Here is a 203,063-nt window from a genome sequence, read left to right as displayed (position 1 = left end):
CGCGGAAATGGTGGACGGGTGAAGCGTCGTCCACCCTACGGGCGGAGGCGGAACGAAAGCCGGCATGGCGCCCGCGGCGCTGACGTAGGGTGGACAACGCCGTTCTTGTCCACCGGCACGCGGAAATGGTGGACGGGTGAAGCGTCGTCCACCCCACGCAGCGCTGGCTCACTAGGAGAAGTGAAACATGCCCTTGGCCAGCACGATGATCAGCAGCATCTGCAGCAGCACTGCCAGGTGCAGCAGGCGGTTGCGCCGCACCGTCAGTCGGCCGCGGCGCAGCAGCACGGCGATCGCCAGGTAATGGCCGACGATGCTCAACGCCAGCAGGATCTTCAGCGTCAACAGCGTGGCGAAGGGACTGCCGAACGGATCGGCGAGTACCCCGCGATAGTGCCAGGCCAGACCGATGCCGGCGCCGTAGAGCACCAGCACCACCCAGTGCAGGACCTTGCGCGTCACCGCACTGAGGCGCGCACTGACCTCCTGCAGTGACGACTCCGCTAGCTCGCTGGTCGCCGCCCGCCAGATCACCACCTGATAGAACAGGGTGCCGATGAAGGCGACCGCCGCCGCCAGGTGCAGGATCAACAGGATCGCGTAGCTCATGCGGGCTCCTCAGCCGGGATGCCCGTCCGCACGAGTGCGGCAGAGCATCGGCGCGTAGAAGATGACGAACAGGCCGAAGGCGATAGCCCAGCAGGTGGCCGCCAGGTGCAGGCTGCCGACAGGCCAGAACTCCACCAGCAGCACCCGCGCCAGCGTCCCCAGCTGCAGCAGGATGAAGGCCGCGATCATCGCCCTCGGCGGCTGCAGCGGCCGGCCGGTGTGGCCCAGGCTGACCCGCGCGATCATCGCCAGGATCAGCCCGCCCATGGCACCGACATTCAGCGCGTGGGTAGCGGGGCTTGGGCTGGCGACCCAGCCGAAATTCCACGCCGCCATGCCCAGGCAGGCGACTGCCAGCCAGGCATAGGCCAGGTGCAACGACCAGAGCAGCGGTACCCGCCACAGGCGCTTGTCCTGCCAGCGCGCCAGCCGCACAAGGTGGCCAATACCGAGCAGGGCGAAGAGCACGCCGACCGGCAGCGACGCTGTCAGCCCCAGGCCAGCCGCGTAGAGGATGGCCACCAGCGGCGCGCCGATCAGCAGCGCCCGGTCGAGCCAGACGATGGGCGCGAAGGCCTCGACCCGACCGACGCCGCGCTGGGTAAAAAAGGGAATGACCCGGCCGCCGATCAGCCCGAGCATCGCCGCGATCAGCCAGACGCCAGCCAGTACACCCTGACGCTGCAGGCCATCGTCGCCGCGCAGCAGGCCCAGCATGCTCAGGCCGTCCGCCAGCGCCAGCAGAATCAGCACCGCCACCACCGGGTAGTTCTTCTTCTGCCGCACCGCGAACAGCATGCGCGCCATGACCAGCGCCACCACCACTGGAAAGATCAGCTCCAGCACCAGTAGCGGCAATGCCGGCGTGCCGGCCAGCCAGCCCGCCCGGGCGCCCAGCCAGAGCAGCGCCAGCGCCGCCAGCGGCTTGCCGGAGAGCCCCGGCAGGCCGGTCCAGGTCTGCACGGCGGTGAGGAGGAAGCCGGCAATGATCGCCAGGCCGAAGCCGAACACCAGCTCGTGGCGATGCCAGGCCAGCCAGCCGCCGCTGGGCTGCCAGCCGGTCACCCCCTGCAACGCGAGTATCCACAGCGGTACGGCGATCGCGGCGAAAAGCGCACCGGCGAGAAAGAACGGACGAAAACCCAGCCGCAACAGCGGCGGGATGCTCATGGCTTTGCGGCGATCAATGACTTGCACGGCAGGCTCCCTGGTCTGGAGTTCTTGAAGTTGCTGGATTGATCATGGCCGTGGCGGGGCGGTTTTCCCTTGCGCCTGATCAAATTGCTCGGAATTGTCCGACTCCGTTTCAGGGGAATCACCCAGCTCTTCCTGGCGACCTGTGCCGGAAAAGCGCAGCGCGCGCCGGGCAGCTTGACCACAGGCAGGACTCCAGCGCGGCACCTGATCTGCTGCCGCCAGCATCGCACGGGAAACGGCAGATCGTCGCGATCGCCACCAGATCCGCCTGGTCTGGCGAATTTTCCCAGGGCTTCGCCGAAAAACCCGACACATGCTGTGCGGCCCTTCGCTGTAGACCGGCGCGTGAGCTGTTAAGGTGCGTTCTTTTCCCGACGGAGGACAGCCATGCATTCGCGCCGTATCTTTTTCAGCGCCATTCTCGGCACCGCCCTGCTCGCCGGCTGCGCCAGCAGCCCCGCGCCGAGCGAGCAACCGGCGCACGCCAGCGCCGCCATCCCCGAGCGCTGCAGTACCGAGCCGCTGGCCGACCTGATCGGCAAGCCGGGCTCCCAGGAATTGCTCGATCAGGCGCGCCAGCGCAGCGGCGCACAGCGTGCCCGAATGCTCAAACCGGACGACATGATGACGATGGATTACGACTCTCAGCGCCTGAACGTCGATCTCGATGAACAGGGTCGCGTCTACCGTCTGTCCTGTGGCTGATAGCCAGCAGCGACGCCCACCGAGCCCTCTAGTTCCGTTGCATCTGGAAAAAACCGACTGACGGTGCCGCCGTTCATCCCGTCCCGCCTGCAGGGACGTTCTCTTGTGCCGAAAGGACTGTTAGCGTCCTGATCGCCAACACAGGACGGCGACGGAAGTGGGGCGCCCGCGCCTTGCCTTCCGTGAAAGCAGTCCCACCCTCCGGGGTGGATTTTTCACCGTTCGCACCCGGTAGCCAGATGTCCAAGCCAGCCTCCTCCAAAGCACGCCTCGTCGCCGTGCTGTTCAGCCTCGCCATGCTCCTGTGCCTGACCGCCGCCGTACTCTGGTGGCAGCATCGCAGCAGCATGCCTGCCGTTCCCGCCAGCGAGCCGGCGCAGACCATGCTCATGGCCCTGAAAGACTCGCGCCAGCCCTGGCTGGACAACCGCCAGGACCTCTCGACCCTGCTCGCCGATCTGCGCAACGACGCCATTGCCAGCGCCGCGCTGAGCGACGAGGCCGTCTTCGTCAGCAGCCACGACGGTCGTCACTACTGGCTCGCCGACCAGTCGGGGCGAATCGGCGACATGCTGATGCAGCAGTACGCCGGCCGCGAGGGCACGCTCTTTCCCCTGCTGCTGGTGGATACCGACGGCGAGGCGCCCTGGTACGAGGCGGCATTCAAGCTCTGGCCCTTCCTGCTGGTCGGCCTGCTGGCGCTGGGCTACCTCGGCCTGCAGCTGCGGCCCTACCGCGCCCAGCAGAAGGGCACCGGCATCGGTTTTGCCGACGTGGTCGGCGCCCATGAAGCCAAGCAGGCATTGATGGACATCAGTGCCTGCCTGCGTGACCCGCAGCGTTACTCGCGCCTCGGCGCCCGGCCGCCCAAGGGCGTACTGCTGACCGGCGCGCCCGGCACCGGCAAGACCCAGCTGGCCAAGGCCCTGGCCACCGAGTGCGGCGCCAGCTTCATCCAGGTCACCGGCAGCGATTTCTCCTCGATGTATTTCGGCGTCGGCATCCAGAAGGTCAAGGCACTGTTCCGCAGCGCCCGGCGCAAGGCACCGTGCATCATCTTCATCGACGAGATCGACGGCATCGGCAAGCGCAGCGAGCAGACCCGCTCCAGCGACGCCGAGAGCAACCGCATCATCAATCAGTTCCTCACCGAGCTGGACGGCTTCGCCGGGGGCCAGGGCGTGCTGCTGCTCGGCGCGACCAACTTCCCCGACTCCCTCGACCCGGCGCTGCTGCGCGAAGGTCGCTTCGACCGCCGCATCGACGTCGGCCTGCCCGGCCTGGCCGATCGCGAGGCGCTGTTCCAGCTGTACTCGGCCAAGCTGCACTGTGCCAGCGAGCTGGACATTCCCTCGCTGGCGCGCAACAGCGTCGGTCTCAGCCCGGCAGCCATCGCCTCGATCGCCAACCAGGCCGCGCTGCTCGCCGCCCGCGCCGGTGCCACTGAAGTCGCGATGGCGCATTTCGTCGATGCACTGGAAACCAACCGCATCGGCGAGCAGCCCGAAGGCGCAGCGCCGGCGTCGGCCAGCGACCGCACCCGGGTCGCGGTGCACGAGGCTGGTCACGCGCTGGTCGCTGCCGCACTCAAGGTCGGCCGGGTCGAGAAGGTCACCATCCTGCCGCGCGGCCAGGCCCTCGGCGTGACCCTGGTGACCCCGGTGGAAGACAAGCGCCTGCATCTGGAATCCGAGCTGCGCGCGCGCATCCGCATGCTCCTCGCCGGACGCTGCGCCGAGCTGCTGCACTTCCACGAAACCTCGTCCGGCGCCGCCCAGGATCTGCAGGAAGCCAGCCGCCTGGCACTGTCGATGGTCGGTGCATTGGGCATGGGCCCGGGCGGCTCGCTGCTGAGCCTGCAGGCGATCCGTGACGCCGGCATCGAGTGCGACCCGCGTGACAGCCTGAACGCCGCCGACGCCCTGCTGCGCGAGCTGGATCGCGAATGCATGAACCTGCTGCAACGCCTGCGTCCGGCGCTGGACGACATCACCGCGCAACTGCTGGAGCAGGAAACCGTCTCCGGCGAGGCCGTGCGCGAAGCCGTGGCCGCGCTGCTCGGGCCGGACGGCTTGTCCGAGGCCAGCCTGCGCGAAGGTCGGACGCATCTGGAGCGGGTCGCCGCCTCCAGCTTCGAAGTCGACGCGGCGGTAGCCGTGCAGACCGAGCCGCGCGAGCGCGACGAAGGCCCGGGCTTCGCCTGATCAGTCCTGTGCGAGGCGCGCGTGATAATGCGGCAGCTGTGCCAGCGCGTGCAGCGCCGCGGCCTGCCGCACCTCGCTGCGCCCACCGGGGAAATGCTCGGTGGCGCTGAACAGCCGCGGCTCTCCCCGCCTCTCGTAGGCCCAGGCAAAGCACACGGTGCCCGGCGCAATGCCGTCCATCGGTTCCGGTCCGGCGACGCCGGTGGTCGCCACGGCGACTGAAGAGCGGCTGCGCTGCAACGCGCCGAGTGCCATGCAGCGAGCCACTTCCTCGCTGGTCAGGTTGTAGCGCTGCAGGCACTCGTCGGTCACCCCCAGCACCTGCTGCTTGGCCTGCGGCGAGTAGACCACGTAGCCGGCTTCCAGGCAGGCGCCACTGCCTTCCACATCCGACAGCAGCGCGATGATGGTTCCCGCCGTGCAGGACTCCGCCGTGCTCAGGCGCAGCCGGTGCTGTTTCAGGTATTCGACGACTCTGCCCACCACTTCCATCGCATCTCCCCCATGACTGCAGGGGGAACCTGTGAAAAAGCTAGCGAGCAAAGGTCTGGCTCATTGCAACGACGCCAGGCCGAGCGCAGTACTTTTCCCGAGGTTCCCTGGTGCGTTTGGAGCACCGGCGTCGGCGCAGCGTTCCCTACCGCTGGCGGACAGCGCTGAACCCCTGCCGAGGGGCCCGGTCACAAACTCCGAGGTCGCGCAGCCGTTGCGGCACGTTCACTACCCCCATTTCTGCCTATTGAGGTGCCCCTATGAACAACCTGATGCCTTCCATCCGAACCGGCCTGGTCGCTTTCTGCTTCGCCGCCGCCAGCAGCTTTGCCATGGCCGACGGCATGGATGCCGAGGACTTCGTCAACGACGCGTCCGCCATGGGCATTGCCGAGGTGCACAACGCCACACTGGCCCTGACCAAAGCGACATCCCAGGACGTCAAGAACTTTGCTCAGCGCATGCTCGATGACCACAGCGCCGCCAACCAGCAATTGGCTCAAACCGCTTCCGGAAAGGAAGATATCGAGCTAGCCGATGAGGCGACCCTGATGGCCAAGGCCAAAGCGCTGATCCTGCAACTGCGCAGCGGCGAGTCTTTTGACGAGGCCTATGCGAACAACCAGGTGGTTGCACATGAGAAGTCGGTCGAATTGTATGAGAGCGCGTCCAAGGAACTCGCCGACGCCGACCTCAAGGCCTACGCGGCCGAACAGCTGCCGACCTTGCGCGAACACCTGGAAATGGCCCGCCAGCTGGCGGCCAAGCACGGCGGTGATGCTGCCGAGAAGAACTGATAGCGCCTGGCGTTACCCGGCGTGATCGCCTAGATCACGCCGTCGCGGCGCAGCACCTGTAGCGCCGCATCGTCCAGCCCGAGCAGGCGCCGCAGCACGGCTTCGCTGTCGGCGCCGAGCAGTGGCGCGGCATTCCGGTAGTCCACCGGCGAAGCGCTGAGACGCAGCGGACTCGCCACCTGCGCCAGCGACCCACCCAGCCCGTGTGGCAGTTCGACGCGCAACCCCCGAGCCTGCACCTGCGGATCGGCGAATACCTGCGCCAGGTCGTTGACTGGCCCGCACGGCACCCCGGCCGCCTCCAGCTCAGCCATCCAGTCCGCGGTCGTGCGGAACACCGTCCGCTGACGAATCAACGCCACCAGTTCGACCCGATGCGCCACCCGCGCGGCATTGCTGGCAAAGCGCGGATCCTCGGCCCATTCCGGGCGCCCGACCACCGCGCAGAAGCGGCGGAACTGCAGGTCATTGCCCACCGTCAGCAACAGCTCGCCGTCCGCGGTGGGAAAGTCCTGATAGGGCACGATGCTCGGATGGGCGTTGCCGCGACGCACAGGCAGCTGACCGGAGACCAGATAGGCCGAGGCCTGGTTGGCCAGGGCCGCCACCTGTACATCGAGCAGCGCCAGATCGATGTACTGGCCCGCGCCGCTGCGTTCGCGCTGCTGCAGCGCGGCGAGGATGGCAACGCTGGCGTAGAGCCCGGTGAGAATGTCGGTAAGCGCCACGCCGACCTTCATCGGCCCGGCGCCGGGCTCGTCGTCGGCACGCCCGGTCAGGCTCATCAGGCCGCCCAGACCCTGGATCATGAAGTCGTAGCCAGGTTTGTGGGCATAGGGCCCGGTCTGGCCGAAGCCGGTGATCGAGCAGTAGATCAGCCGCGGGTTGAGGACGCTCAGGCTCGGATAGTCGAGCCCGTAGGCGGCCATGCCACCGACCTTGAAGTTCTCGATCAGCACGTCGGACTGCAGCGCCAGCTCGCTCAGGATGCGCTGGCCTTCGGGATGCGCAAGGTCCAGGGTCAACGACTGCTTGTTGCGATTGGCGCATTGGAAGTAGGCCGACTCGGCGCTCGGCTGGCCCTGCTCGTCGGCGACGAAGGGCGGTCCCCAGCCACGGGTGTCGTCACCCACGCCGGGGCGCTCGATCTTGATCACCTCGGCGCCGAGGTCGGCCAGCGTCTGACCGGCCCAGGGCCCGGCCAGCACCCGCGACAGATCCAGAACCCGCACTCCGCAAAGCGCTGCCATAAAACCTCCTGTAGATGAGCAGCCGGGTCTGGCGGCCCAGTCTACGCAGCAATCCGGCGTAGGTTGGGCAGAGCAAAGCGAAGCCCAACAGGCGATGTCCCGTCCAGCCACCACCCCGCCGAAACCCGGCGCTCTAGGTCGCCAGGTACCTACTCACGTTGGGCCTTGCGGCCCAACCTACGTCGAGCGAGCCGCCGCCGGCGGGCATCCCGATCCCGTCAGAAGAACGCCTGGATGCCGGTCTGGGCGCGGCCGAGGATCAGCGCATGCACGTCGTGGGTACCCTCGTAGGTGTTGACCACCTCGAGGTTGACCAGGTGGCGGGCCACGCCGTACTCGTCGCTGATGCCGTTGCCGCCGAGCATGTCGCGGGCCATGCGCGCGATGTCCAGCGCCTTGCCGCAGCTGTTGCGCTTCATGATCGAGGTGATCTCCACCGCCGCGCTGCCTTCGTCCTTCATCCGCCCCAGGCGCAGGCAGCCCTGCAGGGCCAGGGTGATCTCGGTCTGCATGTCGGCGAGCTTCTTCTGGATCAGCTGGTTGGCGGCCAGCGGGCGGCCGAACTGCTTGCGGTCCAAGGTGTACTGGCGCGCGGTGTGCCAGCAGAACTCGGCGGCGCCCAGCGCGCCCCAGCTGATGCCGTAGCGGGCAGAGTTGAGGCAGGTGAACGGACCCTTGAGGCCGCGCACGTCGGGGAAGGCGTTTTCCTCGGGGCAGAACACGTTGTCCATGACGATCTCGCCGGTGATCGAGGCGCGCAGGCCAACCTTGCCGTGGATCGCCGGGGCGGACAGGCCTTCCCAGCCCTTTTCCAGCACGAAGCCGCGAATCGAGCCTTCGTCGTCCTTGGCCCAGACCACGAAGACATCGGCGATCGGGCTGTTGGTGATCCACATCTTGGCGCCGGTCAGGCGGTAGCCGCCGTCGACCTTCTTCGCCCGGGTGATCATCGAGCCGGGGTCGGAGCCGTGGTCCGGCTCGGTCAGGCCGAAGCAGCCGATGTATTCGCCGCTGGCCAGCTTGGGCAGGTACTTGCGCTTGGTCTGCTCGTTGCCGAACTCGTTGATCGGCACCATCACCAGCGACGACTGCACGCTCATCATCGAGCGGTAGCCGGAGTCGATGCGCTCGACCTCGCGGGCGATCAGGCCGTAGCAGACATAGTTCAGGCCGCTACCGCCGTACTCGACCGGGATGGTCGCGCCAAGCAGGCCGGTGGCGCCCATTTCGCGGAAGATCGCCGGGTCGGTCTGCTCGTTGCGAAAGGCCATCTGCACCCGCGGCGCCAGCTTGTCGGCGGCGAACTGTGCGGCGCTGTCACGCACCATGCGCTCTTCCTCGGTGAGCTGGGCGTCCAGCAGAAGCGGGTCGATCCAGTTGAACTGAGCCTTGTCGGCCATGCGGTGAATCCTCTGCGCGGGTACTGAAGTGGGATTGATCCTAGGAAGGATAGGCGGCGGGCGCAAACGAGGATTTCGCACCTCATTGTGCAAAACACTCACTCCGAGATAGCCTGCAGCGCACAAATTCCCAATCTCAAATGAGCGATCCGCATAGATGCGCCGCAAGATCCCCAGCACCGCCGCGCTGGTGGCTTTCGAGGCCGCCGCCCGCCATCAGAGCTTCACCCGCGCCGCCGAAGAGCTGGCGCTGACCCAGGGCGCGGTCTGCCGGCAGATTGCCGCACTGGAAAGCTTCCTCGGCGTGGCGCTGTTTCGCCGAACACGCCGCGGCGTGACCCTGACCGACTCGGGCCTCTCCTACGCCCGGCGCATGGCCGCCCAGCTCGATGCGGTGGAGCGCGACACCCTGGCGGTGATGGGCCAGCAGGGCGCCAGCAGCATCGAGCTGGCGGTGGTGCCGACCTTCGCCACCCAGTGGCTGCTGCCGCGCCTGAAGGACTTCCAGACCCTGCACCCACAGATCACCGTCAACCTGACCAACCGCACCCGGCCGTTCTTGTTCGCCGACACCGAGTTCGACGCCGCCATCTACTTCGGCGACGGCGACTGGTCGGGTACCCAGGCGCATTTTCTCATGCACGAGCAGGCGGTGCCGGTGTGTAGCCCGGCGTTGCTGGCGGGGCGCAGGCAGCTGCAGCCCGCGGAGCTTGCCGAGCTGCCGCTGCTACAGCAGAGCACCCGGCCTTATGCCTGGCGGCACTGGTTCGACTCGCTCGGCATGGACGTCGCCCGCGATCTGGGCGGGCCGCGCTACGAGCTGTTCTCGATGCTGGCCCAGGCGGCCATGCACGAAATGGGTGTGGCGCTGATCCCGCCGTTCCTGATCGAGCGTGAGCTGGCGGAGGGGCGCCTGTGTATCGCCAACCCCCACAGCTGCCGCAGCGATCGTGCCTACCACCTGATCATTCCCGAACGCCGCACCGAGTCGGCCACCCTCAACAACCTGCGCGACTGGTTGCTGCAGCAGGCACGACGCTACCGCGAGCAGGGAACTTCGCCCCTGTAGTGAGGGTCGTTAGCCGGCTACATAAGTCGCCCGTACGCCCGGCCGCTGCAAAGCGTTAGCCGATCCCCGCATTTTTCTGATGAGCGGACATTCAGCTCGAAGATCAGGCGAGGACCGCTGCGGCCCTGGATTTGCGTGCGCAACCACGCTGGCCGCGGCGCCTCGGGCGGGTCTGGCAGGTTTGCAGCGGCTCGCAGGTTTTGTAGTGAAAGTGTGTGCGCACTCCATCACGACTTGAAGCGCCGCCGCTTCGTCTGCAAAATGCCGCGCCCGCTGACCCCGACCCCCTACTTTGGTCGAAGGCGGGCATGTGCTGATCAGCCACCCCAGGGCGCCATCCGCAGTGCGCTGGTTGATTAAAACGATCACGCAGGAGATTTGCAGTGCACATTGGTGTTCCTCTCGAGACCCATGCAGGCGAAACGCGGGTAGCCGCGACGCCCGAGACAATCAAGAAGCTGATCGCCCACGGCCATCAGGTAACCGTTCAGAGCGGGGCCGGCGTCACTGCCAGCCTGCCGGATCATGTCTACGAAGTGGTCGGAGCCGCCATTGGCGACGCCGCCACCGCGTTTGCTGCCGATCTGGTGCTCAAGGTGGTCGCACCCAGCGATGCCGAGCTGGCGCTGATGAAGCCCGGTGCGGTCCTGGTCGGCATGCTCAACCCGTTCTGCAACGAGACCATTGCGCGCGTGGCGGCACGCGGCATCACCGCCTTCGCCCTGGAAGCCGCGCCGCGTACCTCGCGCGCGCAGAGCCTCGACGTGCTCAGCTCGCAGGCCAACATCGCCGGCTACAAGGCCGTGATGCTCGCAGCCAACCACTACCCGCGCTTCATGCCGATGCTGATGACCGCCGCCGGTACCGTTAAGGCCGCCCGCGTGCTGATCCTCGGCGCCGGTGTCGCGGGTCTGCAGGCCATTGCCACGGCCAAGCGCCTGGGTGCGGTGATCGAGGCCTCGGACGTGCGTCCGGCGGTGAAGGAGCAGATCGAATCGCTCGGCGCCAAGTTCGTCGACGTGCCCTTCGAGACCGACGAGGAGCGCGAATGCGCCGAAGGCGTCGGCGGCTACGCCCGCCCCATGCCTGCCTCCTGGATGCAGCGCCAGGCCGGTGCCGTACACGAGCGCGCCAAGCAGGCCGACATCGTCATCACCACCGCGCTGATCCCCGGCCGCAAGGCGCCGACCCTGCTGCACGCGGCCACCGTGGAAGAGATGAAGCCGGGCTCGGTGATCATCGACCTGGCGGCTGCCCAGGGTGGCAACTGCCCGCTGACCGAGGCCGATCAGGTCGTGGTCAAGCACGGCGTGACCATCGTCGGCCACAGCAACCTGGCGGCCATGGTGCCGGCTGACGCCTCGGCGCTCTACGCGCGCAACCTGCTCGACTTCCTCAAGCTGGTCATCGACAGCGAAGGCAAGTTCCACCTCAACCTCGAAGACGACATCGTCGCCGCGTGCCTGATGTGCCGCGACGGCCAGGTCGTCCGCAGCAACGGCTAAGGGGAGACGCGAAAATGGACCTGATTTCCGACGGTATCTACAACCTGATCATCTTCGTGCTGGCCATCTACATCGGCTACCACGTGGTCTGGAACGTCACCCCGGCTCTGCACACCCCGCTGATGGCGGTGACCAACGCGATTTCCGCGATCGTCATCGTCGGCGCCATGCTGGCCGCGGCTCTGACCGTGACCCCGCTGGGCAAGGCCATGGGCACCCTGGCCGTGGCCCTGGCCGCGGTCAACGTGTTCGGTGGCTTCCTGGTCACCCGGCGCATGCTGGAAATGTTCAAGAAGAAAGCGCCCAAGGCGCAGGCGGAGAAGCACTGATCATGAGCATGAACCTCATCACCGTTCTCTATCTGATCGCTTCGGTCTGCTTCATCCAGGCGCTCAAGGGCCTGTCGCATCCGACCACCTCGCGTCGCGGCAACGCCTTCGGCATGATCGGCATGGCCATCGCCGTGCTGACCACCATCGCGCTGATCTACAAGCTCGGCAGCGAGCTGGCCCTAGACGGCCTGGTCTACGTGCTGGTCGGCCTGCTGGTCGGCGGCACCGCCGGCTCGATCATGGCCAAGCGCGTCGAGATGACCAAGATGCCGGAGCTGGTTGCCTTCATGCACAGCATGATCGGCCTGGCTGCTGTGTTCATCGCCATCGCCGCGGTCGTCGAGCCGCAGTCGCTGGGCATCGTCGCTGCGCTGGGTGATGCCATCCCGACCGCCAACCGCATCGAACTGTTCCTCGGTTCGGCCATCGGCGCCATCACCTTCTCCGGTTCGGTGATCGCCTTCGGCAAGCTCTCGGGCAAGTACAAGTTCCGTCTGTTCCAGGGCGCCCCGGTGGTGTTCAAGGGCCAGCACATGGTCAACCTGGTGCTCGGCCTGGCCATCGTCGGCCTGGGCGTGTACTACTCGATGACCGGTGACGTGCGCGCCTTCGCCGCCCTGACCGTGCTGGCCTTCATCATCGGCGTGCTGATCATCATCCCGATCGGCGGCGCGGACATGCCGGTCGTGGTCTCGATGCTCAACAGCTACTCGGGCTGGGCGGCGGCCGGTATCGGCTTCTCGCTCAACAACTCGATGCTGATCATCGCAGGCTCGCTGGTCGGCTCCTCGGGCGCGATCCTCTCCTACATCATGTGCAAGGCGATGAACCGCTCGTTCTTCAACGTCATCCTCGGCGGCTTCGGTGCCGACGCCGATGCCGGTGCAGCGAGCGGCAGCCAGGAGCAGCGCAGCGTGAAGTCGGGTTCCTCCGACGACGCCGCCTTCCTGCTGACCAACGCCGACACCGTGGTCATCGTTCCCGGCTACGGCCTGGCGGTGGCCCGTGCCCAGCACGCGCTGATGGAGCTGGCGGAGAAACTGACCCACCGTGGCGTGACCGTGAAGTACGCGATCCACCCGGTTGCCGGCCGCATGCCTGGCCACATGAATGTCCTGCTGGCCGAGGCCGAAGTGCCCTACGAGCAGGTGTTCGAGATGGAGGACATCAACTCCGAGTTCGGCCAGACCGACGTGGTGCTGGTGCTTGGCGCCAACGACGTGGTCAACCCGGCGGCGAAGAACGATCCGAAGTCGCCGATCGCCGGCATGCCGATCCTCGAGGCCTACAAGGCCAAGACCATCATCGTCAACAAGCGCTCGATGGCTTCCGGCTATGCCGGCCTGGACAACGAACTGTTCTACATGGACAAGACCATGATGGTCTTCGGCGACGCCAAGAAGGTCATCGAAGACATGGTCAAGGCCGTCGACTGACGACCGCTGCGTGACCATGAAAAACCCCGGCCTGGTGCCGGGGTTTTTCGTTTCTGAGGCCGGCCTTCAGCGCAGGCTGGCCAGCACCTCGAAGCTGCGCAGGCGGTCCTCGAACGCGTACAGGTCGCTGGTGAAGATCAGCTCGTCGGCCTGGGTCTGCTCCAGCAGCACCTCGAGCCGCGCGCGGATCTTCTGCGGCCCGCCGATCAGTGCCAGTCCGAGGAACTCGCCCACCGCCTGCTGTTCATGCGGTTGCCATAGACCCTGCATGCTCGCCAGCGGCGGGCGCTGTACCAGGCTCTGGCCACGGATCAGCGCGAGGATGCGCTGGTAGGCGGACGTCGCCAGGTATTCGGCGCGCTCGTCGCTGTCGGCGGCGATCAGCGGCACGCCAAGCATCACGTAGGGCTTCTGCAGCACCTCGGAAGGCTGGAAGTTGTCGCGGTAGAGGCGGATCGCCTCGTGCATGTAGCGCGGTGCGAAGTGTGAGGCAAAGGCGTAGGGCAGGCCCTTGGCCGCGGCCAGCTGGGCGCTGAACAGGCTGGAGCCGAGCAGCCAGATCGGCACCTGGCTGCCGACACCGGGCATGGCGATCACCCGCTGGCCGGGCTGGCTCGGACCGAGCAGGAACTGCAGCTCCTCGACCTCGGCCGGGAAGTCGTCGGCACTGCCGAGGCGGTCACGGCGCAGGGCGTGGGCGGTGTACTGGTCGGCCCCCGGCGCACGCCCCAGGCCCAGGTCGATGCGACCGGGATAGAGCGCCTCGAGGGTGCCGAACTGCTCGGCGATCACCAGCGGCGAGTGGTTCGGCAGCATGACGCCGCCAGCGCCGACGCGAATGCGCGAGGTGCCGCCGGCCAGATAGCCGATCAGCACTGCGGTAGCGGAGCTGGCAATGCCGTCCATGTTGTGGTGTTCGGCAACCCAGAAGCGCTCGAAGCCGAGGCGCTCGACATGCTGGGCCAGCGCCAGCGAGTTGCGCAGCGCCTGGGCCGGCGTGCCGTCGTCGCGGATCGGCGCGAGATCGAGGGTGGAAAAACGGATCTGATCGATGAGGGACATGGCGGACCTTGGGAACGGGGTTCGACTAGTCGACCGCGTGAGCGGGCTGCTCGCTCGCTACGGCCGACGCGCGGAGTGGCCAAGCCTACCAGCATCGTTGCTCGCATGGCCGCTGCGAAGGTACGCCAGGCGAGAAGCCCTCCGCGCCATTTCCGCGGACAGCTAGCCGCGCAGGCAACCGCGCTCATCGGCCTGGGCCAGCAGCCTGCCGTCGCTTCCGTAAAGCCGCGCCCAGGGTCTGAAGCCGGTGGCGCCCGCGGCAAGGCGATAACGCTCGCCCGCCTCGAACCCGGCGTACTCTAGCGCCAGGCGGCAATCACGCTGCAGCGCCGGCGCGTCGCGGCCGATGTTGTGGGCGCCAACCTCGAACAGGTAGCGCACACCGAGGCGATGGCTGCCTGGCGCCACCTGAAAGAAACGCGGATCGTCCAGCTGTTGCTCGTCGACCTCGGTCGCCTGCACCTGGCTCGCTTGCGCGGCATCCAGATCGACCCAGGCCTGCGCCGGATCATGGCGTGGCAGCCAGGCAGCGCAACCGGACAGGATCAGAGTGAGTAGGGTCAGCGAGAGAGTACGCATCGGCGAGTCCTTGTTTGGGGGGAGGGCGGCAAGGCTGGACGTTGATTGCGGATATCGCCATCCTCGGCGCGGACGCGCCGCAGCCAACCGGGGACTGCGAACGTCCGGATCTGCGCCCGCTGACGGCAACCCTTGCGACCGATTCGAACAACGCCGCGGAGCGCCATGATCGACCTACGCCATCTGCCTCTGGTTCCCCTGCTGCTTGTCCTGCTGCTGAACGGCTGCAGCAGCTATTACGGCCAGTTGGCCGAGGGCCAGTGGCAGTTGCTCAGCCAGCGCCGACCGATCGCCAGACTGGTCGCCGATCCTGCGACGCCGCCGGAGCTGCGTCGGCGCCTGCAGCTGTCCAGCGCTGCGCGCGACTTCGCCAGCGCGCAGTTGGCCTTGCCGCAGAACGACAGCTACCGCAGCTTCGTCGATCTGCAGCGGCCCTACGTGGTCTGGAACGTCTTCGCCACCGACGAGTTCTCCGTCGCGGCGCGCGAGCACTGCTTCCCCATCGCCGGCTGCGTTGCCTACCGCGGCTACTTCGACCAGGGCCGCGCGCGGGGTGCGGCGGCGCTGCTGGCAGAGCAGGGGCTGGATACCTGGGTCGCCGGCGTCGAGGCCTACTCGACCCTCGGCTGGTTCGACGACCCGCTGCTGTCGAGCATGCTGCGCCGTGACGATGCCCGGCTGGTCGCGGTGATCATCCACGAGCTGGCGCACCAGCGCTTCTATCTGCCTGGCGACACGGCGTTCAACGAGTCCTACGCCAGCTTCGTCGAGCAGGAAGGCCTGCGGCAGTGGTACACCATGCGCAACGAAACACCACCGACCAGCGACGACGCGCACCGCAGGGCCTTTATCGAACAGGTGCTGGCCAGCCGCACGCGCCTGGAACAGCTCTACGCCGGCGATCTCTCGCCAGAGCAGATGCGCAAGGAAAAGACCGCCGAATTCGAACGCCTGCGCCGCGACTACCGCAGCCTGCGTGATAGTCACTGGCCCGGCGATACCCGCTATGACGCTTGGTTTTCTGCACCGCTGAACAACGCCCGGCTACTGCCGTTCGGCCTTTACGATCAGTGGGTGCCGGCCTTCGCTCGCCTGTTCGAGGCGCATGACCGCGACTGGGAAGCCTTCCACCATGCTGTCGAGAATCTCGGCGAACTGCCCGCCGCGCGACGCCTGGAGGCGCTCGAAAGACTGGGCACGGCAAAACGCGGGTAGATCCCGGAAGCGGGTAGCGACAGCGAAGCAGCGAACAGCGAGTCGCCTGAAACATCCCTCACCCGCCTTCGGCACCCTCTCCCGGCGGAGAGGGAAAAGCGGCGCACGCTCGAGGCTCTGCATCCACCACCCCGCGCCGTCGCCCCACAGCCTCCCTTCTCCCTCCGGGAGAAGGTGGCGCGCAGCGACGGATGAGGGAGGGCTGGGGCTGCCGGGTGCCCGACAGCCTGGTTCGAAAGCTGCTCCGAGGCGCGGGCGTGGCGTCGGCCAGCGCTCCGTCAGCGCTCGAAGGCGCCCAGGTCGCAGCGCGCCATCCCGTCCTCGTCACCATCGCGGGGACGCGCCACGCGGCGTTGGTCATGGCCGCTGCAGGAGCCGACGCCGGCATCCAGCGCCAGGCTGCCGGGGCGCAATGCGTAGGTGCGGCTACGGCCGCCGTTGTCGGCGAGGGGATACAGCAGGTGGGTAAAGACTCGCTCGCTGTCCTCGTACAGATCAGCCTGGCAGCTGCCGCCGGGCGTGCTGGTCAATAGGCCGCGGGCGGTAAAGCTGGAGCCCGCGCCGCCGGTGCTGCAGTCGGTCGGCACGTCGATGTCATAGGGGTCGACACTGCCAACGAACAAGCTGTTGCGCACCGTCATTGCGCCGCGATTGGCCACGCTGCCGGTGGCGGTGACGTGGATCAGCGTGGCGGTTGCGGGCTCTGCGTCCGTGATCTCCAACGGGCCGTTGTAGAGCGAGTTGCTCAGGCTGCTGTTGCTCAGCTTGAGCGAGCCGCCACTATTGAGCAGCGCTGCGCCTGAGCCCATTTCGTTGACGTTGTTACGGTCGAACAGGCTGCGCGCGACATCCGCCGTGCCCTGGTTGTAGAGGGCGCCACCGTAGCCGCGGTCGCCCTGGTCATTGGCGGAGTTGCGGGTGAACTCCGAGTCGCGCACCACCAGGTCGCCGCGGTTGAAGATCGCGCCGCCGCGGGCAATGTTGTCGTTCCAGTACAGTGCATCGGCAATGTTGCGGTTGAACAGCGAGCTGTGGACCTGCAGCGTGCCGTAGTTGGCGATTGCGCCGCCCTGGCCCCAGGCGAACGCTTCGGCCACCGGCGGCGGACTGCTGATCGAATGCGGTGTGATCGCCTGGTTGTCGCTGAACAGCACCTCGCGGACCAGCGCCTCGCCGTGGTTCTCCAGGGCGCCGCCGGTGCCAGCGGTGCGCCCGCCCTCCAGCGTCATGCGCACGGCCACCAGGCGCGCGCCGGGGTGAACCTCGAGCAGCCGGCTGCCGGCCTCGGCGATGATCCGGGTGTTCTGTTCGCCCTGGCCCTGCAGAACCAGCTCGCCATGCACGTCGAGGTCGCCATCGAGGTTGTCGTCCTCGTCACCGGGAAAACCGTTGGCATCGGGCAGGCTGGGACGGGTGAGGCGATAAACGCCACCAGGCAGGAACACATGGGTGATGCCCGACGCCTGGTTGGCAGCGGCCACCGCGTCGCGTAGCGAGCAGTGGCTGTCGCAAGTACCGTCGTACTCATCGGCGGTAGTGGTGACCTGCAAAGGTGCGGCGGCCAGGCTGCCGCACAGGGTGGCGCTGGCCAGCAGTGCGGTGAGGCGGGCAACGGTCGATCTGTTCATGACGTGACTCCTGAGCGATTGTCGGAGAAGGGGATTCAGGGTTGGACAGCCTCCATGGCGCTTCTCTCGATGGCGCCCAGATCGCAGATGGGTACCTCGTCGGCATCACCATCCTGGGGCCGCGGGGCAGCAAGCTGATCGTGCCCGGCGCAGCTACCCACAGCGGCATCGACCGCCAGACCGACAGCACGCGGCTGCAGGTAACTACCGTGCTCGCCCAGTGCCAGTGCCCAGGCCAGCGAACCGCGCGGATGGCTCGCGGCGTCGCCTTCGTTGCGCGGATACAGCAACCGGTTGAAGACCTCGGCGAACTCCTCGTAGGCTCCTGCGGGACAGCCCTCAGGACTGCTGGTAAGCAGGCCAATGGCCTGGAAGCTCGCCTCAGGTCCGCCGGTTACGCAGTCGTCCGGATACTCCTGGTCGAAGTAGTAGGGGTTGCCGGCGAACAGGCTGTTGCGCACCCGCATGCGTCCACGATTGATCACACCGCCCACGCTGGTGACATGGATCAGGGTTGCGTCGGGAATCGCTCCCTGGTTGCTCGCACGCCGGTTCATCAGGCCTTCGAGGTCGAACAGCGTGCTGTTGCTCAGCTTCAGGCTGCCGCCATTGAACAGGCTGACCTGCCCGTCTTCACCGGAGCTGTTGTGGCTGAACCAGCTGCGCGCGATGTCGGCCGTGCCGACGTTGACCAGCGCCGCACCACCGAAATCCTGGAACTCGCGCGCCGACGCATTGCCGGCGAAGGCGCTATCGCGCACCACCAGCTGGCCCGCGTTGAACAGGGCGGAACCATCGGTCCTGGAGTGATCCGCGGCGTCGAGCAGGTTACCCACCAGAAGCGCGTCGTAGAGGTGCAGGGTGGCGAAGTTGGCAATCGCACCACCGACCCCGGCGATACGCGCGCCGCTTTCGTCAAGCCCGTAGCCGGCCGGCACCAGCACCTGGTTGCCCACCAGGTAAACGCTCTTGAGCACGGCATCGCCGTCGTTGCGCAGCGCACCACCATCGGCGATCGAGTCACCACCTTCGAGATGCACGCCGTACAGGCCGAAGCGTGCCTGCGGATGCACCTGGATCAGCCGGCTGTTGAGTGTGCCGATGATGCGTGTGCTGTCACGCCCGGCGCCGCGAATCACCAGTTGGCCGAGGATGTCGAGGTCGCCGGCGTGGCCGAGGTCTTCATCCACCGGGTAGCCGTTGTCGTCACTCCCACTGGCCCGGGTCAGTGGGTAATCGCCAGCCGGCAGGGTGATCTGTCGCAGGCTGCCGGCGCCGTTGCCCACGACTATCGCGTCGCGCAACGAGCAGTGGCTGTCGCAGATGCCATCGAAGTCGTCGGCAGTGGTGGTCACCAGAAGCGGTTGCGCGGCCAGCGCACCGCTGAATAGCAGCGCAGAAAGAAAGGCGGACAGATAGCGAGTCGGACGCATGCGTCACTCCAGATTCCAGGTTGGTATGGAGCGAATACGACTCTGCTTCCGCTGCAGGAAGGCGAGTATAGGTAGGCAGATCGACCGTCCGGCGGCAATCGCCGCGAGTTACTGATGAACGGTCGACGAAGGCTCTAGTGCGGTACTTGCGTGCCGTTTATGGGGTGCTCGGACCCGCACCTAGTAGCGCGTCCGTGCCAGTCAGCAGTCGGCGCCACAATGCTGCCAGTTCGGTGTCGCGCAGCAGCGGCGCGCTCTGTCCACTCCACAGCGCCAACAGATCGCCGCATCCCTGCGCCAGCGCCGGCGGCTTGAGCAGACTGGCGAATTCGCCCTGGGCCGGGTAGCCGGCGAGCAGATGCTGACTGGCTGCCAGATCTTCCAGCAGCCGGTTGCGGATGCCACGTGCCAGGCGGCCGCTGAAGGCTCGCGTCAACGCCGTGCCCGGACTGTTCGGATCGAGCAGCGCCTGACGATGCAGATCGCTGGTTCCGGACTCGCGGCAGGCCAGGAAAGCGGTGCCGATCTGTACCGCCTGGGCACCCAGGCACAGGGCCGCCGCGACACCCCGGCCATCAGCGATTCCGCCTGCCGCGACCACCGGAATGTGCAGCGCATCGACTACCTGCGGCACCAGCGCCAGGGTGCCGATCAGGCCCTCCTCCGGGTCGGCAAGAAAGGCCGCCCGATGGCCGCCGGCTTCGAAGCCGCTGGCGACCACCGCCTCCACGCCGGCCGCCTCCAGCGCTCGCGCCTCTGCCACGCTGGTGGCGGTGCCCAGGGTCAGGATGCCGGCGCTGCGACAGCGCTCCACGGCCTGCTCCGAGGGCACGCCATAGACGAAGCTGAACACCGCCGGACGCGCCTGGAGCACGGCTTCGAGCTGCTCATCGAAACACGGCCAGGTCGCCGTCGGTTGCTGCGGAAGCGGCAGTTCCAGGCTGTCGAAATGACCGCGGAACAGTTCGGCGACGCGGGCGAAATGCTCATCCGACCAGCTTCTCTGATCGCTGCGATGCGGCAGCCAGAGGTTCAGCGCGAAGGGCCTGTCCGTGTGCTGACGCAGGGCGGCGGCGGTCGCGGCTATCGCTGCGCCGTCCAGATGATGCACGCCGAAGGAACCCAGCCCACCGGCGTTGCTGACCCCGGCAGCCAGCGCCAACGACGACAGCCCGCCGCCGAAGGGCCCCTGGATGATCGGCGCCGCCAGCCCGAGTCGACGGGCGAAGGCGCTGTCGCGCCAGTTCTTCCGCGCCTGGCTCATGCGTCGAGGCCTTCGGCCGCCAACGCCGCCTGCACTGCCGGGCGTTCGGCGATGGCGACGAGATAGCGCTGCAGCGGCGCGAGTGACTGCAGATCCGGGCCGACCAGGCGACTCCAGCGGCTCACCGTGAACAGGTAGGCGTCGGCCAGGGTGAAACGCCCGATGCAGAGAAAGTCGCGCTGCTGCAGCTGCTCGCTGACCCAGGCGAACTTGCCGGCCAGCGTGCTGCGCAGCAACGCCTTGGCATCCTCCGCCAGCGCCGGGTTGAACAACGGCGAGAAGCCCTTGTGCAGCTCGCTGCTGATGTACGCCTGCCACTCCAGCACCCGATAACGCGCCGGATCACCGCTCTGCGGCAGCAGATCGCCGCGCCCGGCGCGCTCGCACAGGTACTGGGCGATCACCGGGCCCTCGCTGAGCAACTGGCCGTCATCCAGCTCCAGCAGCGGCACGTAGCCTTTCGGATTCAGGCTGCGGAAGTCGACCCCGGCTTCCGTGCGCTTGCTGGCCAGGTCGACGCGAACCCGCTCGCAGGGCAGGCCGGTCTCGGCGAGCAGGATATGCAGCGCAAGGGAGCAGGTGCCGGGGCTGTAGTAGAGCTTCATGACGGTTACCTCGAAAGTCGGATGGGACAGCGAAGCCAGGCTATTTGTGATACCAAAGACAATAAATACCCACTCACGAAGATCACTTGATACAGGATGTAATCAATCATGCAGCGTCAGTTTGGCGGTGTGCTGCTCGGCAGTATCGAGCTGTTCTGCCTTGCCGCGGAGCTGGGCAGCTTCACCGCCGCCGCCCAGGCTGCCGGAGTCACGCCGGCGGCGGTGAGTCGCTCGCTGGCGCGCCTGGAAGCAAGACTGGGCGTACGCCTGTTTGTGCGCAGCACCCGTCGGGTGCGCCTGAGCGAGGCCGGCAGCAGCTACTACGAGCAATGCCGTCAGGCGCTGAGTCAACTCGGTGAAGCCGAGCGGGTGCTCGGCGGCCAGCAGCAGGAGCCGTCCGGACTGCTGCGCATGAGCCTGCCGACGACCTACGGACATTTCCGTGTACTGCCGCTGCTGCCGACCTTCCGCCAGCGCTACCCGCAGGTGCAGGTGCAGGTCGAACTGAGCAATCGCAACGTCGACCTGGTCGGCGAAGGATTCGATCTCGCGGTACGCGCACGTGCCCCGGCAGACTCCAGCCTGATCGCCCGACCCCTGGAGGACGCGCCGCTGGTGGTGGTCGCCGCACCCGACTACCTGCGGCGCCACGGCAGGCCGCAGAGCCCGAGCGAGCTGGTCGAGCACGAGTGCATCCAGTTCCTCCTGCCCAGCAGTGGCCGGCCCGTGCCCTGGCTGTTTCGCCAGCAGGGCCGGCAGATCGAGCTGGCTACCCACGGCGGCTACTGCTGCAGCGCCGATATCCTCGGCGGCGCCACCCTGGCCCGCCATGGCGCGGGCCTGGTGCAGCTGATGCGCTTCATCGTTGAGGATGATCTGCGCAGCGGATGTCTGGAAGAGGTACTGACGGAGCATGGCGGCTGCAGCCGGCCGTTCTCGCTGATCTACCCCAGCGCCCGCTTCCTGCCCCAGCGGGTACGCGTGTTCGTCGACTTCCTGCTGGAGCACTGCGCCGCACAGGACACTCAGTAGCGCGCGTCGCGCTTGTTCGGGTTGCGCGGGATGTAGCTGTCTTCCTCTTGATACGCATCCTCGTCGTTGGCGTCCTCGAGGAAGGTCGGGCGGTCATCGAGGAATTTGACCAGCACCGGCAAGCCTGCCAGTGGCGGACCGAGCATCAGCACGCTGGCCAGCACATAGCTGATCCAGACCTGGACCTGACCATAGCTCGGCGCCTGCTCGCGGGCGTGGCCCTCGATGATGAAGGCGATCAGGAACATCAGCGCCATCGCCACCACCATGTAGAACGGCACGCTGATGAAGATCACGATATTCGCCAGCTCCAGCGCACCCAACATGATGAAGCTGATGTGCAGGGCGCGTTGCAGGCCGAACAGCGAATCCGGGTACTTGCCCAGGCGGATACCCAGCACCAGCTCGACCACACCGGCTCCCACGCCGACACCGAGCATCGGCAGCGCACCGATCAGCAATGCCCAGAACGCCCACATACCCTGATCGGCCAGGTAGAGGCCGGCCGCCAGTGCCAGCAGCAGCGCGCCGCTCAGGTGCAGTACCCAGTACCAGGTCAGCAGCGCCGACGCCCCTTCGAACACCGCGCGCTCGCGCATCACGCGGCGCAGGCCGAAGATCTGTATCACCATCAGCGGCACCGACAGGCCGAACAGGGTGCCCCAGAGCACCGTCAGCCCCGGCCAGTCGACGCACATGTCCAGCACCAGCACGGGCAGCGCCAGGCTGCCGATGAGCACATAAATCCACGAAGCGACCCGATAGAACTGCATATTCCTTTTCTCCCCAATCCCTGATTGTCGGGCGTGCCAGCGGAACGCCCGAAACAGTCGGCGATCATACCTGCGCAGTGAAGCTGCGTGAGAGATCAGTCGGCAGTCCGAGGAGACGCGGTTCCACGTGCACCGGCGAGGCGTCTCACGCCTGCCGCTTCCTATGTTCCTATGCCCGTCAACCCAATGCGAAAGCGGTGCAGTGTTCGCGCTTATCCCCCGAGGAGTTCACATGCGCCCCATCTCATCCACCGCCCTGGCGCTTGCCGGCGCTCTTCTGCATGGCGCCGCGCTTGCCGCACAGCCGCTGCAGGTCACCACCACCGCCGACGAATTCGACGGCATCTGCGACAGCCACTGCTCGCTGCGCGATGCCATCGAGCAGGCCAACGTCACTCCGGGTCTGACGCATATTCGTCTGCCGGCCGGGGACTACCGGATCAGCCGACCCAGCCCGTTCGGCGCCTATGGCCTGGCGACCGAAGAGGATCAGAACCAGACCGACGACTACGACATACGCGGCGAGATGATCATCCAGGGCGCCGGCTCCGAGAGCACGCGAATCATCGGCTTCCAGTTCGATGACCTGCCCTCTTTCGCCACTACCGCGGACCTCGTCGGGCAGCCGCTTGCACGTCTGTTCGAGGTGCATCCAGACGCGCACCTGGGACTGGTCGATCTGCAGCTGATGGACGGCTTTTCCCTGCTTGAGGGCGGAGCACTGGCGAACCACGGCGAGACGCTGCTGAAGAACGTCGACATCTACCGCAACAGGGTCCGCACCCCGGAGCCGCTGGGCTCGCAGACCGGGAAGCCGCTCTGGGGAGTGGGCGGCGGGGTGGTCAATTACGGCTCGCTGAAGGCCTACAACACCCGCTTCGTCAGCAATTCGGTGGAAGTGCAGGGGCTCTCCCGACTGTCCGGTTCGGCGCTGTTCAACTACGGCGAGCTGGTGCTGCGGGATGCGCTTTTCTACTCCAACGCATCGCCCCTGGAGATCTGGAAAGACGTCGGCGGGCCGGTGTTGGAGAACCACGGCTCAGCCGACATTGCGCGCATGCGGATGGCGCGCAACAGCCTGGGAGTGGATGGCAACATCGCACTGCGCAACCACGGCATCCTGAAGCTGAGCAACTCGGAGTTCGCCGCCTTGCAGGGCCTGCAGAACGGCTCGCCGGAGGATCACGACGCTGAAGCCAACCTGATCCACGTCACCCTGTATGCCGGGGTCCGCAACGACGCCGGCATGGAGGTGCGCAACAGCGTCTTCAGCCAGGGCTGCGGTAACGGCGCGCAGGCGCGCTTCACCGCATCCGGCCTGCTCGCTCCGGCCGGATCGGAGTGCCCAGGCGACGTATTTCCGATCCAGGCGAGGTCGACCGACGCCGGGAAGGTCGCCCCGGCGGCGCCCTCCATCAGCGTGGCACCGGCGCAACGCACCATTCAGATCGAGCTCGCCTCGCTTCTGCCACCGGGCTACCCCAACGCCGCGGCCATCGACGCAGCCGTGGGCGACTGCTCCGAACACGACATGACAGGCGCTTTCCGCCCGCAGGACGGCAACGGCGATGGCGTAGCACTCTGCGATCTGGGCGCCATGGAAAAGCCCAGCCCCTGAAGAGTCGTTGGCCGGATACGCCTGAAGGCGCATCCGGCCACGGCTGGGCGGTTGCTCACTGATCGACGGCGGGCGCCGGCGCGTGATGCCCTCTGCCTGGTCGGCTAGATGCGGAAGCTGTCGACCAGGTGCTTGAGACGCCCCGCCTGCTGCTCCAGATCGCGGCAGGCTTGCAGTGTCGCTCCCAGGTTCTCCACGCCCTGCTGGTTGAGCGTGTTGATTTCGGTGACGTCCATGTTCAGGGCCTCGATCACCGAGGTCTGCTCCTCGGTCGCGGTCGCCACCGACTGGTTCATGCCATCGATCTCGCCGATCCGCCCGGTCACGCTACCCAGACTCTCGCCGGCGAGGTTGGCAATCTCCACGCTCTGCTCGCTGTAGCGCTGGCTCTCGCCCATGATCCCCACCGCCTCACGCGCGCCCACCTGCAGCTGCTCGATCATGCCCTGGATTTCCTGCGCCGATTCCTGGGTGCGGTGGGCCAGGTTGCGCACCTCGTCGGCGACCACGGCAAAGCCGCGACCGGCCTCACCGGCACGCGCCGCCTCGATCGCCGCGTTCAGCGCGAGCAGGTTGGTCTGTTCGGAAATGCTCTTGATCACCTCGAGGATCTGGCCGATGTTCACCGTCCGGCTGTTCAGCGCCTCGATGTTGCCGGTGGCGCCGCGGATCTTCTCCGAGAGCTGGTTCATCGCCTCGATGGTGCGTTCCACCACCGAGCGGCCCTCGTCGGCCTGATGGCGTGCCGAGGAAGCATGCTGCGAGGCATCGGCGGCATTGCGGGCGATCTCCTGGGCGGCCGCGCCCAGCTGGTTGATCGCCGCCGCCACGCTGTTGGTGCGTTGCGCCTGCTCGTCCGAATTGCTCATCGAGGCGTTCGAGGCGCCGACCACCCGCCGGGCGACCTCGTTGACCTGGGTGGTGGCCGAGGACACTTCGCGAATCGATTGGTGGATGCGCTCGACGAAGCGGTTGAACGCCTGCGCCAGCTCGCCGAACTCGTCCGCCGCGCGAATATCGATGCGCTGGGTCAGGTCACCCTCGCCCTGGGCGATGTCGCGCATGGCGGCGCCGAGCTGCTGCAGCGGCCCCATCAGCACCTTGATCAGCAGGCTCAGCAGCAGAACGATCAGCACCACCGCGACCAGGGTGGCGATCAGCGCGGAGGTGCGGAACTCGTTCAGCGCCGCGTAGGCCTTGTCGCGCTCGATCGACAGACCGACATACCACTGCACCGAGGGCAGTCCCTCGATCGGAGTGAAGGCCACCAGCCGCGCCGTGCCGTCGAGGTTCACCGCAGAGAGCGCCGGGGTCAGCGACGGGGTGTTCTGCGGATAGACCTCGCGCAGGTTCTTCATCACCAGGTTCTTGTCCGGGTGCACCAGGATGCGTCCGTCGCTGCTGACCAGGAAGGCGTAGCCCATGCCGGCGAAGTCCAGCGCGTTGAGCGTCTTCACCAGGGTGTCCAGGGCCAGGTCGCCGCCGACCACGCCGAGGGTCTCGCCGCCGTCGCGCACCGGCGCGGCCACGGTCAGCACCAGCTGGCCGGTCGCCGCATCCACGTAGGGTTCGGTCAGCATGGTGCCGCCACTGGAGATCGCCCCCTGGTACCAGGGCCGGGTCCGCGGATCGTAGTCGGCGGGCATCTCGTCGTCCGGGCGCATGTCGAAGCCGCCGTCACGGGTGCCCAGGTAGCTGAACAGGAAGGTCTTGCCGTGTGCGGGCTGCTCCAGCAGGCCGATCACCTGTTCCGGCTCGGACTCGCGGGCGACGTTCTGCGCCATCGCCTCGACCAGCAGGATGCGGCCGGACAGCCAGCTCTGGATATTACCCGCGGTCACCGAACCCATCTCGTCGACATAGCTGGCAAGGTTGCGCTCGATACTCTGGCGCTGCAGCAGATCGTTGTAGAGACCGAACAGCCCGAAGGCGGTGATCACCACCAGGGAGGCGGCGAGGAGGATCTTGTGGCGGAATTTCAGGGTTGGCTTCATGGCGAGCGCATCCGCGGAGGGAACGACAAGACTATCGTTCCGCTTCAGTAAAGCTTGAGCCCGCCGAACTACAACCCCTGCCGCTGCGCTTGGAGCTCGCTACTGCGCAGCCGCGCCCTCGGTGACCGTCAGCTGCTCGCCCAGCCAGGTCGCCACCTGCGCGGCAAGGCTGTCCGCCGCCACGGCAAAGGCGCTCACCGCCGCGGACGCCTGTTCGCCGGCCAGCGGCTGGCTGATGCTGAAGCGCCGGCTGGCGCGGATGCGCTGGCTGTCGGCGTCGGCCAGATGCAGGTCGATGAGGATCTGTGCCTGAGGCCCATCCGTGCCGTACTCGACCTGAAACGAACGCAGGTCGCCATCCAGCAGCAGATCCGCCTGCAGATGGCTGTCGTCGCTGACCAGCGCACGGAAGCGTCCGTCGCGCTGCAGCGCATCCAGCAGATGGTCGCGCAGCAGTGCCGGCGCCGGGCTGCTCCAGCGCGCGCCCTGGTAGCTGCTGAGCAGGTCGCCCTGTGGCACCACGGCGATGCGGTTGCTGTCCAGCGCCTGGCTCGACTGCGGCCGGGCGATCCGCAGCGAAGCGGCCAGGGCCGGCTGCGGCGAGGCCGCCAGGCCGCTCGCCGGCAGGCGAAACACATCCACCGGCTGCGTCTCGGGCAACAGCGTGCAGCCGGCGAGCAGAAGCGCAAGCACGCTTGCAGGCAAACCGATCAGACACCTCATGGCTGAAACTCCTTGGGTTTGTCACGGCCGAGCAGATAGTCGGCCGGGTTTTCTTCGAGCTGGCGGGAAACACCCTGCAGGCTGCGCAGCGTGTTGCGCAGGTCCTGCAGGGCAGGGCCGAGCTGATTGAGCCCGCGCAGGCCGCCATCGACGGCGCCCTGATTGCTTTCGATCAGCAGATCCAGCCGCTGACTGCTGCGCTCCAGCGAGGCCATGGTCTTCTGCGCGTCGACCAGAATGCTGCGGCCCTGGTCATCGAGGAGACCGTTACCACGGTCCATCAGCTGGGCCAGCTGGTGCATCGCCTGGCGGCCCTCGCGGCTGGCGAGCGCCAGTTGCTCAAGGGCCTCGGCGAAGTTGTCGCTCTGCCCGGCGATGGCGCCGGTGGTCTGCTCCAGATGCTCGAGGGTGCGATCGATGCGCTCGGCGTTCTCCAGCGAGAGGATGCGGTTGGCGCTGATCAGCAGGTTGTTGACGTTGCTCATCAGGTCCTCGCCGTCCGCCAGCAGCCGGGCGAAGGGCGAGGGGCTCGCGACTATCCGCGGGACCTTGCCCGGTGGCGCCGTCAGCGCAGGACTGCTGGGGGTTCCGCCGCTCAGCTGGATCAGCGAGGTGCCGGTGATGCCGGCCAGGGTCAGCTTGGCGCGGGTGTCCTGGCGCACCGGTGTGCCGCCATTGAGGCGCACGCGGGCGATCACCCGGCGTGGGTCCTTGGGATCGAGCTTGAGCTCGACCACCTCGCCGACCTTGATCCCGCTGTACTGCACCACACCACCGCGCGACAGGCCGCTGACCGCCTCGGTAAAGATCACGTCGTAGTAGTCGAATTCGCGGTCGGCACTGGATTTGGCCAGCCAGAGGGCGAAGAGCAGGGCGGCGCCAACCGTGAGCACGGTGAACAGCCCGATCAGCACGTGGTGGGCTCGGGTTTCCATTGCATCACTCCTTGCTGGCCGCGACCCGGGCAGCACGCCCGCGCGGTCCGTGGAAGTAGTCCTGGATCCAGGCATCGTCGTAAGCCGCGACTGCCTCCAGGGTATCGGCGACCAGCACGCGTTTCTGCGCCAGCACCGCGATGCGGTCGCACAGGCAGTAGAGGCTGTCGAGGTCGTGGGTGACCAGGAACACGGTCAGGCCGAGGGCATCGCGCAGGGTCAGGATCAATTGATCGAAGGCCGCCGCACCGATCGGATCGAGTCCGGCGGTGGGCTCGTCGAGGAACAGAATCTCCGGGTCCAGGGCCAGCGCCCGAGCCAGGGCAGCACGCTTGACCATGCCCCCGGAGAGTTGCGCCGGATACTTGCAGGCGGCACCGGCGGGCAGACCGGACAGCGCCAGCTTGGTCTGCGCCAGGTGCTCGGCATCGGCTCGTGACAGCCCGGCATGCTCGATCAGCGGCAGGGCAACGTTCTCGCTCAGGGTCAGCGAAGAGAACAGCGCACCGCGCTGGAACAGCACGCCGAAGCGCCGCTCGACCTGCGAGCGGCGTTGCGGGTCAAGCTCCAGCAGATTCTCGCCGAACACCTTCACCCGGCCGGCGCTCGGCTCACGCAGACCGACGATGCTGCGCAGCAGTACCGACTTGCCACTGCCCGAGCCGCCAACCACACCGAGGATCTCACCGCGATGCACGTCGAGATCGAGATGCTCGTGCACCTGCTGGCTGCCGAAGCGATTGCCCAGGCCGCGGATTTCGATCAACGCCTCGCTCACCAGCCCATCTCCATGAAGAACAGTGCGGCCACCGCGTCGAGCAGGATCACCACGAAGATCGACTGCACCACGGCGCTGGTGGTGTGCGCGCCCACCGACTGCGCGCTGCCGGCAACCTTGAAGCCCTCCAGGCAGCCGATCACCGCGATCAGGAAGGCGAACACCGGCGCCTTGGCCATGCCGACCAGGAAATGCTTCAGGGCGATGTCGTCGTGCAGCATGCTGAAGTACATCAGCAGCGATATATCCAGGCTGATGAAACACACCACGGCGCCGCCGACGATACCGCAGAGCATGGCGATGAAGGTCAGCAGCGGCAGCGTGACGAGCATCGCCAGCATCCGCGGCAGCACCAGCAGCTCGACCGGATCGAGGCCGAGCGTGCGGATCGCGTCGATCTCCTCGTTGGCCTTCATCGAGCCGATCTGCGCGGTGAAGGCGCTGGCCGTGCGTCCGGCGAGCAGGATCGCCGCCAGCAGCACGCCGAATTCGCGCAGAAAGGCGAAGGCGACCAGGTCCACCGTGTAGATGCTGGCGCCGAAACTGGCCAGCACGGTGGCGCCGAGAAAGGCCACCACCGCGCCGACCAGGAAGGTCAGCAGGGCGACGATGGGCACCGCATCCAGGCCGGTCTGCTCGATCTGCACCACCAGCGAGGTGACGCGCCAGCGCCGCGGACGCGGCGCGGTGCGAGCGAGGCTGGCCAGGGTCAGGCCGATGAAGCCCAGCAGTGCGATCAACTGATGGCAGATGCCGTCGACGGCTGCGCCTATGTGCGCGAGCACCTCGCGGATTGCCGACTCGGAAGGTGCCGCGGGTTCCTCCACGTAGCCCTGGTGGGCGTGGGCGGTGGCCAGCAACAGGTTGCGGCGTTCGCTACCCAGGCTCGCGTCAGCCTCGACAGCAGCTATCAGCCGCGCCGCGCCGAGCAGATCGACCAGCAGGGCGGCGCCGGCAGTGTCCAGCGCGTCTATGCCATCCAGTTCGGCGGCAAGCGCCTGCCCGTCGAGCCGCTGACGCCATTCATTCACCTGTCCGCGCAGCGCCGCATAGCGTGCCAGCGTCCAGTCACCGGACAGGCGCAATGCCGGCGGCCGGCTGCTGCTGTCGAGTTGGAGCTGGGGCGATGGGGTCTGCATCAAGCGCGACGGCCTTGTCGTTGCGGTAAGGAAATTGACTGCGCCGAACAACGCGGCAAGAGCCATCTTAAAGACAGCGAACCCTGCTTGCACCCGCAGCGATAGCTGAATGTTGCGATGGGTGGCGACGCCTGTCCGAATTGCCCTTGAAAGTGCTGCGACGCTCTAGCGCCGCGGGTGTAGCGTTTCGCTCAAGCGCAACGGTTTATTCCCTCAGGATGAAAATTCCCGCCACCTCATAACCAGGCGAGGCACTTCGCCGGTGAATTCTTCTTGCGCCGCATTGATCAACGGTGCCGAGTACCAGAGCCACGACGACTACATGACCGTCGGCCCGCTGTTCGCCGATCCTCTGGCACGTCAGCTGTACGCCGAGATCGCCTCGGTCGAGGAGCAGCACGTGACCCAGTACGGCTCGCTGTCCGATCCGAGCGAAAGCCACATCGAGAAGTGGCTGGTGCACCAGGCGATGGAGGTCTACGCCTACGCCAACTGCGCCGAGCAGAAAGCCAATCCACGCATCAAGGAGATCTGGGAGCGCTTCCTCGACTACGAACCGGGTCACCTGAACCTGGCCTGCGAGTGGCTCAAGAAGGGCGAGGGCCATGGCGCTTCGGCCGCGCGCGCATTCAGGAGGCGGACCATCTGGTGCGCATTCGCAGCCTGATGCACGAAGACCTGCTGACGCAGATCGGCTGACACTTGCTGCCAGGGATGGCTCAGCCCGGCCGCGGGCGATAGATCAGCCGCAGGCAGAAGCGGCTGAGCAGGATCAGCAGCACCAGCGAGAGAATCCCCAGCAGCATCGAAGCCGGCACGAACAGGCCGTCATCGTATAGCGTCACCACCACCAGCAGCGCACCCAGCAGCGCACTCGCCAGCAGCCAGAGCACTACGCAGACCAGGCTGGTTCCGAGCAGCCGCAACGGCCGCAGGCGTCTCCCCCGCAGCGGCAGCAGACGCCAGGTTGCAGCGACTGCCACCAGCCCGCACAGCAGGGCACAGCCCCACAGCGACAGCGCTGCCTCCGGCTCGTCCAGCTTGCGCACCGCCAGGCCCAGCAGGGCGAACACCAGCGCAACCAGCAGCGCCACGCTCAGCCCCAGACCCAGTGCCATTTCCCAGCGCGGCACCGCGCGCGCCAGCGGGTCCCGCAGCAGCACCGCGCGGCTCATGCGCAACAGCAGAATGATCAGCAGCGGCCCGCAGATCAGCCAGGTCAGCAAGTCGATCAGCGCGCTGACAAACCGAAAGTGCGTCGAGTAGTCATGACTCTGGGTCAGCAATTCGAGCGGCCCTGCCTCGAGCAGGAACCACAGGCCATACAGCAGCGAAGCGACCAGCATCGGCAGTATCGCGCCACCGATGAACACGCCCGCCAGCAACCAGAGCGGCCGTCGATGGCCACCGATTGCCTCGCGCTCGCAGCAGAAGCGGGTTGTCAGCAGTCCCGTCAGCCCGGCCAAGGCGATCTCCTGCGCCAGCCCGGTCAGACCCAGAGGTCCGACCAGCCAGCCGGAGCGGGCGAATTCCAGCTCCGGCTGGCTGACCATCGCGTAGAGCCAACCGACCGCCCAGGCGATGCAGGCGGCCAGCGCCGCGGCCAGGGCAACGCCATGGGCAATGCGCGGAGCCGGGCTCAGCAGCGCGGGCGCCGGGCGTGGCACGAGGGGCTCGAAGGGATTGCTGGTCATGCGTAAAACAAATCCTTTTGCGCTGGACTGGCTGCGATGGCGGCGTGCTCAGTAGTCCTCGATCAGGTGTAGATCCTTCAGGCGTGAATAGTTCTCGGCGCTGTAGCGAAAGAAGCTGCGCTCCTTGTCCGTCAGCGGCCGCGCCTGGCGCGCCGGACTGCCGAGGTACAGATAGCCGCTCTCCAGCCGCCGGCCGGCCGGGACCAGGCTGCCGGCACCGAGCACCACCTCGTCCTCGATGACCGCACCGTCCATGACGATGCTGCCCATGCCGATCAGCACCCGGCTGCCGATCTCGCAGCCATGCAGGAGCACCTTGTGGCCAATGGTCACGTCATCGCCGATCAGCAGCGGGAAGCCGCCAGGATTGAACGGACCGGCGTGGGTGATGTGCAGCACGCTGCCGTCCTGGATGCTGGTCCGGGCGCCGATGCGGATGCTGTGCATGTCAGCGCGGATCACCGTCAGCGGCCAGACCGAGCTGTCGTCGCCAATCTCCACATCCCCCAGCACCACTGCCGAGGCGTCGACGAAGACCCGCTCGCCGAGTAGAGGGGTTATGCCGTTGTAGGAGCGGATGTTCATCGGTTCTGCTCTCCGGTCCGCTGGGAACCTCAGGTCGAAGGATAGGAGCGTGCCGGGTGTCGCCCGCTCGTCCAGGATCTGGCCAAACCGTTGGCCAACGCGGCGCTGGAAACACCGCCTGAGAATCATACCCGCAGCCCGGTGGATGTCGGTGACACGCTCGGCTTCAACGATGGCGTAGCACCGGAGAGCCCGCATCCCACCCTTGCGCTGACATGGCGACCGCGGAACCAATAATCCTCATGATTGTGAGGATCTCAAGCCTGGATAGAGAATTTGAAAAGAAATCCTCACATTCACGAGGATTTTGTTGCTTCATTTGAATCGCCATGCAAAATTCCGCACGTACATGAGGATTTTCCATGCAGATCACACTCAAGAATGCGAACGAGCTAGGCGCTCTCGTCCGCCTGGCACGCAAGGCGCAGAACATTCGCCAGGACGACGCGGCCGGCAGCATCGGCGTCAGCGAGAACTTCCTCGGCAAGGTCGAACGCGGCAGCGAGAGCGTGCAGTGGGGCAAGCTGTTCCAGGTACTCGACGGCCTCGGCCTGCGCCTGATCGTCGACCTGCCGGATGAGGTCGAATCGCTGCCCGGCGCGCACGACGCATGAAGCGCGAACTGCTGGCCTGGATCGGCGATCGTCTGGTCGGGCATCTGTGCGACGACAACGGTGTCTGGCGCTTCGACTATGCAGACGACTGGGACGATTTCGATCTCTGCCCGACGCTGCCACGCAAGCATCGCAGCATCGTCGACGGCAGCAGCCAGCGGCCGGTGCAGTGGTATTTCGACAATCTGCTGCCCGAGGAAGGCCAGCGCCAGCTGCTGGCCAGCGATGCGCGCCTGGATGCCAGCGACGCCTTCGCTCTGCTCGGCCACTACGGTGCAGAGTCAGCCGGCTCGCTCACTCTCCTGGCGCCGCAGCAGCACCAGCCGGCAGGCGGCCTGAGCCCCCTGACCGATCGCGACCTGGCACGCCGCATCGAGGCCATGCCGCGCCTGCCGCTGACCCACGAAGCGCACAAGCGCATGTCGCTGGCCGGCGCGCAACACAAGCTGGCGGTGGTACTCGACCAGGGCGCGCTGTACGAACCTGCCGGCGCCTGGCCCTCCACCCATATCCTCAAGCCGGACCATCCTGAACAGGCCTTCGCCCATTCGGTAATCAACGAATGGTTCAGCATGCGCCTGGCGGCTCGTGTCGGCCTTGCGGTACCGGCAGTCAGCCGGCGCTATGTGCCGATGCCGGTGTATCTGATCGAACGCTTCGACCGAGAAAGAAAAGGCACGAACTGGCAGCGCCTGCACAGCATCGACGCCTGCCAGATGCTCGGTCTGGACCGTCACTTCAAGTATCAGGCGGGCAGCATCGAGCGCCTGGCAGAACTGCTGAAACTGACCACATCACCAGCCGTAGCCCGTACTCGACTGTTCGGCTGGCTGGTGTTCAACGTGCTGGTTGGCAACACCGATGCCCACCTGAAGAACCTCAGCTTCCTGGTCACGCCACGCGGTCGGCAGCTGGCACCCTTCTACGATCTGCTCTGCACGGCAGTCTACGAAACCGGCGCCTTCGACCAGCAGCGCTGGCCACAGGCAACCACCCTGGCCTGGCCGATCCTCGGTGAAGCGCGCCTGGCCCATATCGACCGCCGACACCTGCTCGATGCCGCCGAAGCGCTGGGCATCAAGCGCTCACCCGCGAATGCCCAGCTGGAGCGCATACGAGGGCGCATCGTCGCCGACGCAGATGCGTTGCTGGCGCAAACCGAGCAGGAGAACGTGCAGCTGTCCGCGCAGCGACCGGAGTTGCGCGCGACCTTCGCCGGCGAGATGCGCTGTCTGCGGGCGATCCGGGCGCTGCTGGCGGAGCAGGCTGACCGGCTACGTTGAGAAACCTGCAAAGGAAGGTCTGTTGTTCGCCTCTGCCGCTCATCTACCTGCATCGGTCCGTCCGGGCATCGCTTGAAAAGCCCGCCCACCAGCCGCATCTGAAGGAGACGCCCCCGTGCCTGTTACCATGCGCGGGTGATTCACTCGCCAAAGGTCCGTGCCCGTGTCCATCGAGAACCCGCTGCTTCAGGATTTCGACCTCCCGCCCTATTCGCAGATCAAACCGGAACATGTCGAGCCCGCCATCGACCGCATCCTGGCGGACAGCCGCAGCGCCATCGCCGAGCTGAAGACGCGCGACCCGGCCAGCCTGGACTGGAACGCGCTGGTGCTGGCGCTGGATGAGCTGAGTGCCCGTCTCGGTCGGGCCTGGAGCCCGGTCAGCCATCTCAATTCGGTGTGCAACAACGCCGAGCTGCGTGCCGCCTACGAGGCCTGCCTGCCGAAGCTGTCGGCCTACTCCACCGAACTGGGCCAGGATCGTGCGCTGTTCGATGCCTTCAAGGCGCTGGCCGACAGCCCGGCGGCGCAGGCCTTCGACGTGGCGCAGAAGACCATCCTGGAGCATGCGCTGCGTGACTTCCGCCTCTCCGGCATCGATCTGCCGGCCGAGCAGCAGCAGCGCTACGGCGAGATCCAGATGAAGCTCTCCGAGCTGGCCAGCCGCTTTTCCAACCAGTTGCTCGACGCCACCCAGGCCTGGACCAAGCACATCACCGACGAAGCACAACTGGCCGGGCTGACCGACTCCGCCCGCGCGCAGATGAAGCAGGCCGCCGAAGCCAAGAATCTGGATGGCTGGCTGATCACCCTGGAGTTCCCCAGCTACTACGCGGTGATGACCTACGCCGACGACCGCGCGCTGCGCGAGGAGGTCTACACCGCCTACTGCACCCGCGCCTCCGACCAGGGCCCGAATGCCGGGCAGAACGACAACGGCCCGGTGATGGAGCAGATCCTCGATCTGCGTCAGGAGCTGGCGCACCTGCTCGGCTTCGCCCACTACGCCGAGCTGTCGCTGGCGAGCAAGATGGCCGAGTCCGCCGACCAGGTACTGGGCTTCCTGCGCAACCTGGCGCAGCGCAGCAAACCCTTCGCCGAACAGGATCTTTCCGAGCTCGCCGCCTTCGCCGCCGAGCAGGGCCTGGCCGATCTGCAGAGCTGGGATGTCGGCTACTACAGCGAGAAACTGCGCCAGCAGCGCTACAGCATTTCCCAGGAGCAGGTGCGCGCCTGGTTCCCGATCGACAAGGTGCTCTCCGGGCTGTTCGCCATCGTGCAGAAGCTCTACGGCATCGAGATCCGCGAGCTGTCCGGCTTCGACAGCTGGCACCCGGACGTGCGCCTGTTCGAGATCCGCGAGAATGGCGCGCACGTCGGGCGCTTCTTCTTCGACCTCTATGCCCGTGCCAACAAGCGCGGCGGCGCCTGGATGGACGGCGCCCGCGACAAGCGCCGCAACTCCGCTGGCGAGCTGATCAGCCCGGTGGCCAACCTGGTGTGCAATTTCACGCCGGCGGTAGATGGCAAGCCGGCGCTGCTGACCCATGACGAAGTCACCACCCTGTTCCACGAGTTCGGCCACGGCCTGCACCATCTGCTGACCCGCGTCGAGCATGCCGGCGCCTCGGGCATCAACGGCGTGGCCTGGGACGCGGTCGAGCTGCCCAGCCAGTTCATGGAGAACTGGTGCTGGGAGCCGGAAGGTCTGGCGCTGATCTCCGGCCACTACGAAACCGGCGAGCCGCTGCCGCAGGAGCTTCTGGACAAGATGCTGGCGGCGAAGAACTTCCAGTCCGGGCTGATGATGGTGCGGCAGCTGGAGTTCTCGCTGTTCGACTTCGAATTGCACGCCACCCACGGCGACGGGCGCAGCGTGCTGCAGGTGCTCGAAGGCATCCGCGAGGAAGTCGCGGTACTGCGGCCGCCGGCGTTCAATCGCTTCGCCAACGGCTTTGCGCACATCTTCGCTGGTGGCTACGCGGCCGGTTACTACAGCTACAAGTGGGCCGAGGTGCTGTCCGCCGATGCCTTCTCGAAGTTCGAAGAGGAAGGGGTGCTCAATCCGGCGACCGGTCGCGCTTTCCGTGAGGCGATCCTGGCGCGCGGCGGCTCCCAGGAGCCGATGGTGCTGTTCGTCGATTTCCGCGGCCGCGAGCCCTCGATCGACGCGCTGCTGCGTCATCTGGGCCTGAGTGCGGAGGCGGCATGAGCACCACACCGACCAAACGCTTTATCGCCGGCGCCGTGTGCCCGGCGTGCAGCGCGATGGACACCATCAAGATGTGGGACGAGGAAGGCGTGCCGCACCGCGAATGCGTGGCCTGCGGCTATGCCGATACCCTCAACGCCCAGGGCCAGTCGGTACCGCGTGAACTGGGCACGCGGGTCAACCAGGCGGCGCCCAAGGCCGCCGACCCGAAGGTCCAGCCGGTGCAGTTCTTCCCCAATCCGAAATTGAAGAAGTAACCGCTCAGCGCGCCTCGACCAGCTGCGGGCGCGGCTGCAGGCGCCGGTCACTGGCGATCAGCCCTTCGATCTCGGCATACAGGGCATCGGCCTGTTCGGCGCTGCAGTCTTCACCGTAGCGCTTGCGCACACCGTGGCGGCTCAAGGTGATGTGTACGTCGGCCTGGATGCCGTGCTGGGCCAGGCAGCCGCGCACGCAGTTCAGCGGGCAGCCGTCGATGGCCAGGATGCGCCGCCCGGAGTTGGCCTTGCTGACCAGCGAATGCACGCGCCCGCCGACCCCGGCGATACAGGACATCTCCGCCAGGCCGGCGCGATCCAGGCGAATCGCCAGGGTGTTGGCCAGTTGCGCGACGTTCGAGCAACCGGAGCAGGAGTAGACCAGGGGTCGGCGTTTGTCGCTCATCGGTGGCTCCCGCCCGCAGGCTTCAGCAGGCCGCCCGATCCAGGCAGGCGGCGAGGTTGGGATGGTCGAGTATCTCGATGCGGCGCTTCTCCACGGCGATCAACCCGGCGTCGATCAGCCGGTGCAGGATGCGCGAAAAGGTTTCCGGCTGGATGCCGAGCTTGGACGCGATCAGCCGCTTGGGCACATCGAGATTGACTACCCCGCCGCCGGCCTCCTGCTCCTGGAACAGGAAGCGTACGACGCGGTGGTGGGCGTTGGAGGAGGTCAGGTTGTCGATGTCGTTCATGCGCTGGTGCAGGCGCACGCTCAGGCTTGCCAGCAAAGCCATGCACAGCTTCGGCTGCTCTTCCAGCAGGCGCAGGTAGGGCGCGTTCTGCACGCTGAGCAGCAGGCTGTCCTTGAGTGCGCTGGCGGCCACGGGATAGAAGGGAATGCCGTTGAACAGCAGCGCCTCGGCGAAGGCTTCGCCGGGGCGGATGATTTCCATGAGCTTTTCCTGACCGTCGCTGGTCAGTCGGTGCAGCTTCATCTGCCCGCTGACCAGGATGTAGAAGCGCTGCACCGGATCGCCCTGATGGAACAGGCTGGCGCCCTGGACCAGACGCTTGACGCTGGTGTGTGCGGCGACGTCGGCGAGACCCTGTTCCGGCAGGCCGTCGAACAGGTAGTGGCGACGCAGGGTAGCCATGAGTAGCGGATCGGTCAGCATGGGACACCTCCTATGGCGTCCCATGCTAGTCCTGCCGCCGCAGCGCCCCCATTCCTCCCAGGGCATACCTCCAAAGAGGCACAGACTGGCGGACACGCCTCGTCGCTACGGCTGCGTCTCCAGCAGGCGCTGATACTCGCCGGTCAGCGCATCCATCTTCCACAGCAGGCTTTCGCTGGTGGTCACCACCACGGTCGGGACATAACGGGCATCCTCGGCGAGGCGAAATCCCGCCCGCGCGAAGCGCCACTGGGCCTCGGCCTGATCCAGCGCCTGGCTGATCTGCGCGCTGTTCTGCGGTGCCTGGCGCAGCGCCTGCAGACCCTCCTCGAACGCCGCAACGGTGCGCTCGAACTCTTCTGCGCGCTGTACCTCGGACGGTACCCAGCTTAGCGCCAGGTAGAGCGCGGCGATGCGCTGACTGAGCATGCGCTGTCGACCGCAGCGGCTGACCAGCTGCGCGGTCGACTGCCCGCTGTGCTGTTCGATCGCTCGCACCAGCGCTTCGCTGTCGGCAAGGAAGGCGTCAGCGGCGTCGAGCAGGGGCGCTACCCGTTCCTGCCGGGGCGGTTCCCCGAGCAGGGCATCGAGAACCTGCCAGCTCTGCTGGCTTTTGTGCAACGCGGCTTCGATGTCCTGCGCGGGCACGTAGTCGCGCAGCGCCTGCAGATTCACCTCGACCTGGGCACGCCCCTGCGCCAGTTGCTCGGCGGCCCGCTCGCTGCGCACCTCGGCACCAAGCATCAGATAGGCGCTGGCCGTGCGCTGGCTGAGCATGCGCTGCAGCCCGGCGGTGTTGAGTGCCTCGGCGTCGCTCAGCCGCGCCTGCGCCGGCAGGCCGAGCGCCAGCAACAGCAGCAGCCAGGCGCCGCGCCTGAAGATGGAATGCATGGCTTCTCCCAAGTAAACGCCGGGGCGGGCTGCGCCCCGGCGCCTGTTCAACCCGTGGCGGATTAAGCCTGTGGCCAATCCGCCCTGCGAGAGGAGGCGGCCAACCCGACGCCAGACGCCGGTTGGCACCTTCTCAATAGCTGTACTGCAGCTGCGCCCAGAGCTTGTCGGTATCCACGGCGAAATCGTCGGCGTCGTAACCGGCGTACTTGATGGTGGCAACCAGTCCTTTCACGCCCGGCACTGGCCGGCTGTAAGCGATGTCGATCTCCTCGCCGTACTGGCTGCTGCCACGCTCCGCGCGAAAATCGTGGTACCAGGCCTGCAGAGTCCCGCCCAGGAGTGGCGTCGAGGCGCCCAGGTAGCTGTCGCGGATACCCTCGGTCGGGGTCAGCAGGAAGATGTCGGCCCAGCCCTGGAAGGCATGCTTGGTCGCCAGCGGGGTCTGGAAGGCACGGTTGCCGGGGCCCTCGTCGCCACCGAGGACTTCGTGACCGGCCTTGAGCGCGACGCCAGCCAGGGTGTAGCCGAGCTCGGCCAGGTAGTAGTCGCTGCTCAACTCGAGCGGGTTGTCGGCGTGGTCTCGCTGGCGGGCGTACTCGAGCACATAGCTGACGCCTTGCAGCGCGCCGTTAAGGCGCAGGCCGGTGATCTGGCTGGACTGGGTACCCAGCGGATCGGCCGCCGCGCGCGAGAACGCCAGATTGTCCAGCTCCAGGCGGTAGTGGTAGGCGGTGGCCGTCAGGCGCGGGTCGAGCACGTACTGCAGGTTAAACAGGTGGCTGTGGCCGTCGATGTTGGCCGGATTGTTCTTCACCCCGTGCTGGCCGTCCGGGCCGAACACCGTGTTGATGGTGTCCAGGTAGGCGTAGGTCAGCGTCAGCCCGTCGAGGGGTTTGAGCTGGCCGAGCAGACCGTCGTAAGTCTGCTCGTTCTGCCGCCAGGCGACACCGCCGACGAAGCGCTGGTTGTCCAGGTTGATGCGCTGGCGCCCGGCGACCAGGCTGCCCAATGCGTGGTCGTAGCGCAGCAGCGCCTGGTTGACCTCGCTGCCATCCGGGTCGGCGACCACGGCGTACTGGTTCTGGCCGTTGCGCGTGTCGTTGTAGGCCTCTTTGCCCAGGCGGCTGACGTTGTCGACTTCGAGCAGAGCAGATAGTCCGTACCACTTGCCGCTCTGGAAGCCGACGCGGGTACGCAGGGTCTGGGCATTGGCGTGATCCAGTGCGTTGTCCTGGTCAACGTGTTCGAAGCGGTAGCGCAGATCCAGGATCGGCTTGCCCTCGCGCCAGAGCGTGGCGATGTCTTCAGCAGCAGTGACGCTGCCGCTGGTGGCCAGGGTGGCGCCCAGCAGGGCGATGCTCAGTGTGGATGGATGCAGGCGAAGCATGGCGTTCTCCTTCGACAAAAGTTGCCGCCGACGATAGGCCGCTGCCCGGAATTGCCCTTGATAGCGATCAAGGGCGAAAAAATGCTTTGCCGTGCCAGCCTGCGAGCGCTGCCGGCCGGCTTGATTGCGGACAAGCTCGCGCCATGATTGCCTGCCTATGCTCGGGCCACAGCAACCACTGCGGAGTCGCCATGGACATCGATGAGCTGATGCTCAACAACCGTTTCTGGGCCGAATCGCTGAGCGCCCGCGACCCGGATTTCTTCGCCCGCCTGGCGGCCCAGCAGAAGCCCGAGTTCCTCTGGATCGGCTGCTCGGACAGCCGCGTACCGGCCAATGAGGTGGTCGGCCTGATGCCTGGCGAGCTGTTCGTGCATCGCAACGTGGCCAACATGGTGGTGGCCACCGACATGAACTTCCTCACGGTGCTGCAGTACGCGGTCGATGTGCTGAAGATTCGCCAGATCATCGTCTGCGGACACTACGGCTGCGGTGGCGTACGCGCGGCGTTGAGCCACGAGGCGTTCGGCCTGATCGACAACTGGCTGCGCGCGCTCAAGGCGCTCTATCACCAGAACCTCGCGCAGTTCGACAGGCTCGACGAGTCGGCACGGGTCGACCTGCTCTGCGAGCTGAACGTGCGCCGCCAGGTGCGCAATGTGTGTCACACCACCATCGTCCAGAATGCCTGGAAGCGCGGTCAGCCCCTGGTCATCCACGGCCTGATCTACGGTCTGGGCGACGGCCTGCTGAAGAATCTCGACACCAGCATCGATCACCCCGAGCAGCTCGACGAGACCTTTCTCTACGACGGATGAACGCGGCCGGGCACGAGGCCGGCCGCGCAGATCGCCACTCCCGGCAGGCGGCTTGTCGAAACGACGCGAGGTTTATCGAAGCCCCCAGAGCAAAGCGAATGTAAAGCCGGGCAGCGCGAAAGACCCGCCGAAAAAGGCCCGAGCGCTCTGCCGCGCATGTTGCAGGCGGATCACTCGGACAGCCGAAGGGCTCTTCCGGGTAAAGCCGATCCTTACAGAGGAATTACAGCTTTGCCGGCCTTTCCAAGGTCCTGCAAGCCGCCGCCCGGCGGTATCTGGAGGAAGTCCCCATGAAACTCGTCAGCTATTGCAGCGCGGCGATGCTCGCCCTGATCCTCAGCGGTACGGCGCTGGCCGGCCAAGACCACCGACGCGAGGGCTACCGCAATGGCGGCCACCACAATGGCGGCCACCACGACAACGGCTACCGCGGCGAGCATGGTCAGGCCCGCCAGTACCACCAACAACCTCACCAACCGCGTCATCAGCAGCAGTATCGGCATGCGCCGAACCACCACCGCGCGCCTCAGGTGGTGGTGCACAAGCACTATCACGCGGCACCGCCGCCCAGGCAGAGGTTCTATTACGGCCAGCGCCTGCCCAGAGGCTATGGCGTACCGGTGGCGGCGCATCACATGCATCGCCTGCCGCGCAGACATGGCCATGAATGGCGCCGGGCCGGGTCGGACCTGATCCTGATTTCAATCAGTACCGGCGTCGTCCGCGAGATCCTCTACGGTTATCGCTACTGAGCCGTCGCCTGCGGCTGAACCGCGCCTGCCGCGCGCAACCGCTCGGCCTGCTTGTGCTGCTTGTAGGCCAGGGCGGCAGGTGCCACGGGAGTGACCTTGCCGGTTTCGATCCAGCGCTTGAGGCGGTTGGCATCCGCGGTGTGGGTGTACTTGCCGAAGGCGTCCAGCACCACGAAGGCCACCGGCCGGTCTGCCATCTGCGTACGCATCACCAGACAGTGACCGGCGGCATTGGTGAAGCCGGTCTTGGTCACCTGGATATCCCAGTCCGGCTTGCGCACCAGGTTGTTGGTGTTGCGAAAGCCCAGACTGTAGCTGGGCCGGCTGAAGCTCACGGTCTGCTCCGAGGTGGTACTGAACTCGCCGATCAGCGGGTATTGCTGGCTGGCCTTGAGCAGCAGGACTAGGTCCTTGGCGTTGGAGACGTTGCGCTCGGAGAGACCGGTCGGCTCGACGAATTCGCTGCTGTGCATGCCCAGCGCGCTGGCCTTGGCATTCATCGCGCCGATGAATGCCGCATGGCCGCCGGGGTAGTGGTGGGCCAGGCTCGCGGCCGCACGGTTCTCCGATGACATCAGCGTCAGCAGCAGCATGTCGCGGCGGCTGATCTCGCTGCCGACTCGCACCCGCGAATACACGCCGGTCATCTCGGCGGTGTCGCGAATCACGATCGGCAACACCTCATCCAGCGGCAGACCGGCGTCGAGCACCACCATCGCGGTCATCAGCTTGGTCACCGACGCGATGGGTACCACCAGCTCGGGATTGCTCGAGTAGAGCACTTCATTGGTTTGCAGATCGATCAGCAGCGCGCTGCCGGAGGCTAGCTCCTGGGTGTTGGCGGGCTTGCCAGGAGCACCGAGAGCGGCGCTGGCAAGCGCCAGACCACAGCAGAATGTCAGGGACAGCAGGGAAGAGCGGAATTTCACGTCTGGAAGGCTCGCATGACGGATGGAAAGACTGCGCCGCAGGCGCCGCCGCGCAGTATAGAGCGGCCCGCACCGAAGACCAGTGGGGTATCGACGGGCTGCCTGGATGAACGAATCGCACATCCGACGCAAGCCGGGGTCATAGCTGCTGCAGCCATCAATTGAGGCAATCCCATGTTCAGATCAAATCAGGTCAGGTCCGCCGAGGACCGCATCCAGGCCGAAATCCGCGAGATCAACCAGGCGCTCGACGAACTGCGGCGCACCGCCACGCGTGACACCCGCGAGCGCTACGACGTATTGAAGAATCGTGCCGAACAGCTCTGGGAGGGTTCTCGCGAGCAGCTGGCAGACGGCTACGAGGAACTGCGCCGCCATGGCCTGGCGGTCGGCCGCCAGGCCCGCGAGTGCGCTCGCGCGCACCCGGTTGCCAGCATCGCGCTGGGCGTGGGTGCCTGCGCGCTGATCGGCTGGCTGCTGACGCGTCGCTGAGTTGCTTCAGCCGCCAGCCAGTAGCCTACGCATTTCTGCCAGAACCGGCACGGTCTGCGGCCGCACGCCGCGCCAGAGGAGGAAGGCTTCGGCAGCCTGCTCGACCAGCATGCCCAGGCCATCCCGCGCCTGGGCGGCGCCCTGATCCAGCGCCCACTGGCAGAAGGCGGTGGGTTGGCTGGCATACATCATGTCGTAGCAGAGGGTGTGGCCTGGCCGCACCAGACTCGGTGCAATGGGCGGCAGTTCGCCGGCCAGGCTCGCCGAGGTACCGTTGATGATCAGATCGACCGGCTCTTCCAGCCAGTCGAAGCCACTCGGATAGATCTCGCCCAGATCACTGAATTCGCGTGCCAGCAGTTCGGCCTTTTCCACCGTGCGATTGGCCAGCACCAGCATCGCCGGCTGCTCCGCCAGCAGCGGCTCGAGCACACCGCGTACGGCGCCTCCGGCACCCAGCAGCAGGATCCGCCGATCACGCAGAGCAACCCCGGCATTGACCGTCAGATCTCGCACCAGACCGGCGCCGTCGGTGTTGTCACCGAGCAGGCGGCCGTCGGCAAGCTTCTGCAGGGTATTCACCGCGCCGGCGCGACGCGCGCGCTCCGTCAGGCTGTCAGCCATGGCGAAGGCCTGCTCCTTGAACGGTACCGTGACATTGCCGCCCTTGCCTTGGGCAAAGAACGCCCGGGCAAACGTGGCGAAGTCATCCAGCGGCGCGAGCAGCGCCTCATAGCTCAGGCGCTGCCCGGTCTGCTCGGCAAACAGCCGGTGAATCAGCGGCGACTTGCTGTGCCCGATGGGGTTGCCGAAGACGCAGTAGCGATCCATGAACGAGTTCTCCTGGTGCCGGCGAGACAGTGCCGGCTGCGATGGCTCAGGGCTGCTGCGCCAGCCAGTCGCGGTCGGTGAGGAAGTAGTCGGTGAGCTGCGCCTCGGGCGTACCGGGCTCGGGCTTCCAGTCGTAACCCCAGCGCACCCGCGGCGGAAGCGACATCAGGATCGACTCGGTACGCCCACCGGACTGCAGGCCGAACAGCGTGCCGCGGTCGAAGACCAGGTTGAACTCCACGTAGCGCCCGCGCCTGAAGGCCTGGAACTCGCGCTCGCGCTCGCCGAAAGCCATGCTCTTGCGGCGCTGGACGATAGGCAGATAGGCCGCGAGGTAAGCGTCGCCAATGGCGCGGATGAAAGCGAAGCTGGTGTCGAAGTCCCACTGGTTGAGATCGTCGAAGAACAGCCCGCCGATACCGCGCGGCTCGCCGCGGTGTTTCAAATGGAAATAGCTGTCGCACCAGGCCTTGAACTTGGCATAGACCTCGGCGCCGAAAGGCGCGCAGGCGTCGCGGGCGACCTGATGCCAGTGCACGCAGTCTTCCTCGAAGGCGTAGTAGGGCGTCAGGTCGAAACCGCCGCCGAACCACCAGACCGGTTCCTCGCCTTCCTTCTCCGCGCTGAAGAAACGCACGTTGGCATGCGAGGTCGGCACATAGGGGTTTTCCGGATGGATCACCAACGACACGCCGAGCGCCTCGAAGCCACGGCCGGCCAGCTCGGGCCGATGGGCGCTGGCCGAGGGCGGCAGGCTGGCACCGAAGACGTGGGAAAAGTTGACGCCGCCCTTCTCGATCAGCGCGCCATTCTCGATCACCCGGGTCCGGCCGCCACCGCCGCCAGGGCGGCTCCAGGCGTCCTCGGCGAAGGTCGCTCCGGCATCCTCGGCCTCCAGGGCCGCGCAGATGCGCTCTTGCAGGTCGAGCAGGTAGGCCTTCACGGCCTCGGTGCGGTCACTCACTGGACGGTTCCCGGATGCGAAAAAGGGTCGCTAGCATAGCAAACGGGCCTGTCCTCAGGCCGGCCGGACAACCTGGCCTGTGCGCAGATCGCGGATCAGGCTGGGGTTGCGCCGTCCCCCCAGCGCACCACCGAGAACTGCGTCGAGTTCGCCACGGAAGTACTGCTCGACACGCAGACGCGACCGCGCCGCCGGTCGACCCGCAGGATTGGCCGACGTCGACACCAGCGGGCCGGTCAATGCGCAGAGCGCGGCGACTCCAGGATGATCGCTGACGCGCAGAGCCACGCTGTCATGCCGACCGCAGATCCATTCCGGCAGCAGGTCCTGATGCGGCACCAGCCAGGTATTCGGACCCGGCCAGGACTCGGCAAGCTGCCGGAGCCAGGCATCCGGCAAACCCTGCAGCAGGAAGTCGAACTGCTCGATGCTTGCCGCCACCAGGATCAGCCCCTTCTCCACCGGCCGCTCCTTGAGCGCCAGCAGACGGTATACAGCGTCCTCGTTCCACGGGTCGCAACCGACGCCCCAGACCGCCTCGGTCGGATAGGCGACTACCCCGCCTGAGCGAACGATCTGGGCGACACGCTGCTGCTGCCAGTTGCTGGACATGGAATACCTCCTGACTCGGACGTCGCGCAGTGTACCCAAGCGCAGCGCGAATTCGAGCCCGGCGGACTCAGGCGGTAGGCCGTGCCATCCACAGACCGGCCTCGCAGGCAGCCTTGCCGTCGAGTTCGAGCTCGGTCAGGTTCGCCAGCACCTGCGCCAGCGGCCAGCCCAGGCCGATCGCCAGTGCCTCACTGCTTGCCGGCGCCGCGTGCAGCAGGGCGAGCAGCGGATCAGTCACCGGCTGGCGCTCTGCGACGCCGGCTGGAGCGACATGCTGCCAGCCGCGCAGAGCGCCAAGAATGTCCTCGACGCTTTCCACCAGCGTGGCGCCCTCGCGCAGGAGTTGATGACAGCCGCGCGCGCCCGGGTGGTGGATCGATCCGGGTATCGCATAGACCTCGCGACCCTGCTCGGCTGCCAGGCGCGCGGTGATCAGCGATCCGCTCTGCGGGCTGGCCTCGACCACCAGCACGCCCAGGGCAAGGCCGCTGATGATGCGGTTGCGCCGAGGGAAGTTGGCGGCCTGGGGCAGGCTCTCCGGTGTCAGCTCCGAAACCAGCGCGCCGCCCGCCTCGACGATGCTCCGCGCCAGTCCAAGGTGACGTCGCGGGTAGACACACTCGAGCCCCGTACCCAGGACCGCCACGGTGCTACCACCGGCATCCAGCGCACCCTGATGGGCAGCGCCGTCGATGCCCAGCGCAAGGCCACTGCCAATCACGAAGCCACCTGCCGCAAGACTGCGGGCAAAGCTGCGCGCGGTGTCCAGCCCGGCGCGCGAGGCACGCCGACTGCCGACGACGGCCAGCTGCGGGCGCTCGAGGATGCTCGCATCGCCCTCGACGAACAGCAGCGGTGGCGCATCCACCAGCTCGCCGAGCAGGGCCGGGTAACCGGCGCCATCGAACAGCAGCACCTGACGACCTGGAGTCTCCAGCCAGGTCAGTGCTGCCGCGGCGCGTTCACGGATCGCTACCTCCCGGCGCGCTTCACCGGCCAGCGGTGGCAGGCCGAGGGCGGTCCAGGCAGACGCTGGCGCACTCAGCGCCGAACTGGCGCAGCCGAAGGCAGCGAGCAGTCGTCGATGACGGCGCGGCCCGAGTTGAGGAATACAGAGAAGGCGCAGACGCGCCTCGAGTTCGGCAGGAGAGTGCGACATGGGCGATCATCCTTGATCGTCGCGCCGCCCCAAGGCGGCCGGGGAGTCGAGCGGATACAAAAAGCCCCCGCAGGGCGGGGGCTTTCGGTATTACGGGTTGCGGACCTTGTCCATCACCGCCAGCTGCCGCTGGGCGGCAAGCACCAGGCCGTAGCTGAGCTTGTCGTAGGTGCGGAACACCATCAGCAGACCGGCACGCTCGTCCGGAATCTTGACCTGCTCGCCAGTGATACGGTCACGAACGCTCTCGCCGGTCTTGTAGACCGCCAGCACGTTGCCTTCGACCAGGCCATCACGCTTGCCCTTGTTGATGGTGACCACATCGAACTGACCAATCTGGGTCACGCCACGCGGAACGTCCAGAATCACACCGCTGATCTCGCTGGACGGCTCACTGGGCATGAAGGTCGAGTTCACCGCACGCTCTTCGGTGGGGAACAGACGATCGCCAAGACGAACTTCCTGGGTAGTACGGCTCAGCACCATGGTGGCGATGTCGCCTTCCTCGGCGACGATCTCGCCACTACCGATGTCATCGGCATTGATGCCGAGGAATTCCTCAGTCTCGGGGTCGGTATAGGTCTTGCCCTGCCGGAAGATGCCGTAGATCGCATGACCGTCGGAGAAATCGCCGCGGGCATACATGCGGTCGCCGCTGCCGCTGATGACGCGCTCGGCGGAACCCGCGACCACATAGGGAGCGGCTTCGAATACTGCGGGAGTGTCGACGATGCGGTTGCTCAGCAGGAAGCTGTTGATCGCCTCCAGCGGAATGGTCGGAATTGCTTCGGCCATCGGCGTGCTGCGAATCTGCGGAGAAAGCTTGATGGTGCCGCGCGACGCGCCGCGGTTGAGCATCAGGCGCGGCTGGCCATCTATATAAACGAGATTGAGCTGATCGCCTGGGTAGATCAGGTGCGGGTTGGCCACCTGGGGGTTGGCATGCCAGATCTCCGGCCACTTCCACGGCTTGGCGAGAAACTTGCCGGAGATATCCCAGAGGGTATCGCCCTTGACCACCGTATAGGTTTCCGGATGGCCATCCTTGAGTTGCACTTCCGCCTGCGACAAGCCGCTTGCCGCAAGCAGCAGCAGGGCGAGTAGTGATTTCCTCATACGGTGAATCCCTTTATTATGTGCCTTCACGTGGAGCGCCCTAGCGCCGCGGCCTCAAAGCCCTGTCTGCTGCGGCGTGAAGCCGTTTTTCATGCTGCTCATCATCTTAGCAGCGCTTTTTTACTTTATTCCACAAGTGCATCACAAACGCATATGGCGATTCTGAACATCCTCGAATTTCCTGATCCACGCTTGCGCACCATTGCCAAGCCGGTCGACGTGGTCGATGACGACCTGCGGACCCTGATCGACGACATGTTCGAAACCATGTACGCCGCCCCGGGGATCGGCCTGGCCGCTACCCAGGTCAATGTGCACAAGCGCCTGGTGGTGATCGACCTCTCCGAAGACAAGAGCGAGCCGCTGGTCTTCATCAACCCCGAGTTCGAATACCTCACCGACCAGGTCGAGCAGTATCAGGAAGGTTGTTTGTCGGTGCCCGGTTTCTACGAGAACGTCGATCGACCGCAGAAAGTGCGCATCAAGGCGTTGGGACGCGACGGCCAACCGTTCGAGATGATTGCCGAGGGCCTGCTGGCGGTATGCATTCAGCACGAGTGCGATCACCTCAACGGCAAGCTGTTCGTCGACTATCTGTCCAACCTCAAGCGCGACCGCATCCGCAAGAAGCTGGAAAAACAGCAGCGCCACCAGGCATGAATTCTTCAAAGGCTTGCTCCGGCAAGCCTTTTTTCATCAGCGAGAGAGCATGACCCAGCCCCTGCGCATCGTCTTCGCCGGCACCCCCGAGTTCGCCGCCGAACATCTGAAAGCGCTGCTCGCCACGCAGCATTCCGTGATCGCCGTGTACACCCAGCCGGACCGCCCAGCCGGACGCGGGCAGAAGCTTGCACCCAGCCCGGTGAAGCAGCTGGCGCAGGCCCATGACCTTCCGGTGTACCAGCCGCAAAGCCTGCGCGATCCGGCAGCACAGGCCGAGCTGGCGACGCTCAAGCCCGATCTGATGCTGGTCGTGGCTTACGGCCTGATCCTGCCCCAGGTGGTGCTCGACATCCCGCGCCTGGGTTGCATCAACAGTCATGCTTCGCTGCTGCCGCGCTGGCGCGGCGCGGCACCGATCCAGCGCGCAGTACAGGCCGGCGACGCCGAGAGCGGCGTGACCGTGATGCAGATGGAAGCCGGACTCGATACCGGGCCGATGCTGCTCAAGGTGACCACCGCCATCGAGCCGAGCGACACCGGCGGCAGTCTGCACGACCGTCTGGCACGGCTCGGTCCTCCGGCCGTGCTGCAGGCCATCGAAGGTCTTGCCGCCGGTACCCTCTGCGGCGAAGTACAGGACGATAGCCTGGCTACCTACGCACACAAGCTGAACAAGGACGAGGCGCGCATCGACTGGCGTCGCCCGGCCGCCGAGCTGGAACGCCTGGTGCGCGCCTTCCATCCCTGGCCGATCTGCCACAGCAGCCTGGCCGGCGAGACGCTGAAGATCCACGCCGCGGAGCTGGGCGAAGGTGCCGGCGCTCCAGGCCAGATTCTCTCCGCGGACAGGCAAGGCCTGAACGTGGCCTGCGGCGATGGCGTGCTGCGCCTGACCCGTCTGCAGCTGCCCGGCGGCAAGCCGCTGGCCTTCGCCGATCTGCTCAACAGCCGTCGCGAGCAGTTCGCGTCTGGCCAGGTGCTCGGCGCGTGAATCCGCGCCTGGCCGCAGCCCGCGCACTCGCCGCGGTACTCGCCGGCAAAGCCTCGCTCGGCGGCAGCCTGCCGCCGCTGCTGGACAAGGTAGAGCCGCGTGATCGCGGTCTGACCCAGGATCTGGCCTTCGGTGCTGCCCGCTGGCAACCGCGCCTGGCACTACTGATGGAAAAGCTGCTGCAGAAGCCGTTCAAGACCGCCGACCGCGATGTCGAGGCGCTGCTGCTGATCGGCCTCTATCAACTGTTCTATACGCGGATTCCGGCGCACGCCGCCATCGGCGAAACCGTCGCCTGTGTCGACAAGCTGAAGAAACCTTCGCTCAAGGGCCTGCTCAACGCCGTGCTGCGCAACGCCCAGCGTGATGGCGAGCAGCTGATCCAGAGTCTCGACCGGGATCCGGTGCTGCACACGGCGCATCCGCGCTGGCTGCAGAAGCAGCTGAAGGCCTTCTGGCCGGAGCAATGGGAAGCCATCTGCGCGGCAAACAATGCGCATCCGCCGCTGACCCTGCGGGTCAACCGCAGGCTCGGTAGCCGCGATGACTATCTGCAGACGCTGCTGGAACAGGGCGTCGGTGCCCGTGCCACTGCGTTCAGTCGCGACGGCATCAGTCTCGACGAAGCGCGCGACGTAACCGGCCTGCCGGGCTTTGCCGAAGGCCGCGTCAGCGTGCAGGACGAAGCGGCGCAGCTGGCTGCCGACCTGCTCGAACTGGCCCCTGGTCAGCGCGTGCTGGACGCCTGCTGCGCGCCCGGTGGCAAGACCTGCCACCTGCTCGAAGCAGAGCCTGCGCTGGCAGAAGTGGTGGCGCTGGACCTGGAAGAGAAGCGCATGGCGCGAGTACGCGAGAACCTCGACCGCCTCGGCCTGAACGCTCGCCTGATCGCCGCCGACGCCCGCGCCACCGCGCAGTGGTGGGATGGCCAGCCGTTCCAGCGCATCCTGCTGGATGCGCCCTGCTCGGCAACCGGAGTCATCCGTCGTCACCCCGACATCAAGCTGACCCGCCAGGCCGAGGACATTCCGGCGTTGGCGCAACTGCAGGGCGAACTGCTCGACGCCCTCTGGCCGACCCTGGCGGTCGGCGGCGTGCTGCTCTACGCCACCTGCTCGACCCTGCCCACAGAGAACACCGCGGTAATCGACGCCTTCCTCGCCCGCACCCCTGGCGCGCGCGAGCTGAGCATTGCCGGCGACTTCGGCATCACCCAGCCGCACGGCCGCCAGTTGCTCGCGCAGGAAGGCGGTCATGACGGCTTCTACTATGCCAAGCTGATCAAGATCGCCGCCGCACCCACCCATTTGCAGGCCCGGCAAGACGCCGGCACACAGGAGTGACCTGGTGAAAATCATCATTCTCGGCGCCGGCCAGGTCGGCGGAACCCTTGCCGAACACCTCTCCGGCGAGGCCAATGACATCACCGTGGTGGACACCGACGCCGACCGCCTGCGCGACCTGGGCGACCGCCTGGACATCCGCACCGTGGTCGGTCGCGGCTCGTTTCCGACCGTGCTGCGCCAGGCCGGCGCCGACGACGCCGACATGCTGGTGGCGGTGACCAACAGCGACGAGACCAACATGGTCGCCTGCCAGGTCGCCTACACCCTGTTCCATACCCCGACCAAGATCGCCCGGGTGCGCGAGTCGGCCTACCTGACCCGCTCCGGCCTGTTCGACAACGAGGCGATTCCGGTCGACGTACTGATCAGCCCCGAACAGGTGGTGACCAACTACATCAAGCGCCTGATCGAACACCCCGGCGCGCTGCAGGTGATCGACTTCGCCGAGGGCAAGGCACAGCTGGTTGCGGTGCGTGCCTATTATGGTGGCCCGCTGGTCGGCCAGCAGCTCAAGCAGCTGCGCCAGCACATGCCCAACGTCGACACCCGGGTAGCGGCGATCTTCCGCCGCAATCGGCCGATCATGCCGCAGGGCGATACGGTGATCGAAGCCGACGACGAAGTCTTCTTCATTGCCGCCAAGGCGCATATCCGCGCGGTGATGAGCGAGCTGCGCCGGCTCGAGGACAGCTACAAGCGGGTGGTCATCGCCGGTGGCGGGCACATCGGCGAGCGCCTGGCCGAAGCCATCGAAAGCCGCTATCAGGTGAAGATCATCGAACGCAATCCGTCCCGCTGCCGCTACCTGTCCGAGGCGCTGGACAGCACCGTGGTGCTGCAGGGCAGCGCCTCGGACAAAGATCTGCTGGTCGAGGAGAACATCAGCGAGGCGGACATCTTCCTTGCCCTGACCAACGACGACGAAGCCAACATCATGTCGTCGCTGCTGGCCAAGCGTCTGGGCGCACGCAAGGTGATGACGCTGATCAACAACCCGGCCTATGTCGACCTGGTCCAGGGCGGCGAGATCGACATCGCCATCAGCCCGCAGCTGGCGACCATCGGCACCCTGCTGACCCACGTGCGCCGCGGCGACATCGTCAGCGTGCACTCCCTGCGCCGGGGTGCGGCCGAGGCGATCGAGGCCATTGCCCATGGCGATGCCAAGTCGAGCAAGGTGGTCGGGCGGATGATCGAGGACATCGCCCTGCCGCCGGGCACCACCATTGGCGCAGTGATTCGCGACGAGGAGGTGCTGATCGCGCATGACGACACCATCATCGAATCCGGCGACCACGTGATCCTGTTCCTGGTCGACAAGAAGTACATCCGCGATGTCGAGCGGCTGTTCCAGGTCGGCCTGACCTTCTTCTAGAGGACTTCGCAATGACACCCGCCGCGCTGGAAGCCATGCTCGCCAAGGGCATCGACAACAGCCTGTTGCGCTTCGGTCTGGGCAAGGCCTATCTGGATGCTGCCGATGCGGCGCAAGCCGTGCAGCATCTGCAGCGCTGCGTGGCGCTGGATCCTGGCTATTCCGCCGCCTGGAAACTGCTTGGCAAGGCCCTGCTGGATAGCGGCGACACGGCCGGCGCAGCCCAGGCCTGGGAGCAGGGCATGCGTTCGGCGCAGCACAAGGGTGACAAACAGGCGGAAAAGGAAATGTCCGTCTTTCTGCGGCGGCTGCAGCGTCAAAGCTGACGCAGCCGGCAACAAAATGCGCGCGCCCGGTCAGCGGCGCGGTAGGCGCGCCGACCCCGACTGGTTCATCATGATCGATGAAATCGCTGTCTGAACAATGGATTGTGCATGTTGATCAACGCTTCTCTCCAACGCCGCCTGGCCCTGCTCGGCAGCGGTCACGCATTACCGCAACAGCGCCTGTCCAGTGCTGAACTCGACCTTCGGCTGGGTCTTGCGACAGGTACCGTCGAGCGCATCGGCGGTGTACGCAGTCGCGCCTTCGCCAACGCGGACGAAACCGCCGCCAGCCTGGCCGCGCGCGCTGCGCAAGCGGCCCTCGAGGCCGCAGGTTTGAACGCCGCCCAGCTCGACTGCGTGGTTGCCGCCAGCGGCACCATGGATCAGGGCATGCCCTGCAACGCCGCGCTGATTCATCGCGAACTCGGCCTGGGTGCCAGTGGCATTCCCGCCTTCGACATCAACGCCAGCTGCCTGGGCTTCATCGCCGCCCTCGACCAGCTGTCCTGGCCGCTCGCCGCCGGACGCTACCAGCGGGTGCTGCTGGTCTGCGCCGACATCGCCTCCTGCGGGCTGGACTGGCAGCAGCTGGAAAGCGCGGCGATCTTCGGCGACGGCGCCGCTGCCGTAGTGCTCGGCGCCGACGGCAGCGGCCAGGGTGTACGCATCCTCGCCTCAAAGCTGCGCACCTATTCCGAAGGCGCCAGGTTCTGCCAGATTCCTGCCGGAGGATCGCGTCACCATCCCTCGCGGGTCGCGGAGGGTTTTCTGCCGCTGACCCACTTCGCCATGCAGGGCAAGGCGGTGTATCGCCTGGCGTCGACGCACCTGCCGGGCTTTCTCGAGGAGTTGTTGAGCGACGCACAACTGCACCGCGAGCAGATCGACTGGGTGGTGCCGCACCAGGCCAGCCGCCTGGCCATGGATCACCTGAGCCGGCGCCTCGGTTTTGCCGCGGACAGGGTGATCGACATCTTCGCCGAGCATGGTAACCAGGTCGCGGCCTCGCTGCCCACGGCGCTGGACATCGCCCGGCGCGACGGACGCATCCAGCCGGGCCAGCGGCTGCTGCTGCTCGGTACCGGTGCCGGTCTTTCTCTCGGCGGCATGCTGCTGGAGCTGCAGGGATGAAGGTGCTGGTCACTGGCGGCACCGGTTTCGTCGGCCGCCATGTCGCCTGGCGCCTGGCGGCGGAGGGCTGCGAAGTGATCTTCTGCGGCCGCAACCAGGCCGCGGCGAACGAGGTGCTGCGCCTGGCGGCGGCGCCCATGCGCTTCGTGCCGCTCGAACATGGCGTCGATGACGCCGCTGCGCGCCTGCTGCAGGCCGCCGAGGGTGCCGATGCTCTGGTTCACTGCGCGGCGCTGTCCGCGCCCTGGGGCCGCGCCGAAGCCTTTCGCCAGGCGAACCTCGACTCGACCCGCGAGGTGATCGAGGCCTGCCGCGCGCAAGGCGTGACCCGTCTGGTTCACCTGTCGACCCCGAGTCTGTACTTCGATTTCCGCGATCGGCTGGGCATTCGCGAGGAAGAGCCCTTGCCGGCACCGGTCAACCTCTACGCGCAGACCAAGGGCGAGGCGGAAGTGCTGCTGCAACAGGCGGACCTTGGCCAGACTCTGGTGCTGCGTCCGCGGGCGATCTTCGGCCCCTGGGACGCTACCCTGATGCCACGCATGCTGCGCGTTATGCGCCGTGGCGCGATTCCGCTGATGCGCGGCGGCAAAGCCGAGCTCGACCTGACCTATATCGACAACCTGGTCGATGCCATCTGGCTTGGCCTGACACGCCCACTGCCGCGCCGCCACAACCTCTACAACCTGAGCAACGGCGAGCCGATCCGCCTCGATCACCTGCTCGCACGGGTTGCCGAGGCCTTCGTGCTGCCGTTGCGCACACGGCGTCTGCCCTGGCCGCTGGTGTCTGCCGTCGCCCGCGTGCTCGAGGCCCGGGCGCGCCTGAGCTCTGGCGCCGAACCGCTACTGACGCGTTATAGCGCAGGCGTGCTTGCCTTCAGCCAGACGCTGGATACCCGCGCGATTCGCGACGAGCTTGGCTGGCAGCCAGGGGTCAGCCTGGACGAGGGTATCCAGCGCCACGCGCGCTGGTGGCTGGAGCAGAACCCGTGAGCGCGGTGCGCTTCGAGTGGCTGCGGGTGGGCTGGTGCCGCCATCTGGAATGCATGGCGGCGCGCGGCGCGCGCCTGGCAAGGGTGGATTTCCCATCCTACTGCGGCCTGCTGCAACACCCGCAACATGGCTGGATGCTCTACGACACGGGCTACTCCGAGCAGTTCTTCGGCGCCACCGAGCGCCTTCCCGAGCGACTCTACCGCAGCATGCTGCCGGTCCAGCTACCGGCCGAGGACTGCCTGCTGACGCAGCTCGCCGCGCGCGGACTGAGCGCCGACGACATCGGCCACATCATCGTTTCCCACTATCACGGTGACCATGTCGCCGGCCTGCGCGACTTTCCGCGGGCACGCTATATCGCCCTGCGCGCCGACAGCGAGGCGCTGCTGGGACTGCGCGGCAAGCGCTGGCGGGCGACCCTCGGCGGCCAGTTGCCGGGCCTGCTGCCGGAGGATTTTCTCACTCGTCTGCAACACGCAGACGACTGCCCGACGCGACCGTTGCCAGCCTGGATGGCACCCTTTGAAAGCGGCCTGGACCTGTTCGCCGACGGCAGCCTGCTCGGCGTGCCGCTACCGGGGCACAGCACCGGCCAGCTCGGCCTGTACATCGCCGATGCCGATGGTCGCCCGGTGCTACTGGCGGCAGATGCCTGCTACTCCCTGCCGGCCTGTCGCGAGGGCCGTCTGCCGCCAGCGCCGACGCTCTGGTTCAGCAGTGCCGATCACCAGGCCTACCGCAGAACCTTCGCCGCGCTCGGCGCCCTGAGCCTGCGCGAGCCGGCGCTGGCGATATTGCCGTCGCACTGCAGTGCGGCGCGGGAGGACTTCCAGCATGGCACTTGAACGGTTGCGCAGCCTGGCCCGAATGGCGGCCAGCTTCGTCCACAGTCGCTGGTGCCTGCGCTTTCGCAGCCGTGCGCAGCTGGAAGCCTGGCAGCGGCGCCAGCTGCAGCGCTTCCTGCGCGAGGTGCTGCCGCGCGCGCCGCGTTTTCACGACCTGGCCGGAACGCCCCTGGAGCAGCTGCCGCACATGGACAAGCCGTTGCTGATGGCGCAGTTCGCCGCCTGCAACACCCGGGGCATCGAGCTGCAGCCTGCGCTCGATGTCGCACTGCGCGCCGAACAGTCGCGCGATTTCGCACCGCTGCTGGGGGAGTTCACCGTCGGCCTGTCCAGCGGCACCTCCGGCCATCGCGGGGTCTTTCTGGTCAGCGCCGAGGAGCGCGAACGCTGGGCCGGAACCCTGCTCGCCCACACCTTGCCACGCACATTGCTCAGGCATCTGCTGCCCTGGCAGGCGCCGCTGCGCATCGCGTTCTTCCTGCGCGCCAACAGCCGTCTCTACACCACGCTGGCCAGCCGCCGGATCGATTTTGCCTTCCACGATCTGTTGCTCGGCGTCGACGCTGCGCTGCCGACGCTCGAGCGCCAGCAACCGGACGTGCTGGTGGCACCGGCCACCGTGCTGCGCGGCCTGGCCGAGGCGAAGCTGGCCGGACGCCTGCGCATTGCCCCCAGGCACCTGGTATCGGTCGCCGAAGTGCTCGAACCAGCCGACGCCGACCTTATCGAACAGGCCTTCGGCCGTCGCCCGGCGCAGATCTACCAGGCCAGCGAGGGCTTCCTCGGCTACAGCTGCGAGCAGGGCAATCTGCACCTGAACGAAAGCCATCTGCATATCGAAGCCGAGTGGCTCGACGCCGAGCAGCGGCGCTTCCAGCCGGTGATCACCGACTTCTCCCGGACCACCCAGACCATCGTCCGCTATCGCCTCAACGATGTGCTGCGCCTGGCGCCGCAGCCGTGCCCATGCGGCCGGGTGGAAAGAACCATCGAGGCGATCGAGGGCCGCGCCGACGAAGTGCTCTGGCTGCCGGCGCTGGACGGCGGCGAACTGCGTCCGCTGTATCCGGATCTGGTGCGCCGCGCGCTGACCACCGCTGCCGCGGAGATCCGCGAGTGGAGCATCCGTCAACAGGGCATGACCTGGCAGCTGGGCCTGCTGGCAGACGACCCGGAGCGACAACGGCCGGCCATCGAACAGGCGCTGGGCAGCCTGTTCGAACAGCAGCGCGTACGCCCGGCACAGCTGCAGTTCGGCCCGTGGCAGGCACCTGAAACCGGCGCCAAACGCCGCAGGCTGTTGCTCGAGCAGCGTCCGCAGGAGCCTGCATGCACGTCCTGATCCTCGGCGCCCGCGCCCCGGCCTGCCTGGAGTGGGCACGCGCCTGCGCCGCCAGCGGCCATCAGGTGACGGTCGCCGACTCGCTGGCCTGGCCGCTGGCCCGCGCCAGTCGCGCGGTACAGGCGTTCGTCCGCCTGCCCGAACCGCGCAGCAATCCACAGGTCTGGATCGAGGCGCTGGCCAACCTGATCCGCGAACGGCAGATCGATCTGCTGCTGCCGACCTGCGAGGAGGTCTTCTACCTGGCCCATGGCCTGGAGCAGCTGACGCCACTGTGCCGGATCCTGACCAGTGATTTCGCGCTGCTGCACCAGCTGCATCACAAGGGGCGCTTTGCCGAACTGACCCAGGGTTGGCCGGTCGAGGCGCCGCAGACACTACTGCTGAAGGATCAGCCGCAGGCCGAGGCGCTGGCCGCGGACAGCCGGGCCTGGGTGTTCAAGCCGGCCTACTCGCGCTTTGCCTCGCGCACCCTGATTCGCCCGTCCGCGGCGCAGGTCCGTGCGCTGCGACCGACAGCGCTGCAACCCTGGATCGCCCAGCGCTTCGTCGCCGGCCAGGAACACTGCAGCTTCAGCGTGCTGGTGGATGGCGAGCTGCGCGCCCACGCCTGCTACCAGCCACGCTACCGCGTCGGACGCGGCTCGGGCATCTACTTCAGTCCGACCCGCCCCGCCGCCGTATTGGCTTTCCTCGAAGCCTTCGGCCGCGCCACCGGCTACACCGGGCAGGTCGGCTTCGACTTCATCGAGCAGCCCGATGGCCGCTTCCAGGTGCTCGAGTGCAACCCGCGCGCCACCAGCGGCATCCACTTGTTCGACGACCAGCCGCAGCAGCTGCTTGCAGCACTCGTCGAAGGATCGGGTGAACCGCTGCAGGCCAGTCCGGCGCCACGCATGGTCGCGCTGGCAATGCTGCTGGTGGCCGCGCCGCGCCAGCTGTTCTCGTCAGACTTCTGGCGAGACTATCGCCTCGGCCGTGACGTCATCCTGCGTGACGGCGACCTGGGTCCGCTGTGGGCGCAACTGCTCGGCATCGGCGAGATCGCCGGCCGCGCCCTGACGCGCCGACGCGGACTGCTCGCCGCCTCGACCGCGGATATCGAGTGGGACGGCCAGGCGCTGGACGGGCCGCACGCATGAGATTGCTGGCGGCCGACGATCCGCGCCTGGCGGCGTTCGACAGTCCCGCCGCGCGCTATGTGCGCGGCCATGCCGAGCGTGGCATCGGCAATCTGCAGACGCAGTTGCTGCTGCTCGATCTCGGCCGCTGGCAGATGCCGGTCTCGCTCAACCAGGGTGGCGAACGACAGGACAACTGCTACGTGGTTTCACCACTGACCGCCTACAGCGGCTACGCCCGCGACGAACTGCAGCGTCTGCAGCGCCCCTGGCTGGCAGCCCTGCTGCGGCCCCTGGTGGGTGCAGTGGAGCGGCTGCTGGCCGGGGCCCGGATCGAGCGCATCGTGCAGGTCAACAACTGGCTGCTGTCGACCAATCTCTACCCCGGCGACTGGCGCGGCGAGCAACTCGGCGAGCTGACCGAGCTGCTGCGCAGCCGCTTTCCCGAGCACGCGTTCGGCTTCCGCTCGCTGAACCCGCAGAGCAATGGCGAGCTGCTGACCAGGCTGAGTGAGCTGGGCTATCTGGCCGTACCAAGCCGTCAGGTCTACCTGTTCGATGGCCGTAACGGCGCAGAGAGCGCCTATCTGCAGCATCAGAACTGCCGGCATGACGCCCGTCTGCTGCGCCGCAGCGGCTATCAGGTCGAGAACGGCGACGCGCTCAAGGCGGATGAATTCGAGCGTCTGGAACAGCTCTACAACCTGCTCTATCTGGACAAGTACTCGCCGCTCAATCCGCACTACAGCGCCGCCTGGTTGCGCCAGGGCGTCGCCGATGGCTGGCTTGAGCTGCGCGTGCTGCGTAGCGCCTGCGGACGGATCGACGGAGTGGCCGGCTGGTTCGCCAGTGACAGCGTGCTGAGTGCACCCATCGTCGGCTACGACACGGCGCTGCCACAACGCGCCGGCCTGTATCGCCAACTGACCCGACTGTGCCTGGAGGAGGCGGCCGACCGGCGCATGCTGCTCAACTTCAGTTCCGGCGCCGCGCACTTCAAGCGCCTGCGCGGCGGCGAACCGCAGATCGAGTACAGCATGGTGCAGATCACCCATCTGCCGCTGCGCCAGCGCCTGGTCTGGCGCCTGCTCGCAGGGCTGCTGCAGGGCATAGGCGTGCCGCTGATGAGGCTGCTCAAGCTATGAGTCCGATTGACGAACCGTTGGCCAACTGGTGGCCGCTGGCAACCAGCCTCCAGCTCGGCACGCGCAAGCCGCTGGCGCGAGTGCTGCACGGCCGACCCCTGGTGCTGTTCCGCGCCGCCGATGGCAACCCGGCTGCGCTGCCGGACCGTTGCCCACATCGCCTTGCACCGCTGAGCCAGGGTTGCGTACGTGATGGCAATATCGAGTGCCCTTACCACGGCTGGCGCTTCGATGCCGCCGGGCACTGCACGCGGGCACCAGGCAGTCTCGACTGCCGCAGTGGGACACCGCTGCTGCAAGCCCTGCAGAGCTGCGAGGCACATGGACTGGTGTGGGTTCGCAGTGCCGGCGACGCCGGCTCAGCGCCCTGCGGGCCGACGCGGACGGCAGGCACGCTGGACCTGTTCTGGGTTCACGATCAGGTGCGCTGCAGCCTGCAGGAGGCGGCGGAAAACTTCCTCGATGCCTTCCACACCCACTTCGTGCATGCCGGCTGGATTCGTCGGGACGCGCAAAGGCAGCGGGTGATCGCCGAGGTTCGCGCGCTCGAGGACGGCGTCGAGGCGCGCTACAGCGAGGAGGGCAAGCAGGCCGGGCTGGTGTCGCGCCTGCTGGAGGGTAGCCGCGGCGAGAGCTTCGGGCGCTTTCGCCTGCCCGGGCTGGCGGAAATCGAATACCGCGACCGTGCCGGACGGCTGAACCTGCAGATCAGCGCCTGGCTGGTACCCGCGCAGCATGGCCAGCTGCAGGTCATCGCCCGCGTCGCCACACGCCGCGGCCTGTTGCCGGGATGGTTCAAGCGTCTGGCGCTGCGACCGCTGTTCGGCGTGGTGCTGGGGCAGGACAAGCAGATTCTCGAAGCGCTGAGCAGCAATCACGCCCGCTTCGCCGACAGCCCCGCCGACTGGGGCCCGACCCGCCCGCTGGACGGCCGCCAGGACCTGCTCGGTCCGTCGATTCGTCAGTTGCTGGAGCAGGGCAGGCTGGGGGAATTCGTCGCCAGCCGTCAGGAGCTGGAGCTTTGAGCTCCCAGTCCGGTAGACGGATTTCGTCGCCTCCCTGGATTCCCGCAATATGCGGCATACCGATCACCCTGCCATCCGCTGCATCCCTCATCCGGCGCTGCGCGCCACCTTCTCGCGCAGGGAGAAGGGCTGTCGAGGTCCGCCATCGGCACAACGTTCGATTCGCAAACAGGGGCGGGTTTTTACTTCTCCCGGAAGGGGAAGGAAAGCTGTACGAACGGTTGTAGTGCCACATGCAGCCGCAAGGAGCTTCGAGGGTGCCAAGGCACTTGCCTCTTCCGCCGGGAGACGGCTGAGGGATGTTTCAGGCCACTCGGACCGGATCAATGCCTGCAGTCAGTCGCGCTGAAAGCGCAGTCCCATGCCCTTGGCTTCGAAGCGCACCACTTCCATCTGCACCACGGGCGCCTCTATTGGCAGATCCTGGACCTGGCCACTGACCACCTCGCCGATCTGCAGCAGATTCTGCGCGTCGTCGAGAATCACGAACACACCGGTGTCGGAGATGTCCCGCGTGTGAACCAGCATCTTGCCGTGCTGCGGATGGTCGATGCGGATGCGCACCTTGAACGGCGTGCGAGGACTTTCGCGCTTGTTTTCCATGATCGACCTTGTTGTTGTTCTCTGCCGGGTAGATGGCGCCAAGCTACAGACATGGCGAAGCGCCATCAATACCATTTGGCTTCGCCGGGCGGGCGCCTCTTGAAGCGCTTCATGTTCCACATGTATTGCTCGGGATTGGCGCGCACTTGTCGCTCCAGCACCTGAACCATCGCCGCGACCGCCTGCTCGTCATCTTCGGCGTACATCGCTTCCGGTGCCGGCTCGACGATCACCCGATAGCCGCTGCCGTCAGGCAGACGCACCGCATGCAGAAATACGCCCACGGCCTTGTGCCCCTTGAGCAGCGAAGTAGCGAACTTGCTGGTCAGCGCAGGCACGCCGCAGAAGGGCACGAACACGCCATTGGCCAGCGCCGGCTCGGGGTCGACCGCGATGCCGGCGACGCCGCCACGGCGGACCTTCTTGATCAGCGAAAGGATGCCGGCAGGCGTGGAAGGCACCACCTCGTTGCCCATCTGCACCCGCTGCTTCTGCAGCAGCTCGTCGACGGCCTTCATCTTGATCGGGCGATAGAGAATCGCTGCCTTGCAGTGCAGGCCCAGGTAATGCAACAGCACTTCCCAGTTGCCCAGGTGGCTGCTCAGCGTCACCAGGCCCTTGCCGCTTTCCAGAGCCCGCTGCAGATGCTCCAGACCCTCGACTTCGCGCACCAGGCTGAGCGTCTTCTGCGCCGGCCAGATCCAGGCGCAGGCGCTTTCGGTGAGGGTCATGCCGATGCTGATCAGACTGCGACGCAGCAGCTGCTCCAACTGCTGTTCATCCAGTTCGGGAAAGCAGCGGCTCAGGTTGATCCGGGTGACCTCGCGAGAGCGGTTCGGCAGCTTGTAGCTCAGCCAGCCGATGGCCGCACCGAGCCCCTGCACCATTCGCCAGGGCAACAGGGCGAAGAGCCGCAGAAAACCGATGATCAGAGCGCCTTTGAGCCTTTCCACGCGCGACTCCCCAGTCAAACAAGGCGCGCATTGTAGCGGCACAGCGCAGGCTTGGGGCACTCGGGTATCCGCTCACCAGGATATGGGCACGTCCGTCACAGCTTCCCGGCAAGCTCGGTGTAGCGATCGCAATCGGTGCTGTGGTCCATGACCATCCCCGACGCCTGCATGAACGCATAGCAGATGGTCGGGCCGACGAAGGTGAAGCCGCGCTTCTTCAGCGCCTTGCTCATCGCCTCGGCTTCTGCGGTGACCGTCGGCATCTGGCTGCGCTCGCTGAAATGGTTGATCTTCGGCTGCCCACCGACGAACGACCACAGCAGCGCGGCAGGATCGTCGATCGCCAGCCAGGCGCGAGCGTTCTGTCGACTGGCACGCAGCTTGAGACGGTTGCGGATGATGCCGGCGTCCTGCATCAGGTTTTCGATCTCCTCGTCGCTGAGTTCGGCCAGGCGCCGGGGGTCGAAGCCGAACAGCACCTGGCGATAGCGCTCGCGCTTCTTCAGCACTGTGAACCAGGACAGTCCGGCCTGAAAACCTTCGAGCAGCAGCAGCTCGAACAGCGCCTGCGGGTCGCGCAACGGCACCCCCCATTCCTGATCGTGGTAGGCCTGATAGAGAGGGTCATCGGTACACCAGAAGCAGCGGGGCATGGCGAAGTCCTTTGCGCGGTTTGGGGCCGTTCACTATACCCAGTTAGGCTGTATGCATATACAGACAAAAGGGATATTGGCAACCTCCTTAGAACCGACCGGACCTGGCGCCTCCCCAACCTGCGATGCAAGGCCAGAGCCGGGCGGGTGCCTCGCCCGGCGATACGTTCGGGTATACTGCCCGGCTTTATGCCAAGCCTCGATATCGGTGAAATTCTTGAGCCAGACCAAGCCCGACGTGAGCACCTTCCAAGGCCTTATCCTCGTCCTGCAGAGCTACTGGGCAGAGCAGGGCTGCGTGATCCTGCAGCCCTACGACATGGAGATGGGTGCCGGCACCTTCCACACCGCAACCTTCCTCCGCGCCGTCGGCCCCGAAACCTGGAACGCCGCCTACGTGCAGCCCTCGCGCCGCCCGGCCGATGGCCGCTACGGCGAGAACCCCAATCGCCTGCAGCACTACTACCAGTTCCAGGTGGTGCTCAAACCCAATCCGGAAAACATCCAGGATCTGTACCTTGAATCGCTACGGCGCATAGGCGTCGACACCCTGGTGCACGACATCCGCTTCGTCGAGGACAACTGGGAATCGCCGACCCTGGGCGCCTGGGGCCTGGGCTGGGAAGTCTGGCTCAACGGCATGGAAGTCACCCAGTTCACCTACTTCCAGCAGGTCGGTGGCGTCGAGTGCTACCCGGTCACCGGCGAGATCACCTACGGTCTGGAGCGCCTGGCGATGTACCTGCAGGGCGTCGATTCGGTCTACGACCTGGTCTACTCCGACGGCCCCTTCGGCAAGGTCACCTACGGCGACGTGTTCCATCAGAACGAGGTGGAGCAGTCCACCTTCAACTTCGAGCACGCCAACGTCGACAAGCTCTTCGATCTGTTCGACTTCTACGAGTCCGAGGCCAATCGCCTGATGGAGCTGCAGCTGCCGCTGCCGGCCTATGAAATGGTCATCAAGGCCTCGCACAGTTTCAACCTGCTCGATGCCCGTCGCGCCATCTCGGTGACCGCGCGTCAGCAGTACATCCTGCGCGTGCGCACCCTGGCGCGGAACATCGCCCAGAGCTATCTGCTGGCACGTGCTCGCCTCGGCTTCCCGATGGCCACCGCCGAACTGCGTGACGAAGTCCTGGCCAAGCTGGCCGAGTCCGGCCTCCTGGCCGACGAAGTCCCGGGCAGCAACAAGGAGGCTGCAGAATGAGTGCACAAGATTTCCTGGTCGAGCTGGGCACCGAAGAGCTGCCGCCGAAGGCCCTGAAAAGCCTTGGCGAAGCCTTCCTCGCCGGCGTCGAAAAAGGCCTCAAGGCCGCCGGACTGAATTATGTAGCCGCGCGCTACTACGCGGCGCCGCGGCGTCTGGCCGTGCTGATCAGCCAACTCGACAGCCAGCAGCCGGATCGCACTGTCAACCTGGACGGTCCGCCGGTGCAGGCCGCGTTCGACAAGGATGGCAAGCCGACCCAGGCTGCGCTCGGCTTCGCCCGCAAGTGCGGCGTGGAACTGGCGCAGATCGATCAGAGCGGTCCCAAGCTCAAGTTCAGCCAGAGCATCGCCGGGCAGGCGACCGTCAGCCTGCTGCCGGGCATCGTGGAGAGTTCGCTGAACGAGCTGCCGATTCCCAAGCGCATGCGCTGGGCGGCGCGCAAGGATGAATTCGTCCGTCCGACCCAGTGGCTGGTGATGCTCTTCGGTGACGCTGTGGTCGACTGCGAGATCCTCGCGCAAACGGCCGGGCGGATCTCCCGCGGTCATCGCTTCCATGCCAACCATGAAGTGCACATCAGCAGTCCTGCAGCCTACGCCGAGGACCTGCGCTGCGCCTACGTGATCGCCGATTTTGCCGAGCGTCGCGAGCTGATCGACGCCCGCGTGGCCGAGCTCGCGGCAGCGGAGCAGGGCAGCGCCATCGTCCCGCCGGCCCTGCTGGATGAGGTCAGCGCGCTGGTCGAGTGGCCGGTGCCGCTGGTCTGCTCGTTCGAGGAGCGCTTCCTCGAGGTGCCGCAGGAAGCCCTGATCACCACCATGCAGGACAACCAGAAGTACTTCTGCCTGCTCGACGGCAACGGCAGGCTGCTGCCACGCTTCATCACCGTGGCCAACATCGAATCGAAGGATCCGGCGCAGATCGTCGCCGGCAACGAGAAGGTGGTGCGCCCGCGCCTCACCGATGCCGAGTTCTTCTTCAAGCAGGACAAGCGCCAACCCCTGGAGAAGCGCAACGAGCGCCTGGCCAACGTGGTCTTCCAGGCCCAGCTTGGCAGCGTGTTCAACAAGGCCGAGCGGGTTTCCGAGCTGGCCGGCTTCATCGCCCAGCGCATCGGTGGCGACGCCGCTCGCGCGACGCGTGCCGGTCTGCTCTCCAAGTGTGACCTGGCTAGCGAGATGGTCGGCGAGTTCCCGGAGATGCAGGGCATCGCCGGTTACTACTACGCGTTGCACGACGGCGAGCCGGAAGATGTCGCCCAGGCGCTGAACGAGCAGTACATGCCGCGCGGTGCCGGTGCGGAGCTGCCTGCGACCCTCACCGGCGCTGCAGTCGCGGTGGCCGACAAGCTCGACACTCTGGTCGGCATCTTCGGCATCGGCATGCTGCCGACCGGCTCCAAGGACCCCTACGCCCTGCGCCGCGCCGCGCTCGGCGTGCTGCGCATACTGATCGAGAAGCAGCTCGACCTGGATTTGGTCGCAGCGGTCGGCTTCGCCATCAAGCAGTACGGTGACAAGGTCAAGGCCGAAGGGCTGGCCCAGCAGGTGCTGGATTTCATCTTCGACCGCCTGCGTGCGCGCTACGAGGATGAAGGCGTCGACGTTGCCGTCTACCAGGCCGTACGTGCGGTCAACCCGGCTTCGCCGCTGGACTTCGATCAGCGCGTGCAGGCCGTGCAGGCGTTCCGCCAGTTGCCCGAAGCCGCCGCATTGGCCGCTGCCAACAAGCGCGTGTCGAACATCCTCGACAAGGCTGCCGGTGGCGTCGCCGCGCAGGTGGAACCGCACTACTTCGACAGCCCGTGCGAGTTCAGCCTCTACTCGGCGATCCAGCAGGCCGACCAGAAGGTCACCCCACTGGCGGCCGAGCGCCGTTACCGGGTCACGCTGGAGTGCCTGGCTTCGCTGCGTGAGCCAGTCGACGCCTTCTTCGAGGCGGTGCTGGTGAATGCCGAGGACGCCTCGGTGCGGGCCAATCGCTACGCATTGCTGGCGCGTCTGCGTGGGTTGTTCCTCGGTGTGGCCGATATCTCCCTGTTGGGCTAACCGCAGAACCGGCGTCCGGCGAACATCGCTGGCCGCCGGTTCGCTCTGCAACCCGCGAGGCATGCGCTGATGAAACTGATCGTTCTCGACCGCGACGGTGTGATCAACGAAGACTCCGACGCCTTCGTCAAATCCACCGACGAATGGATCCCGATTCCTGGGTCCATCGAGGCCATCGCGCGCCTGTGCAAGGCCGGTTGGACGGTGGCGGTCGCCACCAACCAGTCCGGTCTGGCGCGAGGGCTATTCGACATCCAAACCCTCACCGACATGCACTTCAAGCTGCAGCAGCTGGCGATGGAGCAGGGCGGACGTGTCGATCTGATCGTGCACTGCCCGCATGCCGCGGCGGACGGTTGTGATTGCCGCAAGCCGAAACCGGGCATGTTCCGCACCATCGCCGAGCACTTCGACCTGCGCGATCTGCGCGACGTGCCCGTCGTCGGCGATAGCCACCGCGACCTGCACGCCGGAATGATGCTTGGTTGCACGCCCTACCTGGTGCGCACCGGCAAGGGCATGCGGACGCTCGAGGGTGTGCTGCCCCCAGGCACCCAGGTATTCAGAGACCTCGCTGCCGTCACCGATCATCTTCTCAAGGCGAGTTCATGAGTCTGCTGCAACGCCTGCGTACGGTTCTCTTCTACCTGTTGCTGTCCTCCAGCTCACTCATCTGGTGCATCTTCGCCGTCGGACTGGTGCCGTTCATATCCTTCGAGCGCCGTTATCACTTGGCGATACGCAGTTGGTGCCGCCTGGCGATCTGGCTCGCGAAGGTCGTGGTTGGCATCGATTACCGAATCCATGGCCTGGAGAACATTCCTTCCCAGCGCTGCGTGATTCTGGCCAAGCACCAGAGCACCTGGGAAACCTTCTTTCTTTCCGGCCTGTTCGAGCCGCTGAGCCAGGTGGTCAAGCGTGAGTTGTTGTTCGTCCCCTGCTTCGGCTGGGCGCTCGCAACCCTCAAGCCGATCGCCATCGACCGCGACAATCCCAAGACCGCACTGCGCCAGCTCGCGCGGCTGGGCCAGCAGCGTCTGGACAAGGGCTGCTGGGTACTGATCTTTCCCGAAGGCACGCGGATCCCGGTAGGCCAGACCGGCAAGTTCTCCCGCGGTGGCGCGGCGCTCGCAGTCAATGCCGGTCTACCGGTACTGCCTGTCGCGCACAACGCCGGACGCTTCTGGCCGAAGCAGGGCTGGGCAAAGTACCCGGGCAGGATCGACGTGATCATCGGTGAGCCCATGTATGCCGACGGCGAAGGACCCAGAGCCATTGCCGACCTCAACCAGCGTGCCGAAGCCTGGATCAACGCCCGCGTGGCCGAGCTGGAAACCGCTGCAACGCCGATCTGATGGCCGAAGCCAGCCCCGTTACGCCTGGACGCCATCGCTAAGCCAATGGCCTGAAAAGAAAAAGCCCGACACTGGTCGGGCTTTTCTGTCTCTCTCGCATTCGCGCGGGGACCCGCTGCTGTTGTTCAGAAGTCCAGGTTGGACACTGCCAGCGCGTTGCTCTCGATGAACTCGCGTCGCGGTTCCACGGCGTCGCCCATCAGGGTATTGAAGATCTGGTCGGCACCGATGGCGTCCTCGATCGTCACCTTGAGCATGCGGCGAACTGCCGGGTCCATGGTGGTTTCCCAGAGCTGATCCGGGTTCATTTCACCGAGTCCCTTGTAGCGCTGGATGCTGTGGCGTTTGGTGCTTTCCGCCAATAGCCACTCAAGCGCTTCGCGGAAGGTACTGACGTTCTTGCGACGCTCGCCGCGCTTAACGTAAGCGCCAACCTCGAGCAGGCTGTTGATCTGATTGCCCAGGTCGGTGACGGTGCGGTAATCGTTGCTGGCAAAGAAGTCACGGTTGAAGGTGACATAGCTCGACACGCCATGGGAGATCGACTCGACCTCCGGCAGCCACAGATGGCGTTCGCGGTCTTCGCGCAGGCTGACCTTGTAGGCCAGACCGGATTTCTCGCCCGTCTTCAGGCGCTCCGAGAAGCCGCTCAACCACTGCTGCATTGCAGCTTCGTCTGCCAGTTGCTCGACGGTCACCCGCGGCAGGTAGACCATGTGATCGGTCAGCTCCTGCGGGTACAGACGCGAGAGACGGGCGAGGGTCTTCATCACGGTGCGGTATTGGTTGACCAGGGTTTCCAGCGCCGTGCCGGACAGGCCCGGAGCGCTTTCGTTGACGTGCAGGCTGGCATCTTCGAGCGCCGACTGGGTCATGTACTCGTCCATGGCCTCGTCGTCCTTGATGTATTGCTCCTGCTTGCCTTTCTTGACCTTGTACAGCGGTGGCTGGGCGATATAGATGTAGCCGCGCTCGACCAGCTCCGGCAGCTGACGGAAGAAGAAGGTCAGCAGCAGGGTGCGGATGTGCGAACCGTCGACGTCGGCGTCGGTCATGATGATGATGTTGTGGTAGCGCAGCTTGTCGATGTTGTACTCGTCGCGACCGATACCACAGCCCAGCGCGGTGATCAGCGTACCGACTTCCTGGGAGGAGATCATCCGGTCGAAACGCGCACGCTCGACGTTGAGAATCTTGCCCTTGAGCGGCAGGATCGCCTGGGTCTTGCGGTTACGACCCTGCTTCGCCGAGCCACCCGCGGAGTCACCCTCCACTATGTAGAGTTCGGAAAGGGCGGGGTCCTTTTCCTGGCAGTCGGCGAGCTTGCCGGGCAACCCGGCAATATCCAGCGCGCCCTTGCGGCGGGTCATCTCGCGCGCCTTGCGCGCTGCTTCGCGAGCACGAGCGGCGTCGATCATCTTGCCAACCACGGCGCGAGCTTCGCTGGGGTTCTCCAGCAGGAAATCGGCGAAGTGGCGACCCATCTCCTGCTCGACCGCCGTCTTGACCTCGGAGGAGACCAGCTTGTCCTTGGTCTGCGAACTGAACTTGGGATCAGGCACCTTCACCGAGATAATCGCGGTCAGACCTTCACGGGCGTCGTCGCCAGTGGTCGCGATCTTGAACTTCTTCGCCAGACCTTCGGCTTCGATGTAGTTGTTCAGGTTGCGCGTAAGGGCCGAGCGGAAGCCCGCCAGATGGGTGCCACCGTCGCGCTGGGGGATGTTGTTGGTGAAGCAGAGCAGGTTCTCGTTGAAGCTGTCGTTCCACTGCAGTGCCACCTCCACACCAACGCCATCTTCCTCACGCTGTACGTTGAAGTGGAAAACCTCGTTCACCGGGGTCTTGTTGGTGTTCAGATATTCGACGAAAGCCTTCAGACCGCCCTCGTACTTGAACAGCTCTTCCTTCCCGCTGCGTTCGTCCTTGAGCACGATACCCACCCCGGAGTTCAGGAAGGACAGTTCGCGCAAGCGCTTCGCCAGGATGTCCCAGCTGAAATGGATGTTGTGGAAGGTGTTTTCCGACGGTTTGAAATGAATCTGGGTGCCGGTGCCGTCGGTGTCGCCTACGGGCGCCAGGGGTGCTTGAGGAACGCCATGCACATAGGTCTGCTCCCAGACCTTGCCGCTGCGGCGAATAGTCAGAATCAGCTCCTTGGAAAGGGCGTTGACCACCGAGACACCTACGCCGTGCAGGCCACCCGATACCTTGTAGCTGTTGTCATCGAACTTTCCACCGGCGTGCAGCACGGTCATGATGACCTCGGCTGCAGAGACGCCTTCTTCCTTGTGCATGTCGACCGGAATACCACGGCCGTTGTCGCGCACGGTTATCGACTCGTCGGTATGGATGGTAATGCTGATCTCGCTGCAGTGCCCCGCCAGAGCCTCGTCAATGGAGTTGTCGACGACTTCGAAGACCATGTGATGCAGGCCCGTGCCGTCATCGGTATCGCCGATGTACATGCCCGGACGCTTGCGTACCGCATCCAGTCCCTTGAGGACCTTGATGCTGTTCGAGTCATAGATGTTTTCGTCGCTCATGCCTTACTCCCGGTGGTCCTGGCTCTGGCTTATCTGTCCATGTTCCACGTGGAACATCGACACTGGCGTATCTTCTTGCCAACCGTCCTTCAATAGATCTCTGTCTACGCAGGTGATGAATACCTGGCAGCGCAATTCTTCCAGCAATCGGCACAATGCCTGGCGATGCTGCTCATCCAGCTCGGACGGCAGGTCGTCGACCAGATAGATGCATTGTCCCTGACGGGCATCGTTCAACAGATGGCCCTGGGCTATTCTCAACGCACAGACCACCAGCTTCTGCTGCCCCCTGGACAGTATCTCCGCAGCATTGTGGCCATCGAGACGCAACCGCAGATCCGCACGCTGGGGGCCGGCCTGGGTATGACCCAGGGCCTGATCCCGCGACAGGGAAGACTGCAGTACTTCGGCGAGGCCGCGGTCCTTGTCCCAACCACGGTAATAGCTGAGAGTCAGATCCGGCAGCTCAAGCAGCTCCGCCAGCGTTCGTTCGAAAACCGGCTTGAGCAGCTGAATATATGCTCTGCGATAACCGTCAATTTCCTCGCTGGCGAGGCTCAGTTCCCTGTCCCAGGCCGCCTGCGAAGCGGCGTCCAGTGTACCACGGCGCAACCATGAGTTTCGCTGCCGCAGGGCTGTCTGCAGCCTCTGCCAGGCCGGCAGGAAGCGTTGTTCCACGTGGAACACTCCCCAGTCGAGGAACTGCCGGCGGATCTTCGGCGAGCCTTCCAGCAAGCGAAAGCTGTCGGGATTGATCAGCTGCAATGGCAGTGTCTCGGCAAGCTCCGCGGCACTGCGCACATTCTGTCCGTCGATACGGATCTGCAGCTCCCCCTGCCGATCGCGGGACACCCCCAGCTGCCTTGTTCCGCCGTCGAGAGACTGGACCTGGCCGAATACCGTGCAGGCGAGTTCCTGATGCTGAATGACCGGCATCAGGCGCGTGCTGCGAAAGGAACGGGCCAGGCCCAGGAGATGGATGGCTTCTAGCAGGCTGGTCTTGCCGCTGCCGTTGTCGCCGTAAAGAAGATTGATGCGAGGGGAGGGGTATAGCGTCACCGGGTGCAGATTGCGGACCGCGGTGACGCTGATTCGCGTCAGCGACATCGGCTACTACAAGCGCATCGGCATGACGACGTACGCCGAGTCGTCATTGTCCGCTTCCTGTACCAGCGCACTGCTGTTGGAATCGGAAAGGGTCAGACGCACCTGCTCAGCGCCCATCACCCCGAGCACATCGAGGAGATAGCTGACATTGAAGCCAATTTCCAGGTTGCCGCCGTTGTAGTCGACTGCGATCTCTTCCTCGGCCTCTTCCTGCTCGGGATTGTTGGCCTGGATCTTCAGCAGACCTGCACTGAGCTGGAGACGAATACCGCGGTACTTTTCATTGGAAAGGATCGCGGTGCGGCTGAAGGCTTCACGCAGCGCCTGGCGATCACCCACTACCAGCTTGTCGCCGCCACGCGGCAGTACACGCTCATAGTCGGGAAACTTGCCATCGACCAACTTCGAGGTGAAGGTGAAATCACCAGTGGTGGCGCGGACATGATGCTGGCCAAGGACAATGCGCACTTCCGCGTCCTGATCGGTCAGCAGACGAGCCAGCTCAAGGATGCCCTTGCGCGGCACGATCACCTGGTGCCGTTCGGCCTGCTGGATATCGCCGGTCAGCGAACACATCGCCAGGCGATGGCCATCGGTAGCCACGGCGCGCAACATCCCGCTACTGACCTCGAGCAGCATGCCATTGAGGTAGTAACGAACGTCCTGCTGCGCCATGGCGAAGCTGGTGCGTTCGATCAGGCGACGCAACTTGCCCTGCGGTACCGCAAAATTCAGCGAACCAGGACCTTCCTCGACAGTCGGGAAATCATTCGCCGGCAAGGTCGAAAGGGTAAAGCGGCTACGACCTGCCTTGACCACCAGCTTCTGCTCATCAGTACGAATGTCGATCAACGCATCGCTGGGCAGGCTCTTGCAGATGTCCATCAGCTTGCGTGCCGGAACCGTGATTTCTCCCGGCTCGGCGGCATCTTCCAGGGTCACCCGGCCGACCAGCTCGACTTCCAGGTCAGTACCGGTCAGCGACAGCTGCTGGCCGTCAACCACCAGTAGCACGTTGGAAAGAACCGGCAGGGTCTGGCGGCGCTCCACGACACCGGCAACCAGTTGCAGCGGTTTCAACAAGGCTTCGCGTTGAATGGTGAAATGCATGGTCCAGTCCCTTTGCTGAGTGCGATATCAGGTAGTCAGAGTACGCAGCAGATTCTTGTAATCCTCGCGAATGTCCGCGTCGGACTCGCGAAGTTCAGCAATCTTTCTGCATGCATGCAATACGGTTGTATGGTCGCGACCGCCAAAGGCATCGCCGATTTCCGGCAGGCTGTGGTTGGTCAGTTCCTTGGAAAGAGCCATCGCCACCTGACGTGGGCGAGCCACGGAACGGGAGCGACGCTTGGACAGCATGTCGGAGATCTTGATCTTGTAGTACTCGGCAGTCGTGCGCTGGATATTGTCCACGCTGACCAGCTTGTCCTGCAGCGCAAGCAGATCCTTCAACGACTCGCGAATCAGCTCGATGGTGATTGACCGGCCCATAAAATGCGAGTGTGCGATAACGCGCTTCAATGCACCTTCCAGCTCGCGCACATTGGAGCGAATTCGCTGCGCGATGAAGAAGGCTGCGTCATGCGGCAGATCCACCTTGGCCTGGTCGGCCTTCTTCATCAGGATCGCCACCCGGGTCTCCAGCTCGGGCGGCTCCACCGCCACGGTGAGACCCCAGCCGAAGCGTGACTTGAGGCGCTCTTCGAGTCCTTCGATTTCCTTGGGGTAGCGGTCACTGGTCAGGATGACCTGCTGCCCACCCTCAAGCAGCGCATTGAAGGTGTGAAAGAATTCTTCCTGCGAGCGTTCCTTCTTGGCGAAGAACTGGATGTCATCGATCAACAACGCGTCCACCGAGCGGTAGAAACGCTTGAACTCGTTGATCGCATTCAGTTGCAACGCCTTGACCATGTCGGCAACGAAACGCTCGGAGTGCAGGTAGACCACCTTGGCATTCGGGTTCTTCTTCAGCAGATGATTGCCGACGGCGTGCATGAGGTGGGTCTTGCCCAGGCCAACCCCGCCATAAAGGAACAGGGGGTTGTAACCGTGCTTGGGATTGTCCGCCACCTGCCAGGCCGCCGCGCGTGCCAGCTGGTTGGACTTGCCCTCGACGAAATTCTCGAATGTAAAGCTGCGATTCAGGTAGCTCGTATGCTTGAGCCCCCCCTCGACCTGTACCGAACGCTCACTGCGAGCGGGCACGGACTCGACGGCGGGACTGCTGGCCACTGCGACCTCCGCCAGCACCGGGGCAGGCGCGGAGACGGCAACCGACGGCGAAGCGCTAGGAGCGACCACAGGCCGCGCGGCCCGTTTGCTGCCAATCAGAAGAGTCAGCGCCGGTGCGTGGCCGTCCGCGCGTTCGCCCAGCAGCTCCAGAAGACGCCCTAGGTACTTGTCGTTGACCCAGTCGAGCACGAAGCGGTTCGGCGCATAAATGCGCAGCTCTTCATCAAGTGCCTCGACCTGCAAAGGTCTGATCCAGGTGTTGAACTGCTGGGCAGGCAACTCGTCGCGCAAGAGCTCGACGCACTGTTGCCAAAGATCGACCGACACACGCATCCCCTGAGGCCGAAGCCAGGCAAAAAACTGTCGGCCATTGTATCGGTGGCAGGCTGAGTTATCCACATCTTTGGCCGAGCCGTCAGCCTTGTAAAATCAACGTCTTGATAGCAAAGGCAGGGGGGTGTTCCCGGAATCTGCAAGGTCCATACGGCATACACCTGCCGATCCCATGGATCCTGTGTACAACCTGCCTTGGAACCGCCCCTGAACGCTGTGGACAACCTGCGCTGAACCTCAGCTGTTGATAAAAGGCCCTCCTGCACACAGCCAATCCACAGCAGATCCAGCGGAACTACTCAGGAAACCCACCGGCTTTAAAATACAGAAAATCCTTTAATTACATGACTTAAGAGTACTTACCCACAGATAACCGTTGCCTTAATTGCATCTGCTTCTACAAGCTTCTCTTCAAGAAATTTCTCTTTAATTATTTTTCTATCCCGATCGCTTGCACGGAAATTGACCTACCGTGCGGCTTTCTCTAGAATCGCCGGTCTCTTAAAAAGCGGGTCATTCCGGCCCGATGTCGACCATCCAGGTAACGCACCATGAAACGCACTTTCCAACCCAGCACTCTCAAGCGCGCTCGCACCCACGGTTTCCGTGCCCGCATGGCTACCAAGAACGGTCGCGCCGTCCTGTCGCGTCGTCGCGCCAAAGGCCGCAAGCGTCTGGCCGTTTGATCCGGCTCAGGTAGTGAATCGAGGATTCGGCCGGGATAAGCGTCTGCTCACCCCACGGCAATTCAAGACGGTCTTCGATTCACCTACCGCACGGGCTCCAGGCAGGAACGTTCTCCTGCTGGCGCACGAAAACCAGCTGGAACATCCCCGTCTCGGTCTGGTGATCGGCAAGAAGAGCGTAAAGCTCGCTGTCGAGCGGAATCGCCTCAAGCGCGTCATCCGCGAAAGCTTTCGTCACAGTCAGGACGCACTGGCAGGTTGGGATATCGTGGTGGTCGCTCGCAAGGGCCTGGCCGACCTGGATAACCCCGAGCTGTTCCAGCAATTCGGCAAGCTCTTCAAGCGCATCGCGCGGAGCAAACCGACCCAAGCCCAAACCGAACCTGGGGTGGCCGATGGTCCCCGTACGTAGACTTGTGCTTGCTCCCATCCGGCTCTACCAGTACGCCATCAGTCCCATGATGGCCAGCCATTGCCGCTTCTATCCGAGCTGCTCCTGCTACGCCCATGAAGCCATCGAGCAACATGGCGTGATCCGCGGTGGCTGGCTCGCGATACGCAGGCTCGGCCGCTGTCACCCCTGGCATCCGGGGGGCTACGACCCAGTCCCTGGCGCGACCCCTTCTAAAACCTCTTCGATGGCCGAGTAATCATGGATATCAAACGCCCGATCCTGATCGTTGCCCTGGCAGTCGTGTCCTATCTGATGGTTCTGCAGTGGAACCAGGACTACGGCCAGGTTCAATTGCCGCCAGAACAAACGCGGTCCACTGCACCTGCAGCCAAATCCACTCAGGCAGCACCCGGCGCCGACGATGACGTGCCGCTGCTGGAGCCCGAAATCGGCGCAGTGACAGAAGAAGCACCTGGCAGTACCGAACTGATCCGCGTGCGTACCGACGTACTGGAGCTGGCAATCGACCCCCGTGGGGGTGACATCGTCGAGCTGATGCTGCCCAAGTATCCTCGCCGCCAAGACCGGCCTGACGTCCCGTTCCAGCTTTTTGAAAACAGCAATGAACGTTTCTACATAGCGTCTAGCGGTTTGACCGGAGTGAAAGCCGCAAACTCCCCGGACTCCAGTCAGGGTCGCGAACTGTGGATCAGTAAAGAATCCTCCTACGAAATGGCAGCCAGCCAGGACGAGCTGGTGGTCGACCTAACGCTGACTAAGGGTGGGGTCGAATTCGTCAAGCGCTTCCGATTCAAGCGGGGCGACTACGACATCGGTGTGAACTACCTGATCGACAACCGTAGCGATAGCGCCTGGCGTGGCAGCATGTACGGTCAACTAAAGCGCGATGCCAGCGGCGATCCCTCTTCCACCACTGCTACAGGCACAGCGACCTATCTGGGCGCAGCGCTCTGGACTCCTGACAAGCCCTACACCAAGGTGAAAATGGGCGAGTTCGACGACATGCAGGAAGAGAACGCCAAGAATGTTCCTAATTCGTGGCTTGAGTTAAAGGTAGAAGGTGGCTGGATCGCCTGGCTGCAGCACTATTTCGTGACCGCCTGGATTCCCAAAGACCCAGGCACTAACAACATCAAAGCATTCAAAGACAGCCGCAACAATTACGTGATCCGCTTCACCGGACCGACTCTCGAGGTTCCTGCCGGTAGTCAGGGTGAAACCCGGGCCGTTCTCTACGCAGGCCCGAAGATCCAAGAAAAACTGGAGGCACTTTCCCCTGGGCTGCGTCTGACCGTCGACTACAGCTTCCTGTGGTTCATCGCCCAACCGATTTTCTGGTTGCTGGAGAACATTCACGACTTCCTCGGCAACTGGGGCTGGTCGATCATTGCGCTGACCGTCGTCATCAAGTTGATCTTCTTCCCGCTGTCCGCCGCCAGCTACCGTTCCATGGCCCGTATGCGCGCCGTGTCGCCCAAGCTGCAGGCGCTCAAGGAGCAGTACGGCGACGATCGTCAGAAGATGTCCCAGGCGATGATGGAGCTGTACAAGAAGGAGAAGATCAATCCCCTGGGCGGCTGTCTGCCGATCCTGGTACAGATGCCGGTATTCCTCGCGCTCTACTGGGTCCTGCTGGAAAGCGTCGAGATGCGCCAGGCGCCCTGGATGTTCTGGATCACCGATCTGTCGATCAAGGATCCGTTCTTCATCCTGCCGATCATCATGGGCGTAACCATGTTCATCCAGCAGCAGCTGAACCCGACGCCGCCGGATCCCATGCAGGCCAAGGTGATGAAGATGCTGCCGATCATCTTCACCTTCTTCTTCCTCTGGTTCCCTGCGGGTCTGGTGCTGTACTGGGTGGTCAACAACATCCTGTCGATCGCACAGCAGTGGTACATTACCCGCCAGATCGAGGCGGCCAGCAAGAAGGCTGGCTGACCCGAAAAGGCTTGAACGAACGCCCCCTCGTGGGGCGTTCTGCTATCCGGAGTTCGCATGAATCCTGCCGCCGACACCATCGTCGCCATCGCCACCGCGCAGGGCCGCGGCGGCGTCGGCATCGTCCGCCTCTCCGGCCCCAAGGCGGCGCCCATCGGCCGACAGATCGCCAATCGCGAACTCAAGCCCAGGCATGCCCACTACGGTGCGTTTCGCGACGCCAACTGCAGTGCCATAGACGAAGGCCTGACGCTCTACTTTCCCGGTCCGCATTCCTTTACCGGCGAAGACGTAGTCGAGCTTCAAGGACATGGCGGGCCGGTGGTGCTGGACATGCTGCTGCGTCGCTGCCTGGAGCTGGGCGCACGCCTGGCTCGCCCCGGTGAGTTCAGCGAACGGGCCTTCCTCAACGACAAGCTGGACCTGGCCCAGGCCGAAGCCATTGCCGACCTGATCGAAGCCAGTTCCGAGCAGGCGGCGCGCAATGCCTTGCGCTCCCTGCAGGGTGCCTTCTCGCAGCGGGTGGAGAGCCTTACCGAAAAACTGATCCAGCTGCGCATCCAGGTCGAAGCGGCGATCGATTTCCCCGAGGAGGAAATTGACTTTCTCGCTGATGGCCACATCCTGACCCTGCTAGAAGGCGTCCGTGCAGAACTCGCTGCAGTGCTGCGTGAAGCCGGTCAGGGGGCATTGCTGCGCGACGGCATGAGCGTGGTGATCGCTGGGCGACCTAACGCCGGAAAATCGAGCCTGCTCAATGCGCTGGCCGGACGCGAGGCCGCCATCGTCACCGATATCGCCGGGACCACCCGCGACGTGTTGCGCGAACATATCCACATCGACGGCATGCCGCTGCATGTGATCGACACCGCCGGTCTTCGCGCCACCAGCGACCAGGTCGAGCAGATCGGCGTCGAACGCGCGCTCAGGGCGATCGGCGAAGCAGATCGGGTTCTGCTGGTAGTGGACTCGAGCGCAGCAGAGGCTGAAGACCCCTTCGCTCTATGGCCGGAGTTCACCGACAGCCAGCCGGATCCGCACAAGGTCACCCTGGTGCGCAATAAGGCCGATCTCTCCGGCGAGCCGATCAGCCTTCACGAAAGCGCCGACGGCCACGTGACGATAAGCCTCTGCGCCAGCTCGGGTGTGGGGCTCGATCTGCTGCGTGAGCACCTGAAGGCCTGCATGGGCTTTACCCAGACAGCGGAAAGCAGCTTCAGCGCGCGGCGCAGGCATCTGCAGGCGCTGCAGCAGGCGTCAACCAGCCTCGACCACGGGCTGCGTCAGCTCACCGAAGCGGGCGCGGGCGAGCTGCTCGCCGAAGATCTGCGTGCGGCGCAACAGGCGCTCGGTGAAATCACCGGCAGCTTCAGCTCCGACGACCTGCTCGGGCGGATCTTTTCCAGCTTCTGCATCGGCAAATAGTTTCCAACTGCCCGCTTCAAGCGCCATTCCAATTCCGCTTGCTCACATCGGACGATCCCACGCACCCAAAATTGGGTTCAGCAGCCCTGTGGATAACAGGCCCTGAGCCCAGTCCATAACCGGTGGCAAAAGCTGAGCATAAAACAGCCTGTTGATAACCAGTGTTTCCATCCACAGGCGCAGCCCAGCTTGCCCCCCGGATACGGTCAGGTTCAGCACAGCTTTGCGGAACTCTGCAGGCCTTGTATTCAGAGGGCTGTGGAATGTTATCCACAGAAAGTCGATGCACCATACATAAACATAAGAGAAAGCTTTAAAGAAATTTCTCTTCTTCTTTATTCTGTAAGCCGGCGAGCAAAGCCTCGAAGCCAGAAGGGCACACTGGCTATTTTTTGTGCAAAAGACTTCTTTCGGTCAGGGCAAATCCCTATACTTGCCGGCTCTTTTCCCCTTCCCCAGCAACAGGCACGAGGTGCGTGGTGGATTTTCCTTCCCGTTTTGACGTGATCGTCATCGGCGGCGGCCATGCCGGCACCGAGGCCGCGCTGGCTTCTGCGCGGATGGGGGTGAAAACCCTGCTGCTGACGCACAACGTGGAAACCCTCGGCCAGATGAGCTGCAACCCGGCCATTGGCGGGATAGGCAAGAGCCATCTGGTGAAGGAAATCGATGCTCTTGGCGGGGCCATGGCTATCGCCACCGACAAGGGCGGCATCCAGTTCCGTGTGCTCAACAGCCGCAAAGGACCGGCAGTGCGTGCCACCCGAGCCCAGGCTGATCGAGTTCTGTACAAGGCGGCGGTACGCGAGATTCTCGAGAACCAGCCCAACCTGTGGATATTTCAGCAGGCTGCTGACGATCTGATCGTCGAGCAGGAGCAGGTCCGTGGCGTGGTTACCCAGATGGGCCTGCGGTTTCACGCCGACAGCGTGGTGCTGACCACCGGGACCTTCCTGGGGGGACTTATCCACATCGGCCTGCAGAACTATTCCGGCGGTCGCGCCGGCGATCCGCCCTCGATTGCCCTGGCCCGTCGTCTGCGTGAACTGCCACTGCGCGTCGGGCGCCTGAAGACCGGTACACCGCCGCGGATCGACGGCCGTTCGGTGGATTTCTCCGCGATGACCGAGCAGCCCGGTGATACGCCGATCCCGGTGATGTCCTTCCTCGGTTCCAAGGAACAGCACCCGGCCCAGGTCAGTTGCTGGATCACCCATACCAACACCCGTACCCACGAGATCATCGCCAGCAATCTGGATCGCTCGCCGATGTATTCCGGAGTCATCGAAGGCATCGGCCCACGCTATTGCCCCTCGATCGAAGACAAGATCCATCGCTTCGCCGACAAGGACAGCCACCAGGTCTTTCTGGAACCCGAAGGCCTGACCACCAACGAGCTCTATCCGAACGGCATTTCCACCTCGCTGCCGTTCGATGTGCAGCTGGAGATCGTGCGCTCGATCCGCGGCATGGAGAACGCCCATATCGTGCGGCCGGGCTACGCCATCGAGTACGACTATTTCGATCCGCGCGACCTCAAGTACTCGCTGGAAACCAAGAGCATCGCCGGGCTGTTCTTCGCTGGACAGATCAATGGCACCACCGGTTACGAGGAAGCCGGCGCCCAGGGCCTGCTGGCCGGGACCAACGCGGCCTTGCGTGCGCAGGGCCGGGACAGCTGGTGTCCGCGCCGCGACGAGGCCTACCTCGGCGTGCTGGTCGACGACCTGATCACCCTGGGCACCCAGGAGCCCTACCGCATGTTCACCTCGCGTGCCGAGTACCGGCTGATTCTCCGCGAGGACAACGCCGATCTGCGCCTGACCGAAAAAGGTCGTGAACTGGGTCTGGTCGACGATGCCCGCTGGGCGGCCTTCTGCACCAAGCGCGAAGCCATCGAGCTGGAAGAGCAGCGCCTGAAGAGCACCTGGATTCAGCCGGGCAGCGAGCAAAGCGCCGCCATTGCCGAGCGCTTCGGCACGCCGCTGACCCGTGAGTACAACCTGCTCAACCTGTTGACCCGTCCGGAAATCGATTACGCCGGCCTGGCCGAGGTCACCGGCGTTTCTGCGGAAGACCCCCAGGTCGCCGAGCAGGTCGAGATCCGCACCAAGTACGCCGGTTACATCGAGCGTCAGCAGGACGAGATCGCCCGCCTGCGCGCCAGCGAGGACACCCGTCTGCCGATGGACATCGATTACACCGGCATCTCCGGACTGTCCCGCGAGATCCAGGCCAAGCTTGGCAGTGCCCGCCCGGAAACCCTCGGCCAGGCCTCGCGGATTCCAGGCGTCACGCCCGCCGCCATCTCGCTGTTGCTGATCCACCTGAAGAAGCGTGGCGCCGGACGTTCGCTGGAACAGAGCGCCTGATGTCCCTAGCCGACTCCCGTCATCGCAGAGAACTTGTCGAAGGCGCCGCAAGCCTCGGCCTTTCCCTCAGCGATGCGCAGCAGGACCAGTTGCTGGCTTATCTGGCGCTGCTGGTGAAATGGAACAAGGCCTACAACCTGACCGCGGTGCGGGATCCGGACGAGATGGTCTCGCGCCATCTGCTCGACAGCCTCAGCGTGCTGCCCTTCGTTGCCGAAGGCGGCAACAGCTGGCTCGACGTCGGCAGCGGTGGCGGCATGCCGGGGATACCGCTGGCGATCATGTTCCCCGAGCGACGGTTCACTCTGCTCGACTCCAACGGCAAGAAGACCCGCTTCCTCACCCAGGTGAAGCTCGAACTGGGGCTGGCCAACCTCGAGGTTATCCACAGCCGGGTCGAAGCCTACCGACCCGAGCAGCCTTTCCAGGGCGTCTGCTCGCGGGCGTTCAGCTCGCTGCAGGATTTCGCCGACTGGACTCGCCACCTGGGCAACGGCGAAACCCGCTGGCTGGCGATGAAGGGCGTGCAGCCGGATGACGAGCTGCAGGCGCTACCGGCGGACTTTCGGCTGGTCGCCTGCGAAGTGCTCAAGGTTCCCGGTTGCCAAGGCCAGCGCCATCTGCTGATACTGCGTCGCTCGATCCAGGGGGGAGACGCTGCGCATGGCTAAGGTATTCGCGATTGCCAACCAGAAAGGCGGTGTCGGCAAGACCACCACCTGCATCAATCTGGCCGCGTCCCTAGTGGCCACCAAGCGCCGCGTGCTGCTGATCGATCTCGATCCCCAGGGCAACGCGACCATGGGCAGCGGCATCGACAAGCATGGCCTCACGCACTCGATCTACGACGTGCTGATTGGCGAGTGCAACCTGGTCGACGCCATGCAGTATTCCGAGCACGGCGGCTATCAACTGCTGCCGGCCAACCGCGACCTGACTGCCGCGGAAGTCGCGCTGCTCGAGATGAAGATGAAGGAAAGCCGCCTGCGCTATGCACTGGCGCCGATCCGCGAGAACTACGACTACATCCTGATCGACTGCCCGCCGGCGCTGTCGATGCTGACCGTCAACGCGCTGGTCGCCGCCGATGGCGTGATCATCCCCATGCAGTGCGAGTACTACGCGCTGGAAGGCTTGTCCGACCTGGTCAACAGCATCCAGCGCATTGCCCAGATGCTCAATCCGCAGCTGAAGATCGAAGGCCTGCTGCGCACCATGTACGATCCGCGCATCAGCCTGACCAACGACGTCACCGAACAGCTCAAGACGCATTTCGGTGACAAGCTTTACGACGCGGTCATCCCGCGCAACGTCCGGCTTGCCGAAGCGCCCAGCCACGGCATGCCGGCGCTAGTCTACGACCGCCAGTCCCGTGGCGCGATCGCCTACCTGGCTCTGGCCGGCGAGGTCGTCCGTCGCCAGCGCAACGCCGCTAAAACCGCAATCGCATAAGGAATTTCCATGGCCGCGAAGAAACGAGGTCTGGGCCGAGGCCTGGATGCCCTTCTCGGAGGTACCAGTGTTGGTGCCCTGGAACAGGAAGCCGTGCAGGCCGACAGCCGCGAATTGCAATATCTGCCGTTGGATCTGATCCAGCGTGGCAAGTACCAGCCGCGCCGTGACATGGATCCCACCGCCCTCGAGGAACTGGCCCAGTCCATCAGGTCCCAGGGTGTGATGCAGCCGATCGTGGTGCGGCCCATCGGCGGTGGTCGCTACGAAATCGTCGCCGGTGAGCGACGCTGGCGGGCCAGCCAGCAGGCTGGCGTGGATACGATTCCGGCGATGGTTCGGGATCTTCCCGACGAAGCCGCCATCGCCATGGCGCTGATCGAGAATATCCAGCGCGAGGATCTCAACCCGATCGAGGAAGCCACTGCACTGCAGCGCCTGCAGCAGGAATTCCAGCTGACCCAGCAGCAGGTCGCCGAGGCGGTCGGCAAATCACGGGTCACCATCACCAACCTGCTGCGCCTGATCGCGCTGCCCGAGGAAGTGAAGACACTGCTCTCGCATGGTGATCTGGAGATGGGTCATGCACGTGCGTTGCTCGGTCTCCCGGCCGAACAGCAGATTGAAGGGGCGCGACACGTTGTCGCACGCGGTCTGACCGTGCGTCAGACCGAGGCCCTGGTGCGGCAGTGGCTGGCCGGCAAGGAAAAGCCCGCCGCCGCGGTAAAGGCCGATCCGGACATCTCGCGCCTGGAGCAGAAGCTCGCAGAGCGTCTGGGCTCGCCAGTACAGATTCGCCATGGCCAGAAGGGCAAGGGTCAGCTGGTAATCCGCTACAACTCGCTGGACGAATTGCAGGGCGTGCTCGCGCACATCCGTTGAAACACATTCGTTACGGTCGAGGCCGCAGGAAATGCGGGCCTGGCTGTTGAACAGGGGGGGAAGCCCACCTATACTCGCCGCGCCTTTTTAATCGGCGGCATAGCCTGCGACTATCGATGCGCGGCTGACAGGATTCTCGGTGAATATTCGCAACAGGACACCGCTGCATCGCTTGCCGATTTTTCATGTGATACGTGTTCAGGCGTTGATGGTGGTTGTCGTCACGCTGGTTTGCGGCGTGCTGTTCGGGCGCGTCGCCGGATATTCGGGGCTGCTCGGCAGCCTGATCGCCCTGCTGGCGAACGTGTTCTTTGCGTCCAAGGCCTTTCGTTATTTTGGCGCACGTTCCAGCAAGGCCATCGTCCAGTCGCTCTGGTCCGGTGCCATGGGCAAACAGATTCTGACAGCAGCGCTATTTGCGCTGGTGTTCGTGGGAGTCAAACCGCTGCAGCCGGTTGCGTTGTTCGCCGGTTACCTGCTGGTCCTGGGGACTGGCGCGAGCGGCCTTCTGCTGATGAAAAAAAATCCGAAGCATTGAGCATTTGAGGCGTTTATGGCGAACACTCCAGCTGAATATATCCAGCACCACCTGCAGAACCTGACCTTCGGTAATCACCCGGAGAAAGGCTGGGTCATCGCGCAGACGCCGCAGGAAGCCAGCGAGATGGGCTTCATGGCGCTGCACATCGATACGCTTGGCTGGTCGGTGTTCATGGGTCTGATCTTTCTCATGGTGTTCCGCATGGCGGCCAAGGGCGCCACCACCGGCGTACCGGGCAAGCTGCAGAACGTAGTCGAGATGTGCGTCGAGTTCGTCGAGGGAGTGGTCAAGGACACCTTCCACGGCCGCAATCCGGTGATCGCCCCGCTGGCCCTGACGATCTTCGTCTGGATCTTCCTGATGAACAGCTTGAAGTGGATCCCGGTCGACTACATCCCGGGCATCGCCACCCTGCTGGGCGCGCCGGCGTTCAAGATCGTCCCGACCGCCGACCCGAACGGTACCTTCGGTCTGTCGCTCGGCGTGTTCATCCTGATCCTGTTCTACAGCGTCAAGGTCAAGGGCCTGGGCGGCTTCAGCAAGGAGCTGGCCTTCACCCCCTTCAACCACTGGTCGCTGGTTCCGTTCAACCTGTTCCTCGAGATCCTCGGCCTGCTGACCAAGCCGCTGTCTCTGGCACTGCGACTGTTCGGCAACATGTATGCCGGTGAAGTGGTGTTCATCCTGATTGCGCTGCTGCCGTTCTACGTGCAGTGGACCCTGAATGTGCCCTGGGCGATCTTCCACATCCTGGTGATCCCGCTGCAGGCCTTCATCTTCATGGTACTGACGGTGGTGTATCTCAGTTCCGCACATGAAGACCATCACTAACCAGTGCAAAAACCCTTTAACCGAAAAACCTTAACCTTTAGCTTCAGGAGCTTTACATGGAACTCGTCATCATCGCCGCCTCCATCATGATCGGTCTGGGTGCTCTGGGCACCGGCATCGGCTTCGCCCTGCTGGGCGGCAAGCTGCTGGAGTCCACCGCTCGTCAACCGGAGCTGGCTCCCCAGCTGCAGACCAAGACCTTCCTGATGGCCGGTCTGCTCGACGCCGTACCGATGATCGGTGTTGGTATCGCCATGTACCTCATCTTCGTTGTCGCCCCCAGCGTCGCTTAATCCGCTGGTTTCTCCGGGCGGCGCCGCGTCTGCGGCTGCCGCCCGTTGCAATCACTGTGAGACAACGAAATAGCATGAGGTAGATCAGTGAACATTAATCTGACGCTGTTCGGTCAAACGTTCGCCTTCGCTATTTTCGTCTGGTTCTGCATGAAGTTCGTATGGCCGCCCATTACCAAGGCCATGCAGGAGCGCCAGAAGAAAATTGCCGAGGGGCTGGACGCCGCTGGCCGTGCGCAACAAGACCTGAAACTGGCTCAGGAGAAGGTGTCCAACACCCTCCGCGAGACCAAGGACCAGGCTGCCCAGATTCTCGAGCAGGCGAACAAGCACGCCAACTCGATCGTCGAGGAAGCCAAGCTGCAAGCGCGCGCCGAAGGCGAGCGACTGATTGCCAGCGCCCGTTCCGAAATCGAACAGGAAGTGAACCGTGCCAAGGATCAGCTTCGTGCTCAGGTAGCGGCTCTGGCCGTGCTGGGCGCCGAGAAGATTCTGGAGTCCCAGGTGGACGCCAAGGTACATAGCGATCTGGTCGAAAAACTGGCCTCCCAACTCTAAGCGAGGCGAGCGATGATCAATACCCAGACGCTTGCTCGGCCTTACGCGAAAGCCGCTTTCGAGTTCGCCAGTGCGGCGGGAACGACCGCTTCCTGGTCTTCCATGCTCAACCTGGCGGCCGTTGCCGTCGAGGTGCCGGAAGTCGACGCGCTGTTGAAAGATCCGCGCCTGACCAGCGAAAGCAAGGTCCAGGCCGTGGTTCGTCTGTTCGGCAGCGACATCGATGAAGCTTTCCGCAACTTCGTCCTGACCCTTGGCGAGAATGATCGCCTGGATGTCCTGCCGACGGTGCGCGTGCTTTTCGAAGAGCTCAAGGCCGAGGCTGAAAAGACCGTCGATGCACAGGTCGAAACGGCTTTCGAGCTTGGCTCCGAGCAATTGAATACCTTGGCTGCCGCCCTTTCCAAGCGGCTAGATCGCACCGTCAAAGTACAGCAGGTGGTCAACCCTGCGCTGATCGGTGGTGTGGTCATTCGCGCCGGCGATGTGGTTGTCGACGGTTCGGTCCGCGGCAAACTGAGCCAGTTGGCCGAATCGTTGAAATCCTGATTTGAGGGTCATGGCATGCAGCAACTGAATCCTTCCGAAATAAGTGAAATCATCAAGCAGCGCATCGAGAAATCCGATGTGACTGCCCAAGCCCGCAATGAGGGCACCGTCGTTTCCGTTTCCGACGGCATCGTGCGTATCTATGGTCTGGCCGACGTGATGTACGGCGAAATGATCGAGTTCCCCGGTGGCGTCTACGGCATGGCGCTGAACCTGGAGCAGGACTCCGTCGGCGCCGTGGTGCTGGGCAACTACCTGACCTTGAAAGAGGGCATGAGCGCCAAGTGCACCGGCCGAATCCTGGAAGTACCGGTTGGTCCGGAACTGCTGGGTCGTGTGGTCGATGCCCTGGGCAACCCGATCGATGGCAAGGGCCCGGTTAACGCGACCGCTACCGACGCCGTTGAGAAAGTCGCACCCGGCGTGATCTGGCGTAAGTCGGTCGACCAGCCGGTGCAGACCGGCTACAAGTCGGTCGACGCCATGATCCCGGTAGGCCGTGGCCAGCGCGAGCTGATCATCGGTGACCGCCAGATCGGCAAGACCGCGATGGCCATCGACGCCATCATCAACCAGAAAGACAGCGGCATTAAGTGCGTCTACGTGGCCATCGGTCAGAAGCAGTCGACCATCGCCAACGTGGTGCGCAAGCTCGAAGAGCACGGCGCCCTGTCCAACACCATCGTGGTTGCCGCTTCGGCGTCCGAGTCGGCTGCGCTGCAGTTCCTCGCGCCCTACTCCGGCTGCACCATGGGCGAGTACTTCCGTGACCGCGGCGAAGACGCACTGATCGTCTATGACGATCTTTCCAAGCAGGCCGTTGCCTACCGCCAGATCTCCCTGCTGCTGCGCCGTCCGCCGGGCCGCGAAGCCTACCCGGGCGACGTGTTCTATCTCCACAGCCGTCTGCTGGAGCGTGCATCGCGCGTTTCCGAAGAGTACGTCGAGAAGTTCACCAATGGCGCGGTGACCGGCAAGACTGGTTCGCTGACTGCTCTGCCGATCATCGAAACCCAGGCGGGTGACGTTTCCGCGTTCGTTCCGACCAACGTGATCTCGATCACCGACGGTCAGATCTTCCTGGAATCCTCGATGTTCAACTCGGGCCTGCGTCCGGCGGTCAACGCCGGTATCTCGGTATCCCGCGTCGGTGGTGCCGCTCAGACCAAGATCATCAAGAAGCTTTCCGGTGGCATCCGTACCGCTCTGGCTCAGTACCGTGAACTGGCGGCTTTCGCCCAGTTCGCTTCCGACCTGGACGAAGCCACCCGCAAGCAGCTCGAGCATGGTCAGCGCGTTACTGAGCTGATGAAGCAGAAGCAGTACGCGCCGATGTCCATCGCCGAGATGGCCGTCTCTCTGTACGCTGCCGAGCGTGGCTTCCTGACCGACGTTGAAGTGTCCAAGGTGGGCGCTTTCGAGGCCGCTCTGATCGCTTACTTCAAACGCGAACAAGCTGATCTGCTGGCCAAGATCAACGTCAAGGGCGACTTTAACGACGACATCGACGCGGCTCTCAAGGCCGGTATCGAAGCGTTCAAAGCCACCCAGTCCTGGTAAGCCGCAGCGGGGGCCCTTGGGTCCCCGCCTGCTAACCCCGATAGGTGTCAAATGGCAGGCGCAAAAGAGATTCGCAGCAAGATTGCGAGCATCAAGAGCACGCAGAAGATCACCAGCGCCATGGAAAAGGTGGCGGTCAGCAAGATGCGCAGGGCTCAACAGCGCATGACAGCCAGCCGTCCCTACGCGGAGCGGATCCGTCAGGTAATTGGGCATCTGTCCAATGCCAATCCTGAGTACCGCCACGCGTTCATGGTCGAGCGCCCGGTCAAGCGCGTCGGATACATCGTCGTATCCTCCGATCGCGGACTGTGCGGTGGCTTGAACACCAACCTGTTCAAGACCCTGATCAAGGACATGAAGCAGTTCCACGACCAGAAGGTCGAGGCGGAGCTTTGCGTGATCGGCAGCAAGGGTGCGAGCTTTTTCCGCAGCACCGGCGGCAACGTGGTTGCAGCCATCAGCGGTCTTGGCGAGAGCCCGTCGATCAATGATCTGATCGGCAGCGTCAAGGTCATGCTCGATGCTTTCAACAGCGGCCGTATCGACCGTCTGTACGTGGTGTCGAACAAGTTCATCAACACCATGACCCAGAAGCCGACCCTGGACCAGTTGCTGCCGCTCACTTCGGCAGTCGGTCAGGAAGCGGGCGTGAAGAAGGGTCTGTGGGACTACATCTACGAGCCGGACGCCCAGCAGCTGCTGGATGATCTGCTGGTTCGCTTCATCGAGTCCCAGGTCTACCAGGCCGTGGTCGAGAACAGTGCAGCTGAACAGGCCGCGCGGATGATCGCCATGAAGAGCGCGACCGACAACGCCGGCGAGCTCATCAAGGAGCTGCAGCTGGTGTACAACAAGGCTCGCCAGGCTGCGATCACGCAGGAAATTTCGGAAATCGTCGGCGGCGCTGCCGCGGTTTAAGAACGGTTCAAATATTCAGAGGAACCAAAGATGAGTAGCGGACGCATCGTTCAAATCATCGGCGCCGTCATCGACGTGGAATTTCCGCGCGATCAGGTCCCGAACGTCTATGACGCGCTGAAAGTTCAAGGCGCGGAAACCACCCTGGAAGTCCAGCAGCAGCTGGGCGACGGCATCGTTCGCGCGATCGCCATGGGTTCCACCGAAGGCCTCAAGCGTGGCCTCGACGTCGCCAACACGGGCGCGGCGATTGCCGTACCGGTTGGCGCCGGCACCCTGGGCCGGATCATGAACGTCCTCGGCGAGCCGATCGACGAAGCCGGTCCGGTTGCCTGCGAAGAGAAGTGGGGCATCCACCGCGCGGCGCCGACCTATGCCGAACAGGCTGGCGGCACCGATCTGCTGGAAACCGGCATCAAGGTCATCGACCTGGTCTGCCCCTTCGCCAAAGGCGGCAAGGTTGGCCTGTTCGGCGGCGCCGGCGTGGGCAAGACCGTCAACATGATGGAACTGATCAACAACATCGCCAAGGCGCACAGCGGTCTGTCCGTGTTCGCCGGTGTCGGTGAGCGTACTCGTGAAGGTAACGACTTCTATCACGAGATGAAGGACTCCAACGTTCTCGACAAGGTAGCGATGGTCTACGGTCAGATGAACGAGCCGCCAGGCAACCGTCTGCGCGTGGCACTGACCGGCCTGACCATGGCCGAGAAGTTCCGCGAAGAAGGCAAGGACGTTCTGCTGTTCATCGACAACATCTACCGCTACACCCTCGCCGGTACCGAAGTGTCCGCGCTGCTGGGTCGTATGCCGTCCGCGGTGGGCTACCAGCCGACCCTGGCCGAAGAGATGGGTGTTCTGCAGGAACGCATCACCTCCACCAAGACCGGCTCGATCACCTCGATCCAGGCCGTCTACGTTCCCGCGGATGACCTCACCGACCCGAGCCCGGCGACCACCTTCGCCCACCTCGATGCGACCGTGGTTCTGTCCCGTGACATCGCTTCCCTGGGTATCTACCCGGCCGTCGACCCGCTGGATTCCACCAGCCGTTCGCTGGACCCGCTGGTAGTTGGCCAGGAGCACTACGACACCACCCGTGGCGTCCAGTACGTGCTGCAGCGCTACAAGGAACTGAAGGACATCATCGCGATCCTGGGTATGGACGAGCTGTCCGAGCAGGACAAGCAACTGGTGGCTCGCGCGCGTAAGATCCAGCGCTTCCTGTCCCAGCCGTTCCACGTGGCCGAAGTCTTCACTGGCGCCCCGGGCAAGTACGTTTCGCTGAAGGAAACCATCCGTGGCTTCCAGGGCATCCTCAATGGCGACTACGATCACCTGCCGGAGCAGGCGTTCTACATGGTCGGCTCCATTGACGAAGCCGTCGAGAAAGCGAGCAAGCTGTAATTGGCTGCGCCTGGTGACAGGCGTTCCCTGATGGTGGGAGCTTGCTCCCACCGGATTACGACCGAGGCATGAGAATGGCTATGTCAGTCCATTGCGACATCGTCAGCGCGGAGGAGGAACTCTTCTCCGGCCTGGTGGAAATGGTCATCGCCCACGGTCACCAAGGTGACCTGGGTATCCTGCCCAATCACGCGCCCCTGCTCAGCAGTCTCAAGCCGGGCCCGGTACGCGTGATCAAGCAGGGTGGTAGCGAGGAAATCTTCTACATTTCCGGCGGCTTCATCGAAGTGCAGCCGAACACTGTGAAGGTTCTGGCCGATACGGCCACCCGCGCCAAGGATCTGGACGAAGCCGCAGCTCAGGAGGCCGTCAAGGCCGCCGAGAAGGCCCTGAGCGAACAGGGTGCGGAATTCGACTACGGTTCCACCGCTGCCCGCCTGGCTGAGGCAGTCGCCCAGCTGCGGACCATCGGCGAAATGCGCAAGAAGTTCGGTCGCGGCTGATCCCATCGGATCGCCGTGGGCGACTTCATCGCACGCGAGTAAAAGGGTAGCCTTGGCTACCCTTTTTCTTTTTCCGGATTTAATCAGGATCCCGTCCGCAGCCGTGGGCGGTGTTCTGCGTTGCAACAGGGAAGAGGCAGCGTACGCGCTGCCGGCGGGCACGCCGATGCCGGCCGGACGCGTGGCTGCCGTCAACGGTTCGTCAGTTCGTAAAGGAATCCTCATGTCACTCGATATCGTCATTCTTGCCGCGGGCCAGGGCACCCGCATGCGCTCGGCCCTGCCGAAGGTGCTGCATCCGGTCGCCGGCCGTTCGATGCTCGCGCATGTCATCGACACGGCGCGCAGTCTGTCCCCGCAGAGCATCCAGGTGGTGATCGGTCATGGCGCGGACAAGGTTCGCGAGCGTCTGGCGGCGGACGATCTCAACTTCGTGATCCAGGCCGAACAGCTGGGTACCGGCCATGCCGTCGCCCAGGCCCTGCCGCAGCTGACGGCAGAAAAGGTGCTGATCCTTTACGGCGACGTGCCGCTGATCCAGAGCGCGACCCTGCAGGGCCTGCTGGGCAAGGTCAGCGATCGCCAGCTCGGCCTGCTTACCGTCGAACTCGCCGACCCCACCGGCTACGGACGCATCCTGCGTGATGCCGGCGGCCAGGTGCAGGCGATCATCGAACACAAGGATGCCAGCGAGGCGCAGCGCGCCATCCGTGAAGGCAACACCGGCATCCTCGCCGTTCCAGGCGCGCGTCTGGCCGACTGGCTCGGCCGGTTGTCGAACAGCAACGCCCAGGGCGAGTACTACCTGACCGACGTGATCGCCATGGCGGTGGCCGACGGTCTGGTGGTGGACACCGCCCAGGCCGGCGACGAGATGGAGGTGCTCGGCGCCAACGACCGTATCCAGCTGGCCCAGCTCGAGCGGCACTACCAGCAGCGTGCGGCGCGCAGCCTGATGGCCCAGGGCGTCACCCTGCTGGACCCGGCGCGCTTCGATCAGCGCGGTGAAGTGCTGGTTGGTCGCGACGTGCTGATCGACGTCAACGTGATCCTCGAAGGCCGAGTGGTGATCGAGGATGGCGTGTCCATCGGGCCGAACTGCGTGATCAAGGACAGCACCCTGCGCGCCGGTGCGGTGGTCAAGGCCAACAGTCACCTGGATGGCGCCGAGCTGGGCGCCGGAGCCGATTGCGGTCCCTTCGCCCGCTTGCGTCCGGGCAGCGTGCTGGGCGCCCAGGCGCATGTCGGCAACTTCGTCGAGCTGAAGAATGCCGTGCTGGGCGAGGGCGCTAAGGCCGGTCATCTGAGCTATCTGGGCGATGCCGAGATTGGCGCGCGCAGCAACATTGGCGCCGGCACCATCACCTGCAACTACGACGGCGCCAACAAGTCGCGCACGGTCATGGGTGAGGACGTGTTTATCGGCTCCAACAGCTCGCTGGTCGCGCCGCTGACCTTGGGCGATGGCGCCACCACCGGCGCAGGCTCTACCGTCACCGCCGATGTGCCCGCCAGCACGCTGGCGGTTGGCCGAGCCAAGCAGCGCAATATCGAAGGCTGGAAAAGGCCGGTGAAGAAAAAGCCCTGAGCCGGTGGTAGGCGCTTGGAAAGCACAACGCCGCAGGCTGCGCCGGAAACCTTGTCGGGTGGAGGGCGTCGGCCATCCTCCTCCGACGATGATCGTCGCCAGCGGCAGAGTTTCCCGTGGAATGGCGTCCAGCTTGCAGCTTCCAGTGGCTTTATGTTTTGATTCGCGACCTTAAATTTCGAATCGAAACTTAATAGATGTCGAAGCGCAACACACCGCAACGTCGCCACGCCATCCTCGCGCTGCTCTCCGAGCAGGGCGAGGTCAGCGTGGATGCGCTTGCAAAGCGCTTTGCCACCTCGGAAGTGACCATTCGCAAGGATCTTGCAGCGCTGGAAAAGAACGGCCTGCTGCTGCGTCGCTACGGCGGTGCGGTGCCGCTGCCGCAAGAGCTGATCGCCGACGAAGCGCCGCAATCACTCTCGCCCTGGAAACAGGCCATCGCCAGCGCCGCGGTGGGCTGTATCCGCGAACACGCGCGGATCATCATCGACAGCGGTACCACCACCGCGGCGATGATCCCGCGCCTTGGGCCGACCCCCGGCCTGCTGGTGATGACCAATTCGCTCAACGTCGCCAACGCATTGCGTGAGCTGGAGCACGAGCCGGTGCTGCTGATGACCGGCGGCACCTGGGACCCGCACTCTGAATCCTTCCAGGGCCAGGTCGCCGAACAGGTGCTGCGCTCCTACGATTTCGACCAGCTGTTCATCGGTGCCGACGGCATCGACCTGGAACGCGGTACCACCACCTTCAACGAACTGCTCGGTCTGTCGCGTGTGATGGCCGAGGTCGCCCGTGAAGTGATAGTGCTGGCCGAGGCCGACAAGATCGGCCGGCGCATTCCGAACCTGGAGCTGCCCTGGAGTAGCATCCATACCCTGATTACCGACGAGCGCCTCGACGAAGCGGCGCGTGATCTGATTCTTGCGCGGGGCGTTCGCCTGATCTGCGCGCGGATCCAACCCTCCAAGGAGTAGTGAACATGTGTGGCATCGTAGGTGCAGTCGCCGAGCGCAATATCACGCCGATTCTGGTCGAGGGGCTCAAGCGCCTCGAATACCGTGGCTATGACAGTGCCGGGGTGGCGTTGGTCGAGGCCGATGGCCGCCTGCAGCGTTGCCGCCGCAATGGCAAGGTCGCCGAGCTTGAGCAGGCGCTGGGCCAGGCGCCGCTGAACGGCCGCCTGGGCATCGCCCATACCCGCTGGGCCACCCACGGCGCGCCCTGCGAGCGCAATGCCCACCCGCATTTTTCCGGCGGCGAGCTGGCGGTGGTGCACAACGGCATCATCGAAAACCATGAAGCCCTGCGCACCCGCCTCCAGGCCCTGGGCTACGTGTTCACCTCGGATACCGACACCGAAGTCATCGTCCATCTGCTGCACCACAAGCTGGACAGCCTGGGTGACCTCACCGCCGCGCTCAAGGCGACCATCCCCGAACTGCATGGTGCCTATGGCCTGGCGGTGATCAGTGCGCGCCAGCCGGATCGCATCCTCGCTGCGCGCAGCGGCAGCCCACTGGTGATCGGCCTGGGCATGGGCGAGAACTTCCTCGCCTCCGACCAGTTGGCGCTGCGCCAGGTCACCGACCGCTTTGTCTACCTGGAAGAGGGCGACATTGCGGAAATACGCCGCGATGCTCTGCAGATCTGGGACGTCAACGGCGCCGAAGTCCAGCGTGAGGCAGTGCAGTACCACGAAGGTGCCGAAGCCGCCGACAAGGGTGAGTACCGGCACTTCATGCTCAAGGAGATCCACGAGCAGCCGGCAGTGGTGCAGCGTGCCCTGGAAGGCCGGCTGCGCGATGACCAGGTGCTGGTCGAGGCTTTCGGCCCCCAGGCGGCTGCGCTGTTCGCCAAGGTGCGCAATGTACAGATCGTCGCCTGCGGCACCAGCTATCACGCCGGCATGGTCGCGCGTTACTGGCTCGAGGAGCTGGCCGGCATTCCCTGCCAGGTCGAGGTCGCCAGCGAATTCCGTTACCGCAAGGTGGTGGTGCAACCGGACACTCTGTTCGTCAGCATCTCCCAGTCCGGTGAGACGGCGGACACCCTGGCGGCGCTGCGCAACGCCAAGCTGATGCAGCGTGGCTACCTGGGCAGCCTGGCGATCTGCAACGTCGCCACCAGCTCGCTGGTGCGCGAGTCCGACCTGACCCTGCTGACCCAGGCCGGTCCGGAAATCGGCGTGGCCTCGACCAAGGCCTTCACTACCCAGCTGGTTGGCCTGATGCTGCTGACCCTGTCGATCGGCCAGGTGCAGGGCAACCTGGGTCGCGCCAGCGAAGCCGAGCTGGTTGCCGAACTGCGCCGGTTGCCGATGCGTCTGGCCGAGTCGCTGGCGATGGACCGGGAAATCGAGAAACTCTCCGAGCGCTTCACCGAGAAACACCACACCCTGTTCCTCGGCCGTGGCGCGCAGTATCCGGTGGCCATGGAAGGGGCGCTCAAGCTCAAGGAAATCTCCTACATCCATGCCGAGGCCTATCCGGCCGGCGAGCTCAAGCATGGCCCGCTGGCGCTGGTGGATGGCGACATGCCGGTAGTTACGGTGGCGCCGAACAACGAGCTGCTGGAGAAGCTCAAGTCGAATCTGCAGGAAGTGCGCGCACGCGGTGGCGAGCTGATCGTCTTCGCGGACCGTGAAGCCGGGTTCGAGAATGGCGAGGGCACGCAGGTGGTGAACATGCCGCATATTCACGATGCACTGGCGCCGATCCTCTACACCATTCCGCTGCAGCTGCTCTCCTATCACGTAGCGGTGCTGCGCGGCACCGATGTCGACCAGCCGCGCAACCTGGCGAAGTCGGTCACCGTGGAATAAACGCGGCAAGGTCAGGGTTCTTTTTACCGCTTATGGTTAAAAGAACCCTGTCCGCAGTGGTCAATATGACCTTTACAGTTACAAAAATGCTTTAAGTTCAATGAGTTAGATGTGGCATCCGGATTGCTCAGGGAAAGAAAGCCTTTCACTGGATGATCTGCGATGACCGATTCCCTCCTCGATGCTTCCCTCGGCCAACTGGCCTGCGACATTCCTGGCGCGACCATGGTGTTGCGTCGTCATCAGCTGGATTTCTGCTGTGGCGGCCAGCAGCGCCTGGGCGACGCACTGCGCCAGCGTGGCCAGGACCCGCAAGCCCTGCTCGGCGAGCTGCAGGCGCTCAAGGCCGATCCGTCGAATGCGACTGACTGGCGCGTACAGCCTTTGGGCGAGCTGATCGAACACATCCTGGTGCGCTTCCATGACCGCCACCGCCGCCAGCTTCCCGAACTGATTCGCCTGGCCCGGCGTGTCGAGCAGGTGCATGGCGCCAGGTCCGAGTGCCCGGAAGGTCTCGCCGATCATCTGGCCAACATGCACCAGGAACTGGAGAGCCACATGCTCAAGGAGGAGCAGATCCTGTTCCCGCTACTCCAGCAGGGGCTGGGTGCCCAGGCCGGCGGCCCCATCGCGGTGATGCGCTTCGAGCACGAGCAGCACGCCGAGGCGCTGGCCCGGCTGGCGGCCCTGACGCGCGACATCACCCCGCCGGACAACGCCTGCAATACCTGGCGGGCGCTCTATACCGGATTGCAGGAGCTGCGCGACGACCTCATGCAGCACATCCACCTGGAGAACAACGTGCTCTTCCAGCGGGCCCAGGCTCATTGAATCCGCCGTCAACCGTTCGGTGGCGAACGGGCGCAGGAGGTACTCGAATGAAATTCATCCAACCGCTGCTCTGGGGCCTGACAGTCGCCGGGATGCTCACGGCTGCCAGCAGCCTATCGCTGTTCATGGTGGTCGCAGACAGCCACGCGGCAGGTGCTTCCGCCGATCACGCGGAGCATCTGCATACCGCCCCGGCCGGTGCAGGTCCCTGGCTGGCGGACCGCAGCCTGATCAATGGCATGCAGCGGATCGAAACGGCCGTTGGTGAAGCGCACGCACGCGGTGCGGCGTTCGACGCCTCTGCCCTGGGCTCTCTGGTGCAGGGCGAGGTTGCCCTGCTGATCGAGAACTGCCGACTCGAACCCGCCGCCGATGCTGCGCTGCATGCCCTGTTGCTGCCGCTGCTGGCGAATGCGGCGAAGCTTGGGGAAGGCCGTGAGACGCAGGCCGCTCTGGCGGGGCTGGATGATGTCCTGCAGGAATACCGGCGCAGCTTCGTCGCGTCTGCGCAGTAGCCCGGTCATGCTCATTGAACTGCGCCAGCTGTCGTCCGAGCCGAACGCCCACCCGAGCAGCAGGTCCGGGTTAGACTCGAGTCCCCCTGCGGCAGGCAAGTCCTCCGCGTACCCCAGCTCAAGGACACCAGGCATGGGCCCGCATCGCGTACACCAGCAGATCCTCCGCAGCCATCATCTGTTCGAACCCCTCAACGAGGAGCAGCTTGACGAGCTGCTCGCGGCCAGCCAGCTGGTCAATCTCGACAAGGGCGAGCAGCTGTTCCAGCAGGGTGAACCGGCGCACGCTTTCTACTTCGTGATCTCCGGTTGCATGAAGATTTTCCGCCTGACGCCCGATGGCCAGGAAAAGATCTTCGAGATCATCGGCGACCGGCAGACCTTTGCCGAAGCCATGATTCTTATGGATACGCCGAATTACGTGGCCTCGGCCACCGCAGTGGCACCCACCCAGCTCTACCGGTTCTCCAAGACCGCCTACATGCGCCTGCTGCAGGCCAATCAGGGACTGACCTTCGCCCTGCTCGGCAAACTGTGTATCCGCCTGCACCAGCGCCTCAACGAGATCGAGACGCTGTCGCTGAAGAACGCCACCCATCGGGTGGTGCGCTACCTGCTGACCGAGCTGATGAAGATGCCGGCGGGCAGCCGTTGTCTGGAGCTGCCGGTGGCCAAGCAACTGGTTGCCGGGCAACTGTCGATCCAGCCGGAAACCTTCTCGCGGATCATTCATCGTCTGGAGGCCGAGGGCATCATCGGCATCGATGGGCGCCAGATCGACGTGCTCGACCGGCTGCGGCTGGAACAGTTCGAGTGAGATTGCGGGGGTAGCGCGATGATTCGGTGTCTCTATTGCCAGCGCGACAACCTGGTTTCCGCCAGTGATTGCGAAGGTTGTGGAATGCCGCTGCCGGCGCGCTCGGTGCAGGCTGGCGAGCGTCGCCAGCGGCGCTTCCTGTGGTTCTGTATCGGTCTTGCGCTGTTCTGCGCGCTGATGATCCTTTGGCTGCCGCGCAGCATCGCCTGATGCTGATCGGCCGCTGCGGCTGTGTCAGTGCAGCAGCGGCGGCATCGGGCAGTCCAGCGAATCGGCCACTGCGCGCATCAGCTCGGCCTCGGCCGGCTCGATGCGCCCGTCGTGGGCCACGCAGACCAGCATCGCCTTGAGCAGTTGCGGCTTCTGCAGCGGCCAGAGGCGGTTGAGCCGCTTGATCGCCTCGTCCATGGCCTTCAGATCGGCCACCTCCGTACCCAACAGCTGCAGCTCGGCGAATGGCAGCGTCGCGCAGGCGGCAGCGAAGGCCGCGGCTGCTTCGCTCGGATCGGCATGGCCGGCATGCGCCAGGGCCGACAGCAGCACCTGGCTTTCGTGGGCCAGCTCGACCAGGTGGTGGCGGCCGTCGATGGGTCTCGGCCCGGACAGGTTGCGCTCGATGATCCGCAGCAGGCTCCACTCCATCAGGCTGACGTGACGGTCCGCCAGAATCAGCGCTGCCAGGTTGCGCCGCAGCGCCAGCTGCTCGGCATTCTCCAGCTGCTTGAGTGCGGGGATCGACAGCTCCAGCAGCGGCAGACGCAGATCGGCCGGCAGTTCGAGCAGGGCGCTGATGTGCTGATCGAGAGCGGTGTTCAGCGCCAGGTCGAGCTGCGGACGCAGCAACGACAGCTGATGCTGACGAGCCTGCTCGTCCGCGTCGAGCAACAGGCCGAACATCAGCGCCTGGGCTTCGACGCAGCTGTGCGCGGCGTCGCGCAGGGTTTGCGGCAGACGCTGCAGCGCGCCGCGCGCGTGCTGCAGATGAGCCTGCCCCGGCGTACCGATGGCGGCGATCGCCTGCTCCGCGGCGCCGCTACCGAATGATCCGGCGGCCATGCCCAGCACCCCCGCCTGCTCGGCCCAGGCTGCGGCAGCATCCGGCAGAGGCTGCTGTGCGCGGAGGGCTCCTTCGCTGTCCTCGATCATCACGGCGGGGAAGCTGCCGTCCCAGCGCGGTTCGATGCGACGGATGCGATCGCCCAGCGGTGGATGGGTCGCCATCAGGCCATCCATTGCCACGGACACACCCTCGCCGAAGTACATGTGGCTGAATTCCGCGGCGTTGGCGGCCTGCAGTTTCGAGCCGGCGACGTGACCGCCGATCTTCTTCAGCGCACCGGCGATGCCGCCCGGGTTGCGGGTGAACTGCACTGCCGAGGCGTCGGCGAGGAACTCACGCTGACGGCTGACCGCGGCCTTGATCAGGTTGCCGAAGAAGGTGCCGGCGTAACCCACCACGAACAGTGTGAGCCCGATGCCCATTACCGCAGCAATGGCGCCACCACCGTTGCGGTTGTTGCTGCTGCGCACCCGGGTGCGACTCATGCTGCGCAGCAGGAAGCCGCCAATCAGTCCAAGCAGCAGGATGCCGTGCAGCACCGATACCAGTCGGGTGTTGAGACGCATGTCACCATGGAAGATATGGCTGAACTCGTGGGCGATCACGCCCTGCAGTTCTTCCCGCGAGAGGGTAGCCAGAGCTCCCCGGGTAATGCCGATGACCGCATCCTGCGGTGTCAGTCCGGCAGCGAAGGCGTTGATCGCATCATCTTCCAGCACATACACCGGCGGTACTGCGGTGCCGGAAGCCAGCGCCATTTCCTCGACCACATTGAGCAGCCGGCGCTCGGCGAGGCCCTGAGGCTCCAGGTTGATCAGCCTGCCGCCGAGACGCTGGGCGACTACCTTGCCGCCGCGGCTGAGCTGGACCTGCTTGTAGAAGCTGCCGATCAACACCACGCTGATCACCAGCACCGAGACCATGCCGATCAGCTCCCAGCGGTTGATCGGGGCGGCGCCAGTCGACGTGCCACCGAAGAACTGCCACACCAGTACCAGGGCAATACTGGTCAAGGCGATCAGACCGATCACCGCCAGGATCATCAGAATGACCAGGCGGCCACTGTTGCGCCGGGCGCGGTCCTGCTGCTCGAAGAAGTTCATCGACTACCCGCGCGCTGGATCAGAAGGAAACCTTGGGTGCTTCCTGGAACGCCGCGCTGTCGGCGAACTCGAGCAGGCTGGCGTCCTGGCCATGGCCGAAGGTGGCGGCCAGCATCACCGGCGGGAAGCTCTGCTTGTAGGTGTTGTAGGTCATCACCGCGTCGTTGAAGGCCTGACGGGCGAAGGCAATCTTGTTCTCGGTGCTGGTCAGTTCCTCGCTGACCTGCTGCATGTTCTGCGAGGCCTTGAGATCCGGATAGGCTTCCATCACCACGTTGAGACGGCCCAAAGCATTGTTGAGGATGCCCTCGGCGCCGGCCAGCTGCGCCATGCTGCGAGCATCTCCCGGCTTCTCGGCGGCAGCCTGCAGGCCTGCGGCGGCACCGTTTCGCGCGGCGATCACCGCTTCCAGGGTCTCGCGCTCGTGACTCAGGTAGGCCTTGGCGGTCTCGACCAGGTTGGGGATCAGGTCGTAGCGACGCTTGAGCTGCACCTCGATCTGCGCGAAGGCGTTCTGGAAGCGGTTGCGCAGGGTGACCAGGCGGTTGTAGATGCCGATGATGAAGAAGACCAGCGCGGCCAGTGCGGCCAGAAAGATGAGCGTGGAGATGGCCATGGAGAGATCCTTTTCGAGGCGTTGAGGGAGCTCGATGGTAGCCCAATTCGCTGCAGGGCGGACTTCGGCCTCGGCGGCTTTGCCAACCCCACCGCGAAGCCGGCTGCTAGCCAAGCATTTGGACGGGTTGAAAGAGGTGTGTTCTGTGACCTGTGCGCAATCCGTCCTCCGCCTGCGGGCCCCGGAAGATCCACCGTCGCGAACGCCTGCCCGCACCCGACGCGTGGCCACCCACGCTAGAGTGTCGCTCTGATTCGAAGGAGGTCCGCCGCATGTCCGAGCTAAACGATCCACGGGTGTTCTTTGCCGCCGAGCGCACGCTGCTGGCCTGGAACCGCACCAGCCTGGCGCTGATCGCCTTCGGCTTTCTGGTCGAACGTTCCGCGTTGCTGCTGCGTCTGCTGCGTCCGGATGCGGTGTCTGCGTTCGAGCATCAGGCCCAGCTGTGGGCTGGTGTGGCCTTCCTGTTGCTCGGCGCCTGGACCGCGCTCTGGTCGTCCCTGCAGTACCGGCGGGTGGTGAAGACCCTCAAGCCGATAGAGATCCCGGAGGGTTACAGCGTCTCTTCCGGACCCTTCGCCAATTTCGTCGTGGCGCTGCTGGGGTTGCTGCTGGCGGGTTATCTGTTCCTGCTTTGAATGGGCGGCGGTCGGTGGCGATGGAACGCCGCTCGGGGGGGTGGGTCGCAATCCCGAGTTCCCGCTTTCGGAGTCTGCCGTGGCCGCCCGTCCCCTGCTGTTTGCGCTTGTTCTGTTTGCCCCGTTCTGTGATGCCGTCGAGTCGCTGCGCATCACCCAGCTGCAGCGCTGCGGCGACCTGCTCGAAGAGCAGCGCCTGAGCTATTGCCTGAGCGTTCGCGGAATCGAGGAGGGGCCGCTGGAGGTGCTGCTGGGCGAGCAGCGTCTGGCCAGCGACACGGTGCAGCGCGAGGGTGCCAGCCTGCGCCTGACGCTGCCGGTGAATACACCAAGCGCCGCGTTGCATCTCGAGCAGGGCAAGCGCCGCAGCAACCCGGTCTGGCTCTCCAGCGGCCGCAGCCAGGTACTGGCCGCCGGCCCGGACGAGGTGGAAAAGAACAGCGATGGCCTGACCAGCTACCGCGACCTGGTCGGCCTGCTGATCGAGGAGAAGCACGAAGGCCTGGCCGAGGCACGGCGGCTTGCCGAGAAGTACCAGGCGCAGGTGGTCGGCGCGATACCGCCGCTGAATTTCTACCAGTTGCGCATACCGGCGAAGAACCTTCTCGAACGTGATGCGCTGATCCTGCGCATCGGCAGCGAAACCAGCGTCGATGCCGTGGTGGTCGAGGAATCGGCGCCGGAGAAGGGCGAGGAAGCTGAGCGCAACGCCTCCGTCAGACAATCCGGCCAGGACGAATGGATCGCCAACCGCGCCGCTGACGCCGTGCATTTCTATCGTCATGCAGAGGGTCTGCTGCCGGCCGGGAAAGCACCTACGCCGCTGCGCATCGGCGTGATCGAGCGCGACCTGGATTTCGATGCGCCAGACTTCAGCGCCTATCTCGGCGCCTGCCACCCGCAGGGGCGCACCTGTGTCTACGGTCGTGACGCCAGCCGCGCGGACGGCCACGGCAGCACGGTCGCGGGAATACTTGCGGCGAACTGGGGCGAAGGCGGCAACAGCGGCTTTCTGCAGGCACTGGACGATGTCGGACCGGGCTTCGAGGTCATCGTCGAGCGCAACTCGGACGCCGGCATCAGTGCCAACATTGCCGCCTCGGTGAATCTGGTCGAGGACGGCGCGCGAATCCTCAACTGGAGCTGGGGCATCCACCGTATCGGCACCCGTGACGTGGAAGGTGATGAGGTCGACTCGCTGGTGCGTTCCGGCATCGCCATGAGCGGCTACGAGGAACTGCTCGAAGAGTTCTTCCTCTGGTTGCGTCGCGAACATCCCGAGGTGGTGGTGATCAATTCCGCCGGCAATGGTGCGGCGCACTCCGGTGCTGACGAATACCGATTGCCGTCCTCCTTCGTCACCGACCAGTTGCTGGTGGTCGGTGGCCATCAACGCAATCCGCGCAGCAAGGGCTCGGTGGAGGATCCGGACTACGTCAGCCGGCGAGACTCCTCCAATCTCGACATGCGCGTCGATGTCATGGCCGCAGCCTGCGTGCGGGCTTCCACGGCCGAGGCCGGCAAGCGCGGCGAGGTGCATTGCGGCACGTCCTATGCCACGCCGCTGGTCAGCGCGGTGGTCGCGGCCATGCTGTCGATCAACCCGCAGCTGCGACCCGAGGAACTGCGCATGCTGCTGCGCCGCAGTGCCATGACCATCGGCGGCGACTTCGAAGCCGTCGACGCCGAAGACCTGACCGCGCCGATATTGCCCTCGGAGCGTGCCTATCAGCTGGATCATCCGGACGTCGGCCGCTCGGCCCGGCTGGACATGCGCAAGGCGCTTGAGCTGGCGCGGCAAAGTCGCGACCGGGTGCGCTGAGTTGGGGCGTCAGCGTCTTTTGGAAAAAGACCTGATGCCGTATTCAAGCTAGTACCCGCACGGTCGATAGGTTTATGTCTTCCTGATCAACGCGAATAGGGTGCTCATGACTTTCATTCAGAACCTCACCCTGAGAACACGCCTGGTCGTGCTGGTCTCATTGCTTGTCCTGCTGATGCTGGTGATCGGTGCGCTCGGGCTGTTGGGTATGCGCGACGTGAAGGACGCGCTCAATACGGTCTACCAGGATCGCCTGATTCCCACCGGCCAGGTCAGCCAGATCACCGCACTGATGCATGACAGTCGCGCGCAGCTGCTGTTGGCCCTGCAGCACGATCCTGATAGTCCATTAAGCGCTTTGCACGACCATTCACAGGACAGCCATCTCCAGCAGGTCCGTAGCAATATCGACAAGGCCAGTGCTCTCTGGCAGGCCTACATGGCGACCTACCTGACCGATCAGGAGAAACGCTTTGCTGCGGATTTTGCCAGTGCCCGAGCGAGCTTCCTGAACGACGGTGTAGAGCCCGTCATGGGTGCCCTTGAGGCAGGTCGTTACAACGACGCCAATCAGTTGCTGCTGCAGAAGCTGAATCCGGCTTTCACCAAGGCCAGCGGCTCGGCTGATGCCTTGTTGCAGCTGCAGCTGGAGGTGGCCGATGCCGAGTTCGCCGGCTCCGAAGCACGTTACGCAAGCACCCTGCGCGTTACGCTGGTAGTCATTCTGTTGGCGATCAGTTTCAGCAGCCTGCTGGCCTGGCTAACGATCACGGGTATCGGTCGCGCTGTCCGTGCGTTGGAGCGTGCTTCCAGCGAGATGGCGGCCGGTAACCTCACTGTGACGGCGGATTATCAGGCCGGCGATGAACTGGGGCACATCGCCGCGGCCTTCAACCGCATGCGCGAGCGCTTCCATGGAATGGTCAGCGAGCTGGGCGGTGCCACTGCCCAGCTCGCTGCCGCCGCTGAGCAAACGTCGGCGGTGACGCAGCAGACCAATGCCGGCATCCAGCGTCAGCGCGCGGAAACCGACCAGGTGGCGACCGCCATGCACGAGATGACGGCCACCGTGCAGGAGGTGGCGCGCAGCGCCGCCGGCGCCGCCGAGGAAGCCCGACATGCCGATCACGAAGCGGCGTCGGGTCGCCAGGAGGTGCAGCGTGCCGTCGAAGTGATGGATGCCCTGGCGGCGGAGGTCAACCGCGCGGCCGAGGTGATCCGTCAACTCGAAGCGGACAGCGAGCGCATCGGCAGCATCCTCGATGTGATTCGTGGTATCGCCGAGCAGACCAACCTGCTGGCGCTCAACGCCGCCATCGAGGCCGCGCGTGCGGGCGAGCAGGGCCGAGGCTTTGCCGTGGTCGCGGATGAGGTGCGCAGCCTGGCATCGCGTACCCAGCAATCCACCACCGAAATCCAGGGCATGATCGAGAAATTGCAGGAGGGCGCCCGCAGTGCCGTGAAGGTCATGCACAGTGGCGGCGAGCAGGCACGGCAGGGGGTCGAGCAGGTGGCCCGTACGGGCGACGTGCTGGCCGTCATCACCCAGGCGGTGGGCAGCATCACCGACCTCAACGCGCAGATCGCTTCCGCCGCCGAGGAACAGAGTTCGGTTGCGGAGGAGATCAATCGCAACATCATCACGGTCAGCGAGATCGCCGAGCAGAACAGCGCCGGCGCGGTACAGACCGCCGCCACCAGCGAAGAGCTGGCCCGCCTGGCGGGTCAGCTGCAGGCACTGGTGGGCCAGTTCCGCACCTGATGTCCGGCACCCGGACCGCGCCGTGCGGCCCGGGTACGCTTGTCAGGGCCGCAGGCGACCCAGGCGCAGGAAGCGGGTTTCGCCGCTGGCGTCCTCGACGCCGTCGTTGTCGGTGACCACGAACAGCTCGCCACGAGTATCCAGCGCCACACCCTCGACCTTGTCCGGCACCCAGCCATTGCTGGCGGCAAGGTCCGGCAGCAGGTCGCGCACCAGGCGTTTGCGCAGCAGCGGCAGGGTGGTGCCGTCAGCCTGGGGTTCGACCCCGGCGATGGAGATGCCGTACAGACGCTTGACCTCGGCATCCGGGCCGCTGCGGTTGTCGCGCTCCAGCACCAGGAAGCGCTCGTCGTCGACCGCGGTGATCTCCGACAGACCGACCCAGGCACCGTCCGGCGCCTGGTCCAGCGGGTAGTGGAAGAAGCGCCACTGCTCGTTGTTCGGGTTGAACACGCCGATCTTCACCTGACCGGCAGGGTCGTTGCGCCATTCACGCTGGAAGGCGACGTAGACGCGCTCCAGCGCACCCTCGCCGGTCACCGCGACCCCTTCGAAACCGTTGCTGGTGGCCTGCGCCGCTACCGCCTCCGGCAGCGCGTACTCGCGCAGCACCTCGCCGCTGGCGTTGGTGCGTAGCAGCAGGTTCGGGCGCTTCTTGCCGTCACCTTCACTGGCCAGCCAGAAGTCGCCGTTGCCGGCCTGGGCGATGCCTTCCAGGTCGTAGTCGACGCTGCTGCCGCCCTTGTGCAGCTCGATCTCGCCGTCGATCAGTGCGGGGGTCCGACCGGCGTCGATGCGAAAGATCCGCGAGGCCTTGTAGTAGCTGTCCGGCACCGCGTACAGGCGTTTGCGTGCGTCGCGATCGGCGACCATGCCGCTGAGGGCGCCCCACGGCAGCAACTGTTTCGGGTCAGACTGGATCTGCGGATACTCGGCGCGCTTGGCGCCCAGGCGATAGATCGAAAGGGTCGAGCGATAGCCGTCATCGGCGGCGTCGGTTTCGCTGCTGACCACCAGCAGGTTGCGCGACGGAATCGGCAACAGACCTTCCGGACCGACGCCGGTGGGCAGCAGTTGCTCAAGGCGTGGCGACCAGGGCTTGCTGGCGTCGTACACCGCCACCAGGTTGCCCCGCTCGCTGCCGACGAAGAGCAGCTGGCGTTTGCCGAAGCGCGCGCTGGCGATGCCCTCGGGCTCGATGCCCTTGTTCTCCGAGCGGCTTTCCGGGTAGTGCCCGGCGCGGATCAGCGCCTGCTCGAGGCTGGCGCCTGACTCGTGCCAGATCTTGCCGCGCGGGTCGAACAGGGTGAAGCCACGGCTGCCGCCCTCGACCTTGTCCGCATCCTTGTAGTCGCCCTCGTTGGCAGTGGCCAGCAGCGGGCCGACCCAGGTAATCGCATCCGGCTCGCGGCGCTTGCCGAGCAGGCTGGCGGTCGGCTGGATGCGGTCGTTCTCCTCGATGTCGACGCCGTGCAGATCGACGCTGCCGGCGCTGAAGTGATGCAGCACCCGCGCCCGGCGCAGATCGACCAGCACCACGTGGTTGTTCTCCTGCAGGGTCACCGCGGCGATGTCCAAGGCGTTGATGCTGACGTACTCGGGTTCCGGGTCCTCGCCGGCGATCTTCGCCAGGCCGCTCAGCGCGACCTTGCGGATGCGCCAATCAGCCGGTTGCCCGGCGAGGTCGACGACATTCAGGTGGCCGGCGGGAAACTGTGGCAACAGGCCCTTGTTGAGGTCCTCGTTGCGCTCGTTCTCGATCGCCACCGCGGCGAAGCGGCCGGTCGGCGAAACTGCCACCGAATCGGGCTGGCCGCCCGTGGCCAGGCTGGCCACGCGCTTGGGCGCGCGCGGATCGCGGATATCGAATACCGCCAGCACACCGTCGGGACGGGCGTAGTCGAGCGAGGTGTTGACCGCGACCAGGATGAAGTGACGGTGAGTGGCGACCGAGGTCGGTTCGCCCTCCAGCTGCAGGAACCCGGCCGGCCGGGGCGCTTCGGGGTTGCGGATATCGACCAGGCCCAGGCGCTGACGCGGGCTGTCGGTGTAGTAGAGGGTGCTGCCGTCGCTACTGGCGGTGGTGATCTCGGCGACGGTCTCGGTCGCGCGCGCCTCGCCTTCGGCGAGGTTGTGATAGACCGGGAAGGTGGCGATACGCTCGAAGTAGTCACCCTGGGCTGGTTTGTTCGCCGCCGCGACGGCGAGACTCAATGGCAGGGTCAGGGCGAGGCTGGCGGCGCGCAGGCGCCATTGCTTGAGCGGGGTGGGACGACGAGTCATGGGTGTCTCCGGAAGTTGGACGCTGGGGACTGCTCAGGTCCGGCCAACCTGGGGCATGTGCTTTACCGCCCGGTGACGGGATTGCGACAGCTTCGTCGTATGTGATGAGGATCACGCGCAACGGTCAGGGAAAGCTTTTGTCGCAATTGCAGCCGATGCCTTGAACAGGGCACCGATATCATTTGCGGCCCCTTTCATTGAGGTTCGATCCGCCCCGCCATGACACTCCTGATAGCGTTCGCTGTCCTGTCCATCCTGGTCTCGTTCGTCTGTTCCATCCTCGAGGCCGCACTGCTGTCCCTGACGCCCAGTTACATCGCCCAGCAGAAGCTGGAGCGGCCCAAGCTCTACGAGCGCCTCAAGCGGCTCAAGGACAAGGTCGACCAGCCGCTCGCCGCCATTCTTACCCTCAACACCGTTGCCCATACCGTGGGCGCGACCGGTGTCGGCGCGCAGGTCACGCTGGTGTTCGGCAATGGCTACCTCGGCATCGCCTCGGCGGTGATGACCCTCCTGATCCTGGTGCTGTCGGAGATCCTGCCCAAGACCATAGGCGCGCGTTACTGGCCGCAGATCGCGCCCTTCCTGCCGCCGTTGCTGGGCGCGATGATCCTGATCCTCAAGCCGTTCATCGTGCTGTCCGACCTGGTCATGCGGCTGTTTGGCGGCAAGGAGCCGGACTACGACGTTCGCCAGGAAATCAAGGCGCTCGCGCTACTGGGTCGCGAAATGAACACGCTGGACGAGGACGAGCAGCGTGTCATCAGCAACATTCTTGATCTGCACGAGATGCGCGTGCGCGACATCATGACGCCGCGCACCGTGGCCACCTCGGTGCTGCCGCAGCTGGATATCGCCAGCTTTCGCGAGCAGATCCGCGAGAGCCAGTTCTCGCGCTACCCGGTGGTCGACGAGGACGAAGCACCGCTGGGCGTGATCTTCCGCTATGACGCGCTCAGCGCCGAAGACCCGGAGGCGCCAGTGTCCTCGATCATGAAGCCGATCAAGGTGGTTCCGGAAAGCACCAGCGTGGAAAGCCTGATGACCCAGCTGATGCAGGATCGCCAGCACCTGTGCCTGATCTACGACGAGTTCGGCGGCTGGCGTGGCCTGGTGACGCTGGAAGACATCATGGAAACCATCATCGGCAAGCCGATCCTGGACGAAACCGACGACATCCCGAACATGCGCCGCTTTGCCAAGCGGCGCTGGGAACACCGCCTGAAACAGGGCCGCTGAGGTCGTTGCCGCTCAGGCGCCGATGACCCCGCCGTCCTCGCGGGTGATCAGCACCGTGGTCGAGCGTGGCCGGGTCTTGCCGTCGCTGGCGGGGTAGCTCAGGCCAGGGTGCTGGATGTTGGCCCACATCGCCTTGCCGTCCGGGCTCCAGGCCAGCCCGGTGATCTCGCAGCCGCGCGGGCCGACCAGGAAGCGGCGCACCTCGCGGGTACGCGGGTCGGCGCAGAGCAGCTGGTTGCAGCCCATGCTGGCCATGGCCGGGTCCTCGTCGTCGTAGTCGGTCTGGATCCACAGCCGCCCCGCCTCGTCGAAGGCCAGGCCGTCCGGCGAGGAGAACAGATCACCGCTGATGGTGCCCTTGAGATGCGCCGGCACCGCGCTGCCTTCGGCTTCGCCGGCGAGCAGGAACAGTTCCCAGTCGAAGGCGGTGGCCGCCGGGTCGCCGCCATCCTCGCTGAAGCGCAGGATCTGCCCGTGCAGGTTGTTCGGCCGCGGGTTGGCGGCATCGGTCTCGCGGCGCGCGTCGTTGTTGGTCAGGGCGACATAGACCTCGCCGCTGTGCGGATGCACCGCTGCCCACTCGGGGCGGTCCATCGGCGTTGCGCCGGCGATGTCGGCGGCGGCGCGGGCGTTGAGCAGCACCTCGACCTGGCTGGGAAAGCCGTTCGCCGCGTTCAGGCCGTTCTGCCCGTGGACCAGGGCCAGCCACTGGCCGCGGCCGCCCTTGTCGAAACGGGCCACGTAGAGGGTGCCTTCGTCGAGCAGGTCGCGGTTGGCCGCCGGGTTGGCCGGGTCGAAGCGGCCGGCCGGGACGAACTTGTAGACGTACTCGTTGCGCGCGTCGTCGCCGGAGTAGAAGGCCATGCGGCCATCGTCCGCCAGGCGCAGCGCGGCGCACTCGCGGCTGAAGCGGCCGAAGGCGGTGCGCTTGATCGGCTGGCCAAGCGGGTCGAAGGGGTCGATCTCGACCACCCAGCCGAAACGGTGCGGTTCGTTGACCTGGCCGCCGTGCGGCTGTTGAGGATCGGGCGTGGCGTCGAAGCGCGGGTCGGCGGTTTCCCAGGCGTAGTTCTTGCTCGTGCCGCTGGCCGCCAGGCCGTAGCGGCGGTGTGAGACGCGCGCGGCGTAGTCGTCGGGGTCACGGTTGATGAAGTAGTTGTGCCAGTTCTCCTCACAGGTGAGGAAGGTGCCCCAGGGGGTGATGCCGGTGGCGCAGTTGTTCAGCGTACCGAGCACCTCCAGGCCACGCGGATCGCTGGCGGTACGCATGCAGTCGGCACCGGCCAGAGGGCCGGCAATACGCATCGGGGTGAGCATGCTGATGCGTCTGTTGTAGGCCGAATCGAGCACCCGGCGCCACTGGCCATCGGCGTCGCGGCGCACCTCGATCACCGACACGCCGTGCGCCGCCTGTTCCTTGCGTACCTCGGCCAGCGGCCGCGGTGCGCTGGTGTCGATCACCGAGGCAGGATGCAGCGGCGGATTGACGTATTCGTGGTTCATCACCAGCAGGCCGCGCTCCGGCTCGCCGGGGAAGGCGAAGAAGTTCATGCCGTCGTGGTTGTCGCCAGCCTGTTTGAGCTGTGCCTGCCAGTCGTCGCTGGCGTCGGGGTTCCAGGCCGGTGCGCCGGGCTCGACCGGATCGCCCCAGGAGAAGAACGGCACGGCACGGTAGCCCTCGGCGACCAGCACCCGGTCGAACGCCGGGTCGAGCTGCACCGGCACGCTGCGAAAGCTCAGCAACGGACTGGCATTGGCGCGGCTGCAGGCGGCGATGCCGCCGGCGAAGAAGCCCAGTGCGGCCAGGCCCAGGCCGCCCTTGAGCAGGTTGCGTCGGGTGGGGTCGAGCAGGCTGGACAGCGGTGGGTTGCCGCTGGGGTTGATCGAGGCGTCGTCATGCGCCTCCAGGCGCTGGTGGAACTGCTGGTGATCCTGGCTCATGGCTACTTCCGAGAAATTCGCGGGCCGCAGGGCGGCTATTCGATGCGGTAATGAAAGGTGTTGCGCACGTCCTCGACCGGCACGGCGCGGCCGTCGATCAGGCGCGGCTGATAGCGGAAAGTGCGCGCGGCACTGAGCGAGGGGCGGACGAACAGCGGATGGCAATCGCCGACCACCTGCGGCTCCTCGACCCGGCCACTGGCGTTGACCCGGTAGCGCACCGTGCAGTCGCCCTCGATGCCACGCTCCAGCGCGCGATCGGGGTAGTCCGGTGCCTCCTTGCTGATGGGCAGGTACTGACGGCTGGCGAGGGCCTGCGCCTGGCGTTCGCGTTCGGCGGCGGCAGCGGCAGCGGCCTGCTGCTCGCGTTGCAGTGCCTGCTGCTGCTCCAGGCGCGCCTGTTCTGCGGCCTGTGCCTGCTGCTGGAGCAGGCGTTCCTGCTCGAGGCGCTTCTGTTCGAGATGCTGTTGCTGCTCGCGGCGTTGCTGCGCCTGCTGGCGCTCCTGCTCGACCCGCTGACGCGCCAGTGCGGCGCGGTCGACCACTGGTGGCGGTACTTCGCTGGTCTGCGGAATCTCCGGCGCCGGTGGCTCGAATGCCGGCACTGGGGCCGGTGGCGGCGCCACGGTCGGCGGCGGCAGTTGCACCAGTTGCATCGCCAGTGTGCGCGGTTGCTGCGCGACGGGCGCCTGCTCGGCCTGCCAGCCGGCCAGCAGCAGGGCGAAGGCTGCCGCATGCAGGCCGACGGCCAGCCCGGCCGCGCTGCCGCGGCGCAGCCACTCGTGCAGGACCGGCGGCAAAGGTGCCAGCTGCCGGGGTTGTGAGAGGAGCATGCTGGTCATTGCGGCGGCTCGGTGATCAGACCGACATTGCTGACCCCACCCTGCTGCAGCGCGGCCATGCCGGCGATCACGTCGGCGTAGCGGCTGTCCTGGTCGGCGCGCACGTAGATCTGGGTGTCGGGGTCGGCGCTGACGATGGCACCGACCTTGGCGGTCATCTCGGCAAGGTCATCGGCGCTGTCGCTGCGTCCCTCGACGTCCAGTTCGTTGCCCAGGGCCCAGTGGTAGCCGCCGTCGGCGCGCACCGAGAGAGTGAGGATCTGCTGGCGACTGTCGCTGGGCAGCGCTTGCGCCGCGACCTTGGGCAGCTCGATCGGGATGCCCTGGGTGAGCATGGGCGCGGTGACCATGAAGATCACCAGCAGCACCAGCATCACATCGATATAGGGCACCACGTTCATTTCGGCCTTGGGGCCGTGGGCGTTCTGTGGTCTGCGCATGGCTGTGCTCCTCAGGCCGCCTGGGCCAGGCTCGGCGAGGTCTGCAGGCTGCGGTGCAGGCGGCCCTGCAGCTCGTTGCCGAAGGCGTAGAAGCGCGCGCCGAGCACGCCGCTGCGCGCGGAGAAGCGGTTGTAGGCAATCACCGCGGGAATCGCCGCGAACAGGCCGATGGCGGTGGCGATCAGCGCCTCGGCGATGCCTGGCGCGACCGTGGACAGCGTCGCCTGCTGCACCTGGGACAGGCCGATGAAGGAATTCATGATTCCCCAGACCGTGCCGAACAGGCCGATGTAGGGGCTCACCGAGCCGACCGTGGCGAGCAGCGGCAGGCCGCGGGCGAGGCGTTCCTCCTCCTCGCTGATGGCCACCAGCAGCTGGCGTTCGACGCCGTCGATCACCGCGTCCGCGGCGATGCCCGGCTCGCGGCGCAATTGCGCGTACTCGGCGTAGCCGGCGCGGAAGATCCGCTCGAGCGCCGCATCGCGGTCGTTCTCCGCCTGGCCCTGGCGATACAACTGAGCCAGCTCCTGGGTCTGGCGCGTGCGACGCAGGAAGACCTTGCCCAAACGGTCGCAACGGCCGAGGGCGAGGCTGCGGGTGATGATCAGGTACCAGCTGGCGAGCGAAGCCAGCACCAGGGTCAGCATGACCAGCTGGACCAGCAGGCTGGCCTCGCTGATCAGTCCCCAGACGGTCATCTGTTCGAGGGTGGCGTGCATCGTGAAGTCCTCCGTTAGGCCCCTCGCCTGGCGGGGGCCTTCTGTTCTATGGCGTTGCGGTTACCGACTGATGACCGAGCCGGGTCAGTCCGGTTGCAGGGTCCGGGCGATTCCGCTCCAGGGCACGAACTTGAAGTTCTGGGTCTGCTCGGGCATGCGCTTGCGGCCGTCCTGCACCACCAGCATCCCGGCGCTCCAGGGCCCGCCGAGATTGGCCGCGGTGACTTCCAGGCCGTCGGTCTCGGAGGCGCCGTCGATACCCAGGGCGCCATTCATGCCGACGCGAAACGCACCGCGCAGGGCGAAGGGAGGCTGGGCGTCGAGCACCAGGTAGCTGTCGTTGCCCTGGCTGGAGACGATCAGGTAGTCATGCCCCGCGGACTGGTACAGCGCAAGGCCCTCGACGTCGGCCTTGAGCACCTCGCCGACCTGCATCACCGAGGTGAGCTGCGCCTCGGCGTCTGCGCGGGCATCCACTGCCCAGATGCCGACATCTTCTTCGCCGATGAACAGGCGCTGGCGCTCGTCGTCGGCGACGCAGCCCTCGGGCTGGCTGTCGACCTTGAAGCGGCGCACCTGCTCGCCGCGCACCTGGCTGCCGGCGGCCTGCAGGCGGTACTGCAGGAAGCTGCCGTCCTTGCCGTTGGCGAAGGCGTAAAGCTGGCCGGGCGCCGGCTGGAACAGACAGATGCCGTAGATTTCCTTGAGTGGCGTGCGGATCTCGCCGGCCTCGCGCAGCTCGCCGCTGGCGCGGTCGATGGCGAACACGCTGATGCTGTTGTGGTCCCGGTTGCTGGCCACCGCCAGGTCTACCGTCTCGCCGGCGAGACTGAAGCCGGCACGCAGATCGACGTTGTTCAGCCGCCCGACCGGCAGGTCCTGGACCAGCCTGCCGTCGAGGTCATAGGCGAGCAGGCCCTGTTTCTTGTTGGTGCCGAGCACCCGCGAGCGGGACGGGTCCTGCGGATGCACCCAGATCGCCGGGTCATCGGCGGCATCGCCGTGGCGGCCGACCGGCTCGCTCTGACGCAGCGGCGCGACAGCCGGCAGCGTCGGCGGCAACGCCAGCGGTTGCGCCGCCCAGGCCAGCCGGCCCTGGTAGAAGCGCCCGTTGTCGTCGTCCTGCAGCAGCAGCTCCAGCCCCTCTGCGCTGCTGCGCACGGACAGCCGCTCCGGTTCGGCGAGGCCGTCCAGCGGCAGCCGGGCCACACGCTGCCAGCGGTCGTCCTGCTGTTGATAGAGGTGCAGCGCGGCGTCCTCGGCGTCGAGCGCGAGCAGCCCGCCGGGCACGGCGGCCATGCCGGCGACACTCTTGCTCAGCCCGCCGAACGGTCCCAGCAGGTCGACCGGACGGCGCGCATTCTCGGCTTCCGGATGCGCCGGATAGGCCCACAGGCCGACCCCTTCCTCGTTGACGAACAACTGCTGGCTGGCGTCGTCGACCTGGCAGTACTCGGCCTGCGGCGGCAGCGGCAGGCCGCGCACCCGGCGGGCTTCACCGAGCAGGCCGCGGCTGTCGCCGACCAGCCATTGCTCGCCCTGGCCATCCTCGCCGAGCAGGAACAGGTGCAGGTTGCGCGCGTCATCGCGGAACAGGCACAGGCCGCTCAGGGCGTAGTCGCGCGCCGGCAGCAGTAGCGGCGCCTGCCACTCGCCGCTGCTCGGGTCGAGGGCCACCAGCAGCGGACGCTGGCTGGCGCTGTCGATGCTGGCGATCTGCAGCTGGGCGCCCTGGGCGCGCACGTCGAGGGTGCTGAAGCTGCCGGGCAGGCGCGCGCGTTCGTTGCCGTCGGCGTCGAGCAGCAGCAGGCCGCGCTTCTCGCTGGCGGCCAGGCGCAGGTTGCGGCCTTCGGCCACTTCATCGGGAGCAAAGCGCAGGTCTTCGGCGCGCACCTGGGCGGAGGCGCCCCAGGGTGACAGGCTCAGCGCCGGCGTCGCGGCGCCTGGCGTGGGGAAGCGCTCGCAGCCAGCCAGAACGAGGGCGGCGAGCAGCAGGGAACGGCTGAACAGGGGGTTCATCAGGGGTAGATCCTTGTCATCGAGCGGGACAGGCCCGTGCCTGTCAGCGGCACGGGCGCGGGCGTCAGAAATGCGAGAGGGTCAGGCCGAGCTTGTAGCTCGGGCCATATTCCTCGTACTGGGCGTTGTAGCGACGGCTGCCGGTGTAGGTGTAGTAGTGCTCGTCGGTGAGGTTCTGCGCCTCGAACGACAGTTGCAGTTCGGGCGTCAGGTTGTAGCGGGCGCTGAAATCGACGAACAGCTGGTCGTCGACCCGGGTGTCGCGGAACGGCTCGCTGATGGAGGCGACCTCGTAGAGCGCGTCGGACTTGTAGTTGGCCGACAGGCGCAGGCTGAGCTGGTCGTTCTCCCAGCCGAGCATCAGGTTGCCGACGCTGTCGGACTGGAACGGCAGGTCGATGTCGCGCTTGCGTTGCAGGCCGCTGGCGGCGTCGAAGCCGCTGATGCTCGCATCCGAGCGGCTGAAGGTGGCGTTGGCGCCAACCAGCACGCCGTTCCACGGCGCCGGCAGCCAGTCGAACTTCTGCGACCAGGCCAGTTCCAGACCGTAGAGTTTTGCCGAGTCGCCATTGGCGAAGGTCGCTGCCTCGTCGAACGCCACCCAGGCACCGGTGCCGGCCAGGTCGGTGTTGTAGACGAAGTTGTCGATGTCCTTGTAGAAGACGAACGCCGACACCACGCCGGCGCGCCCCAGGTAGTGTTCGATACCCAGGTCGATGTTGCTCGATTCCAGCGGCTTCAGGTCCGGGTTGCCGAACGCGGCTTCGTCGCCATCGATCAGGAAGCCCGGGGCGATCTGCTCGAAGGTCGGGCGCACCACGCTGTTGGTCCAGGCCGCGCGCAGCTGGGTGTTCTTGTCCAGCTGGTATCGGGCATGCAGCCCGGGCAGCCAGTGGTGGTAGTCGTTCTGGTTGTCGGTGCTCTCGAATACGCCGTCGCGCAGCCCGGTGCCCTTGGAGCGCTGGCGGGTGCCCTCGTAGCGCACCCCGGCGATCAGGCGCAGATCATCGATGTCGACGCTGTTCATCAGGTAGGCGGCGTTGATGTCTTCGCTGATGCTGAAGTCGCCGATGCGCGACTCTTCCTCGTTGTAGAAATTGCCGGCGTCGAGCCTGTCGAGCAGCGCCTCGACCGCCTTGCCGCTGATGCCGGGGCCGAACGCGCCGAGGCCGTAGTCGACACGCCCCTTGAGGTAGTTGGAGAGCAGCAGCTCGTCATCCGTGATGCCGAAGGTGTCGAAGTCCTCGTAGGTCCAGACCTCGGTGTCGTTGTCCTTGTCGCGGCGGCTGAGCTTGCCGCCGAACTTGACTTGGGCGGCCTGGCCGCTGAGCTCGTAGTCGCGGGCCAGATCGAGCTTGATGTTCTTCTCGGTGTCGGTGGTGTCCTGCTCGGCCCACTCGACCTCGTCGAGCACGAACGCGGCCGGGTCATAGAAGGCGCTGCCTGCGGTCAGTACCGGCTTGCGGCTGCTGAAGAAGCCCGCATCGGTGAAGTCGTCGTCACCCTCGAAGGTGGCGCCGGCGATATGCCCCGGCGTGCGTTCGCCGGAACGGCTGTAGCCGGCCTGGCCGGCCAGGGTCCAGGCGCCCAGCAGGCGCTCGCCGCCGAACACGTAGGACTGGATGGTCTGGGTTTCCTCGCGCTCCTTCAGTTCGCGCCAGCCCTCGGCGTCGCCCAGGGTACCGGCGGCCTGTGCATCGGCGAACTCCAGGCCCGCGGCATTGCGCGTCTCGCTGTCCTTGAAGCGGCTGTAGAGCGTGCGCAGGTAGTAGCTGGAGTAGTCGTCCGGGCGGTAATCGACGTTGATGCCCAGGCCACTGCGCTCGCGGGTGATGCGGTAGTCGCGCTGTTCCGCTTCCTCCAGCCGGGCGCCATCGGTGAAGTCCCAGGCGCCACCGGTCTCGACGTTGTCCGAGCCGAAGTCACGCTCACCCCAGGTGCCCGCCAGGGCCACACCGAAGTTGTCCTGGCCGCCGCCGAGGCTGAAACGCTGGCTGAACGCGCCGGAGAGCTTGGGGCTGTGCTCGTCGGTGTTGTCATCGTGGCTGCCTTCGCCGCTGAGCGTGTAGAACAGGCCGTCGTGATCGAAGGCCGAGAGGCTTTCCACCTCGACGGTGCCGCCGAGGGAGTTGGCGTCCATGTCCGGGGTCAGGGTCTTGACCACCGACAGCGACTGCACCAGCTCGGCGGGCAGCACGTCGAGCGCGACGGCACGGCTGTCGGCGTTGGGTGAGGGAATGACGGTGCCATTGATGCTCACGCTGTTGAGGTCCGGGCCGAGGCCGCGCACGCTGACGAAGCGCCCTTCGCCCTGGTCGCGCTCGACGCTCACCCCGGGCAGGCGCTGCACCGCCTCGGCGACGTTCTCGTCCGGCAACTGCGCGACACCGTCGGCGCTGACCACGCTCTTGACGCTGTCCGAGCGGCGCTGCTCCTTGAGCGACTTGTCGATGCTGGCGGCCTGGCCGACCACGTTGACGTGCTCGGCGGCCGGCTGCGCGCTGGCTACCAGCGGCAAACCCAGCAGGGCCAGCGCCAGGGCGCTGAAATGAAAGCCCGCGCGGCGGGCGGTGAGGCGGTATCTGTCCATGTCGTGCTCCCCATCGAGAAAGGTCGGTGCCGGGGCAAGGGCCGGCGAACGGAGCGGATGCTGGGAAGCGCGGATGACGGTTGCGTGACAGGCCTGCGCTGGAGCGCCTGTTTTGGCCGGGTTTGATGGGGTTCGGCGAGGGAAATGCGCTCGAATGACCCCTGTAGGAAGTGTATTGGTGGATGGCTCCGGCCATTTCGCGTCGTTGTTGAGCGTCCCCGGATGGACGCCCACGCAGGAGCGTGGATACCAGCTGAAGTAACTCGTCCCGGCAACGCGCTGCCGCCTCGGAACGATCAGCGCAGAGCGATCAGGCCGTATGCCGTCAGCCGGGCTCGGCGAAAAAAATCCGTCAATGCCCTGAGCCCATTTGACCCCCACCCCTGCAACCAAACCGTCATCTGCCTCTGTTTCGCTGGGCGCCTTCGAACCTCGCGGAGCCCGACCATGCCGACCCTGCTGCGGCTGCATCGCCTGAAATTCCTCGCCCTGCTGCTGGCGGCCAACCTCGGCCTGCTGCTGCACCTGGCCGTCGGCGACCTCAAGGGCATTACCGAGTGGGTCTGGCTGGACATCCTCGGCGAGGGCGGCTCGGCCTTTCTTGCCCTGGCCTGGCTGGGCCTGATCCTCAAGAGCCGGCCGGCCGGGCGGGTCACCAACCTGTTGGCGCTGGGACTGGGCTGCGTGTTCTTTTCCTGGTGGATCGACCTGCTGGATGAGTTCGTGCGCATGCCCGAGAGCATCGTCTGGGACCACTGGCTGGAGTCGCTGCCGATGCCGGTCGGGCTGGTCCTGCTGACCTGGGGCATCTACCACTGGCACCACGAGCAGCTGGCAATCAGCGTCCAGCTGGAAAAGCGCGAGCGGCTGTTCCGCGAACACCGTCAGTTCGACAAGCTGATCCCGCTGGGCACCGCCGACTACCTGCGCCGGCAGATCGAGCTGGAGCTGGTCGAAAGTCGCCGCCAGCAGCGACCACTGTCGCTGGTCGCCATCGATCTGGACGACTTCGACAGCCTCAACCAGCGCTTCGGCCACGCCGAGGGTGATGCGGTGCTGCAGGCGCTGACGCAATTGCTGCTGCTCAACCTGCGCCGGCAGGATCTGCTCTGCCGTCTGGCCGGGGATCGCTTCGTCGCGCTGTTGCCGGATACCGGTGAGAGCCAGGCGCGGCAGATCGCCGAGGAACTGCGCCTGGCAGTGGCGAGCCTGGCACACCGCAGTCGCCAGCATGGCGAGCGACTGCAACTGCGCGCCAGCGTGGCCTGCGCAATGGCGCTGGAGGAGGACGCCGAGACGCTGCTGGCGCGTCTCAACCAGGCGCTGGAGCGGGCCAAGCGGCCGCTGGCGCTGAGCGCCTGAGGCCATGACCATCGCGCGGCGCTGGTACGAGCGCGACAGCCGGCTGATCGCCGCGCATCAGCAGCCGGCGGTACTGATCGACCTGTGTCTGGGGCGGGGTATCAACAGCCACAAGCTGCTGCGTGGGGTCGGCGTGTTTCATGAGGACATCCTCGCCGGCCAGCTGCGCATCAGCCCCGAGCAGTACCTACGGCTCATCGGCAACGCCCGCCAGTTGCTGGATGCCGACGATTCGGCGTTCCTCTTTGGTCAGCGCCTGCTGCCCGGCCACCAGGGCGCGGCCAGCCAGGCGCTGGCGCTGGCCGCCAATCTGGGCGAAGCGCTGGCGCTGCTGGTGGAGTTGCGCGCGCTACTCACTCCGCTACTTGCCCCGCGCCTGGTAATGGATGCCGACTACGCCTACCTGAGCTGGCATGACGCCTGTGGCGCCGGCGAGCAGCTCGACTTCCTGCTCGAAGCCAGCATGGCGGCGGTGGTGGCGATGAGCCGACGCCTGGGCGGTGAGCACCTGCCCTGGCGCTTCCACCTGCGTCGGGCGCGGCCGCGGCAGATCGAGCAGTACTGGGTACACCTGGGCGAAGACCTGCACTTCGCCGGCCCCTGCGATCTGCTGCGTCTGCCACGCGAATACCTGACCCGGCCCTGGCCCCAGGCGGCACAGACCTCCGCAGCGGTCGCTGCGCGCCAGGCGCGCGAGGCGCTGTGCGCGCTGGAAGGTCCGGCCGGACTGCTCGACTGCCTGAACCGCTGGCTGCTGCGCCACGTACGCGAGGCTCCGAGCCTGGAGCGCGCCGCCGAGGCCTTCGGCATGAGCCCGGCGACCCTCAAGCGCAAGTTGAAGAAACACCAGAGCAGCTACCAGGAACAGCTCGACCGGGTGCGCCTGGACGTCGCCCTCTACCTCTACCAGGTGCACGGCTTCGGCAATGACCAGGTCGCCAGCCACCTGCGCTTCCACGACGCCACCAACTTCCGCCGCTCGTTCAAACGCTGGACCGGCCTGTCGCCGAGTGCGGCGCGGGAGTTGATCAGGGTGTAGCGGCGGGGTCCGGCTGCGCGGGGGCTCGAACATGTATCGAATCTCAGGGCCTGAACGGTTGGGCGCGAGTTGCTCAAAAACTGTGCAAAAGCAGTAGAATCGCGCCCCTCGCAATACCAGAGCCCTTCGCCATGAGCACCTTCCGTCCCGAACTGCTGTCGCCCGCCGGCACGCTCAAGTCCATGCGCTATGCCTTCGCCTACGGCGCCGACGCGGTCTACGCCGGGCAGCCGCGCTACAGCCTGCGGGTGCGCAACAACGAGTTCGACCACGCCAACCTGGCGCTCGGCATCCAGGAGGCACACGCCCAGGGCAAGCAGTTCTACGTGGTGGTCAACATCGCCCCGCACAACGCCAAGCTGAAGACCTTCATCAAGGACCTCGAGCCGGTGGTGGCGATGGGACCGGATGCGCTGATCATGTCCGACCCGGGGCTGATCATGCTGGTGCGCCAGCACTTCCCGCAGCAGACCATTCACCTCTCGGTGCAGGCCAACGCGGTCAACTGGGCGACGGTGAAGTTCTGGGAAAGCCAGGGCGTGAGCCGGGTGATCCTGTCGCGCGAGCTGTCGCTGGAGGAGATCGGCGAGATCCGCGAGCAGGTGCCGGGCATGGAGCTGGAGGTGTTCGTCCACGGCGCGCTGTGCATGGCCTATTCCGGCCGCTGCCTGCTGTCCGGCTACATCAACAAGCGCGACCCCAACCAGGGCACCTGCACCAATGCCTGCCGCTGGGAATACAAGGCCCACGAGGGCAAGGAAGACGAGTTGGGCAACATCGTCCAGCAGTACCAGCCGATCCCGTTGCAGCAGATCGAACCGACGCTGGGGGCGGGTGCTCCCACCGACCAGGTGTTCCTGCTCGAGGAGAGCAACCGTCCCGGCGAGCTGATGGAGGCCTTCGAGGACGAGCACGGCACCTACATCATGAATTCCAAGGATCTGCGCGCGGTGCAGCACGTCGAGCGGCTGGTGCAGATGGGCGTGCACTCGCTGAAGATCGAGGGCCGCACCAAAAGCCACTACTACGTGGCGCGCACCGCGCAGGTCTACCGCAAGGCGATCGACGATGCCGTGGCCAGCCGGCCGTTCGACAGAAGCCTGATGGATACCCTGGAGTCGCTGGCGCACCGCGGCTACACCGAGGGCTTCCTGCGGCGCCACGTGCACGACGAGTACCAGAACTACGAGCGCGGCTTCTCCCTGTCCGAGCGCCAGCAGTTCGTCGGCGAGCTGACCGGCGAGCGCATCGGCGAACTGGCCGAGGTCAAGGTGAAGAACCGCTTCGCCGTCGGCGACCGCCTGGAGCTGATGACCCCGCAGGGCAACCTCAACTTCCGCCTCGAGGACCTGCGCAAGCGCAGCGGCGAAGCGGTCGAGGTGGCTCCCGGTGACGGCCATACGCTCTACCTGCCGGTACCTGAATCGGTCGACCTGCAGTACGCCCTGCTGATGCGCGAGCTGGACGGCGCAACCACCCGCGGCTGAGCGGACGCCGCCTTGCTTCTCCCGCCGGGAGAAGGTGGCGCGCAGCGCCAGATGAGGGAGGGCTGGCGCCGCAGGATGCCTGGCGTTGCCTGGTTTGCGGCGGCAGCGAGTCGCCTGAGAAATCCCTCTCCCGCCTTCGGCACCCTTTCCCGGAAGAAAGAGGGAAGAGCCTCTAACGGTGAAGCTCAGTCCTGATGATCACGCAGCATCTGCGCGAAGTGTTCGGCGGGGACAGGGCGACTGATCAGATAACCCTGGATGGCGTCGCAGCGCTGGGCCTTGAGGAAGTCCATCTGTTCCTGGGTTTCCACGCCTTCGGCCACCACCTGCAGTTCCAGGCTGTGGGCCAGGGCGATGATCGCGCGGGTGATGGCGGCATCGTCGCTGTTGTCCGGCAGCTCGCGAATGAACGACTGGTCGATCTTCACGCAGTCGACCGGGAAACGCTTGAGGTAGCTGAGCGAGGAAAAGCCGGTGCCGAAGTCGTCGATGGCCAGGCGCACGCCCAGCTCGTCCAGTTGGCGGAAGGTATCGATGACGTTGTCGACGTTGTCCAGCAGCTGGCTCTCGGTCAGCTCCAGTTCCAGAAGGCGTGCCTCCAGGCCGGTTTCCTCGAGCACCTGGCGCACCAGGCTGGAGAGGTTGCCCTGGCGCAGCTGGTGCACCGACAGGTTGACCGACACGCTCAGCTCCGCAAGGCCATCGAGCTGCCACTGGCGTGCCTGGCGGCAGGCCTGGCGCAGGACGAACTCGCCGATGGCGCCGATCAGCCCGGTTTCCTCGGCCAGGCCGATGAACTGGGCCGGCGCCACCAGCCCGAGCTGCGGGTGGTTCCAGCGCACCAGCGCTTCAGCGGCGTCGAGACAGTCATTGGCCAGGTTGAGCTTGGGCTGGTAGTAGACCTCCAGCTGGCCCTCGGTGATGCCCTTGCGCAGCTGGGTTTCCAGTTGCAGGCGTTCGATGGTGGCGGACTGCAGGTTGTCGGTGAAGAACTGGAAGGTGTCTCCGCCCAGGTGCTTGGCATGCTGCATCGCCATGTTCGCCTGGCTGATCAGCGCCTGCAGTTCGCGGGCGTTGTCCGGCAGCAGGCTGATGCCGATCGAGGCGCTCATCATCAGCTCGTGGCCAGCGACCTCCAGCGGCTGGCGCAGCTTGCCGAGCAGGCGATTGGCCATGCGCGCCAGGCTCGACAGGTTGCTGTAGGAGTCCACGACCACGGCGAACTCGTCGCTGGACAGGCGGGAGATGGTGTCCGCCTCGGGTACCGCCTGGGTCAGCCGGCGGGCCATCTGCTGCAGGAGCTGGTCGGCGACTTCATGGCCGAGGCTGTCATTGAGCAATTTGAAACGGTCCAGGTCGATATGCAGCAGTGCCAGGCTGCGCCCGCTCTGCCGCGAGCGCTGGGCGGCCTCGTGCAGGCGTTCCTTGAACAGGCTGCGGTTGGCCAGCCCGGTCAGCTCGTCGTACTGCGCCAGATAACGCATGCGCTCTTCCGCCTCGCGGCGTAGCGAGAGGTCGGCGAGGAAGCAGACGATATGGCTGGCATGGCCCTGGCCGTCGCGGACCAGTTTGATCTGCAGCAGTTGCGGGAAGAGCTCGCCGCTCTTGCGCCGCTCGACCAGTTCGCCGCTCCACTGTCCGTGCTGCTCCAGCTCCTGGCGCATCTGCTGGTAATGGCGGCGTGCCTCGGGGTCGCTGACCAGCTGCAGCACCGCCTGCCCGAGCGCTTCTTCGCGGCGGTAGCCGGTGACCTGGCTGAAGGCATCGTTGACCGCCAGGATGCGGTAGTTCGGATCGAGGATGACGATCCCTTCGCTGGCTGCCTCGAACACGGTGGCGGCCAGGCGCTGCTCTTCCTCGCGACTCTTCAGCGCGCCGATGTTGCGGCGGGTGCCGACCATGCGCAGCACGCGACCGCTCTCGTCGCGCGACACGGCGCGCCCGCGGTCCTCGATCCAGACGTAGGAGCCGTTGGCGTGTTTCACCCGGTATTCCACCACGTAGCCGTCCGCTTCGCCGCGGAAATGCGCCAGCATCGCCTCGCGCAGCACGGGGACATCGGCGGGATGCAGGCGAGGGCGCAAATCGCGCAGGGTGGTCTTCACGTCCTCCGGCTCGATGCCGAAGATCTCGCGCACCTGGGTGTGATGAACCTCGTCGGTCTGCAGGTTCCAGTCCCACAGGCCCAGACCGCTGGCCTCCAGCGCCATCGCCAGGCGGGTCTGGCTCTTGCTCAGGGCGTGGCTGGTTTCGTCCAGTTCGCGGGTGCGCTCGTCTACTCGCAGCTCGAGCTGATCGTGCGCCTGGCGCAGGTTGCGCTCGGCACGACGGCGCTGTTCGACTTCGCGCGCCAGTTCCTGATTGAGGCCTTCGGCGCGGCTCTTGGCCTGCGCCAGGCTTTCGATCAGTGCCTGGTTCTCGAAACGTCGCAACAGGCTGCGCAGGATCAGCCGGTTTACCTGCCAGGCCACCAGCGGCAGGCTGAGCAGCATGATCAGCGCCAGCAGGCCCCAGCCACGCTGAAGCTCGCTATCACTGGCCAGCAGCACGAACGACGACGGCAGCAGGCAGGGCAGGGCGAAGGCGAGAAAGGCCTGGATGCTCACGGCATAGGCGACGCAGGCGGAGATGATGGTGGCGGCGATCACGCCGAAGATCAGCGTCTGCAGAAAGAAGGCGTCTGCCGGCACCAGCCAGATGCTCACCGCCGCCAGGGTCGCTCCGGAGGCGGCGGCACCGATGAGAAACGTCTGGCGCCAGTAGGGCTTGGCCTGGCGCGACGGTAGCGCGCGATGGAAGGCGGCGACCTGGATCAGGCGCAATACGGCGAGTAGCACCAGCCAGATCAGCCAGCCGGTCAGCAGCAGGGTATCGGTGAGGTCCCAGAGCAGGCCGGCGCAGATCAGGCCGGTAAACAGCATCAGCAGGGTCGGCATGCGCGACCCCTGATAGAGCAGGCGAGTGCGCTCCGCAGCCAGTTCGGTGGCGTGGCGCTGCTGCAGGTTGCGGCGCGTTTCGGCGGCGCTATGAAGGGGAGTCGGAGCGGTCACTGGCTGTTCTTGTAATGGTGGACCTTGGGCCGAGCATACCCGAGCTAGACGCATCGCCCAAGGCCGAATGGCGAATTGCCAGTCACCTCTCGGACGAGCTGCACGGCTGCCGTCGGGCTGGTTTGCCGCTGCGCCGGCCCGCCCCGTAGAATGCCGCGATGCAAAACGATCCCGAACTCCTGCTCGCCTCCCTCAACGACGCCCAATGCCAGGCCGTCGCCGCCCCACTCGGCCGCCAGCTGGTGCTGGCCGGCGCCGGTTCCGGCAAGACCCGCGTGCTGGTCCACCGCATCGCCTTTCTCATCCAACTGCACGGCGCCTCGCCCTATTCGGTGCTGTCGGTGACCTTCACCAACAAGGCTGCTACCGAGATGCGCGCGCGCATCGAGCAGTTGATGGGGATCAACCCGGCCGGCATGTGGGTCGGCACCTTTCACGGCCTGGCGCATCGCCTGTTGCGGGCGCACTGGCAGGAGGCGGGGCTGGCGCAGAACTTCCAGATTCTCGATTCCGATGACCAGCAGCGGTTGATCAAGCGGGTGATCCGCGATCTCGGTCTGGACGACAACCAGTGGCCGGCGCGCCAGGCGCAATGGTTCATCAACGGGCAGAAGGACGAGGGCCTGCGCCCGCAGCACATCCAGCCCGGCGGTGATCTGTTCCTCAAGACCATGCGCGCCATCTACGAAGCCTACGAGGCGGCCTGCGCCCGCGCCGGGGTGATCGACTTCGCCGAACTGCTGCTGCGCGCGCTGGATCTGTGGCGCGACCAGCCCGGCCTGCTGGCGCATTACCAGCAGCGCTTCCGCCACGTGCTGGTCGACGAGTTCCAGGACACCAACGCCGTGCAGTACGCCTGGCTGCGGCTGCTCGCCAAGGGCGGCGAGAGCCTGATGGTGGTGGGCGATGACGATCAGTCGATCTACGGCTGGCGCGGTGCGAAGATCGAGAACATCCAGCAGTTCTGCGACGACTTCCCCGACGCCCAGACCATCCGCCTGGAGCAGAACTACCGCTCCACGGCGAGCATCCTCAAGGCCGCCAACGCGCTGATCGCCAACAACCAGGGGCGCCTGGGCAAGGAGCTGTGGACCGACGGCGGCGACGGCGAGGCCATCGCGCTGTACGCCGGCTTCAACGAGCACGACGAGGCGCGCTACGTGGTCGAGAGCATCGAACGCGCCCTGCGTGACGGCCTGACCCGCAGCGAGATCGCCATCCTCTACCGCTCCAACGCCCAGTCGCGGGTGCTGGAGGAGGCGCTGCTGCGCGAGAAGATTCCCTACCGCATCTACGGCGGCCAGCGCTTCTTCGAGCGCGCCGAGATCAAGAATGCCATGGCCTACCTGCGCCTGATCGATGGCCGGCACAACGATGCCGCCTTCGAGCGGGTGATCAACGTGCCGGCGCGCGGCATCGGCGAGAAGACCCTGGAGACCCTGCGCCAGCTGGCCCGCGACCAGGACCTGTCGATGTGGGCGGCGCTGCACCAGGTGGTCGGCAACAAGCTGGTGCCGGCGCGTGCGGCCGGGGCGCTGAATGCCTTCGTCGAGCTGATCGACGGGCTGGCGCTGCAGACCGAGGGAATGCAGCTGCACCTGATGACCCAGACCGTGGTCGAGCAGAGTGGCCTGCTGGCCTATCACCGTGACGAGAAGGGCGAGAAGGGCCAGACCCGGGTGGAAAACCTCGAGGAACTGGTCAGTGCCGCGCGTGCCTTCGAGAACGAGGAGCTGGAAGACGGCGAGACGCCGCTGTCGGCATTTCTCGGCCACGCCTCGCTGGAGGCCGGCGACACCCAGGCCGATGCCTTCGAGGACAGCGTGCAGCTGATGACCCTGCACAGCGCCAAGGGCCTGGAGTTTCCTCTGGTGTTCCTGGTCGGCATGGAGGAAGGGCTGTTCCCGCACAAGATGAGTCTGGAAGAGCCGGGTCGTCTGGAAGAAGAACGGCGCCTGGCCTACGTCGGCATCACCCGCGCCATGCAGCGTCTGGTGGTGAGCTACGCCGAGACCCGCAGGCTCTACGGCAGCGAGACCTACAACAAGGTCTCGCGCTTCGTTCGCGAGATTCCCGCCGGGCTGATCGAGGAAGTGCGCCTGTCCAACTCGGTGCGCCAGCCGTTCGGCGGCGCCGCGCCGCGCGGCGGGCTGCACGCCAGCTTCGCCACCGCCGCAGTGCCGGATACCGACCTGCGCCTGGGACAGATGGTCCGCCACCCGCTGTTTGGTGAGGGCGCCATTCTCAACTTCGAAGGCTCCGGTGCCCAGGCGCGGGTCCAGGTCAACTTCGATGAAGGCAGCAAGTGGCTGATGCTCGCGTACGCCAAGCTTGAGGCGCTCTGAGCGAGGTGTCGACAGGCTCTCGCCGTTGCTAGCCCGTAGGGCGGATTAGCCGCCGGCGTAATCCGCCGGCGCGTCTCCTTTTTCCCTCAAACGATTTTCGCCGGCCGCCAGGAGTGCCAAACTGCGCGCCCTGCGGTGCGTCTGGCGTCGCCCCAGACTTCTGTTTTCACTCGCTATCCGAGGAGCTTCGATGACCCGCCGTTACCTGCTGCTCGCCGCCGGCCTGCTCGCCGCGCTCGGCCTGACTGGCTGCGACAAGGACAAGCCGGCCGCCGCTGCCGCCGCGCCGGCGCAGACCTACCACTGGAAGATGGTCACCGCCTGGCCGAAGAACTATCCCGGCCTGGGCACGGGCGCCGAGCGTCTGGCGGAGCGGGTCAAGGTGATGAGTGGCGGCCGGCTGACCATCAAGGTCTACGCCGCAGGCGAGCTGGTCCCGGCGATGGAGGTGTTCGACAGCGTCTCGCGCGGCACCACCGAGCTGGGCCATGGTGCGGCCTACTACTGGAAGGGCAAGGTGCCCACCGCACAGTTCTTCACCTCGGTGCCCTTCGGCCTGTCGACCAGCGAGATGAATGCCTGGCTGTCGCGTGGCGGCGGTCAGGCGCTATGGGACGAGGCCTATGCACCCTACGGCGTAAAGCCGCTGCCGGCCGGCAATTCGGGTATGCAGATGGGTGGCTGGTTCAACCGCGAAATCGAATCGCTGGATGACCTCAAGGGCCTGAAGATCCGCATGCCCGGCCTGGGTGGTGAAGTGTTGTCGCGTCTCGGGGCGACGCCGGTGAACCTGCCGGGGTCGGAGGTATTCACCTCGCTGCAGACCGGCGCCATCGACGCCAGCGACTGGGTCAGTCCGTACAACGATCTGGCCTTCGGCCTGCACAAGTCGGCGCGCTACTACTATGCGCCCGGCTGGCAGGAGCCGCAGGCGGTGATCGAGCTGCTGATCAACCAGAAGGCCTACGACAGCCTGCCGCCGGATCTGCAGGCAATCCTCGGCGAGGCGGCCCGGGCCGCCAACCAGGACATGCTCGACGACTACGTCTACAACAACGCTCTGGCGCTGGAGGAGCTCAAGCGCCAGGGCGTGCAACTGCGGCGCTTCCCTGACGAGGTGCTCGACGCGCTGCGTCGGGAGTCGGAATTCGTGCTCGGCGAGCTAGCCGCGCAGAGCGAGCTGAACGGCCGCATCTGGGCCTCGATGACCGCGTTCCAGGCCCAGGTCACGCCGATGCACCAGCTGACCGAGAAGGAGTTGCATGACTGGCGCTGACCGTCGCCGGCATAGGAACCCTGCGCCACCGCGCGCCTCATAAATCCGGAAACACTCTGTCGCTGGTGTGGCGCGGTAGCCCTCGGCACCATGGCGCGCGCGAAACCCTTTTACTCAAGAGATCACCTGCCCATGCAACGCTTCCTCAGCATCGCCCTGGCCCTCTGCCTGGGTCTGACCCTCAGTCTCGACGCCCAAGCCAAGCGCTTCGGTGGCGGCAAGTCGTTCGGCTCGGCCCCCAGTCACCAGAGTGCCCCGCGGCGCCAGGCGGACAGCCCGCAAGCCGCGCCCAATCGTCAGGCCGGTGCTCCGCAAAGCGGCGCGTCGCGCTGGCTCGGCCCGCTGGCCGGCATCGCCGCCGGTGGCCTGCTCGCCTCGATGCTGATGGGTGATGGTTTTGAAGGACTGCAGCTGTTCGACATCCTGATCTTCGGCCTGATTGCCTTCGTCATCTTCAAGGTCATCGCCGCCCGCCGTCGCAGTGCCGCCGCCGCGCAGCCGGCAATGGCCGGCGGTGCGCCCTGGCAGCAGCGTCAGGCCGCCGACGGCGCGCCGATCTTCGGTGGTGGCGCCGCGGCCGCACCGGTGATCAATGCGCCGAGCTGGTTCAACGAACAGAGCTTCATCGAAGCCGGTCGCCAGCACTTCCTGGCGCTGCAGCAGCACTGGGATGCCAACGAGATGGACAAGATCGCCGAGTTCGTCACCCCGCAGATGTTCGATTTCCTCAAGCGCGAACGCGCCGAGCTGGGCGACGGCTACCAGTCCACCTACGTCGACGAGCTGCAGGTGCAGCTGGACGGCGTCGACGACCAGGCCGACAAGACCATCGCCACCCTGACCTTCAGCGGCACCGCCAAGACCTCGCGCTTCGACCAGGGCGAACCCTTCAGCGAAAGCTGGCGCCTGGAACGCGCGCAGGGCGAGAACCAGCCCTGGCTGGTCGCAGGCATTCGGCAGAACTGAGTCGTCAATGCATAATCAGGAAACCCGGCCACGGCCGGGTTTCTTCGTTCTGAAGAGCGAGAAAACCGTTCGTCGGGCAGCCTGAACGAGTGTTCCATTGAAATGGAAAGCGCTTGGGGGGCGCTGGCATAGTGCCAGCCTTGCTCGTATCGCCAACAAGGAGGTTGTCCATGGCTTCGCATCTGCTGTCCAAATCCCTCATCGCCCTGTCAGTCCTAGCGGCCCATGCGCATCTCTCAGCGCAGACCATCGATCTCGGTGGCGCGCCGCTGAACATCAATACCCCCTACCTCGAACAGCTGACAGTCACCGGGACGTACAACTTTGCGGCACCGATCCCTGCCTTCGTCGGCATTACTCTGGCCAATGGGGCTTCCCTGCCGGCTGGACTGACACTCGATGCGACCCTGTCCATCCAGACTACTGGGCTCGCCTTCGGCTTCTACTCTCATCCTGGCTTCAGCGTCCCGCTGGACGGCGACCTGATCAACCAAGGGACATTGCAGGCAAGCGGTGCGACCAATGCCGCAGCCATGATGCTGAACCCAGCGCGGGTGACCGGTAGTGTCATCAACGAGGGCGTGCTGCGCGCCACAACGACGGGCAGCGATCCGGCCCACGGCGCTGCCGGCCTACAAGTGATCACCAGCCAGGCAACCTCCGGTACCGTCGGCGGCAACGTCGAGAACCGCGGTGAGATCGAAGTCAACGGCTTCAACAGCAGCGGCCTGCTGATCACCGGCGACGCCACCATCGGTGGCAGTCTGCTCAACTCGGGGCAGATCGACATCAATGGTGCCGGCAGCCGCGGCATGGCCGCCGCCGGCAGCGCACCAGGGACCTTGCAGGTCAACGGGAGTGTGGAAAACAGCGGCGATATCCGGGTGACCAGCGCCGGAAGCCCCAGCCGCTCCGCGTCGATGCTGGTGTTCAACACCGAAGTGCTTGGTGCCGTGCGTAACCTGGGCACGCTCGAAGGTAGCGGCGGCGAGCGCATGGGCGGGATTTCGATCGTTTCCAGTCAGGTCACCAGCGTCAGCAATGGCGCGACAGGCGTCATCGACAACAGCGCGGCCAGTACCAGTGGGATCTACTTCGAAGCCAGCCAGGCAAGCGGGCTGGTCAGCAACCAGGGGAAGATCGAGGTTACCGGCAGCGATGCGTTCACCGGCGCCGGCACGGGATCGGGCGGCATGTCCATCGTAGATAGCCAGCTCGACGCGGGTCTCAGCAACAGCGGCGAGATTATCGGTCGTGGTGCGAATCCCCTCAGTGGCGTGGCGGGCATGTCGCTGCTAGGCAGCTCGGCGAGCTTTCTGCACAACACCGGCTCGCTGGACCTTGCCGGCTTCGAGTCCTCCGGTATCTACCTGTATGACAGCCAGGTGAACGGCTCCGTACTCAACAGTGGCGACATCAAGGTTGTGAGTGACGCCAGCGCCTACCCGGCGGCAGGCATCGTGGCGGTAGGCAGCACTGTTGTCGGCGGCGTCAGCAACACCGGCACTGTTGACGTCTCCGGCGTGGGTGCCAGCGGCGTTGCACTGCGAAACGGAACGGTTTCGAGCTTGAGCAACAGCGGCTCCATCAACGCCGCCGCGGGCGCTGGCGTCTACCTGGACGGCGTCACCCTGGCGGCGCTCACCAACACCGGCAGCATCGTTGGCGGCACCTATGGCATTCACCGCACCGGCAGCGCGTTCGGTCTGCAGATCAACCATGACGGCGGCCTGATCGAAGGCAGCACTGCAGCGATCCTTGCCGAGAACGCCAGCCTCAACTGGACGGCCGGCACCATCCGTGGCGATCTGGAAGGGCTGTATGTGGTGAATGTGCTGGGCGACGTCGTTTTCGACGGCGCCTATATCCGCACCCAGGAGGTGGAGATTTCCGGCGCATCTGGCGGCCAGCCGGCCGGCCGTCTCGCACTGCAGCGTGCCCATACCCAGATCGATGGCGGTCTTTTCCTTGGCACCGGTACGTCCGTCGACATGCTGATCAGCACGGCGCAGACCAACCCGAACCAGGCGATTCTCGCCGTCAGCGGCCAGGCGGAATTCCTCGCCGGCTCGCAATTGCGCCTGTCCGCCAGCGCCGATGACTTCTCTGCCAATGGCGCCCAATACACCCTGATCAGCGCCGGCTCTATCCTCGATGGCGGCCTGGGCGTGGTCAGCAACTCCGCGTTGCTGAACGTGGACAGCTTCAACGTCGATGCCGCCGGTAGCCGGACGGTGACCGCGGTGGTCAGTCGCAAATCCGCTGGAGAGATCGAGCAGGTACTGGACCAGGCTGGCGCATCCGGCAACGGGATATCGGCCGCGCTGCCCTTTACCACCTCGGTGCTCAGCCAGCTGGACAGCAGCGACCCGCTGTTCCAGGCGTTCGCCAATGCCAGCCCGGAAGAGCTGGCCGCACTGGCCGAGCAGCTCACCCCGGAAGTCAATGGCGGCGCAACGCAGGCGGCCATGGGCAGCCAGAGCCTGGTCAATGGCGTCACCAGCAGCCGTACCGGCGGCGGTGGCAAGGGCATGTCCTCGGGTGATGTGCTGCAGCAGACCGGTGTCTGGCTGCTCGGCCTGGGCAGCAATGCCGATCAGGACCGACGCAACGGCATCGCCGGTTTCGACGCAGAAACCCGAGGCTTCGCCATCGGTGCCGACGGCAAGCTCAACCCGCAGACGACCATCGGCCTTGCCTACGCCAATCTGCAGACCGAGGTTAAGTCGCAAACCGGCAACACCAGCGATGTCGATGGTCACGCCTTCACGCTGTATGGCGGTTACGAGGAGAGTGGCTATTTCCTCGACGGCAGCCTGACCTACGGCATCAACGACAACAGTGCCAAGCGCTACGTGGCCGGCACCCGGGTCAAGGGTGATTTCGACAGCGAACTGTTCGGCATCAACCTGCTGGCAGGCTATGGTTTGCAGCTGAACTCCGAATGGCTCTTCGAGCCAAGAATTGCCGCGCGCTATAGCCGTCTGGATATCGACAGCTACAGCGAGAAGGGTTCGGCGGCGGCGCTGCAGGTCGGTGCCCAGCGCTACGAAGTCGCCGAGCTGGGTGCAGGGGTGCGCCTGGCAGGCAATTTCGCGCTTGGCCAGGGAAATCTGCAGCCGGAACTGCGTGTGATGGGCTATCACGATTTCATCGCCGATCAGGCCAGCAGCACCTCGGCATTCCTGCTCGGGGGCTCGCCGTTCGTCACCACCGGTGCCAAGCCTGCGCGCAACAGCTATGAAGCGGGAGTGGGCCTGAACTACCACCTGGGTGCCCTGAGCATGGGCGTCAGCTACGACTACCTCGGCAAGCAGGACTTCTCGGCGGATACGCTGCAGGCCAGCGTGCGTTACAACTTCTGATGCCGATCGCCCGGCGTGGCGTGCCTCGGTGGGCCATCGCCCTGCTGCTTCTGCTGTCGCTTGGCGGCTGCCAGAGCAGCCTGGAGAGGGTCCAGCAGCGCGGGGCGCAGGCGGGCTATCACTTCGAAGTGACTGCCTCGCAACCTTTTCCGCTGTTGCAGGGCGTCGCGCTTAAGCTGCCGGCCGGCAGCCGAACCCGCGTCTACATCGAGGGCGATGGCCACGCCTGGTCGACGCCAACGCAGCCGAGCCTGGATCCCACACCCCGTGACCTGCTGGTCATGGAACTGGTGCTGGATGACCCGCAGCCGAGCATCTATCTGGCACGGCCCTGTCAGTTCGTGTTCGCGGCGGGCTGTCGCCGCGAGTTGTGGACCAGCGAGCGCTACTCGGAAGACGTGGTTCGCAGCCTGGATTCGGCGCTTTCGGCGCTGAAGGCGCGTCATCAGCTGGGTGAGTTCGAACTGGTCGGCTACTCCGGCGGCGCAGCACTGGCGCTGCTGCTGGCGGCCAGGCGCGAGGATGTGGTGATGGTGCAGACCCTGGCGGGGAATCTGACTCCACGACGCTGGGCTCGACTGAACGGGCTCAGTGCACTGGACGGCTCCCTCGAGCCTCTGGACTACAGGCAGCGACTTCGGCCACTGCCACAGCGGCATCTGCTGGGCAGCGCGGACGAGGTGATTGGAGTTGCCCTGCTGGATGACTATGCGCAGCGCCTGGATGGCGACTGTGCCGACTATGTGGTGCTTGAGGGCGTGCGCCATGCTCAGGGCGTGGCCGGTGCGTGGCAGGCCTGGCGCGATCGGCCGCTCGCTTGTGCCGAGTGAGCGCCTGCTAGGGACGCTCCTCCAGCAGCTTCGCATAGACTTCCCCGCTGTCATCGATCACCGCACGCTCGGACTCCAGGTAGGCTCGCAGCCCAGGCTCCAGCTGTTCGGCACCGACACGTTTGATGAAGTTGTCCAGACACTGGCGGAAGTAGGCGCGTACCTCCTCGACCCTTTCCGGCGTTGCCTCGCTCCAGAGCGTGCCGCGCTCGTTGAACAGGCCGATCGCACCCAGCAGTTGCACCAGCTCGAGGTGTTGTTCGCGTGTCATGCCTGTATCCTCCGGCGATGCATTCCCTGGGGCGTTCTGAAGCTGTGATTTCGCCGTCCGCGGTGGCGAGACGGCCGGTCAGGAGCGAGTGGCCTGAGCTTGAGTCGAACCCGAGCATGCGTTGGCCCATGGCGTCTGGCGAGTTCTCGCGGGCCATCTTTCAGTAGTGCCCGAAATTGCAGAATAGCCATGCTGGCGCTCTGCGCCGGGCTTTTACATCACCTCTGGTCGAGGAGCGGAAGTCGTGGAAGAAGTCATCGAAGAGCTGCGTGAGCGCAATGAGCCGGTTCCGGTACCGCTGGAACTGCCGGAAGAGGAGACCCTGGTGGAAATCCAGGAGGAGATCCTCATCCACCTGCCGTTCGGTCTGCGCGAGTATCTGCTGACCGTCAGCGATGTGGTCTACGGGCGCCTGGAGCCGGTCACCGCCGCCGACCCGCAGTCGCATACCTATCTGCCGGAAGTTGCTGCGCACGCCTGGGATATCGGCATGCCCCGTCACCTTGTACCGCTCTGCGTGGATGGCGATCGCTACTACTGTGTGGAAGAGGACGGCACCGTGCTGCTCTGGGACGCGGTGGATGGCGAGATGAGCGACGAGAGCTGGGAGACTGTCTGGCACTGGGTGCGTGACGTCTGGCTGGAGAGCTGAAACCTGCCTCTGTGGTGACTGTCCTTGAACAGGAGTCGATCGATGGCGGGGCGCGTTTGACGATCGTGAAGGGCTGAAATGATCATGCGGTTACCGCGGCGTGCGGGGGACGGCATCCAAGTCGGGGAAATCGAGATGAGCAGCAGCGGTATCGGCGAAGCAGCGATCAGCACACTACGTGAGCGCGAACGCGCACTGTTTCTGCAACGCAACCCGCGCTCGCTGGCGTTGGCCGAGCGTGCCCGCCACTCGCTGTTCGGCGGCGTGCCGATGCACTGGATGAATGACTGGTCGACGCCCAGCCCGCTGTTCGTCGAGCGTGCCCAGGGGGCGCGTTTCCAGGACGTCGATGGGCATGAGTATGTCGATTTCTGCCTGGGTGACACCGGCAGCATGTTCGGCCACTCGCCGGCACCGATTGCCCGGGCGATCGCCGAGCAGGCCAGTCGTGGGCTGACCACCATGTTGCCGGGTGAAGATGCGGTAGTCGCCGGCGAGCTGCTCGCCGAACGCTTCGGCCTGCCGTTCTGGCAGGTGGCGACCACCGCCACCGACGCCAATCGTTTCGTTATCCGCTGGGCCCGGGCGATCACCGGACGCAACACCTTGCTGGTGTTCGATGGCTGTTATCACGGCACGGTGGACGACACCCTGGTGCGTTGGCGCGATGGTCGCACCGTGCACCGCGCCGGATTGGTCGGCCAGGCCTATGACCTGACCCGCTATACCCGGGCGATCCCGTTCAACGACCTCGAGGCGCTGGAAGAGGCGCTGGCGCTGGGTGACGTGGCCGCGGTGCTGTGCGAGCCGGCGATGACCAATATCGGCATGGTCATGCCCGCGCCAGGCTTTCATCAGCGCCTGCGCGAGCTGACCCGCGAACACGGCAGCCTGCTGATCATCGACGAGACCCATACCATTTCCACCGGCCCCGGCGGCTGTACGCGTGCCTGGAACCTGGAGCCGGATTTCATCACCTTGGGCAAGCCCATCGCCGGCGGCGTGCCCTGCTCGGTCTATGGTTGCAGCGCGGCCATGGCTCAGGCGATGCAGCTGAGCAAAGCCCATGCGGCGGAGATGGTCGAGGGCCACGGCCACAGCGGCATGGGCACCACACTCTCGGCCAACGCCCTGGCGATGCACTGCATGCGCGCCAACCTGGAACAGGTGATGACCCCGGCCGCCTACCAGCACATGCTGCCCCTGGGCGCGCGCCTGGCCGAAGGCTTTCGCGCTCTGATCTCCCAGCAGGGGCTGGCCTGGTCGGTCACCGAGCTGGGTGCGCGCTGCGAGTTCCAGTTCTGTGCCGTGCCGCCGCGCACCGGTGCCGAGGCAGAGGCGGCCTTCCACGATAGCCTGCAGATGACCCTGCACCTGTACCTGATCAATCGAGGCATCCTGATCACCCCGTTCCACAACATGACGCTGTGCTGTCCGGACACCAGCGAGGCGGATGTCGATCGGCTGATCGCTACCCTCGATCAGGCCCTTGGCGAGTTGCTGGCGCTGCCTGGCGCGCGGCAGGACTGATGGCGACCTATCCGGCGGGCCTGGCGCCGGGGCGCTGACAGGCGCCCTGGTTGCCCGATTGCCTTCCGGGCCGTCGGGCGCAACCCATTCGATTCAAGCCAGGTGTCCGGCAGGTGTTGCCGGCGCCCGCCGGAGCCTTATCCATGCGATTCGCCGATATCCGGGAAGCCCATGACTTCCTCGCCGCGCACCCCCAGGTGCAGCAACTCGAACTCTTCCTCATCGACGCCAACGGCGTGCCGCGCGGCAAATTGCTGCATCGCGACGAGCTGCTGGCGGTTTACCAGCACGGTCGGCCGCTGCCGAGCACCATCCTTGCGCTGACCATCAACGGCGACGACGTCGAGGACAGCGGCCTGGTCTGGGAGGTTGGCGATGCCGATTGCTGGACCTATCCGGTGCCCGGCAGCCTCTGCCTGCAGACCTGGCGCAGCCAGCCCACCGGCCAGCTGCAGGTGTGCATGCACCCCGAGCGCGGCCAGCCCGCCACTCCGGCCGATCCGCGGCATGTGCTGGCGCAGGTGATCGAGCGCCTGCAGGCCGACGGGCTGCACCCGGTGATGGCGGTGGAGCTGGAGTTCTATCTGCTGGATGCCGAGCGCGATCCCTGGGGCCGGCCGCAGCCGGCGCGCCACGGCAATGGCGAGCGTCCGCAGGCGACCAGGGTCTACGACGTGCTCGAACTGGAGCAGCAGCAGGATTTTCTCGATGACCTCTACGCGGCCTGCCGCGCCCAGGGCCTGCCCGCGCGCACGGCGATCTCGGAGTACGCCCCCGGCCAGCTGGAGATCACCCTCGAGCACCGCTTCGACGCGCTGCAGGCAATCGATGAGGGGGTGCGCTACAAACGGCTGGTCAAGGGCGTGGCCAACCGTCATGGGCTGCAGGCCTGCTTCATGGCCAAGCCGTTCGCCGAGCGTGCCGGCAGCGGCCTGCACCTGCATCTGAGCCTGGCCGATGCCGCCGGCGACAACCTGTTCGCCTGCGAGGATGCCCAGGGCACGCCACTGCTGCGCCAGGCCATCGGCGGGATGATGGCGAGCCTGCAGGACAGCCTGGCGATCTTCTGCCCCAACGCCAATTCGTTCCGCCGCTTCCAGGCCAACAGCTACGCGCCGCTGGCGGCGACCTGGGGCGTCAACAACCGCACCGTGTCCTTCCGCGTGCCGGGCGGGCCGCCTGCCAGCCGGCATATCGAACACCGCATCTGCGGCGCCGACGCCAACCCCTATCTGGCCGCCGCGGCGATCCTCGCCGGTGCCCATCGCGGCATTCGCGAACAGCTCGATCCGGGTGCGCCGATTACCGGCAACGGCTACGCCCAGGCTCACGCGCCGCTGCCCAGCGACTGGCTCACTGCCCTGCGCGCGCTGGAGGCTTCGGACTGGGCGCGCAATGAGCTGGGCGAGGGCTTCATGAAGGTTTATCTGGCGCTGAAGCGCCAGGAATATCGGGAGTTCATGGCCGAGGTCGGCGAGCAGGACTGGCGCTGGTTCCTGACCCACGCCTGATGAGTGATGGACATGGGGCGTCGCGCTGGGTAGTGGCGGTGCTGATTCCGTGGCGCAGTGGGTTCAGCGCAGTGGCAGGCAGCGGATGCCGCGCTCATCCGGCAGCGGGCCGTCGAAGCACAGGGTGCCGGTGGTCGCATCCCAGCGCGGGGGCTGGCCGGGATAGTAGGGGTTGTCGGCGCCGGGCAGGGTGGTCAGCGCGGCGAGCAGTTCGCTTTCCTCGTCCGGCAACTGTCCGAGCAGGTTGAACAGGCGAATGCGCGCCTCAAGGTCCTGGACACGACCTGCATAGTTCTCAAAAGCGGGAGTGGCGATGTTCAGCAGGATCTGGCCGATCGGGTTGTTCGGCTGGCTCCAGGGCGAGGCGGGCTCCAGGGGCTCGCGCTCGGCCAGGGCCTGGGCAAGCCGGTCCGGCGGCAGCTGCGACAGCTCGGCAGGGTATTGGTAGGAGGGCAGGGCCTGATTGATGCTGCGCTGCGGCTTGTAGAACAGCAGCAGTGGCAGCGCGCCGTGTTCTTCGACGCCCAGCTGGCGCAGGTTGCCGAGCAGGCGGGCGATGCCACTGAATTCGTGCTGCATCGGCATCAGCAGCGAACGTTCGCTTTCGCTCAGGCCGGCAATCGGCGCGGGGTCCGGCAGCAGGCCGCGGGCGTGCCAGAGGGCGATGCGCTCAAGATCCGCGGCCAGCATGCTGGCCAGGACTATCTTGCCGATCAGGGTATCGGCCTCCGCCAGCTGGCGACGCAGACGGACGATATCCTCTTCCAGTAGCTCCAGCGCCGCGCGCGGGTTGCCCTGCTCGATCAGCTGCAGCGCCTGCAGGCCGAGCAGACGGTTGGCGACCATCAGCAGGCGATGGTTCGGCAGCGGCTCGCTGGCGCCCGGCAGCGCCTGGCTACGTGCCGGGGCGAGCTCCAGCCAGAGTCGATAGCGTTCCAGCAACACGGCATTTTCCGCCAGCAGGCGTGTGCCGTTCAGTGAGCCATCGGCACTGCGCGCCAGGCACTCGGGCTTGCCCGGTTCGCACAGCTGTTGGTTGTCGGGAAACGGCAGCAGTGCTGTGTCGGGCTGTGCCAGAACGTTCTTTTCTCCGGCCTCAGTCCAGGCGTGATAGGCGTCGAGTCGCGCACGACCGAGCTGCATCGGCTGTTCCATGGCGCCTGCGTCCAGACCCAGGAGCAGCAGATAGCTTTCGCTCGGCTGACTGCGGCGCTCCTCGAAAGCGGCCTGCCAGGCCAGGCTCTGTGGCGAAGGCGAGTTGTCGAGCAGCATCAGCGCGCTGAGCCCGGCCAGCGTGGCCAGTGAGCAGAGGGTCAGTGCGAGGCGGGTTCTGGTCATGGCAGGGTCCTTCCCGGAAGTGCAGGCGGCGCACGCTAACCAAGTTTCCGAGGACGGACAATTCATTTGCCGTACGGCTGCGGACCGGTCGACAGATGAATGGCCGAAAGTGCCCTCGCCGCTCTGCAAAGGCCGACGGCAGGCCGCGAGGGTTGTTGTCGCGCAGGTCCTGATCGCTCCGCCTGGACGAGGCAGCGAAGGCAGCGATCGCTCTGCTAAGCTGCGCGCTCGTTCGCGGAGATCGCTTGATGCTGACCCTGGGCAATTTCAGCCTGTTTCTTGTCCTTGCCGCTCTCGGCGCCTGGCTCTGGCGCGCCCACGGCTTGCGCGAACATGCGCTGGCGCTGGTGCGCCGCCATTGCCAAAGGCTGGACGTGGAGCTGCTCGACGGCAACGTCGCCTTCCGCCGCCTGGCCTGGCTGCCGGACGCCCGCGGCCAGCGGCGTCTGGCGCGGATCTACGACTTCGAGTTCACCGTCACCGGCGAGCAGCGCCTGCGCGGCAACATCACCCTGTTCGGTCGCCATCCCGGGCGTATCGAACTGGACGCTCATCCCTTCCCTGAAGCCCAACCCGCCGTGATTGCCGACCCCAAGGTCATCAGTCTCAGCGACTGGCGCCGCGAGCATCCGCGCTCCGACGATGGTCAGGCGTGACGGGTTGCGTCAGTCCCTGGCGTCTGTAGGGCGCAATTACCGCAGGGCATTGCGCCGTGGACCGCCGCGTCCCAGCAGTCTGTACAAAGGGCGGACGACGCTTCACCCATCCACCGCTTCCGCGTGTCGGTGGACAAGGAGAGCGTTGTCCACCCTACAGCTGCCCGCGGCGCCATAACGGCGTTCGCTCCGTATTTTCCCCGGGCGCAATAACCAACGGACATTGCGCCAGGATCTTCCGCCGCGCATTGGCCCCGGTTTCAGTCGTGACCGATGTAGAAAAGCAACTCACGCCTTTGCGGATGAGCCTTGAGCCAGGCGCGGACTTCATCGGCGCGGGCGATGGCTTCCTCCCCGGCGATACGGCTGAAGCGCTGGCGGCGCGCTTCCTCGCTGGCCTCCTGACGGACCTGACGCTGCCAGGCATCGGTGAAGATCGCCGGCATCTTGCGGCTCAGCTCCAGCGCCTTGAGCAACTGCCACTCGCCGTGATCCAGCCAGGCCTCGTCGCAACTGCCGCACAGGTCGAGGCGATTGGCGCGGGTGCCGCTGATCTGGAACTTGCTCATCAGCTTGGCGCACTTGGGGCAGTTCAGCGCATGGCGGGTTTCGCCGGTTTCTTCTTCTGCGAGCAGCGCTGGAGTGGCCTCATTGGCCGGCTGACGCTCGGCCCAGTCGCGATAGTGCAGCAGACTGACCAGGGTGCCGGCGCATTGCGGACAACCGTGGCCGAGCAGGCCGTCCTCGAGCTTTGCTGGTTGCAGGCGGGTGGTGCGGCAGGCGGGGCAGTGCATGGGTAGCGTCCTTTCAGTGAAGTTCGTGCAGGTTCGGTGTCGACGCGTGCGGTCGGTAGTGCAGCGATGAGCGGCACGGGTCAGTCCCAGCCGACCGTCTTGCGGTAATAGGCGGCTTGATCTTCGGGCATCATTTTCAGCAGGACCCTCAATGTGAAAGCGCCCTGCTTGACTCCGTGGCTGTCGTACGACCAGTCGCTGACCAGGTCGCGGGCAAACTTGATCTTGTGCCCGATATCGACCACCTCGACGGTGCGCGCTTCATTGGCGACCACGCCCTCGAAGCCATCCGGAGTAATGGCGATATTAGTCACCCAGAAGTGCTCTACGCCGTGTTCGTCGGAGATCTTTACCTTGAGTGCGAAGTCCGAATCCCCTTCTTGAGGGTTCTGCAGTCTCTCGATGAACGTTTCCAGGCTTTGATTGGCGTGCAGCATGGCAGCGTTCATTGCCACGTCCTGCTCGTGGACATTGACTATCTCGTTGGTATCCCGCTCTTCAGCGAAGCTGGAGCAGGCAGCGAGTGCTAGCAGGATCAATCCGATTATTTTGTTCATGTCGTCATCGCCTTCGGTGCTTTTTGAGCGTAGTGGCCGGTGGTGGGAATGTGCCTGTGGGGGGGCAGCAAGACGAAGCGCGGCATTAAATCACCGATACGTAGTCATACGATTTGGCTCGAAATTACCGCTAAAGCAGCGGAGTGCTGATACAAACCCAGCGGGGTTTAAACAGCACTTCGCTGTTTCCCTGCGGTTTTCAGTAACTCACTGAAAACGTGCCATTCCGAAGGCCGTAGAGTCCGCCGTAAGTTCTAATCCAAGTGATGTGGTCGTCCTTCGCTGCGACGGAGCCATCTAGTGTGAAATCGAATCTCGGTGAGATAAATGCCGATTTATATTTTATGGGCTGACCAAGGGGCGACTCGGATCCCTCTCGGGAAAAGAAGCCAAGGAGTTGTTCGAAACCGCTGTCCACTGTGGACTGAAGTATGCTCGCTTGCTCGGGGCTCAGTGAGGAGAGCTCTTCAACTGTATAGGTGCCAGGCAGTTGCAACATGTATTTTGATGCTGTTCCGATGTTTGGCTCATAGATGAGACCGGTAGCTATGTTTAGCGAGGACTCAGACGTTTTTACGATATACAAATAGGGGGTTATGCGGGAATCCGGATTAGTTGTATCGGTAAGGGAGAAGTTGTGCAGGCGAGCTGCGTTGCTGAAGGATTTGACCGGGTCGACGGGGATCTTGTTGGAGAGTTTATGCGTATCCGCGTCCGTTGCGGAGTTGATCATTGCGTAATTTGCGGCCGTGCCAGCGGGTCCCAATAATAGGCCTAGGGCGAGGCCGCCACCCCCAAATGTTTGCGTATATATTATATTTTTCTCGACGTTTATATGCCGGACCGTATGATTTGTAGGCTGCAATAGTGCAGAGGAGCCGAGCGCAAAAGTCTCATTTTTATTGGGTTGGCGAGTGTCCTGAAATTTTGGAGGGGCCACGCAGGCAACAAGTGCAAGAGTCATGGAGAGAACGGAAATTTTCTTTAAAAGCACGGCGTTTCCCTTTTTGTTGGTTGTGTTGGGCTTTTGTTTATATTTATTATAAGTCGTGGCTTATTTCCCGGCGTGGGATCATTTGTTACCACTATGAGGGGCGGCAAAATAATCTACTTTTCCCGAGCGTTCTATTTGGAAAAATAGAAGTAGGTGCTGGAACCGTTCTCTTTCCATACCAGCTTGCTGTTTGCCAGGCGGACAATGCTCAAGGTGGTGGGAACCGTCTTCTTGACTATTACCGCGCCGCCGGAGCACTCGAAGTTGCTGGTGGCGTTAAGGAAGGGAGGCATATTGAGTGTTGCCTTGCCATCTTTTGAGAAGGCCCAGGTCATGGGTGCTTCAGCCGGGACCAACCCGCTGTCCAGGGATTCGGAGGTATGGGTCAGTGACCAGTGGCCATAGAGCTCGCTTTTACAGGCGGCTTGCGCCATGCCAGAAAGTACGAATACGGAGAAGCCGATCAGCGCTATTTTCTTCATTGCTTGTTCCTGTATCGGTTGGTCAAGTCGTCGGGATGGCGGTTGCAGGCCGAGCGGTTCCAGCGACAACGAAGGAACTGGGGGATGCCCCAATATCCCTGAGTTCGGACTTGGCGAGGCTTTTGATTACTGGGTGAAAAACAGATAAGCATTCCATCGCTTCAACGCCATCCTGTCTGGCTACCGGGTTCAGCCGAGCGGCTGACCGAGTAGGAAAGCTGTGCGCCGAGCAGCGGCAGCTTTCTCGCAGATGCGCTGTCGACGACTCAGGAAACCTACCGATTCATTCTGCGGCCGTCCAGCGTACGGAGATACCTGAGCGGCTATCTGGTGAGAGGCGTCATGGCGGCGCTGCGGGCTCTTCAGCCAGCAACTCCATCACCTTCTGCCAATCCTGGCGTACCGGCCCGAGCATGACGCGCCTGCAGAGCCGGCAGCGCAGCCGATACCCGCGTTTCTCGCGTTTCTGCTGGTTGCGTCGGCAAGCGTCGGTCAGCCAGTCAGGGTCGAAGCCGGTCCAGACGCCGGCCACGCTATGGGTGTTCTGCCAGACGACGGGGGCGACTTCGTAGAGCAGGGTTGCCTCGAGCTCATCCAGTGGCAGGCCGCTGGCGCGCATCACCTTTGCAATGTGCGCGTGCTGGAAGGGTTGCAGCTCGGTGTCCAGCCACAACTCGGAAAGAGCCAGCCAGAGCGCTTCGCGTGTCACGCACGCGGACCGAGCAGGAAATCGACGGCGCGCTGCGCGGCTGCGTCCGGATCTTCCTGCATGAAGCAGTGGCCGCCGGGCACCACACGGGCGCTGACGTGTGGGTTGATTGCGCACCAGCGCGCTACCGAGCGGGCGACAAAGGGGTAGCTGTGCTCGCCGTGCAGGATATGCGTCGGTGTCCGGACCCGGCTCAGCGAGGACCACAGACGGCGCGGGTAGGAGCTGAAGATCTCGGCCTCGCGACTTGGGCGACATTTCAGCTCGACGCTGCCGTCCGGCAACTCGCGCAGTGCGTGGTCGACGAAGGCCTGCAGCGCAGGCTCGGTCCAGCCTCGGTAGATGCCGCGATTGTGCAGGCCCTTGAAGGCTGCCTCGCGGCTGGCCCAGCTGGCGCGGCGGCCAAGGGCCTTCTTCGCCATGGTGGTGCGGCGGTGCAGGCCGAGTGCCTCGGAGAAGGCCATGACGCCGACCATGGTCGGGGTGAAGATCACCGGGTCGAGCAGTACTGCCCGCTGGAACAGTGCCGGCTCGCGGGCCAGGATCAGGCTGGTCAGCACGCCGCCAAAGCTGTGCCCGCAGGCATAGCGCGGTACCTCGCCGAATGTTCCGCGGCCGGCCTCGAAGGCTTCCACCGCCAGTTCCGCGTTGCGGTTCCAGCCGAGGAAGCGGCCGCCGTGGTCGCTGTCGCCGTGACCCTGGATGTCGCACAGCCAGAGGTCGAAGTGCTGCGCCAGATGCGTCAGCAAGGGTTCGTAGGTCCGCCCGCAGAAGCCATTGCCGTGCAGGAAATGCAGCAGCGGCTTGCCCGACGGCAGGCTGTGCCAGCCGCGCAGGGTGAAGCCGGCGGAGCTGGAATGCGACCAGGGTTGCAGTTGCACGGACTCTTTCTCCGATAGCGCGTGGACGGAAAGGGGCGGTACTGCGCCGCCCCTCCCCTGCCTGTCAGCGCTTTGTGCGCAGCAACTCGGCGAGTGCCGCCATCGCTGGGCGGGTGGTGGGGAAGTGCGCGGCGCTCGCGGCCACCGGGTGCGACGACAGGCGCACCAGCACCAGGCCGGCGGCCGGGTTCACATGGATCATCTGGCCGTGCACGCCGAGCAGCTCGAAGGCGCCGTCGCGATTGTGGCTGATCCAGAACTGGTTGCGGTAGGAGTAACCGTCCTGGCCGATGCGCCCGGAGGCCTTGAACAGTTCGCGGTCGGCCCCTTCGCGGATGCTCGCCAGCACCTGCGGCGCGACGATCTGGCGGCCGTTGAAGGCGCCGTCGTTGCGCAGCATCTCGCCGAAGCGGGCCAGGTCACGCAGGCTGGCATTCATCCCGGCGCCGGCCCACTCGGTACCGGCCGGGTCGAGCAGCATATAGGCCTCGTGCTCGGTACCGAGCGGGCTCCAGATGCGTTCGCCGATCATCTGCGCGCTGTCCTGGCCGGTGACGCGGCGCAGGATCCAGCCGAGGACCTCGGTATGCACCGTGCGGTACTGGAATTCGCGGCCGTGGTTGCCCTTGCCGGGGATGCTCGGCAGGTAGTCGTAGAGGCTGCGCGCGCCGGGATAGTCGGCCGGCACCGGGCTCATGCCGGCGGCCATGGCGTACTTGACCACGTCCGACTCGGCGTCGGCGTATACCTCGCTGTAGCTGACGTCGGCGGTCATGTTCAGTACCTGCTGCACGGTCGCGCCCTTCCAGCCGCTGTCGGCCAGCTCCGGCAGGTAGTCGGTGACCAATGCCTCGGCGTCGAGCTTGCCCTCGTGGATCAGCTGGGTGGCGATCAGCCCGATCATCGACTTGGTCATCGACCACATGATGTGCGGCTGTTCCTCGGGCATGCCGAAGTAACGCTGGTAGACCACCTTGCCCTCGAGCAAGACGATGACGCCGTCGGTGTAGGTGTTCTTCAGGTACTCGGCGAAGCTCAGCTCGCCGCTGGCACCGTTGAAGCGCAGGGCCTCGATCTCGGCGCTGCGGTCGGCGCCTGCCGGCAGCGGGCTGGCCGGGCCGGCACCGCGCGGGATGGAGCGGCTGGGCAACAGTTCGCGCATGTGGTGGAAAGCCCAGCGCGCCTGCGGGTACTGGCGCATGTAACTGCCGGCAGTGACACGCCGGTCGGCCGCGGGTGGAAAGCCCTGCATCAGTTGCAGGCGATCCAGGCGCACGCTGGTGGGGTCGGGCAGCGACGGTGGTTGGGCGTGAGCCGAGTGAGCAAGGCAGAGGCCAAAGAGAGCGACGCAAGGCAGAAGCTTCATGGGTGTTTCCCTGTTATTGGTCTGTCGCCAGCTTAGCGGCCGCGTTGCCGCGTCGCAGTGACCGAGCGGGCCAGCGCACCTCAGGCAGCGGGCAGCAGACAGGTCTGAACCTGGTCTGTGAGGGTTGCAGTATCCTGGGCAGCGGCGAAGATCAGCTCCAGACGCGAGTCGCGCCGCCACTCGCTGCCGCGCCATTCCAGCGCCGCGCCGTCCAGTGCGTTGGCCGACTGCCAACCCACCTCGCCATGTAGCACCAGCTTGGCCCGGCGCCAGGGCTGATCCGCCAGCCAGGCTTCGACTCGCTGGAGATCGAAGCGCTGCGACGGATGCCAGCGCCAGCCGATCGCCCAGCCTTCGGGTTGCGCCTGAACCTGGCAGATCGGCTCGCGCGGATCGAGCCAGACGCCGGGCATCGAGGAGGTGCTGGCCGGCGCTGCCGGCGGTTCCTGCGCAGGCGCCGGTGAGCAGTTCACACCGGGTAGTTCGGCCAGTGCCAGGCGGCCGTGACTGGTCCAGTGCAGAGGCCGCGGCGGCAGGCTGGCGGCCAGGCGCTGGCGGGTCTGTTCATCGAGCGTTTCGGCCTTGTTCAGCACAATCAGCCCAGCCTGCGGCAGCGCCTCGCGCTGGCTGTCCGGCAGCGCTGCGCCGCAGGCCAGGGCGGCGGCGTCCAGCAGCATGACCAGCGGTTGCACCGCCAGCACGCCGCGCCAGGGTGGCTGCTGCAGCTGCTCCAGCAGGGCGAGCGGATGGCCCAGCCCGGAGGGCTCGATGAACAGACGGTCCGGCCGCGCCCGGCGCAGCAGACGACTCAAGCCAACCTGAAAGGGTGCGCCGCTGACGCAGCACAGGCAGCCGCCGGCGACCTCGGCAAAACCGATGCCGTCGTCGCCGGTCGCCAGCAAGGCGGCGTCCAGGCCGATCTGGCCGAATTCGTTGATCAGCACCGCCCAGCGTTCGGCCGGCGGCTTCTGCGCCAGCAGTTCGCGCAGCAGACTGGTCTTGCCGGCGCCCAGGGGGCCGCCGATGAGATGGGTGGGGATCTGGCTCAGCATGGCGCTATGGTGGGCCTTTCGGTCGGGCGGGAAAAGTGCCGGCTGCTGGCCTGGCGCCGGCATTGCGTGCGGATGGCCGCATGCTAGAGTCGCGGCTTCTTTTTCAGGAGGTGATCGGGAATGCGTGGCTGGCTCTTCGTTCTGTTGCTGGGCAGTTCTTCCCTGGCCTTCGGTGAGGCCTGTGTGGTGCACACCGAAGGTAACCGGGTCGAGGTGAAGGTCTGCCAGCAGAACCGCAGCATCCCCGCCGAGCTGTTTCGCAGCGGCTTCTGCCAGCCGCAGCTGAAGGGCCAGAAAGTCGAGGTCAGCTACGTCGAGCAGTGCCCGGACAACTCCTTCGGTATCTGCCGCAACGCTCAGGTCGGCGGCATGCCCTATCGCCAGGACATCCACTACTACGGCGTGGAAACCGATGCGCGCTTTCTCAAGCCGTTCTGCGAGCAGCAGAGCAAGGGCGTATGGATGGCGCGCTGAGCGCAACGCCGCTCAGCTAGCCTACCGCTGCGGCGCAACGCGCTGCGCTTGTTGCGCCCTACGGGTGCGTCGCTGTCGTAGGGTGGATTGGCCACAACGTGGCGTAATCCACCGATGGCGACGGCGAGCGCCCGAGCGATCGGTGCTACTCGCCCTAGCAGTTACGCCAGCCAGTCCAGGGTCAGCAGCAGGCGACGCTCGCCTTCTTGCGGCTGCGGTGAGCGATGGATCAGCCCGGCGCCCTCGTTACCCTGCCAGCGCTCGCCCTTGAGCAGCGCCACGTCACCGGCCTGCAGTGCATGAATCCTTGAAGCGTCGCCAGGCTCCGCCGCCGGGTCGCCGAGCCGGCGACGGTCCATCGCACCTTCCTCCAGCCATTGGCTCGCCACGCCGGCGTAGGTGCTGACCAGCCGTATCGGTACGTGGTCGACGTGAAAACGCGGGCACATGGCCTTGTCCAGCACCCGTAGGCGCAGGCCGACACGTTGTGCGTCGAGCAGCTCGCGGAAGGCCTCCACCAGCCAGACCACATCGGCAATGAAGGCGGCATGTCCTTCCAGCCCGGCGAAGCTGCGCGCCAGATCCTGCAGGCCACTGCGCCAGACGTCCTCGCACTCGATCACCCGCGATTCCGCCAGTGGCTCGCCGCTGGCCAGCAGCTGTTGGCAGAAATCCTCCAGATGCGCCGGCAGCCGGCGCTGCCAGACGCTCAGATTGACGTCGTCGCGCAGCACCTCGGCGAGCACGCTGGGACCTGAATCGAACACCTGGCGTGGCGTCGGACGTAGCTGCAGGGCGAGCATCAGGCCACCTCCTCGACCCAGCTGCCGAACGGGTCGGGCAGGCGTGCCCAGGCCTCCGGCCCGGCGGCCATCTCCAGATCATCCAGCAGGCAGGCGTCCAGCTCGGCGCGCAGCCGCTCGAAATCGATGGCCTGACCGATGAACACCAGCTCCTGACGACAGTCGCCGACCGCCTCGTCCCACTTGCGCAGGATCGCCTGCAGGCTATCGTCGTCCTGTGGCCACTGCGCGCGCGGGACGAAACGCCACCAGCGCCCGGCCGGGCCATGACGCATCAGACCGCCGGCCTGCGACCAGCTGCCGGCCTCCTGATGCTTGCTGGCCAGCCAGAAGTAGCCCTTGGAGCGCAGCAGGCGGCCGTTGCTCCATTCGCGGTCGAGGAAGGCGAAGAAGCGTTGCGGGTGGAAGGGGCGCCGCGCCTGGTAGGCGGTCGAGGCGATGCCGTACTCCTCGCTTTCCGGGATGTGCTCGCCGCGCAGTTCCTTGAGCCAGCCGGGCGCCTGGGCGGCGCGCTCGAAGTCGAAGCGGCCGGTGTCTAGGACCTTGTCCAGCGCCACCGCGCCCATGCGCATCGGCAGGATCTCGGCGTGGGTGTTGAGGCGCGCGAGGATCTCGCCCAGCTCCTCGCGTTCGGTCTGGCTGATCAGGTCGATCTTGCTGATCAGGATGACGTCGGCGAACTCCACCTGTTCGATCAGCAGGTCGGTGATCGAGCGCTCGTCGTCCTCGCCCAGGCTCTCACCACGGCTGGCAAGGCTCTGCGCCTCGTGGAAGTCGCGCAGGAAGTTCACCCCGTCGACCACCGTCACCAGGGTGTCCAGACGCGCCAGGTCCGACAGGCTGCGGCCCTGCTCGTCGCGGAAGGTGAAGGTCTCGGCTACCGGCAGCGGCTCGGCGATGCCGGTCGACTCGATCAGCAGATAGTCGAAACGGCCCTCTTCGGCGAGACGTGCGACCTCCCCGAGCAGATCCTCGCGCAGGGTGCAGCAGATGCAGCCGTTGCTCATCTCGACCAGCTTCTCTTCGGCACGGTTGAGGCTGACGTCGCGCTGCACCTCGCTGCCGTCGATGTTGATCTCGCTCATGTCGTTGACGATGACCGCGACGCGGCGGCCCTCGCGGTTGCGCAGGATGTGGTTGAGCAGGGTGCTCTTGCCGGCGCCCAGGAAGCCCGACAGCACGGTGACGGGCAGGGGGTTGCGGGTGGTCATGGTGGTTTCCTCAGGCTTCACGCTGATGCTTCTCTTTCTGTTCCTGGCGCTCCTTGGCCTCGATGCACAGGCTGGCCGTGGGGCGCAGCAACAGGCGTTTCAGGCCGATCGGCTCGCCGGTCTCGGCACACCAGCCGTACTCGCCGCGGGCCAGGCGATCGAGCGCCTCGTCGATCTTGTCGAGCAGCTTCTTCTCGCGTTCGAGCAGGCGCAGCTGCCACTGGCGCTGCTCCTCGGCGCTGCCCAGGTCGGCCGGGTCGCTGCTCGGCTCCTGTTCACGCAGATGCTCGAACTCGCCGGCGATGCGCTGCTGCAGCTCGCTGCGCTGGTCGAGCAGCAAGGCGCGGAAGAACGCCTGCTGCGGCTCGCTCATATAGGCATCTGCAGGCATGGCGAGCAGTTCGGCTTCGGTCAACACGGGTAAAACTCCGGTAGGGCTGGTTGTAATTGTTGTTATAACATAACATTTAAATCCAATTACTTCCCATGGATTCACGATGAACGCGCTGACCCTGCCGGATATCGCAGCCCAGAGCAGCCAGCACCAGCAGCCGCTGGACTGGGTAGGCATGCAGGGCATCGCCCTGCCGGTGCTGCTCGAGGGCCGCCCGGTCGCTGGTCGTTGCGATGCCGGCGTGAGCCTGGACGACTGCGCCGCGCGCGGCATTCATATGTCGCGGCTGTATCTGGGGCTGGAGCGCCTGGAAAACCGCGAGCTGGATCTGCCGGCCCTGCGTGAAGTGCTCAGCGATTTTCTCGCAAGCCACGAAGGGCTCTCGCAGGTGGCGTGCCTGACCGTCAGTGGCGAGCTGCTGTTGAAACAGCCGGCGCTGGTCAGTCCGCTGGCGGGGTGGAAGGCCTATCCGCTGCGTTTGCAGGGCCGTCTGGACTCCACCGGGTTTCACGTGGAACTGCAGCTGCAGGTCGGTTATTCGTCGACCTGTCCGTGCTCGGCGGCGCTCTCCAGACAACTGATTCAGGCGCAGTTCGTCGAGGATTTCGCCGGAAAACAGATCGATCATGCCGCTATCGTCGACTGGCTAGGCAGCAGCCGGGGCGTTCTCGCCACGCCCCACAGCCAGCGCAGTTGCGCCACGCTGCGGCTGCAGCTTGACGAACAACTGACCCGGTTGCCGCTGGCGACCTGGATCGCCCACGCCGAAAAGAGGCTGGGCACCGCGCTGCAGACGGCGGTGAAGCGCGCTGACGAGCAGGCCTTTGCCCTGGCCAATGGGCAGAACCTGATGTTCTGCGAGGATGCCGCCCGCCGTCTGCACGCAGCCTTCGCCGGGGCGCCGGGAGTCAGCGGTTTCAATCTGGAAGTGGTCCACGCGGAAAGCCTGCACGCCCACGACGCCGTGGCACGCAGCAGCTGGTCGCGGAGCCCGGCGTGATTCGCCTGGAGCAGCTGCAATGCGGCGCGCAGGGGTGAGCCCTGGTTCCACCGCTGAGCCTGCAGTTGGTGGCCGGCAGCCTGACCGCAGTGGCAGGCGCCAACGGCTGCGGCAAGAGCAGCCTGCTGCGGGTTATCGCTGGCCAGCACGCGCCACCGCTGTCGCCCCCACAGCGGTCCTTCTCCCTCCGGGAGAAGGTGGCGCAAAGCGCTGGATGAGGGATGCTTGAGCCTGCAAGGAGCCCGGCTCACCCCTTGCGCTGTTCATCGCAGACTGGCCGAGCCCCTCGCAGCGGCCTGTCCGCCAAGCCTCTGCACGCCAGCTTCAAGTAGAAATCAACGATTGCCGCGCTCAGCGTGCCGGCGTCAGCCCGCCGCAGTCGGCGGAGATCCAGCGCGAGCGGGTTTCCACCTGGGTCGGCTGGCCCTGGGCGGTGCCGCTGACGCGGGTCACCATCTCGCGGTCGCTGACGAAGCGGGCTTCGCCTTCGCCGCTGCTGTCCGGGCAGCTGTAGCGGAACTTCAGCAACTGGTCGGTGCGTTCGGTGATTTCCTGGCTGCAGCCGGACTCCTGCAGCGGGATTTCCTGGGTGTCGACCTGCGCCTGGCTGAGGCAGACACGCACGCCGGAATCGCCCAGGGATACGCCCTGCTGCTTCATCATTTCTTCCATCATCTGGCGTTGCTGCGGCGGCAGGTTCTTCAGCTGCGCGAGCATCTCTTGCATGGCCGGGACGTCCTGGCCGGCGACCTGCATGTTGGCCGTCTCGACCTCCCAGAGCCCGGCGCGGATCGGGCCGGCTAGGGCGAATGGCGCGGCAAGCAGGCCGCAAAGGAGCAGGGACGTACGAAGCATGGGCTCATCTCCATGTGAGAGGGGAAGGGTGCCGGCAGGCCGGCGCTGCAAGGTTAGCCCAGAACCCGTCCGCTCAGCCGTCGAGAAAGCCTTCCTCGCGCTGCTTGCGCTCCTTGAGGTACTCGCGACGGATCAGGTAGACGGCCAGCACTGCCAGCGGCGCGACCAGCATCACCAGCAGAGCGAGCAGCAGGATGAAGCTCACGCGTCGCGCTCGAGAATCACCATGTAGGCCTCGCGGGTCCAGAACAGCAGCATGCGGCGGATGTCCTTTTCCATGGTCACCACGCGCCAGCCCTCCTTGGCGTTGTTGTTGAGGAAATTGCTGAAGCGCACCGGATCGACCTTGGAGGCGCCAAGCACCAGCGAGCCAAACATGCCTTCCTGATAGACCACTACCTTGTATTGCTTCATGGGCGACTCCCGATCATTGGTTGCGCGGACCCGAGCAGGCGCTCGAGCGCGGCAGTGGCTGCCGCATGCCCGGCGGGGTCGACGGTAACCCCGACATGGTCGAGCTCGGGCACCAAGGTCACCGGGACCTGGACCGGGCTGACCGAGAATATGTCTTCCAGGGTGTCGCTGACGAATATTTCGTCAGCATTGCCGGCGACGACGGCCATGGGCTGACCGAGGTTCTGCAGCCCTTGCGGGTACTGTTCAGGACCACGGAAATTGAACGCCAGATCGTAGTCGTAGAAGGGCGTGGCGTGCCCGCTGGCAGCGTCGCTGAGCGCAAAGCGCAGCACCGGCAGGTGGTTGAAGTGATCGATGCCCAGCGCGTTCAGCCCGGCCAGCCCGGCGATGCGCGGCAGTCCGACGCTCACCCAGCCGCCGGCGTCGGGGCGCGCGTTGGGCGCCTCGTGGTGGACGAAGGGCGCCAGCAGCAGGTAGCCGGCGAAACTCTTCTGCCGTGCGGAGCCGGCATAGCGCAGTGCGAAGCCACCACCTGCGGAGAAGCCGCCAAGCAGACGCGGGCCGGCGGGGTTTACGCTGGCGAGGAAGTCGTCCAGGTCGTCCTCGAGCTGGCCAATGTAGTCGATCCGACCCTTTTCACCGGAGTGGCCGTGGCCACGGACATCCAGGCTGTAGACGTCGTAACCGTTGTCGCGCAGATGCCTGGCAAGCGGATGCAGGCTGGCGAAGTCGGCGGCACTGCCATGAACCAGCACGACGCTGGCGCGGCGGTGTGCGGCCGGGTACAGCGCGTAACTGAGCAGAACGCCGTCTCGGGCGAGGTACTGACGAGGTGCGGGCAGGTCACTGAAGTCGACCTCCTCGAAGGCTTTGCCGACGCTGGCCAGTGGCGCGGGCTGGGCTGGGCCGCCGAAGCCGATCAGGGCGGCCGCGAACAGGCCGAGGGCGACTGGCCAGGCGGCCAGAGCGATATATATCTTGCGCATCTGCGATCCCAGGAAAAGCGTCTATCACGCGGGATGCGAGCAGACTCCAGAATCAAGCTTCCACGTCCGCAGCGGGCAAATCAATCCGTCTACCCGTATGGGTGAGTCAGTGCGAAGTGCCTTCGGCGAACTCGATCTTGTTGCCGACGTTGTACTTGCCCGAGGGCTTGTTCATCGGGATGCGCTTGACCTCTTCCAGGGTCAGGCTGTCGTAGACGATCAGCGCGCCGTCGCGGTCCCAGACGCTGAGCAGCAGGTACTTGCCGTCGCGGCTGAACTCGACGTGGGCGGCGTTCTTGCCCGGCATCGGCCGCAGGGTCTTGGCGATGCTCAGGCTCTGCTTGTCGATCAGGTGCACGGCGTCGTTGTTAGGCCCGAAGAACACGTCGGTCCAGGCGTAGCGTGAGTTGGCATGGCTGCGCATGAAGAAGCCCGGGCCCTCGGTGGGAATTTCCTTGATCAGTGTCCAGGTCTTGGGGTCGAGCACCGAGATCAGCCCCTGGCTGACGTTGGGCGTGGCGAACACCCACTCTCCGTTGCGCTTCCAGTAGATCCCCGAGCCCAGATGCGGCATGCCCGGCAGCGGGATGTCGGTGATCGCTTCGCCGCTGTCCAGGTCGATCACCTGACCGCCGTGGGCCTGGCGCGAGGTGGCCAGCAACTGGCGGTAGTCGGGGGTGAAGGAGAAGTCGTCGAGAAAATCGCGCGCAGCGATGCGCCGCGGTTCGAGCGGCGGGCTGTCGTCGCTGCTGCCGGCGTAGGACAGTTCCCAGACTTCGCGCACGTCCTTCAGCGCGACCACGAAACTGCCTCGCGGCGGCGCGGTGTAGACCGCGCTGACCCGCGACGGCGTGCCATCCGCGGCCTGCGCCGGAATCACCTGGCGCAGGCTCAGGTCGCGGGCATCGAGCAGCACCAGGTTGCCCGGCAGGTAGTTGCCCACCAGCACCCAGCGGCCATCGTTGCTCACCGCCAGGTTGCGCGTGTTCAGCCCGGCGCGCACCTCGGCGACCATGCGCAGGTTGTGCAGGTCGTACTGGCTGACCCAGCCATCGCGCGAGGCGAAGTAGACGAAACGACCGTCGGGGGAGAACTTCGGCCCGCCATGCAGGGCGAAATGCGACGCAAAGCGTGCCAGCGGCTCGAAGCGGTCGCCGTCGAGGATGGTCACGTGGTGGTCGCCGGCTTCCACCACCACGAACAGGTTGAGCGGGTCGGCGTCGTGCTGTGGTGTGTCCGGCAGGCTGGCAAGATCGGCCAGCGGGCGGTGGCTGGCGCGGATGTCGGCGTCGCTCCAGGTCGGCGGCACGGCTGCTGGGCGGTACAGGTAGTCGCTCAGCGCGGCGATCTGCGCCTCGTCGAGTAGCGTCTTGTAGGCGGCCATCTGGCTGGCCGGGCGACCGTCGCGAATGACGCTGCGGGCTTCCTCCGGCTTGATCCGCGCCAGGCTCTCGGGCAGCAGCGCCGGGCCGGCACCGCCGAGGCGGTCCTGGCCGTGGCAGCGCTGGCAGTGTTGCTGGTAGAGCGCCTCGGCCGTGGCGTCTGCGGAGGCGGCCGCGGCGGGCTGCCCGGCGTGGGGCACGGCCTGTTCCAGTGCCACCGAGGTCGCCACCGGCACGGCGGCGACCAGCAGGATAAGGGCGAGATTCAGCCGCATGAGGCCTCCTTGAACACCGTGCGCGGCGCGCGCAGGCGCGCCGGGAATTCGATCTGCTGCTCGGCGAACAGACCGACCACCTTGCCGATCACCGTCAGCACCGGGGTGGCCAGCTGGTTGTCACGCGCCAGCTGCGGCAGCTCGGCGAGGGTGCCGCGCACCACCTGCTGGTCGGCGCGGGCGCCCTGGCCGATCAGCGCCGCGGGGGTATCCGGCGCCAGGCCGGCAGCGATCAGGTTGCGCGAGATTTCCTCCAGGCTGGCCAGGCCCATGTAGAACACCAGGGTCTTGGCGGCATCGGCGAGGCTGTCCCAGGGCAGGTCGAGGGCGCCGTCGCGCTGCAGGTGGCCGGTGATGAACTGGCAGGAGTGCGCCAGGTCGCGGTGGGTCAGCGGGATGCCGGCATAGGCGCTGCAGCCGGCGGCGGCGGTGATGCCCGGGACCACCTGGCAATCGATGCCGTGTTCCAGCAGGAACTCCAGCTCTTCGGCGCCGCGGCCGAAGATGAACGGGTCGCCACCCTTGAGCCGTACCACCCGCAGACCCTGGCGAGCCAGGTCGACCAGCAGCTGGTTGATCTGCTCCTGCGGCAGGCTGTGGTAGCCGCTGGCCTTGCCGACGTAGTGGCGCGCGCAGTGTCCCGGCAGCAACTGCATCAGTTGCTCGCTGACCAGGCGATCGAAGACCACGGCGTCGGCCTGCTGCAGCAGGCTCCAGGCGCGCAGGGTAAGCAGACTCGGATCGCCGGGACCGGCGCCGACCAGGGCGACTTCACCAGGCAGCAGCTGTGACTGCAGCGCGGCGGGTAGGGTGAGCGGCTGTTGCATGGCGACTCCTTGGTTCTCATCAGGTCCTGCCGCCCGTCTGCGCGGGCTGGCGGCACGGTAGTCAGACGGCAGCGCAGGGAATGCGCAGGGGCGCCGGCAGACCGATCTCTTCGTCGGTCAGGTAGCAGCCGGGGTCTTCGGCCCAGAGGTCGCCCTCGGCCCAGGCTCGGGTGCGGGTGTTGCCATTGCAGATGCCCAGCCAGCGGCACTGCCCGCAGCGGCCGCCGATGGCGCGCGGGTGCTGGCGCAGGCGCAGCAGCAGCGGGTCGGGGTGGTCCAGCCAGAGGTCACGGAAGGACTGGCGGCGGACGTTGCCGACGCAGTGCTGCCACCAGTAGGTGTCCGGGTGCACGTCGCCGATGTTGTCGATGTTGGCGATGCCGGCGCCGGAGGCGTTGCCACCCCACTCGCGCAGCAGCTGCTCGAGCCGGTCGCGCTGCTGCGGCAGGCGCTGTTCGGCCCACTGCAGCAGGAGGACGGCGTCGGCGTCGTTGTTGCCGCTGACGAAATCGCTGTCGCGGCCCTCCTGGATGTCCTGCCAGGCGCGCTCGAAGATCAGCCACATGGCGTCGCGGGTCATCTGCGCATGGGCGTCGGCCTTGCGGCTGCGCTTGCCACGACCGCTGTAGTTGAGGTGCGAGAGGTAGAACTTCTGCACGTCATGCGTGCGCATCAGTTCGAGCAGAGCCGGCAGTTGGGTGTGGTTGTACTGGGTCAGGGTGGTGCGCAGGCCGACGCGGATGTTACGCGCGCGGCACAGGTCGATGGCGTGCATGGACGCGGCGAAGCTGCCCTTGAGTCGGCGCCAGTGGTCATGCACCTCTTCCAGGCCGTCGATGCTGATACCGACGTAGTCGTAGCGGGCGGCGGCGATGCGCGCGATGTTCTGTTCGTCGATCAGGGTGCCGTTGCTCGACAGGGCGACATAGAAGCCCTTGTCGCGGGCGTAATCGGAAAGCTCGAAGATGTCCTCGCGCAGCAGCGGCTCGCCACCGGAGAGGATCAGCACGCGCACGCCGGCGGCATGCAGGTCGTCGATCACCTTGAGCGCTTCGGCGGTGTCCAGCTCGTCGCGGAACTCGCTGTCGGCCGAGGTGGCGTAGCAGTGCCGGCAGGTCAGGTTGCAGCGCCGCAGCAGGTTCCAGATCACCACCGGCGGGCGCGTGCTGCCAGGTTTGGCGCTGCGCGGCGGCGGGCTTTCGCCCGCCAGGCTGCGCAGGTAGTGACTGATCCTCAACATGGCTGATTCCTCCTGCGCAGCGCGCATTCTCAGGACCGAGAATCCCCCACGGCGGATGCGGGCTCCTTGATCGAACGCAAGCAAATCGGCCGCCGCGACATACCTCCAAGGAGAGTGGTGCGCTCGCTCGCCAAGGATCAGGCTGCAGCACTATTTCGCTTGATCCTGGAGGCTTTCGTGCTGACTCATCTGGATTCCGCCGGCCATGCGCACATGGTCGATGTCGGCGACAAGCCGCTTGCGCAGCGTGAAGCGCTGGCCGAGGCGCGAGTGCGCATGCAGCCGCAGACGCTGCAGCTGATCCAGCAGGGCGGGCACGCCAAGGGCGACGTCTTCGCCGTGGCGCGGATTGCCGGCATTCAGGCAGCCAAGCGCACCGCCGAGCTGATCCCGCTGTGTCATCCGCTGGCGCTGAGCCAGGTCAGCGTGGCGCTGTTCGCCGAGGAGCCGGACGCGGTACGCATCCGCGCGCGCTGCCGGCTGGCGGGGCAGACAGGCGTGGAAATGGAGGCGCTGACCGCGGCCAGCGTCGCCGCGCTGACGCTCTACGACATGTGCAAGGCTGTCGATCCGGGCATGTGCATCGAGCAGCTGCGCCTGCTTGAGAAGCACGGCGGCAAGAGCGGCGCCTGGCACGCCGCGGGCTGATCGAGTCGTCGCGGCCTGCCGCCCGGGCGGGGGTACCTCCACCGGGGAATGGCGCCACAGCGGCCCGCGCCGCAGGCTCGCGGCAACACTTTCCCTGAGGAGCGCCCATGGGCCATCTTGCCGAGCAGGCCTTCCAATCCCTGCGCATCGCCGTACTCACGGTCAGCGACACCCGCACCCTGGCTACCGATACCTCCGGCCAGACCCTGATCGAGCTGCTCGAGGCCGATGGTCATGCGCTGGTGGAGCGAGCGATCGTCACTGACGACATCTACCAGATTCGCGCGCGCCTCTCGCAGTGGATCGCCGACCCGTTGGTACAGGTGGTGATCCTCACCGGCGGTACCGGCTTCACCGCGCGGGACAACACGCCGCAGGCGGTCGCGCCCCTGCTGGACAAGCAGGTCGAAGGCTTCGGCGAGCTGTTCCGCCAGGTCTCGCTGGGCGAGATCGGCACGGCGATGATGCAGTCGCGCGCCCTGGCCGGGCTGGCCAACGCCACCCTGGTCTGCTGTCTGCCCGGCTCACCCGGCGCCTGTCGTACCGGCTGGGTGCATCTGTTGCGGCCGCAGCTGGACAGCCGAACCCGTCCCTGCAACTTCGTGGCGCATCTCAAGCGGCTGCCCGAGCGCGCCGTGCAGGCGTGCGGGAGCCGGGCATGAAGGGCTGCGATTGCGGCACCCCGAGTGACCGCCTGCTGCCGGTGGACGAGGCGATTGCCGAGCTGCTGCAGCGGGCGCCGGCGCCGCCCGCGGTCGAATCGGTGGGTCTCGAGCAGGCGCTCGGTCGGGTCCTGGCCGAGCCCATCGTTGCGCCCTTCGACCTGCCGCGCTGGGACAACAGCGCCATGGACGGCTACGCCCTGCGCCAGGCCGATCTGCCCCAGGGCGGCGTGCTGCCGTTGGCCGGGAGGGTGGCGGCTGGCGATGGCGCCGAGCAGCGCCTGCCCGCCGGGCATGCCATGCGCATCTTCACCGGCGCGCCGTTGCCGCAGGGTGCCGACAGTGTCATCGCCCAGGAGGTCTGCGAGGCGCTGGGAGACAGCGTGCGCCTGCCGGCCAGCGAACCCGGCAGCCATGTCCGCCGCCGCGGCGAGGAGCTGCGCCGCGGCGAGCCGGTGCTGGCCGCCGGACAGCGCCTGCGCCCGCAGGATCTCGGGCTGCTGGCCAGCCTTGGCCTGGCGCGGGTGCCGGTGCATCGGCGCTTGCGGGTCGGCCTGCTCAGTAGCGGTGACGAACTGCGCGAGCCGGGCCAGGTGCTGGCGCCGGGGCAGATCTACAACGCCAATCGCTACAGCATCGGCGCGCTGCTGCGCGGCCTGGGGCTGGAGGTGCACGACTACGAGGTGCTCGCCGACGAGCTGGCGGCCAGCCGCGATGCGCTGAGCCTGGCGGCCTCGGAGTGGGACCTGCTGATCACCTCCGGCGGGGTCTCCGTCGGTGAGGAGGATCACCTCAAGAGCGCCATCCGCGAGCTGGGCAGCCTGCATCTGTGGCGTCTGGCGATGCAGCCGGGCAAGCCGCTGGCCTTTGGCGAGGTGGGTGGCAAGCCGTGGATCGGCCTGCCGGGCAACCCTGCGGCGGCGCTGGTCACCGCGCTGGTGGTGGCGCGACCGTTCCTGCTGCGCGCCCAGGGTGTTGCCGAGGTTGCGGTGCGGCCGCTGCGGCTGGTTGCGGGTTTTGACTGGATGCGCGCCAATCCGCGACGGCAGTACCTGCGCGCACGGATCGAGCCCGCCGCTGACGGCAGCAGCAGGGTGCTGATCCATCCACGCCAGGGCTCGGCGATGCTGCTGGCGGCCAGCTGGGCCGAAGGCCTGGCGCTGGTCGAGGCTGGCCGTACCTTCGAGGCCGGTGCGGCGGTCGACTTCCTGCCCTTCGCGGCGCTGCTGCACTGACCCCTTGATGCCGGTCAAGGGGTGGGCCTGTGCGTCTGCGTAGGCTTGCGCTTTCTCCGCCGAACCCCGTGCCGCACTGTGCGGCCGAAGCTGCCGGCCTGACCGGCCCAAAGGAGTGCTTCGATGCAACTGGTCTGCCCGGCAGGTAGCCTGCCCGCGCTCAAGGCTGCCCTGCGCCAGGGCGCCGACGCCATCTACGTCGGTTTTCGCGACGACACCAACGCCCGTCATTTCGCCGGCCTCAACCTCGACGAGAAGCAGCTGCAGAACGGCATAGAGCTGATCCGCCAGCAGGGCCGGCAGCTTTACGTGGCGGTCAATACCTATGCCCAGCCGGACGGCTGGGCGCGCTGGCAGCGCGCCGTCGATCATGCCGCCGAAATCGGTGTCGATGCGCTGATCGCTGCCGACCCGGGCGTGCTGGCCTACGCCAGTCGCCGGCATCCGAACCTCAATTTGCATCTGTCGGTGCAGGGCTCGGCGACCAATGCCGCCGCGTTGAGCTTCTACCAGCAACGCTACGGCATTCGTCGCGCGGTGCTGCCGCGGGTGCTGTCGCTGGCCCAGGTGAAGCAGGTGGCGGCGAAGAGTCCGGTGCCGATCGAAGTTTTTGCCTTCGGCAGCCTGTGCATCATGGCCGAGGGCCGATGTCATCTGTCGTCCTATCTCACCGGCGAGTCGCCCAATCTGTGCGGCGTCTGTTCGCCGGCCAAGGCGGTGCGCTGGGAACAGGACGCCGCCGGGCTGAGTTCGCGCCTCAACGGGGTGCTGATCGACCGCTACAGCGAGGGCGAGGCAGCCGGCTATCCGACCCTGTGCAAGGGCCGCTTCATGGTCAACGGCCAGCGCTTCCATGCCCTGGAGGAACCGACCAGCCTGAACACCCTGGATCTGATCCCGGAGCTGGCCGCCATCGGCGTCAGCGCGGTGAAGATCGAAGGCCGCCAGCGCAGCCCGGCCTATGTCGAGCAGGTCACCCGGGTCTGGCGCGAGGCGCTGGATGCCTACCGCCGCGCGCCCGCAGGCTTCGCCGTGCAGAACCACTGGCGCCAGGCACTGGCGGGTCTTTCCGAAGGCAGCCAGACCACCCTGGGTGCCTACCACCGTTCCTGGCAGTGAGGTGAACGCCATGCAACTGAGCCTCGGCCCGGTACTGTTCTACTGGGATCGCAACACCCTGATGGACTTCTATGCGCAGATGGCGACCCAGCCGCTGGACGTCATCTACCTGGGCGAGACGGTCTGCTCCAAGCGCCGTGCGCTGTCGCTGGACGACTGGCTGGGCCTGGCCCGCGAGATGCGCGAGGCCAGCGGTGCCGAGATCGTGCTGTCCGGCCTGGCGCTGGTCGAGGCGGCCTCCGAGCTGTCCAGCCTCAAGCGCCTGTGTGAGAACGGCGAGATTCGCGTCGAGGCCAACGACATGGCGGCGGTGCATTTCCTGGCTGAACGCGACCGGCCCTTCGTCGCCGGACCGGCGCTGAATCTCTACAACGGACATGCCTTGGCGGAGCTGGCGACCTGCGGCATGGACCGCTGGGTACCGCCGGTGGAGTGCTCCGGTGCACTGATTCGCAGCGCGCTGAACCAGCTTGAAGAGCTCGGCCTCCAGCGCCCGCAACTGGAGGTGTTCGCCTACGGCCATCTGCCGCTGGCCTACTCGGCGCGCTGCTTCACTGCGCGCGCGGAGAACCGGCCCAAGGACGACTGCGAGTTCTGCTGCCTGAACTATCCCGAAGGCATCGCCCTGCACAGTCAGGAAGGCGAGGCGCTGTTTACCCTCAACGGCATCCAGACGCTCTCCGCCAGCGTCAGCAACCTGCTCGCCGACTATGACCAGCTGGCCGCCAGCGGCGCCGACATCCTGCGCCTGAGCCCGCGGGCACAGGGCATGGACGAGGTGATCGCGGCCTTCGATGCCGTGCGCAAGGGCGGCCTGCCGCCGCTGGCGGTGGATGGCTGCAACGGCTACTGGCATGGCCGCCCCGGCATGCTGCGGGCCGAGGAGGCCGGACTGTGCTGAAGCCCACTGCCCTGCTGTTCGGCGCCGGTGACCGCCTGCTGCCGCTGCTTGCCCACCTGCCTTTCGCCATGCAGCGGTTGAGCCTGGAAGCCAGTCTCAACCGTCTGTTCGCCGAGCCCCTGGCCGACGGCGCTTTCGACATACTCGACGGGCGCTGGCTGCAGCTGTGCATTCCCGACCTGGGGCTGGGCTGGTTCCTCACCCAGAGCCATGGCCGCCTGCGCATCGCCCGCCAGGCCGAGGCCGACGTGCGCATCAGCGGCAACTGGCGCGAGTTCCTGCTGTTGGCCAGCCGCCAGGAAGACCCGGATACGCTGTTCTTCCGCCGCCGTCTGGTCATCGAGGGCGATACCGAACTGGGGCTGGCGGTGAAGAACCTGATCGACAGCCTCGACCCGGACCAGTTGCCGCCGCTGCTCTGGCGTCTGCTGCAGGGGGCCGGGCAGAAACTGGCGGAGCTGGCGCAGAGCGAGGCGGTAGTCAGCCGCAGTTGATCGAAGGGCGCTGCCTTGGCCCGGCAAATACTGTATATATGAACAGTATTTGCCGGAGCCTATATTCATGTCGAATCCGACCAAGGCCGTGCGTGGCCGCGGCACCGCCAGCAACCCGCACAATCGCTTCGCCCCGCACCTGAGCGTTGCCGAGGACGACGGCTGGCATCAGGAAGTGCCGCCCACGCGTGCCACCGAGGTGCGCAGCGAGCAGGCGCGCACGATCATCACCCGCAACCAGTCGCCGGACGTCGGCTTCGACCGTTCGGTGAATCCCTATCGCGGCTGCGAGCACGGCTGCATCTACTGCTTCGCCCGACCGAGCCACGCCTACTGGGACATGTCGCCGGGCATCGACTTCGAAACCCGATTGATCGCCAAGAGCAATCTGGCCGACCGCCTCGAGGTCGAGCTGAGCAAGCCGGGCTACGTTCCGCAACCGATCGCGCTGGGCATCAACACCGACGCCTACCAGCCGATCGAGCGCGAACAGCGGCTGACGCGCAGGGCGCTGGAAATACTGCTGCGCTATCGCCACCCTGTGCACATCATCACCAAGAGCAGCCTGATCCTGCGTGATCTCGACCTGCTGGTGCCGCTGGCGCAGCAACGCCTGGTGCGGATCGCCTTCAGCCTGACCACCCTGGATGACGAGCTCAAGCGAGTGATGGAGCCGCGCGCCGCCTCGCCCGTGGCGCGCCTGCGCGCCATGCGTGTGCTGCACGAGGCGGGTGTGCCGGTGGACGTGCTCTGCGCGCCGATGATCCCGGCGATCAACGACATGGAGCTGGAGCGCATGCTCGAGGCGGCGCGCGGGGCCGGCGCCGAGTCCGCTGGTTACGTTCTGCTGCGCCTACCGCTGGAAATCGCCGAGCTGTTCGAGGCGTGGCTGGCGCAGCACTTCCCGGCGCGCGCCGAGCACGTGATGAGCCTGATCCGCCAGTGCCGCGGCGGCAAGGCCAACGACAGTCGCTTCGGCAAGCGCATGCGTGGCGAGGGGCATTTCGCCGATCTGCTGGCCCAGCGTTTCTCCCTGGCGGCGCGGCGTCTTGGCTTTGCCCGGCGCTTCGAGGACGACGGTCTGGACTGCAGCCTGTTCGCCCCGCCGGGGCAGCAACTGAGCCTGATCTAGGGCTTTTCTGGCCACAGTTGTGCGTTTCCCGGAGGGAGACGGACAGCTGTGGGGCGACGGCGGGTGTGGTTGTCATGCAAAGCTTCAAGCATGTACGGCTTTTCCCACTACCTCCGGGAGAGGGATGTGTCAGGCGACTCGCTGCGGCTGCCGGATCAGGCCGCGCCGAGTTCCCTGCAGCACCAGCCAACCCTCATCCGGCGCGGTGCGCCACCTTCTCCCGCAGGGAGAAGGACAGCTGTGGGGCGATGGCGCGGTGTAGGCGTTGGCAGAGCTTCAGGCATGCACGCTTTTCCCTCTCCCGCCGGGAGCGGGTGCCGAAGGCGGGTGAGGGATGTGTCGGGCGACTCGCTGCCGCTTTCGAGCCTTGCTGTCGGAACCATAGAACGGCCTGGAAGGCGGAACTATCCATCTCGTCGGCTGCCCATGGCTCTGTTCGGTTACCGGCAGTGGGAGGGGCATTTGGATCTGATCGATCTGTTGCAGTGGCCGGCGATGGTCACCACCGTGCTGGCCGCCTGGCTGATCGGTTCACTCAAGCCGCGACGGCGGATGATCGGCTTCGTCTGCTTTCTGCTGAGCAACCTGCTCTGGGTCCTCTGGGGCTGGCCCCGGGAGGCCTGGGCACTGGTGCTGCTGCAGTTCTGTCTCGCCGGCATGAATCTGCGCGGCCTGCGCAAGAACGAAAAGTTGCGGGCGGCGCCGGCGGGCGAGGCTGCCGCCGCGGTCAGCCCGGAATCGTCTGGGCATTGAGCTGCAGATCCACGCCGAGCTGGCGTGACAGGCACGGCCAGCGCTTCCAGGCGGCCAGGGTGCGCGGATTGGACAGGCGCTCGCGATACTCGCGCACCGATGGTTCGCTGAAGGCCTGTTCATCCAGCAGACCGGCAACGATGTCCTCGACCTGGGCATCCAGGCGGTTGGCGCACTCTTCGCCGATCAGCTGATGGGCGATGAGGTTGGCCAGGGTGGTGTCCAGTGGAATCAGTGGCTGGCCCAGGTAGGTGATGTAGCGATCATTGATCTCCTCGATCAGGCGGTGGGCCAGATAGGACTCGTCGAGCAGGCCGATCAGGTCGTCAGCGACCGCGTCACCGTTCTGGGTCAGAAAGAAACCCTGGGCCAGACGCAGTACCGGCTTGAGTCGCGCCTCGATTCCAGCCTCGCGCGCCACCTCGTCGGCCGCCTCGAGCAGCTCCGGCACCTGTTCCACATAGGCGCTGACGAAACCGCCGAGCAAGCGGTCGGCGTCACCCTCATCGAGCCGTATGCTGCGGTGCAGCTGGGTTCGTCGCTGTTCGATATGTTGCGTCAGTTGCTCCCGGGCGCCAATGCGTGACTGCGCCTGCTGGATCAGCGCTCTGAGCGCGGGCGTATTCATGGCGAATTTCCGATGCTGCGGACAGGAGAACACCTTAGTCGCTGGAGCAGGGTCGCCAAGACGGGTTGGGAATAATCCCCACGCTTTTATCGAGGCTGGCTATAACAAGTAGAGGCAGGTCGCTTGGAAAATCATTATTCCGAGTGAATTGCTAGGTTGACCGGGCTGTCTATACTGCCCAGGCGATAGGCAAGCACTACTCCGAAAGCGATAGGCGTTACCTGATGGAACCGGACTGCTGTGGCAGGTTCAGGGTTTCGGCAGACGGCCAGCATTATCGGCAGCCGCTCCCTTGGCCGCAGGCATAGCCGGCGGGATAACAAGAAAGATAAGGGGAACCCGCAATGCAGCGACATCCACGTGTCTGGATGGGCATCCTTCTGTGGCTGATGGCCGGCGCCGTGCACGCCGACTGGACGGTCAACATGACGCCGGGCGTCACGGAAGTCAGTCGGACGGTCTTCGATCTGCACATGACGATCTTCTGGATCTGTGTAGTCATAGGCGTCCTGGTGTTCGGCGTGATGTTCTGGTCGATGCTGATGCATCGTCGCTCGACCGGACAGAAACCGGCCCACTTCCACGAAAACACTCGCGTCGAAATTCTCTGGACGGTGATTCCGTTGCTGATTCTGATCGGCATGGCGGTCCCGGCTACGCGCACGCTGATCCATATCTACGACACCTCCGAGCCGGAACTGGATATCCAGGTCACCGGCTACCAGTGGAAGTGGCACTACAAATACCTGGGCCAGGATGTCGAGTTCTTCAGCAACCTGGCTACACCGCGGGCGCAGATCGACAACCGCGCGCCCAAGGGAGAGCACTACCTGCTCGAAGTCGACGAACCGCTGGTGATCCCGGTCGGCACCAAGGTGCGCTTCCTGATCACCGCTGCCGACGTCATCCATTCCTGGGCGGTGCCGGCGCTGGCGGTGAAGAAGGACGCCATTCCCGGGTTCGTCAACGAATCCTGGACGCGTATCGACGAACCGGGCATCTACCGCGGCCAGTGCACCGAGCTGTGCGGCAAGGATCATGGCTTCATGCCGGTGGTGGTCGAGGTCAAGAGCAAGGAAGACTTCGCCGTCTGGCTGGCCGAGCGCAAGGAACAGGCGCTGGCGCTGAAGGAGCTGACCAGCAAGGACTGGACGATGGAAGAGCTGATGGCGCGTGGCGAGAAGGCCTATCAGACCGCCTGCGCCGCCTGCCACATGGCTGGAGGCGAAGGCCTGCCGCCGATGTTCCCGGCCCTCAAGGGGTCGCCGATCGCCGTAGGGCCAGTCGCCGAACACATCGGTATCGTGGTCAACGGCAAGCCCGGAACCGCCATGGCGGCGTTCGGCAAGCAGCTGTCCGAAGTCGACATCGCCGCGATCATCACCTACGAACGCAACGCATGGGGCAACAACGTCGGTGACATGGTCACCCCCAAAGACGTGTTGACCTTCAAGCAGGCTCAGGAATAGGAGAGGGCGAGATGAGTGCAGTGATCGATTCGCATGCCGCGACCGGGCATGACCATCACCACGGCCCTGCCAAGGGCCTGTCACGCTGGCTGCTGACGACCAACCACAAGGACATCGGCTCGATGTACCTGTGGTTCAGCTTTGCCATGTTCCTGCTCGGCGGCTCGATGGCCATGGTCATCCGCGCCGAGCTGTTCCAGCCGGGCCTGCAGATCGTGCAGCCGGAGTTCTTCAACCAGATGACCACCATGCACGGCCTGATCATGGTCTTCGGTGCGGTGATGCCGGCGTTCGTCGGCCTGGCCAACTGGATGATCCCGCTGATGATCGGCGCGCCGGACATGGCCCTGCCGCGGATGAACAACTTCAGCTTCTGGCTGCTGCCGGCGGCGTTCGGTCTGCTGGTCAGCACGCTGTTCATGGAGGGGGGCGGTCCGAACTTCGGCTGGACCTTCTATGCGCCGCTGTCGACCACCTATGCACCGGAGTCGGTGACCTTCTTCATTCTTGCCGTCCACCTGATGGGCATCAGTTCGATCATGGGGGCGATCAACGTGGTCGCTACCATCCTCAACCTGCGTGCCCCCGGCATGACGCTGATGAAGATGCCGCTGTTCGTCTGGACTTGGCTGATCACCGGCTTCCTGCTGATCGCGGTAATGCCGGTGCTGGCCGGGGTGGTGACCATGATGCTGATGGATATCCACTTCGGTACCAGCTTCTTCAGCGCCGCTGGTGGTGGTGATCCGGTGCTGTTCCAGCATGTGTTCTGGTTCTTCGGTCACCCCGAGGTGTACATCATGATCCTGCCCGCCTTCGGTGCGGTCAGCGCGATCATTCCGGCCTTCAGTCGCAAGCCGCTGTTCGGCTACACCTCGATGGTCTACGCCACCGCGGCGATTGCCTTCCTCTCGTTCATCGTCTGGGCGCACCACATGTTCACCGTCGGCATCCCGCTGACCGGCGAATTGTTCTTCATGTACGCGACCATGCTGATCGCGGTGCCGACCGGGGTGAAGGTGTTCAACTGGGTCAGCACCATGTGGCAGGGTTCGATGACCTTCGAGGCACCGATGCTGTTCTCGGTGGCCTTCGTCATCCTGTTCACCATCGGCGGCTTCTCCGGGCTGATGCTGGCGATCGCTCCGGCGGACTTCCAGTACCACGACACCTACTTCGTGGTGGCGCACTTCCACTACGTGCTGGTGCCCGGTGCGATCTTCGGCATCTTCGCCTCGGCCTATTACTGGCTGCCGAAGTGGACCGGCCACATGTACGACGAGACCCTGGCCAAGCTGCATTTCTGGATGAGCTTCGTCGGCATGAACCTGGCGTTCTTCCCGATGCACTTTGTCGGCCTGGCTGGCATGCCGCGGCGTATTCCCGACTACAACATGATGTTCGCCAACTTCAACATGGTCTCCAGCATCGGTGCCTTCATGTTCGGGGTCACCCAGCTGTTGTTCCTGTTCATCGTCATCAAGTGCATCCTCGGCGGTCGTCCGGCATCGGCCAAACCCTGGGATGGCGCCGAAGGGCTGGAGTGGAGCGTGCCGTCGCCGGCGCCTTATCACACCTTCAGTACTCCGCCGGACATGACCGATGAGCACGAACATCGTGCAGGTCCGTCGCATGGCTGAGTCCATTTCCACCGCGCGGCTGGTGCGCTACCTGCTGTTGCTGGTGGTGCTGATGTTCGGCTTCGGTTTCGCCCTGGTGCCGCTCTACGAGGTGATGTGCCAGGCGTTCGGCATCAACGGCAAGACTGCCGGCGCTTACGGCGGCGCTCAGGTGGTGGACGAAGCGCGCAGCGTGCGCGTGCAGTTTCTCTCGACCAACGCCGCCGGCATGGTCTGGCGCTTCGAGCCGATGAGCGACGAGATGGAAGTGCATCCCGGCGCGAGCATGGAAATGCTTTTCATCGCCCATAACCCGACCGACCAGCCGATGAGCGCCCAGGCGGTGCCCAGCGTGGCGCCGGCCCGGGCTGCCGCGTACTTCCACAAGACCGAGTGCTTCTGTTTCACCCAGCAGGTGCTGCAGCCGGGAGAGACCATCGAGATGCCGGTGCGCTTCATCGTCGACCGCGATCTGCCCAAGGATGTACACCATCTGACCTTGGCCTACACCCTGTTCGATATCACTGCGCGTACACCGCCGGCCGAACTGGCTGGCCGGTAAGGAGATAAAAATGACAAACCACGAGCAGTACTACGTTCCCGCCCAGAGCAAGTGGCCGATCATCGCCACCCTCGGCCTGCTGATCACCTTCTACGGGCTCGGCAGCTGGCTCAACGATCTCAAGGCCGGCCGCGACGAGTCGAGCGGACCGCTGATCTTCTTCGTCGGCGCGCTGTTCGTCGCCTACATGCTGTTCGGCTGGTTCGGCAACGTGGTCAAGGAAAGCCGCACCGGACTCTACAGTCCACAGATGGACCGCTCCTTCCGCTGGGGTATGACCTGGTTCATTTTCTCGGAAGTGATGTTCTTCACCGCCTTCTTCGGCGCGCTCTTCTACATCCGCTACTGGGCCGGCCCCTGGCTCGGCGGCGAAGGCGACAAGGGCATCGCCAACATGCTCTGGCCGGGCTTCGAGTACACCTGGCCGATGCTCGATACGCCCGATCCCAAGCAGTTCCCCGCGCCCAGCGGCGTCATCAGCGCCTGGGGTCTGCCGCTGATCAATACCATCCTGCTGGTGACCTCGAGCTTCACCCTGACCTTCGCCCACCACGCCCTGCGCAAGGACAAGCGCGGCCCGCTGAAACTCTGGCTGGCACTCACCGTGCTGCTGGGTGCCGCCTTCCTGGTGCTGCAGATCGAGGAATACATACATGCCTACACCGAGCTGGGGCTGACCCTGGGTTCGGGCATCTATGGCGCGACCTTCTTCATGCTCACCGGCTTTCACGGCGCCCACGTCACCATTGGTGCGCTGATCCTCACGGTCATGTTGGTACGGGTTCTGCGCGGGCACTTCACCGGCGAGCAGCATTTCGGCTTCGAGGCGGCGGCCTGGTATTGGCACTTCGTCGATGTGGTCTGGCTGATGTTGTTCGTCTTCGTCTACGTACTCTGAGCGGCTCAGGCAGCGCCGGGAATCAGCAGCTGACCTGAGTGGAAGCCCCAGACGAGAAGGGCAACGATCAGGCCGGCGAGGACCACGCGCAACGTGAGTGAATTGGCCAGGCGTGCAGAACGGCCTTCGTCCCTGACCAGGAAGAACAGGCCGCTGAACAGGCTGGCGCACATGGCCAGCAGCAAGAGGACGATCGCCAGTTTCAGCATGGGGTGACTCCGGGGGATGTGGATGCAATGCAGTATAGGCAGGCGCACGACGGCCGCGCGCAGCGGCAGGACGATAGCGGTGCGCGAGCTTCGGCATTCGTTGGCGGGGCACCCATGAGCCGCTTTCGTCCGGGCTGGATGCCTTCGCTGGTGGTGTTGGTACTGTTTCCCTGCCTGCTCTGGCTTGGCTACTGGCAGCTCACCCGCGCTGACGAGAAACGCGCTCTTACCGAACTGTTCGAAACCCGCCGCGAAGCCGCACCGGTCGATGTGGACACGCTGCTGAACGAGGCCGACATGGCCTATCGCCGGGTGCACATCCAGGGGCGCTTCGATCCTACGCACAGCCTGCTGCTGGACAATCGCACACGCAATGGCCAGGTCGGCGTCGAGTTGTTGCAGCCGTTCTTCGACGAGCCGAGCAGCCGCTGGCTACTGGTCAATCGCGGCTGGCAGCCCTGGCCGGACCGACGCAGTCGACCGGTGTTCAGCACTCCTGAAGGTCTGGTGAGTCTGTATGCCTGGGTCCAGGTGCCGTTGGGCAAGCCGCTGCGTCTGCAGCCGGAGCGGATTGACGCAGGGTGGCCGCGACTGGTGACCCAGGTCGAGCCGGAGCGCCTCTGGGCCCAGCTGCAGCGCAGCGGACTGGCCTACGAGCTGCGTCTGGAGCCCGGTCCTGCTGCGTTGCAGGCGGACTGGCCGGTGGTCTCGATGGCACCTGAAAAGCACCTTGGTTATGCCCTGCAGTGGTTCGCCTTGGCGATCGCCCTGCTCTGTCTGTTCATCTACCTCGGAATTCACAACGCACGGGAGAACAACAATGATGAATCCGGCCCTGAGCGTGAATGACGCGCCACCTTCGCGGCGCGGCCGCTGGCTGCTGCTGGCGCTCCTGGCGATCGTCCTCGGCCCTATGGTGCTCGCCAGTGCGATGTACCAGTGGCGTTTCTGGGTGCCGGAAACGCGTACCTATCATGGCGAGCTGATCGGTGACGGCAGCACCCGTGGCGATCTCGGGGTGCAGGCCGACGAGAAGCGTTGGCAGCTGTTGGTGACCGCGCCGCGGACCTGTGCCGAGGATTGCCGTCAGTTGGTCTACCTGGCTCGACAGATCCAGATCGGACTGAACCGCGAAACCGCCCGCGCCAGCCATGCCCTGGCGATCAGCGAGCCGTTGGCTGACGACTATGAGGCGACTCTGCAACGCGAATACCCGCAGTTGGGGCGTTACCTGCTGGACACCCAGGCCTATCGCAGCGAGGCCGAAGGCGATACGCCTGCGCTGTGGATCGTCGATCCGCTGGGCAATCTGGTCCTGCGCTACGACGTCAGCGCCAGCGGCCGCGCGATTCTCAAGGATCTGCAGCTGCTGCTGAAACTGTCGCGCATCGGCTGAACAGGAGAGCTATCGATGAGTCGACCCGGATTTCGCCTGGCACTGTTCGCCACGGTGCTGGCCGTAGTGGTGGTGCTGCTGGGCGCCTACACCCGGCTTACCCATGCCGGCCTGGGCTGTCCCGACTGGCCTGGTTGCTACGGCTTCCTCGGTGTGCCGATGAGCGAACACAAGCAGGTGCTGGCGGCCGAGCGTTTCCCAGACGCGCCGCTGGAGGTGATCAAGGGCTGGAACGAGATGGTTCATCGCTACTTCGCTGGCGCGTTGGGCCTGGTCATTCTCGGCCTCGCCGTGCAGGCACTGCGCCGCCGTCGCGAGCCTGGCCAACCCTTGAAGTTGCCGCTGGCGTTGCTGGCAATTGTCATCATCCAGGCAGCCTTCGGCATGTGGACGGTGACCCTCAAGCTCTGGCCGCAGATAGTCAGCGCACACCTTCTCGGCGGCTTCGCGACCCTGTCACTGCTGTTCCTGCTGAGCGTGCGCCTCTCCGGGCGGGTTCCGGCGATGGCGGCGGTGCCGCGTGTGCTTCGAGTCGTCGCGCGGGTCGGACTGCTGCTGGTGATCGGCCAGATCGCGCTGGGAGGCTGGGTCAGCGCCAACTACGCTGCGGTCGCCTGTACCGATCTGCCGACCTGCCATGGTGAGTGGTGGCCGGAGATGGACTTCGCCAGTGGCTTCAATCTGGCCCAGCATGTCGGCCCCAACTATCTGGGCGGCCAGCTCTATGGCGAGGCGCGCACCGCGATTCACATGAGCCATCGTCTGGGCGCACTGCTGGTCTGTGCCGTTCTGCTGCTGCTTGCCTGGCAGCTCTGGCGCAACCGACTGCCGCGCCTTGCCGGGCTACTGCTGGCGGCGCTGGCGCTGCAGATCGGTCTGGGCCTGAGCAATGTGCTGCTGCATCTGCCGCTGGCGGTGGCGGTGGCGCACAACGCTGGCGGCGCTGCCCTGTTGCTGGTTCTTGTACTGATCAACTATCGCCTGCGCAGGCCTGCCCTGCGCGTACCCCTACCCACTGCGGGCGAGGCCGACTGGACGCTTTCCGGTCAACCAAGCCGCGGCTGAAGCGAGGAGAAGAGCATGACGACTGCGACTCAAGCGCGTACCGCGCCGGCCAGCTGGCGCGACTACCTGGAGTTGACCAAGCCGCGGGTGGTGCTGCTGATGCTGATCACTTCGCTGGTCGGCATGTTTCTCGCCACCCGCGCGGGGGTGCCCTGGACGGTTCTGCTGTTCGGCAATCTCGGCATCGCGTTCTGTGCCGGCGCGGCGGCGGCGGTCAATCACGTGGTGGACCGGCGCATCGACGCGATCATGGCGCGCACCTACAAGCGTCCGGTGACGGCCGGGCGGGTTTCGCCGGTGGCGGCGCTGGTCTTCGCGCTGGTGCTGGCGCTGGCCGGAATGGCCCTGTTGCTGACCTTTACCAACGAGCTGGCGGCCTGGCTGACCCTGGCCTCGCTGCTCGGTTACGCGGTGATCTACACCGGTTTCCTCAAGCGTGCGACACCGCAGAACATCGTCATCGGCGGCCTGGCGGGCGCGGCGCCGCCGCTGCTCGGCTGGGTTGCGGTCACCGGGCATCTGTCGGCAGAGCCGCTGTTGCTGGTGCTGATCATCTTCGCCTGGACACCGCCGCACTTCTGGGCGCTAGCGATCCACCGCAAGGAGGAGTACGCCAAGGCGGACATCCCGATGCTGCCGGTGACACATGGCGAGCACTACACCAAGGTACACATCCTACTGTACACCTTCATGCTGCTGGCCGTCAGCCTGCTGCCGTTCGCCATCCACATGAGCGGGCTGCTCTATCTCGCGGCTGCACTGCTGCTCGGCGGGCGCTTCCTGCACTGGGCCTGGGTGCTGTACCGTGACGCCAAGCCGCACGCTGCGATCAATACCTTCAAGTACAGTATCTGGTACCTGTTTCTGCTGTTCATCGCGCTGCTCGTCGACCACTACCTGCTGTTCATTCCATGACCTCAATCCAGAAGACTGTCTTCGTCCTCATCGCCTGTGTCGCCCTTGTACTGGGACTCACGGTAAACAAGGTGCTCAACGGCAAGGGTGAGGCTGACCCGGCGGAGCTGCTGGATGCGGGCATTGTCATGCTGCAGAAATCGCGCAGCATGCCGGCGCTGCAGCTGACCGATCAGGAGGGCCAACCGCAGCGTCTGGATGAACTGAAAGGGAAATGGACGCTGGTGTTCTTCGGCTACACCTTCTGCCCGGACATCTGTCCGACCACGCTGGCCGAGTTGCGTCAGCTGCATGGCGACTTGCCCGCCGAAGCACGGGAGCAGTTGCGTGTGGTGATGGTCAGCGTCGATCCGCATCGCGATACGCCAGCGCAGCTCAAGCAGTACCTGGGCTACTTCGATGCCGGTTTCATCGGGCTGACCGGCGAGCCTGCGCAGATCCAGGAGGCTGCCAATGCGCTGGGAATTCCCTACATCCCCGGCGACAGCAGCCAGGAAAACTACACCGTCGACCACAGCGGCAACCTGGCGCTACTCGATCCCTCGGGCGAGCAGCGCGGCTTTATCCGCTCGCCGCTGCGGGTGCAGAAGCTGCAGGCACAACTGGCGCAGCTCCTGACCCGGCCCTGAGCGCAGATCAGAACGCGGGCAGTACTGCACCTTTGTACTTCTCCAGAATGAAGGCGCGCAGTTCCTCGCTCTTCAGCGCCTCTACCAGTTTCTGCAGCGCCGGATCGTCGCGCTTGTCCTGGCGAGTGACCAGGATGTTCACGTAAGGCGACTCCGCACCCTCGATCACCAGCGCATCCTTGGCCGGGTCCAGGTCCGCTTCCAGCGCATAGTTGGTGTTGATCAACGCCAGGTCGACCTGATCGAGCAGCCGCGGCAGGATCGCGGCTTCCAGCTCGCGGATGCGGATCTTCTTCGGATTGTCGGCGATGTCACGGCGCGAGGCAGTGGTGCCGGCGCCCTCATGCAGGCTGATCACTCCCGCGTGCTGCAGCAGGAGCAGGGCACGACCGCCGTTGGTGGGGTCGTTGGGAATGGCGACGTGCGCGCCTTCAGGCAGCTTTTCCAGGCTGTCGATACGCTGGGAGTAGGCGCCGAATGGCTCGATATGCACGTTGGCGACGCTCACCAGCTCAGCCTGACGCGCGGCGTTGAAGTCGTCCAGATAGGGCTGGTGCTGGAAGAAGTTGGCGTCGAGGTTGCCTTCGGCCACCTGCACGTTCGGCTGCACGTAGTCGGTGAATACCCGCACCTTGAGCTCGATCCCGGCTGCGGCCAGCTGCGGTTTCACGAATTCGAGGATCTCCGCATGCGGAACCGGGGTGGCGGCGACTTCGAGGGTCTGCGCCTGGACGCCGAGAGCGACCAGCGAGGCCAGCAGGCCGAGCATTTTCTTCATCAGTGAGCTCCTTTGGGCGATGCCCTGTTCATTTGTGCGAGAAGCGCGCCACCAGCCGGTCGCCGGACATCTGCAGCAGCTGCACCAGCACTAGCAGCAGGATGACGGTGAGCCACATGACGTCTGGCTGATAGCGGTGATAGCCGTAGCGCACGGCCAGGTCGCCGAGGCCGCCACCACCGACCAGACCGGCCATCGCAGTGTAGGACACCAGGGTAATGGCAGTGACGGTCGCCGCCGCCCAGAGCCCCGGGCGGGCCTCCGGCAGCAGGGCGCGGAAGATGATCTGCGACGTGGTCGCGCCCATCGCCTGGGTCGCCTCGATGATGCCGCGGTCGACTTCGCGCAGCGCGGTCTCCACCAGGCGCGCGAAGAACGGCGTGGCGCCCGCAACCAGTGGCGGAATGGTGCCGGCGAGACCGACCTTGGTGCCCATCAGCAAACCGGTCAACGGCATCATCAGAATCAACAGGATGATGAAAGGCAGCGAACGCACGATGTTCACCAGCAGCGAGATGGCGTTGTAGAGGGTGCGCTGGGCTGGTCGGTCGCTCTGCCCGCTGAGAAACAACAGCACGCCCAGCGGCAGGCCGAGGATGACGGTGAAGAGCATCGAGCCACCGAGCATCAGCAGGGTGTCGAGGCTGGCTTCCCAGATTTCCGGCCAGTAGACGTTGGGCATCAGCTCTTCGATCATCGCAGCACCTCCAGCGTTACTTCGGCTTCCTCAAGACGTTGCAACGCCAGCGTCTGGTCGCCGCCCTGCAGCGCCAGGGTCAGCTGGCCGTAGGGCATCTCGCGGATGCGGTCGATGCGCCCGGCGAGGATGCTGTAGTCGATGCCGCTCTCGCGGGCGATTCGACCGAGCAACGGCGCGTAGGTCGCCTCGCCCTTGAAGGTCAGGCGCACGATACGGCCCTCGACGTGCTGGAAATCGTCGTTCTGTTCGCCCTCATCGACATGCTCGGCCTCGCGAACGAAACGTCGCGTGGTCGGATGCTGCGGATGCAGAAACACGTCGCTAACCGGGCCCTGCTCGACCACGCTGCCGCCATCGAGCACGGCAACCCGGTCGCATACCCGGCGGATCACGTCCATCTCGTGGGTGATCAGCACTATGGTCAGGTTGAGCTCGCGGTTGATCCGCGCCAGCAGGTCGAGCACCTGGGCGGTGGTCTGCGGGTCGAGGGCGCTGGTGGCTTCGTCGCAAAGCAGGATCTTCGGCTGGGTGGCCAGGGCGCGGGCGATGCCGACACGCTGTTTCTGGCCGCCGGACAGTTGTGCCGGATAGCTCTTGGCGTGCGCCTCAAGGCCGACCCGCGCCAGCAGCTCGGCAACTCGCGCGTCTATCTGCGCACGACTCGACTCGCCGGCCAGCTGCAGCGGCATCGCCACATTCTCCGCGACCGTCCGCGAGGACAGCAGATTGAAGTGCTGGAAGATCATGCCGACCTGGCGCCGAAAGCGTCGCAGGCCGGCGTCGTCGAGAGCCGTGACGTCTTCGCCGTCGACCCGTATGCGCCCGCCGCTTGGCTCTTCCAGGCGGTTGATCAGACGCAGCAGGGTGCTCTTTCCGGCGCCCGAGTGGCCGATCAGACCGAACACCTCGCCGGCCCGAATGTTCAGGTCGGTGGGCTGTAGCGCGGCGATTTCGCGGCCTGCGGCGCGGTAGGTCTTGTAGACGTCTTCAAATTCGATCACGTGACGAACCTTTTGGGTACGTGGGCCGGGGCGACTGGTGGCGATTCTGGTGGATCGCTCCTGCGTCCGAGCCTGGTGGTTTCGAGTAGCGCCCGGTCAGCGCGCCGGTGTCAGCACCAGGCGCGGCGGCTGATCGGGCTTGAGCGATTGAATCATGCTCGGGCTGAAGCCGGGATCGAGGCGCTTCACCCGCGCCGAGAGCAGCGCCGCGACCCAGGGGAAATCCTTCGCCTGGCGCACTTCGATGCGTACCGAACAGTTGTAGGCCACCACGTCGCGAGCGACATAGTCCATGAGATTGCGCAGGGCGTCGTTGTCCTGGCTGTCGAGCATCGGCAGGTTGATTACGCTGCTGGCGGCCCTGGGGTCGATCAGTTGAGCGCGTTGTGGCTGGCGCGCGACTGGAGTTCTTGTCGCCGCTGCCTGTTCCGCCTGCAGGCCGGCAGCCTGGCGCGCGGCCAGCAGCTGTTGCTGGCGCAGTTGCTCCTGACGCTCGGCTTCCTCAGCGCTGGCTTGCTGGCGCTGCCTTTCGGCGCGATCGATCTGCCGGCGGCGGGCATTGGCGATGGCGTCGTCAAGACCGCTGGTCAACGCCGGCGCATGGGGCATCAGGCTGCGGGCCTTGGCCAGGGATTGGGTGGCCTTATCCAGATTGCCGCCCTGCAGCGCAGCGGTGCCTTGGGCCATGTACGCGTCGGCCAATTGCCGCTGATAGGACTCCAGGCGGGTGTCGGTGGAGTTGCGCTGTTGTAGCGTATTCAGGCGCTCTTCGGCCTGATCCAGGCGACCTGCGGCCAGATCCTGATCGAGCAGACGCATGGTTGCGATGCTCTCATCGACGGGTGCCTGATAGGGCACCGGGGCGGTCTGACAGGCAGACAACAGCAGCGAAAAGACCAGAACGGGGAGGCAACGGGAGGCGAACGACATCATTTCTGCAGGTCTCGAATTGCGCAAAAAACGCGCAAGTCTACACCGCGCGTCTAGGCATCACAAAGCTCAGCAGGAATAGCGCAGCAGCGGAAACCACGATTGACGGACCAGCGGGGGTGTCTTCGAACCAGGACAGTGTCAGCCCGCCACCAACCGCGATCATCCCCAGCAGGCTGGCGCCCGCGGCCATCTGCTCCGGGGTACGTGCATGCCGCTGGGCAGCTGCAGCGGGAATGATCAGCAGCGAGGTGATCAGCAACACGCCGACGATCTTCATCGCCACCGCAATCACCACCGCGATCAGCAGCATCAGCGCCAGGCGAATGCCGGCGACCGGCAGACCCTCGACCCTTGCCAGCTCCTCATGCACGGTGATCGCCAGCAGCGGTCGCCACAGCGGCACCAGCATCAGCAGCACCAGCGCGCTGCCGGCGAGAATCCAGACCAGATCGGTGAAGCCCACCGCCAGCAGATCGCCGAACAGGTAGCTCATCAGATCGATGCGCACGTCCTGCATGAAGCTCAGCACCACCAGGCCGAGTGACAGGGTGCTGTGGGCGAGTATCCCGAGCAGGGTGTCGGAGGCCAGCGGCTGGCGTTGCTGCAGGGTTACCAGCAGCAACGCCAGCAGCACGCAGCCGACGGTCACCGCGAGTATCGGGCTGACATCCAGGATCAGACCGAGCGCCACGCCGAGCAGTGCGGCGTGGGCCAGGGTGTCGCCAAAATAGGCCATGCGCCGCCAGACCACGAAGGAGCCCAGCGGACCGGCGACCACGGCCAGGGCCAGGCCGGCGAGAAGTGCGTTGATCAGGAAGTCAGGCATCAGTGTTTGCAACTCGGGCCGTGGACGTGCGCAGGGCCGTGGATCGTCAGCGCCGGTTGCTCGATTACCGCGCCGTGCAGATCGTGAGCGTGATCGTGGTGATGGTGGTAGACCGCCAGGCTGCGAGCATCCTGGCCGAACAGTTCGAGGAAGGCCGGATCGCCGCTGACCTGTTCCGGATGGCCGGAGCAGCACACATGCTGGTTCAGGCAGATCACCTGATCGGTCGCGCTCATCACCAGATGCAGATCGTGAGAGACCATCAGCACGGCGCAGCCAAGACGGTCGCGCAACTGTGAAATCAGTCGATAGAGTTCCGCCTGGCCGGATACGTCGACACCCTGTACCGGTTCGTCGAGCACCAGCAACTGTGGCTGGCGCAGCAACGCGCGGGCCAGCAGGACGCGCTGCAGCTCACCTCCGGAGACCTGCTGCAGCGGGGTGTCCAGCACCTGGGCTGCGCCCACCTCGGCCAGCGCGGAGATCGCCATGGCGCGGTCCACGCCGGGAACCAGGCGCAGGAAGCGCAGCACGCTGAGCGGCAGGGTCGGATCGACCTGCAGCTTCTGCGGCATATAGCCGATGCGCAGGCGGGGCCGGCGCCAGACCGAGCCTTGCTGCGGCTCGAGCAGGCCCAGCACGGTGCGCACCAGAGTCGTCTTGCCCGCGCCATTGGGGCCGATCAGCGTGACGATCTGCCCGGGCTCCAGGGCCAGGCTGACATTCTGCAGGGTGGGCTTGCCGGCGAAGCTGACGCTGACATCCTCGACCCGAATCAGTGTCTGACTCACGCGACCTTCCTGCACTGGGTGCAAAGACCGACCACCTCGACGGTCTGGCTCTCGACGCTGAAGCCCACCTCCGCCGCGCCGGCGACGATGGCGCTGCTGATCTTCGGCTGTTCCAGTTCGATGGCGGCATGGCAGCTGCGGCAGATCAGGAACTGTCCCTGGTGGGCGTGCTCCGGATGGGTGCAGCCGATGAAGGCATTGAGCGAGGCGATGCGATGCACCAGACCGTTTTCCAGGAGGAAGTCGAGAGCGCGGTAGACGGTGGGGGGCGCTGCGCGGCGGCCGTCCTCTTCGCTCAGTACGGCGAGGATGTCGTAGGCACCCAGCGGCTTGTGGCTCTGCCAGACCAGCTCCAGGACGCGCTTGCGCAGCGCCGTCAGGCGGACGCCGTCGCGCGCGCAGAGCGCCTCGGCTTCAGCCAGGGCGCCGCTGACGCAGCGCGAGTGATCATGCGGCAGGCATGCCAGTGGCGGCTTGTGGGTGATCGGCTTGAGCATGGGCGGCGACGTCCTCGGCAAGAGACGTTATTCTATTACTTTGTTCCGTCGTGGTGTTGTCTTGTGGTCCGTCTCTTCGCTGTTCTGATCCTTCTTCTCTGTTCCCTGCCTTCGCGTGCGGAAGTTCAGCTGCTGGTCAGCATCCGCCCGCTGCAGTTGATTGCCGCAGCGGTTCAGGACGGCGTCGGCACGCCGACGGTGTTGCTGCCCGGTGCCGCTTCGCCGCATCACTATGCGTTGCGTCCTTCCGATGTGCGGCGTGTACGTGAGGCGCAGCTGCTCTACTGGGTAGGGCCGGATCTGGAAACCTTCCTGCCGCGCGTGCTGCAGGGGCGCAAGGGACCGAGCCTGGCGCTGCAGTCGCTGGAAGGTCTGCAATTGCGCCATTTCGGTGAAGATCATGCCGAACATGACCACGCGCACGACCAGCATGATCACGCCCATCGTCCGGGCAGCCTGGATGCCCATCTGTGGCTGCTGCCGCACAACGCCAGACTGATCGCCGCGCGCATGGCGCAGGACCTGGCTCAGGCCGACCCGGCCAACGCCGGCCGCTACCAGAGCAATCTGGCGGCCTTCAGCGAGCGCCTTGATGCGCTCGACGCTCGTCTGGCCGAGCGTCTCGTACCGCTGCGCGGCAAGCCGTACTTCGTCTTCCATGAGGCATACGACTACTTCGAGGCGGCCTACGGCCTGAAGCATGCCGGGGTTTTCAGCGTGCAGGGCGACGTCCAGCCGGGCGCGCGCCATGTGGCGCAGATGCGCGAGCGGCTGAGCAAGGCCGGCCCCAGCTGCGTGTTCAGTGAGCCGCCGCTGCGGCCGCGTCTTGCCGAGACCCTGAGCGCCGGATTGCCGGTGCGGCTGGCCGAGCTGGATGCGATGGGCGCTGATCTGCCGCTGGATGCACAGGCTTACGAGCGTCTGCTGGAAAATCTTGCCGCTGGGCTCAGCGATTGCCTTTCCTCGCTGGATGCGGACGGCGCCTGAGCCCTCGCTGCACTCAGAATGCGAAGGGCAGGGTGGGTTCCACTTGCTGCCGCGCCGCCAGTCGCCGGCGAAATTCGTTGGGGTCCTTGAGCAGTACCTGATGCCCGTCTTCCGCGGCGATCGGTGCTGCCTTGACCGCTATCAGACGTGACAGCCAGAAACGCAAGCAGGCAATGCGCAGCAACGACGGCCAATGCTCCGCCTCCTGCCGGGAAAAGGGCCTCACTGCGGCATAGGCACCCAGCAGGGCGCGTAGCCGCGGCAGGTCGAGGCTGCCGTCGAGGTTCGAGCACCAGTCGTTGGCAGCAATTGCCAGGTCGTAGAGCATCGGGCCGCTGCAGGCGTTGTGAAAGTCGATGACGCCGCTCAGGTGCGTCCCGTCGAACAGCACGTTGTCCCGGAACATGTCGGCGTGCAGGTTCGCGGAAGGCAGCTCATCAAACGCATCCTGCAGCATGGCCGTCTCGGTGATCGCCCCGCGCAGCAGCTCCAGGTCGGCTCCGTCGAGTTCCAGAGCCATTAGCGAACCTTCGTCGATCATCCATTGCAGACCGCGATCACTGGCATGCATCAGCGGGTCGTCGCGGGTAGCCAGGTGCAGCCTGGCCAGCAGCCGGCCCAGCTCTTCGCAATGGTGAGCATTGGGCTGGGCGATGTGGCTTCCAGGCAGGCGCGGTTGCAGCAATGCGGGTTTCTCGGCCAGCTCGCGCAGGCGGATACCGTCTTCCTCGGCGACCGCGTAAGGCACCGGCAACCCGGCATGACGCAGCCGCTCGAGCAGATCGACGACGAATTCCATGCGCTCTCGCGTGCCGCGCTCGACCAGGGTAAGGACGTACTCGCCGGCATCCAGGCTGACGAAGAAGTTGCTGTTCTCGCTACCGCCGAGAATGCCTTCGAACGCGTGCAGGCGCCCCAGCCGGTAAGGCTCCAGGAAGGTTTCCAGCTCGGCACGTTGCAGAGGGGTGAACACCGACATTGCGCGGCTCCTGGTGGGCGATCAGCCCGCGGTTGTCACCATTTGAAGATTTCCCATGCTGGAATCAGCATGTCCGGTTGGTCGGAGCGAACGAAGTTGCCGTCGTTGCCCTGGACCCGCACCAGGAAGTACGGCTTGCCGACCTTCGGGATGACTTTTACAGCGTAGAGCAGGCCGTTGACCCGGTACTCCTCGATGGTCTTGTCGCCGTCCTGGCGGATGGTCACGTCAGGGTCGCCGGTCAGCGGCTCTTCGGCAATCGCCGCAAGAGGAGTGGAAGCCAGCAGGCCAGCCAGCAGCAGAGAGGTAAGTGTGCGCATGATAACCTTGGCTCCATTTTCATCGACTCTCGGCATTGTAGCGCCGGATCGCAGCCACAAGGTCAATCCCGCATGAGCCAAGCGCCTCTCGTCCTGGTGGACGGATCTTCCTACCTTTACCGTGCCTTCCACGCGCTACCGCCGCTGGCCACCTCCAAAGGGCAGCAGACCGGTGCGGTGAAGGGCGTCCTGAACATGCTCAAGAGCCTGCGCAAGCAGTATCCGGACAGCCCCTTCGCAGTGGTGTTCGATGCCAAGGGCGGGACTTTCCGCGATGCCATGTTCGCCGAGTACAAGGCCAATCGACCGCCGATGCCGGAAGAGCTGCGCGGCCAGGTCGAGCCGCTGCATGCCAGCGTGCGGGCGCTGGGTTACCCGCTGCTGTGCGTGGAGGGCGTCGAGGCCGACGACGTGATCGGCACCCTGGCCCGGCAGTGCGCAGCACAGGGGCGGGACGTGGTGATCTCCACCGGCGACAAGGACATGGCACAGCTGGTCTGCCAGCACGTGACCCTGGTGAACACCATGACCGGCAGCGTCTACGACATCGAAGGCGTGCGGCAGAAGTTTGGTGTCGGCCCGGAGCTGATCATCGACTACCTGGCGCTGATGGGCGACAAGGTCGACAACATTCCCGGTGTGCCTGGCGTCGGCGAGAAGACCGCGCTGGGTCTGCTGGTTGGCGTCGGTGGTGGGCTGGATGTGCTCTACGCCAATCTCGACAAGGTGCCCGAACTGCCGATCAGGGGCGCCAAGACCCTGCCGGCCAAGCTCATCGAGCACAAGGACATGGCCTATCTGTCCTACCAGCTGGCGACCATCAAGATCGATCTTGAGCTGGATATCGCCGTTGACGATCTGCATCCCGGCGAGCCGGATCGCGAGGCACTGGTGGCTCTGTACAGCGAACTGGAGTTCCGCGGCTGGCTGGACGAGCTGCAGCGCCAGGCGGGCAAGGCGCCGGCCAAGGCCGCGCTGCGGCCGGCGGCGCCGGGCCTGTTTGACGAGGCTGCGCCGGCCAGTGCTGACGCGCCGGCCGTCGAGTCGGTGGCAACCGATACTGCCTATGAGACGGTGCTCGATCAGCAGCGTTTCGACGCCTGGCTGGAGAAGTTGCGCGTGGCCGAGGTCATTGCCTTCGATACCGAGACCACCAGTCTGGACCCGCAGCAGGCGCAGGTCGTCGGGGTGTCCTTCTCGGTCAGTCCCCACGAGGCGGCCTATGTGCCGCTCGCGCACAGTTACATGGGTGTGCCGGAGCAACTGGACCGCGATGCGGTGCTGGCCGCGCTGCGGCCGATTCTTGAAGACCCGGCCAAGGCCAAGGTTGGCCAGCATGCCAAGTACGACATGAACGTGCTGGCCCATGCATCGACGCCGATCATGGTGCAGGGCGTGGCCTTCGACACCATGCTCGAATCCTACGTACTGGACTCCACCGCCACCCGTCACGACATGGACAGCCTGGCGTTGAGGTATCTCGATCACGGCACCATCCGTTTCGAGGACATTGCCGGCAAGGGCGCCAAGCAGCTGACCTTCGACCAGATCGCACTGGAGCAGGCCGGACCCTACGCGGCCGAAGATGCCGATATCACCCTGCGCCTGCATCAGACGCTGTGGGCCAGGCTGCAGGAGACGCCGACGCTGGCCAGGGTGCTGCAGGAAATCGAGATGCCGCTGGTGCCGGTGCTGGCGCGGATCGAGCGTCAGGGCGCGCTGGTCGATGCCAAGCTGCTCGGTCAGCACAGTGTCGAACTCGGCGAGCGGCTGGTCGAGCTGGAGCGCCAGGCGTTCGCCATCGCCGGCGAGGAGTTCAATCTCGGCTCGCCCAAGCAGCTAGGCGCTATCCTTTACGAGAAACTTGGCCTGCCGGTCATCAGCAAGACCGCCACTGGCCAAGCCTCCACCGCCGAAGCGGTGCTCGCCGAGCTGGCCGAGCAGGATTACGAGTTGCCCAAGGTGCTGATGCAGTACCGCAGCCTGAGCAAGCTCAAGAGCACCTACACCGACCGCCTGCCGGAGCAGATCAACCCGCGCACCGGTCGCATCCACACCAGCTATCACCAGGCGGTCACCGCGACCGGTCGCCTCTCCTCCTCCGATCCGAACCTGCAGAACATCCCCATCCGTACTGCCGAGGGACGGCGAATTCGCCAGGCCTTCATCGCCCCCGCGGGCTACAAGCTGGTCGCGGCGGACTACTCGCAGATCGAGCTGCGGATCATGGCGCACCTGGCTCAGGACGAGGGACTGCTGGATGCCTTCCGTCATGATCGCGATGTTCACCGTGCGACTGCCGCCGAAGTGTTCGGCGTAGAGCTGGATGCGGTGAGCGGCGATCAACGGCGCAGCGCCAAGGCAATCAACTTCGGTCTGATCTATGGCATGAGCGCTTTTGGTCTGGCCAAGCAGATCGGCGTTGATCGCAAGCAGTCGCAGGCCTATATCGATCGCTATTTCGCCCGCTACCCCGGCGTGCTGGCGTACATGGAGCGTACCCGCGAGCAGGCGGCAGCTCAGGGTTATGTCGAAACACTGTTCGGCCGGCGTCTCTACCTGCCGGATATCCACGCGAAGAACCCGTCGCTGCGCAAGGGCGCCGAGCGTACGGCGATCAACGCGCCGATGCAGGGCACCGCCGCGGACATCATGAAGCGCGCGATGGTAGCGGTGGACAGTTGGCTGACGAGGTCCGGACTGGACGCCAAGGTCATCCTCCAGGTGCACGACGAACTGGTGCTGGAAGTGCGCGAGGATCGGGTCGCCGAGGTGAGTGCTGAACTGAAGCGGCTGATGAGCGCGGCGGCGGAGCTGGACGTGCCGCTGCTGGTGGATGTCGGTGTGGGAGACAATTGGGACGAAGCCCACTAAAGCGACAATTTTGGGCTCTTACTGAAAATTTTTGCGCAGGGCATGAACTTTCGCAGATGGGGCCCGGTCAGAGCTTACGAATGGCTGAGAGGCCGTTCGATGCTCCTTTGTTGTGTTAAGTGTTGGCAGACATCTGAGCCCCGCCCTAGCGGTTCAGACCTTGAACCCCGAACTTCTCCCTCCCCATATGAAGTTCGGGGTTTTTTTTGCTTCGCGAAAAGTGGCCTCGTTCAGGCGGCCTCTTCCGGCTCTCCCAGCTGCAGCCAGTGGGCCAGCACCTGCAGCGCTTCATCGGTGCCTTGTCTTTTGGGCGCGGAAAACAGCTGAAGACTGACGCTATCTCCCCACTCACGGAAGATTTCCTGGCGAACCTTGAGCAGCGCGTTCTTGGCGGCACCGAAGGCGAGCTTGTCGGCCTTGGTCAGCAGAATGTGCATGGGCATACCGCTGGCCTGCGACCAGTCGAGCATCATTCGGTCGAACTCGGTCAGCGGGTGACGGATGTCCATCATCAGCATCAGTCCGGCGAGGCTTTCCCGGCTGCTCAGATAGGCCTCGAGGTGCTGTTGCCAGTGCAGCTTTAGCGGGATCGGAACCTTGGCGTAGCCGTAGCCGGGAAGGTCGACCAGCCGGCGCTGCTCGTCCAGCTCGAAGAAGTTGAGCAGTTGGGTGCGTCCCGGAGTCTTCGAGGTGCGCGCCAGATTGGCATGCGTGAGGGTGTTCAGCGCGCTTGACTTGCCGGCGTTGGAGCGGCCGGCGAAAGCGACTTCCAGGCCTTCGTCAGGCGGGCACTGGTCGACCTTTGCAGCGCTAATGAGGAAGCGGGCCTGTTGGCACAGACCGAGGATCGGGTTCTTGGTAGACATGGCAATCCAGGAGTGCGACGCGGTGTCGCAGGAGGCGGTTTCGTTTCCGTTTGAGCGGCGTGAGTATATAATGCCGCAGATTTTGTGTGCGCTTTGTTCCTGTTCACGGGTGCTTCGCACCGCTGTACCGTTGGCTTCCCGCGGCTTAGTGCCGGGGCGGCCGCGTAGAACTTATGACGCTGAATGGCGCATGGCATGGATCCGGTCGGGCAGTGCACCGATGGACCCCAGCGAGAACGAGAGGTGTCGGAAGGGCCGTTGCGCCGCTTCGGGCCCCGGTAAATTTCCCTAGCCGTTATTGGATTAGCTGATGAACAAAGTACTCGTGAGTCTGCTGTTGACCCTGGGCATCTCCGGTCTTGCTCATGCCGCGGGCGATGCCGCCGCCGGTGAAGGCAAGGTTGCCATCTGTGGTGCCTGCCACGGTGCCGATGGCAACAGCATGGCGCCCAATTTTCCGAAGCTCGCCGGACAGGGTGAGAAGTACCTGCTCAAGCAGCTGCAGGACATCAAGGCCGGCACCGCTGCTGGTGCTGATGCGACGGTAGGACGCAAGGTGCCGGAAATGACCGGCCTGCTCGACGGCCTGACCGATCAGGACCTGGAAGATATCTCCGCGTTCTACGCCGGACAGAAGATGTCGGTTGGCGCCGCCGATCCTGCTCTGGTCGCTCGTGGCGAAGCGCTCTACCGTGGCGGCAAGCTGGCCGAAGGTATGCCGGCCTGCACCGGCTGCCATTCCCCGACCGGCAGCGGCAATGACGGTGCGAAATTCCCGCAGCTGGGTGGGCAGCATGCAGCCTATACCGCCAAGCAGCTGACCGACTTCCGCGAGGGTAATCGGTACAACGATGGCGAGGGCATGATCATGCGCTCGATTGCTGCCAAGCTGAGCAACAAGGACATCGAGGCACTCTCCAGCTACATTCAGGGTCTGCATTGACAGCGACCTGAAGCGAATGAAAAAGGGTGGCTGCGGCCGCCCTTTTTCTTTTCTGGCGCCATTACAATGGTTGAACGTACCGCTTTGCAGCCGCTCCAACGGCGGCCCCAGGTGGCGTCAATTTTCAAGGAGTACAGCATGCGCAATCTGTTTCTCGGTGCCGGTCTGGCACTGACTGCTCTGTTCGGCGTTCCTGCCATGGCTGCCGAAGACTTCCAGGCTGGCAAGCAATACACCGAGCTACGCACCGCCCAGCCGGTGTCGGTTCCGGGCAAGATCGAGGTGGTCGAGGTGTTCTGGTATGGCTGCCCGGCCTGCAACATGTTCGAGGGCGTGCTCAAGCCCTGGGCTGAAAAGCTTCCCGAAGATGTACATTTCGTCCAGGTTCCCGCCCAGTTCAATGAAGTGCTGAACCTGCACGCGCGCCTGTACTCCACCCTGGAAGTGCTCAAGGTCGAGGCCAAGGTGCATGAAGCGGTCTTCGCCGGCATTCATGAGAAGAAGGATCCGCGTGTCACGCCGGCTCGCGATGGTCGCCAGGTCACGCTGCCTACCCCCGAGCAGTTGGCGGACTTCGTCGCCGAACAGGGCGTGGACAAGGCGCTGTTCCTCAAGACCTACGACTCGTTCGCCGTGCGCAACCGGCTGGCCAAGGCCGACAAGCTGGTGCGCAGCTATCAGATTACCGGCGTGCCTGAACTGGTGGTCAACGGCAAGTACCGGATCGAACTGCAGAAGGCTGGTGGCTTCGAGCAGATGCTCCAGATTGCCGACTTCCTGATCAAGAAAGAGCGCGCTACGCAGTAGACCGGCAGCCATGCTGCGGCGGCGGAGTGCCCAACACAACGCTGGGCTGCGCGAGCGCAGCGCGGAGGACTGTGCGGTGCGCGGATACGCCACCGATGACAATCTTCTGCGGCTGCTCAGCTTCAACATTCAGGTCGGTATCAGTACTCAGCGCTATCACCACTACCTGACTCGCAGCTGGCAGCATTTGCTGCCCCACTCCGGACGCGCGGACAACCTGCAGCGGATCGGTCGCTTGCTTGGCGACTTCGATCTGGTTGCGCTGCAGGAAGTCGATGGCGGCAGTCTGCGTTCCGGCTACGTCAATCAGGTCGAGCATCTCGCGCAGCTGGGCGATTTCCCGTACTGGTACCAGCAGCTCAACCGCAACCTCGGTCGATTCGCCCAGCACAGCAACGGCTTGCTCAGTCGCCTTCGTCCGACGCTGCTCGAAGACCACCCGCTACCGGGACCGCCGGGTCGAGGTGCCATCCTGCTGCGCCTGGGCGAGGGAGAGGAAGCACTGGTGGTGGTGGTGATGCACCTTTCACTGGGCGCGCGCACCCGCTCGCGCCAGCTGGCGTACATCCGTGAGCTGATCGGTGGCTACAAGCACCAGGTGCTGATGGGCGACATGAATACCCATGCCAACGATCTGCTCGAGCACTCGCCGCTGCGTGATCTGGGGCTGGTTGCACCGCAGATCGAGGCCACCTTTCCCAGCTGGCGGCCGCAGCGCTGCCTGGACCATATCTTGCTCAGTTCGCAACTGACTCTGGAGAGAGTTGCGGTGCTCGCACAGCCCATTTCCGACCACCTGCCGGTGGCGGTGGATATCCGCCTGCCCGGGACGCTCGGTCAGGACCGGCTGCTGGTTCCCATCAACCCGTCCGATGAAGCAGTGCCATGAGCGACGAATCGCAGCGCTGGAAGGAAAAATACCTCAAGAGCCTGGAAGAGCAGGAAAGCCTGGAGCAGCGCTGGAAGACGCGTGTCGACCTCATGCGCCGCGGGCTGGTGCGTAGTTCACTGGCTGCCGAAGGTACCGACAAGGCGGTGGATACCTGTATGCGCGAGCTGCGCGAGGTCGTCCGTACCGATGACATGGCTGCAGGTCTCGGCATCCTTATCCCGCGGCTGGAGAAGACCCTGCTTGACGCCGAACAGCGGCGTCAGGAGCGTCTCCAGCAGATCTCTTCCGCACTGGCCGCGCTGGTGCAGCAGCTGATCCAGCTGCCGTTGCCGAGCGAGTTGCGCAAACCCCTCCGGCGGCTGGCTCGCTCTCTCGCCGAGCGCCTGGAGCGGCCTCTGGAGCTGCCGCTGGTTCTCGCCGAGCTCAGTGATTTGCAGAGCCAGGCACTGGGCGCGCTGGAGACACCGCAGAACGATCGTCGGGGGCTGCTCGAACGCCTGTTCGGAGGGCGCGAGCAGGTGGCACAGGCGAGCGCAGATGATCAAGTCGCCGCGAGCAATCCAGCCGAGTTGCCCGCACCACCTCCAGCGCTCGCTTCCAGCCCGACTCCGCCTCCTCCGACTACGCCCGCCGCCGTTGCGCGGTCGCTGCCGCCAGCCACCTCGATGCTCGACAGCCTGCCGCTGCCGTCGGACATTCTCACCGCCGGACAGAAGGTCAACGCGGTGGACGAGGGCTTTGATCTGCCTGCGAATCGCGACCCGGGCTATGGCGCGATTGCAGATCACATCGAAAAAACCCTGCTGGGTCTGCTTGAAGGGTTGGAAATCCCGGCGCAGCACCAGCCGCAGGTCGAGAGCCTGCGCGAACGCATCAGCCATGGTTTGAACCTGTATGAACTGGTCACCGTTCTGGATGATCTTGCGGTGCTGGTGCAGGCGGTAGCCACCCGCGGCGTGCACGAGTTCGAAGGTTATCTTAAACAGCTCAACGAGCGCCTGGCGGTGTTTCAGGAGAGCCTGCGAACGGCCAACGTCGGTCATGCCGAGTCTCTCGATGAAGCGCGCCGGCTGGACGATGAATTGCGCGAGCAGGTTGGCGGCCTGCAGAGTTGTGTCCTTGAAGCGGTCGATCTGGACGGTCTGAAGAGTGCCGTGGAAGGCCGGCTGGACGGCCTGCTGGGGACCATGGAGCAGTATCGTCGGCAGCGCGAGACGCGCGAGCAGGAAGTCGCCGAAAGACTGCAGGCACTGGTAGCCAAGGTCGAAAGCATGGAGCAGGAAGCACGCAATTTCCATGAGCATCTGGAAGTCCAGCGGCAAAAGGCCCTGATCGATGCACTCACCGGGCTGCCCAATCGCGCGGCCTGGGCGGAGCGGCTGGAGCTTGAGGTCGCACGCTGGCAGCGCTACGGCGGTGAGCTGCTGATGGCGGTGCTGGATGTCGATCTGTTCAAGCGGATCAACGACGACTATGGCCACCTGGCCGGAGACAAGGTACTCAAGCTGATTGCCACCGAGCTGGCGCGGCGCCTGCGCAAGACGGATTTCATCGCGCGTTTCGGCGGCGAGGAGTTTGTCGTGCTGCTGCCTTCGACGCCGCTGGAAGGTGGGCAGCAGCTGATGGACAGCTTGCGGCTGGCGATCGAAGCCTGCCCGTTCCATTTCAAGGGTGAGCGGGTGACCATCACCATCTCGATCGGGCTGTGTGCCTTCACCGAAAAAGAGACCGCGGAAAGTGTCTTCGAGCGCGCCGACCAGGCCTTGTACAAGGCCAAGCGCGACGGGCGCAACCGCATTCAGCTCGGTTGAGCGCCGCCGTCGCGCTTGTATTCAGCTGCCGTTCTAGGCCGCGACTGTCGGCATGTAGGGCTGCCAGCTGGGCGGAATGCTCGCCAGCAGCGGGTAGCTGCTGCCGTCGCCCTGCTGGTAGAGGAACGGCGTGTGTCGTAGCGCCTGCGGAACCCGTTGCAGCTCGGGCAGCCAGAGACTGACGTAGAACGCATCCGGGTCGAAGCGCCGTGCCATGCGTAGCGCGTTGAAGGGGTTCTCCTGCAGCGGGTTACTGCACAGGCTGGCGATGCAGTTCCAGTTGCCCCAATTGCTTGCGGCCTCGTGATCGATCAGGTGCTCCTCGAACCAGGCGGCGCCATGTCGCCAGTCCTGTTGCAGCTCGCTGATCAGATAGGCTGCGGCGACCTGGCGGCCACGACTCGACAGGTAGCCGGTCGCCGACAGCTCACGCATGCAGGCGTCCACCAGGGGCAGGCCGGTGCGGCCCACGCACCAGTGCGCGAAGCGCTCGTCAGTCTGGGTGGGCGCTTGCTGGGTAGCGTTGAGACCCGCGTGGCGATACAGCGCCGTGCCGTGGCGGCGCATCAGCGTGCGGAAGAACTCGCGCCAGAGCAGCGCGTCCCACAGTGCCCTGGTCGAATCGTTGGCGCCGTGTTGCGCTTCGTGGCGACGTAGCTCGGACGCTACTCGGCGTACCGAGAGACAGCCGTTAGCCAACCAGGGCGACAGCTTTGAGGAATATCCGGTACCGACAAAGTTGTTGCGGGTCGCCTGATAGTCGCGCAACTCCAGACCTTCCCAGAAATAGTCGCGGAGCCGGGCGTGCGCGGCCGCCTCGCCACCCGAGTAGGGAAAGGCACTGTTGGGCGCTGCCAGCGGTTCGCCCAGTCCGAGCTGGGAGAGGCTGGGAATGGCCTCGAACAGATGCGCGCAATTCTCCGGCAGCGCCGGCAGACGATTTGGCGCGAGCTTGGCCTGGAATACGGCATGACGCTGCGCGATGTCGGTGCGGAATCGGCTGAACACCGCCGGGCTTTCGGCGATTGCCCACGGCAGCTCGTCAGGATGAAACAGCTCGTTGCCGGCGGTTTCCCGCAGCGGGGTGCAACCCAGGCGCTGACGAACCGCTTCGACGGTTGCGCGTTCCTCGGGAGAGATTTCCTCGCTGGTGATCACGCTCTGCAGATCGAGGTGCTCGACCAGACGCGGGATGGCCTCCTCGGCGGCGGCCTGGACCACCAGCAGACGACTGCCATGGTGACGCAGGGCGCTGTCGAGCGCGGCGAGGCTTTCCAGCAGCAGGCGGGCACGGTGGACGCCGAGTGGGCGGCTACCGAGGGCGCCGGGTTCGAATCGGGCGGGGTCGATGACGTAGACCGGCAACAGACAGCGGGCGTCGAGGCAGGCCAGGAGCGCTGGATTGTCCTCCAGTCGCAGATCGTTCTTTAACCACAGCAGGCAGCGCATGGCAGCATCCTCTCGATCATCGTGCTGAGCATAGGATTGGATTGCGTTTGCGATCAGCCGTTCATACCGGTGTTAGAGCCGCTGCGGAAATAATCCGTATGCAGACGGCTGTCGGGACACCCAGCCGAGCTGCGCTATTCTTGCCGGCCGCCCACTGGAGCTGCGCCCCATCGTCATGAAATCAGCCCTTCTACTGGTCGTCCTGTTGGCCCTTGCCGGCTGCGCCGACCGCCTGTCAATCAATACCGACTACCTGTCGCAAGGGCAGAGCAGTCGCGTGCAATACATCGTTCTGCACTACACCTCGACCGATCTGGCGCACTCGCTGGCGCTGCTGACCGGTCCGGATGTCAGCAGTCACTACCTCATCGGTGATCAGCCTGCGCCGATCATCTACCGCCTGGTGGACGAGGAGCGGCGATCCTGGCACGCCGGAGAGAGCGAGTGGCAAGGCCGTACCTGGCTGAACGCCAGCAGTATCGGCGTCGAGATCGTTCACCCAGGCTATCGCACGCTCGCCGACGGCAGCCGCGAATGGCAGCCTTATTCACCGGCGCAGATCAATCTGCTGATCACGCTGCTGGAAGATCTGGTCAAGCGCCACCAGTTGCCGCCGGACTCTGTCATCGGTCATAGCGATGTGGCACCGCAGCGCAAGGTCGATCCGGGTCCGCTGTTCCCCTGGCAGCGCCTGGCGGAGGCCGGGCTGATTCGCTGGCCGGATGAGGCGGCGGTGCTGCAAGCGCGTGCGCGTCACGCGCAGCAACTGCCCGACGCGGCCTGGTTCCAGGTGCAATTGGGGCGGGTCGGCTACCGGGTACCGATGCACGGGGAGTGGGATGACGCCACCCGCAATGTCTTGGCGGCATTTCAGATGAAGTATCGCCCGCAGCGCCACGATGGGCTGCCGGACGCCGAAAGCGCGGCGCTGCTGGAGGTGCTCAACGCGTCGCTCCAGTAGTCGGTCGCCGGGAGGCTGCTGGGCGCTCGGTGGCGCCCGGCAGTCACAGTGGCAGGGCGAAGTAGAACTGGGTGCCCTGGCCCGGGCGGGAATACACGCCGATGCGCCCGCCGTGCAATTGCACGATTTCCTTGCACAAGGCCAGGCCGAGACCGGCGCCACCCTTCTTGCGGCCCACCTGCACGAAGGGTTCGAAGATGCGCAGCTGCTGGCCAAAGGCGATGCCTTCACCGTTGTCCTCGACGCTTAGAATCACCCGCTCGCCATGGCGTCGCGCCTGCAGACGGATTCGGCCGCCGGCCTTGCTGTGGCGCAGCGCATTGTCGAGCAGATTGTCGAGGACCCGGGTGATCTGGCCCGGGTCCAGCTGCAGGCGGGGTAGCGGCGTCTGCACCTCGCACTCGATGATCACGCCTTGTTCCTTGGCCTGCTCGGCGAAGCGCTGATGCGCCTGATCAAGCAGCTCGGGCAGGTCGCAGGGAACCAGATCGAGCTTTTGCATGCCGTTCTGGTAGCGGGAGAAATTCAGCAGATCGTTGATCAGCCTGACCAATCGCTGCATCTCCTCCTCCACGGTGCCGACAAGGTCCAGCTCGCGGGAGTTCGGTTGCAGAACAAGTCGCTCACGCAGCAGGCCGAAGGCCATATGCATGCCGGTAACCGGCGTACGCAGCTCATGCGAGGCGCGCAGCACGAACTCGCTGCGCAGGCGCTCGAAGGCACGTTGCTCGGTGACGTCGCGCAGCACCATGACGGCGCCAACGATGTGACCCTGAGCGTGAATCACCGGCGTCAGACTGTAGGCGAGCAGGCGTGTCTCGCCCTGGGCGCCGATCGACAGGTCCTCCGGCGCCTGCTCGAGAAAGCCGCCATGCAGCACCAGCTGCAACTGGACGTCCAGCTCCGGTTGCTGCAGCGCTTCCCCTAGGGTTTCCCCGAGATTGCGTTCATCCCAGCCGAGCTGGCGCTGGGCGACCGGGTTGATGTGTTCCAGCCGGCCCTGGCGATCAAGGATCAGCAGACCATCGTCGATGCTGTCGAGCACCGCCTGCAGGCGCCGCTGACCGGCCGCGAGCGCCTCGACATCGGTGGACTTGAACTGGCGCAGAGACTCGGCCATCAGGCCGAAACGGCGGCTCAGTGAGGACAGCTCGGAGATCGGCGAGAGCGGCAGGGCGACGTCGAAGTCACCCCGCCCGATGCGGTCGGATGCCTCCGCGAGCGCTTCGATAGGCTGGCCGAAGCGGCGTGCCAGGCTGTTGGCGGTGACAAAGCCGATCAGCAGAACTGCCAACCCGACCAGCCCGATCAGGCTGCCGATCAGTACCGCCTGCTCGTGACTGGCGGTGTTGGCCTCGCGCACGCTGGACAGGGATTGCTCCTGCAACTGCACCAGTGCATCGCGTACGGCGCGGAAAGAAAGGCTGAACTCGTTCTCGGTGCGAAGGCTGCGGGGCTGAGCAGCAGGACGGACGGCTATCGCCGAGTAGATCATGTAGTTGTTGCGGATCTCCTCGAAGCGCCCACGGGTGTAGGGGTCCCTGAAGGTAGCCTCGGCATGGTCAAGATGCCGCTCGAAGACGTCCTGGGCGGCGCGCAATGCTGCCGGATCGTAAGGTTGCTCGAGCAGCGCGGCGAGCTGGTTGCCCAGGCTCTGGCGCATCTGCTGGCTGGACTCGATCACCTGGAAGTGATGGCTCTGTACCAGCTGCTGGGCGTTGACGATCTGCCGTACGCTGATCAGCCCCAGCAACAGGCCGAGCAGCGCGACCGTGATCAGGGCGGCGAAGCTGAAGAACAGCCGGGTGCGCAGTTTCATCCAGCACGCCTCACAGGTTGTAGTGCTTGCGTTTTCGATAGAGCGTCGAGCTGTCGATACCGAGCGTCCGCGCTGCAGATTCCAGGGTGTCCGAGCCAGCCAGGACGGCGCTGATATGGGCCTTTTCCAGTTCCTCGAGGCTCAGTTGTGCACCGACCCGCGGATTGTTGCCGGTGGGTTGTTCGCCGAAGCCCAGATGACTGGTTTCGATCTCCGCCTGGGCACAGATGATGCTCGCCCGCTCGATCACGTTGCGCAGCTCGCGGATGTTGCCCGGCCAGTGATAGGCCAGCAGGGCGCTGCGCGCCTGGTCGCTGAACGCCCGCGCAGGACGCGCGTATTCCTTGACGAAGCGGGCGAGAAAACGCTCGGCCAGCTCGAGGATGTCTTCGCCACGCTCGCGCAGTGGCGGCAGCTTCAGGGTAATGACGTTGAGGCGATAGAGCAGGTCTTCGCGGAAGCGGCCCTCGCGGACCATCTCGTCCAGGTTCAGGTTGGTGGCCGCGAGGATGCGAACGTCCGCGCGCCGGGTCACCGGGTCACCGACCCTTTCATATTCCTTGTCCTGGATGAAGCGCAGCAGCTTGGGCTGGAGCGTCAGGGGGAAGTCGCCGATTTCGTCGAGGAACAGGGTGCCGCCATCGGCCTGATTGACTCGGCCCAGGGTGCTTTCGGTGGCGCCGGTGAAGGCCCCACGGCTGTGGCCGAAGAGTTCGCTTTCCATCAGCTCGGCAGTCAGCGAGGGACAGTTGATGGTTACGCAGCCCTTGCGCGCTCGGCGGCTCCAGCCGTGGATGGCGCGCGCCAGTTCGCCCTTGCCGGTGCCCGACTCGCCAAGAATGAGGATGTTGGCGTCGGTACCGGCCACCTGTCTTGCGGTCTCCAGCACCGCCATCATCGCCGGACTGTGCGATTCAAGACCATCGTTGGGCTTGCTGACCTCGCCTTCCAGCGCCTCCAGGCGGGCCGCCAGCTGGCGGATTTCCAGTTGCTTGCTGGCGGCCATGCGCAGCTGATCAGGGCTGCAGGGCTTGACCAGATAGTCGGCGGCCCCGGCCTGCATCGCATCGACGGCGGTGTCGATCGCGGAATGGGCGGTGACTATCACCACGCGCATCCAGGGGGCCTGCAGACGCATCTGCGCGAGCAGGTCGAGGCCACTGTCCTCTCCCAGGCGCAGATCGAGAAAACACAGGTCGAAAACCTGGCGCAGCAGCAGCGCTTCGGCCTGCGCCGCGCTGCCGGCGGTGAAAACGTTGTAACCGGCGTCCTCGAGGCAATAGCGGAAAGTACGCAGGATGGCGGACTCGTCGTCCACCAGCAGAATGCGGCCCTGATGCTCCGTTGTGGTGTCCATTGCTTCTCCGTGGTTGATCGATAGCCACCCTTAGTCAGGGAAAAGTCGTGCAAGTTGCAATGTGCATTTGAACCCATCCTGCAGCGTGCATGCAGAACGATCGCGCTCATATGTCATAAGTATCTGAAAAATAAAGATAAAAAATCGAATGAAAAGCTGGCACAGGCCTTGCGAAAGTCTCCCCCGTCATCACTTGCGACGAACGGAGACAGGCATGCACCATTTGAAGTCCTTGGCCTTGGCCACCACCACTGCGCTGCTGCTCGGCGGAATGCCGTTGACTGCCTCGGCCGATTCGGCCGACTTGCGCGAGGCGCGTCAGGAAGGCTCCATCTGGACCGCCATCACCCTCAACCGCCACCTCAATCCTTTCACCATCGATGTGGATGTCGAGAACGGCACTGCGATTCTCAGTGGCAGCGTCGAGAGCGATATCGACCGCGATCTTGCCGAGCAGGTTGCCCTCGGCATCGACGGCATCGAGAAGGTCGACAACCGCCTGAAGGTCGATCCTGCGACCAAGCCGCGCGAAGCCGGCAGTGAGCGCGATCTGGCCCAGCGCATCGAGGATGCGACCCTGACTGCGACGATCAAATCCAAGCTGCTGTGGAACAGCAATACCGAAGGCATGGATGTGAACGTCGACACCCGCGCCGGCGTGGTCACCCTCAAGGGTGAGGCGCGCAGCGCGGAAGCCAAGGAGCTGGCCGGACGTCTGGCGGCCAACACCGATGGCGTCAGCGACGTCAACAACCTGCTCAGCATCAGTACAACCAGCTCCACCGCGGCCAAGGCGCAAGACAGCGCCGACCAGGCCGGGGCGGCCATCAGCGACGGCTGGATCACCAGCAAGGTCAAGGCCAGCTATCTGGTCAGCAACAACCTCGATGGCCTGAAGATCGACGTCAGCACCGAAAACGGCATGGTCCGCCTCGCCGGCCAGGTTCCCAGCGCCGCGCAGAAGGATCTCGCGATAGAGACCGCGCGCAACATCCGTGGTGTGCGAGGCGTGGATGCCGACGCGGTTCAGGTCCAGTAACCAGAGGTTCCGGAGAACAGCCATGAGCAGCAAGACCGCCCGCCTGAATGAACTGATCGAAGTCACTCGTGACGGTGAGCGTTTCTACCGTCATGCGGCCGAGCAGGTTCGCGAGCCGAGTCTGCAGGTGCTGTTCGGCGAGATGGCCGAGGTCAAGAGCCAGGTGATCCAGGCGTTGGCCATGCAGGTCGCCGCCCATCAGGAACAGCCGGCCCAGGGCGGCACGCTTTCCGGCGCCCTGCGCGAGGTTTACGCGGACACCCGGGCCAACTTCTCGCGTGATCAGGCGGCTACCTACGTGGCTCAGCTGGATCTGGCCGAGGAGCGCATCCTGCAGACCTTCGAAGATGCGCTGCAGGATGCCGACAGCGAGATGCTGGCGGTGCTGAACGCCGAACTTCCGCGCCTGCGCGCCAGCCACGCGCGCATGCATGAACTCAAACGCAGCATGCAGTAAGCCTCAGGGCTTTCCGCAACCACACGGCAGGTGATCGACATGAACCCATCTCGCGCAATGATCCAGCCCCTTGGTCGGGCGCTGCTGCTGACCGGCATGGTCAGCGGAATGTTGCTGATGGCGGGGCATAGCCCTGCCGGCGAAGGTCCGGGGTCAGGTGCGCGTGCAGTGACGGTTGAGCAGTCGCTGGGTGAGTGGGCACTGCCAGCTCTTTCCCTGGAGCCGGCGAGCGGGTGGGTGGAGCGCAGCGCGCCCGTGCAGCGCTGGGTCTTCTGAGGACGGAGGAAGAAATCATGTTGATCGTATTCGCATTGCTGGGTCTGGGACTGTTGCTGATGGTGGCGCTGGGCTGCACCTGCCTCATCGGGCAGATGCTTGCCGGTTGTCGCCAGACCGGGGAGATCGCTGCGGAAATGACGTCAGACGTCGTACGGCATGACTGGCAGCTGCGCCAGCCCGCCACGGAAAGCCACTGAATTATCACGGTCGCGCGAGCGCGGTCGTAACGAGCTCCCGGCGGTCGCCGGAGACGAGAGGCGCATGCAGTCGCTGTGTCACTCCGAGCGGGAGGCCTGACGGCCTTCCCGAACAAGAAAGAGGAGAGCAATCATGCTTAGTTGGGCCATTACATTCCTGATCATCGCCATCATTGCTGCAGTACTGGGCTTTGGCGGCATCGCGGGTACCGCAGCCGGGATCGCCAAGATCCTCTTCGTGGTGTTCCTGGTGCTGTTCGTGGCTTCCCTCATCTTCGGCCGTCGCGGTCGCTTGTAGGAGACATTCGTGTTGCCTCAATGGATGATCGCCGCCTGGCTGGCTATCGCCAGCTCGGCGGTGAGCGCCGCTGAAGCGGTCGACCTGCGCACGCTGCTGGCCAACGAGGAGTTTCGCCGCTCCTGGCAACAGCTGATGCAGGCCGAGGAACGACTCCCGGAATGGATCATCAATCTTGACGGACAGAGCTTCCCGATGCAGGCCCTGGAGGCCGACGGCAAGCGTTACCTGTTCGGCAAGCTGTGCGAGCCGGAGCGCTGTTCCGGCGAGCGCCTTTTCGTCCTGGTGGACTGGGACAAGGATCAGGCGCATGCCCTTTACGTGCGGTTGCCGGAGGCCATGCCGGCCGACCGGGCGCCGAGTCGGTATGCCACGCTGCGCTGGCTGGGTGAGCCCGATGCGCTGTTGCAGCAGGTGCTGCAGGAGCAGCTGGCGCAGGAAGCGGATTGGTATTGAGGATCAGCGCGCAGGCGCTGGTCCTTACTGGACCAACGAGCTCGCTGACGCGGGCTCCGATCAGGGGATCGGGATACGCCGCCAGGCGTGCTCCAGGGGCAGAGGGGGTGCCTCCGCGCAAGCGGGTCGGATCGGGACGGACTGCAACCTGGTTGGCGTGTGTCGCCTTCCGGGTTACAGCCCTGCAGAAACATCGTCGATGACGCTGCCATTCACCTCGTCCAATCCCGGCAGTCGAGCCTTGCTTCGACACTGCCGCTCGCGAAATGAACAACCCTCCTGCTACCCAAGCCTTTTCAGCTCATCCGAGCGCACAGCCCTGCGACATGAGCGCCCTGGAAACGAGCCAGTTTCAGCTCTTTTTCAGTCGGCTGCCGTGAGCCGTCGGGCCCGGCCAAGGTTGCTGCGCCATAGGGCGAGCCACCGCGCACCTCATCGATCTGGCTCAGCTCGGGCACTGCATAGGGCAGGCCGCTGATCAGCATTCCGTGGTGCACCAGGGTGTGCCAGAAGGAGGTGATGGTGGTTTCCGCGCCGCCGCCGGTGCCGGTGGACGTGAACACGCTGCCCAGCTTGCCGACCAGCGCGCCCTTGGCCCAGAGACCTCCGGTCTGATCGAGGAAACTGCGCATCTGCGCGCTCATGTTGCCGAACCGGGTCGGTGTGCCGAACAGGATCGCATCGTAGTCCGCCAGTTCTGTCGGGCTGGCCACGGGCGCCGCTTGGTCGAGGTGGGCGCCGGCCTTGCGGGCAATCTCTTCGGGCATGGTTTCCGGCACGCGCTTGAGCGTCACCTCCACGCCCTCGACCGTTCTTGCGCCGTCGGCGACCGCTTCAGCCATGCGTTCGACGTGGCCATACATCGAGTAGTAGAGCACCAGGATCTTCTTCATTGCCTCTCTCCGTGGGTGGGTTCAGAAGCAAGGTAGACCATCGGGATGACCGTCTCGTGCCCGGGCCGCTATCATCCCCGCCTCTACAAGGAGAACGACATGCTCAACGGCCTCTGGCTGGGCTTCTTCCTGGTGGCGGCAGTGGCCGCCCTGGCGCGCTGGCTGATTGGTGGCGAGGCGGATGTGTTCGAGGCGCTGGTCAAAAGCCTGTTCACCATGGCGAAGACCTCGGTCGATCTGATGATCCTGCTGTTCGGCACGCTGACGCTCTGGCTGGGCCTGCTGCGTATCGCCGAGAAGGCCGGTCTGGTCGCGCTGCTGGCGCGCCTGCTGGGCCCCCTGTTCGCCCGATTGATGCCGGAGGTACCGCGCGGCCATCCGGCGCTGGGGCTGATCACCATGAACTTCGCTGCCAACGGCCTGGGCCTGGACAATGCCGCCACACCGATCGGCCTCAAGGCCATGCGCGCGCTGCAGGAGCTGAACCCGAGCGCGACTGTGGCGAGCAACGCGCAGATCCTCTTTCTGGTGCTCAACGCCTCCTCGCTGACGCTGCTGCCGGTAACCATCTTCATGTTTCGCGCCGAGGCCGGTGCCCAGGATCCGGCGATGGTCTTCCTGCCGATCCTGCTCGCCACCACGGCGTCGACCCTGGCCGGCCTGCTGTCGGTCGCCATCGTCCAGCGCCTGCGCCTGTGGGACCCGGTGGTGCTCGCCTATCTCGGCGGTGGTGCGCTTTTGCTGGGGTTGTTCATCGGTACCCTGGCCGGGCTCTCGGCGGCCGCCCTGACCGCGCTTTCCGGCTTGCTCGGCAACCTGGTGCTGTTCGGCGTGATAGTGCTGTTCCTCCTGCTGGGTGCCCTGCGCCGGGTGCCGGTGTACGAATGTTTCATCGACGGGGCCAAGGAAGGTTTCGAGGTGGCGAAGAGCCTGTTGCCCTACCTGGTCGCGATGCTCTGCGCCATCGGTGTTCTGCGTGCCTCGGGCGCGCTGGATTTCGGCCTTGAGGGCATCCGCTGGATGGCCGAATGGCTGGGTTGGGATACCCGCTTCGTCGACGCCCTGCCGACCGCGATGGTCAAGCCGTTCTCCGGTAGCGCGGCGCGGGCGATGATGATCGAAACCATGCAGACCTACGGCCCGGACAGCTTCGCCGGGCTGCTGGCGGCGACCATTCAGGGCAGCACCGAGACCACCTTCTACGTGCTGGCGGTGTATTTCGGCGCTGTGGGCATCCAGCGCGCCCGCCATGCGGTGGGCTGCGCGCTGCTGGCAGAATTCAGCGGGGTGCTGGCAGCCATCGCGGTCTGCTACTGGTTCTTCGGCTGAAGGCCGCGTAATGGAGAAATGCTTGAGCGATGAGGCTGAAACGGCGGTATCAATCGATACCCAGCCTCCATCGCGGCTCCGGCCAGAGGCCAAGTGTTGGAACACCCACTGCGGGGTTGGAGAAGAAACTTCCTGTTCGGCAAAAGCTGTACATAAACCAAAAGCTGTACAGCTTTTGTGCGGATAGTGGCATTGAGACAGCACGTCGTCCAGACGACTTCTCGCTAAACCCCGACCTTTGGTCGACTTTCCTCTCGGTCACTCATGAACACGAAAACGCAGTGTTCCGATCATCTGTCCCGCCTCGGTGACGACACGCACCTGCCAGCGACCGGTAGCATCCTCGGGGAAGCGCAGCTTGTGGCTCCAGGCCCGGTAGCCGGCCTTGCGCCCGCCGCGGATGTCCAGGGGAATGCGGTCGATCTCCACGCCGTTGCGGCGCCAGACGTGATAGATGCGTTCGTTCAGGCCACGCGGTGCGCTGATCGCGGTATAGGCGAACAGTCCGTTCCTGTGCAGGTCGGCCAGGCTGATCTCGCCGAGCGAGCGACCAGGCGCCCGGTTGCGGTCGTCCAGCTCGCTGGCCACTGCCATCTCGGTCATCCACAGGGTCGCTGGCGGCACCCACGAGCGCACCAGCCAGCCGCTGCCGCCCAGTAGCAGCGCCAGGCCGCAGAGTGCCAGGCCGCGCCACCAACGCCTTACCTGGAGCAGGCCGCTGAGGCTGGGGAAGGACAGCAGCACGGCGATGCCCAGCGCCAGCGGATAGCTCTGCGCGGTGCTCAGGCGCAGGATGATCGGCAGGGCGGTCAGTGCCACCGCAAACAGGGTGACGCCATGGTAGGCGAGGTACAGCCAGCGCCGCCGCGCCAGCCAGCGGTAGTACAGCGGGTCGATGATCGAGACCAGCGCGGCGACCCCGAGCAGTCCGGTGAACAATGCCTGGCCGCTGTTCCAGGCGGTGGTGATGGCGAAGAACGGCAGCACGAAGAACAGGCTTTCCTGATGCACCAGTTGGGTCAGATAGCGCAGCAGGACGCGAGGGATACGTATCCCCAGCCAGCGCGAGAGGCTCTTGCGCAGCAGGTTCTCCAGCACCAGCCAGACCCAGCTGGCGAGCATCACCAGGGCGATGACCTTGGCCAGGCTTTCGTGCCGTTCCACCAGCAGAAAGCTGGCGACGCCGGAGATGAAACCGAAGGCGGCGATCAGGCCAGGGTAGCGCTGGGCCAGTTCGAGCAGGCGGCGCAGACGATCCCGCCAGAGAGTTGCAGAGCGGTGGACGGGCGACAGGGTCAAGAGCGTGGGTCTTCGTGAAGGTGGCGGGCGGGCAATCGTTCCAGTGACCCGCGCGCCGGACGCAAGTTCAGCACCCTGGGCCGGCGTCAGGCATGGGTGGCGATCTGGTTGCGACCGTTGCGCTTGGCACGGTAGAGCGCCGCATCGGCACAGCCGATCAGCCAGGTGATGTCGTCCTGACGCCCGAACACCAGGCTGGCAACGCCGATGCTCATGGTCAGCGGCACGCGCTGCCCTTCGTGATGGACCTCAATGGTCTCGATGCCGGCGCGAATGTTCTCCGCCACCAGGGCTGCGTGCTCGATGTCGGTGGCCGGCAGGGCGAGGATGAATTCCTCGCCACCATAGCGGGCGGCCAGATCACCGGCGCGCTGGGCGTTTTTCATAATCACGTCGGCGACCTGGCGCAGACACTCGTCACCGAAGGGGTGGCCGTAGGTGTCGTTGACCCTCTTGAAATGGTCGATGTCGAGCATCAGCACCGACAGTGGGCTGCCGATGCGCTTGGAGCGCGCCACTTCCTCGGCGATCACGCTATCGAAGTGGCGGCGGTTGTGCAGTTTGGTCAGCGGATCGGTAATGCTCAGCGCGGCCAGTTCGCGGTTGGCCAGCTCCAGTTCCTGCTTGGCGTTTTCCAGATCCAGGGTGCGTTCGCGCACACGGGCTTCCAGTTCTTCGTTGGCGGCGCGCTGCAGGTCGAGTATCTGCTGCTGGGCGCGCAGTTTTTCCTCGCGCTCGTGGGCCAGGGTGCGGGTGGACAGCAGCAGGTTGGTCTGCGCCTCGACCCGCTCGGCGCGTTCGCGGTTGATCCGTTCGGCCAGCGCGATGGAGAGCATCACGAACTCGAAGAACACGCCGATCATCTGCGCGCCGAGGGTGAAGGTGGTCAGCGGCAGGGCGCCGTTGAGCGCCAGCAGGTGCACCACGGTGGCGATGATCAGCACGCTCCAGGCGATGGTGAACAGCTTGGCCGAGATATTGCCGCGGTACCACAGGTAGCCGGTGGTGATGAAGCCCGCAATGCAGGCCACGATGGGCATCAGCTCCGGCAACAGCCAGTGAGCAGCCGGCGGATAGAACAGCACCGAAGCGAGCAGGACGGACCAGTAGGTGATCAGCGAGCTGTTCAGCGCCAGCACCCAGCCGCCGTACTTCGGCAACTTGAGGAAGACCCGCCCGAAGATCAGCGATAACAGGAAGGTCGCGCTGGCAAACGCCGAATAGGCCTTGGGCGCGAACCAATGCCATTCGCCCCAGACGTACTGGTGACCAATGCCGCTGACTGCCAGCTCATAGCCCAGCGCGCAGGTGAGATAGCAGACGTAGAAGATGTAGCTGCGGTCGCGGGTGAAGATGTACAGACTGGCGTTGTACAGCAGCATCACCAGCATGCCGCCGAAGAACATGTGCATCAGCGTGAGGATCCTGCCCTCGGACGCCGCCAGCTGTTCCGCCGACATCAGCTGCATCGGCAGCACCAGTGCCTCGGACGAGCGCACATGCAGGTAGATGTGGCTGTCTTGCCCACTGGGTAGCTCCAGCGGCAGCAGCAGGTAGCGATGTTGCAGCGGGCGTTGCGAGGGCGGTATGTGATCTCCCGTGACCTGGGTGTTGCTCCATATCCCGGTTTGCGGGTCAAGCTGACGCAGTTCGACCCGATCCAGCATCGGCCACTTGATCTCCAGTTGCCAGTTGCCGTAGCGGTAGGCGTCATTGCGCACTGCGAAGCGCACCCAGACGCCCTTCAGCTGGGCGCCCAGCCCCAGGGTCGGACGAGCGCTGCGCTGCCAGTCGCTGGCCGGACGTGCGGCGATGCTCTCGAAGCTGGCATCCGGCTCGCCGAGCAGATACTCGACGTTCATGCCGATTAGCAGCGGTTGCTGCGGGCTCAACGGCAGCACGTCGTCCGTCGCTATGCTCGATTCGGCCCGGGAGGCGCCGCAGAGGATCAGCAACAGCAGGAGGATCAGGCTGAAGGGTTGGCGCATCAAGGATATCCGCACGATATGGACTTGTTCTGGTGCAGCCCCTCACCTATAGCAGCTTTGTTCGGGGCTGTCACAGGGCCATCAGGGGTGGCGTCAGATTGCTGCGTCCGGGTGGGACGGTCCGGGAGGTGGCTGGTTCGTGCGTTCGTCGAGCAGGCACCAGAGACCTTCGAAGCAGTCGGCACCGTCAAACAGACGCTCCAGGCCCGCCGCCGGGCGTGGCCGGCTGAACCAGTAACCCTGGGCCAGCTCACAGCCCTGCTCGCGCAGAAAGCCGAGGTGCGCTGCGGTCTCCACTCCTTCGGCAACCACCTGCAGGCCGAGATTGCGCCCCAGGCCGATGATCGCCTGGCTGATGATCTGCGACTCGGGGTCCTCGGGAATGCCACTGATGAAGCTCTTGTCCAGCTTGAGGATGTGCAGCGGAAAGCGCTTGAGATAGCCGAGGGAGGAAAAGCCGGTGCCGAAGTCGTCCAGCGCCAGGCGCACGCCGAGCTCGGCCAGCTCGCGCAGGCTGGCAAGGATCTGCGCGGTGTCCTGCATCAGTTGCGACTCGGTGATCTCGAGAATCAGATCGGCCGCGGCCAGGCCACTGTCCTGCAGTACCTCGGCGACCAGCGCCGCGAAGTCGCTGCGCTGCAGCTGGCGAATCGACAGGTTCACCGAGCAGCGCAGGCGCTGCTGGCCGGCACGTTGCCAGGTCCTGACCTGATGGCAGGCCTGGCGTAGAACCCAGTCGCCCACCGCGACTATCTCGCCGGATTCCTCCAGCGCCGGAATGAACTCCACCGGCGAGATCACCTCGCCGTGGTGATTCCAGCGCAGCAGTGCCTCGACCCCGACGATGTAGGCGTGGCGCTGGGCGAGCCGGCAGATAGGTTGATAGTGCAGCTCGAATTCGGCTCGGCCGAGGGCCTGGCCGAGAGCGCTCTCCAGCTGCAGACGGCGCTGAGCGGCGCTCTGCAGTGCGTCGTTGTAGCGAACGAACTGGGCCTTGCCGGCGGCCTTGGCGTCGTAGAGGGCGAGGTCGGCGGCCTGTAGCGGGTCGAGGCCCGGTTCGTCAGTCAGCGGCGCGATACCGATGCTGGCACTGATCACCAGGGTCTGCTGATGCAGGTGCAGGGGCTGACGCAGGCTGTCGAGCATGCGCTGGGCGATCTGCTCGGCATCGCCGACCACGGCCAAGTCGTCGAGCAGGGCGACGAATTCGTCACCGCCGAAACGCGCCAGGTGATCGCCGGGGCGCAGGCAGTTGCGCAGTCGTCGGGCGACCTCCACCAGTACCTCGTCGCCGGCGGCGTGGCCGAGGCTGTCGTTGATCAGCTTGAAGCGGTCCAGATCGATGAACAGCAGGGCGGTTTCGCGCGCGCCGCTGCGCTGGCGGCGCTTCAGCGCCTGGCTCAGCAGCTCGGCCAGCTGGGCGCGGTTGGCCAGGCCGGTCAGCGGATCATGGCGAGCCGCGTGGCGCAGCTCCTCGACCGCCGCGCGCCGGCGGCCGATATCGCTCTGCGAGCCGGCCATACGGTGCTGGCCGGGCCCCACGACCTCCGCCACCGCGCGCACCAGCACCCAGATGTAGGCATCGGCGCGGTTGCGAATGCGGTACTCATGGCGCAGCGAGGCGGTATGCCCCTGCAGATGGGCCTCGATGGCGCGGCGCAGGTCGGGGAGATCGTCCGGATGGACCCGTGAGAACCAGCTCGCACTGCTCTGCTCGAGGCTTTCCAGGCTCAGACCGAGCATGCTCGCCCAGCGCTCCGAGACGTACAGCCGATCCTGCTCGACGTGCCATTCCCAGATGCCGTCATTGGCGCCGCGCAGGGCTCGTGCGAAGCGCGCCTCGCTCTCCTCCAGGGCGCGGCTCTGCGCGAAGTTGTAGGTGTCGATGGCCAGCGCCATGTCGAAGAACACCGCCTTCAGCAGGCTGGCGTAGGTGTCCGCCTGCGGATGCTCGCCCAACAGTGTCTGCAGCATCGCATCCAGATACATCCGGTAGGCGCCGAGGTACCAGTGGGTATCGACGCCGACCCGCTGATGGATCCAGCCGACCCGCAGGCGATCAAGCACGTAGTCGCGATCATAGGGGCCCTGCCAGAGGCGCTGGTAATAATCGTACTGGCTATGTTGCAGGCGCAGCAGCGTAGCCGGGTCGGCGATCAGTCCGGCGAGATCGTGGCAGCGTTGCAGATGCTCGTAGAAGCGCTGCAGGAACAGTCGGTGAGCCGGCTCCAGGCGTTCGGCCGCGGCATTCAGGCGTGCGGCATCGGTGTCGTTCCATTGCAGGAACTGCAGGCGCCGGGCGATCTCGGTGCGATCCAGGCGCAGGCGCGTGAGCAGCCGTGACAGTTCCTCATCGATGTCCACGCGGGGCCCTTCCATGTTGGCTGATGGATCGGATCGTTAGCGAAGCCAGCGCGCAGCGGCCTCGCCGAGCTTGTCGTGCAGGTATCTGCAAGATGCCATCGGCGCACCGCGCTGACGTTGATCTGGGTCGGGTGGCGAGCGCAGAAATGCGCATGCAGGGCCAGGCGTGGGCGACTGTCGCGCCTTTCAGCGGAACGGCTGTTCATCGACCAAGGTCGAAGGTGCGGGCAGATTGTCCGTGAGCGTTTAGACTTCCCTTTCCTCCGCCCACCAGGCGGACCCCTTCCCAGCGGAAAAAACAAGGAGAACACCCCCATGAGAGGCAAATCCCTGGCATGGGCGCTGTCGGCCGCATTTCTGGCCACAGGCGCGGGTACCTCGGCTCAGGCTGCAGAGCGTTTCGTCACCATCGGAACCGGCGGCCAGACGGGCGTTTATTACGTCGCCGGACAGTCGATCTGTCGCTTCGTCAATCGCAACGCGGAGAACATGAAGTGCAATGCGCCGGCCAGCGGCGGCGGCGTGGCCAACGTCAACGGCATCCGCAGCGGCGAGTTCAACTTCGGCATCATGCAGTCCGATCACCAGTACAAGGCGATGAAAGGCCTGGAGCCGTTCAAGAGCGCCGGCGCGATGGAAGACATCCGTGCGGTGTTCTCGCTGCAGAGCGAAGTCTTCACCGTCCTGGCGCGGCGTGACGCCAACATTAAGAGCCTGGACGATCTCAAGGGCAAGCGGGTGAACATCGGCAACCCCGGCTCCGGCCAGCGCGACACCCTCGACGAGATCATGCAGGTCAAGGGCTGGGACAAGTCGGCCTTCCGCCTCGCCGCCGAACTCAAGCCGGCCGAGCAGGCCAGTGCCCTGGGCGACAACAACATCGATGCGATGACTTACTTCGTCGGCCATCCCAACGGCGCGATCCAGGAAGCAACCACCACCGTCGACGCCGTGCTGGTGCCGATCGAGGGCGCCGAGATCGACAAGCTGCTGGCGGAGAAGAGCTACTACACCAAGGCCGAGATTCCCGCTGGCCTGTACAAGGGCAACGACCAGGTGACCCCGTCCATCGGCGGCAAGGCGGTCCTCTCCACCAGCGCCAAGACCGATCCTGAAGTGGTCTACCAGCTGGTCAAGTCGGTATTCGAGAACCTTGAGCGCTTCCAGCGTCTGCACCCGGCATTCAAGGACCTGAAAGCCGAGGACATGATCAAGGTAGGTCTCAGCGCGCCGCTGCACGAAGGCGCCGAGCGCTACTACAAGGAACGCGGCTGGTTGTGACCCGGTGGCCGTTGTCGTGACGGCCCGGTCCAAGACACCGAAGTACGC

General features: G+C 65.3%; 194 protein-coding genes and 3 pseudogenes. 111 read left to right on the top strand and 86 right to left on the bottom strand.

The window, feature by feature from the left end; translation table 11 throughout:
* Nucleotides 1-171 precede the first annotated feature (171 nt).
* Both DBO85_RS10940 and DBO85_RS10935 read right to left on the bottom strand, forming a co-directional pair.
* Nucleotides 172-609, bottom strand: coding sequence for a hypothetical protein (locus DBO85_RS10940; RefSeq protein WP_108107289.1), 438 nt, complete (start codon nucleotides 607-609; stop codon nucleotides 172-174).
* 9 nt (nucleotides 610-618) lie between these two features.
* On the bottom strand, nucleotides 619-1,806 hold the full coding sequence (locus DBO85_RS10935; protein ID WP_108107288.1) for an NnrS family protein: 1,188 nt from the start codon (nucleotides 1,804-1,806) through the stop codon (nucleotides 619-621).
* 387 nt (nucleotides 1,807-2,193) lie between these two features.
* Between DBO85_RS10935 and DBO85_RS10930 the strand changes: the two genes are divergently transcribed.
* Together DBO85_RS10930 and DBO85_RS10925 are read left to right on the top strand one after the other, a co-directional pair.
* A complete protein-coding gene (locus DBO85_RS10930) occupies nucleotides 2,194-2,511 on the top strand; it encodes an I78 family peptidase inhibitor (protein ID WP_108107287.1) in 318 nt (105 codons plus the stop codon).
* A gap of 239 nt (nucleotides 2,512-2,750) precedes the next feature.
* Complete coding sequence (locus tag DBO85_RS10925) at nucleotides 2,751-4,715, top strand: AAA family ATPase (protein WP_108107286.1); 1,965 nt, start codon at nucleotides 2,751-2,753, stop codon at nucleotides 4,713-4,715.
* On the opposite strand, the gene DBO85_RS10920 is transcribed toward DBO85_RS10925, so the two are convergent.
* Nucleotides 4,716-5,207, bottom strand: a complete 492-nt coding sequence (locus DBO85_RS10920; protein ID WP_108107285.1) for a CinA family protein — start codon at nucleotides 5,205-5,207, stop codon at nucleotides 4,716-4,718.
* Between the two features lie 260 nt (nucleotides 5,208-5,467).
* Here DBO85_RS10920 and DBO85_RS10915 point away from each other — a divergent pair, with 260 nt between their 5' ends.
* On the top strand, nucleotides 5,468-6,004 hold the full coding sequence (locus DBO85_RS10915) for a DUF4142 domain-containing protein (protein ID WP_108107284.1): 537 nt from the start codon (nucleotides 5,468-5,470) through the stop codon (nucleotides 6,002-6,004).
* A gap of 29 nt (nucleotides 6,005-6,033) precedes the next feature.
* Here the strand turns inward: DBO85_RS10915 and DBO85_RS10910 are convergent, their stop codons facing one another.
* Both DBO85_RS10910 and DBO85_RS10905 read right to left on the bottom strand, forming a co-directional pair.
* Nucleotides 6,034-7,254: a CaiB/BaiF CoA transferase family protein gene (locus DBO85_RS10910; protein WP_108107283.1), complete on the bottom strand. Its 1,221-nt coding sequence runs from the start codon at nucleotides 7,252-7,254 to the stop codon at nucleotides 6,034-6,036.
* 218 nt (nucleotides 7,255-7,472) lie between these two features.
* On the bottom strand, nucleotides 7,473-8,654 hold the full coding sequence (locus DBO85_RS10905; RefSeq protein WP_108107282.1) for an acyl-CoA dehydrogenase: 1,182 nt from the start codon (nucleotides 8,652-8,654) through the stop codon (nucleotides 7,473-7,475).
* 157 nt (nucleotides 8,655-8,811) lie between these two features.
* On the opposite strand from DBO85_RS10905, the gene DBO85_RS10900 reads away from it, so the two are divergent.
* The 4 genes from DBO85_RS10900 (at nucleotide 8,812) to DBO85_RS10885 (ending at nucleotide 12,996) form a co-directional block, all read left to right on the top strand.
* Entirely contained in the window at nucleotides 8,812-9,723 is a 912-nt protein-coding gene (locus tag DBO85_RS10900) for a LysR family transcriptional regulator (RefSeq protein ID WP_108107281.1), read from the top strand.
* A 383-nt stretch (nucleotides 9,724-10,106) separates the two neighbouring features.
* Nucleotides 10,107-11,228 carry a Re/Si-specific NAD(P)(+) transhydrogenase subunit alpha gene (locus DBO85_RS10895; protein WP_108107280.1) on the top strand — a complete coding sequence of 374 codons (1,122 nt, stop codon included), beginning with the start codon at nucleotides 10,107-10,109 and terminating at the stop codon, nucleotides 11,226-11,228.
* A 14-nt stretch (nucleotides 11,229-11,242) separates the two neighbouring features.
* On the top strand, nucleotides 11,243-11,557 hold the full coding sequence (locus tag DBO85_RS10890) for an NAD(P) transhydrogenase subunit alpha (RefSeq protein ID WP_108107279.1): 315 nt from the start codon (nucleotides 11,243-11,245) through the stop codon (nucleotides 11,555-11,557).
* A 2-nt stretch (nucleotides 11,558-11,559) separates the two neighbouring features.
* Nucleotides 11,560-12,996, top strand: a complete 1,437-nt coding sequence (locus DBO85_RS10885; protein ID WP_108107278.1) for an NAD(P)(+) transhydrogenase (Re/Si-specific) subunit beta — start codon at nucleotides 11,560-11,562, stop codon at nucleotides 12,994-12,996.
* Nucleotides 12,997-13,062: 66 nt separating this feature from the next.
* Here the strand turns inward: DBO85_RS10885 and DBO85_RS10880 are convergent, their stop codons facing one another.
* Entirely contained in the window at nucleotides 13,063-14,058 is a 996-nt protein-coding gene (locus tag DBO85_RS10880; protein WP_108107277.1) for an LLM class flavin-dependent oxidoreductase, read from the bottom strand.
* A 162-nt stretch (nucleotides 14,059-14,220) separates the two neighbouring features.
* Complete coding sequence (locus DBO85_RS10875) at nucleotides 14,221-14,637, bottom strand: PA0061/PA0062 family lipoprotein (protein ID WP_108107276.1); 417 nt, start codon at nucleotides 14,635-14,637, stop codon at nucleotides 14,221-14,223.
* 165 nt (nucleotides 14,638-14,802) lie between these two features.
* Here DBO85_RS10875 and DBO85_RS10870 point away from each other — a divergent pair, with 165 nt between their 5' ends.
* Entirely contained in the window at nucleotides 14,803-15,852 is a 1,050-nt protein-coding gene (locus DBO85_RS10870; protein WP_108107275.1) for an aminopeptidase, read from the top strand.
* Between the two features lie 278 nt (nucleotides 15,853-16,130).
* On the opposite strand, the gene DBO85_RS10865 is transcribed toward DBO85_RS10870, so the two are convergent.
* The 4 genes from DBO85_RS10865 to gstA form a co-directional block, all read right to left on the bottom strand.
* Nucleotides 16,131-17,480 carry a CSLREA domain-containing protein gene (locus tag DBO85_RS10865; protein WP_108107274.1) on the bottom strand — a complete coding sequence of 450 codons (1,350 nt, stop codon included), beginning with the start codon at nucleotides 17,478-17,480 and terminating at the stop codon, nucleotides 16,131-16,133.
* A 35-nt stretch (nucleotides 17,481-17,515) separates the two neighbouring features.
* The gene (locus DBO85_RS10860) at nucleotides 17,516-18,913 is read right to left on the bottom strand and encodes a CSLREA domain-containing protein (protein ID WP_108107273.1); all 1,398 of its coding nucleotides are present in this window, start codon (nucleotides 18,911-18,913) and stop codon (nucleotides 17,516-17,518) included.
* Nucleotides 18,914-19,070: 157 nt separating this feature from the next.
* A complete protein-coding gene (locus tag DBO85_RS10855; RefSeq protein ID WP_108107272.1) occupies nucleotides 19,071-20,177 on the bottom strand; it encodes an NAD(P)H-dependent flavin oxidoreductase in 1,107 nt (368 codons plus the stop codon).
* Complete coding sequence (gstA, locus tag DBO85_RS10850; RefSeq protein WP_108107271.1) at nucleotides 20,174-20,782, bottom strand: glutathione transferase GstA; 609 nt, start codon at nucleotides 20,780-20,782, stop codon at nucleotides 20,174-20,176. The genes DBO85_RS10855 and gstA overlap by 4 nt, the downstream gene beginning before the upstream one ends.
* A 108-nt stretch (nucleotides 20,783-20,890) precedes the next feature.
* Here gstA and DBO85_RS10845 point away from each other — a divergent pair, with 108 nt between their 5' ends.
* Nucleotides 20,891-21,814 carry a LysR family transcriptional regulator gene (locus tag DBO85_RS10845; RefSeq protein WP_108107270.1) on the top strand — a complete coding sequence of 308 codons (924 nt, stop codon included), beginning with the start codon at nucleotides 20,891-20,893 and terminating at the stop codon, nucleotides 21,812-21,814.
* On the opposite strand, the gene DBO85_RS10840 is transcribed toward DBO85_RS10845, so the two are convergent.
* Nucleotides 21,808-22,587 carry a hypothetical protein gene (locus tag DBO85_RS10840; RefSeq protein WP_108107269.1) on the bottom strand — a complete coding sequence of 260 codons (780 nt, stop codon included), beginning with the start codon at nucleotides 22,585-22,587 and terminating at the stop codon, nucleotides 21,808-21,810. The genes DBO85_RS10845 and DBO85_RS10840 overlap by 7 nt on opposite strands.
* Nucleotides 22,588-22,819: 232 nt before the next feature.
* On the opposite strand from DBO85_RS10840, the gene DBO85_RS10835 reads away from it, so the two are divergent.
* On the top strand, nucleotides 22,820-24,205 hold the full coding sequence (locus DBO85_RS10835) for a CSLREA domain-containing protein (RefSeq protein ID WP_158268891.1): 1,386 nt from the start codon (nucleotides 22,820-22,822) through the stop codon (nucleotides 24,203-24,205).
* Between the two features lie 104 nt (nucleotides 24,206-24,309).
* On the opposite strand, the gene DBO85_RS19715 is transcribed toward DBO85_RS10835, so the two are convergent.
* From DBO85_RS19715 to DBO85_RS10810, 6 genes and pseudogenes are all read right to left on the bottom strand, one after another.
* Nucleotides 24,310-25,074: a methyl-accepting chemotaxis protein gene (locus tag DBO85_RS19715; RefSeq protein WP_407681464.1), complete on the bottom strand. Its 765-nt coding sequence runs from the start codon at nucleotides 25,072-25,074 to the stop codon at nucleotides 24,310-24,312.
* 90 nt (nucleotides 25,075-25,164) lie between these two features.
* Nucleotides 25,165-26,199, bottom strand: a pseudogene (locus DBO85_RS19710) (HAMP domain-containing protein); the annotation flags it as partial.
* Nucleotides 26,200-26,298: 99 nt separating this feature from the next.
* Nucleotides 26,299-26,922 (bottom strand): ABC-type transport auxiliary lipoprotein family protein, encoded by a 624-nt coding sequence (locus DBO85_RS10825; RefSeq protein ID WP_108107266.1) that lies wholly within the window; start codon nucleotides 26,920-26,922, stop codon nucleotides 26,299-26,301.
* Nucleotides 26,919-27,857, bottom strand: a complete 939-nt coding sequence (locus DBO85_RS10820; RefSeq protein WP_108107265.1) for an MlaD family protein — start codon at nucleotides 27,855-27,857, stop codon at nucleotides 26,919-26,921. The genes DBO85_RS10825 and DBO85_RS10820 overlap by 4 nt, the downstream gene beginning before the upstream one ends.
* A 4-nt stretch (nucleotides 27,858-27,861) precedes the next feature.
* Nucleotides 27,862-28,638: an ABC transporter ATP-binding protein gene (locus tag DBO85_RS10815; protein ID WP_108107317.1), complete on the bottom strand. Its 777-nt coding sequence runs from the start codon at nucleotides 28,636-28,638 to the stop codon at nucleotides 27,862-27,864.
* On the bottom strand, nucleotides 28,632-29,774 hold the full coding sequence (locus DBO85_RS10810) for an MlaE family ABC transporter permease (RefSeq protein WP_108107264.1): 1,143 nt from the start codon (nucleotides 29,772-29,774) through the stop codon (nucleotides 28,632-28,634). Before DBO85_RS10810 ends, DBO85_RS10815 begins: the two co-directional genes overlap by 7 nt.
* Before the next feature lie 217 nt (nucleotides 29,775-29,991).
* Between DBO85_RS10810 and DBO85_RS10805 the strand changes: the two are divergent.
* Nucleotides 29,992-30,378: pseudogene (locus DBO85_RS10805) on the top strand (hypothetical protein); the annotation flags it as partial.
* Between the two features lie 115 nt (nucleotides 30,379-30,493).
* On the opposite strand, the gene DBO85_RS10800 reads toward DBO85_RS10805, so the two are convergent.
* The gene (locus DBO85_RS10800; RefSeq protein WP_108107263.1) at nucleotides 30,494-31,468 is read right to left on the bottom strand and encodes a hypothetical protein; all 975 of its coding nucleotides are present in this window, start codon (nucleotides 31,466-31,468) and stop codon (nucleotides 30,494-30,496) included.
* A gap of 48 nt (nucleotides 31,469-31,516) precedes the next feature.
* Nucleotides 31,517-32,053, bottom strand: coding sequence for a gamma carbonic anhydrase family protein (locus DBO85_RS10795; protein ID WP_108107262.1), 537 nt, complete (start codon nucleotides 32,051-32,053; stop codon nucleotides 31,517-31,519).
* Nucleotides 32,054-32,415: 362 nt separating this feature from the next.
* Between DBO85_RS10795 and DBO85_RS10790 the strand changes: the two genes are divergently transcribed.
* The 4 genes from DBO85_RS10790 to DBO85_RS10775 all read left to right on the top strand — a co-directional run bounded on the left by DBO85_RS10790 (nucleotide 32,416) and on the right by DBO85_RS10775 (nucleotide 36,419).
* Entirely contained in the window at nucleotides 32,416-32,667 is a 252-nt protein-coding gene (locus DBO85_RS10790) for a helix-turn-helix domain-containing protein (RefSeq protein ID WP_108107261.1), read from the top strand.
* Nucleotides 32,664-33,950, top strand: coding sequence for a HipA domain-containing protein (locus DBO85_RS10785; protein WP_108107260.1), 1,287 nt, complete (start codon nucleotides 32,664-32,666; stop codon nucleotides 33,948-33,950). Before DBO85_RS10790 ends, DBO85_RS10785 begins: the two co-directional genes overlap by 4 nt.
* A 163-nt stretch (nucleotides 33,951-34,113) precedes the next feature.
* Entirely contained in the window at nucleotides 34,114-36,162 is a 2,049-nt protein-coding gene (gene prlC, locus DBO85_RS10780) for an oligopeptidase A (protein WP_108107259.1), read from the top strand.
* Complete coding sequence (locus tag DBO85_RS10775) at nucleotides 36,159-36,419, top strand: YheV family putative zinc ribbon protein (protein WP_108107258.1); 261 nt, start codon at nucleotides 36,159-36,161, stop codon at nucleotides 36,417-36,419. Before prlC ends, DBO85_RS10775 begins: the two co-directional genes overlap by 4 nt.
* A 4-nt stretch (nucleotides 36,420-36,423) precedes the next feature.
* Here DBO85_RS10775 and DBO85_RS10770 read toward each other — a convergent pair whose 3' ends face one another.
* The 4 genes from DBO85_RS10770 to DBO85_RS10755 all read right to left on the bottom strand — a co-directional run bounded on the left by DBO85_RS10770 (nucleotide 36,424) and on the right by DBO85_RS10755 (nucleotide 39,818).
* Nucleotides 36,424-36,825: a putative zinc-binding protein gene (locus tag DBO85_RS10770; RefSeq protein WP_108107257.1), complete on the bottom strand. Its 402-nt coding sequence runs from the start codon at nucleotides 36,823-36,825 to the stop codon at nucleotides 36,424-36,426.
* Between the two features lie 22 nt (nucleotides 36,826-36,847).
* Nucleotides 36,848-37,537 carry a Crp/Fnr family transcriptional regulator gene (locus DBO85_RS10765; RefSeq protein WP_108107256.1) on the bottom strand — a complete coding sequence of 230 codons (690 nt, stop codon included), beginning with the start codon at nucleotides 37,535-37,537 and terminating at the stop codon, nucleotides 36,848-36,850.
* Between the two features lie 105 nt (nucleotides 37,538-37,642).
* Complete coding sequence (locus tag DBO85_RS10760; RefSeq protein ID WP_108107255.1) at nucleotides 37,643-38,428, bottom strand: type IV pili methyl-accepting chemotaxis transducer N-terminal domain-containing protein; 786 nt, start codon at nucleotides 38,426-38,428, stop codon at nucleotides 37,643-37,645.
* A gap of 133 nt (nucleotides 38,429-38,561) precedes the next feature.
* Nucleotides 38,562-39,818 (bottom strand): alginate export family protein, encoded by a 1,257-nt coding sequence (locus DBO85_RS10755; protein ID WP_108107254.1) that lies wholly within the window; start codon nucleotides 39,816-39,818, stop codon nucleotides 38,562-38,564.
* 191 nt (nucleotides 39,819-40,009) lie between these two features.
* Between DBO85_RS10755 and can the strand changes: the two genes are divergently transcribed.
* Together can and DBO85_RS10745 are read left to right on the top strand one after the other, a co-directional pair.
* Nucleotides 40,010-40,636, top strand: coding sequence for a carbonate dehydratase (gene can, locus DBO85_RS10750; protein ID WP_108107253.1), 627 nt, complete (start codon nucleotides 40,010-40,012; stop codon nucleotides 40,634-40,636).
* A gap of 290 nt (nucleotides 40,637-40,926) precedes the next feature.
* Entirely contained in the window at nucleotides 40,927-41,388 is a 462-nt protein-coding gene (locus DBO85_RS10745; protein WP_108107252.1) for an RcnB family protein, read from the top strand.
* On the opposite strand, the gene pbpG is transcribed toward DBO85_RS10745, so the two are convergent.
* Complete coding sequence (pbpG, locus tag DBO85_RS10740; protein ID WP_108107251.1) at nucleotides 41,382-42,317, bottom strand: D-alanyl-D-alanine endopeptidase; 936 nt, start codon at nucleotides 42,315-42,317, stop codon at nucleotides 41,382-41,384. The two genes, DBO85_RS10745 and pbpG, sit on opposite strands and share 7 nt — an antisense overlap.
* 174 nt (nucleotides 42,318-42,491) lie before the next feature.
* On the opposite strand from pbpG, the gene DBO85_RS10735 reads away from it, so the two are divergent.
* Nucleotides 42,492-42,809, top strand: coding sequence for a DUF883 family protein (locus DBO85_RS10735; protein WP_108107250.1), 318 nt, complete (start codon nucleotides 42,492-42,494; stop codon nucleotides 42,807-42,809).
* Between the two features lie 6 nt (nucleotides 42,810-42,815).
* On the opposite strand, the gene aroE is transcribed toward DBO85_RS10735, so the two are convergent.
* The 5 genes from aroE to DBO85_RS10710 form a co-directional block, all read right to left on the bottom strand.
* Nucleotides 42,816-43,640, bottom strand: a complete 825-nt coding sequence (gene aroE, locus DBO85_RS10730) for a shikimate dehydrogenase (protein WP_108107249.1) — start codon at nucleotides 43,638-43,640, stop codon at nucleotides 42,816-42,818.
* A gap of 46 nt (nucleotides 43,641-43,686) precedes the next feature.
* Nucleotides 43,687-44,604: an oxygen-dependent coproporphyrinogen oxidase gene (gene hemF, locus DBO85_RS10725; protein WP_108107248.1), complete on the bottom strand. Its 918-nt coding sequence runs from the start codon at nucleotides 44,602-44,604 to the stop codon at nucleotides 43,687-43,689.
* Nucleotides 44,605-44,658: 54 nt separating this feature from the next.
* Nucleotides 44,659-45,216: an L-threonylcarbamoyladenylate synthase gene (locus DBO85_RS10720; protein ID WP_108107247.1), complete on the bottom strand. Its 558-nt coding sequence runs from the start codon at nucleotides 45,214-45,216 to the stop codon at nucleotides 44,659-44,661.
* A 67-nt stretch (nucleotides 45,217-45,283) separates the two neighbouring features.
* The gene (gene dprA / locus DBO85_RS10715) at nucleotides 45,284-46,375 is read right to left on the bottom strand and encodes a DNA-processing protein DprA (protein ID WP_108107246.1); all 1,092 of its coding nucleotides are present in this window, start codon (nucleotides 46,373-46,375) and stop codon (nucleotides 45,284-45,286) included.
* Between the two features lie 90 nt (nucleotides 46,376-46,465).
* Complete coding sequence (locus tag DBO85_RS10710; RefSeq protein ID WP_108107245.1) at nucleotides 46,466-47,491, bottom strand: LysM peptidoglycan-binding domain-containing protein; 1,026 nt, start codon at nucleotides 47,489-47,491, stop codon at nucleotides 46,466-46,468.
* Nucleotides 47,492-47,644: 153 nt separating this feature from the next.
* Between DBO85_RS10710 and def the strand changes: the two genes are divergently transcribed.
* The 12 genes from def (at nucleotide 47,645) to DBO85_RS10650 (ending at nucleotide 59,799) form a co-directional block, all read left to right on the top strand.
* Complete coding sequence (def, locus tag DBO85_RS10705) at nucleotides 47,645-48,151, top strand: peptide deformylase (RefSeq protein ID WP_108107244.1); 507 nt, start codon at nucleotides 47,645-47,647, stop codon at nucleotides 48,149-48,151.
* A gap of 49 nt (nucleotides 48,152-48,200) precedes the next feature.
* Nucleotides 48,201-49,145, top strand: coding sequence for a methionyl-tRNA formyltransferase (fmt, locus tag DBO85_RS10700; protein WP_108107243.1), 945 nt, complete (start codon nucleotides 48,201-48,203; stop codon nucleotides 49,143-49,145).
* Nucleotides 49,142-50,488 carry a 16S rRNA (cytosine(967)-C(5))-methyltransferase RsmB gene (gene rsmB, locus DBO85_RS10695; protein ID WP_108107242.1) on the top strand — a complete coding sequence of 449 codons (1,347 nt, stop codon included), beginning with the start codon at nucleotides 49,142-49,144 and terminating at the stop codon, nucleotides 50,486-50,488. Before fmt ends, rsmB begins: the two co-directional genes overlap by 4 nt.
* A 4-nt stretch (nucleotides 50,489-50,492) precedes the next feature.
* Nucleotides 50,493-51,866, top strand: coding sequence for a Trk system potassium transporter TrkA (trkA, locus tag DBO85_RS10690; protein ID WP_108107241.1), 1,374 nt, complete (start codon nucleotides 50,493-50,495; stop codon nucleotides 51,864-51,866).
* An 11-nt stretch (nucleotides 51,867-51,877) separates the two neighbouring features.
* Nucleotides 51,878-52,192, top strand: coding sequence for a tetratricopeptide repeat protein (locus DBO85_RS10685; RefSeq protein WP_108107240.1), 315 nt, complete (start codon nucleotides 51,878-51,880; stop codon nucleotides 52,190-52,192).
* Between the two features lie 108 nt (nucleotides 52,193-52,300).
* Nucleotides 52,301-53,323 (top strand): 3-oxoacyl-[acyl-carrier-protein] synthase III C-terminal domain-containing protein, encoded by a 1,023-nt coding sequence (locus tag DBO85_RS10680; RefSeq protein ID WP_108107239.1) that lies wholly within the window; start codon nucleotides 52,301-52,303, stop codon nucleotides 53,321-53,323.
* Nucleotides 53,320-54,318, top strand: coding sequence for an NAD-dependent epimerase/dehydratase family protein (locus tag DBO85_RS10675; RefSeq protein ID WP_108107238.1), 999 nt, complete (start codon nucleotides 53,320-53,322; stop codon nucleotides 54,316-54,318). The genes DBO85_RS10680 and DBO85_RS10675 overlap by 4 nt, the downstream gene beginning before the upstream one ends.
* Nucleotides 54,315-55,166: an MBL fold metallo-hydrolase gene (locus DBO85_RS10670; protein ID WP_233356592.1), complete on the top strand. Its 852-nt coding sequence runs from the start codon at nucleotides 54,315-54,317 to the stop codon at nucleotides 55,164-55,166. Before DBO85_RS10675 ends, DBO85_RS10670 begins: the two co-directional genes overlap by 4 nt.
* On the top strand, nucleotides 55,156-56,508 hold the full coding sequence (locus tag DBO85_RS10665) for a F390 synthetase-related protein (protein WP_108107237.1): 1,353 nt from the start codon (nucleotides 55,156-55,158) through the stop codon (nucleotides 56,506-56,508). The genes DBO85_RS10670 and DBO85_RS10665 overlap by 11 nt, the downstream gene beginning before the upstream one ends.
* The gene (locus DBO85_RS10660; RefSeq protein WP_108107236.1) at nucleotides 56,496-57,650 is read left to right on the top strand and encodes an ATP-grasp domain-containing protein; all 1,155 of its coding nucleotides are present in this window, start codon (nucleotides 56,496-56,498) and stop codon (nucleotides 57,648-57,650) included. The genes DBO85_RS10665 and DBO85_RS10660 overlap by 13 nt, the downstream gene beginning before the upstream one ends.
* Nucleotides 57,647-58,774: a GNAT family N-acetyltransferase gene (locus DBO85_RS10655; RefSeq protein WP_108107235.1), complete on the top strand. Its 1,128-nt coding sequence runs from the start codon at nucleotides 57,647-57,649 to the stop codon at nucleotides 58,772-58,774. The genes DBO85_RS10660 and DBO85_RS10655 overlap by 4 nt, the downstream gene beginning before the upstream one ends.
* Nucleotides 58,771-59,799, top strand: coding sequence for a Rieske 2Fe-2S domain-containing protein (locus DBO85_RS10650; protein ID WP_108107234.1), 1,029 nt, complete (start codon nucleotides 58,771-58,773; stop codon nucleotides 59,797-59,799). The genes DBO85_RS10655 and DBO85_RS10650 overlap by 4 nt, the downstream gene beginning before the upstream one ends.
* A 336-nt stretch (nucleotides 59,800-60,135) precedes the next feature.
* On the opposite strand, the gene DBO85_RS10645 is transcribed toward DBO85_RS10650, so the two are convergent.
* From DBO85_RS10645 to DBO85_RS10635, 3 genes are all read right to left on the bottom strand, one after another.
* Nucleotides 60,136-60,402: a PilZ domain-containing protein gene (locus DBO85_RS10645; RefSeq protein ID WP_108107233.1), complete on the bottom strand. Its 267-nt coding sequence runs from the start codon at nucleotides 60,400-60,402 to the stop codon at nucleotides 60,136-60,138.
* 65 nt (nucleotides 60,403-60,467) lie between these two features.
* Nucleotides 60,468-61,355: a lysophospholipid acyltransferase gene (locus DBO85_RS10640; protein WP_108107232.1), complete on the bottom strand. Its 888-nt coding sequence runs from the start codon at nucleotides 61,353-61,355 to the stop codon at nucleotides 60,468-60,470.
* A 95-nt stretch (nucleotides 61,356-61,450) separates the two neighbouring features.
* Nucleotides 61,451-62,008 carry a DNA-3-methyladenine glycosylase I gene (locus DBO85_RS10635; RefSeq protein WP_108107231.1) on the bottom strand — a complete coding sequence of 186 codons (558 nt, stop codon included), beginning with the start codon at nucleotides 62,006-62,008 and terminating at the stop codon, nucleotides 61,451-61,453.
* 217 nt (nucleotides 62,009-62,225) lie between these two features.
* On the opposite strand from DBO85_RS10635, the gene glyQ reads away from it, so the two are divergent.
* The 4 genes from glyQ to DBO85_RS10615 all read left to right on the top strand — a co-directional run bounded on the left by glyQ (nucleotide 62,226) and on the right by DBO85_RS10615 (nucleotide 66,624).
* Nucleotides 62,226-63,218: a glycine--tRNA ligase subunit alpha gene (glyQ, locus tag DBO85_RS10630; RefSeq protein WP_108107315.1), complete on the top strand. Its 993-nt coding sequence runs from the start codon at nucleotides 62,226-62,228 to the stop codon at nucleotides 63,216-63,218.
* Complete coding sequence (gene glyS / locus DBO85_RS10625; RefSeq protein ID WP_108107230.1) at nucleotides 63,215-65,269, top strand: glycine--tRNA ligase subunit beta; 2,055 nt, start codon at nucleotides 63,215-63,217, stop codon at nucleotides 65,267-65,269. The genes glyQ and glyS overlap by 4 nt, the downstream gene beginning before the upstream one ends.
* Nucleotides 65,270-65,338: 69 nt before the next feature.
* Nucleotides 65,339-65,881 (top strand): D-glycero-beta-D-manno-heptose 1,7-bisphosphate 7-phosphatase, encoded by a 543-nt coding sequence (gene gmhB, locus DBO85_RS10620; protein ID WP_108107229.1) that lies wholly within the window; start codon nucleotides 65,339-65,341, stop codon nucleotides 65,879-65,881.
* Nucleotides 65,878-66,624, top strand: a complete 747-nt coding sequence (locus DBO85_RS10615) for a lysophospholipid acyltransferase family protein (RefSeq protein WP_108107228.1) — start codon at nucleotides 65,878-65,880, stop codon at nucleotides 66,622-66,624. Before gmhB ends, DBO85_RS10615 begins: the two co-directional genes overlap by 4 nt.
* A gap of 125 nt (nucleotides 66,625-66,749) precedes the next feature.
* On the opposite strand, the gene gyrB is transcribed toward DBO85_RS10615, so the two are convergent.
* From gyrB to dnaA, 4 genes are read right to left on the bottom strand one after another with little or no spacing between them, the layout of a single operon-like run.
* Complete coding sequence (gene gyrB, locus DBO85_RS10610; RefSeq protein WP_108107227.1) at nucleotides 66,750-69,170, bottom strand: DNA topoisomerase (ATP-hydrolyzing) subunit B; 2,421 nt, start codon at nucleotides 69,168-69,170, stop codon at nucleotides 66,750-66,752.
* 3 nt (nucleotides 69,171-69,173) lie between these two features.
* Nucleotides 69,174-70,277: a DNA replication/repair protein RecF gene (gene recF / locus DBO85_RS10605; protein WP_108107226.1), complete on the bottom strand. Its 1,104-nt coding sequence runs from the start codon at nucleotides 70,275-70,277 to the stop codon at nucleotides 69,174-69,176.
* 6 nt (nucleotides 70,278-70,283) lie between these two features.
* Complete coding sequence (gene dnaN / locus DBO85_RS10600) at nucleotides 70,284-71,387, bottom strand: DNA polymerase III subunit beta (RefSeq protein WP_108107225.1); 1,104 nt, start codon at nucleotides 71,385-71,387, stop codon at nucleotides 70,284-70,286.
* A 27-nt stretch (nucleotides 71,388-71,414) separates the two neighbouring features.
* Nucleotides 71,415-72,839 carry a chromosomal replication initiator protein DnaA gene (gene dnaA, locus DBO85_RS10595; protein WP_108107314.1) on the bottom strand — a complete coding sequence of 475 codons (1,425 nt, stop codon included), beginning with the start codon at nucleotides 72,837-72,839 and terminating at the stop codon, nucleotides 71,415-71,417.
* A 557-nt stretch (nucleotides 72,840-73,396) separates the two neighbouring features.
* Here dnaA and rpmH point away from each other — a divergent pair.
* The 25 genes from rpmH (at nucleotide 73,397) to DBO85_RS10470 (ending at nucleotide 95,969) form a co-directional block, all read left to right on the top strand.
* On the top strand, nucleotides 73,397-73,531 hold the full coding sequence (gene rpmH, locus DBO85_RS10590) for a 50S ribosomal protein L34 (RefSeq protein WP_019340723.1): 135 nt from the start codon (nucleotides 73,397-73,399) through the stop codon (nucleotides 73,529-73,531).
* A gap of 13 nt (nucleotides 73,532-73,544) precedes the next feature.
* Nucleotides 73,545-73,943, top strand: a complete 399-nt coding sequence (gene rnpA / locus DBO85_RS10585) for a ribonuclease P protein component (protein WP_177429756.1) — start codon at nucleotides 73,545-73,547, stop codon at nucleotides 73,941-73,943.
* The gene (gene yidD / locus DBO85_RS10580; RefSeq protein WP_108107223.1) at nucleotides 73,927-74,181 is read left to right on the top strand and encodes a membrane protein insertion efficiency factor YidD; all 255 of its coding nucleotides are present in this window, start codon (nucleotides 73,927-73,929) and stop codon (nucleotides 74,179-74,181) included. The genes rnpA and yidD overlap by 17 nt, the downstream gene beginning before the upstream one ends.
* Nucleotides 74,182-74,183: 2 nt before the next feature.
* Nucleotides 74,184-75,887, top strand: coding sequence for a membrane protein insertase YidC (gene yidC, locus DBO85_RS10575; RefSeq protein ID WP_108107222.1), 1,704 nt, complete (start codon nucleotides 74,184-74,186; stop codon nucleotides 75,885-75,887).
* A gap of 57 nt (nucleotides 75,888-75,944) precedes the next feature.
* On the top strand, nucleotides 75,945-77,312 hold the full coding sequence (mnmE, locus tag DBO85_RS10570) for a tRNA uridine-5-carboxymethylaminomethyl(34) synthesis GTPase MnmE (RefSeq protein ID WP_108107221.1): 1,368 nt from the start codon (nucleotides 75,945-75,947) through the stop codon (nucleotides 77,310-77,312).
* A gap of 479 nt (nucleotides 77,313-77,791) precedes the next feature.
* A complete protein-coding gene (mnmG, locus tag DBO85_RS10565; RefSeq protein ID WP_108107220.1) occupies nucleotides 77,792-79,684 on the top strand; it encodes a tRNA uridine-5-carboxymethylaminomethyl(34) synthesis enzyme MnmG in 1,893 nt (630 codons plus the stop codon).
* A complete protein-coding gene (rsmG, locus tag DBO85_RS10560; RefSeq protein WP_108107219.1) occupies nucleotides 79,684-80,355 on the top strand; it encodes a 16S rRNA (guanine(527)-N(7))-methyltransferase RsmG in 672 nt (223 codons plus the stop codon). The genes mnmG and rsmG overlap by 1 nt, the downstream gene beginning before the upstream one ends.
* On the top strand, nucleotides 80,348-81,136 hold the full coding sequence (locus DBO85_RS10555) for a ParA family protein (protein ID WP_108107218.1): 789 nt from the start codon (nucleotides 80,348-80,350) through the stop codon (nucleotides 81,134-81,136). The genes rsmG and DBO85_RS10555 overlap by 8 nt, the downstream gene beginning before the upstream one ends.
* Nucleotides 81,137-81,145: 9 nt before the next feature.
* Nucleotides 81,146-82,018, top strand: coding sequence for a ParB/RepB/Spo0J family partition protein (locus DBO85_RS10550; protein ID WP_108107217.1), 873 nt, complete (start codon nucleotides 81,146-81,148; stop codon nucleotides 82,016-82,018).
* A 139-nt stretch (nucleotides 82,019-82,157) separates the two neighbouring features.
* Nucleotides 82,158-82,556, top strand: a complete 399-nt coding sequence (locus DBO85_RS10545) for a F0F1 ATP synthase subunit I (RefSeq protein ID WP_108107216.1) — start codon at nucleotides 82,158-82,160, stop codon at nucleotides 82,554-82,556.
* Between the two features lie 15 nt (nucleotides 82,557-82,571).
* On the top strand, nucleotides 82,572-83,390 hold the full coding sequence (gene atpB, locus DBO85_RS10540) for a F0F1 ATP synthase subunit A (RefSeq protein ID WP_108107215.1): 819 nt from the start codon (nucleotides 82,572-82,574) through the stop codon (nucleotides 83,388-83,390).
* Between the two features lie 56 nt (nucleotides 83,391-83,446).
* A complete protein-coding gene (atpE, locus tag DBO85_RS10535; RefSeq protein WP_108107214.1) occupies nucleotides 83,447-83,683 on the top strand; it encodes a F0F1 ATP synthase subunit C in 237 nt (78 codons plus the stop codon).
* A gap of 87 nt (nucleotides 83,684-83,770) precedes the next feature.
* Nucleotides 83,771-84,241: a F0F1 ATP synthase subunit B gene (locus DBO85_RS10530; RefSeq protein WP_108107213.1), complete on the top strand. Its 471-nt coding sequence runs from the start codon at nucleotides 83,771-83,773 to the stop codon at nucleotides 84,239-84,241.
* 12 nt (nucleotides 84,242-84,253) lie between these two features.
* Nucleotides 84,254-84,790, top strand: coding sequence for a F0F1 ATP synthase subunit delta (locus tag DBO85_RS10525; RefSeq protein WP_108107212.1), 537 nt, complete (start codon nucleotides 84,254-84,256; stop codon nucleotides 84,788-84,790).
* A 15-nt stretch (nucleotides 84,791-84,805) separates the two neighbouring features.
* Complete coding sequence (atpA, locus tag DBO85_RS10520; RefSeq protein ID WP_108107211.1) at nucleotides 84,806-86,350, top strand: F0F1 ATP synthase subunit alpha; 1,545 nt, start codon at nucleotides 84,806-84,808, stop codon at nucleotides 86,348-86,350.
* Nucleotides 86,351-86,401: 51 nt separating this feature from the next.
* Nucleotides 86,402-87,271, top strand: a complete 870-nt coding sequence (gene atpG, locus DBO85_RS10515; protein WP_108107210.1) for a F0F1 ATP synthase subunit gamma — start codon at nucleotides 86,402-86,404, stop codon at nucleotides 87,269-87,271.
* Between the two features lie 30 nt (nucleotides 87,272-87,301).
* On the top strand, nucleotides 87,302-88,678 hold the full coding sequence (atpD, locus tag DBO85_RS10510; protein ID WP_108107209.1) for a F0F1 ATP synthase subunit beta: 1,377 nt from the start codon (nucleotides 87,302-87,304) through the stop codon (nucleotides 88,676-88,678).
* Nucleotides 88,679-88,752: 74 nt separating this feature from the next.
* Entirely contained in the window at nucleotides 88,753-89,181 is a 429-nt protein-coding gene (locus DBO85_RS10505; protein ID WP_108107208.1) for a F0F1 ATP synthase subunit epsilon, read from the top strand.
* 223 nt (nucleotides 89,182-89,404) lie between these two features.
* Complete coding sequence (gene glmU / locus DBO85_RS10500; RefSeq protein WP_108107207.1) at nucleotides 89,405-90,769, top strand: bifunctional UDP-N-acetylglucosamine diphosphorylase/glucosamine-1-phosphate N-acetyltransferase GlmU; 1,365 nt, start codon at nucleotides 89,405-89,407, stop codon at nucleotides 90,767-90,769.
* A 197-nt stretch (nucleotides 90,770-90,966) separates the two neighbouring features.
* Entirely contained in the window at nucleotides 90,967-91,749 is a 783-nt protein-coding gene (locus DBO85_RS10495) for a DeoR/GlpR family DNA-binding transcription regulator (protein WP_108107206.1), read from the top strand.
* A gap of 5 nt (nucleotides 91,750-91,754) precedes the next feature.
* Nucleotides 91,755-93,596: a glutamine--fructose-6-phosphate transaminase (isomerizing) gene (gene glmS, locus DBO85_RS10490; RefSeq protein ID WP_108107205.1), complete on the top strand. Its 1,842-nt coding sequence runs from the start codon at nucleotides 91,755-91,757 to the stop codon at nucleotides 93,594-93,596.
* A 162-nt stretch (nucleotides 93,597-93,758) separates the two neighbouring features.
* Nucleotides 93,759-94,427, top strand: a complete 669-nt coding sequence (gene ytfE, locus DBO85_RS10485; RefSeq protein ID WP_108107204.1) for an iron-sulfur cluster repair protein YtfE — start codon at nucleotides 93,759-93,761, stop codon at nucleotides 94,425-94,427.
* 47 nt (nucleotides 94,428-94,474) lie between these two features.
* A complete protein-coding gene (locus DBO85_RS10480) occupies nucleotides 94,475-94,942 on the top strand; it encodes a hypothetical protein (RefSeq protein ID WP_108107203.1) in 468 nt (155 codons plus the stop codon).
* A 133-nt stretch (nucleotides 94,943-95,075) separates the two neighbouring features.
* A complete protein-coding gene (locus tag DBO85_RS10475; protein ID WP_108107202.1) occupies nucleotides 95,076-95,759 on the top strand; it encodes a Crp/Fnr family transcriptional regulator in 684 nt (227 codons plus the stop codon).
* 18 nt (nucleotides 95,760-95,777) lie between these two features.
* A complete protein-coding gene (locus DBO85_RS10470) occupies nucleotides 95,778-95,969 on the top strand; it encodes a DnrP protein (protein WP_108107201.1) in 192 nt (63 codons plus the stop codon).
* Between the two features lie 24 nt (nucleotides 95,970-95,993).
* Here the strand turns inward: DBO85_RS10470 and DBO85_RS10465 are convergent, their stop codons facing one another.
* Together DBO85_RS10465 and DBO85_RS10460 are read right to left on the bottom strand one after the other, a co-directional pair.
* Entirely contained in the window at nucleotides 95,994-97,922 is a 1,929-nt protein-coding gene (locus DBO85_RS10465; protein ID WP_108107200.1) for a M48 family metallopeptidase, read from the bottom strand.
* Nucleotides 97,923-97,941: 19 nt separating this feature from the next.
* Nucleotides 97,942-98,538, bottom strand: a complete 597-nt coding sequence (locus DBO85_RS10460; protein ID WP_108107199.1) for a LemA family protein — start codon at nucleotides 98,536-98,538, stop codon at nucleotides 97,942-97,944.
* A gap of 272 nt (nucleotides 98,539-98,810) precedes the next feature.
* Here DBO85_RS10460 and DBO85_RS10455 point away from each other — a divergent pair, with 272 nt between their 5' ends.
* From DBO85_RS10455 to DBO85_RS19700, 4 genes and pseudogenes are all read left to right on the top strand, one after another.
* Nucleotides 98,811-99,176, top strand: coding sequence for a YidH family protein (locus tag DBO85_RS10455; protein WP_108107198.1), 366 nt, complete (start codon nucleotides 98,811-98,813; stop codon nucleotides 99,174-99,176).
* 79 nt (nucleotides 99,177-99,255) lie between these two features.
* Nucleotides 99,256-100,998, top strand: coding sequence for a S8/S53 family peptidase (locus tag DBO85_RS10450; RefSeq protein WP_108107313.1), 1,743 nt, complete (start codon nucleotides 99,256-99,258; stop codon nucleotides 100,996-100,998).
* Between the two features lie 106 nt (nucleotides 100,999-101,104).
* A pseudogene (locus DBO85_RS19705) lies at nucleotides 101,105-101,899 on the top strand (Tar ligand binding domain-containing protein); the annotation flags it as partial.
* A complete protein-coding gene (locus DBO85_RS19700) occupies nucleotides 101,897-102,760 on the top strand; it encodes a methyl-accepting chemotaxis protein (protein ID WP_407681463.1) in 864 nt (287 codons plus the stop codon). The pseudogene DBO85_RS19705 and the gene DBO85_RS19700, both read left to right, overlap by 3 nt.
* A 42-nt stretch (nucleotides 102,761-102,802) precedes the next feature.
* Here the strand turns inward: DBO85_RS19700 and DBO85_RS10440 are convergent, their stop codons facing one another.
* Complete coding sequence (locus DBO85_RS10440; RefSeq protein WP_108107196.1) at nucleotides 102,803-105,043, bottom strand: esterase-like activity of phytase family protein; 2,241 nt, start codon at nucleotides 105,041-105,043, stop codon at nucleotides 102,803-102,805.
* A gap of 219 nt (nucleotides 105,044-105,262) precedes the next feature.
* On the opposite strand from DBO85_RS10440, the gene DBO85_RS10435 reads away from it, so the two are divergent.
* Entirely contained in the window at nucleotides 105,263-106,282 is a 1,020-nt protein-coding gene (locus tag DBO85_RS10435; protein WP_108107195.1) for a CNNM domain-containing protein, read from the top strand.
* Between the two features lie 12 nt (nucleotides 106,283-106,294).
* Here DBO85_RS10435 and DBO85_RS10430 read toward each other — a convergent pair whose 3' ends face one another.
* The 6 genes from DBO85_RS10430 to DBO85_RS10405 all read right to left on the bottom strand — a co-directional run bounded on the left by DBO85_RS10430 (nucleotide 106,295) and on the right by DBO85_RS10405 (nucleotide 114,833).
* A complete protein-coding gene (locus DBO85_RS10430; RefSeq protein ID WP_108107194.1) occupies nucleotides 106,295-108,223 on the bottom strand; it encodes a PhoX family protein in 1,929 nt (642 codons plus the stop codon).
* Between the two features lie 35 nt (nucleotides 108,224-108,258).
* Nucleotides 108,259-109,065 carry an energy transducer TonB gene (locus DBO85_RS10425; protein ID WP_108107193.1) on the bottom strand — a complete coding sequence of 269 codons (807 nt, stop codon included), beginning with the start codon at nucleotides 109,063-109,065 and terminating at the stop codon, nucleotides 108,259-108,261.
* Nucleotides 109,062-109,505, bottom strand: coding sequence for a protein TolR (gene tolR, locus DBO85_RS10420; protein WP_108107192.1), 444 nt, complete (start codon nucleotides 109,503-109,505; stop codon nucleotides 109,062-109,064). Before tolR ends, DBO85_RS10425 begins: the two co-directional genes overlap by 4 nt.
* Before the next feature lie 11 nt (nucleotides 109,506-109,516).
* Nucleotides 109,517-110,224, bottom strand: a complete 708-nt coding sequence (tolQ, locus tag DBO85_RS10415; protein WP_108107191.1) for a protein TolQ — start codon at nucleotides 110,222-110,224, stop codon at nucleotides 109,517-109,519.
* Between the two features lie 84 nt (nucleotides 110,225-110,308).
* Nucleotides 110,309-112,243, bottom strand: a complete 1,935-nt coding sequence (locus DBO85_RS10410) for a phytase (protein WP_108107190.1) — start codon at nucleotides 112,241-112,243, stop codon at nucleotides 110,309-110,311.
* 64 nt (nucleotides 112,244-112,307) lie between these two features.
* Complete coding sequence (locus DBO85_RS10405) at nucleotides 112,308-114,833, bottom strand: TonB-dependent receptor (protein WP_108107189.1); 2,526 nt, start codon at nucleotides 114,831-114,833, stop codon at nucleotides 112,308-112,310.
* Nucleotides 114,834-115,280: 447 nt separating this feature from the next.
* On the opposite strand from DBO85_RS10405, the gene DBO85_RS10400 reads away from it, so the two are divergent.
* The 3 genes from DBO85_RS10400 to trhP all read left to right on the top strand — a co-directional run bounded on the left by DBO85_RS10400 (nucleotide 115,281) and on the right by trhP (nucleotide 118,721).
* Nucleotides 115,281-116,195 carry a GGDEF domain-containing protein gene (locus DBO85_RS10400; RefSeq protein ID WP_108107188.1) on the top strand — a complete coding sequence of 305 codons (915 nt, stop codon included), beginning with the start codon at nucleotides 115,281-115,283 and terminating at the stop codon, nucleotides 116,193-116,195.
* A gap of 4 nt (nucleotides 116,196-116,199) precedes the next feature.
* On the top strand, nucleotides 116,200-117,234 hold the full coding sequence (locus DBO85_RS10395) for an AraC family transcriptional regulator (protein ID WP_108107187.1): 1,035 nt from the start codon (nucleotides 116,200-116,202) through the stop codon (nucleotides 117,232-117,234).
* Between the two features lie 131 nt (nucleotides 117,235-117,365).
* The gene (gene trhP, locus DBO85_RS10390) at nucleotides 117,366-118,721 is read left to right on the top strand and encodes a prephenate-dependent tRNA uridine(34) hydroxylase TrhP (protein ID WP_108107186.1); all 1,356 of its coding nucleotides are present in this window, start codon (nucleotides 117,366-117,368) and stop codon (nucleotides 118,719-118,721) included.
* A gap of 185 nt (nucleotides 118,722-118,906) precedes the next feature.
* Here trhP and DBO85_RS10385 read toward each other — a convergent pair whose 3' ends face one another.
* Nucleotides 118,907-121,657: a putative bifunctional diguanylate cyclase/phosphodiesterase gene (locus DBO85_RS10385; RefSeq protein WP_233356593.1), complete on the bottom strand. Its 2,751-nt coding sequence runs from the start codon at nucleotides 121,655-121,657 to the stop codon at nucleotides 118,907-118,909.
* Nucleotides 121,658-121,929: 272 nt separating this feature from the next.
* Between DBO85_RS10385 and uvrD the strand changes: the two genes are divergently transcribed.
* From uvrD to DBO85_RS10360, 5 genes are all read left to right on the top strand, one after another.
* Nucleotides 121,930-124,116, top strand: a complete 2,187-nt coding sequence (uvrD, locus tag DBO85_RS10380) for a DNA helicase II (RefSeq protein WP_108107184.1) — start codon at nucleotides 121,930-121,932, stop codon at nucleotides 124,114-124,116.
* 190 nt (nucleotides 124,117-124,306) lie between these two features.
* Nucleotides 124,307-125,392, top strand: a complete 1,086-nt coding sequence (locus DBO85_RS10375) for a TRAP transporter substrate-binding protein (RefSeq protein WP_108107183.1) — start codon at nucleotides 124,307-124,309, stop codon at nucleotides 125,390-125,392.
* A gap of 132 nt (nucleotides 125,393-125,524) precedes the next feature.
* Entirely contained in the window at nucleotides 125,525-126,358 is an 834-nt protein-coding gene (locus DBO85_RS10370) for a Tim44 domain-containing protein (RefSeq protein ID WP_108107182.1), read from the top strand.
* 170 nt (nucleotides 126,359-126,528) lie between these two features.
* Entirely contained in the window at nucleotides 126,529-129,723 is a 3,195-nt protein-coding gene (locus DBO85_RS10365) for an autotransporter family protein (protein ID WP_108107181.1), read from the top strand.
* On the top strand, nucleotides 129,723-130,553 hold the full coding sequence (locus DBO85_RS10360) for an alpha/beta hydrolase (protein WP_108107180.1): 831 nt from the start codon (nucleotides 129,723-129,725) through the stop codon (nucleotides 130,551-130,553). The genes DBO85_RS10365 and DBO85_RS10360 overlap by 1 nt, the downstream gene beginning before the upstream one ends.
* A gap of 7 nt (nucleotides 130,554-130,560) precedes the next feature.
* Here DBO85_RS10360 and DBO85_RS10355 read toward each other — a convergent pair whose 3' ends face one another.
* A complete protein-coding gene (locus DBO85_RS10355; protein ID WP_108107179.1) occupies nucleotides 130,561-130,824 on the bottom strand; it encodes a hypothetical protein in 264 nt (87 codons plus the stop codon).
* A gap of 244 nt (nucleotides 130,825-131,068) precedes the next feature.
* Here DBO85_RS10355 and DBO85_RS10350 point away from each other — a divergent pair, with 244 nt between their 5' ends.
* The 3 genes from DBO85_RS10350 (at nucleotide 131,069) to DBO85_RS10340 (ending at nucleotide 134,517) form a co-directional block, all read left to right on the top strand.
* Nucleotides 131,069-131,476 (top strand): SMI1/KNR4 family protein, encoded by a 408-nt coding sequence (locus DBO85_RS10350; RefSeq protein WP_108107178.1) that lies wholly within the window; start codon nucleotides 131,069-131,071, stop codon nucleotides 131,474-131,476.
* Nucleotides 131,477-131,611: 135 nt separating this feature from the next.
* The gene (locus tag DBO85_RS10345) at nucleotides 131,612-133,006 is read left to right on the top strand and encodes an aspartate aminotransferase family protein (protein ID WP_108107177.1); all 1,395 of its coding nucleotides are present in this window, start codon (nucleotides 131,612-131,614) and stop codon (nucleotides 133,004-133,006) included.
* Between the two features lie 143 nt (nucleotides 133,007-133,149).
* Complete coding sequence (locus DBO85_RS10340) at nucleotides 133,150-134,517, top strand: glutamine synthetase family protein (RefSeq protein WP_108107176.1); 1,368 nt, start codon at nucleotides 133,150-133,152, stop codon at nucleotides 134,515-134,517.
* A gap of 63 nt (nucleotides 134,518-134,580) precedes the next feature.
* Here the strand turns inward: DBO85_RS10340 and DBO85_RS10335 are convergent, their stop codons facing one another.
* Nucleotides 134,581-135,855, bottom strand: coding sequence for a hypothetical protein (locus DBO85_RS10335; protein WP_108107175.1), 1,275 nt, complete (start codon nucleotides 135,853-135,855; stop codon nucleotides 134,581-134,583).
* Between the two features lie 248 nt (nucleotides 135,856-136,103).
* On the opposite strand from DBO85_RS10335, the gene DBO85_RS10330 reads away from it, so the two are divergent.
* Nucleotides 136,104-136,511: a DUF3301 domain-containing protein gene (locus DBO85_RS10330; protein WP_108107174.1), complete on the top strand. Its 408-nt coding sequence runs from the start codon at nucleotides 136,104-136,106 to the stop codon at nucleotides 136,509-136,511.
* A 260-nt stretch (nucleotides 136,512-136,771) separates the two neighbouring features.
* Here the strand turns inward: DBO85_RS10330 and DBO85_RS10325 are convergent, their stop codons facing one another.
* The 8 genes from DBO85_RS10325 to DBO85_RS10290 all read right to left on the bottom strand — a co-directional run bounded on the left by DBO85_RS10325 (nucleotide 136,772) and on the right by DBO85_RS10290 (nucleotide 143,346).
* A complete protein-coding gene (locus DBO85_RS10325; RefSeq protein WP_108107173.1) occupies nucleotides 136,772-137,305 on the bottom strand; it encodes a zf-TFIIB domain-containing protein in 534 nt (177 codons plus the stop codon).
* An 80-nt stretch (nucleotides 137,306-137,385) separates the two neighbouring features.
* Nucleotides 137,386-137,862 (bottom strand): YegJ family protein, encoded by a 477-nt coding sequence (locus tag DBO85_RS10320; protein WP_108107172.1) that lies wholly within the window; start codon nucleotides 137,860-137,862, stop codon nucleotides 137,386-137,388.
* 199 nt (nucleotides 137,863-138,061) lie between these two features.
* The gene (locus DBO85_RS10315) at nucleotides 138,062-138,856 is read right to left on the bottom strand and encodes a hypothetical protein (protein ID WP_146168204.1); all 795 of its coding nucleotides are present in this window, start codon (nucleotides 138,854-138,856) and stop codon (nucleotides 138,062-138,064) included.
* Between the two features lie 131 nt (nucleotides 138,857-138,987).
* On the bottom strand, nucleotides 138,988-139,338 hold the full coding sequence (locus DBO85_RS10310; RefSeq protein ID WP_108107170.1) for a hypothetical protein: 351 nt from the start codon (nucleotides 139,336-139,338) through the stop codon (nucleotides 138,988-138,990).
* Nucleotides 139,339-139,678: 340 nt separating this feature from the next.
* Nucleotides 139,679-140,047: a DUF7079 family protein gene (locus DBO85_RS10305; RefSeq protein ID WP_108107169.1), complete on the bottom strand. Its 369-nt coding sequence runs from the start codon at nucleotides 140,045-140,047 to the stop codon at nucleotides 139,679-139,681.
* On the bottom strand, nucleotides 140,044-140,928 hold the full coding sequence (locus DBO85_RS10300) for an alpha/beta fold hydrolase (protein WP_108107168.1): 885 nt from the start codon (nucleotides 140,926-140,928) through the stop codon (nucleotides 140,044-140,046). The genes DBO85_RS10305 and DBO85_RS10300 overlap by 4 nt, the downstream gene beginning before the upstream one ends.
* A 64-nt stretch (nucleotides 140,929-140,992) precedes the next feature.
* Nucleotides 140,993-142,294: a serine hydrolase domain-containing protein gene (locus DBO85_RS10295; protein ID WP_108107167.1), complete on the bottom strand. Its 1,302-nt coding sequence runs from the start codon at nucleotides 142,292-142,294 to the stop codon at nucleotides 140,993-140,995.
* An 80-nt stretch (nucleotides 142,295-142,374) separates the two neighbouring features.
* Nucleotides 142,375-143,346 (bottom strand): CobW family GTP-binding protein, encoded by a 972-nt coding sequence (locus tag DBO85_RS10290; protein ID WP_108107312.1) that lies wholly within the window; start codon nucleotides 143,344-143,346, stop codon nucleotides 142,375-142,377.
* Between the two features lie 120 nt (nucleotides 143,347-143,466).
* Between DBO85_RS10290 and DBO85_RS10285 the strand changes: the two genes are divergently transcribed.
* The gene (locus tag DBO85_RS10285; RefSeq protein WP_108107166.1) at nucleotides 143,467-143,820 is read left to right on the top strand and encodes an NADH:ubiquinone oxidoreductase; all 354 of its coding nucleotides are present in this window, start codon (nucleotides 143,467-143,469) and stop codon (nucleotides 143,818-143,820) included.
* A gap of 161 nt (nucleotides 143,821-143,981) precedes the next feature.
* Here DBO85_RS10285 and DBO85_RS10280 read toward each other — a convergent pair whose 3' ends face one another.
* The 3 genes from DBO85_RS10280 to dksA are packed head-to-tail and all read right to left on the bottom strand — an operon-like array spanning nucleotide 143,982 to nucleotide 146,249.
* On the bottom strand, nucleotides 143,982-144,623 hold the full coding sequence (locus tag DBO85_RS10280; protein ID WP_108107165.1) for a DUF1826 domain-containing protein: 642 nt from the start codon (nucleotides 144,621-144,623) through the stop codon (nucleotides 143,982-143,984).
* Entirely contained in the window at nucleotides 144,623-145,834 is a 1,212-nt protein-coding gene (gene zigA / locus DBO85_RS10275; RefSeq protein ID WP_108107164.1) for a zinc metallochaperone GTPase ZigA, read from the bottom strand. Before zigA ends, DBO85_RS10280 begins: the two co-directional genes overlap by 1 nt.
* 10 nt (nucleotides 145,835-145,844) lie before the next feature.
* Entirely contained in the window at nucleotides 145,845-146,249 is a 405-nt protein-coding gene (gene dksA / locus DBO85_RS10270; protein WP_108107311.1) for an RNA polymerase-binding protein DksA, read from the bottom strand.
* A gap of 82 nt (nucleotides 146,250-146,331) precedes the next feature.
* Between dksA and folE2 the strand changes: the two genes are divergently transcribed.
* Both folE2 and DBO85_RS19695 read left to right on the top strand, forming a co-directional pair.
* The gene (gene folE2 / locus DBO85_RS10265; RefSeq protein WP_108107163.1) at nucleotides 146,332-147,228 is read left to right on the top strand and encodes a GTP cyclohydrolase FolE2; all 897 of its coding nucleotides are present in this window, start codon (nucleotides 146,332-146,334) and stop codon (nucleotides 147,226-147,228) included.
* Nucleotides 147,229-147,269: 41 nt separating this feature from the next.
* Nucleotides 147,270-147,446, top strand: coding sequence for an ATP-binding cassette domain-containing protein (locus DBO85_RS19695; RefSeq protein ID WP_108107162.1), 177 nt, complete (start codon nucleotides 147,270-147,272; stop codon nucleotides 147,444-147,446).
* 133 nt (nucleotides 147,447-147,579) lie between these two features.
* Here the strand turns inward: DBO85_RS19695 and DBO85_RS10255 are convergent, their stop codons facing one another.
* The 7 genes from DBO85_RS10255 to nirJ form a co-directional block, all read right to left on the bottom strand.
* Complete coding sequence (locus DBO85_RS10255; RefSeq protein ID WP_108107161.1) at nucleotides 147,580-148,083, bottom strand: DUF3617 domain-containing protein; 504 nt, start codon at nucleotides 148,081-148,083, stop codon at nucleotides 147,580-147,582.
* Nucleotides 148,084-148,156: 73 nt separating this feature from the next.
* The gene (locus tag DBO85_RS19525; RefSeq protein WP_267895612.1) at nucleotides 148,157-148,288 is read right to left on the bottom strand and encodes a hypothetical protein; all 132 of its coding nucleotides are present in this window, start codon (nucleotides 148,286-148,288) and stop codon (nucleotides 148,157-148,159) included.
* The gene (locus tag DBO85_RS10250) at nucleotides 148,285-148,497 is read right to left on the bottom strand and encodes a DUF4177 domain-containing protein (RefSeq protein ID WP_108107160.1); all 213 of its coding nucleotides are present in this window, start codon (nucleotides 148,495-148,497) and stop codon (nucleotides 148,285-148,287) included. Before DBO85_RS10250 ends, DBO85_RS19525 begins: the two co-directional genes overlap by 4 nt.
* Nucleotides 148,494-149,486 (bottom strand): alpha/beta hydrolase, encoded by a 993-nt coding sequence (locus tag DBO85_RS10245; protein ID WP_108107159.1) that lies wholly within the window; start codon nucleotides 149,484-149,486, stop codon nucleotides 148,494-148,496. Before DBO85_RS10245 ends, DBO85_RS10250 begins: the two co-directional genes overlap by 4 nt.
* A 106-nt stretch (nucleotides 149,487-149,592) precedes the next feature.
* Nucleotides 149,593-151,143 carry a nitrite reductase gene (locus DBO85_RS10240; RefSeq protein ID WP_108107158.1) on the bottom strand — a complete coding sequence of 517 codons (1,551 nt, stop codon included), beginning with the start codon at nucleotides 151,141-151,143 and terminating at the stop codon, nucleotides 149,593-149,595.
* Nucleotides 151,134-151,970 carry a uroporphyrinogen-III C-methyltransferase gene (cobA, locus tag DBO85_RS10235; protein WP_108107157.1) on the bottom strand — a complete coding sequence of 279 codons (837 nt, stop codon included), beginning with the start codon at nucleotides 151,968-151,970 and terminating at the stop codon, nucleotides 151,134-151,136. The genes DBO85_RS10240 and cobA overlap by 10 nt, the downstream gene beginning before the upstream one ends.
* 61 nt (nucleotides 151,971-152,031) lie before the next feature.
* Nucleotides 152,032-153,210 (bottom strand): heme d1 biosynthesis radical SAM protein NirJ, encoded by a 1,179-nt coding sequence (gene nirJ / locus DBO85_RS10230; protein ID WP_108107156.1) that lies wholly within the window; start codon nucleotides 153,208-153,210, stop codon nucleotides 152,032-152,034.
* 177 nt (nucleotides 153,211-153,387) lie between these two features.
* Between nirJ and moaC the strand changes: the two genes are divergently transcribed.
* The 8 genes from moaC (at nucleotide 153,388) to DBO85_RS10190 (ending at nucleotide 160,154) form a co-directional block, all read left to right on the top strand.
* The gene (moaC, locus tag DBO85_RS10225; RefSeq protein WP_108107310.1) at nucleotides 153,388-153,858 is read left to right on the top strand and encodes a cyclic pyranopterin monophosphate synthase MoaC; all 471 of its coding nucleotides are present in this window, start codon (nucleotides 153,388-153,390) and stop codon (nucleotides 153,856-153,858) included.
* Nucleotides 153,859-153,965: 107 nt separating this feature from the next.
* Entirely contained in the window at nucleotides 153,966-154,520 is a 555-nt protein-coding gene (gene moaB / locus DBO85_RS10220; RefSeq protein ID WP_108107155.1) for a molybdenum cofactor biosynthesis protein B, read from the top strand.
* Nucleotides 154,517-155,755, top strand: coding sequence for a molybdopterin molybdotransferase MoeA (locus DBO85_RS10215; protein ID WP_108107154.1), 1,239 nt, complete (start codon nucleotides 154,517-154,519; stop codon nucleotides 155,753-155,755). Before moaB ends, DBO85_RS10215 begins: the two co-directional genes overlap by 4 nt.
* Before the next feature lie 123 nt (nucleotides 155,756-155,878).
* Entirely contained in the window at nucleotides 155,879-156,874 is a 996-nt protein-coding gene (gene ubiU, locus DBO85_RS10210; RefSeq protein WP_108107153.1) for a ubiquinone anaerobic biosynthesis protein UbiU, read from the top strand.
* 10 nt (nucleotides 156,875-156,884) lie between these two features.
* A complete protein-coding gene (locus tag DBO85_RS10205) occupies nucleotides 156,885-157,775 on the top strand; it encodes a U32 family peptidase (protein ID WP_108107308.1) in 891 nt (296 codons plus the stop codon).
* A complete protein-coding gene (gene ubiT / locus DBO85_RS10200) occupies nucleotides 157,769-158,269 on the top strand; it encodes a ubiquinone anaerobic biosynthesis accessory factor UbiT (RefSeq protein WP_233356591.1) in 501 nt (166 codons plus the stop codon). Before DBO85_RS10205 ends, ubiT begins: the two co-directional genes overlap by 7 nt.
* Nucleotides 158,270-158,336: 67 nt before the next feature.
* Nucleotides 158,337-159,401 (top strand): PA0069 family radical SAM protein, encoded by a 1,065-nt coding sequence (locus DBO85_RS10195; protein ID WP_108107152.1) that lies wholly within the window; start codon nucleotides 158,337-158,339, stop codon nucleotides 159,399-159,401.
* Nucleotides 159,402-159,827: 426 nt separating this feature from the next.
* Nucleotides 159,828-160,154, top strand: coding sequence for a hypothetical protein (locus DBO85_RS10190; protein ID WP_407681461.1), 327 nt, complete (start codon nucleotides 159,828-159,830; stop codon nucleotides 160,152-160,154).
* On the opposite strand, the gene DBO85_RS10185 is transcribed toward DBO85_RS10190, so the two are convergent.
* Nucleotides 160,129-160,782 (bottom strand): hypothetical protein, encoded by a 654-nt coding sequence (locus DBO85_RS10185; protein WP_108107151.1) that lies wholly within the window; start codon nucleotides 160,780-160,782, stop codon nucleotides 160,129-160,131. The genes DBO85_RS10190 and DBO85_RS10185 overlap by 26 nt on opposite strands.
* A gap of 344 nt (nucleotides 160,783-161,126) precedes the next feature.
* On the opposite strand from DBO85_RS10185, the gene coxB reads away from it, so the two are divergent.
* Genes coxB through DBO85_RS10165 form a run of 4 tightly spaced genes read left to right on the top strand, consistent with a single transcriptional unit; the run spans nucleotide 161,127 to nucleotide 165,330 of the window.
* Nucleotides 161,127-162,251 carry a cytochrome c oxidase subunit II gene (gene coxB, locus DBO85_RS10180; RefSeq protein WP_108107150.1) on the top strand — a complete coding sequence of 375 codons (1,125 nt, stop codon included), beginning with the start codon at nucleotides 161,127-161,129 and terminating at the stop codon, nucleotides 162,249-162,251.
* Nucleotides 162,252-162,262: 11 nt separating this feature from the next.
* Nucleotides 162,263-163,891 (top strand): cytochrome c oxidase subunit I, encoded by a 1,629-nt coding sequence (ctaD, locus tag DBO85_RS10175; protein ID WP_108107149.1) that lies wholly within the window; start codon nucleotides 162,263-162,265, stop codon nucleotides 163,889-163,891.
* Complete coding sequence (locus DBO85_RS10170) at nucleotides 163,884-164,432, top strand: cytochrome c oxidase assembly protein (protein WP_108107306.1); 549 nt, start codon at nucleotides 163,884-163,886, stop codon at nucleotides 164,430-164,432. The genes ctaD and DBO85_RS10170 overlap by 8 nt, the downstream gene beginning before the upstream one ends.
* 10 nt (nucleotides 164,433-164,442) lie before the next feature.
* The gene (locus DBO85_RS10165) at nucleotides 164,443-165,330 is read left to right on the top strand and encodes a cytochrome c oxidase subunit 3 (protein ID WP_108107148.1); all 888 of its coding nucleotides are present in this window, start codon (nucleotides 164,443-164,445) and stop codon (nucleotides 165,328-165,330) included.
* A 5-nt stretch (nucleotides 165,331-165,335) separates the two neighbouring features.
* Here the strand turns inward: DBO85_RS10165 and DBO85_RS10160 are convergent, their stop codons facing one another.
* Nucleotides 165,336-165,539 (bottom strand): twin transmembrane helix small protein, encoded by a 204-nt coding sequence (locus DBO85_RS10160; RefSeq protein ID WP_108107147.1) that lies wholly within the window; start codon nucleotides 165,537-165,539, stop codon nucleotides 165,336-165,338.
* A gap of 114 nt (nucleotides 165,540-165,653) precedes the next feature.
* Between DBO85_RS10160 and DBO85_RS10155 the strand changes: the two genes are divergently transcribed.
* The 5 genes from DBO85_RS10155 to DBO85_RS10135 are packed head-to-tail and all read left to right on the top strand — an operon-like array spanning nucleotide 165,654 to nucleotide 169,544.
* Nucleotides 165,654-166,388, top strand: coding sequence for an SURF1 family protein (locus tag DBO85_RS10155; RefSeq protein ID WP_108107146.1), 735 nt, complete (start codon nucleotides 165,654-165,656; stop codon nucleotides 166,386-166,388).
* The gene (locus DBO85_RS10150; RefSeq protein WP_108107305.1) at nucleotides 166,363-166,935 is read left to right on the top strand and encodes a hypothetical protein; all 573 of its coding nucleotides are present in this window, start codon (nucleotides 166,363-166,365) and stop codon (nucleotides 166,933-166,935) included. The genes DBO85_RS10155 and DBO85_RS10150 overlap by 26 nt, the downstream gene beginning before the upstream one ends.
* Before the next feature lie 15 nt (nucleotides 166,936-166,950).
* Nucleotides 166,951-168,000 carry a COX15/CtaA family protein gene (locus tag DBO85_RS10145; protein ID WP_108107145.1) on the top strand — a complete coding sequence of 350 codons (1,050 nt, stop codon included), beginning with the start codon at nucleotides 166,951-166,953 and terminating at the stop codon, nucleotides 167,998-168,000.
* Nucleotides 168,001-168,015: 15 nt separating this feature from the next.
* Nucleotides 168,016-168,915: a heme o synthase gene (gene cyoE, locus DBO85_RS10140; protein ID WP_108107144.1), complete on the top strand. Its 900-nt coding sequence runs from the start codon at nucleotides 168,016-168,018 to the stop codon at nucleotides 168,913-168,915.
* Nucleotides 168,912-169,544, top strand: a complete 633-nt coding sequence (locus DBO85_RS10135) for an SCO family protein (protein WP_108107143.1) — start codon at nucleotides 168,912-168,914, stop codon at nucleotides 169,542-169,544. Before cyoE ends, DBO85_RS10135 begins: the two co-directional genes overlap by 4 nt.
* A 7-nt stretch (nucleotides 169,545-169,551) precedes the next feature.
* Here DBO85_RS10135 and DBO85_RS10130 read toward each other — a convergent pair whose 3' ends face one another.
* From DBO85_RS10130 to zur, 7 genes are all read right to left on the bottom strand, one after another.
* A complete protein-coding gene (locus tag DBO85_RS10130) occupies nucleotides 169,552-170,322 on the bottom strand; it encodes a MetQ/NlpA family ABC transporter substrate-binding protein (protein WP_108107142.1) in 771 nt (256 codons plus the stop codon).
* 28 nt (nucleotides 170,323-170,350) lie between these two features.
* Complete coding sequence (locus DBO85_RS10125) at nucleotides 170,351-171,019, bottom strand: methionine ABC transporter permease (protein WP_108107141.1); 669 nt, start codon at nucleotides 171,017-171,019, stop codon at nucleotides 170,351-170,353.
* On the bottom strand, nucleotides 171,016-172,023 hold the full coding sequence (locus DBO85_RS10120) for a methionine ABC transporter ATP-binding protein (protein ID WP_108107140.1): 1,008 nt from the start codon (nucleotides 172,021-172,023) through the stop codon (nucleotides 171,016-171,018). Before DBO85_RS10120 ends, DBO85_RS10125 begins: the two co-directional genes overlap by 4 nt.
* Nucleotides 172,024-172,119: 96 nt before the next feature.
* Nucleotides 172,120-172,842 (bottom strand): hypothetical protein, encoded by a 723-nt coding sequence (locus DBO85_RS10115; RefSeq protein WP_325051550.1) that lies wholly within the window; start codon nucleotides 172,840-172,842, stop codon nucleotides 172,120-172,122.
* A 151-nt stretch (nucleotides 172,843-172,993) separates the two neighbouring features.
* Nucleotides 172,994-173,782: a zinc ABC transporter permease subunit ZnuB gene (gene znuB / locus DBO85_RS10110; RefSeq protein ID WP_108107138.1), complete on the bottom strand. Its 789-nt coding sequence runs from the start codon at nucleotides 173,780-173,782 to the stop codon at nucleotides 172,994-172,996.
* Complete coding sequence (gene znuC, locus DBO85_RS10105; RefSeq protein WP_108107137.1) at nucleotides 173,782-174,573, bottom strand: zinc ABC transporter ATP-binding protein ZnuC; 792 nt, start codon at nucleotides 174,571-174,573, stop codon at nucleotides 173,782-173,784. Before znuC ends, znuB begins: the two co-directional genes overlap by 1 nt.
* On the bottom strand, nucleotides 174,570-175,070 hold the full coding sequence (gene zur / locus DBO85_RS10100; RefSeq protein WP_108107303.1) for a zinc uptake transcriptional repressor Zur: 501 nt from the start codon (nucleotides 175,068-175,070) through the stop codon (nucleotides 174,570-174,572). The genes znuC and zur overlap by 4 nt, the downstream gene beginning before the upstream one ends.
* Before the next feature lie 63 nt (nucleotides 175,071-175,133).
* Here zur and DBO85_RS10095 point away from each other — a divergent pair, with 63 nt between their 5' ends.
* Complete coding sequence (locus tag DBO85_RS10095) at nucleotides 175,134-176,057, top strand: zinc ABC transporter substrate-binding protein (RefSeq protein ID WP_233356590.1); 924 nt, start codon at nucleotides 175,134-175,136, stop codon at nucleotides 176,055-176,057.
* 13 nt (nucleotides 176,058-176,070) lie between these two features.
* Here the strand turns inward: DBO85_RS10095 and DBO85_RS10090 are convergent, their stop codons facing one another.
* Both DBO85_RS10090 and DBO85_RS10085 read right to left on the bottom strand, forming a co-directional pair.
* Nucleotides 176,071-177,036, bottom strand: coding sequence for a homoserine kinase (locus DBO85_RS10090; RefSeq protein ID WP_108107136.1), 966 nt, complete (start codon nucleotides 177,034-177,036; stop codon nucleotides 176,071-176,073).
* Nucleotides 177,037-177,071: 35 nt separating this feature from the next.
* On the bottom strand, nucleotides 177,072-177,356 hold the full coding sequence (locus DBO85_RS10085; RefSeq protein WP_108107135.1) for a DUF2782 domain-containing protein: 285 nt from the start codon (nucleotides 177,354-177,356) through the stop codon (nucleotides 177,072-177,074).
* 72 nt (nucleotides 177,357-177,428) lie between these two features.
* Here DBO85_RS10085 and polA point away from each other — a divergent pair, with 72 nt between their 5' ends.
* Complete coding sequence (polA, locus tag DBO85_RS10080; protein WP_108107134.1) at nucleotides 177,429-180,230, top strand: DNA polymerase I; 2,802 nt, start codon at nucleotides 177,429-177,431, stop codon at nucleotides 180,228-180,230.
* Between the two features lie 230 nt (nucleotides 180,231-180,460).
* Here the strand turns inward: polA and yihA are convergent, their stop codons facing one another.
* Nucleotides 180,461-181,096: a ribosome biogenesis GTP-binding protein YihA/YsxC gene (gene yihA, locus DBO85_RS10075; protein WP_108107133.1), complete on the bottom strand. Its 636-nt coding sequence runs from the start codon at nucleotides 181,094-181,096 to the stop codon at nucleotides 180,461-180,463.
* Nucleotides 181,097-181,406: 310 nt separating this feature from the next.
* Between yihA and DBO85_RS10070 the strand changes: the two genes are divergently transcribed.
* The 4 genes from DBO85_RS10070 to DBO85_RS10055 all read left to right on the top strand — a co-directional run bounded on the left by DBO85_RS10070 (nucleotide 181,407) and on the right by DBO85_RS10055 (nucleotide 185,549).
* Nucleotides 181,407-182,039, top strand: coding sequence for a c-type cytochrome (locus tag DBO85_RS10070; RefSeq protein ID WP_108107132.1), 633 nt, complete (start codon nucleotides 181,407-181,409; stop codon nucleotides 182,037-182,039).
* A 138-nt stretch (nucleotides 182,040-182,177) separates the two neighbouring features.
* Nucleotides 182,178-182,846: a thiol:disulfide interchange protein DsbA/DsbL gene (locus DBO85_RS10065; RefSeq protein WP_108107131.1), complete on the top strand. Its 669-nt coding sequence runs from the start codon at nucleotides 182,178-182,180 to the stop codon at nucleotides 182,844-182,846.
* Nucleotides 182,847-182,856: 10 nt separating this feature from the next.
* Nucleotides 182,857-183,735, top strand: a complete 879-nt coding sequence (locus DBO85_RS10060) for an endonuclease/exonuclease/phosphatase family protein (RefSeq protein WP_108107130.1) — start codon at nucleotides 182,857-182,859, stop codon at nucleotides 183,733-183,735.
* Nucleotides 183,732-185,549, top strand: coding sequence for a GGDEF domain-containing protein (locus DBO85_RS10055; protein WP_108107129.1), 1,818 nt, complete (start codon nucleotides 183,732-183,734; stop codon nucleotides 185,547-185,549). Before DBO85_RS10060 ends, DBO85_RS10055 begins: the two co-directional genes overlap by 4 nt.
* A gap of 33 nt (nucleotides 185,550-185,582) precedes the next feature.
* On the opposite strand, the gene DBO85_RS10050 is transcribed toward DBO85_RS10055, so the two are convergent.
* The gene (locus DBO85_RS10050; RefSeq protein ID WP_108107128.1) at nucleotides 185,583-186,998 is read right to left on the bottom strand and encodes a DASH family cryptochrome; all 1,416 of its coding nucleotides are present in this window, start codon (nucleotides 186,996-186,998) and stop codon (nucleotides 185,583-185,585) included.
* 175 nt (nucleotides 186,999-187,173) lie between these two features.
* On the opposite strand from DBO85_RS10050, the gene DBO85_RS10045 reads away from it, so the two are divergent.
* Nucleotides 187,174-187,959, top strand: coding sequence for an N-acetylmuramoyl-L-alanine amidase (locus DBO85_RS10045; RefSeq protein WP_108107127.1), 786 nt, complete (start codon nucleotides 187,174-187,176; stop codon nucleotides 187,957-187,959).
* Nucleotides 187,960-188,002: 43 nt separating this feature from the next.
* Here the strand turns inward: DBO85_RS10045 and DBO85_RS10040 are convergent, their stop codons facing one another.
* Nucleotides 188,003-189,778, bottom strand: coding sequence for an ATP-binding protein (locus DBO85_RS10040; RefSeq protein WP_108107126.1), 1,776 nt, complete (start codon nucleotides 189,776-189,778; stop codon nucleotides 188,003-188,005).
* A 10-nt stretch (nucleotides 189,779-189,788) separates the two neighbouring features.
* Entirely contained in the window at nucleotides 189,789-191,135 is a 1,347-nt protein-coding gene (algB, locus tag DBO85_RS10035) for a sigma-54-dependent response regulator transcription factor AlgB (protein WP_108107125.1), read from the bottom strand.
* A gap of 214 nt (nucleotides 191,136-191,349) precedes the next feature.
* Here algB and DBO85_RS10030 point away from each other — a divergent pair, with 214 nt between their 5' ends.
* From DBO85_RS10030 to DBO85_RS10005, 6 genes are all read left to right on the top strand, one after another.
* Nucleotides 191,350-192,174, top strand: coding sequence for a BON domain-containing protein (locus tag DBO85_RS10030; RefSeq protein WP_108107124.1), 825 nt, complete (start codon nucleotides 191,350-191,352; stop codon nucleotides 192,172-192,174).
* Between the two features lie 22 nt (nucleotides 192,175-192,196).
* The gene (locus tag DBO85_RS10025) at nucleotides 192,197-192,631 is read left to right on the top strand and encodes a ferritin-like domain-containing protein (RefSeq protein ID WP_108107123.1); all 435 of its coding nucleotides are present in this window, start codon (nucleotides 192,197-192,199) and stop codon (nucleotides 192,629-192,631) included.
* A 39-nt stretch (nucleotides 192,632-192,670) separates the two neighbouring features.
* Entirely contained in the window at nucleotides 192,671-192,907 is a 237-nt protein-coding gene (locus DBO85_RS10020) for a hypothetical protein (RefSeq protein WP_146168203.1), read from the top strand.
* 17 nt (nucleotides 192,908-192,924) lie between these two features.
* Nucleotides 192,925-193,107, top strand: coding sequence for a hypothetical protein (locus DBO85_RS10015; RefSeq protein ID WP_108107121.1), 183 nt, complete (start codon nucleotides 192,925-192,927; stop codon nucleotides 193,105-193,107).
* 133 nt (nucleotides 193,108-193,240) lie between these two features.
* Nucleotides 193,241-193,405, top strand: coding sequence for a DUF1328 domain-containing protein (locus tag DBO85_RS10010; RefSeq protein WP_108107120.1), 165 nt, complete (start codon nucleotides 193,241-193,243; stop codon nucleotides 193,403-193,405).
* 9 nt (nucleotides 193,406-193,414) lie between these two features.
* Nucleotides 193,415-193,861 (top strand): inhibitor of vertebrate lysozyme family protein, encoded by a 447-nt coding sequence (locus DBO85_RS10005; protein WP_146168202.1) that lies wholly within the window; start codon nucleotides 193,415-193,417, stop codon nucleotides 193,859-193,861.
* Between the two features lie 296 nt (nucleotides 193,862-194,157).
* Here DBO85_RS10005 and wrbA read toward each other — a convergent pair whose 3' ends face one another.
* Complete coding sequence (wrbA, locus tag DBO85_RS10000) at nucleotides 194,158-194,754, bottom strand: NAD(P)H:quinone oxidoreductase (RefSeq protein ID WP_108107118.1); 597 nt, start codon at nucleotides 194,752-194,754, stop codon at nucleotides 194,158-194,160.
* Nucleotides 194,755-194,853: 99 nt separating this feature from the next.
* Between wrbA and DBO85_RS09995 the strand changes: the two genes are divergently transcribed.
* The gene (locus tag DBO85_RS09995) at nucleotides 194,854-196,083 is read left to right on the top strand and encodes a nucleoside recognition domain-containing protein (protein ID WP_108107117.1); all 1,230 of its coding nucleotides are present in this window, start codon (nucleotides 194,854-194,856) and stop codon (nucleotides 196,081-196,083) included.
* A 258-nt stretch (nucleotides 196,084-196,341) separates the two neighbouring features.
* On the opposite strand, the gene DBO85_RS09990 is transcribed toward DBO85_RS09995, so the two are convergent.
* The 3 genes from DBO85_RS09990 to DBO85_RS09980 all read right to left on the bottom strand — a co-directional run bounded on the left by DBO85_RS09990 (nucleotide 196,342) and on the right by DBO85_RS09980 (nucleotide 201,734).
* Nucleotides 196,342-197,376 (bottom strand): DUF5924 family protein, encoded by a 1,035-nt coding sequence (locus tag DBO85_RS09990; RefSeq protein ID WP_108107302.1) that lies wholly within the window; start codon nucleotides 197,374-197,376, stop codon nucleotides 196,342-196,344.
* Between the two features lie 92 nt (nucleotides 197,377-197,468).
* A complete protein-coding gene (locus DBO85_RS09985) occupies nucleotides 197,469-199,370 on the bottom strand; it encodes a sensor domain-containing diguanylate cyclase (RefSeq protein WP_108107116.1) in 1,902 nt (633 codons plus the stop codon).
* Between the two features lie 93 nt (nucleotides 199,371-199,463).
* The gene (locus DBO85_RS09980; protein WP_233356589.1) at nucleotides 199,464-201,734 is read right to left on the bottom strand and encodes a putative bifunctional diguanylate cyclase/phosphodiesterase; all 2,271 of its coding nucleotides are present in this window, start codon (nucleotides 201,732-201,734) and stop codon (nucleotides 199,464-199,466) included.
* A 315-nt stretch (nucleotides 201,735-202,049) separates the two neighbouring features.
* On the opposite strand from DBO85_RS09980, the gene DBO85_RS09975 reads away from it, so the two are divergent.
* Nucleotides 202,050-203,015 carry a TAXI family TRAP transporter solute-binding subunit gene (locus DBO85_RS09975; protein ID WP_108107114.1) on the top strand — a complete coding sequence of 322 codons (966 nt, stop codon included), beginning with the start codon at nucleotides 202,050-202,052 and terminating at the stop codon, nucleotides 203,013-203,015.
* The last annotated feature ends 48 nt before the right edge of the window (nucleotides 203,016-203,063 follow it).

This window comes from Pseudomonas mangrovi, assembly GCF_003052585.1.
In the GTDB taxonomy this organism is placed as follows: Bacteria; Pseudomonadota; Gammaproteobacteria; order Pseudomonadales; family Pseudomonadaceae; genus Aquipseudomonas; species Aquipseudomonas mangrovi.
The sequence above is the reverse complement of the archived record's forward strand: the minus strand, read 5'-3'. Positions and strand labels throughout refer to the sequence as shown.

Bases quoted from the DNA above. Each gene is read 5' to 3' on its own strand.
- DBO85_RS10940 (WP_108107289.1), bottom strand. From the start codon at position 609: ATGAGCTACGCGATCCTGTTGATCCTGCACCTGGCGGCGGCGGTCGCC.
- DBO85_RS10930 (WP_108107287.1), top strand. From the start codon at position 2,194: ATGCATTCGCGCCGTATCTTTTTCAGCGCCATTCTCGGCACCGCCCTG.
- DBO85_RS10925 (WP_108107286.1), top strand. From the start codon at position 2,751: ATGTCCAAGCCAGCCTCCTCCAAAGCACGCCTCGTCGCCGTGCTGTTC.
- DBO85_RS10920 (WP_108107285.1), bottom strand. From the start codon at position 5,207: ATGGAAGTGGTGGGCAGAGTCGTCGAATACCTGAAACAGCACCGGCTG.
- DBO85_RS10915 (WP_108107284.1), top strand. From the start codon at position 5,468: ATGAACAACCTGATGCCTTCCATCCGAACCGGCCTGGTCGCTTTCTGC.
- DBO85_RS10910 (WP_108107283.1), bottom strand. From the start codon at position 7,254: ATGGCAGCGCTTTGCGGAGTGCGGGTTCTGGATCTGTCGCGGGTGCTG.
- DBO85_RS10905 (WP_108107282.1), bottom strand. From the start codon at position 8,654: ATGGCCGACAAGGCTCAGTTCAACTGGATCGACCCGCTTCTGCTGGAC.
- DBO85_RS10900 (WP_108107281.1), top strand. From the start codon at position 8,812: ATGCGCCGCAAGATCCCCAGCACCGCCGCGCTGGTGGCTTTCGAGGCC.
- DBO85_RS10890 (WP_108107279.1), top strand. From the start codon at position 11,243: ATGGACCTGATTTCCGACGGTATCTACAACCTGATCATCTTCGTGCTG.
- DBO85_RS10885 (WP_108107278.1), top strand. From the start codon at position 11,560: ATGAGCATGAACCTCATCACCGTTCTCTATCTGATCGCTTCGGTCTGC.
- DBO85_RS10880 (WP_108107277.1), bottom strand. From the start codon at position 14,058: ATGTCCCTCATCGATCAGATCCGTTTTTCCACCCTCGATCTCGCGCCG.
- DBO85_RS10875 (WP_108107276.1), bottom strand. From the start codon at position 14,637: ATGCGTACTCTCTCGCTGACCCTACTCACTCTGATCCTGTCCGGTTGC.
- DBO85_RS10870 (WP_108107275.1), top strand. From the start codon at position 14,803: ATGATCGACCTACGCCATCTGCCTCTGGTTCCCCTGCTGCTTGTCCTG.
- DBO85_RS10865 (WP_108107274.1), bottom strand. From the start codon at position 17,480: ATGAACAGATCGACCGTTGCCCGCCTCACCGCACTGCTGGCCAGCGCC.
- DBO85_RS10860 (WP_108107273.1), bottom strand. From the start codon at position 18,913: ATGCGTCCGACTCGCTATCTGTCCGCCTTTCTTTCTGCGCTGCTATTC.
- DBO85_RS10855 (WP_108107272.1), bottom strand. From the start codon at position 20,177: ATGAGCCAGGCGCGGAAGAACTGGCGCGACAGCGCCTTCGCCCGTCGA.
- gstA (WP_108107271.1), bottom strand. From the start codon at position 20,782: ATGAAGCTCTACTACAGCCCCGGCACCTGCTCCCTTGCGCTGCATATC.
- DBO85_RS10845 (WP_108107270.1), top strand. From the start codon at position 20,891: ATGCAGCGTCAGTTTGGCGGTGTGCTGCTCGGCAGTATCGAGCTGTTC.
- DBO85_RS10840 (WP_108107269.1), bottom strand. From the start codon at position 22,587: ATGCAGTTCTATCGGGTCGCTTCGTGGATTTATGTGCTCATCGGCAGC.
- DBO85_RS10835 (WP_158268891.1), top strand. From the start codon at position 22,820: ATGCGCCCCATCTCATCCACCGCCCTGGCGCTTGCCGGCGCTCTTCTG.
- DBO85_RS19715 (WP_407681464.1), bottom strand. From the start codon at position 25,074: ATGAGCAATTCGGACGAGCAGGCGCAACGCACCAACAGCGTGGCGGCG.
- DBO85_RS10825 (WP_108107266.1), bottom strand. From the start codon at position 26,922: ATGAGGTGTCTGATCGGTTTGCCTGCAAGCGTGCTTGCGCTTCTGCTC.
- DBO85_RS10820 (WP_108107265.1), bottom strand. From the start codon at position 27,857: ATGGAAACCCGAGCCCACCACGTGCTGATCGGGCTGTTCACCGTGCTC.
- DBO85_RS10810 (WP_108107264.1), bottom strand. From the start codon at position 29,774: ATGCAGACCCCATCGCCCCAGCTCCAACTCGACAGCAGCAGCCGGCCG.
- DBO85_RS10800 (WP_108107263.1), bottom strand. From the start codon at position 31,468: ATGACCAGCAATCCCTTCGAGCCCCTCGTGCCACGCCCGGCGCCCGCG.
- DBO85_RS10795 (WP_108107262.1), bottom strand. From the start codon at position 32,053: ATGAACATCCGCTCCTACAACGGCATAACCCCTCTACTCGGCGAGCGG.
- DBO85_RS10790 (WP_108107261.1), top strand. From the start codon at position 32,416: ATGCAGATCACACTCAAGAATGCGAACGAGCTAGGCGCTCTCGTCCGC.
- DBO85_RS10785 (WP_108107260.1), top strand. From the start codon at position 32,664: ATGAAGCGCGAACTGCTGGCCTGGATCGGCGATCGTCTGGTCGGGCAT.
- DBO85_RS10775 (WP_108107258.1), top strand. From the start codon at position 36,159: ATGAGCACCACACCGACCAAACGCTTTATCGCCGGCGCCGTGTGCCCG.
- DBO85_RS10770 (WP_108107257.1), bottom strand. From the start codon at position 36,825: ATGAGCGACAAACGCCGACCCCTGGTCTACTCCTGCTCCGGTTGCTCG.
- DBO85_RS10765 (WP_108107256.1), bottom strand. From the start codon at position 37,537: ATGCTGACCGATCCGCTACTCATGGCTACCCTGCGTCGCCACTACCTG.
- DBO85_RS10760 (WP_108107255.1), bottom strand. From the start codon at position 38,428: ATGCATTCCATCTTCAGGCGCGGCGCCTGGCTGCTGCTGTTGCTGGCG.
- DBO85_RS10755 (WP_108107254.1), bottom strand. From the start codon at position 39,818: ATGCTTCGCCTGCATCCATCCACACTGAGCATCGCCCTGCTGGGCGCC.
- can (WP_108107253.1), top strand. From the start codon at position 40,010: ATGGACATCGATGAGCTGATGCTCAACAACCGTTTCTGGGCCGAATCG.
- DBO85_RS10745 (WP_108107252.1), top strand. From the start codon at position 40,927: ATGAAACTCGTCAGCTATTGCAGCGCGGCGATGCTCGCCCTGATCCTC.
- DBO85_RS10735 (WP_108107250.1), top strand. From the start codon at position 42,492: ATGTTCAGATCAAATCAGGTCAGGTCCGCCGAGGACCGCATCCAGGCC.
- aroE (WP_108107249.1), bottom strand. From the start codon at position 43,640: ATGGATCGCTACTGCGTCTTCGGCAACCCCATCGGGCACAGCAAGTCG.
- DBO85_RS10720 (WP_108107247.1), bottom strand. From the start codon at position 45,216: ATGTCCAGCAACTGGCAGCAGCAGCGTGTCGCCCAGATCGTTCGCTCA.
- dprA (WP_108107246.1), bottom strand. From the start codon at position 46,375: ATGTCGCACTCTCCTGCCGAACTCGAGGCGCGTCTGCGCCTTCTCTGT.
- DBO85_RS10710 (WP_108107245.1), bottom strand. From the start codon at position 47,491: ATGAGGAAATCACTACTCGCCCTGCTGCTGCTTGCGGCAAGCGGCTTG.
- def (WP_108107244.1), top strand. From the start codon at position 47,645: ATGGCGATTCTGAACATCCTCGAATTTCCTGATCCACGCTTGCGCACC.
- fmt (WP_108107243.1), top strand. From the start codon at position 48,201: ATGACCCAGCCCCTGCGCATCGTCTTCGCCGGCACCCCCGAGTTCGCC.
- DBO85_RS10685 (WP_108107240.1), top strand. From the start codon at position 51,878: ATGACACCCGCCGCGCTGGAAGCCATGCTCGCCAAGGGCATCGACAAC.
- DBO85_RS10680 (WP_108107239.1), top strand. From the start codon at position 52,301: ATGTTGATCAACGCTTCTCTCCAACGCCGCCTGGCCCTGCTCGGCAGC.
- DBO85_RS10675 (WP_108107238.1), top strand. From the start codon at position 53,320: ATGAAGGTGCTGGTCACTGGCGGCACCGGTTTCGTCGGCCGCCATGTC.
- DBO85_RS10665 (WP_108107237.1), top strand. From the start codon at position 55,156: ATGGCACTTGAACGGTTGCGCAGCCTGGCCCGAATGGCGGCCAGCTTC.
- DBO85_RS10660 (WP_108107236.1), top strand. From the start codon at position 56,496: ATGCACGTCCTGATCCTCGGCGCCCGCGCCCCGGCCTGCCTGGAGTGG.
- DBO85_RS10655 (WP_108107235.1), top strand. From the start codon at position 57,647: ATGAGATTGCTGGCGGCCGACGATCCGCGCCTGGCGGCGTTCGACAGT.
- DBO85_RS10650 (WP_108107234.1), top strand. From the start codon at position 58,771: ATGAGTCCGATTGACGAACCGTTGGCCAACTGGTGGCCGCTGGCAACC.
- DBO85_RS10645 (WP_108107233.1), bottom strand. From the start codon at position 60,402: ATGGAAAACAAGCGCGAAAGTCCTCGCACGCCGTTCAAGGTGCGCATC.
- DBO85_RS10635 (WP_108107231.1), bottom strand. From the start codon at position 62,008: ATGCCCCGCTGCTTCTGGTGTACCGATGACCCTCTCTATCAGGCCTAC.
- glyS (WP_108107230.1), top strand. From the start codon at position 63,215: ATGAGTGCACAAGATTTCCTGGTCGAGCTGGGCACCGAAGAGCTGCCG.
- gmhB (WP_108107229.1), top strand. From the start codon at position 65,339: ATGAAACTGATCGTTCTCGACCGCGACGGTGTGATCAACGAAGACTCC.
- DBO85_RS10615 (WP_108107228.1), top strand. From the start codon at position 65,878: ATGAGTCTGCTGCAACGCCTGCGTACGGTTCTCTTCTACCTGTTGCTG.
- gyrB (WP_108107227.1), bottom strand. From the start codon at position 69,170: ATGAGCGACGAAAACATCTATGACTCGAACAGCATCAAGGTCCTCAAG.
- recF (WP_108107226.1), bottom strand. From the start codon at position 70,277: ATGTCGCTGACGCGAATCAGCGTCACCGCGGTCCGCAATCTGCACCCG.
- dnaN (WP_108107225.1), bottom strand. From the start codon at position 71,387: ATGCATTTCACCATTCAACGCGAAGCCTTGTTGAAACCGCTGCAACTG.
- rpmH (WP_019340723.1), top strand. From the start codon at position 73,397: ATGAAACGCACTTTCCAACCCAGCACTCTCAAGCGCGCTCGCACCCAC.
- yidD (WP_108107223.1), top strand. From the start codon at position 73,927: ATGGTCCCCGTACGTAGACTTGTGCTTGCTCCCATCCGGCTCTACCAG.
- yidC (WP_108107222.1), top strand. From the start codon at position 74,184: ATGGATATCAAACGCCCGATCCTGATCGTTGCCCTGGCAGTCGTGTCC.
- mnmE (WP_108107221.1), top strand. From the start codon at position 75,945: ATGAATCCTGCCGCCGACACCATCGTCGCCATCGCCACCGCGCAGGGC.
- rsmG (WP_108107219.1), top strand. From the start codon at position 79,684: ATGTCCCTAGCCGACTCCCGTCATCGCAGAGAACTTGTCGAAGGCGCC.
- DBO85_RS10555 (WP_108107218.1), top strand. From the start codon at position 80,348: ATGGCTAAGGTATTCGCGATTGCCAACCAGAAAGGCGGTGTCGGCAAG.
- DBO85_RS10550 (WP_108107217.1), top strand. From the start codon at position 81,146: ATGGCCGCGAAGAAACGAGGTCTGGGCCGAGGCCTGGATGCCCTTCTC.
- atpB (WP_108107215.1), top strand. From the start codon at position 82,572: ATGGCGAACACTCCAGCTGAATATATCCAGCACCACCTGCAGAACCTG.
- atpE (WP_108107214.1), top strand. From the start codon at position 83,447: ATGGAACTCGTCATCATCGCCGCCTCCATCATGATCGGTCTGGGTGCT.
- DBO85_RS10525 (WP_108107212.1), top strand. From the start codon at position 84,254: ATGATCAATACCCAGACGCTTGCTCGGCCTTACGCGAAAGCCGCTTTC.
- atpA (WP_108107211.1), top strand. From the start codon at position 84,806: ATGCAGCAACTGAATCCTTCCGAAATAAGTGAAATCATCAAGCAGCGC.
- atpG (WP_108107210.1), top strand. From the start codon at position 86,402: ATGGCAGGCGCAAAAGAGATTCGCAGCAAGATTGCGAGCATCAAGAGC.
- atpD (WP_108107209.1), top strand. From the start codon at position 87,302: ATGAGTAGCGGACGCATCGTTCAAATCATCGGCGCCGTCATCGACGTG.
- DBO85_RS10505 (WP_108107208.1), top strand. From the start codon at position 88,753: ATGGCTATGTCAGTCCATTGCGACATCGTCAGCGCGGAGGAGGAACTC.
- glmU (WP_108107207.1), top strand. From the start codon at position 89,405: ATGTCACTCGATATCGTCATTCTTGCCGCGGGCCAGGGCACCCGCATG.
- DBO85_RS10495 (WP_108107206.1), top strand. From the start codon at position 90,967: ATGTCGAAGCGCAACACACCGCAACGTCGCCACGCCATCCTCGCGCTG.
- glmS (WP_108107205.1), top strand. From the start codon at position 91,755: ATGTGTGGCATCGTAGGTGCAGTCGCCGAGCGCAATATCACGCCGATT.
- ytfE (WP_108107204.1), top strand. From the start codon at position 93,759: ATGACCGATTCCCTCCTCGATGCTTCCCTCGGCCAACTGGCCTGCGAC.
- DBO85_RS10480 (WP_108107203.1), top strand. From the start codon at position 94,475: ATGAAATTCATCCAACCGCTGCTCTGGGGCCTGACAGTCGCCGGGATG.
- DBO85_RS10475 (WP_108107202.1), top strand. From the start codon at position 95,076: ATGGGCCCGCATCGCGTACACCAGCAGATCCTCCGCAGCCATCATCTG.
- DBO85_RS10470 (WP_108107201.1), top strand. From the start codon at position 95,778: ATGATTCGGTGTCTCTATTGCCAGCGCGACAACCTGGTTTCCGCCAGT.
- DBO85_RS10465 (WP_108107200.1), bottom strand. From the start codon at position 97,922: ATGAACTTCTTCGAGCAGCAGGACCGCGCCCGGCGCAACAGTGGCCGC.
- DBO85_RS10460 (WP_108107199.1), bottom strand. From the start codon at position 98,538: ATGGCCATCTCCACGCTCATCTTTCTGGCCGCACTGGCCGCGCTGGTC.
- DBO85_RS10455 (WP_108107198.1), top strand. From the start codon at position 98,811: ATGTCCGAGCTAAACGATCCACGGGTGTTCTTTGCCGCCGAGCGCACG.
- DBO85_RS19700 (WP_407681463.1), top strand. From the start codon at position 101,897: ATGCGCGAGCGCTTCCATGGAATGGTCAGCGAGCTGGGCGGTGCCACT.
- DBO85_RS10440 (WP_108107196.1), bottom strand. From the start codon at position 105,043: ATGACTCGTCGTCCCACCCCGCTCAAGCAATGGCGCCTGCGCGCCGCC.
- DBO85_RS10435 (WP_108107195.1), top strand. From the start codon at position 105,263: ATGACACTCCTGATAGCGTTCGCTGTCCTGTCCATCCTGGTCTCGTTC.
- DBO85_RS10430 (WP_108107194.1), bottom strand. From the start codon at position 108,223: ATGAGCCAGGATCACCAGCAGTTCCACCAGCGCCTGGAGGCGCATGAC.
- DBO85_RS10425 (WP_108107193.1), bottom strand. From the start codon at position 109,065: ATGACCAGCATGCTCCTCTCACAACCCCGGCAGCTGGCACCTTTGCCG.
- tolR (WP_108107192.1), bottom strand. From the start codon at position 109,505: ATGCGCAGACCACAGAACGCCCACGGCCCCAAGGCCGAAATGAACGTG.
- tolQ (WP_108107191.1), bottom strand. From the start codon at position 110,224: ATGCACGCCACCCTCGAACAGATGACCGTCTGGGGACTGATCAGCGAG.
- DBO85_RS10410 (WP_108107190.1), bottom strand. From the start codon at position 112,243: ATGAACCCCCTGTTCAGCCGTTCCCTGCTGCTCGCCGCCCTCGTTCTG.
- DBO85_RS10405 (WP_108107189.1), bottom strand. From the start codon at position 114,833: ATGGACAGATACCGCCTCACCGCCCGCCGCGCGGGCTTTCATTTCAGC.
- DBO85_RS10400 (WP_108107188.1), top strand. From the start codon at position 115,281: ATGCCGACCCTGCTGCGGCTGCATCGCCTGAAATTCCTCGCCCTGCTG.
- DBO85_RS10395 (WP_108107187.1), top strand. From the start codon at position 116,200: ATGACCATCGCGCGGCGCTGGTACGAGCGCGACAGCCGGCTGATCGCC.
- trhP (WP_108107186.1), top strand. From the start codon at position 117,366: ATGAGCACCTTCCGTCCCGAACTGCTGTCGCCCGCCGGCACGCTCAAG.
- DBO85_RS10385 (WP_233356593.1), bottom strand. From the start codon at position 121,657: ATGCCGACCCTGCTGATGCTGTTTACCGGCCTGATCTGCGCCGGCCTG.
- uvrD (WP_108107184.1), top strand. From the start codon at position 121,930: ATGCAAAACGATCCCGAACTCCTGCTCGCCTCCCTCAACGACGCCCAA.
- DBO85_RS10375 (WP_108107183.1), top strand. From the start codon at position 124,307: ATGACCCGCCGTTACCTGCTGCTCGCCGCCGGCCTGCTCGCCGCGCTC.
- DBO85_RS10370 (WP_108107182.1), top strand. From the start codon at position 125,525: ATGCAACGCTTCCTCAGCATCGCCCTGGCCCTCTGCCTGGGTCTGACC.
- DBO85_RS10365 (WP_108107181.1), top strand. From the start codon at position 126,529: ATGGCTTCGCATCTGCTGTCCAAATCCCTCATCGCCCTGTCAGTCCTA.
- DBO85_RS10360 (WP_108107180.1), top strand. From the start codon at position 129,723: ATGCCGATCGCCCGGCGTGGCGTGCCTCGGTGGGCCATCGCCCTGCTG.
- DBO85_RS10355 (WP_108107179.1), bottom strand. From the start codon at position 130,824: ATGACACGCGAACAACACCTCGAGCTGGTGCAACTGCTGGGTGCGATC.
- DBO85_RS10345 (WP_108107177.1), top strand. From the start codon at position 131,612: ATGAGCAGCAGCGGTATCGGCGAAGCAGCGATCAGCACACTACGTGAG.
- DBO85_RS10340 (WP_108107176.1), top strand. From the start codon at position 133,150: ATGCGATTCGCCGATATCCGGGAAGCCCATGACTTCCTCGCCGCGCAC.
- DBO85_RS10335 (WP_108107175.1), bottom strand. From the start codon at position 135,855: ATGACCAGAACCCGCCTCGCACTGACCCTCTGCTCACTGGCCACGCTG.
- DBO85_RS10330 (WP_108107174.1), top strand. From the start codon at position 136,104: ATGCTGACCCTGGGCAATTTCAGCCTGTTTCTTGTCCTTGCCGCTCTC.
- DBO85_RS10325 (WP_108107173.1), bottom strand. From the start codon at position 137,305: ATGCACTGCCCCGCCTGCCGCACCACCCGCCTGCAACCAGCAAAGCTC.
- DBO85_RS10320 (WP_108107172.1), bottom strand. From the start codon at position 137,862: ATGAACAAAATAATCGGATTGATCCTGCTAGCACTCGCTGCCTGCTCC.
- DBO85_RS10310 (WP_108107170.1), bottom strand. From the start codon at position 139,338: ATGAAGAAAATAGCGCTGATCGGCTTCTCCGTATTCGTACTTTCTGGC.
- DBO85_RS10295 (WP_108107167.1), bottom strand. From the start codon at position 142,294: ATGAAGCTTCTGCCTTGCGTCGCTCTCTTTGGCCTCTGCCTTGCTCAC.
- DBO85_RS10290 (WP_108107312.1), bottom strand. From the start codon at position 143,346: ATGCTGAGCCAGATCCCCACCCATCTCATCGGCGGCCCCCTGGGCGCC.
- DBO85_RS10285 (WP_108107166.1), top strand. From the start codon at position 143,467: ATGCGTGGCTGGCTCTTCGTTCTGTTGCTGGGCAGTTCTTCCCTGGCC.
- DBO85_RS10280 (WP_108107165.1), bottom strand. From the start codon at position 144,623: ATGCTCGCCCTGCAGCTACGTCCGACGCCACGCCAGGTGTTCGATTCA.
- zigA (WP_108107164.1), bottom strand. From the start codon at position 145,834: ATGACCACCCGCAACCCCCTGCCCGTCACCGTGCTGTCGGGCTTCCTG.
- folE2 (WP_108107163.1), top strand. From the start codon at position 146,332: ATGAACGCGCTGACCCTGCCGGATATCGCAGCCCAGAGCAGCCAGCAC.
- DBO85_RS10255 (WP_108107161.1), bottom strand. From the start codon at position 148,083: ATGCTTCGTACGTCCCTGCTCCTTTGCGGCCTGCTTGCCGCGCCATTC.
- DBO85_RS10250 (WP_108107160.1), bottom strand. From the start codon at position 148,497: ATGAAGCAATACAAGGTAGTGGTCTATCAGGAAGGCATGTTTGGCTCG.
- DBO85_RS10245 (WP_108107159.1), bottom strand. From the start codon at position 149,486: ATGCGCAAGATATATATCGCTCTGGCCGCCTGGCCAGTCGCCCTCGGC.
- DBO85_RS10240 (WP_108107158.1), bottom strand. From the start codon at position 151,143: ATGCGGCTGAATCTCGCCCTTATCCTGCTGGTCGCCGCCGTGCCGGTG.
- cobA (WP_108107157.1), bottom strand. From the start codon at position 151,970: ATGCAACAGCCGCTCACCCTACCCGCCGCGCTGCAGTCACAGCTGCTG.
- nirJ (WP_108107156.1), bottom strand. From the start codon at position 153,210: ATGTTGAGGATCAGTCACTACCTGCGCAGCCTGGCGGGCGAAAGCCCG.
- moaB (WP_108107155.1), top strand. From the start codon at position 153,966: ATGGGCCATCTTGCCGAGCAGGCCTTCCAATCCCTGCGCATCGCCGTA.
- DBO85_RS10215 (WP_108107154.1), top strand. From the start codon at position 154,517: ATGAAGGGCTGCGATTGCGGCACCCCGAGTGACCGCCTGCTGCCGGTG.
- ubiU (WP_108107153.1), top strand. From the start codon at position 155,879: ATGCAACTGGTCTGCCCGGCAGGTAGCCTGCCCGCGCTCAAGGCTGCC.
- DBO85_RS10205 (WP_108107308.1), top strand. From the start codon at position 156,885: ATGCAACTGAGCCTCGGCCCGGTACTGTTCTACTGGGATCGCAACACC.
- DBO85_RS10195 (WP_108107152.1), top strand. From the start codon at position 158,337: ATGTCGAATCCGACCAAGGCCGTGCGTGGCCGCGGCACCGCCAGCAAC.
- DBO85_RS10190 (WP_407681461.1), top strand. From the start codon at position 159,828: ATGGCTCTGTTCGGTTACCGGCAGTGGGAGGGGCATTTGGATCTGATC.
- DBO85_RS10185 (WP_108107151.1), bottom strand. From the start codon at position 160,782: ATGAATACGCCCGCGCTCAGAGCGCTGATCCAGCAGGCGCAGTCACGC.
- coxB (WP_108107150.1), top strand. From the start codon at position 161,127: ATGCAGCGACATCCACGTGTCTGGATGGGCATCCTTCTGTGGCTGATG.
- ctaD (WP_108107149.1), top strand. From the start codon at position 162,263: ATGAGTGCAGTGATCGATTCGCATGCCGCGACCGGGCATGACCATCAC.
- DBO85_RS10170 (WP_108107306.1), top strand. From the start codon at position 163,884: ATGGCTGAGTCCATTTCCACCGCGCGGCTGGTGCGCTACCTGCTGTTG.
- DBO85_RS10165 (WP_108107148.1), top strand. From the start codon at position 164,443: ATGACAAACCACGAGCAGTACTACGTTCCCGCCCAGAGCAAGTGGCCG.
- DBO85_RS10160 (WP_108107147.1), bottom strand. From the start codon at position 165,539: ATGCTGAAACTGGCGATCGTCCTCTTGCTGCTGGCCATGTGCGCCAGC.
- DBO85_RS10155 (WP_108107146.1), top strand. From the start codon at position 165,654: ATGAGCCGCTTTCGTCCGGGCTGGATGCCTTCGCTGGTGGTGTTGGTA.
- DBO85_RS10150 (WP_108107305.1), top strand. From the start codon at position 166,363: ATGAATCCGGCCCTGAGCGTGAATGACGCGCCACCTTCGCGGCGCGGC.
- DBO85_RS10145 (WP_108107145.1), top strand. From the start codon at position 166,951: ATGAGTCGACCCGGATTTCGCCTGGCACTGTTCGCCACGGTGCTGGCC.
- cyoE (WP_108107144.1), top strand. From the start codon at position 168,016: ATGACGACTGCGACTCAAGCGCGTACCGCGCCGGCCAGCTGGCGCGAC.
- DBO85_RS10135 (WP_108107143.1), top strand. From the start codon at position 168,912: ATGACCTCAATCCAGAAGACTGTCTTCGTCCTCATCGCCTGTGTCGCC.
- DBO85_RS10130 (WP_108107142.1), bottom strand. From the start codon at position 170,322: ATGAAGAAAATGCTCGGCCTGCTGGCCTCGCTGGTCGCTCTCGGCGTC.
- DBO85_RS10125 (WP_108107141.1), bottom strand. From the start codon at position 171,019: ATGATCGAAGAGCTGATGCCCAACGTCTACTGGCCGGAAATCTGGGAA.
- DBO85_RS10115 (WP_325051550.1), bottom strand. From the start codon at position 172,842: ATGCGTCTGCTCGATCAGGATCTGGCCGCAGGTCGCCTGGATCAGGCC.
- znuB (WP_108107138.1), bottom strand. From the start codon at position 173,782: ATGCCTGACTTCCTGATCAACGCACTTCTCGCCGGCCTGGCCCTGGCC.
- zur (WP_108107303.1), bottom strand. From the start codon at position 175,070: ATGCTCAAGCCGATCACCCACAAGCCGCCACTGGCATGCCTGCCGCAT.
- DBO85_RS10090 (WP_108107136.1), bottom strand. From the start codon at position 177,036: ATGTCGGTGTTCACCCCTCTGCAACGTGCCGAGCTGGAAACCTTCCTG.
- DBO85_RS10085 (WP_108107135.1), bottom strand. From the start codon at position 177,356: ATGCGCACACTTACCTCTCTGCTGCTGGCTGGCCTGCTGGCTTCCACT.
- polA (WP_108107134.1), top strand. From the start codon at position 177,429: ATGAGCCAAGCGCCTCTCGTCCTGGTGGACGGATCTTCCTACCTTTAC.
- yihA (WP_108107133.1), bottom strand. From the start codon at position 181,096: ATGTCTACCAAGAACCCGATCCTCGGTCTGTGCCAACAGGCCCGCTTC.
- DBO85_RS10070 (WP_108107132.1), top strand. From the start codon at position 181,407: ATGAACAAAGTACTCGTGAGTCTGCTGTTGACCCTGGGCATCTCCGGT.
- DBO85_RS10065 (WP_108107131.1), top strand. From the start codon at position 182,178: ATGCGCAATCTGTTTCTCGGTGCCGGTCTGGCACTGACTGCTCTGTTC.
- DBO85_RS10060 (WP_108107130.1), top strand. From the start codon at position 182,857: ATGCTGCGGCGGCGGAGTGCCCAACACAACGCTGGGCTGCGCGAGCGC.
- DBO85_RS10055 (WP_108107129.1), top strand. From the start codon at position 183,732: ATGAGCGACGAATCGCAGCGCTGGAAGGAAAAATACCTCAAGAGCCTG.
- DBO85_RS10050 (WP_108107128.1), bottom strand. From the start codon at position 186,998: ATGCGCTGCCTGCTGTGGTTAAAGAACGATCTGCGACTGGAGGACAAT.
- DBO85_RS10045 (WP_108107127.1), top strand. From the start codon at position 187,174: ATGAAATCAGCCCTTCTACTGGTCGTCCTGTTGGCCCTTGCCGGCTGC.
- DBO85_RS10040 (WP_108107126.1), bottom strand. From the start codon at position 189,778: ATGAAACTGCGCACCCGGCTGTTCTTCAGCTTCGCCGCCCTGATCACG.
- algB (WP_108107125.1), bottom strand. From the start codon at position 191,135: ATGGACACCACAACGGAGCATCAGGGCCGCATTCTGCTGGTGGACGAC.
- DBO85_RS10030 (WP_108107124.1), top strand. From the start codon at position 191,350: ATGCACCATTTGAAGTCCTTGGCCTTGGCCACCACCACTGCGCTGCTG.
- DBO85_RS10025 (WP_108107123.1), top strand. From the start codon at position 192,197: ATGAGCAGCAAGACCGCCCGCCTGAATGAACTGATCGAAGTCACTCGT.
- DBO85_RS10020 (WP_146168203.1), top strand. From the start codon at position 192,671: ATGAACCCATCTCGCGCAATGATCCAGCCCCTTGGTCGGGCGCTGCTG.
- DBO85_RS10015 (WP_108107121.1), top strand. From the start codon at position 192,925: ATGTTGATCGTATTCGCATTGCTGGGTCTGGGACTGTTGCTGATGGTG.
- DBO85_RS10010 (WP_108107120.1), top strand. From the start codon at position 193,241: ATGCTTAGTTGGGCCATTACATTCCTGATCATCGCCATCATTGCTGCA.
- wrbA (WP_108107118.1), bottom strand. From the start codon at position 194,754: ATGAAGAAGATCCTGGTGCTCTACTACTCGATGTATGGCCACGTCGAA.
- DBO85_RS09995 (WP_108107117.1), top strand. From the start codon at position 194,854: ATGCTCAACGGCCTCTGGCTGGGCTTCTTCCTGGTGGCGGCAGTGGCC.
- DBO85_RS09985 (WP_108107116.1), bottom strand. From the start codon at position 199,370: ATGCGCCAACCCTTCAGCCTGATCCTCCTGCTGTTGCTGATCCTCTGC.
- DBO85_RS09975 (WP_108107114.1), top strand. From the start codon at position 202,050: ATGAGAGGCAAATCCCTGGCATGGGCGCTGTCGGCCGCATTTCTGGCC.